The 230686-nt window shown below is 46.6% G+C and carries 207 protein-coding genes, 2 pseudogenes and 1 riboswitch (2 of these 210 cut by a window edge); of the genes and pseudogenes, 172 read left to right on the top strand and 37 right to left on the bottom strand.

The window, feature by feature from the left end:
• The 9 genes from ACFQZR_RS19200 to ACFQZR_RS19160 all read left to right on the top strand — a co-directional run.
• Positions 1-473 carry the 3' portion of an NAD(P)-dependent malic enzyme gene (locus ACFQZR_RS19200; protein ID WP_379348676.1) on the top strand. Its footprint begins 712 nt before the window's first position, so the window shows 473 of its 1185 coding nt (coding positions 713-1185); the start codon falls outside the window, past its left edge; it ends in the stop codon at positions 471-473.
• A 377-nt stretch (positions 474-850) separates the two neighbouring features.
• Positions 851-986, top strand: a riboswitch (cyclic di-AMP (ydaO/yuaA leader).
• Between the two features lies 1 nt (position 987).
• A complete protein-coding gene (locus ACFQZR_RS19195; RefSeq protein WP_379348674.1) occupies positions 988-1452 on the top strand; it encodes a C40 family peptidase in 465 nt (154 codons plus the stop codon).
• A gap of 202 nt (positions 1453-1654) precedes the next feature.
• The gene (adh, locus tag ACFQZR_RS19190; RefSeq protein WP_379348672.1) at positions 1655-3175 is read left to right on the top strand and encodes an aldehyde dehydrogenase; all 1521 of its coding nucleotides are present in this window, start codon (positions 1655-1657) and stop codon (positions 3173-3175) included.
• A 15-nt stretch (positions 3176-3190) separates the two neighbouring features.
• Positions 3191-3562 carry a DUF779 domain-containing protein gene (locus ACFQZR_RS19185; RefSeq protein WP_379348670.1) on the top strand — a complete coding sequence of 124 codons (372 nt, stop codon included), beginning with the start codon at positions 3191-3193 and terminating at the stop codon, positions 3560-3562.
• Between the two features lie 481 nt (positions 3563-4043).
• A complete protein-coding gene (locus ACFQZR_RS19180; protein WP_379348668.1) occupies positions 4044-8234 on the top strand; it encodes a discoidin domain-containing protein in 4191 nt (1396 codons plus the stop codon).
• A gap of 454 nt (positions 8235-8688) precedes the next feature.
• Complete coding sequence (locus ACFQZR_RS19175; RefSeq protein ID WP_379348665.1) at positions 8689-10017, top strand: ABC transporter substrate-binding protein; 1329 nt, start codon at positions 8689-8691, stop codon at positions 10015-10017.
• 71 nt (positions 10018-10088) lie between these two features.
• On the top strand, positions 10089-11000 hold the full coding sequence (locus ACFQZR_RS19170; RefSeq protein WP_379348663.1) for a carbohydrate ABC transporter permease: 912 nt from the start codon (positions 10089-10091) through the stop codon (positions 10998-11000).
• A gap of 47 nt (positions 11001-11047) precedes the next feature.
• Positions 11048-11836 carry a carbohydrate ABC transporter permease gene (locus ACFQZR_RS19165; protein WP_379348661.1) on the top strand — a complete coding sequence of 263 codons (789 nt, stop codon included), beginning with the start codon at positions 11048-11050 and terminating at the stop codon, positions 11834-11836.
• 41 nt (positions 11837-11877) lie between these two features.
• The gene (locus ACFQZR_RS19160) at positions 11878-13035 is read left to right on the top strand and encodes a trans-sulfuration enzyme family protein (RefSeq protein WP_379348655.1); all 1158 of its coding nucleotides are present in this window, start codon (positions 11878-11880) and stop codon (positions 13033-13035) included.
• Between the two features lie 58 nt (positions 13036-13093).
• On the opposite strand, the gene ACFQZR_RS19155 is transcribed toward ACFQZR_RS19160, so the two are convergent.
• Positions 13094-13786, bottom strand: a complete 693-nt coding sequence (locus ACFQZR_RS19155) for a FadR/GntR family transcriptional regulator (RefSeq protein WP_379348653.1) — start codon at positions 13784-13786, stop codon at positions 13094-13096.
• A gap of 184 nt (positions 13787-13970) precedes the next feature.
• Here ACFQZR_RS19155 and ACFQZR_RS19150 point away from each other — a divergent pair, with 184 nt between their 5' ends.
• The 20 genes from ACFQZR_RS19150 (at position 13971) to ACFQZR_RS19055 (ending at position 45165) form a co-directional block, all read left to right on the top strand.
• Positions 13971-14903, top strand: coding sequence for an aldo/keto reductase (locus ACFQZR_RS19150; RefSeq protein WP_379348651.1), 933 nt, complete (start codon positions 13971-13973; stop codon positions 14901-14903).
• 334 nt (positions 14904-15237) lie between these two features.
• The gene (locus ACFQZR_RS19145; protein WP_379348649.1) at positions 15238-16299 is read left to right on the top strand and encodes a LacI family DNA-binding transcriptional regulator; all 1062 of its coding nucleotides are present in this window, start codon (positions 15238-15240) and stop codon (positions 16297-16299) included.
• Positions 16300-16507: 208 nt separating this feature from the next.
• On the top strand, positions 16508-17440 hold the full coding sequence (locus ACFQZR_RS19140) for an ABC transporter permease (protein WP_379348933.1): 933 nt from the start codon (positions 16508-16510) through the stop codon (positions 17438-17440).
• Between the two features lie 16 nt (positions 17441-17456).
• Positions 17457-18341: a carbohydrate ABC transporter permease gene (locus tag ACFQZR_RS19135; RefSeq protein ID WP_152394186.1), complete on the top strand. Its 885-nt coding sequence runs from the start codon at positions 17457-17459 to the stop codon at positions 18339-18341.
• Positions 18342-18384: 43 nt separating this feature from the next.
• Positions 18385-20037 carry a type 2 periplasmic-binding domain-containing protein gene (locus ACFQZR_RS19130; protein WP_379348646.1) on the top strand — a complete coding sequence of 551 codons (1653 nt, stop codon included), beginning with the start codon at positions 18385-18387 and terminating at the stop codon, positions 20035-20037.
• 34 nt (positions 20038-20071) lie between these two features.
• On the top strand, positions 20072-22405 hold the full coding sequence (locus tag ACFQZR_RS19125) for a M60 family metallopeptidase (protein ID WP_379348644.1): 2334 nt from the start codon (positions 20072-20074) through the stop codon (positions 22403-22405).
• 530 nt (positions 22406-22935) lie between these two features.
• Positions 22936-23121, top strand: coding sequence for a CAT RNA binding domain-containing protein (locus tag ACFQZR_RS19120; RefSeq protein ID WP_018754979.1), 186 nt, complete (start codon positions 22936-22938; stop codon positions 23119-23121).
• A 185-nt stretch (positions 23122-23306) separates the two neighbouring features.
• A complete protein-coding gene (locus ACFQZR_RS19115) occupies positions 23307-25925 on the top strand; it encodes a transglutaminase domain-containing protein (RefSeq protein WP_379348641.1) in 2619 nt (872 codons plus the stop codon).
• Positions 25926-26025: 100 nt separating this feature from the next.
• Positions 26026-27159 (top strand): GntR family transcriptional regulator, encoded by a 1134-nt coding sequence (locus tag ACFQZR_RS19110; RefSeq protein ID WP_379348931.1) that lies wholly within the window; start codon positions 26026-26028, stop codon positions 27157-27159.
• A gap of 303 nt (positions 27160-27462) precedes the next feature.
• Positions 27463-28863 carry an ABC transporter substrate-binding protein gene (locus tag ACFQZR_RS19105; protein WP_379348639.1) on the top strand — a complete coding sequence of 467 codons (1401 nt, stop codon included), beginning with the start codon at positions 27463-27465 and terminating at the stop codon, positions 28861-28863.
• Positions 28864-28985: 122 nt separating this feature from the next.
• Complete coding sequence (locus tag ACFQZR_RS19100) at positions 28986-31934, top strand: extracellular solute-binding protein (RefSeq protein WP_379348637.1); 2949 nt, start codon at positions 28986-28988, stop codon at positions 31932-31934.
• 124 nt (positions 31935-32058) lie between these two features.
• Entirely contained in the window at positions 32059-32931 is an 873-nt protein-coding gene (locus ACFQZR_RS19095) for a carbohydrate ABC transporter permease (RefSeq protein WP_379348929.1), read from the top strand.
• Positions 32932-32935: 4 nt separating this feature from the next.
• Positions 32936-33808 carry a carbohydrate ABC transporter permease gene (locus tag ACFQZR_RS19090; protein WP_379348635.1) on the top strand — a complete coding sequence of 291 codons (873 nt, stop codon included), beginning with the start codon at positions 32936-32938 and terminating at the stop codon, positions 33806-33808.
• 15 nt (positions 33809-33823) lie between these two features.
• Positions 33824-35887 carry a YIP1 family protein gene (locus tag ACFQZR_RS19085; RefSeq protein ID WP_379348633.1) on the top strand — a complete coding sequence of 688 codons (2064 nt, stop codon included), beginning with the start codon at positions 33824-33826 and terminating at the stop codon, positions 35885-35887.
• 36 nt (positions 35888-35923) lie between these two features.
• On the top strand, positions 35924-38530 hold the full coding sequence (locus tag ACFQZR_RS19080) for a DUF5696 domain-containing protein (protein ID WP_379348631.1): 2607 nt from the start codon (positions 35924-35926) through the stop codon (positions 38528-38530).
• A gap of 1 nt (position 38531) precedes the next feature.
• Positions 38532-39425 (top strand): carbohydrate ABC transporter permease, encoded by an 894-nt coding sequence (locus tag ACFQZR_RS19075; RefSeq protein WP_379348629.1) that lies wholly within the window; start codon positions 38532-38534, stop codon positions 39423-39425.
• A gap of 15 nt (positions 39426-39440) precedes the next feature.
• On the top strand, positions 39441-40394 hold the full coding sequence (locus tag ACFQZR_RS19070; protein WP_018754989.1) for a carbohydrate ABC transporter permease: 954 nt from the start codon (positions 39441-39443) through the stop codon (positions 40392-40394).
• A 70-nt stretch (positions 40395-40464) separates the two neighbouring features.
• Positions 40465-43242: an alpha-mannosidase gene (locus ACFQZR_RS19065; protein WP_379348626.1), complete on the top strand. Its 2778-nt coding sequence runs from the start codon at positions 40465-40467 to the stop codon at positions 43240-43242.
• Positions 43243-43375: 133 nt separating this feature from the next.
• Positions 43376-44131, top strand: coding sequence for a DUF4184 family protein (locus tag ACFQZR_RS19060; protein ID WP_379348624.1), 756 nt, complete (start codon positions 43376-43378; stop codon positions 44129-44131).
• Positions 44132-44151: 20 nt separating this feature from the next.
• The gene (locus tag ACFQZR_RS19055; RefSeq protein ID WP_379348622.1) at positions 44152-45165 is read left to right on the top strand and encodes a phosphotransferase; all 1014 of its coding nucleotides are present in this window, start codon (positions 44152-44154) and stop codon (positions 45163-45165) included.
• Between the two features lie 160 nt (positions 45166-45325).
• Here ACFQZR_RS19055 and ACFQZR_RS19050 read toward each other — a convergent pair whose 3' ends face one another.
• Entirely contained in the window at positions 45326-46030 is a 705-nt protein-coding gene (locus tag ACFQZR_RS19050; RefSeq protein WP_379348620.1) for a Crp/Fnr family transcriptional regulator, read from the bottom strand.
• Between the two features lie 281 nt (positions 46031-46311).
• Here ACFQZR_RS19050 and ACFQZR_RS19045 point away from each other — a divergent pair, with 281 nt between their 5' ends.
• The 10 genes from ACFQZR_RS19045 to ACFQZR_RS19000 all read left to right on the top strand — a co-directional run bounded on the left by ACFQZR_RS19045 (position 46312) and on the right by ACFQZR_RS19000 (position 59468).
• On the top strand, positions 46312-48174 hold the full coding sequence (locus ACFQZR_RS19045) for a bifunctional metallophosphatase/5'-nucleotidase (protein WP_379348617.1): 1863 nt from the start codon (positions 46312-46314) through the stop codon (positions 48172-48174).
• A 126-nt stretch (positions 48175-48300) separates the two neighbouring features.
• Entirely contained in the window at positions 48301-49059 is a 759-nt protein-coding gene (locus ACFQZR_RS19040; protein ID WP_379348615.1) for a TrmB family transcriptional regulator, read from the top strand.
• Between the two features lie 162 nt (positions 49060-49221).
• Positions 49222-50403: an MFS transporter gene (locus ACFQZR_RS19035; protein WP_379348613.1), complete on the top strand. Its 1182-nt coding sequence runs from the start codon at positions 49222-49224 to the stop codon at positions 50401-50403.
• Between the two features lie 161 nt (positions 50404-50564).
• Positions 50565-51569: a DNA-binding transcriptional repressor DeoR gene (locus tag ACFQZR_RS19030; RefSeq protein ID WP_379348611.1), complete on the top strand. Its 1005-nt coding sequence runs from the start codon at positions 50565-50567 to the stop codon at positions 51567-51569.
• A gap of 226 nt (positions 51570-51795) precedes the next feature.
• Positions 51796-52506 (top strand): purine-nucleoside phosphorylase, encoded by a 711-nt coding sequence (gene deoD, locus ACFQZR_RS19025; protein ID WP_379348609.1) that lies wholly within the window; start codon positions 51796-51798, stop codon positions 52504-52506.
• Positions 52507-52770: 264 nt separating this feature from the next.
• Positions 52771-55008: a bifunctional 2',3'-cyclic-nucleotide 2'-phosphodiesterase/3'-nucleotidase gene (locus ACFQZR_RS19020; RefSeq protein ID WP_379348607.1), complete on the top strand. Its 2238-nt coding sequence runs from the start codon at positions 52771-52773 to the stop codon at positions 55006-55008.
• Positions 55009-55197: 189 nt separating this feature from the next.
• Positions 55198-56754: an ABC-F family ATP-binding cassette domain-containing protein gene (locus tag ACFQZR_RS19015; RefSeq protein ID WP_379348605.1), complete on the top strand. Its 1557-nt coding sequence runs from the start codon at positions 55198-55200 to the stop codon at positions 56752-56754.
• A gap of 161 nt (positions 56755-56915) precedes the next feature.
• The gene (locus tag ACFQZR_RS19010; RefSeq protein WP_379348603.1) at positions 56916-57722 is read left to right on the top strand and encodes an AraC family transcriptional regulator; all 807 of its coding nucleotides are present in this window, start codon (positions 56916-56918) and stop codon (positions 57720-57722) included.
• A 102-nt stretch (positions 57723-57824) separates the two neighbouring features.
• Entirely contained in the window at positions 57825-58649 is an 825-nt protein-coding gene (locus tag ACFQZR_RS19005) for a phytanoyl-CoA dioxygenase family protein (protein ID WP_379348601.1), read from the top strand.
• A gap of 21 nt (positions 58650-58670) precedes the next feature.
• Positions 58671-59468: a sugar phosphate isomerase/epimerase family protein gene (locus tag ACFQZR_RS19000; RefSeq protein ID WP_379348599.1), complete on the top strand. Its 798-nt coding sequence runs from the start codon at positions 58671-58673 to the stop codon at positions 59466-59468.
• 78 nt (positions 59469-59546) lie between these two features.
• Here the strand turns inward: ACFQZR_RS19000 and ACFQZR_RS18995 are convergent, their stop codons facing one another.
• On the bottom strand, positions 59547-60320 hold the full coding sequence (locus ACFQZR_RS18995; protein ID WP_379348597.1) for a phytanoyl-CoA dioxygenase family protein: 774 nt from the start codon (positions 60318-60320) through the stop codon (positions 59547-59549).
• Between the two features lie 139 nt (positions 60321-60459).
• On the opposite strand from ACFQZR_RS18995, the gene ACFQZR_RS18990 reads away from it, so the two are divergent.
• The 5 genes from ACFQZR_RS18990 to ACFQZR_RS18970 all read left to right on the top strand — a co-directional run bounded on the left by ACFQZR_RS18990 (position 60460) and on the right by ACFQZR_RS18970 (position 65892).
• Positions 60460-61356, top strand: coding sequence for a helix-turn-helix domain-containing protein (locus tag ACFQZR_RS18990; RefSeq protein ID WP_379348595.1), 897 nt, complete (start codon positions 60460-60462; stop codon positions 61354-61356).
• A gap of 8 nt (positions 61357-61364) precedes the next feature.
• Positions 61365-62795: an AcpB/EbpR/MafR family transcriptional regulator gene (locus ACFQZR_RS18985; RefSeq protein WP_379348593.1), complete on the top strand. Its 1431-nt coding sequence runs from the start codon at positions 61365-61367 to the stop codon at positions 62793-62795.
• A gap of 123 nt (positions 62796-62918) precedes the next feature.
• On the top strand, positions 62919-63629 hold the full coding sequence (deoD, locus tag ACFQZR_RS18980; protein ID WP_018755006.1) for a purine-nucleoside phosphorylase: 711 nt from the start codon (positions 62919-62921) through the stop codon (positions 63627-63629).
• A 63-nt stretch (positions 63630-63692) separates the two neighbouring features.
• On the top strand, positions 63693-64874 hold the full coding sequence (locus ACFQZR_RS18975; RefSeq protein WP_379348590.1) for a NupC/NupG family nucleoside CNT transporter: 1182 nt from the start codon (positions 63693-63695) through the stop codon (positions 64872-64874).
• A gap of 172 nt (positions 64875-65046) precedes the next feature.
• On the top strand, positions 65047-65892 hold the full coding sequence (locus ACFQZR_RS18970; RefSeq protein WP_379348927.1) for a sugar phosphate isomerase/epimerase family protein: 846 nt from the start codon (positions 65047-65049) through the stop codon (positions 65890-65892).
• A 44-nt stretch (positions 65893-65936) separates the two neighbouring features.
• Here the strand turns inward: ACFQZR_RS18970 and ACFQZR_RS18965 are convergent, their stop codons facing one another.
• The gene (locus tag ACFQZR_RS18965; RefSeq protein ID WP_379348588.1) at positions 65937-67151 is read right to left on the bottom strand and encodes an ROK family protein; all 1215 of its coding nucleotides are present in this window, start codon (positions 67149-67151) and stop codon (positions 65937-65939) included.
• 247 nt (positions 67152-67398) lie between these two features.
• Between ACFQZR_RS18965 and ACFQZR_RS18960 the strand changes: the two genes are divergently transcribed.
• From ACFQZR_RS18960 to ACFQZR_RS18910, 11 genes are all read left to right on the top strand, one after another.
• On the top strand, positions 67399-68037 hold the full coding sequence (locus ACFQZR_RS18960; RefSeq protein WP_379348586.1) for a chromate transporter: 639 nt from the start codon (positions 67399-67401) through the stop codon (positions 68035-68037).
• A gap of 14 nt (positions 68038-68051) precedes the next feature.
• On the top strand, positions 68052-68585 hold the full coding sequence (locus ACFQZR_RS18955) for a chromate transporter (protein WP_379348584.1): 534 nt from the start codon (positions 68052-68054) through the stop codon (positions 68583-68585).
• Between the two features lie 135 nt (positions 68586-68720).
• On the top strand, positions 68721-69263 hold the full coding sequence (locus ACFQZR_RS18950) for a DUF1697 domain-containing protein (RefSeq protein WP_379348582.1): 543 nt from the start codon (positions 68721-68723) through the stop codon (positions 69261-69263).
• Between the two features lie 29 nt (positions 69264-69292).
• On the top strand, positions 69293-69877 hold the full coding sequence (locus tag ACFQZR_RS18945; protein WP_379348580.1) for a YdeI/OmpD-associated family protein: 585 nt from the start codon (positions 69293-69295) through the stop codon (positions 69875-69877).
• A gap of 148 nt (positions 69878-70025) precedes the next feature.
• Positions 70026-71237: a GTP-binding protein gene (locus ACFQZR_RS18940; RefSeq protein ID WP_379348578.1), complete on the top strand. Its 1212-nt coding sequence runs from the start codon at positions 70026-70028 to the stop codon at positions 71235-71237.
• Positions 71238-71422: 185 nt separating this feature from the next.
• On the top strand, positions 71423-71938 hold the full coding sequence (locus ACFQZR_RS18935; RefSeq protein ID WP_379348576.1) for an AAA family ATPase: 516 nt from the start codon (positions 71423-71425) through the stop codon (positions 71936-71938).
• Between the two features lie 21 nt (positions 71939-71959).
• On the top strand, positions 71960-72340 hold the full coding sequence (locus ACFQZR_RS18930) for a DUF2500 domain-containing protein (protein ID WP_379348574.1): 381 nt from the start codon (positions 71960-71962) through the stop codon (positions 72338-72340).
• Positions 72341-72875: 535 nt separating this feature from the next.
• A complete protein-coding gene (locus tag ACFQZR_RS18925) occupies positions 72876-74807 on the top strand; it encodes a heavy metal translocating P-type ATPase (RefSeq protein WP_379348925.1) in 1932 nt (643 codons plus the stop codon).
• Positions 74808-74949: 142 nt separating this feature from the next.
• Positions 74950-76008 carry an ATP synthase beta subunit C-terminal domain-containing protein gene (locus ACFQZR_RS18920; protein WP_379348572.1) on the top strand — a complete coding sequence of 353 codons (1059 nt, stop codon included), beginning with the start codon at positions 74950-74952 and terminating at the stop codon, positions 76006-76008.
• Between the two features lie 174 nt (positions 76009-76182).
• On the top strand, positions 76183-77088 hold the full coding sequence (locus tag ACFQZR_RS18915; protein WP_379348570.1) for an SDR family oxidoreductase: 906 nt from the start codon (positions 76183-76185) through the stop codon (positions 77086-77088).
• A gap of 88 nt (positions 77089-77176) precedes the next feature.
• Positions 77177-77776 carry a TetR/AcrR family transcriptional regulator gene (locus ACFQZR_RS18910; protein WP_379348568.1) on the top strand — a complete coding sequence of 200 codons (600 nt, stop codon included), beginning with the start codon at positions 77177-77179 and terminating at the stop codon, positions 77774-77776.
• A gap of 94 nt (positions 77777-77870) precedes the next feature.
• Here ACFQZR_RS18910 and ACFQZR_RS18905 read toward each other — a convergent pair whose 3' ends face one another.
• The 7 genes from ACFQZR_RS18905 to ACFQZR_RS18875 form a co-directional block, all read right to left on the bottom strand.
• Positions 77871-79946 carry a DUF5054 domain-containing protein gene (locus tag ACFQZR_RS18905; protein ID WP_379348566.1) on the bottom strand — a complete coding sequence of 692 codons (2076 nt, stop codon included), beginning with the start codon at positions 79944-79946 and terminating at the stop codon, positions 77871-77873.
• A 24-nt stretch (positions 79947-79970) separates the two neighbouring features.
• The gene (locus ACFQZR_RS18900; protein WP_379348564.1) at positions 79971-80864 is read right to left on the bottom strand and encodes a carbohydrate ABC transporter permease; all 894 of its coding nucleotides are present in this window, start codon (positions 80862-80864) and stop codon (positions 79971-79973) included.
• Between the two features lie 19 nt (positions 80865-80883).
• Complete coding sequence (locus ACFQZR_RS18895) at positions 80884-81774, bottom strand: ABC transporter permease (protein WP_379348562.1); 891 nt, start codon at positions 81772-81774, stop codon at positions 80884-80886.
• A gap of 86 nt (positions 81775-81860) precedes the next feature.
• The gene (locus ACFQZR_RS18890) at positions 81861-83525 is read right to left on the bottom strand and encodes an extracellular solute-binding protein (protein ID WP_379348560.1); all 1665 of its coding nucleotides are present in this window, start codon (positions 83523-83525) and stop codon (positions 81861-81863) included.
• Between the two features lie 177 nt (positions 83526-83702).
• Positions 83703-85355 (bottom strand): sensor histidine kinase, encoded by a 1653-nt coding sequence (locus ACFQZR_RS18885; protein ID WP_379348558.1) that lies wholly within the window; start codon positions 85353-85355, stop codon positions 83703-83705.
• A 41-nt stretch (positions 85356-85396) separates the two neighbouring features.
• Positions 85397-86770 carry a response regulator gene (locus tag ACFQZR_RS18880; protein WP_379348556.1) on the bottom strand — a complete coding sequence of 458 codons (1374 nt, stop codon included), beginning with the start codon at positions 86768-86770 and terminating at the stop codon, positions 85397-85399.
• Positions 86771-87042: 272 nt separating this feature from the next.
• A complete protein-coding gene (locus tag ACFQZR_RS18875) occupies positions 87043-88221 on the bottom strand; it encodes a winged helix-turn-helix domain-containing protein (RefSeq protein WP_379348554.1) in 1179 nt (392 codons plus the stop codon).
• Positions 88222-88474: 253 nt separating this feature from the next.
• On the opposite strand from ACFQZR_RS18875, the gene ACFQZR_RS18870 reads away from it, so the two are divergent.
• Together ACFQZR_RS18870 and ACFQZR_RS18865 are read left to right on the top strand one after the other, a co-directional pair.
• Complete coding sequence (locus tag ACFQZR_RS18870; RefSeq protein ID WP_379348552.1) at positions 88475-93622, top strand: AAA family ATPase; 5148 nt, start codon at positions 88475-88477, stop codon at positions 93620-93622.
• The gene (locus ACFQZR_RS18865; RefSeq protein WP_379348550.1) at positions 93591-94244 is read left to right on the top strand and encodes a response regulator transcription factor; all 654 of its coding nucleotides are present in this window, start codon (positions 93591-93593) and stop codon (positions 94242-94244) included. The genes ACFQZR_RS18870 and ACFQZR_RS18865 overlap by 32 nt, the downstream gene beginning before the upstream one ends.
• A 122-nt stretch (positions 94245-94366) precedes the next feature.
• On the opposite strand, the gene phnE (ACFQZR_RS18860) is transcribed toward ACFQZR_RS18865, so the two are convergent.
• From phnE (ACFQZR_RS18860) to ACFQZR_RS18845, 4 genes are all read right to left on the bottom strand, one after another.
• Positions 94367-95164, bottom strand: a complete 798-nt coding sequence (gene phnE, locus ACFQZR_RS18860; RefSeq protein ID WP_379348548.1) for a phosphonate ABC transporter, permease protein PhnE — start codon at positions 95162-95164, stop codon at positions 94367-94369.
• A complete protein-coding gene (gene phnE / locus ACFQZR_RS18855) occupies positions 95161-95973 on the bottom strand; it encodes a phosphonate ABC transporter, permease protein PhnE (RefSeq protein WP_379348546.1) in 813 nt (270 codons plus the stop codon). Before phnE (ACFQZR_RS18855) ends, phnE (ACFQZR_RS18860) begins: the two co-directional genes overlap by 4 nt.
• Positions 95970-96746, bottom strand: coding sequence for a phosphonate ABC transporter ATP-binding protein (gene phnC, locus ACFQZR_RS18850; RefSeq protein ID WP_379348544.1), 777 nt, complete (start codon positions 96744-96746; stop codon positions 95970-95972). The genes phnE (ACFQZR_RS18855) and phnC overlap by 4 nt, the downstream gene beginning before the upstream one ends.
• Positions 96747-96833: 87 nt before the next feature.
• Positions 96834-97799, bottom strand: a complete 966-nt coding sequence (locus tag ACFQZR_RS18845; protein WP_379348542.1) for a phosphate/phosphite/phosphonate ABC transporter substrate-binding protein — start codon at positions 97797-97799, stop codon at positions 96834-96836.
• A 264-nt stretch (positions 97800-98063) separates the two neighbouring features.
• On the opposite strand from ACFQZR_RS18845, the gene ACFQZR_RS18840 reads away from it, so the two are divergent.
• On the top strand, positions 98064-99992 hold the full coding sequence (locus ACFQZR_RS18840; RefSeq protein ID WP_379348540.1) for a bifunctional 2',3'-cyclic-nucleotide 2'-phosphodiesterase/3'-nucleotidase: 1929 nt from the start codon (positions 98064-98066) through the stop codon (positions 99990-99992).
• Positions 99993-100037: 45 nt separating this feature from the next.
• Here ACFQZR_RS18840 and ACFQZR_RS18835 read toward each other — a convergent pair whose 3' ends face one another.
• Positions 100038-100247: a DUF6199 family natural product biosynthesis protein gene (locus tag ACFQZR_RS18835; protein WP_379348538.1), complete on the bottom strand. Its 210-nt coding sequence runs from the start codon at positions 100245-100247 to the stop codon at positions 100038-100040.
• 160 nt (positions 100248-100407) lie between these two features.
• Between ACFQZR_RS18835 and ACFQZR_RS18830 the strand changes: the two genes are divergently transcribed.
• From ACFQZR_RS18830 to ACFQZR_RS18775, 12 genes are all read left to right on the top strand, one after another.
• Positions 100408-100887, top strand: a complete 480-nt coding sequence (locus ACFQZR_RS18830; protein WP_379348923.1) for a GNAT family N-acetyltransferase — start codon at positions 100408-100410, stop codon at positions 100885-100887.
• A gap of 137 nt (positions 100888-101024) precedes the next feature.
• Positions 101025-101306 carry a zinc ribbon domain-containing protein gene (locus tag ACFQZR_RS18825; RefSeq protein ID WP_379348921.1) on the top strand — a complete coding sequence of 94 codons (282 nt, stop codon included), beginning with the start codon at positions 101025-101027 and terminating at the stop codon, positions 101304-101306.
• A 24-nt stretch (positions 101307-101330) separates the two neighbouring features.
• Positions 101331-101906, top strand: a complete 576-nt coding sequence (locus tag ACFQZR_RS18820) for a hypothetical protein (protein ID WP_379348536.1) — start codon at positions 101331-101333, stop codon at positions 101904-101906.
• Between the two features lie 24 nt (positions 101907-101930).
• On the top strand, positions 101931-102515 hold the full coding sequence (locus tag ACFQZR_RS18815) for an HAD family hydrolase (protein WP_379348534.1): 585 nt from the start codon (positions 101931-101933) through the stop codon (positions 102513-102515).
• Positions 102516-102564: 49 nt separating this feature from the next.
• A complete protein-coding gene (locus tag ACFQZR_RS18810) occupies positions 102565-103146 on the top strand; it encodes a DJ-1/PfpI family protein (protein WP_379348532.1) in 582 nt (193 codons plus the stop codon).
• Positions 103147-103151: 5 nt separating this feature from the next.
• Positions 103152-103835, top strand: coding sequence for a GNAT family N-acetyltransferase (locus ACFQZR_RS18805; protein WP_379348919.1), 684 nt, complete (start codon positions 103152-103154; stop codon positions 103833-103835).
• 107 nt (positions 103836-103942) lie between these two features.
• Positions 103943-104821 (top strand): radical SAM/SPASM domain-containing protein, encoded by an 879-nt coding sequence (locus ACFQZR_RS18800; protein ID WP_379348530.1) that lies wholly within the window; start codon positions 103943-103945, stop codon positions 104819-104821.
• Between the two features lie 36 nt (positions 104822-104857).
• Entirely contained in the window at positions 104858-105577 is a 720-nt protein-coding gene (locus ACFQZR_RS18795; RefSeq protein WP_379348528.1) for a DNA alkylation repair protein, read from the top strand.
• Between the two features lie 168 nt (positions 105578-105745).
• Positions 105746-106345, top strand: a complete 600-nt coding sequence (locus ACFQZR_RS18790; RefSeq protein WP_379348526.1) for a class I SAM-dependent methyltransferase — start codon at positions 105746-105748, stop codon at positions 106343-106345.
• Positions 106335-106829 (top strand): DedA family protein, encoded by a 495-nt coding sequence (locus tag ACFQZR_RS18785; protein ID WP_379348524.1) that lies wholly within the window; start codon positions 106335-106337, stop codon positions 106827-106829. Before ACFQZR_RS18790 ends, ACFQZR_RS18785 begins: the two co-directional genes overlap by 11 nt.
• Before the next feature lie 15 nt (positions 106830-106844).
• Complete coding sequence (locus ACFQZR_RS18780) at positions 106845-107531, top strand: response regulator transcription factor (protein WP_379348522.1); 687 nt, start codon at positions 106845-106847, stop codon at positions 107529-107531.
• Complete coding sequence (locus tag ACFQZR_RS18775) at positions 107521-108627, top strand: sensor histidine kinase (protein WP_379348520.1); 1107 nt, start codon at positions 107521-107523, stop codon at positions 108625-108627. Before ACFQZR_RS18780 ends, ACFQZR_RS18775 begins: the two co-directional genes overlap by 11 nt.
• On the opposite strand, the gene ACFQZR_RS18770 is transcribed toward ACFQZR_RS18775, so the two are convergent.
• Positions 108572-109435, bottom strand: a complete 864-nt coding sequence (locus tag ACFQZR_RS18770) for a helix-turn-helix transcriptional regulator (protein ID WP_018755052.1) — start codon at positions 109433-109435, stop codon at positions 108572-108574. The two genes, ACFQZR_RS18775 and ACFQZR_RS18770, sit on opposite strands and share 56 nt — an antisense overlap.
• A gap of 138 nt (positions 109436-109573) precedes the next feature.
• On the opposite strand from ACFQZR_RS18770, the gene fabF reads away from it, so the two are divergent.
• Both fabF and ACFQZR_RS18760 read left to right on the top strand, forming a co-directional pair.
• On the top strand, positions 109574-110821 hold the full coding sequence (fabF, locus tag ACFQZR_RS18765) for a beta-ketoacyl-ACP synthase II (protein ID WP_379348517.1): 1248 nt from the start codon (positions 109574-109576) through the stop codon (positions 110819-110821).
• An 84-nt stretch (positions 110822-110905) separates the two neighbouring features.
• Positions 110906-111862, top strand: a complete 957-nt coding sequence (locus tag ACFQZR_RS18760) for an acetylxylan esterase (protein ID WP_379348515.1) — start codon at positions 110906-110908, stop codon at positions 111860-111862.
• 67 nt (positions 111863-111929) lie between these two features.
• Here the strand turns inward: ACFQZR_RS18760 and ACFQZR_RS18755 are convergent, their stop codons facing one another.
• The 3 genes from ACFQZR_RS18755 to ACFQZR_RS18745 form a co-directional block, all read right to left on the bottom strand.
• Entirely contained in the window at positions 111930-112724 is a 795-nt protein-coding gene (locus ACFQZR_RS18755; protein ID WP_379348513.1) for an ABC transporter ATP-binding protein, read from the bottom strand.
• On the bottom strand, positions 112708-113634 hold the full coding sequence (locus ACFQZR_RS18750) for an ABC transporter permease (RefSeq protein ID WP_018755056.1): 927 nt from the start codon (positions 113632-113634) through the stop codon (positions 112708-112710). Before ACFQZR_RS18750 ends, ACFQZR_RS18755 begins: the two co-directional genes overlap by 17 nt.
• 70 nt (positions 113635-113704) lie before the next feature.
• Positions 113705-114751, bottom strand: a complete 1047-nt coding sequence (locus ACFQZR_RS18745) for an ABC transporter substrate binding protein (RefSeq protein WP_379348510.1) — start codon at positions 114749-114751, stop codon at positions 113705-113707.
• Between the two features lie 280 nt (positions 114752-115031).
• Here ACFQZR_RS18745 and ACFQZR_RS18740 point away from each other — a divergent pair, with 280 nt between their 5' ends.
• The 5 genes from ACFQZR_RS18740 (at position 115032) to aspA (ending at position 121388) form a co-directional block, all read left to right on the top strand.
• Complete coding sequence (locus tag ACFQZR_RS18740; protein WP_379348508.1) at positions 115032-116726, top strand: M3 family oligoendopeptidase; 1695 nt, start codon at positions 115032-115034, stop codon at positions 116724-116726.
• Between the two features lie 290 nt (positions 116727-117016).
• Positions 117017-117850: a bifunctional hydroxymethylpyrimidine kinase/phosphomethylpyrimidine kinase gene (gene thiD / locus ACFQZR_RS18735; RefSeq protein ID WP_379348506.1), complete on the top strand. Its 834-nt coding sequence runs from the start codon at positions 117017-117019 to the stop codon at positions 117848-117850.
• On the top strand, positions 117847-118512 hold the full coding sequence (gene thiE / locus ACFQZR_RS18730; protein WP_379348504.1) for a thiamine phosphate synthase: 666 nt from the start codon (positions 117847-117849) through the stop codon (positions 118510-118512). Before thiD ends, thiE begins: the two co-directional genes overlap by 4 nt.
• Positions 118513-118570: 58 nt before the next feature.
• A complete protein-coding gene (locus ACFQZR_RS18725) occupies positions 118571-119794 on the top strand; it encodes an MFS transporter (protein ID WP_379348502.1) in 1224 nt (407 codons plus the stop codon).
• A gap of 169 nt (positions 119795-119963) precedes the next feature.
• Positions 119964-121388, top strand: a complete 1425-nt coding sequence (gene aspA / locus ACFQZR_RS18720; protein ID WP_379348917.1) for an aspartate ammonia-lyase — start codon at positions 119964-119966, stop codon at positions 121386-121388.
• Positions 121389-121591: 203 nt separating this feature from the next.
• On the opposite strand, the gene ACFQZR_RS18715 is transcribed toward aspA, so the two are convergent.
• Both ACFQZR_RS18715 and ACFQZR_RS18710 read right to left on the bottom strand, forming a co-directional pair.
• On the bottom strand, positions 121592-121741 hold the full coding sequence (locus ACFQZR_RS18715; RefSeq protein ID WP_379348500.1) for a hypothetical protein: 150 nt from the start codon (positions 121739-121741) through the stop codon (positions 121592-121594).
• Positions 121742-121841: 100 nt separating this feature from the next.
• The gene (locus ACFQZR_RS18710; protein ID WP_379348498.1) at positions 121842-122702 is read right to left on the bottom strand and encodes an AraC family transcriptional regulator; all 861 of its coding nucleotides are present in this window, start codon (positions 122700-122702) and stop codon (positions 121842-121844) included.
• Between the two features lie 134 nt (positions 122703-122836).
• Here ACFQZR_RS18710 and cdr point away from each other — a divergent pair, with 134 nt between their 5' ends.
• The 3 genes from cdr to melA all read left to right on the top strand — a co-directional run bounded on the left by cdr (position 122837) and on the right by melA (position 127047).
• Positions 122837-125332, top strand: coding sequence for a CoA-disulfide reductase (cdr, locus tag ACFQZR_RS18705; protein ID WP_379348496.1), 2496 nt, complete (start codon positions 122837-122839; stop codon positions 125330-125332).
• A 19-nt stretch (positions 125333-125351) separates the two neighbouring features.
• Positions 125352-125612: a metal-sensitive transcriptional regulator gene (locus ACFQZR_RS18700; RefSeq protein WP_018755065.1), complete on the top strand. Its 261-nt coding sequence runs from the start codon at positions 125352-125354 to the stop codon at positions 125610-125612.
• Between the two features lie 136 nt (positions 125613-125748).
• A complete protein-coding gene (melA, locus tag ACFQZR_RS18695; protein WP_379348494.1) occupies positions 125749-127047 on the top strand; it encodes an alpha-glucosidase/alpha-galactosidase in 1299 nt (432 codons plus the stop codon).
• Here the strand turns inward: melA and ACFQZR_RS18690 are convergent.
• Complete coding sequence (locus ACFQZR_RS18690) at positions 127044-127997, bottom strand: L-lactate dehydrogenase (protein WP_379348492.1); 954 nt, start codon at positions 127995-127997, stop codon at positions 127044-127046. The two genes, melA and ACFQZR_RS18690, sit on opposite strands and share 4 nt — an antisense overlap.
• A gap of 193 nt (positions 127998-128190) precedes the next feature.
• On the opposite strand from ACFQZR_RS18690, the gene ACFQZR_RS18685 reads away from it, so the two are divergent.
• The gene (locus ACFQZR_RS18685) at positions 128191-128475 is read left to right on the top strand and encodes a HesB/YadR/YfhF family protein (protein WP_314585194.1); all 285 of its coding nucleotides are present in this window, start codon (positions 128191-128193) and stop codon (positions 128473-128475) included.
• Between the two features lie 77 nt (positions 128476-128552).
• On the opposite strand, the gene msrB is transcribed toward ACFQZR_RS18685, so the two are convergent.
• A complete protein-coding gene (gene msrB, locus ACFQZR_RS18680) occupies positions 128553-129518 on the bottom strand; it encodes a peptide-methionine (R)-S-oxide reductase MsrB (protein WP_379348489.1) in 966 nt (321 codons plus the stop codon).
• Positions 129519-129727: 209 nt separating this feature from the next.
• Here msrB and ACFQZR_RS18675 point away from each other — a divergent pair, with 209 nt between their 5' ends.
• The 15 genes and pseudogenes from ACFQZR_RS18675 to ACFQZR_RS18605 all read left to right on the top strand — a co-directional run bounded on the left by ACFQZR_RS18675 (position 129728) and on the right by ACFQZR_RS18605 (position 143056).
• Positions 129728-130921: a peptidylprolyl isomerase gene (locus tag ACFQZR_RS18675; RefSeq protein WP_379348487.1), complete on the top strand. Its 1194-nt coding sequence runs from the start codon at positions 129728-129730 to the stop codon at positions 130919-130921.
• 301 nt (positions 130922-131222) lie between these two features.
• Positions 131223-132014 (top strand): lipid II flippase Amj family protein, encoded by a 792-nt coding sequence (locus tag ACFQZR_RS18670; RefSeq protein WP_379348915.1) that lies wholly within the window; start codon positions 131223-131225, stop codon positions 132012-132014.
• Between the two features lie 33 nt (positions 132015-132047).
• Positions 132048-132515: a GNAT family N-acetyltransferase gene (locus tag ACFQZR_RS18665; RefSeq protein WP_379348485.1), complete on the top strand. Its 468-nt coding sequence runs from the start codon at positions 132048-132050 to the stop codon at positions 132513-132515.
• Between the two features lie 134 nt (positions 132516-132649).
• A complete protein-coding gene (locus ACFQZR_RS18660; RefSeq protein ID WP_379348483.1) occupies positions 132650-133075 on the top strand; it encodes a GNAT family N-acetyltransferase in 426 nt (141 codons plus the stop codon).
• A gap of 37 nt (positions 133076-133112) precedes the next feature.
• A pseudogene (locus ACFQZR_RS18655) lies at positions 133113-133240 on the top strand (metal-dependent hydrolase); the annotation flags it as partial.
• A 448-nt stretch (positions 133241-133688) separates the two neighbouring features.
• Positions 133689-134771 (top strand): nucleotidyltransferase family protein, encoded by a 1083-nt coding sequence (locus ACFQZR_RS18650; RefSeq protein WP_379348481.1) that lies wholly within the window; start codon positions 133689-133691, stop codon positions 134769-134771.
• Positions 134772-134803: 32 nt separating this feature from the next.
• Positions 134804-135529 (top strand): HAD family hydrolase, encoded by a 726-nt coding sequence (locus tag ACFQZR_RS18645; RefSeq protein WP_379348479.1) that lies wholly within the window; start codon positions 134804-134806, stop codon positions 135527-135529.
• Positions 135504-136085, top strand: a complete 582-nt coding sequence (locus ACFQZR_RS18640) for a GNAT family N-acetyltransferase (protein WP_379348477.1) — start codon at positions 135504-135506, stop codon at positions 136083-136085. The genes ACFQZR_RS18645 and ACFQZR_RS18640 overlap by 26 nt, the downstream gene beginning before the upstream one ends.
• 68 nt (positions 136086-136153) lie before the next feature.
• Positions 136154-136717: an FAD-dependent oxidoreductase gene (locus ACFQZR_RS18635; RefSeq protein ID WP_379348475.1), complete on the top strand. Its 564-nt coding sequence runs from the start codon at positions 136154-136156 to the stop codon at positions 136715-136717.
• Between the two features lie 114 nt (positions 136718-136831).
• Positions 136832-137674, top strand: coding sequence for a DegV family protein (locus ACFQZR_RS18630; protein WP_379348473.1), 843 nt, complete (start codon positions 136832-136834; stop codon positions 137672-137674).
• Positions 137675-137834: 160 nt separating this feature from the next.
• Entirely contained in the window at positions 137835-139937 is a 2103-nt protein-coding gene (locus ACFQZR_RS18625) for a copper-translocating P-type ATPase (RefSeq protein WP_379348471.1), read from the top strand.
• A 123-nt stretch (positions 139938-140060) separates the two neighbouring features.
• The gene (locus ACFQZR_RS18620) at positions 140061-140486 is read left to right on the top strand and encodes a hypothetical protein (protein ID WP_379348469.1); all 426 of its coding nucleotides are present in this window, start codon (positions 140061-140063) and stop codon (positions 140484-140486) included.
• A gap of 101 nt (positions 140487-140587) precedes the next feature.
• The gene (locus tag ACFQZR_RS18615) at positions 140588-140950 is read left to right on the top strand and encodes a hypothetical protein (protein ID WP_379348467.1); all 363 of its coding nucleotides are present in this window, start codon (positions 140588-140590) and stop codon (positions 140948-140950) included.
• 94 nt (positions 140951-141044) lie between these two features.
• On the top strand, positions 141045-141746 hold the full coding sequence (locus ACFQZR_RS18610; RefSeq protein ID WP_379348465.1) for a response regulator transcription factor: 702 nt from the start codon (positions 141045-141047) through the stop codon (positions 141744-141746).
• Positions 141746-143056 carry a HAMP domain-containing sensor histidine kinase gene (locus ACFQZR_RS18605; RefSeq protein WP_379348463.1) on the top strand — a complete coding sequence of 437 codons (1311 nt, stop codon included), beginning with the start codon at positions 141746-141748 and terminating at the stop codon, positions 143054-143056. The genes ACFQZR_RS18610 and ACFQZR_RS18605 overlap by 1 nt, the downstream gene beginning before the upstream one ends.
• A 37-nt stretch (positions 143057-143093) precedes the next feature.
• On the opposite strand, the gene ACFQZR_RS18600 is transcribed toward ACFQZR_RS18605, so the two are convergent.
• Positions 143094-143813 (bottom strand): Crp/Fnr family transcriptional regulator, encoded by a 720-nt coding sequence (locus ACFQZR_RS18600; RefSeq protein ID WP_379348461.1) that lies wholly within the window; start codon positions 143811-143813, stop codon positions 143094-143096.
• Between the two features lie 319 nt (positions 143814-144132).
• Between ACFQZR_RS18600 and adhE the strand changes: the two genes are divergently transcribed.
• The 20 genes from adhE (at position 144133) to ACFQZR_RS18500 (ending at position 170938) form a co-directional block, all read left to right on the top strand.
• Positions 144133-146745, top strand: coding sequence for a bifunctional acetaldehyde-CoA/alcohol dehydrogenase (gene adhE, locus ACFQZR_RS18595; protein WP_379348459.1), 2613 nt, complete (start codon positions 144133-144135; stop codon positions 146743-146745).
• Between the two features lie 173 nt (positions 146746-146918).
• Positions 146919-149183, top strand: a complete 2265-nt coding sequence (gene pflB / locus ACFQZR_RS18590) for a formate C-acetyltransferase (RefSeq protein ID WP_379348457.1) — start codon at positions 146919-146921, stop codon at positions 149181-149183.
• Positions 149184-149241: 58 nt separating this feature from the next.
• On the top strand, positions 149242-149988 hold the full coding sequence (gene pflA, locus ACFQZR_RS18585) for a pyruvate formate-lyase-activating protein (protein ID WP_379348912.1): 747 nt from the start codon (positions 149242-149244) through the stop codon (positions 149986-149988).
• A gap of 194 nt (positions 149989-150182) precedes the next feature.
• On the top strand, positions 150183-151574 hold the full coding sequence (locus ACFQZR_RS18580) for an extracellular solute-binding protein (RefSeq protein ID WP_379348455.1): 1392 nt from the start codon (positions 150183-150185) through the stop codon (positions 151572-151574).
• A 109-nt stretch (positions 151575-151683) separates the two neighbouring features.
• Positions 151684-152568: a carbohydrate ABC transporter permease gene (locus ACFQZR_RS18575; RefSeq protein WP_379348453.1), complete on the top strand. Its 885-nt coding sequence runs from the start codon at positions 151684-151686 to the stop codon at positions 152566-152568.
• Positions 152569-152570: 2 nt separating this feature from the next.
• Positions 152571-153398, top strand: coding sequence for a carbohydrate ABC transporter permease (locus ACFQZR_RS18570; protein WP_379348910.1), 828 nt, complete (start codon positions 152571-152573; stop codon positions 153396-153398).
• 21 nt (positions 153399-153419) lie between these two features.
• A complete protein-coding gene (locus ACFQZR_RS18565; protein ID WP_379348451.1) occupies positions 153420-155258 on the top strand; it encodes a cache domain-containing sensor histidine kinase in 1839 nt (612 codons plus the stop codon).
• Positions 155233-156828 (top strand): response regulator, encoded by a 1596-nt coding sequence (locus ACFQZR_RS18560; protein WP_379348449.1) that lies wholly within the window; start codon positions 155233-155235, stop codon positions 156826-156828. Before ACFQZR_RS18565 ends, ACFQZR_RS18560 begins: the two co-directional genes overlap by 26 nt.
• Positions 156828-158453: a glycoside hydrolase family 3 protein gene (locus ACFQZR_RS18555; protein ID WP_379348446.1), complete on the top strand. Its 1626-nt coding sequence runs from the start codon at positions 156828-156830 to the stop codon at positions 158451-158453. The genes ACFQZR_RS18560 and ACFQZR_RS18555 overlap by 1 nt, the downstream gene beginning before the upstream one ends.
• 164 nt (positions 158454-158617) lie before the next feature.
• A complete protein-coding gene (locus tag ACFQZR_RS18550) occupies positions 158618-160810 on the top strand; it encodes a stalk domain-containing protein (RefSeq protein WP_379348444.1) in 2193 nt (730 codons plus the stop codon).
• Between the two features lie 164 nt (positions 160811-160974).
• A complete protein-coding gene (locus ACFQZR_RS18545) occupies positions 160975-161442 on the top strand; it encodes a Fur family transcriptional regulator (RefSeq protein ID WP_379348441.1) in 468 nt (155 codons plus the stop codon).
• 5 nt (positions 161443-161447) lie between these two features.
• A complete protein-coding gene (yidD, locus tag ACFQZR_RS18540; RefSeq protein ID WP_379348439.1) occupies positions 161448-161687 on the top strand; it encodes a membrane protein insertion efficiency factor YidD in 240 nt (79 codons plus the stop codon).
• A gap of 370 nt (positions 161688-162057) precedes the next feature.
• Entirely contained in the window at positions 162058-164040 is a 1983-nt protein-coding gene (gene metG / locus ACFQZR_RS18535) for a methionine--tRNA ligase (RefSeq protein ID WP_379348437.1), read from the top strand.
• Between the two features lie 241 nt (positions 164041-164281).
• A complete protein-coding gene (locus ACFQZR_RS18530) occupies positions 164282-165271 on the top strand; it encodes a metal ABC transporter solute-binding protein, Zn/Mn family (RefSeq protein WP_379348435.1) in 990 nt (329 codons plus the stop codon).
• A gap of 29 nt (positions 165272-165300) precedes the next feature.
• Positions 165301-166080: a metal ABC transporter ATP-binding protein gene (locus ACFQZR_RS18525; RefSeq protein WP_018755101.1), complete on the top strand. Its 780-nt coding sequence runs from the start codon at positions 165301-165303 to the stop codon at positions 166078-166080.
• A gap of 21 nt (positions 166081-166101) precedes the next feature.
• The gene (locus tag ACFQZR_RS18520) at positions 166102-166911 is read left to right on the top strand and encodes a metal ABC transporter permease (RefSeq protein ID WP_379348432.1); all 810 of its coding nucleotides are present in this window, start codon (positions 166102-166104) and stop codon (positions 166909-166911) included.
• Positions 166912-166925: 14 nt separating this feature from the next.
• Positions 166926-167630, top strand: a complete 705-nt coding sequence (locus tag ACFQZR_RS18515; protein WP_379348430.1) for a cytochrome c biogenesis CcdA family protein — start codon at positions 166926-166928, stop codon at positions 167628-167630.
• 92 nt (positions 167631-167722) lie between these two features.
• A complete protein-coding gene (gene mntR, locus ACFQZR_RS18510) occupies positions 167723-168148 on the top strand; it encodes a transcriptional regulator MntR (RefSeq protein WP_018755104.1) in 426 nt (141 codons plus the stop codon).
• Between the two features lie 183 nt (positions 168149-168331).
• Complete coding sequence (locus ACFQZR_RS18505; protein WP_379348427.1) at positions 168332-169891, top strand: family 10 glycosylhydrolase; 1560 nt, start codon at positions 168332-168334, stop codon at positions 169889-169891.
• Between the two features lie 72 nt (positions 169892-169963).
• Positions 169964-170938: a patatin-like phospholipase family protein gene (locus tag ACFQZR_RS18500; RefSeq protein WP_379348425.1), complete on the top strand. Its 975-nt coding sequence runs from the start codon at positions 169964-169966 to the stop codon at positions 170936-170938.
• Between the two features lie 52 nt (positions 170939-170990).
• Here ACFQZR_RS18500 and ACFQZR_RS18495 read toward each other — a convergent pair whose 3' ends face one another.
• Together ACFQZR_RS18495 and ACFQZR_RS18490 are read right to left on the bottom strand one after the other, a co-directional pair.
• A complete protein-coding gene (locus tag ACFQZR_RS18495) occupies positions 170991-171296 on the bottom strand; it encodes a hypothetical protein (RefSeq protein ID WP_379348423.1) in 306 nt (101 codons plus the stop codon).
• Positions 171297-171320: 24 nt separating this feature from the next.
• Positions 171321-172268: a DUF1385 domain-containing protein gene (locus tag ACFQZR_RS18490; protein ID WP_379348421.1), complete on the bottom strand. Its 948-nt coding sequence runs from the start codon at positions 172266-172268 to the stop codon at positions 171321-171323.
• A gap of 167 nt (positions 172269-172435) precedes the next feature.
• Between ACFQZR_RS18490 and ACFQZR_RS18485 the strand changes: the two genes are divergently transcribed.
• From ACFQZR_RS18485 to efp, 4 genes are all read left to right on the top strand, one after another.
• The gene (locus ACFQZR_RS18485) at positions 172436-172996 is read left to right on the top strand and encodes a YqhR family membrane protein (RefSeq protein ID WP_379348419.1); all 561 of its coding nucleotides are present in this window, start codon (positions 172436-172438) and stop codon (positions 172994-172996) included.
• A gap of 88 nt (positions 172997-173084) precedes the next feature.
• Positions 173085-173522 carry a type II 3-dehydroquinate dehydratase gene (gene aroQ / locus ACFQZR_RS18480; RefSeq protein WP_379348417.1) on the top strand — a complete coding sequence of 146 codons (438 nt, stop codon included), beginning with the start codon at positions 173085-173087 and terminating at the stop codon, positions 173520-173522.
• 308 nt (positions 173523-173830) lie between these two features.
• Positions 173831-174904, top strand: a complete 1074-nt coding sequence (locus tag ACFQZR_RS18475; protein WP_379348908.1) for a M24 family metallopeptidase — start codon at positions 173831-173833, stop codon at positions 174902-174904.
• Positions 174905-174945: 41 nt separating this feature from the next.
• Complete coding sequence (gene efp, locus ACFQZR_RS18470; protein WP_379348415.1) at positions 174946-175503, top strand: elongation factor P; 558 nt, start codon at positions 174946-174948, stop codon at positions 175501-175503.
• Between the two features lie 116 nt (positions 175504-175619).
• On the opposite strand, the gene ACFQZR_RS18465 is transcribed toward efp, so the two are convergent.
• Complete coding sequence (locus ACFQZR_RS18465) at positions 175620-175850, bottom strand: 3-dehydroquinate dehydratase (RefSeq protein WP_152394073.1); 231 nt, start codon at positions 175848-175850, stop codon at positions 175620-175622.
• Between the two features lie 205 nt (positions 175851-176055).
• On the opposite strand from ACFQZR_RS18465, the gene ACFQZR_RS18460 reads away from it, so the two are divergent.
• Positions 176056-177309 carry an aspartate kinase gene (locus ACFQZR_RS18460; RefSeq protein ID WP_379348412.1) on the top strand — a complete coding sequence of 418 codons (1254 nt, stop codon included), beginning with the start codon at positions 176056-176058 and terminating at the stop codon, positions 177307-177309.
• A 180-nt stretch (positions 177310-177489) separates the two neighbouring features.
• On the opposite strand, the gene ACFQZR_RS18455 is transcribed toward ACFQZR_RS18460, so the two are convergent.
• From ACFQZR_RS18455 to comA, 3 genes are all read right to left on the bottom strand, one after another.
• A complete protein-coding gene (locus ACFQZR_RS18455) occupies positions 177490-177954 on the bottom strand; it encodes a DUF441 domain-containing protein (RefSeq protein ID WP_018755115.1) in 465 nt (154 codons plus the stop codon).
• Between the two features lie 84 nt (positions 177955-178038).
• Positions 178039-178788, bottom strand: a complete 750-nt coding sequence (locus ACFQZR_RS18450) for a 2-phosphosulfolactate phosphatase (protein ID WP_379348410.1) — start codon at positions 178786-178788, stop codon at positions 178039-178041.
• 21 nt (positions 178789-178809) lie between these two features.
• Positions 178810-179628 (bottom strand): phosphosulfolactate synthase, encoded by an 819-nt coding sequence (gene comA, locus ACFQZR_RS18445; protein ID WP_379348408.1) that lies wholly within the window; start codon positions 179626-179628, stop codon positions 178810-178812.
• A 164-nt stretch (positions 179629-179792) separates the two neighbouring features.
• Between comA and ACFQZR_RS18440 the strand changes: the two genes are divergently transcribed.
• The 28 genes from ACFQZR_RS18440 (at position 179793) to ACFQZR_RS18305 (ending at position 203435) form a co-directional block, all read left to right on the top strand.
• The gene (locus tag ACFQZR_RS18440; RefSeq protein ID WP_018755118.1) at positions 179793-180059 is read left to right on the top strand and encodes a YqhV family protein; all 267 of its coding nucleotides are present in this window, start codon (positions 179793-179795) and stop codon (positions 180057-180059) included.
• A 76-nt stretch (positions 180060-180135) separates the two neighbouring features.
• Positions 180136-181137: a stage III sporulation protein AA gene (gene spoIIIAA, locus ACFQZR_RS18435; RefSeq protein ID WP_379348405.1), complete on the top strand. Its 1002-nt coding sequence runs from the start codon at positions 180136-180138 to the stop codon at positions 181135-181137.
• Positions 181130-181651 carry a stage III sporulation protein SpoIIIAB gene (gene spoIIIAB / locus ACFQZR_RS18430; protein WP_379348403.1) on the top strand — a complete coding sequence of 174 codons (522 nt, stop codon included), beginning with the start codon at positions 181130-181132 and terminating at the stop codon, positions 181649-181651. The genes spoIIIAA and spoIIIAB overlap by 8 nt, the downstream gene beginning before the upstream one ends.
• Before the next feature lie 239 nt (positions 181652-181890).
• Positions 181891-182094 (top strand): stage III sporulation protein AC, encoded by a 204-nt coding sequence (spoIIIAC, locus tag ACFQZR_RS18425; protein WP_018755121.1) that lies wholly within the window; start codon positions 181891-181893, stop codon positions 182092-182094.
• An 8-nt stretch (positions 182095-182102) separates the two neighbouring features.
• Positions 182103-182492, top strand: coding sequence for a stage III sporulation protein AD (spoIIIAD, locus tag ACFQZR_RS18420; RefSeq protein WP_026263728.1), 390 nt, complete (start codon positions 182103-182105; stop codon positions 182490-182492).
• A gap of 19 nt (positions 182493-182511) precedes the next feature.
• Complete coding sequence (gene spoIIIAE, locus ACFQZR_RS18415; protein WP_018755123.1) at positions 182512-183705, top strand: stage III sporulation protein AE; 1194 nt, start codon at positions 182512-182514, stop codon at positions 183703-183705.
• 34 nt (positions 183706-183739) lie between these two features.
• Positions 183740-184510 (top strand): stage III sporulation protein AF, encoded by a 771-nt coding sequence (spoIIIAF, locus tag ACFQZR_RS18410; RefSeq protein ID WP_379348399.1) that lies wholly within the window; start codon positions 183740-183742, stop codon positions 184508-184510.
• A gap of 37 nt (positions 184511-184547) precedes the next feature.
• Positions 184548-185189 carry a stage III sporulation protein AG gene (spoIIIAG, locus tag ACFQZR_RS18405; RefSeq protein ID WP_379348397.1) on the top strand — a complete coding sequence of 214 codons (642 nt, stop codon included), beginning with the start codon at positions 184548-184550 and terminating at the stop codon, positions 185187-185189.
• Positions 185190-185219: 30 nt separating this feature from the next.
• The gene (locus tag ACFQZR_RS18400) at positions 185220-185993 is read left to right on the top strand and encodes a SpoIIIAH-like family protein (RefSeq protein WP_379348395.1); all 774 of its coding nucleotides are present in this window, start codon (positions 185220-185222) and stop codon (positions 185991-185993) included.
• A gap of 142 nt (positions 185994-186135) precedes the next feature.
• Positions 186136-186624 (top strand): acetyl-CoA carboxylase biotin carboxyl carrier protein, encoded by a 489-nt coding sequence (accB, locus tag ACFQZR_RS18395; protein WP_379348393.1) that lies wholly within the window; start codon positions 186136-186138, stop codon positions 186622-186624.
• 18 nt (positions 186625-186642) lie between these two features.
• Positions 186643-187986 (top strand): acetyl-CoA carboxylase biotin carboxylase subunit, encoded by a 1344-nt coding sequence (gene accC / locus ACFQZR_RS18390; protein ID WP_379348391.1) that lies wholly within the window; start codon positions 186643-186645, stop codon positions 187984-187986.
• 140 nt (positions 187987-188126) lie between these two features.
• Positions 188127-188534: an Asp23/Gls24 family envelope stress response protein gene (locus ACFQZR_RS18385; protein WP_379348389.1), complete on the top strand. Its 408-nt coding sequence runs from the start codon at positions 188127-188129 to the stop codon at positions 188532-188534.
• A gap of 110 nt (positions 188535-188644) precedes the next feature.
• On the top strand, positions 188645-189184 hold the full coding sequence (amaP, locus tag ACFQZR_RS18380; protein WP_379348387.1) for an alkaline shock response membrane anchor protein AmaP: 540 nt from the start codon (positions 188645-188647) through the stop codon (positions 189182-189184).
• Positions 189185-189197: 13 nt separating this feature from the next.
• The gene (locus tag ACFQZR_RS18375; protein WP_018755131.1) at positions 189198-189428 is read left to right on the top strand and encodes a DUF2273 domain-containing protein; all 231 of its coding nucleotides are present in this window, start codon (positions 189198-189200) and stop codon (positions 189426-189428) included.
• Between the two features lie 152 nt (positions 189429-189580).
• Complete coding sequence (nusB, locus tag ACFQZR_RS18370) at positions 189581-190027, top strand: transcription antitermination factor NusB (RefSeq protein WP_379348384.1); 447 nt, start codon at positions 189581-189583, stop codon at positions 190025-190027.
• Positions 190028-190138: 111 nt separating this feature from the next.
• Positions 190139-190996, top strand: a complete 858-nt coding sequence (gene folD, locus ACFQZR_RS18365; protein WP_379348383.1) for a bifunctional methylenetetrahydrofolate dehydrogenase/methenyltetrahydrofolate cyclohydrolase FolD — start codon at positions 190139-190141, stop codon at positions 190994-190996.
• An 11-nt stretch (positions 190997-191007) separates the two neighbouring features.
• Positions 191008-192366: an exodeoxyribonuclease VII large subunit gene (gene xseA / locus ACFQZR_RS18360; RefSeq protein ID WP_379348382.1), complete on the top strand. Its 1359-nt coding sequence runs from the start codon at positions 191008-191010 to the stop codon at positions 192364-192366.
• The gene (gene xseB, locus ACFQZR_RS18355) at positions 192359-192628 is read left to right on the top strand and encodes an exodeoxyribonuclease VII small subunit (RefSeq protein WP_379348380.1); all 270 of its coding nucleotides are present in this window, start codon (positions 192359-192361) and stop codon (positions 192626-192628) included. The genes xseA and xseB overlap by 8 nt, the downstream gene beginning before the upstream one ends.
• A gap of 31 nt (positions 192629-192659) precedes the next feature.
• Complete coding sequence (locus ACFQZR_RS18350; protein WP_379348906.1) at positions 192660-193541, top strand: polyprenyl synthetase family protein; 882 nt, start codon at positions 192660-192662, stop codon at positions 193539-193541.
• Positions 193542-194257: 716 nt separating this feature from the next.
• Positions 194258-194863, top strand: coding sequence for a hypothetical protein (locus ACFQZR_RS18345; RefSeq protein WP_379348378.1), 606 nt, complete (start codon positions 194258-194260; stop codon positions 194861-194863).
• A gap of 1 nt (position 194864) precedes the next feature.
• Positions 194865-196754 carry a 1-deoxy-D-xylulose-5-phosphate synthase gene (gene dxs, locus ACFQZR_RS18340; protein WP_379348376.1) on the top strand — a complete coding sequence of 630 codons (1890 nt, stop codon included), beginning with the start codon at positions 194865-194867 and terminating at the stop codon, positions 196752-196754.
• A gap of 14 nt (positions 196755-196768) precedes the next feature.
• A complete protein-coding gene (locus ACFQZR_RS18335; RefSeq protein WP_379348374.1) occupies positions 196769-197623 on the top strand; it encodes a TlyA family RNA methyltransferase in 855 nt (284 codons plus the stop codon).
• 86 nt (positions 197624-197709) lie between these two features.
• Positions 197710-198168, top strand: a complete 459-nt coding sequence (locus tag ACFQZR_RS18330; protein WP_379348371.1) for a hypothetical protein — start codon at positions 197710-197712, stop codon at positions 198166-198168.
• Between the two features lie 8 nt (positions 198169-198176).
• Positions 198177-198626 (top strand): transcriptional regulator AhrC/ArgR, encoded by a 450-nt coding sequence (gene ahrC, locus ACFQZR_RS18325; RefSeq protein ID WP_379348369.1) that lies wholly within the window; start codon positions 198177-198179, stop codon positions 198624-198626.
• A gap of 24 nt (positions 198627-198650) precedes the next feature.
• Positions 198651-200372, top strand: a complete 1722-nt coding sequence (gene recN / locus ACFQZR_RS18320; protein WP_379348367.1) for a DNA repair protein RecN — start codon at positions 198651-198653, stop codon at positions 200370-200372.
• Positions 200373-200479: 107 nt separating this feature from the next.
• Positions 200480-201808, top strand: coding sequence for a SpoIVB peptidase (spoIVB, locus tag ACFQZR_RS18315; RefSeq protein WP_379348365.1), 1329 nt, complete (start codon positions 200480-200482; stop codon positions 201806-201808).
• A gap of 194 nt (positions 201809-202002) precedes the next feature.
• Positions 202003-202824, top strand: a complete 822-nt coding sequence (gene spo0A, locus ACFQZR_RS18310) for a sporulation transcription factor Spo0A (RefSeq protein ID WP_018755144.1) — start codon at positions 202003-202005, stop codon at positions 202822-202824.
• Between the two features lie 182 nt (positions 202825-203006).
• Entirely contained in the window at positions 203007-203435 is a 429-nt protein-coding gene (locus tag ACFQZR_RS18305; RefSeq protein WP_379348363.1) for a hypothetical protein, read from the top strand.
• A gap of 61 nt (positions 203436-203496) precedes the next feature.
• On the opposite strand, the gene ACFQZR_RS18300 is transcribed toward ACFQZR_RS18305, so the two are convergent.
• Complete coding sequence (locus tag ACFQZR_RS18300; protein ID WP_018755222.1) at positions 203497-203667, bottom strand: hypothetical protein; 171 nt, start codon at positions 203665-203667, stop codon at positions 203497-203499.
• Positions 203668-204092: 425 nt separating this feature from the next.
• On the opposite strand from ACFQZR_RS18300, the gene ACFQZR_RS18295 reads away from it, so the two are divergent.
• Positions 204093-205004: a C40 family peptidase gene (locus tag ACFQZR_RS18295; protein WP_379348360.1), complete on the top strand. Its 912-nt coding sequence runs from the start codon at positions 204093-204095 to the stop codon at positions 205002-205004.
• 313 nt (positions 205005-205317) lie between these two features.
• Here ACFQZR_RS18295 and ACFQZR_RS18290 read toward each other — a convergent pair whose 3' ends face one another.
• Positions 205318-205602, bottom strand: coding sequence for a DUF2627 domain-containing protein (locus ACFQZR_RS18290; RefSeq protein ID WP_379348358.1), 285 nt, complete (start codon positions 205600-205602; stop codon positions 205318-205320).
• Between the two features lie 164 nt (positions 205603-205766).
• Between ACFQZR_RS18290 and lpdA the strand changes: the two genes are divergently transcribed.
• The 5 genes from lpdA (at position 205767) to lipB (ending at position 211512) form a co-directional block, all read left to right on the top strand.
• Positions 205767-207188 (top strand): dihydrolipoyl dehydrogenase, encoded by a 1422-nt coding sequence (lpdA, locus tag ACFQZR_RS18285; RefSeq protein WP_379348355.1) that lies wholly within the window; start codon positions 205767-205769, stop codon positions 207186-207188.
• 159 nt (positions 207189-207347) lie between these two features.
• Positions 207348-208334 (top strand): thiamine pyrophosphate-dependent dehydrogenase E1 component subunit alpha, encoded by a 987-nt coding sequence (locus ACFQZR_RS18280; protein ID WP_379348904.1) that lies wholly within the window; start codon positions 207348-207350, stop codon positions 208332-208334.
• Positions 208334-209317, top strand: a complete 984-nt coding sequence (locus tag ACFQZR_RS18275; protein WP_314585295.1) for an alpha-ketoacid dehydrogenase subunit beta — start codon at positions 208334-208336, stop codon at positions 209315-209317. Before ACFQZR_RS18280 ends, ACFQZR_RS18275 begins: the two co-directional genes overlap by 1 nt.
• Before the next feature lie 175 nt (positions 209318-209492).
• Positions 209493-210803 (top strand): dihydrolipoamide acetyltransferase family protein, encoded by a 1311-nt coding sequence (locus ACFQZR_RS18270; protein ID WP_379348352.1) that lies wholly within the window; start codon positions 209493-209495, stop codon positions 210801-210803.
• Positions 210804-210834: 31 nt separating this feature from the next.
• Entirely contained in the window at positions 210835-211512 is a 678-nt protein-coding gene (gene lipB / locus ACFQZR_RS18265) for a lipoyl(octanoyl) transferase LipB (RefSeq protein ID WP_018755230.1), read from the top strand.
• Here the strand turns inward: lipB and prli42 are convergent, their stop codons facing one another.
• A complete protein-coding gene (gene prli42, locus ACFQZR_RS18260) occupies positions 211513-211614 on the bottom strand; it encodes a stressosome-associated protein Prli42 (protein ID WP_018755231.1) in 102 nt (33 codons plus the stop codon).
• 91 nt (positions 211615-211705) lie between these two features.
• Here prli42 and ACFQZR_RS18255 point away from each other — a divergent pair, with 91 nt between their 5' ends.
• Entirely contained in the window at positions 211706-212830 is a 1125-nt protein-coding gene (locus ACFQZR_RS18255; protein WP_379348349.1) for a M20/M25/M40 family metallo-hydrolase, read from the top strand.
• 117 nt (positions 212831-212947) lie between these two features.
• Here ACFQZR_RS18255 and mciZ read toward each other — a convergent pair.
• Positions 212948-213031 (bottom strand): annotated as a pseudogene (gene mciZ / locus ACFQZR_RS18250) (Z-ring formation inhibitor MciZ); the annotation flags it as partial.
• Positions 213032-213152: 121 nt separating this feature from the next.
• On the opposite strand from mciZ, the gene ACFQZR_RS18245 reads away from it, so the two are divergent.
• The 4 genes from ACFQZR_RS18245 (at position 213153) to fur (ending at position 216198) form a co-directional block, all read left to right on the top strand.
• The gene (locus tag ACFQZR_RS18245; RefSeq protein WP_379348347.1) at positions 213153-213719 is read left to right on the top strand and encodes an NUDIX domain-containing protein; all 567 of its coding nucleotides are present in this window, start codon (positions 213153-213155) and stop codon (positions 213717-213719) included.
• Complete coding sequence (locus ACFQZR_RS18240) at positions 213716-214921, top strand: endonuclease Q family protein (protein ID WP_379348345.1); 1206 nt, start codon at positions 213716-213718, stop codon at positions 214919-214921. The genes ACFQZR_RS18245 and ACFQZR_RS18240 overlap by 4 nt, the downstream gene beginning before the upstream one ends.
• Positions 214922-215000: 79 nt before the next feature.
• Entirely contained in the window at positions 215001-215636 is a 636-nt protein-coding gene (gene spoIIM / locus ACFQZR_RS18235) for a stage II sporulation protein M (protein ID WP_379348338.1), read from the top strand.
• A gap of 97 nt (positions 215637-215733) precedes the next feature.
• Entirely contained in the window at positions 215734-216198 is a 465-nt protein-coding gene (fur, locus tag ACFQZR_RS18230; protein ID WP_018755237.1) for a ferric iron uptake transcriptional regulator, read from the top strand.
• Positions 216199-216253: 55 nt separating this feature from the next.
• On the opposite strand, the gene ACFQZR_RS18225 is transcribed toward fur, so the two are convergent.
• On the bottom strand, positions 216254-217405 hold the full coding sequence (locus ACFQZR_RS18225) for a S8 family peptidase (protein WP_379348336.1): 1152 nt from the start codon (positions 217403-217405) through the stop codon (positions 216254-216256).
• 115 nt (positions 217406-217520) lie between these two features.
• Here ACFQZR_RS18225 and ald point away from each other — a divergent pair, with 115 nt between their 5' ends.
• The 12 genes from ald to ACFQZR_RS18165 all read left to right on the top strand — a co-directional run bounded on the left by ald (position 217521) and on the right by ACFQZR_RS18165 (position 229409).
• Positions 217521-218627, top strand: a complete 1107-nt coding sequence (ald, locus tag ACFQZR_RS18220) for an alanine dehydrogenase (RefSeq protein WP_379348334.1) — start codon at positions 217521-217523, stop codon at positions 218625-218627.
• A 108-nt stretch (positions 218628-218735) separates the two neighbouring features.
• Positions 218736-218969, top strand: a complete 234-nt coding sequence (locus tag ACFQZR_RS18215) for a DUF4227 family protein (protein ID WP_018755240.1) — start codon at positions 218736-218738, stop codon at positions 218967-218969.
• 78 nt (positions 218970-219047) lie between these two features.
• Positions 219048-219950 carry a site-specific tyrosine recombinase XerD gene (gene xerD, locus ACFQZR_RS18210; RefSeq protein ID WP_379348331.1) on the top strand — a complete coding sequence of 301 codons (903 nt, stop codon included), beginning with the start codon at positions 219048-219050 and terminating at the stop codon, positions 219948-219950.
• A 29-nt stretch (positions 219951-219979) separates the two neighbouring features.
• Entirely contained in the window at positions 219980-221167 is a 1188-nt protein-coding gene (gene deoB / locus ACFQZR_RS18205; protein WP_379348329.1) for a phosphopentomutase, read from the top strand.
• Positions 221168-221577: 410 nt separating this feature from the next.
• Entirely contained in the window at positions 221578-222909 is a 1332-nt protein-coding gene (locus tag ACFQZR_RS18200) for a pyrimidine-nucleoside phosphorylase (protein WP_379348327.1), read from the top strand.
• An 86-nt stretch (positions 222910-222995) separates the two neighbouring features.
• Positions 222996-224567 carry an MDR family MFS transporter gene (locus ACFQZR_RS18195; RefSeq protein WP_379348325.1) on the top strand — a complete coding sequence of 524 codons (1572 nt, stop codon included), beginning with the start codon at positions 222996-222998 and terminating at the stop codon, positions 224565-224567.
• On the top strand, positions 224521-225093 hold the full coding sequence (locus ACFQZR_RS18190; RefSeq protein ID WP_379348323.1) for a PadR family transcriptional regulator: 573 nt from the start codon (positions 224521-224523) through the stop codon (positions 225091-225093). The genes ACFQZR_RS18195 and ACFQZR_RS18190 overlap by 47 nt, the downstream gene beginning before the upstream one ends.
• Positions 225094-225609: 516 nt before the next feature.
• A complete protein-coding gene (locus ACFQZR_RS18185) occupies positions 225610-226809 on the top strand; it encodes a D-alanyl-D-alanine carboxypeptidase family protein (protein WP_379348321.1) in 1200 nt (399 codons plus the stop codon).
• A gap of 104 nt (positions 226810-226913) precedes the next feature.
• Positions 226914-227267: an anti-sigma F factor antagonist gene (spoIIAA, locus tag ACFQZR_RS18180; RefSeq protein ID WP_018755249.1), complete on the top strand. Its 354-nt coding sequence runs from the start codon at positions 226914-226916 to the stop codon at positions 227265-227267.
• Positions 227264-227737: an anti-sigma F factor gene (spoIIAB, locus tag ACFQZR_RS18175; protein ID WP_379348318.1), complete on the top strand. Its 474-nt coding sequence runs from the start codon at positions 227264-227266 to the stop codon at positions 227735-227737. The genes spoIIAA and spoIIAB overlap by 4 nt, the downstream gene beginning before the upstream one ends.
• Before the next feature lie 11 nt (positions 227738-227748).
• Positions 227749-228504 carry an RNA polymerase sporulation sigma factor SigF gene (gene sigF / locus ACFQZR_RS18170; protein ID WP_018755251.1) on the top strand — a complete coding sequence of 252 codons (756 nt, stop codon included), beginning with the start codon at positions 227749-227751 and terminating at the stop codon, positions 228502-228504.
• 176 nt (positions 228505-228680) lie between these two features.
• The gene (locus ACFQZR_RS18165; protein ID WP_379348315.1) at positions 228681-229409 is read left to right on the top strand and encodes an NAD-dependent protein deacylase; all 729 of its coding nucleotides are present in this window, start codon (positions 228681-228683) and stop codon (positions 229407-229409) included.
• A 93-nt stretch (positions 229410-229502) separates the two neighbouring features.
• Here the strand turns inward: ACFQZR_RS18165 and ACFQZR_RS18160 are convergent, their stop codons facing one another.
• On the bottom strand, positions 229503-230686 hold the 3' portion of the coding sequence (locus ACFQZR_RS18160) for a heavy metal translocating P-type ATPase (RefSeq protein ID WP_379348313.1). It continues 1033 nt past the right edge of the window; the window shows 1184 of its 2217 coding nt (coding positions 1034-2217); the start codon falls outside the window, past its right edge — the gene reads right to left on this strand; its stop codon occupies positions 229503-229505.

Here is a 230686-nt window from a genome sequence, read left to right as displayed (position 1 = left end):
CAAACCTGGAAACCGGACAACTGTCAGATATCATCAAAGGAGCAGATGTATTTATCGGTGTATCCGCGCCGAATATGTTGACCGTAGAGGATCTTCAACATATGGCGAAGGACCCGATTGTATTCGCGATGGCCAATCCGACGCCGGAAATTGATCCTAGACTAGCGGCCCCATATGTAAAAGTAATGGCGACTGGCCGTTCAGACTTCCCGAATCAAATTAATAATGTACTATGTTTCCCTGGAATTTTCAGAGGTGCGCTGGATAGCGAGGCTACGGATATTACCGATGAGATGAAGCTTGCAGCTGCAGAAGCCATCTCTTCCGTGATTGATCCAGCAGATTTGAATGAGAAATATATTATTCCGGATGCTTTTGATATACGTGTGGTAGAAAGAATCCGGAAGGCCGTTGCTGAGGCTGCGCTAAATAGCGGAGTAGCACGTAAAAGCTTGGTACCTAGCATTGGCTAGGGCGGTTAATGGTGGACATTGGTTCGTCGGAATCGAACTTATTCATTGCCAATTATAGGTTTTCAATTCAAACTTCAAGTATGATTTCGTATATTGCCTTGAATGAGTGTTCATCACTTAATCAAGGCTTTTCTATTTTCGCTCATTATATAGTATTGATGAATATTTACAATTTTGTAATTGATATTTTTTGAATCATTATTGTTTCTTGTCATTGTAATATTATGATATTTCATCAATGCTCAATAGGACAAAAGTCTATAGTATCAAGGTGTCGTTTCACTTCAGGTGTCTAGCATGTGACTAAAGTAAGCTTTTCTATATGATGAATTGACAAAATGCCTGAAAATATACTACATTATTAAAAGTTACAAAAAATTAATATTTGGCCGAATTTCTATTTAGAGAAAACGGGGGAACCAATTCTGGGTGAATTATTCTAATCTATTTAAGGATATAGGGAACCTTCTACCGAACCCTCAGCTAACTCCGTAGGCATCGAAGGGAGAACATCATGAAGAAAGTAATTATATCAGTGTTAGGAGCGGCAATTATGTTGTCCGCAGGCGCTACTAGTACATATGCGAGTTCGCCTAATCTTGCAAATGAAGTTGATAAAGTCATAGGGACGCCGTACCTCTGGGGAGGTACGACAAAAGCTGGGTTTGATTGCTCGGGTTTCATTCAATATATTTTTGATAAATTTAAGTTAGATTTACCCCGTACTTCAAATACACAGGCAAAAGAAGGCACATCGGTAGATCAGGAAAATCTACGTGCAGGGGACTTAGTGTTCTTTAATACGAGTGGACAAGGGATATCTCACGTAGGCATTTTCCTTGGCAACAATAAGTTTGCGCATTCATCCAGCAGCAGAGGTGTAACGATAAGTAATCTGTCAGATTCCTATTATAAAAATCGTTATGTTACTGCTAGACGTGTTGTAAGTCAGCAAAGTTATCATAAAATGATGAGCTGAAAATAAGGGAAATCTTAAAGGACAAGATCGTAAGTAAAACTACTTACTGGCTTGTCCTTTTGTTATTGCAATTGATCGACAAAGAGCCGTTTCATTCTCCATTGGATGAATTACACTCTAGGATAATGATATTCGTAATACATTCGGGTCTTGTCCTATATACATCAGTAATGTGAAATGTATATTGAGGAGGCTGAATAAGATGATTTATGCACAACCAGGACAACAAGGAGCAAAGATAACTTTTGCGAAGAGGTATGAGAATTTTATTGGAGGCCAGTGGGTGGCGCCTGTGAAAGGTGAATACTTCGAGAATGTATCGCCGGTCAATCATCGCATATTCTGCGAGATTCCACGTTCTACCTCTGAGGATATCGAGTTGGCACTGGATGCTGCGCATGCTGCGAAGGATGCATGGGGCCGTACGTCCGTTCAGGAGCGATCCGTGATCCTGAATAAAATTGCCGATCGGATCGAAGCCAATTTAGAAATGTTAGCGGTTGCAGAGACGTGGGACAACGGCAAACCGATTCGAGAGACGCTCAATGCTGATCTTCCGCTCGCGATTGATCATTTTCGCTATTTTGCAGGATGTATTCGCGCGCAAGAAGGTTCACTCAGTCAATTGGATGACAATACGGTGGCATATCATTTCAATGAGCCACTAGGGGTTGTCGGGCAGATTATTCCTTGGAACTTCCCACTGCTCATGGCGACTTGGAAGCTTGCACCTGCACTTGCTGCGGGCAATGCGGTCGTCTTGAAGCCAGCGGAGCAGACGCCCGCATCGATCTTGGTGCTGATGGAACTTATTGAGGATTTACTGCCCCCAGGTGTCGTCAATATCGTCAACGGCTTTGGACTTGAAGCAGGCAAGCCGCTCGCATCGAGCAGTCGAATTTCGAAAATTGCCTTTACCGGTGAGACGACAACAGGGCGCCTAATTATGCAGTATGCATCGCAAAATATCATTCCGGTGACCTTGGAGCTGGGCGGGAAGTCTCCGAACATTTTCTTCGAGGATGTATTCGCGCGGGACGATGCATTCTTCAATAAAGCACTCGAAGGGTTTACGATGTTCGCCTTGAATCAAGGTGAGGTGTGTACATGCCCGTCTCGAGCGTTAATTCAGGAATCGTTCTATGATCAATTTATGGAGAGAGCACTCCAGCGGGTCGCAGCCATCAAGCAGGGGAATCCACTCGATACGGATACGATGATTGGGGCCCAGGCCTCAACTGAGCAGCTCGAGAAGATTCTTAGCTATATCGATATCGGTCGGCAGGAAGGTGCTACGTGTCTTATCGGCGGTAACCGGGCTGCGCTGGATGGGGAACTGTCTGACGGTTATTATGTCGAGCCTACGGTACTTCAAGGACATAATAAGATGCGAATCTTCCAAGAGGAAATCTTCGGACCGGTTGTCTCCGTTACGACGTTCAAGGATCAGGAGGAGGCACTGGCCATTGCGAATGATACGCTCTACGGACTTGGCGCAGGCGTATGGACGCGCGACATGAACACAGCATACCGCTTCGGTCGCGGCATTCAAGCTGGCCGGGTCTGGACGAATTGCTACCATGCGTACCCTGCTCACGCGGCATTCGGAGGCTACAAACACTCGGGGATCGGGCGCGAGAATCACAAAATGATGCTCTCCCATTACCAGCAGACCAAGAACCTGCTCGTAAGCTATAGTCCTGACGCACTCGGATTCTTCTAAGAGCGGCGGTTTTCGATGATAGAAGTGAACAAGGTTATCGCTACCGATGCTGCATTAGAACTGATCGAGAGGGTGAAAGCCAAGTATGGTCCCGTCATGTTCCACCAGTCTGGCGGCTGCTGTGACGGCAGCTCTCCCATGTGCTATGTACAAGGGGAGCTTCTCATCGGGGATAGCGATGTATGTTTGGGGGACATTGGCGGAGCGCCTTTCTATATGAGTAAAGCACAATATGACTATTGGAAAAATACGCAGCTGATCATCGACGTTGTGCCTGGCAGAGGGGGGATGTTCTCCCTTGAAGGACCGGAAGGCAAGCGATTTCTGACGCGTTCAAGGTTGTTCACGGAGGAAGAACGACGTTTGTTGGGTCTGATTGATTCTTAGTGAACATGTGCTGAAACAAACGATATCCAAATCATAAATGAACGATGCCGCTCAGATCCCAATAGGAATGAGCGGCTTTTTTATGTGAAGAAGACGTATTTTTAGAGAAAATGTAATTTTTTCATGTATGTTTTCTATCATATTTATAGTTTTTATTAATTTTCGAGTTTTGCATTGCATGGTTCAAACACTATGATCATAATACCGGAGCCTGATCAACGACATATGAAACATCTGAATTTTCATAGAACTGATGAGGATCTTATATTATCTCTATAAATTGAGATCGATATAATATAGGGAAGGTTGGAGTATGAGAGGGGGATAGTAGGAATCGCCAAATTATTAATGCATGATCTGGAGAAAACGCATTCAACGATTAAACGAAATAAAGATGATGTGAAAGGTGGTATTATTATTGTTGAAATGGTTGCTTTGTAGTTGTAGAGTTTCCGCTTTCAAGCTTTCCTCCTTAACAATCTTGATTGCTGCATTTGCGTTCACGTTCCAGTCACATCCAGCGCACGCCGCAACGAATTATACTCAGAGCATGGAGACGATCAAAGGTATGAATTATACAGTCATTACGGTTCAATATAGCGGAGACGACGCCGGCCCTGCAGTCGCAGAAGCAATCGCTGCCGCCAAAAACGCTCCTAAGCCGGTTATCCTGGATTTTCCAACAGGCACATATCACTTCAAAGATGCATCTGCGATCACAGCGGATTATTATGTGTCCAACACGGCAAGTCAGAGCAGTAATCCGGATGGTGCTTCTAAGAAGGTCGCCATCTTGTTTAAAGACATCCAAGACATGACGATTCGGGGAAATCACTCCACGTTCATGTTCCATGGCGTCGTTACGCCAATCGTATTTGACCATGTCACGAATGTGAATATGGAGCATATCAGCTTTGATTTTAAGCGGCCGGTTGTGTCCGAATTGACGGTACAGGCTGTGTCCGGCACTTCGATCGAAGCAGAAATTCATGAGGATTCGTTATATAGTATATCGAACAACCAATTAAAATGGACCGGTGAAGTAGATCACAGCGGCAATCCGCTGGATAACTGGACCGCACGCGGATATTCAAACATTACGCAAGTTCAGGAGTATGATCCGGTTACGAAGGAGACTTGGAGAAGATCGAATCCTTTATCGGGCGTGACGAGCGTTCAGGATTTGGGGAACAGGCGAGTGCGGTTCAATTATAACAGCGCTCCAAGCCTAACCGTCGGGCACACCTTTCAGTTCCGCAACGACATTCGCAAGGAGCAAGGCGCCTTCATCTATCGAAGCAAGGATATCACATGGACTGGGGTCAATTTCTATGCTGCTCCCGGGCTTGGTATCGTTGCGCAATATAGTGAAAATCTATTCTTCGAGCAATTTAACTTTGCACCGAGAGTGGGAAGCGGACGTACCAACGCATCCATGGCGGATTTCATGCAGTTCTCCGGGTGTAAGGGCGAAATTAAGGTTAACGATTCGAACTTTTTCGGAGCGCATGATGATCCGATTAATGTGCACGGCACGCATCTTCAGATCGTCGACAAACCGGCTCCCAATCAGATTAAAGTACAATTTAAGCATGATCAAAGTTGGGGCTTCGACGCCTTTGCCGTGAACGACGCGATTGAGTACATTAATGCTTCAAGTCTGCTTGCAGTTGATCATGCGATAGTTACCGCAGTTACACGCGTTGACAATTATAATATCCTTCTGACATTAGATCGAAATGTTCCTAGCTCGGTCACCGTCAATCAATATATGGTCGAGAACGCAACCTGGACCCCGAATGTGACGATCACAGGCTCTACGTTCGAATCCGTTCCGACGCGAGGCATTCTCGTGACAACGCGGGGGAAAGTGCTCATCGATCATAATACATTCGATCGAACAAGAATGAGTGCCATTTTGATTGCTGACGATGCGAGCAGCTGGTATGAGTCGGGGATGGTAAGAGACGTAACCATCAGCAATAATACGTTTAATTATACGGGGAATGCAGTAATCGACGTTGATCCAAGCACGTCTTCCACGGACCCAGCTAAAACCGTACATAGTAACATTCGAGTTGATGGGAATATTTTCAAAATGAACGGTACGGCAAATATACAAGGCAAAGGCGTTCATGGATTCAGCTTTACGAATAATGTGGTTCAGGAAGGCGGGCTCAGCCTTGATTTTAGAGGCTCGAAATCCGTCGCTGTCGCCGGCAACACCTTCACGCAGAGCGGCGTAACCAAGAAGATAAATTTCTACAACATGTATCCAAATTACGATGCTATTGATCCAAATCAAGGGTTTATTGTTTCGAGAAGCAATGATCAGGTACTGAATTCAAATGATATTCCTTGGTATCAAATCACCGCAACTGCAACCAGTCAACAAGACGGTCATGTGGCGAATCAAGCCGTCGACGGGGAAGGCGCATCCTTCTGGCAGTCGGCATCGTCGCCATCAGCCAACCTACCTCAGTCGATCACGCTAGAATTCGGCGGAAGTTATACGATTTCGAAACTAAGATATTTACCAAGATTAGACGGCCAAACCAAGGGGATGATTACCTCATACCGCATAGAAGCCAGTACAGACGGAGGTCATTTCATAGAAGTCGCAAGAGGTAATTGGGCCGATGATATAACGGAGAAAACAGCGGCTTTTGCGCCGGTCTCAGCCAAGTATGTAAGGCTTACGGCGATTACAGCCTCGGGGAATCTAGCTGCTGCCGCAGCGATCCATGTGGAGCGCTATGACCTCAGCATGGAGGGGGAGAGCGGCACGATCAGTGGAAATGCGAAGATCGGGAATCTTTCGGCAGCTTCCGGCGGCCAATATGTTGGAAATATCGGCAATGATTCGAACAGCTATGTGACATTAAAAGCCGATGTGCCTGCAGCGGGCACGTACAAGATGACGATCTATAGCATTTTGTCGGGCACGAGATCTTTCTTTGTCAGCGTGAATGGCGGAGCCGCTCAGGAAGTTAAAGTGACGGGAAGCTCCTGGAGCCAAACTGCGTCCCCTGTTTCGCTCACGATTCAACTCAATAGCGGTAATAACTCGATTAAATTCTATAACGATGCTGCATACACGCCGGATCTCGATCGAATCGTTCTCTCTGAAGTGGTTCCCGTGGATAATAAGCTAAAAAGCATCCAAACACCTGCAGCGATAACGGGCTTGGCGATCGGAACAGCAAAGACAGCGGCAGCCCTTGGCTTGCCCGATAAAGTATCACTTCTAACTTATGGGGGAGTGGTGGATGCTAATGTATCATGGGATATGAACGGCACAAATTACGATCCAACGGCAATAACGGGGCAGATTTTTACTGTAACAGGAATTGTAACTCTGCCTTCTGAAATAGTAAACCCGGATAACGTTCCATTGACCACAAGCGTTCGCGTGACGGTCAATAACATTCCACAGTCACAAATGAAGGCAGCGGCAACAAGCGAAGAAACGAGCAGCGGAAATGATCGGGCTTCCAATGCCATTGATGGAAACCCGCAGACGATGTGGCATACGAAGTGGGATAAATCCGATGTTCTCCCGCAATCCATTACATTAAACCTTGGCGGAACATATCAAATCAATCAAGTCGCGTATATGCCAAGACAATCTGGCTCGAATGGTATCATTACGGGCTACAATGTCTATGTAAGCACGGATGGGGTGACCTTTACGAAGGCGGCAAGTGGGAAATGGGCGGATGACAGTACACTGAAATACGCGGCATTTGCACCTATTGATGCAGCCTACGTGAAGCTGGAAGCAACGGCGGGCGTCAATGGGTGGGCTTCGGCTGCGGAAATCAATGTACTACTAGATACAACGGGCGGGCCGCAGACGGTGATAACCGGGACTGATAAGGTTAGCCCTGGCCAAACGTTCCATCTGACGATGGGACTGAGCGGCGTGACGCAAAGCGTATATCAGCGCATGTATGCGCAAGATCTGACGCTTCATTATGACCCGGCGTACATGCAGTTCGAATCAGTCACATCGCTGAAAGACGGATTTCAGGTCATCGATCAGAAGGAGGCCGTGCCAGGACACATCCGGATTGTAGCTGCGAGCGTAGGTGCGAACCAAGGCGTGCAAGCACAAGGCGATTTACTAACCTTTAAATTTACCGTAAGAGCAGCAACACAGGGAACCGAAACGACCGCTTCGGTAGACCATGTTGCTATTGCGAGCGGTGAGGGGAACGAGCTAGAAGTTAACGGAACCTCCCATAAATTGCATATGGATATCTCTGTAGATAAGTCACGTTTGAATGCTGCTATCGTTGGTGCTCAGACTAAGCACGATGCTGCCGTGGAAGGTAACGGGCACGGTCTGTATGCTGTTGGATCCAAAGCACAATTGCAGTCGGCGATCAATGCTGCGCGTGCGACAGAGAGCGATCCGAATGTTACGCAACAGCAGGTGGATAGCGCGAAAACTGCATTGGAAGCGGCCGTTCAAGTGTTCGAAAGTAAGAAAATCTCCGCCGATGTCAATGGAAAAGATGGGATCACGGTCGGAGACTTGGCGATTGTGGCAGCGGCTTACGGCAAGCAAGAGGGGCAGCCAGGCTGGAATGCGAAAGCGGATGTCAATCATGATGGTAAAGTGGATATTGAAGACCTTGCCATCGTTGCCAAAGCGATCTTGCAATAGAAGAACACCGTGTAGTGTTGGCTTGAATCTAATCAGTTTAATAAGGACCATTGATTCGAGATCCCTGTAGGTGCCTTTATGGCCCGACAGGGATTTTTTATTTATTATATTTTCATTCGAACTTCGATAGTAAAATATACAAAATTTTAGTAAAAATAAATTGACAGCAAACATGTTAAGAGTATATTTTTAAGTAATATTATTCCAAAAAAACTTATTAAATTGAATTTATGGAGCCTGAATTGATCATTTTCAATCGGTATAACTAAATCGATCGAAATATTCAGTAAAAATTTAATAAAAATATAAAATTTGAAGAGATATTGACAGCGCATATTTATTATACTATATTTACCTGTAATACAGGTATACAGTTATATAGTTTGATTGCATTCGTCATAGATCGTATAACTTCAACTGTACTAAGTCTAAAAAATTGGGGAGGTTTTCTAGAATGGTTCGTACAAAGAGAATGGTTTTATCTGTTTTTGCATTTGTTATGCTGATCTCTATGGTTTTGTCAGGTTGTGGTTCCTCATCTAAAGACAATAATGACAGCGCTTCCAAAGCTGGGAATACGGTCACGCTCAAGATGATTGAAAGCTTGACAAGTCCGGAGAGGACGGAGGTGCTCAAGAAAATGCTGGCCGAGTTCGAACAGCAGAATCCCGGCATTAAAGTCGAACTGATCTCCCCACCGCTGCAAAACGCAGATACGAAGATTGCAACGATGCTCGCCGCAAAAGAAGATTTAGACGTGCTTGAGGTACGAGATATTACGGCAAAGCAGTTTGTCACCAACCAATTCATTGAAGATTTGAAGTCGTATACCAGTAAGTGGGAAAACTATAAAACGTTGAATGATAGTGCGAAGATGTCAGCGAATTACATCAACAATACGCCATATTACATCCCATACGGTCTGTATCAGAAGATCTTATTCTACCGTAAAGATTGGTTCGATGCCAAAGGAATGACTCCACCGGCAACATGGCAAGAAGTATATGAGAAAGGGAAGGCCCTGACAGATCCCGCGCAAAACCGGTATGGCTATGCTTATCGAGGCGGTGCAGGTGGAGATAACTTTACGCTGATGATAACTCAAGCGTTCAACGCGGATCAGATCAATCCGGATGATTCGATGTTCCTCAAAGACGGGAAAACAATATTCTCAACGCCAGAATCCAAGCAAGCCATGGATTTATTCACAAAAATTTATCAAGAGGCTTCTCCGAAAGATTCAACGAACTGGGCATTCTCGGAAACTGTGGAGAGCTTTGTTTCGGGTGTAACAGCGATGTTGATCAATGATCCGGACGTCATCGCCGTAACCAAAGAGAAGATGAAAGAAGGTACATGGGCTACGGCACCAATCCCGCTCGGTCCAACAGGGAAAGCACCAAGGTTTGTAGGTGCGGCTGGCTGGGGAATGACTTCCTACAGCAAACATAAAGAAGAGGCTTGGAAACTGATTGAATTCTTGTCAAATCCCGACCAGAATTTGGTGTTCGCGAAGGCTGTTGGATTAATTCCAATCCATACGACAGCTGCCGATGATGAGTTCTTCAAAAAGGGCGCGTATCAACCATTCATCGAAATGAACAGCAAGCCGGATGCGTATCTCATGATGCGGGATGCAACAGATTATCAGGGTTATGGCGAGTCTAAGAAAATAGCGGTGGAAGATAATCAAGCATTGATTTTAAAACAACGTTCGATCGACGATGTGTTGAAAAACTGGGATAAATATTGGACAGATCAAAAAGCAAATCAGAAGAAATAAATCGAGCATCAAATAGGGGAGATTGGAGCCTTGTCTCCAATCTCCGTCTTGGCATCGAGAGGAGGAAAGAAATGAAGAACACCGTAAAAGCGAGAAAACCGGTATCCAGTCAAAGTAAATTCATCTTCTTCTGTTTGCTTCCGGCTATTCTCATGGTTGGGATATTTACGTTTTATCCGTTTTTCCGGGGCATTGGGATGGCTTTTCAGAACTATACCTTATTTGACTTAACGGACATCCACTTCATTGGGCTGGACAATTTCAAGACGATTTTCGAACAGCCGCAATTTCTGCAAGCCTTATCCAATAGCTTCTATTGGGTGTTCGTATCTTTGATCTTTCAATTTGTCATTGGGTTTATTCTAGCGCTCCTGCTGAAAAAGCCGTTTAAGGGCAGAGGCGTATACCAAGGCTTTGTATTCTACTCTTGGGCAATGTCTGGATTCCTAATCGGCATCATCTGGAGATGGATGTTGAATGGACAAATTGGAGTTATTAACGATTTGCTGTTAAAAGTGGGGCTAATCGAGGAACGCATCGGATTTTTGTCCGATCCGAACTGGTCGCTTGCTTCCGTCATCGTAGCGAATGTATGGTACGGTATTGCCTTCTTTGCGATCATGCTGCTCGCAGCACTTCAATCGATTCCAGACGATCTGTATGAATCTGCAGGAATCGATGGGGCGAATTGGTTCCACAAGCTGTTCTACGTAACCATTCCGTACATTATGCCGACAATTATAGCTTCGACGCTGCTGCGGGTGATATGGATATTCAACTTCCCGGACATCATCTATGCGATGACGAATGGGGGACCGGCGGGATCGACACATATTCTGGCGACGTACATGATGGACAAAATCATGTTCGGCGGGGATTATGGTCAAGCCGGAGCGGCAGGTGTCATCATGATTATTCTCTTAGCAATGTATACCATATTCTACCTGACGGCGACGAAGTCTGGGAAAGGGGCTGACTTTTAATGAAACATCGGCTTCAGTCTCTAGGAATCTCTTTGAAGGTTCTTTTCTTGAGTTTGTTTTTGATCGTCATGGTCTTTCCGCTCTACTGGATTACGATAACTTCGTTAAAGCCATCAGACGAAATTTTCTCTATCCCACTGCAATATTGGCCGGCGCATATTACCTTTGACAATTTTATTAATATTTTCAATATATCTAATTTTCACATTTACATTATGAACAGCTTGATTGTCTCGCTGACGGCTTCATTGGTTGTGCTGATGATCGCGGTACTCAGTGCTTATGTGCTGGCCCGATACCATTTTAAAGGAAATAAACAGATTATGTATGCCTTTTTCTTGACGCAAATGATCCCTGCATTTATCGGTTTCGCTCCATTGTATATCATGATGTCTCATTTCGGGCTGCTCAATAAGCTATATTCCTTGATGATCGTCTATACAGCAGGGTTAATTCCGTTCTGTACCATTATGCTGCGAGGGTTCTTCCAACGGATTCCGTCCAGTCTGGAAGAGGCTGCGATGATCGATGGCTGCTCTCGCCTATCGGCCTTAATTCGCGTGATCCTACCGGTGATGCTTCCGGGGATCGCAGCTACGTTTATTTTTGCCTTCGTCCAGAATTGGAACGAATTGTTCCTGTCCATTATGTTTATTGATCAGGAGAGCTCAAAGACGATTCCGGTGGCGATAAACGGGTTCATTACGAAGTTTAATATTGATTGGGGGCCGATGTCCGCAGGCGCTGTCTTATCCGTTATTCCGACGATCATTATTTTTGCGTTCTGTCAGAAAATGATCGTGGGTGGATTAACGCAAGGCGCGGAGAAGGGATAGTTCGATGACAAGTGACATGTACTAGGGAAGGATGGAAGAACATGCGGGAACCCGTAAACCTGAACAAAGAGACGATCATCGTGCATGATCCGCATGATGAAAGGCATTATGGAGCTGTATCGTTTCCAGTGTATCAGAATAGCCTATTTACCTTTAAAACACATGAAGAGTTAGAGACGGCACTCGCTCTTGAAGTCAGTTCAATGATTTATACAAGAGGGAACAATCCGACTGTGGCAATGCTAGAAGATAAGCTTGCGAAGCTGGAAGGCGGGGAAAGGGCTCGTTGTTTCGCCTCGGGTATGGCCGCTATTTCCACAGCTATTCTATCCGTTATACGATCGGGAGATCACATTGTCTGCGTGGATGGTGCCTACGGGCCAGCGAAGAAATTTATGGAGCAGTATCTAAGCAAATTTAACATTGAGACGAGCTTTGTCGATGGGAAAGATATCGCGCAGATCGAAGCGGCCGTTCAAGAAAATACCCGTCTCATTTATTTAGAAAGTCCGACCAGTTTAACGTTTGAATTGCAGGATTTACGTGAGTGCGCTGTGCTTGCTGCAAGGATCGGGGCAACAACGATTATCGATAATACCTGGGCCACACCTATGTTTCAGAATCCGCTTCAATACGGGATCGATCTGGTTGTTCATTCGATGACGAAATACATCTCCGGTCATAGCGATCTGGTCGGTGGTGTTATTATTGGGTCGCAGAAGCATATGGATGAATTGTTCGCTAGCGAATTTCAGCTCTTGGGAGGGATTCTTCATCCGCAGAGTGCTGCTATTTTTATGCGAGGATTACGGACGCTGCCGCTGCGGATGCAGAAGCATGAGCAGAATGGGCTGCTAATTGCGAGTTACCTGAATACAAGGCCGCATATTATCCGTGTTAATCATCCCGGGCTTCCCAATCATCCGCAGCATGATTTATTCAAGACGCAGATGCTCGGAAGTAACAGTCTATTGTCTTTTGAAACAGCTATCTCCATGGATAACATGAGACAATGGGCGAATTCCCTGCAGTTATTCCGTAAAGGGATCAGTTGGGGCGGTTACGAAAGTCTGATCTATATGAAGGAACAATCCGACGGTAAATTTATCGTTCGCTTGTATATCGGCTTGGAGGAGCCTGATGATCTTATTCGCGATATGGAACAAGCGTTTGAAGGCATCGGTTGTGGAATGAAGTAAAGAAGCATCAAAAAAAGTCCGGATGACAGCACGAGTTGCGTTGTCATCCGGACTTTTCTCATTTGTTATCCGTGGGTACTTTCTGAATATTGCCCTCGATCGCATCCATTAGTAAGTTGAATTGCATAACAGCTTGTTTCTTATCACGCTTAGCTATGGCTTCAGCGATACATGGATGGAATGGGAATGTATCTGTGAACAATCTATTTTGACCGAGTGGAGCGGTCTCCCAGAATGTGTCGAACAACGTGGACATTGAAGTGATGATGCTTTGTAGAACTTTATTTCTGGATGCTTCATAAATCGTTTGGTGAAAATTTTTGTCAGCCAGACGTGTAATCGGACCATCTGGATTACTCCTAATCTCGTTCAAATAATGCAGCATTCTTTCGATTTGTTCTTCTGTAGCATGTTCTGTTGCGAGTTCAACGGCGAGTCCTTCAAGAGCCCTGCGAACCTGGCAAGCTTGCAACAGCAGTGTCTTCTCATTGCTGACATCGATTTTGGTCGAGAAGCGGTAGGAAGAAGTATCATCGACGAAGACGCCCTTTCCGTTGATCATCTTGACAAACTCCATTGCTTCAAGAGATCGGAGAGCTTCGCGAATCGAAGTGCGACTAACATCGAGCAATTTGCTCATCTCTTCGAGTGAGGGAAGTTTGTCCCCTTTCTGCAAGCCATTCTCTTGAATGTAATGCACAATTTCTTGTGCTGCGATCTCATGCAGCTGCATCTTTTTAATTTTTTGCAACGTAAGGGTCCCCCTTATTTCTATACCTATCATACTGTATTATAGCTTAGTGTTACTGATAAAGAAAGATCGTGTCTATTATATCTCCACTATGATTCAAGATTTATTGCCCTACGATATGAATAAAAGAGGTGCGTCTAGGATAGAATTTCGTTCATATGAATCGCCAAAGGGAGATGACAGAATGAAGTATATTTCTTTCGAAGGACTTCGAAAGAACGTATCCAGGCTTATTATGGGTTCCGACTTCTTCGAGCCGGAGAACTTCGAAGAAGTTTGCAGGGTACTCGACAGTTATGTTGCCATTGGCGGCAATACGATTGACACGGCCTATCATTATGGAGCTGGCAAGAGTGAGCGATCGATCGGCATGTGGCTTGAAGCGAGAAAGAATAGGGGAGAGATCAATCTTCTATTGAAAGGCGCACATCCGAACAAAGACGGTCCCCGTGTACATAAAGCGGCCATTCGCGAGGAACTGCTGATTAGCTTAGATCGTGTTCAGACGGAACGTACTGAACTTTATGCTCTGCATCGTGATGATCCGAATCAACCGGTCGGCGCGATTCTCGAAGCGTTGAATGAGCACCTCGAAGAGGGGCGGATTGGTGTGATCGGTGCGTCGAACTGGAGCGCAGCGCGCCTTGCCGAAGCGAATCAATATGCGGCAGACCATGGCTTGAAAGGCTTCTCATTTAGTAGTCCGAATCTATGCCTTGCGAAGGCGATGGAGCCATTCTGGCCGGGATGTGTGAGTGTCGATGAGGATATGCTAGCATGGCACGAACGCAGTCAATTGCCTATTTTGTCTTGGTCTGCATTAGGGCGGGGGTTCTTCTCGGGACGGTACACCCCGGAAGATCGTTCGAATGCTGATCTCGTGCGGATTTTCTACAATGATGCGAACTGGGAACGCTACCGTCGTGCGGAGGAACTAGGTGTGAAGAAAGGCGTATCAACGACGCAGATTGCATTGGCGTATGTGCTTAATCAGTCCTTCCCAACAGGCGCTGTCATTGGCCCTCGCAACGATGTGGAATTGAAGTCATGTCTTACCGCGACGGAATTGGAGCTCACCAGGGAGGAGATTCGATGGCTGGATCTGCGTACAGAATAGGTGGTTTAGTTACGGCACGGATTTTAGAGCACACTCTGAAATTCGTGTTTTTTTCTATCTAAACCCAGTTATAATATGTTACAAATATTTGAACAAAAGTGATTGACGTGTAAGCGCATTCATAATAAAATGATCCTTGTAAACATTTGGGTGAAAAATCAATGACATTATACACATTTTTGCCCGAATTTTTGGGCAAATGTTGGGGTGGTGATTTGCGGATAATCAGGTGTTTGTGCCAGAACATTTGGGTATGATTTGATATTGCGCTTCCAGTACAATGGAAGAGTGCAGTTTGAAATCATTAATGAATGGCAAAAAAGGAGCATTGCAAGTGACAACTTTAAAAGATATAGCAGAAGCTGTCGGCGTGTCGATATCCACCGTCTCCCGCGTCATCAACAGCGATGTGACCAAACATGTCAGTGAGGAGACAAGAAGCAAAATTTGGCGTGCTGTTCAAGAGCTTGGCTATGAGCCCAATGAATCTGCGCGCAAGCTGGTTATGAAGAAGAATTCGGCTACGAAGCAGCCATCGATGCAAATCGGGTTCATCTCCTCTTGGACGCTATATTCAGCAGAGCAGGATCCGTTCTTCAACACGATTTTTGCCGGCATGCGAAAAATGCTCGAGGACAACGGATATACGTTCGCTTACGTGCTCACGTTCAAGGAACTTCGTAATGAAGTGACGCTACATAAGATGCTCAATGAGCATCGGGTCGACGGGGTGATCTTGTTTGGGGATGTCAACGAGGAGGACGACATTGTCCGCTTGATCCAGAAGCATATTCCGGCTGTCGTTGGTGTCATGTCGGATAGCCCAGACATTCAGAATATTAATTTCGACCATATCGCCGCTGCGGAAACGGCTGTCAATCATTTGATTGGGCAAGGCCATCGGGAGATTGGCTATATCGGCGGGCATGGCTGCGACGGGGAACTCGAGAGCGATGAGCGTTATATTGGATATAAGCTATCGATGCAGAAAGCCGGTCTGGAGATCCGTAAAGAGTGGCTCGTTAATACGAAGTGGGTCGTTGATCGGAGCTACAGCTGGATGCTGGAAATGTTGGAGCGAAGCCAAGGAAGGCAGCTGCCTACAGCCATATTCGGGGCCAGCGATCGATTGGCGCTTCCAGCCATGAGAGCGGCCATTGAACGGGGATTCCGCGTCCCGCAAGATATTGCGTTTATCGGCATCGATAATATTGAACTGTCGCAATATACTTCGCCGCCATTATCAACGATTCATGTGCCGAAATTCGAGTTGGGGATGACGGCGATCAAGACATTGATTGATTATATGCAGAGTGACTTCCGTCCAACCTTTCAGTTATTAATGCCGTATGAGCTTATTGTACGCCAGTCTTCAGACTATAAGAGGAATGAGTAAAGGCAGTCACGGGTCATAAGATCAGTCAACCAAGATGCCCGTCATTTCCTGTGACTATAGGGCAAACGTTATCATATTTTGTGCCCAAATTTATGCGCTGCCACCGAATCCATTCGTTCAGGCGGTCGTGTCGTAGAGGTCGCACCAATACCCTATTTTATGAAAGAGGGTCGATGAATTCTTGGAACAAGTTACGCCTGATGTCCCAATCCACAAAGACCGAACCCGCACAGCATCCTCTCCGCTATTAAAAACGGTCAAACGAAATTGGGATTTATACTTAATGATTATTCCTGTAATCGCTTTCTTCATCATCTTCGCTTACCTTCCATTGTACGGCATACAAATCGCATTCAAAGATTTTTCCGCATTTAAAGGTATCTGGGATAGTCCATGGGTCGGCTTCAAACATTTCGAACGCTTTTTTGACAGCTATTATTTTTGGCGGTTGATTAAGAATTCTTTCTTGCTTGGTGTCTATTCACTGGCGATCGGCTTCCCGATTCCGATTATTCTTGCGCTCATGCTGAACGAGGTCAAATCGAACCGGTTCAAAAAATTCGTTCAGACGATCACCTATGCGCCGTATTTTCTTTCCACCGTTGTGATCGTGGGGATGCTCTTCATCTTCCTCTCACCTAGAACCGGCCTCATCAATCATATCATTCAAGCTTTTGGCGGTGACCCGATCGCATTCATGACAAGTGCGGGATGGTTCAAGACCTTATATGTATTCTCAGATGTGTGGCAGACAGCGGGTTGGAGCTCGATTATTTACTTGGCTTCGTTGTCGGGCATTGATACGCAGCTTCATGAGGCGGCCAAAGTTGACGGCGCAACCAAACTGCAGCGCATTTGGCACATCAATATTCCAGGCATTATGCCGACTATCGTCATTTTGCTGATCTTGAATCTCGGCTCGGTCTTAAGCATCGGCTTCGAGAAAGTGCTCCTTATGCAGAACAACTTGAACATGTCAGGCTCGGATATTATATCAACGTATGTCTATCGCAGCGGGATATTGGATGCGCAATACAGCTTCTCGACTGCTGTGGATCTATTCAATTCAATCATTAATTTCGTCTTGCTCGTCACGGTCAATTATGTGGCTCGCCGAGTGAATGATACCAGCTTGTGGTAAGGAGTGAAATAATGCTATGGGATTGCAAAGCCGTGGAGACCGTCTGGTCGAGATAATCAATTATATCCTGCTCGCGCTGATCGCCGCCGTTGTCATTTATCCGTTGGTGTTCGTACTAAGCGCCTCTTTTTCCAAACCGGATTTTGTACTGCGCGGCGAAATGTGGCTGCTGCCGAAAGGCATTAACTTGGATGCGTACTCGAAAATTTTTCAGAACAAAGATTTGTGGATCGGCTACAGAAATACGATTGTATATACGCTCGTCGGAACATCGATCAATCTGCTGATGACCATTCTTGCTGCTTATCCGATGTCTCGCAAAGATTTTGCAGGCCGGAATTTCGTAATGGCGATGATGGTGGTCACACTGTTCTTCAGTGGCGGTCTCATTCCGACGTATCTGCTGATCAAAAAACTGCATATGCTCGACACGTTCTGGGTGATGGTGATTCCGAATGCTGTATCGGTCTGGAACATTATCATCATGCGTACGTTCTTCCAATCCAGCATTCCGCATGAAATTCAGGAGTCGGCGATGATCGACGGCTGCGCCAACTGGCAGATTTTGATTCGGATCGTGCTCCCGTTATCAATGCCTGTCATTGCGGTTATGATTCTATTCTATGCTGTCGGCCACTGGAACGCGTTCTTTAATGCCTTGATCTATTTGAATGACAAGGATAAGTTCCCGCTGCAGCTTATATTGAGGGAAATGCTCATTCAGAACTCGATGAAGGATATGGCGAAGCTGACGCAGGAAGCGGTCGCGAAGCAGGCGATGAGTGTGGAAGGGATCAAATATGCCATTATCGTAGTGGCCAATTTGCCGGTATTGCTGCTGTACCCGTTCTTGCAGAAGTATTTCGTGAAAGGCGTAATGATCGGGGCGTTGAAGGGTTAGTCATCGTAAGACCATATGAAAATATTGATGGAGGGGTAACGACATGAAAGGAAGAAAGTTCAGTCTACTACTGCTCGTACTTACACTAATGGTTTCGTTATTTGCAGGCTGCAGCGGAGGAGACAATACGGCCGCGGAGAAGGGCAAAGATACAGCGAAAGGGACGACCGATACGGCATCGGATAATGCGACAAAGGAAGGCTTCCCGATCGTCAAAGACAAAATCACGATCAAGGGATTCGGCTCTAAGCTATACGATTTTGCTGATTGGAATACGTTAAAGCTGTGGCAGGAATACGAGAAGATGACGAATATCCATATTGACTGGACTGTTGCATCGCAATCGAACTTGAAGGAGAAGCGCAATATCGTGCTGGGCGGCGGTGATTTGCCTGATATGTTCTTCGCCGCAGCAATTCCGCGTGCGGATTTGATTAAATATGGGCAAGAAGGCGCGTTCCTGAAGCTGAACGATTACATTGACCAGTATGCGCCGAACTTTAAGGCCATTATGGAGAAATATCCGCTTGTGCGAAAAGCAATTACGATGCCGGATGGCAGCATCTATGGGATGCCGACGATTTACGATCCGGAATTTAAGTCACTGTTCTACGGCACGCCGTGGATGAAGAAGGAATGGCTTGACAATCTCGGCTTACAGGAGCCGACAACGCTTGACGATTTCTATAATGTATTGAAAGCGATCAAGGAGAAAGATCCGAACAAGAACGGCAAAGCTGATGAAATCGGTTGGGGCAGTGGATATGGCGCAGACGGACTCATCAGTTTCCTAAAGGGCTCGTTCGGCCTTGGGACCCACGGTTCTACACATCCTTATGTGGATACGGATCCAAGCAGCGGCAGCTTGCGCTTTATTCCGACGGATACGCGTTACAAGGAATTGCTCGAATATGCGCACAAGCTCTATAAAGACGGATTGCTCGACAGCGAGTTGTTCACGTTGAACGGTAAAGATACGGAATTTACGTCCAAAGCTTCGACCGGCGTGTACGCGTTCCTTGATAGTGTAGATCCATCTGCGGTATTTAACCAAGAGGGGTACATTGGTTCACCGGTGCTCGAAGGTCCGCATGGCGACAGGATCAATACGATGCTTGGTTCTCCAGTAGGCGGCCTTGGCATGTTCGTATTGACGGCTAACAACAAAAATCCAGCTGAAATGGTCAGATGGATGGACTACTTCTATAGTGATGAAGGGGCCAAGATGTTCTTCCTCGGTTGGAAAGACTTGACGTACAAAGAAATGCCGAACGGCGAATTCGAATATACGGATGAAATCACAAAAAATCCGAAAGGCCTGACCCTTGATCAAGCGATCAGCCAATACTTGATGTGGCCGGGCGGTTATTATCCGGGCATCGTGAAGCAGAAATTTTTCAAAGGTGCGGAAGGGCGTCCAACCTCAGTCGACAATGCGAAGAAAGCTGAGCCGTTCACGATCAAAATTGACGACGTGTGGCCATCGTTCAACTATACGGCTGAAGAGACCGAAGAGCTGACGACGATTGCTAATGACATTACGACGTATGTAGGTGAAATGCGAGATAAATTCATTATCGGCGACGAATCATTCGACAAGTGGGATGAATACGTTTCGACGATCCAAAAAATGAACCTGGATCGCTACATGGAAATTTATAAACAAGCGTATGACCGTTATATGAGCGAAAAATAGAAAAAGAACGGAAACGGAAGCGGGAGGTTATAGAATGGGAATCGAAGTGGCTCAAAAAAACGCAGCAAGATTGAAAGATGATTTAGATCTGATCTACCGGGATATCGAATCGCTTCCTGTGTTCGTCAAGAGCGGCGGGGTCGCCGCGATCAGCAACGAGGCATTCTCTGTACTCGTCGCGCCGGAGTCAAGCCCAATCATCGCAGCGTCACGATACGGTCAAGGCCGTGTCGTGACGCTCGGCAACGAGTCCTATTTTGATCTTGCTGGATCCGATGCGGTATGTAGTACACTTGCTCGTAATCTATTACTATGGCTGACAGCGGATTCCGGTGTTTATCGTGATGCGCTGGAAGGCAGAGGAGTCTTGATGCTCGCAACGGCTAAGGATACACTTGAGGTCGATGCGGCTCTTCCGATCGGAACAATGCCAATCGATGATTGGTCATTAGCTGATCTCGATCCGTCGCTGTATCCTGCTGCCTATGTGGATGCTTCCATCAAGGAGATAGATGTTCCTGTCCTTACGGCGTATGTACAACGTGGCGGAGCACTAATCGTTGCGCAGAAAGGTTGGCAGCTGTGTGCTTCTCCAGCGGAAGCATTCAGCACACGCGCTGTTGGTCGGCCTAAGCAGCTTGGCGGCTTCCCACTGCAGAAGATGCTGTACGGATTTGGGCTGCTGCTGCTCGACAGCGTCGCGCAGTGGTACGTACGCCCCACGGATAAGCTGCCGAGGCTAAGCGGTGATCAAGCGATCCATAGTCATGCGATGCAGCTGTGGGAGCAGATGGCGGCGATTGAGAGCGGCGTGCTGTCGTTCGAGCAGCTCGAGATTGGCAAGCCGGACGCCAGTGTCGAAGACAAGGTGCGAGTCATGACCGCGATTGTCGATGGTATCGTTCGCGCACTTCCAGATGATGCGCCGCTGCTAAGAACCATTCAAGAGGAAGCAGCGGTCATCGAGCCGGTCGCGCTGCCGCTGGATCGAGCGAAGCTGCCCTATACAGCGACGATCTTGTCTTATGCGTTCCATAACGTTACGCTGAATCCAGACAATGAGAAATCACCGTATGCAGCCGTGTTCCCGCGGGAAGTCCGTGATGATGCGACCATCGTGAACGATCAAGTCAGAGAGGTCAATTTCGACTACTTGGATTTAAGCTATATGCGCATGCTGAGCGCGCCAGAGAATTGGCACAGCACCGGCCTATACGCACCGGCTGGCAGCATAATAAGCATCGTCGTTCCAGAAGATGCGGGCCACCTGCAACTTGACGCGCAAATCGGCATCCATACCGACAATCTGTGTGATAACCCCAAATGGGACCGCGCTCCGATCGTTGCGTTGAAGGAAAGGCTTCATCCGGGCGTTAATCGATTGAATAGCCCGTATGGAGGGCTTATTTATCTCATTCCAAGGAAATCTCAGGCGGGTGTTAAATTAAGCGTTACGATTCATGGTGCCGTGCGCGCCCCGTATTTCGTACTGGGTCAGACGACCGATCAGGAATGGAATGATTCGATCAAGCATTATCCTGCGCCTTGGGCCGAGCTGCAGGGGAAACGGATCATCGTAACCGTCCCGGCTGCTGATGCACTGACGCTTACGCATCCAGAGCAATTGATGGCCAAGTGGGATGAAATCGCCGAACGTTACGATCAGCTGGTTGGTGTTGCGCAAGATCGGGACATTCCGCACCGAAGCCCGGATAATCCGCAGCGGCTCGTGGCGGACATTCAGATTAGTGCCGGTTGGATGCATTCCGGTTATCCCATTATGTTCTTCGAGGGTGTTACTTCCAAGGAAGCGGTAGACGTGAATGTCATTCAGACGAATGCATGGGGCTTCTGGCATGAGCTTGGTCATAACTACCAGCAAATTCCGTGGTTCTGGGAGCCAATCGTCGAAGTATCCGTTAACCTGCATTCGCTGCACATTCAGCTTGCATATGGCAATCAATCCAGACTGTTCGAGCTGGATAAGAACGGAAAGACATATTACGATAAAGCGATCGAGTTTGTGAACAGCGATTATGCCGGTAAAAATTTTGAGCATACGGGCTATTTTGAACGGCTCGTCATGATCAAGCAGCTGCAAATGGCCTTTGGTTGGCAGTTCTACACGAACCTACATATTGCTTATCGCGAGCTGCCTAGGGTGCAGGTATCGATGGACGAAGATGAGGATGAGCAGCAGAAGATCGATCTGTTTGTGTTAATGGCTTCCAAAGTAAGCCGCTGCAATCTTGTGGAGTTCTTCGATCGTTGGGGATTCCCGATGACAGAGGAGGCGAGACAGAAAGTCGCGGCGCTCCACTTGAATCCGCCTGCTTCTCCGATTTGGACGTTGACCGAGCAAGCATAGGATTGGAATCCTTGGAGGGAAGATCGGTATAGCAGATCCTGAACTACAACGGCAGATGTGAATAGATACGTGGATAGCGTTTTGTAACCTAGCGTGTAAAAGTGGTCCCGCCAAGACTTGTGCTTGGCGGGATTATTGATATGAGAGGCGTCAGAGGGAGAGTAATCGTTGCTTGCTGCGAATCCTCGAACAGCTTTGGCGCGTCATTTCTAACGAATCGTAGCAGCCTTATTTGTGAGAAAAAGCGCTTAAATTCGGGCTAACGAACTCTAGTGACGCTATTGAACTCTTTTTGAGGGAAAATGCATTGGATGGAATAGGCATTCTTGAGTTCGTTAGCCGCTTCCGCACGCAGCTCAATTTACCATTGGACGCCACCGTAACCCCAAAAAAGTAAATTTTTCAATCAAAATAAAGAAATTTTCAATCATTTGTAAGTTTAAAATGAAAGCGAATTCAATTACAATAAGAGGGAGATGATGTCAGAGGCTCGTAGGAGTAACTTTTTATAGGAATGGAGAGATGACAGGATGCATCGTGAGATCGTTCAAATTATTTCCCATAATGCTGTTATTGTGAAAGGTTCGAGCAACACGCAATTCATCGCATTCGGTAAAGGGATTGGATTTAAGAAAAAAGAAGGCATGATGATCCAGCAAGCGGATATTATCCAAGAGTATATGATGCAGCCGATTTCCGGTACAAAATCGATGTAATCATTCGTAAAAAGACTGAAGCCAGCTACCTTGGGTTTAGTCTTTTTTTTTGTTGGATTTTGGAAGAAGAGACGATTCAAGGGACTTGAATTAGGTATACCAAATTGATTAGAATAGAATAAAAGGTATATTCTTTTAAATTATTTGATATTCATATGTAATCATGGGTGAGGGAGTGGATTGAAATGAAGAATCCGTTTTCGTTAGACGAGAGTCAAATTCAGAACATCGAACAAAAGTTTGAGATCAAAAAGAAATTGGCGCAAGCGAAAGAAAAGGAACTTTTTGATGTTTTAGAGCAGCCAATGAGTGAGGAAGAACGGTTCGCGCTTAAGTTTTTATATGCTTATATGCCATTAAATGATTTGGCGGATTATGATGGAGAGCTCTTCTTGAGCCATGTACGAACTTCCATTGAAATTCGGAATAAGGTACCTTGGGGGAATCAAATTTCGGATCACCTGTTCCTTCACTTTGTACTACCGTATCGAGTCAACAATGAGAATATTGAAGATTGCCGCGGTTGGTTCTTCGATCAAATCTTTGATCGCGTGAAAAACTTATCGATGGAACAAGCGATTCTGGAGATTAACCATTGGTGTCATGAAAAGGCGACGTATATCGGAAATGACCCAAGAACCGTATCGCCACTTACCTTGGTTCGCACGACACTCGGTAGATGTGGGGAACAGTCCACGCTCGCAGTGGCAGCGCTTCGCAGTTTAGGCATTCCGGCACGTCAATGTTATACACCGCGCTGGGCACATTGTGATTCTAACCATGCATGGGTCGAAGCTTATGCGGACGGAACATGGTATTTCCTAGGGGCATGCGAGCCTGAAGCAAGACTGAATGAAGGATGGTTCCGTGCGCCTGCACTGCGTGCGATGCTGGTGAACACACGTGTTCCAGCGAACTACCCAGGTCCAGAGGAAGCGACTTTATCCGAGATGTGGTACACCGAAATCAATGTTCTCCCGACATATGCGGAGAGCAAGAAAGTTACGATTACGGTGAAGGATGAGCAAGGGGCAGCCGTTCAAGGCGCGAAGGTTCAATTCCAACTCTATAACACGGCAGAATTCTTCCCAATCGCGACAATTACGACTGATGAGCAGGGACAGGCGTCACTTACAACAGGGTATGGGGATTTGTGGATTCATGCAGTGAACGGCAATCGATGGGGAACGAAGAAGCTTCGTGTCGTGGATGCGAGTGAGATGGAAATCTGTATCGTGGAGCAGTCTCCTGAGAGCGGTTTCTTGGAGTTCGATATGGTGCCTCCGATTGAACAACCGGACTCAGCCAATACGGGGATTACCGAAGAAGAGAAGCAAGAAAATACGCGTCGGGTGCAAGAGGGTGCCGCCATTCGTGCTTCCTATGAGCATACTTTTGTGAACCAGGAGCAGGCAGAATTACTCGCAGTAGAGCTTGATTTACCGTCTGCAAGGGTCTGGGAAATGCTGAGCAGAGCGCGCGGGAACAGCCATGAAATTGCAGCATATTTGAAGGAGTTTACACCACAATTCGGCGAATGGGCCCTTAAGCTGCTCGAGAGTCTGAATGTCAAAGATTTAACGGATACGTTCCGTAATGCTCTGGAAGATCACTTGGTGAATGCATCCACATTCGCTTCTGCGCATGAGGATGAGACGTTTATGCGGTACATTCTGTGTCCGCGAATCAACACGGAGATGATTGTGCCATTCAGAGCATTCTTCCTATCGCAATTTACAGCGGAGGAGCAGGAGCAATTCCGTCAGAAGCCGGTTGCACTTGCACAGTGGATTGCAGATCATGTGGAAGTACTTGAGAACTATAATTACTACCAAGGATCTGCGACACCGCGTGGCAGCTTTGAACTGCGTAAAGCTGATCGTCTGTCTGTCTATCTATTATTCGTTGCAATGGCGCGCAGCTTCGGTATTCCTGCGAGACTTGATCCAAGTGAGCGGTTGCCTCAATTTATGGAGGCGGGTGTATGGAAAGAAGTGACTTCGATTCTCGTAGGTGACATGGATCCGGTCGAAGCGCTCAGTGAGAACGACGGAGGATACATTAAGCTGCATCAAGGTGAAGGCACAACGATGGAGTATTTCCGCAACTTCTCGATTGCTAGATTTGATAACGGTGTCTATAAGACGCTGCAATATCCTTACGGCAAAACGGATTGGAACGGCGAAACGCTAGAGGTGAAATCCGGGTCTTACCGCCTGACAACGGGTACACGGTTAAGCAGTGGTACTGTGCTCATTCGGATGCATATGTTTACGGTTGAGCTAGGCCAGACGATCGAGATTACGCCTGTCTTCCGTGAAGAAACCGTCGAGCTTCCTGTACTCGGTGAAATAGATCCGCAATTGTCACTTAGCTTCCTCTCAGGAGCTACAAGTGCAGCGAAATCGCTGGCAAAAGATGGTGGCATGCTGCTCGCATGGATCGAGCCGGATCGGGAACCGTCGAAGCATCTTATTCGTGAGTTGCGCGAGCTTACCGCAGAATTCGAAGCATGGGGCGGCCCGATTAGTCTTGTCATTAGTGAGAATAACCGGACAGCAGCGTTTGATCCAAGCGCGTATGCAGATCTTCCAACCAAGACACAATTCGCAATCGATGCGAATGATGCTGGTTTGATTCAGGTGACGGGAGATGCCGAAGCCGCACAGACGCAAAGTCTGCCGCTTGTATTCGTCATTGACCAAGAGGGACAGATCCGTTACAAATCTGCTGGATATAAATTAGGTATTGGTAGAGAGGCGCTGCAAGTGATTAAGGGCGTAAGTGCAAGCGTTGTGGGGTAGTATCGCGGTCGCTCTGCACTGAAATGACTTCGATAGAGGTTTTATCACTTCATTTAAGTGTGATAAAATGGTTATATTTGTAGATGGACGACTGGACGTGATGATTTTGGAATCGGAAAATAAACCACTCTATATGCGAATTTTGGGCGATTTGCAAGAGAAAATTCGAACGGGACAATACGTGCCGGAGCAGCAGCTTCCCACCGAAGTGGACCTTGCGGAGCAATACGGCGTAAGTCGGATTACGTCCAAACGTGCCTTGATCGAATTAGAGCGGGAAGGCTTGATTTACCGTAAACGCGGCAGCGGGAGCTATGTGAAGCAACCGGATGACACGAATCTATCGGGTGAGATCGGCAGTCCTGTTGCACATCGCATTATTTCGATGGTCCTGCCCTACATGGCGACGAGTGAGCTCGATTACATCAAGGGAGCGCATGATTATCTGGATTCCAAAGGATATTTTCTTACGATTCACAACAGCAATTGGAAGAAAGATAAGGAACGTGAAATTATAACGAAAATCCCGAAGAGCGGCCCAAGCGGGATCATTCTCTATCCGATCAGCACGATTAGTAATATCGACGTGGTGCATGCGATCTATTCGAACGATTTTCCGATTGTGACGATTGACCAATATTTCGACAGTCTGCCGATCAGCAACGTTGTGTCGGATAACTTCGAGGGCGGATACCAGACGGCGAAACGGTTGATCGAGCTGGGTCATGAGCGCATAGCTTTCGTCTCAAGCGTCAGTGTCGAATACCGAAGTTCGGTAAGGGATCGATACTTGGGTTATTGCAGAGCGCTGAAAGACCATCGTATTGTCATTGATACGGAGCTATTGGTAACGGATTTTTATATGGAAATGTATTCGCCGCATGCGAATGAATTCTATAACACGCTGATCGATCGACTGCTGGATTTGGATGTGACCGCGATTCAGGCGGAGCATGACCATCTTGCGGTGGATCTGGTCAAGAGCTGTCTAGAGAAGGGCATTCAAGTGCCGGAACAGCTCGCCATTGCAGGGTTCGACGATCATGATATATCTCGGCAAGCCGAAGTGCCTGTAAGTTCCGTTGCCCAGAACTATTATGCGATAGGCTACGAGGCCGCACGGATGATTGTTCAGCGTATTGAACAGCCTGAACTAGAACCTCAACAGGTGAAAGTGCCTATTCGCTTGGTTGAGCGTGAATCGACAGGGCAGCCTTCGAGTTTATCGGTGTAATGGATTGATATAGGTGTTAAAGACCAAGGTAAGCCTTCTCCAAGGTGCGATTCGCATCAAGGAGAAGGCTTATTTTATGCGTAATTAACGAAATTAAATATACTTAATATTTATTTTATTGAAAAAGATATATCTAATGTATTTACAAAATTTTCTCTTCTCCGTATAATACAGATTATGGAACATAGTTGATATAACCAAGTTGTTCCATTTTCTTTAACTGGATATGTAAGCGTTTTTATTAAGGGCGCTAATTATCGGTTAGGGTGGAAGTCCAAATTTATCAGATCGTGGGGGATTCAGATGAAAGCGCTTAAATTTGCTTCGTACTTCTTAACACTCATGTTGATCGTGAGTGCGATCGGCTGCTCCAAGGGCACCGACACGAAACCGGCTGCAGAGCCAGCGGCACAGCAGGAAGACACAACGAAGACCGAGCCTGCGAAAGAAGAACCAGCTGCAACAGAGAAGAAATTCGATTTGAATGGTCAGACCGTGAAGATTGGTGTGTGGTGGGACGATGCTGATCCTCGCACGATGAAAGAAAAAGGCCCTGCAGAAGAAGCACAGATCAAACTGATCGAAGAAGCAGAGAAGAAGTATAACGCAAAGATCGAATTTGTGAAATTCGGCGACTATGGTAAATACGTGGAAAACTTCACGGTGACTTCCCTATCTGGTGAACCGTTCGCGGATATCGTGAGATTGGAATTGTTCTGGGCATTCCCTCAGCTAGTAAACAAAGAATTCATTCAGCCGCTTGATGAGTGGATCGATGTGAAGGATGCGAAGTATATCGATTGGATGAGAGTGGGCGGCAGCTACAAAGGTAAGCAATACGGCATCGTCGATTCCGCGCCATCCCCATACGGTATTTTCTACAATAAGACACTTGTTCAGAAGCTTGGTCTAGAAGATCCATATGAGCTTCAACAAAAAGGTGAATGGACTTGGGATAAGTTCCGTGAGTTCGCGAAGAAAGCAACCCAAGATACGAACGGCGATGGCAAAACAGATGTATGGGGTCTATCCGGTGCTTACGGCAAGCTTAAAGCTTTCACAGAGCAAGTGGTATATACCAATAAAGGTTCTGTAGACAAGGATGAGAATGGCGAAATCAAGTTCTCTTTGAATGGTCCTAACGCAGTTGAAGCATTGCAATACGTATCGGATCTGTTCAATGTCGACAAATCGATTCAACAACCGATTCCAGACGATGCAAGCAAAGAGTTCATTGCAGGTAAAGGCGTTATGTATTCCGGCTTCAGCTGGGAGCTTGGCGGATTCGTTGAGAACATGAAAGGTCAAGATTTAGGCTACGTGTTCTTCCCGAAAGGTCCGAAAGCAGATAAATATGTATCTTACACACCGTTCGGTAACATGTGGATGGTATCGAAATATTCCAAGAATGCAGAAGCAGCACTTCATATCATTGACGAAATTAGCTTGAACGAAGCGGGAAGAAAGCTGTCTGAAGAATCCTGGCAGACTTCTTATCCGAACAAAGAGTCGATGGATACGCGTAAGCAAATGGCAGGTAACATTGACTACATTTCCTACTATGCGATTCCAGACGGCGAGAAATTGTTCGAAGGCGTTGTGAAGGAGATTACCGAAGGTAAAGTATCTCCAGCAACAGCAATTGATAAAGCGAAACCACAATTCGAAGCGAACATCAAGAAATTGTTGGATTCAAGCAAATAACAACAAACTTTAAAGACCTCTAAATTAAATTCCGCTCTTGATATGATCCCCTAATCCTGTCCCAGCTCGCTGGTTCTACGGTGATTAGGGGAATTGCTTAAGAGGAGGGGGAAAATAAACGTATGCGTCGATCTCGCAAGAAAACAGTATTCATCCTTGTAACTTGTATAGCTATAGCATGCACACCTCTTTGGTGGGTAGGCGGGGAGGCTCAGCAAGTCGCATCTGCGGAAGGCAGCGGTGGCCTGGATAAGGCGCTGTTATCAACCTTAACCGGAACGAGCAAGAAAGGCAGCTATCGAGAATACGCAGCATCGTACAAACAGGCGAATCGCCCAAGTGAAGATATTGTCATTGAAGCGGATTCCTTTCTCCGTTCGCCAAATATGAATGTGACCGTATTTGATCACTATGAAGGAACGACGGGGAAGTCTGTGCTTACCTCGGATTCGGGTTCCATCGAATGGAAGTTCTCCGTCCCACAAGACGGCTTATACAACATTGGGTTGAACTACTTCACGGTTAAAGGCAAAGATTCAGATATTGAGCGGGAGCTGCGAATTGACGGAAAAATTCCTTTTGCCGAAGCGAATAGTATCACGTTCCAGCGGATCTGGAAGGATGAGAGCACGACGTTTGAGCGCGACGAGCGCGATAATGATCTGCTGCCGTCACAAATCGAAGTTCCGATGTGGCAAGACATGCTGTTGAGAGATGCGACAGGTTATGTGGAGGAACCGTATCTGTTCTATTTCACAAAAGGGGAACACGCCCTGTCCTTGACTTCGGTGAAGGAGCCGCTTGTCATTCGATCGATTAAGCTGACAAATCCGCAAACAACGCCGTCTTATGAGACGATCGCGAGAACATATAAAGAGCGTGGTTACAAGCCAGCACAGCAAGAAATGAAAATTCAAGCTGAGCATGCATCTTACAAATCTTCGCCTACACTCCTCGCATACAATGATCATTCAAGTCCGGCGGTCGAGCCGTTCCATGTGTCCAAGCTTCGTAATAATGCGATGGGCGGTTGGGGTTGGCGGCTGCCAGGTCAATGGATCGAGTGGGAGATCGATGTTCCCGAGGATGGATTATATCAAATTGCGCTGAAAAATCATCAGAACTACCTACGTGGCTTGGCTGCACTGCGAACCTTGTACATTGATGGACAAGTGCCGTTCGAAGAAGTTCGCCATGTCCCATTCCCTTATAACACGGATTGGCAGATGACTGTGCTCGGCAAGGATGCCGAGAATCCGTATGAATTCTACCTGACTAAAGGGAAGCATAGCATTCGGTTTGAAGTTACTTTAGGCGATTTGGCGCCCATCTTGACGGCGGTCGAGTCCAGCATTCTAGAACTGAACGCGATGTACCGCAAGATTATCAGCTTCACGGGTACGGTACCGGATACGTTCCGTGATTACCAGTTGGAGCAGCGGATTCCTGATATGGTCGAAGGCTTCAAGAAACAGAGCGAGCTATTGATTCGCGTTGCGAAGGCGCTAACCGGACCGGATGGCAAGAATGATGACCGGACGGCGATGCTCAATACGCTGGCTTATCAGCTGCAAGATATGGCAGATCGCCCTGAGACGGTTCCGAGCCGTGTCGATCAGTTCAAGACGAATGTCGGCTCATTGGGTGCATGGCTCTTATCTGTCAATGAACAGCCGTTAGCGATTGATTATTTGATGGTCAGTGCACCGAAGGCGAAACTGCCGAACCCGACAGCATCGACATGGTTGTCGCTGAAGTCAAGCACGATGGCGTTTGTCGCTTCATTCTTCGAGAACTATGACGACTTCTCGGAAGACAAGAGTGATAAGTCGGTTACCGTGTGGATTACCTCGGCGCGAGATCAAGCGCAGACGGTGAAGAAGCTCATCGATGATACGTTTACACCGAAGACAGGAATTCCGATCAATATCAAGCTCGTCTCAGCCGATATTTTACTGCCGTCCACAGTGGCAGGCGAAGGCCCTGATGTGGCGCTTCAAGTCGGCAATGAGCTGCCTGTGAACTATGCGACGCGGAATGCGATGCAGGATCTATCCGTCTTCCCGGATTTCGAACAAGTCAAATCCAGGTTCAATCCGAGCGCGATGGTCCCCGTATCGTATAACGGCGGGTATTATGCGCTGCCTGAGACGCAGACCTTCCCGGTTCTATTCTATCGGAAAGATATCTTGGAAGATGAGCTGCACCTGAAAGTACCGCAGTCATGGGATGATGTCTATGAAATGCTGCCTGTGCTCCAGAAGCATAATTTGGAATTCGGACTGCCCCAGAGAGGGCTGAACACGTTCGGAAATGATGCGGGAACGACAGACATTATTACAATCGGACCGAATCCGGCGCTCACCATGTTCCTCTATCAGCATGATGGTGAACTCTATCGAGATAACGGGATGCGCAGTGGACTCGATTCCGAGACAGCGGTTCAGCAGTTCAAGAAATGGACCGATTTCTATGTGAATTACAAGATTCCAATTCAAGCAGATTTCGCGAACCGATTCCGTACGGGCGAAATGCCGATTGGGGTTATCGATTATACGATGTACAACAAATTATCCGTCTTTGCACCGGAGATCAAAGGACTGTGGGCATTCGCACCCGTCCCGGGAACCAAGACTGCTGACGGGAAGATCCGACGTGAAACGGGCAGCGGCGGTTCCGCGACCGTGATGTTCAAGAAGACGAAGAATAAAGATGCCGCTTGGGAATTCATGAAATGGTGGACGAGTAAAGAAACGCAAATCGCCTTCGGACGACAAATGGAAATTCGTATGGGTGCTTCTGCACGATACCCAACGGCGAACCAAGAAGCGCTGTCTGCATTGCCTTGGCCGACCAAAGATTTCAGTATCCTCAAAGAGCAAATGAGCTGGGTTCGAGGTGTACCAGAGGTTCCAGGCGGTTACTTGACAGGTCGTAACATTGAGAATGCGTTCCGCCGTGTTGTTGTGCAAGGGGACGATGCGCGCGAGTCACTCGAATACTACGTTCGATACATTAATGAAGAAATTACGCTCAAGCGTCAAGAATTCAATCTTCCTACTGAGAAATGAGGGGGTCAACCTGAAGCAGACCGTCATGAATCCGAATCCGATCGGGCCTCCTGAGACAGGAAGTCCTAGCAGAGTGGCAGCTCTTCGAGCGTTACCCGCTAGAATCGGTCGATTATTCCGCGAAATGAAAAAGAATAAGCACGCTTACGCACTCATTGCCCCTTACTTTTTAATTTTCGGCACTTTTACCGTATTTCCGGTATTGATGTCGCTAGCGCTTAGCTTTACGAGCTTCAATATGCTGGAGCCCCCGAAATGGGTTGGATGGCATAACTATGCGAGATTGTTCGTCCAAGATGATATTTTCCTCATTGCGCTCAAGAATACATTGCTATTCGCCCTAATTACGGGACCGATCAGCTACATGGCTTGTTTCTTGTTCGCTTGGCTGATTAACGAGTTGCCACCAAAGCCGCGGGCACTACTAACGCTGATCTTATACGCTCCATCGATCTCGGGGAATACGTACTTGATCTGGCAGACGTTGTTCGCGAGTGACTCTTACGGATACGCGAACTCCTTCTTAATGAAGTGGGGCGTCATTATGGAGCCGATTCAATGGCTGCAGGATCCGCGATTTATGCTCGGTATTCTTATCCTTGTTCAGCTCTGGCTAAGTCTTGGTACGTCCTTCCTGGCGTTCATCGCAGGATTACAGAACGTTGACCGCACGCTATATGAAGCGGGAGCGATTGACGGTATTCGTAACCGGTGGCAGGAACTTTGGTTCATCACGCTGCCAGCGATGCGTCCACAGTTGTTATTCGGTGCGGTTATCCAGATTACACTCGCTTTCTCCGTCGCGGAGATTTCTATCTACATGATTGGATTCCCGAGTGTCGACTATGCTGCGCATACGATTGTTACGCATTTGGTTGACTATGGTTCGATTCGGTTCGAAATGGGTTATGCATCCGCAATCGCAACAGTCTTGTTCACCATGATGCTCTGTACGAATCTCCTGACACGGAAGCTGCTGGGAAAAGTGGGTGAATAATCAGATGAATATGAAATTGAAAATGACAAAGCGACTGAATCGTTCGTGGGCTGTCGATATTATGCTCTTCCTACTGCTCGGCGGCGTGGCATTCTTCATGGCGATTCCACTCATTTTTACCATTAGTAATGCGTTCAAACCGATCGATGAGATTTTCGTGTTTCCGCCAAAAATGCTCGTGCGTCATCCGACGCTGAAGAACTTTACGGATCTGGTCAATATTTTCTCGGACTCATGGGTGCCGTTCTCACGTTACGTCTTTAATACGTTCTTTATTGCGATTACGGGTACAGTTGGTCACGTTATTATTGCTTCCGCTGCAGCGTATCCGCTCGCGAAGATCCGTTTTCCTGGGCGTAACTTCTTGTTCAGTCTCGTCGTGATGTCCCTGATGTTCACGGCTTATGTGACGCAGGTGCCGAACTATATGACGATCTCTTGGCTCAACTTGATTAACACCTATTGGGCGATTCTACTGCCATCCTTCGGGATGACACTTGGGCTGTATCTGATGAAGCAATTCATGGAACAAATCCCGGATGCGCTGCTCGAGGCAGCGAAAATCGATGGCGCGAGTGAATATCGGGTTTTCTGGACCATTGTGATGCCGATCGTCAAGCCTGCTTGGCTGACATTAATTATTTTCTCCTTGCAGAGCTTATGGACGAATGGCTCGGTGACCAGCCACAAGTACATTTATAGCGAACAGCTGAAGACCGTTGATTATGTGTTCGGACAAATTGCAAGCGGAGGTCTGGTACGCACAGGGCCGGTAGCCGCCGTTACCCTGCTGATGATGTCCGTACCGATCATCGTGTTTATCGTGACACAGAGTAACATTATGCAGACGATGTCCACATCCGGTCTGAAAGAGTAGATAGGGGGGAGCCACTTGAAAAGAATACTTGCCTTGTTGTTCGCCATGACGCTCTTCGCCGGATATGCTATTCCAGCAGCACAAGCTGCACCTGATGAAACTTACAATTATAACTATTGGGGGCAGACTGTTCCGGCGCCCAGCCCTTATGAAGAGCAGCAAGTGATGTATGGAAGAGACTGGGGCGTCAAGGATTTATCTTCTCCGCAGGATGTCTATGTGGGGAGCAATCGTCACATTTATATTGCTGACACAGGCAATGACCGCATTATTGTCCTGAATGATAAATTTGGAGCTGCGCGTATCATCTCGGAATTCGAGCATGATGGAAAGAAAGATACATTCAACAAGCCTGAAGGCGTGTTCTATAACCGCTATGACGATCATTTGTTCATCGCAGATACGCAGAATAAGCGGATTGTTGAATTGAATGAGAAGGGTGAATTCATTCGCCAGATCGGTGATCCGAAATCGACCTTAATTCGGCAAGGGTTCCAATACTCTCCGATCAAAGTCATAGTCGATAAGGCGCAGCGGATCTACGTGATCAGCCGTGGTTCGTATGAAGGGATTATGGAGTTTGATACGGATGGTCAATTCAATGGCTTCATTGGTACGAACCGTGTCAAGTTCAGTCCTGTTGATTTGTTCTGGAAAAGAATTTCAACAAAATCGCAGCGGGAGCAGATGCAGCTCTTCATTCCGCTGGAATTCAATAACATGGATATTGATGCGGATGGCTTCATCTATACGACAACGTCGGAAGAGAAGTCCGATCAACCGATCAAACGGCTGAATGCATCCGGTGTTGATATTTTGCGGGATAAAGGCTATTTCGCACCCAAAGGGGATATCCATACGCTCGATATTGGCAGCGCGCCAGGAAGTTCGATCTTCGTCGATGTCGTATCGGATGAAGGCGGCATCTATAATGCACTCGACTCCAAACGCGGACGTATTTTCACCTATGATAAGGACGGGAATTTACTCTATGTATTTGGCGGATTAGGAAGCAAGCAAGGGAAATTCCGAACGCCATCCGCGATTGCGATGCTGGACGATAAGATGCTCGTACTTGACAAGGATTACAATCGTCTATCCTTATTTCAGCCGACACATTACGGCAGCCTTATTCGTGAAGCCGTGATCTCGCTCTATAACGGGCAGGCCGAGAAGTCGACAGCCGCTTGGCAGAAGGTGATCCAGTTGAACGGGAACCTCGAAGTTGCTTATATCGGTATTGGTAAGTCGCTGCTTAAGAATGGTGACAACCATGGCGCAATGAAATATTTCGAGCTGGGTAACAACCGGGAGAACTACTCCGAAGCATTCAAGCGTTATCGGAAAGAAATCGTCTTCGACTATTTTGGGATGATTGTTCTAACCATTGCGCTTGTCATTGGCGGTAGTATCGCGGCGATGAAGTTAGCAGGCCGTCGTAAAGCTCAGCAGCATTATGTCGATGTCGGATCGGTGAAAAGTCCGTTTTACACGATGGTACATCCGTTCAACGGATTCTGGGAAATGAAGTACGAGAAGAAGGGCAAACTCAAAATCGTCTTGATTATGGTGGCCTTGCTCGTCTTATTTACGATTATTAAACGGCAATATAGCGGATTCGTCGTCAATTTCAACAATCCGAATGAGCTGAACAGTATTAATGAATTGAAATTTATTGTTTTGCCTTTCATCTTGTGGTGCGTGGCCAACTGGTCCTTAACGACATTGATGGACGGCGAAGGTAAATTCAAAGATATTGTGATGGCAACAGGGTATGCCTTGATGCCGTTCATTATTATTTATTTGCCACAGACGCTCTACAGCAATCTGATTACCGGCAGTGAGAGTTCGTTCTATTATATCCTCGATGCGATTGCGTTCATTTGGTTTATATGGCTCTTATTCGTCGGTACGATGACGGTACATCAATATTCGGCTTCGAAGACGGTTGTTACGATGCTGTTAACCTTAGTCGTGATTGGCATTATGGTCTTCCTCGGCGTTCTGTTCTTCAGCATGCTGCAGCAAATGGCCAACTTTATAATCTCAATTTACCGCGAGCTGTCGTTCAGATTCTAGCTGCGCGCGATTGCAACTTAACAAGGAGGGATGAACATGTCCGGTAAGTTGAAAATATCCCTTGGCATCCTGAGCGCCGGAATGGTGATCTGTGGCCTGATCGCGCTAGGCATGCCTGAATCCGATTCGATGGATCACACAGCGCATCAAGCGGTTCAAGAAATCGGAAGCAACACCATCAAGACGAAATCTTACCAGAATGTGAAGACAGCTTCGGCATCGAGTGCGGTTGGATCTGGTTCGGAGACGGTTACGGCGAACACGGCTGAAGAGCAAGCCGCGCTTCAGAAGATGAAGCTGGTGACTCAGAATGCATCATTAATGCTCTACGTGAGTGAAGAAACGGCAGAGATTGCGGTCAAGGATAAGCGAGACGGATATATCTGGTTCTCCAATCCCGCAGATCGGGATCAAGATCCGATTGCTTCACCACTGTACAAATCCGAGATGTCGGCTCAGCTGCTCGTCGCTTATTACAATAGCAAAGGGCAGATCAATACCTTCAATAGCTTCGATGACAGTGTCAATAAGAAGCAATTCAAGATCACGAACATAGATAATGGCGTCAAAATTGTCTATCAGCTGGGGAAAATCTCGAAGTCCTTCGCGAATATCCCGCAGAAGATCAGCAAGCAGCGGTTCGATGAGATGATTCTAAGCAAGCTGCCGGATCAAGATGCTCGCGATTCGATGACGTTTAAATTCAAGCTCGATGAGCAGACCCAAATCTATGAAGTTCGTAAATTGAAAGATTTCGTCGCGGAAGAGATCTCTGCGAAACTTACCGAAATTGGCTTTACGAATGAAGAGGCTGCAAAAGACAATGCAGAGAATGGGGTCACGGAAGCAGCTGCTGATGATGGTCCCCAGTTCACGATACCACTCGTGTATGTGTTGGAAGGCGATGAGCTCGTCGCTCGCGTACCAAGTAAGGAAATTCAATATGCCAAGTCGTATCCGATTGCAACCTTGCAAGTGCTCAAATACTTCGGGGCTGCAGGCAAGAACAAGCAAGGCTACATGTTCGTGCCGGATGGTTCGGGTGCACTGATTCATTTGAACAACAACAAGAAGAATACGGAAGCGTACGACATGCCTGTCTATGGGCCAGATGGTACGTTCGATGTGAAAGAGCGGATTCAGACCAATGAAGTCACACGCATGCCGGTCTTTGGGATGAAGCAGAACGATCATGCGATGATCGGTATCATTGAAGCAGGCGATGCCTTGTCTAGTATTACTGCAGATATTGGCGGACGAAATGATTCCTATAATACGGTCGCAAGCAAATTCAGCTTGGTATCAATGGATTTCTACACGTTGACATCGGGTACGAAGACGAGTTCTGTGCCGATGTTCCAGACGAAGCCATATGCAGGCGACTATACGGTCCGTTACGGATTCTTGTCGGGCAGCCAATCGGATTATTCAGGGATGGCTGGAACGTACCGTGATTATTTGGTGAAGAAGTATGACCTGAAGAAGTTAGATGCGAAGCCGGAAGCACCGATGGTACTGGAAGTGGAAGGTGCATTCCAGAAGCAGAAGTCATTCCTTGGCGTGCCATATCAATCAACAGAGTCTTTAACAACATTCGATGAGACGCGTACGTTGCTAAGCACTTTGAAGGAAAAGGGCATACAACAGGTGGATTTGCGTTATGTTGGCTGGTTCAATGGGGGCATCCGCCATACCTCACCGATTTCGGTCGGGGCTGTAGGAGCGCTAGGCGGTAATGGTGATTTCCGTAAGCTGGTCGATTATGCGAAGCAAGAGAACATCGGGCTGTATCCAGATGTTGCTTTTCAAGAGAAATATAAGGGATCTTCGGATGCGGCGACCTTCTTAGATGGTCAGAATGCCCGGATTTACGAATACGATCCCGTGATGTATGTCAAGGACACACTCAAATTTTCGCATTATTTGTTATCGCCAGCGGTACTAGGGCAGACCGTGGATCGATTTGCTTCTAAATATGCATCGTATGATGCACCTGGCGTATCGTTACGCGATTTGGGCAATGAATTGCATTCGGATTTCGCGAAGGAACAGTCCGTGAACCGGCAGGAAGCGCAGCAAATCGTGGTAGAACAAGTAGGCAAACTGAAGCAGCAGACGAAAAATGTCATGGTGGATGGCGGGAACATTTATACGCTTCCAAGTGTCAACATGATCGTCAATGCGCCGATCCGCAGCAGTCAGTTGAACATTACCGATGAAGATATTCCATTCTATCAGATGGCGCTTCATGGGTATGTGGATCTCGCAGGGGAGCCGATGAACGTACAGAATACGACAGATCCAAGAGTTCCATTGCTTCGGGCATTGGAGACAGGCTCAAATCTATTCTATCAGTGGTACGCGGCAGATGCCTCGGTCGTCAAAGACTCGGACTACAATGGGTTGTACGGTCTTCACTATCAGGATTGGCTCGATCAAGCGGTTGCGAATTACCAAGAAGTCAAATCGCATTTAGGTGCTGTTCGACATCAGACCATTACGGCTCATCGCAAGCTGGCGGATGGTGTGGTAGAGACTTCATACGAGAATGGAACCAAAGTAATCATTAACTATAACAACACGCCGATACAAGCCGAAGGTCATTCGATCGACGGGCTCGGCTATTGGGTAGGCGGTGAGTAACATGAAGAGAAAAAGTTTGACATTAGAACAGAAAAAAGCTTGGTACGGCGTCTTATTCGCCTCGCCGCTCATTATCGGGATGATCATGCTCTTCTTGCTGCCGCTCATCCAGTCGTTTCGATTTAGCTTAAGCTCGATTCATATCGTAGAGAGTGGATTTGCGACGGAATATAAAGGATTCGCGAACTACATCAGTTTGTTTACTTCGAATCCGGATTATCCGCGCAGCCTGACAGAATCGGTTGCCCATATGCTCGTGAACGTGCCGATCATAATTATTTTCAGCTTGTTCGCAGCAGTGCTGCTCAATCAGAAGTTCAGAGGGCGCTCTATTGCCCGGGCAATTTTTTTCCTGCCGGTTATTCTCGCTTCCAGTGCCATCGCGAATCTGGATATTAGCAGCTTTGTCGGCGGTACAGCGATGAGTGGAGGCGGGGAAGGCGGGGCTAATCTGCTGCAGAGCTTCGAACTCAAGAAGATGCTGCTCGAATCCGGCATGGGACCTGCAATTGTGGACTACATTACAGGTGCAGTCGATCGGATCTACGAGATTATTAGCTCCTCGGGGGTACAGATCCTGATCTTCCTTGCAGGTCTGCAGTCGATTTCGCCATCGCTCTATGAGGCATCGAAAATCGAGGGTGCGACAGGGTATGAGATTTTCTGGAAAGTGACTTTTCCGATGATGACGCCATTAATTCTAACGAACCTGGTCTACTCTATCATTGATTCGTTCAGCAGCAACAAGATCAATACACTGATTTCTCAGACCGCGTTTAAGACGTTTGATTTCGGGTTAAGTGCGGCGATGTCGTGGGTTTATTTTATCATCGTGGCGATCATCTTGTTCGTATCCACGGCATTGATCTCGAGAAAAGTGTTCTATTACGACTGATAAGGAGGGGCGAATATGAGAGTACAGGCGGCTCGAATGGGTGAATGGCTCAGTAGAAAAAGTCCGCAGGAAAAGGCGAAGCTTTGGACCTGGATTGCTGTTCGTACCTTATTGATCTTAGGTTTTTGTTATATTATTCTATTCCCGCTCTTCCTTCGGATTTCGGTAGCATTCCGGAGTAAGGTCGATATTTATGATCCGACCGTGTTATGGATTCCAAGACACTTCACACTGGAAAATTTACAACTCGCGATTTCAGCAACCAAATATGGTTCAGCGCTGCTTAATACGTTCCTGATCTCGTCCACGACGACGATTATTCAACTCGCGACTTGCGCGTTAGCGGGTTATGCTTTTGCGAGGTTGAAATTTAAGGGCAGCGGAATCTTGTTCGCACTCGTTATTTTCACGATTGTGGTTCCGCCGCAGACGATTATGATTCCACTCTACTTGACGTATCGTTATTTCGACTTGTTCGGGATATTGAAATGGTTCACGGAGAAGGGGCATGTCAACCTGATTGATACATTCTGGCCGTTCCTGATCTCCTCAGGGACAGCCATGGGGCTGAAGAACGGACTATACATTTTTATCTTCCGTCAATTTTTCCGTGGGGTGCCGAAGGAGCTGGAAGAGGCATCGCTAGTGGATGGCGCAGGTATTTTTAAGACGTTCTACCGGATTATTCTGCCGAATGCTCTTCCGGCGATTGTCACAGTGCTGCTCTTCTCCTTCGTATGGCAGTGGAATGATAGCTATTATGTGTCCTTATTCCTAAGCAAGGTAAAGGTGCTCGCAACCCAATTGACAGATATGGGGCCGGCGCTTGGCAAGGAACCAGATCCGGTCTATCAATCGATGCTGCTCAATACAGGCGTGCTGCTCATGATGGCGCCACTGATTGTATTATACTTGTTCGTTCAACGCTACTTCGTAGAAAGTGTGGAGCGTACGGGACTGGTAGGTTAGATAGAGAAGATGACGGGGGGGTTGACGATAAGTTAACCCTCTTAATAACGAATAGAAACGAGGACGATCGATGTCACAGTCCAAAACGGTACATATTATTTCCCATACACATTGGGATAGGGAATGGTATTTGCCCTATGAGAAGCATCATGTCCTGTTGATCAAGCTGATGGATACGTTGATGGAGACGTTAGAACGCGATGAGGATTATCGCAGTTTTCATCTGGATGGTCAGACGATCATCTTAGAGGATTATTTGCAGGTTCGACCGGAAATGAGAGAGAAGCTAGAACATTATATTCGAGAGGGACGCATTCATATTGGTCCTTGGTATATTCTGCAGGATGAATTCCTGACGAGCAGTGAAGCCAACGTTCGGAATTTGTTAATCGGGCATCGAGACGCCGCAGCTTATGGAACGATCTCGAAGCTTGGTTATTTCCCGGATTCCTTCGGTAATATGGGGCAGGCGCCTCAGATGCTGAAGCAAGCAGGTATTCACCATGCCGTGTTCGGACGCGGGGTGAAGCCAACCGGATTTAATAATGAGGTCTCGGATGTTAGTGCATATGAATCGCCATATTCTGAGATGTGGTGGGAGTCGCCGGACGGCTCCAAGGTGCTCGGTATTTTATTCGCCAATTGGTACAGCAACGGGAATGAAGTGCCAGTGGATTCTGAAGCCGCGAAGGCCTATTGGGATAAAAAAATTTCGGATGCGGAGAAATATGCTTCAACGCCGCATTTGCTGTTCATGAACGGCTGTGATCATCAGCCTGTACAAACGGACCTATCGGATGCAATGAAGACAGCAGAACAGCTGTATCCAGGCACAACCTTCGTGCATTCCAATTTCGATGAATATTTGCAAGAAGTGGAGCGAGCGCTCCCGGAGGATCTTTCTGTTATTCGCGGTGAGCTTCGCAGCCAGCATACAGACGGCTGGTCCACACTCGTGAACACCGCGTCATCGCGTATTTATATGAAGCAGAAGAACCAGAAGGGTCAGACAGCTTTGGAAAAGGTTGCAGAGCCGCTTGCTGCGATGGCGTATATGCTAGGTCAGAGTTATCCTCACCATTTGTTCAATTATGCTTGGAAGACATTGATGCAGAATCATCCGCATGACAGCATCTGCGGGTGCAGTGTGGATGAAGTGCATGCTGAGATGATGACGCGCTTCGAGAAGAGCAGACATGTGGCGGAAGTGATTGCGGATGAGAGTCTTACAGCGATTTCCAGCCGTGTAGATACTTTGGCTTTTGCGGCATATGGATCGGATGCGGTTCCATTCATAGTATCGAACACGACAGGTTGGGAACGCAGCGGCAGCTTAACAGTGGAGTTAGAAGTGAAGCGGATCTATTTCCGCAGCGGCATGGATTTTGGCAAGATGCGCCAAGAGGTGAAGCAGTATAGCTTGGATGGATTCGTCTTGGTGGATTCGGAAGGTACTCAGATCCCATGTACGATCGAGGATTTGGGAATCCAATTCGGCTATGATCTGCCGGAAGATCAGTTCAGACAGCCTTATTTCGCAAGGTCCGTACGCCTCACGTTCGAAGCGGCGGCGGTGCCGGCGCTTGGTTATCGTACGTATGGATTCGTACGCCAAGAAGTCGCAACGCTAGGTGCGGCTGCTGAATCGCTCATTACAGGATCGAATCAGATGGAAAATGACAAGCTGGTTGTTTCAGTTGAAGCTGACGGCACCTTGACGGTAACGGACAAATCTAGCGGAACAGTCTATTCCGGACTTGGTATGTTGGAAGATACTGGCGATATCGGTAACGAATACATGTATCGGGAAGCGAATGGCGCGGCTCCGATTACAACCCGTGGATTACCTGCGGACATTCGTGTTGCAGTAGATACGCCGTATCGTGCAACAATTGAAATTGTACATGAGCTTGAAATCCCAGTATCTGCGGATGATCTGCTCGAGATGGAACAGCGGGAAATCGTCTGGTTCACGGGCCGTCGCTCAAGCCGCTCGAGCTGTGTGACGACGATGCGTATCGTTACGCATGTATCACTGGATCGTCATGGCGAAGGCGTCGAAGTCACTTGCTCGTTCAACAATCAAGCAAAGGATCACCGTCTGCGGATGTTGTTCCCAACAGGGCTTCAAGTTGGCAGTCATTATGCGGACTCCATCTTCGAAGTGCCGGAACGCAGCAATGCACCTGCCGAGGAATGGAAGAATCCGAGCAATTGCCATCATCAGCAAGCATTCGTAACGGTTGCAGGCGAGGAAGCGGGGCTCACGATTGCGAACCAAGGATTGAATGAATATGAAGTCATTCCAGGTGAAGCGGGAGATGACACGATAGCTGTGACATTGCTTCGCGCGGTAGGCGAGCTTGGCGATTGGGGGTATTTCCCGACGCCGGAAGCCCAGTGTCTTGGTGAACATACGGTGCGGCTTAGCATTATCCCATTTGCTGGCTCCGTGACGCGTCGTACGGATGCGGATCCACGTCATGATGCGTTTGCGTCGATTGTCCAGGCGCATCAATTCCAAGTGCCATGGTCCACGCAGCAGACAGAAGTGCATGAAGGGAGCTTGCCTGCGGTGCACAGCTTTGCGGTGTGGGAAGGACAGTCACTTGCATTCTCGACGATGAAAGTGGCGGAAGCGAGCGGCGATGTCATTATGCGCTGGTATAATGTATCTTTGGATGTACAAGAATTGACTGTAGATCTAGAGCAATCGCGTGCTGCTGCGTATCGGAGTGATATTTTGGAACGTCAGCTGGAGCGTCTGAATTTACAGGGTTCAGAGCCGCTTCAAGTTGCTGTTCGTCCGGCTGAAATTGTCACGCTTAGCTTTGCGAAGATCAAATAATTCTATGAAATGTAATAGAAGGTTTAGGGGTATCCTCTGACCTTCTATTTTTGTTATGATACGTGTAAATCTGGATGTGAATTCGAAGTAATATCGATGATCCATATGCATCGGAATAAGGAAAGGAGCCCACATGCCTTTTACCTTTGCGCACCCTTTATATGCCTATCCATTAAAATCTATTAAACCAAAGTATCTTAGTATAACAGGACTTGTACTCGGCAGCATGTCACCCGATTTCGAATACTTCATTATGCTGGAGCCATACAGCTTTATGGGGCACTCGATTTTGGGACTATTCTTAGAGGCCCTACCGTTATGTACTTTGCTCGCGGTCATCTTTCACTACATCGTCAAGGAAGCATTGGCTATCCATCTCCCGTCTTTATGGCATTTGGATCATCGTGCTTTCAACCTAAGAGGAACATGGCATCTAAGAGGGATACAATCATGGCTGATCTTCTTGATATCGGTCATGATCGGATTCCTGACGCATGTTTTTATCGATGCGTTTACACATGTGAGCGGGTATTTTGTAGTTCGTTACCCAGTCCTCCGAGAAGTCGTCTTCTTCAACATTCCCCTGTATAAAATACTGCAGCACAGCTTTTCGATGCTAGGACTCATTGTAATAGGTTGTGTTATTGTAAGAAGCTTATATAAGAGCCATCCCCATGCCAAAGAAATGCCTTGTGCAACGAAAAATCAAAAGCTTCAATATTGGTTCACCGTGGTCGTGATTGCAATTGCCATCGCGTGCGCCAAAGTATTATTCACCTCAAGCCAAAATTGGCTAGGCATTTTCGTCGTTGCACCGATTTCAGGCTTTTGTGTAGGGCTAATTGTAGCATCGATAAGATCGAAGTTCATCAGACCGATCTGCCAATAATATGAGAGGGGTGCCATAATATGTCCAATGCCAACAACAACATTTCCAGCCTTTATGCACCGGTAACAGACGAAGAAATCATCGCAATCGCGAAGGATACCTTCGGATCGGATTGTTGTGTACAGTATATTTCTCTACTCAAGGGAGGGCTGTTTAATACGACGTATTTTTTTGAAACCGAAGCACCAGTGGGAAAGTGGGTTTTGCGACTCGCGCCGCAAGACCTTGAGCATTTGTACTCTTTTGAGAAACAGATGATGGCTGTCGAGCCTTATATCTACAACCTGCTTCAGGCAGAGAACATTCCAAGCTCTCACGTGATTCGATATGATGATTCGGGTCGCTTGATCTCAAGACCCTATTTATTAATCGAGTTTATTGATAGTATCCAGTTGAACGACCCGTCGATAACACCGGAGGAATATACTCGGCTGAAGGAAGAGCTAGGCCGATATACACGTCAAATACATGGGATTACATCAGATCGTTTTGGATGGCCACAGCGGGATGGAACGGTTCGCGGATATACGTCTTGGAGTAGCATGTTGATGGAGCTTAGCGCTGAAGTCGCTGAGAAATGTAGGACACATCAGGTTTTTGAAGAAAAAGTCTTGAATGAATTTACATCCATCTTCAGCGCGAATTGTGAGCTTTTTGACGAGATTAAAGTTCCGTCCCTTGTACATAATGATCTGTGGGATCCGAATGTTCTAGTTCGTCGGGATGAAGATGGTGAGCTGCATATTGCTGCTCTGATTGATGCGGATCGGGCCGTTTATGCTGACCGTGAGTATGAATTCATCCTTTATGAAAATCATGCAAGCTTTATGAAAGGTTACGGATATGAACTTTCAATGGACCTTCGCCCTCGTGCACGGCGCACCGCCTATCAAATGATGTTATCTTTTTTATGCACTTTTGTATATGAAGTTCAGCTTGTATTACCTGAGAGCGTCATATGGTGCAAGCAAGATGCACTGCATCAATTAAAAGCTTTTCAAGAGATCTGGAGCGAAGCAGCGATGGAGGAATGAGCTAGCTAATCCTATCGAATTCCGTTGTTGCTGAAGAGAGAGTCCATCTGTTTGTGCGATTGGCTTTTTTGGGGATACACTAGGAGAACATGTTCCAAGTACAGGAAAAGAAGCTTGAGCGATCAGGCTTCTTTTTTCTGTCGCCGTTCTGTTCCGTCAACTATCCATGGCTCCAGATTCGAAGCTCAGGCACTTCCTCGGTTTCATAACACATCTTCTCTAAACGCTTCATGTCGAGGAGATAGATATATTTCTCGCGGATATCGATCAGCCCTTCATTTTGGAAATCGCTGAGCGTCTTGGAGATGGATTCACGTGTATTGCCGACCATGCTCGCGAGCAGGGCATGATTGAATTTCATGTCAATCTTATAAGCGTTATCAATCTGCTTCCCGAAATTATAATAGAGATCCAGAATTAAGTTGGCGATCTTCGTACGGACATCGAGGAAAGTCAAGTAACGAATCATACGGTTCAGAACGCGGACGCGAGCGAACATAATTTGATAGGCTCTGAGCAGAACAGAAGGATAACGATGAACGATATCTAAGAAATCCTGCTTCGTGATATGCCATGCAACAACAGGCTCTAGCGCTTCGACGGAAGAGACGCGGTAACTGTCACCCGTAAGTGCTTCGGCTTCGCCGATGATATCGCCAGGGAGATGAATCCCAATGACGATTTCCCTGCCGTCATGAATCCGGTAGACTTTCACTTTGCCGGTTCGCAGAATGAAGATGCCCTCGTTCTGGTCGTTCTCGAACATGAATACATGATTCTTCTTATATTTACGTTCTCGTAGAAGGGGTGCAATATGCTGCAATTCTTCGGCGGGGACATCGGAGAAAATAGGAACCTCGTTCATTTCAATCATCTCAGCAGATCCTTTCCATAGGAATGTTCTAAGAATACTAGAGTCATATTGAAATCGCAATATATCAGTATTTGTTTACAATTGTTCATTTACTCTATCGAATCTATTCATTATTATAGCAGATTTCATCTTCGATTGAATGTGCAGTTCTTTCTTGACCACTTTCAGTCTGCATGTGTATACTTTGAAATGACAAATGTTCTCAATATTATTACATTTGTTCATATTTCATCGATATTCAAAAGGGGAGAGTGATTTTTTTGAAATTGAAAATGAAAGCGAAAACAATTCTATTAACGGGGGCATTATCTACGGTATTTGCCGCATCGGCCTTCGCGGCTCCGTTGCATCCTGTCGTACATAATGATTGGATGCAGCAGAAGAAGATTATCAACGGTTTTGATCAAGGAGGACTATTGCTTGAGCGTAGTGTATCCCTTGGGGAAGCGGTTGCTCTTATCGCTAGAGGTACAGGAGCTGAGGTTGCACAGCCGCAAGGCTATTGGGCAACGAATTATTTGACTTGGGCTTATAGCAAAGGGGCTATTACGAAAGACGAGAAAGCAAATGATAGAAGCTTTCCTGCTGCAGATAGATTAACGGCAATCGCCAAAAAACTTGGTCTTGAACTGCAATTGCCAGCTGGCGAACAAGTGACTCGCGGTGATTTCGTGCAAGCGCTTGGTGATGCGTTAACGGAACATATCACGATTGCGCATACGAATGATGTGCATGGACATATTCAAGAGAACAGCAAAGATAAAGAGTTCGGTTATGCCAAAATTGCTACGCTTGTAAAAGAGTGGCGTGAAGAGAATAAGAATTTTCTCTTAATGGATGCGGGTGATACGTTCCAAGGAACGATTTATACGAACCAATTCAAAGGGGAATCGATTCTTCCGATTCTCAATTCGCTAGGTTATGGCGCGATGGCAGCGGGGAACCATGAGTTTGATTTTGGTTATGAGCAATTGCTCAAGCTTCGTGATCAGCTCAAGTACCCGATGATCAATGCGAATGTATACAAAGCGGATGGTACAAATCTACTTGTCCCTACATATACAGCAGAGGTCGGCGGACAGAAAATCGCATTTATCGGATTTGTAACGGAAGAGACGCCAATTGTTACACACCCGAATAATGTTATTGGCTTGACGTTCAAAGATCCTGTGGATATTGCGAAAAAGCTCGTGCCTGAGATGAAAGAAAAAGCGGACCGTGTCATCATCCTCTCCCATATCGGTGTTGAGAAAGACCGCGAGATCGCGAAAAATGTATCGGGGATCGACTTAATTATTGGTGGTCACTCCCATACGCCGCTTCGCACACCTGAAGTTGTTAATGGTACGTATATCGTACAAGACTGGGAGTACGGAAAGTCGCTAGGACGCGTGGATTTATATTACTATAACAAAGATTTGGTAGGGTTCAGCGGCGGATTGGTAGAGTATGATGAGTCTGTCAAAGCAGATCCAGAAATTGATAAATTGGTTCAAGAAGTCGTGAAGAAAGTCGATACAGCGATGGGTGCCGTCATTGGGAAGACTGAAGTCGACCTGCATGGTGAGAGAGGCGAAGTTCGCGCAGTAGAGACGAACCTAGGCAACTTCATTGCGGATGCCATTATTGCGAAGACGAAGACGATCAAAGGCCACGAAGCCGATGTAGCGCTTGTGAACGGCGGCGGGATCCGTGCAAGTAAGAAAGTCGGAGATCTGACGAAGAAGGATCTCTACTCGATTCTACCGTTCCCGAATACATTAACCATTGTCAAAGCAACAGGTGCGGATATCAAGGCGGCTCTTGAAGTATCGGTCAAAGGCGTGGAGAAGAAAGATGACTTGCCAGGTTCATTCTTGCAAATCGGCGGCATGTCCTATGTCTATGACGTGACGAAGCCGGTTGGCGAGCGCGTACTAGAAGTGAAAGTTGGAGGCCAACCAATTGACCCAGCGAAGACGTACACGGTAGCGACGAATGACTTCATCACATCGGGCGGTGACGGCTATTCGATGCTGAAGAAGGATGAAGTCTTGAATACAGGCTACACCTTCTACGATGTCGTAGAAGAGTATTTGGAGAATGCTAAGGTGATCAGTCCGAAAGTCGAGAACCGTATTGTTGAGAAGAAATAGATGATAGACAAGGAACTGGCCTCGTGCCAGTTTCTTTTTTTGTGTTCAGGTGTTGCATGAAATAGCAATGCTAGGGGATCTATGGTACATTAATAAAAAATGTGCGATAAATTGAGTGGGGGACGTATGTTACATAAATTTGGCTTCTCACAATACGAGAGTAAGGTCTATGAAGCGCTGGTATCCAGCTTGCAGCCGATGGATGCCACAATGATCGTGAAGGTATCCGGCGTACCTAAAGCAAAAATATATGAAGTCATATCCAGATTGATTGAGAAAGGGATGGTACTCGAATCCATCTCGGAGAAGAAAAAGCTGTATTTCGCATTAGCATTGCCGCTCGTCATCGAGAAGCTGACCGCGGAATTCCAATCGGATCTGGAGGAGCTAGAGGCACGAGCAACACCCAAAGCGTTCATCGACGACCAAGTGTGGAGTCTCAAGGCGAATTCCTCTATCGAGCCTCAGCTGGGCCAGGTGCTGCAGGAGGCAACGAAGTCCATTCGATTCTCGGCATGGAAAGACGATATTGCGAAATACATACCTTTACTTGAAGCGAAGGAACAAGAAGGCGTAACGGTCGAGGTGCATGTCGTTGGCGAGGTGGAGTCTAACTTGACCAATTTAGCCTACTTTGTGCCGAGCAAAGAACATGTAACGTTGGAGCGCTTCCGGTTGTTGATTGTGGACGATCGCGAGATGATCTTCGCTGGCGTTGAGCAGCGGGAATGGCATGCGATCAAGACGAAGTCTCAGCCGCTCGTACGTGTGTTTACAGAATTTTTTAACCATGATGTGCTTCTTACAGTCATTACCTCCAAGTATATTAATGTGTTCATGGAGGACGAGGATATTATGAACCGATTAATGCAGTTGAAATATTAACCATTTCGTTTCTTTGGAGGACGAAAGAAGGCGGATAGAGCGAATCTATCCGTCTTTTTGTTATTTCAAAATTGGGGTTGATTCGAAATGTATATTAGGTTACTATTGCGGTAGTAACTTTGCTGCATTGTTCGTGACATAAGAAGGGAGTCATTATTACTGATGAATTTTAAAATCTATCTTTTAGCCATCGCTTGTTTTGTGACAGGAACGGTGGAGCTTATTGTGGGAGGGATCCTAGATCTAATCTCGCAGGATTTGAACATTTCGCTTAGCGCATCGGGTCAACTGATCACGATATATTCTATCGCGTTCGCCCTTGCGGGTCCGATCTTACTCGCAGCGACAGCTTCGGTGGAACGGAAGAAACTTTACATGTATACCCTGTTCGTTTTTATTATTGGGAACCTGATCTCTACGTTTAGTCCGAACTTTTCGGTATTGCTCGCGGCTCGCGTATTGTCTGCGGCTAGTAGCTCGCTCATCGTCGTCTTATCGATTACGATGGCTTCCCAGCTCGTTGAGCCCAAGTATCGTGCGAGAGCGATCGGGACAATTTATATGGGGGTAAGCGGTTCGCTCGTGCTTGGTGTACCGATTGGTATGATGCTCGGGAATGCGTACGGATGGCGCGCACCATTCATGATGATAACGGTCCTCTCGTTGCTCGCGATGATTGCCGTTGGAAAATTTATGACGAAGGCTCAGCCTACGCCATCTGTTCCACTCAAGCAGCAATTGGCATCGCTGAAGGATGGGAAGATTGTATTCGCTCATTTGCTATCGATCTTAATGTTGACAGGTCATTTGACCTTATATGCGTATTTAACGCCATTTCTGCAAGAAACCTTGCATCTAAGCGCATCTACACTCAGTTTGTTCTATTTTATATTTGGGATTGCGGCTGTAGCGGGTGGAGGCGTTGGAGGCTGGGTCAGTGATAAATTTGGTCCAGAGAAGAGTATCCTGTTCATCGTTGTTGCCTTTGCTGTGATGATGTTCTTGATGCCGCTATCGACATTCTCGATTTATGCATGCCTTATTGTCATGATGATCTGGAGTATGCTCAGTTGGTCCGTATCCCCTGCATTGCAGAGTTACTTGATTAAGTCGGCACCCGAATCTGCAGAAATTCAGCAGAGCTTGAACAGCTCAGCGCTGCACGTCGGGATCGCACTCGGATCAGCCGTGGGTGGAGTTGTGATTGAGCAAGCGTCGGTGTATTACAATGCATGGGTTGGTGTGGTATTCGTACTCTTCGCGTTGGTCTGCGGAGTGGTCTCCATTCGATGGCGGCAGACAAGATCAAGTGTTGCAGTACCGATGAGTAAGCCCGTTTCGTGAATGTGGTCAGACCCTTGGGGAATCCAAGGGTCTTTATTGTTTTACAGCGTCAAAAACATCGATAGGCATATGGTCTTGTAAATGATAAGATACTGGGATAATGGTATAATATTGAATAATATGTTCGTAGCGATAAGATCATGGATAGATGGGTGGCTCAAATGGATCAAGATAAAATAAGAAAAATGATTGAGGCCGCGAAAATGTATTATTTTATGGACTACAGCCAGCAGGATATCGCCGATAAGCTAGGTGTGTCCAGGCCTACGGTATCGCGGTTCTTGCAGCAAGCCAAGGAAGAGGGATTCGTACAGATTCGAATTATGGACCCCTCGGAAGATACAGCGAAGCTGGCCTATCAATTGAAGCAGAAGTATAACCTCAAAAAAGTGATTGTCGTACCCGTTCCACATTATGAAGACGACCTGATCAAAGAATATTTGGCCGAAGATACGGCACAATATTTAGACGAGGTTGTGAAGGATGGCGATACACTTGCTGTCACGTGGGGCTCTACAATCTATCAGATTGCGAGAAAATTGAGGCATAAACATGTCAATCAGGTGAATGTCGTTCAATTAAAAGGCGGCGTCAGTCATCTAGAGACCAATACATATAACTCTGAAATTTTGCACTTATTTGGCAAAGCGTATAATACGTATCCGCATTTTCTGCCTCTTCCTGCTATCGTAGATCATTTGCTTGTGAAGCAAGCCATGGAGTCGGATCGGCATATTCGCAAAATTCTCGACATGGGCGAGCAGGCCAATATCGCATTGTTCACGGTAGGTGTTGCGGAATCGGATTCGTTATTTTTGCAAATGGGGTATTTCTCGGAGGAAGAATTGAATGTCATTTATAGTAAGGCGGTAGGCGATATTTGCTCGCGGTTCTTCGATACCTGCGGACAGATTTGCGTGCCGGATTTGAATGCACGGACAATCGGAATTGAATTGGAAGCGCTAAAACACAAGGAGCATTCGATTCTTGTGGCTGGAGGGGCTCGGAAGGTTGAAGTTATTTATGGCGCGCTCAGAGGCAGATATGCGAATGTGCTCATCACCGATCAATTTACCGCCAAATCATTACTGGATAAGGATCATGATGCTTCGAGCAGAATAAATCCGTCGGCTGTGTTCCCACTCTCAGGCATTCCATTGTACTAATAGAGGTTGTTCAAAAAGTCATCATTTGATCACGAAGTCATTCAAGAAGCATAATCAACATCGAATCTTGCGTTCACCTTAGAAGTCTGGTACTCATTTAGGTTTCGCCTAAACTCCGTTCCTCCTTCTTCAGGTTCTCGCAACCTTCTCGGTGCTGAAATGCCGACTTTTTGAACACGCAATAATACGCATATTACGTGATGAAAATGAGAGGGGGATTAATCATATGAGCGTACATATAGGGGCTTCACCGAGTGATATCGCCGAATCCATTCTGTTACCGGGGGACCCGATTCGAGCGAAATTCATTGCAGAGACCTTCTTGGAAGAGGCATATTGTTATAACGGCGTTCGCGGCATGCTGGGCTATACGGGGGTTTACAAGGGGAAACGAGTCTCCGTGCAGGGCACAGGGATGGGGGTTCCATCCATGTCCATTTATGCGCATGAATTAATTCAAGAATACGGCGTGAAAAATATGATTCGTGTCGGCACCTGCGGGGCGATTCAGCATGATGTGAAGCTAAGAGATATCGTGATCGCGATGAGTGCTTCAACGTCTTCCGCGATTAATCAACGGAGGTTCAATGGGATTGATTTTGCGCCGACCGCCAACTTTCACTTTCTGAGGAAAGCTTATGATCTATCTCAAGCGAAGAAGCTGTCGGTGAAAGTCGGCAATGTGATGACAACCGATACCTTCTATATAAACAATTGGGATGAAATTCGATTATGGGCGGATTATCAGATGCTTGCGCTAGAGATGGAGACGGCAGAATTGTATACGCTTGCGACGAGGCATCGTGTTAATGCGTTGTCCATTCTTACGGTGAGCAATCTTGTGCTGACAGGGGAGATGACAACGGTCGAAGAACGTGAGAGCACCTTTACCGAAATGATCGAGCTTGCGCTCGATGTTGCTGTCACTCCAAATTAGACGACGTGGTCGTCTTTTTTTTGTGCTTGTGCAGATGATTCGAAGGAAAAAGAAACACTTTACAATAAGTCATTGCGTAAAGACTGAACAAAAGATAAAATCAAAATACGTTATGTTCATGAAAAAGATGGATATAGCGATATATTCTGGAGGTGAATCGCAGTTTGATCATAAAAGTGATAAGGTTTGGAAGAGAAATCGAAAAAAAGTAATTTCGCAATTATCATTTGATTAATCATGTTGTTGATCGGGAGGGAACTACCAATGAATCAGAAGAAAATGTTGAAAAGTTTGTTGGCTGCGGCAGTATTAAGCAGTGCTTTCTCAATGTCTGCCTTTGCGGACGCGAGCGACCAAGGAGCAACGTTGAAGCTTCGATTGATGGAAACGACTGATATTCATACGAACATTCTTAACCACGACTACTATCAAGACCAGTCGACCGAAGAATATGGTCTTGCGTTAACGGCCTCATTGATTATTAAAGCGCGTCAAGAAGTAACGAACAGCATGTTGTTCGATAACGGTGACCTCATACAAGGGAATCCATTAGGGGATTATGTGGCGAAGATCAAGCCGCTACAAGATGGACAAGTCCATCCGGCATTTAAAGCGATGAATCTTCTGGAATACGATGCAGCAGGGATCGGCAATCACGAGTTTAATTTTGGTCTCGATTTCTTGGAGCGCAGCTTGAAAGGTTCTAAATTTCCGCATGTAAATGCAAACGTTTACATAGATGACCATGATAACAACCCAGACAATGATAAGAACTATTTCACACCGTATGAGATTCTGACGAGAACGTTCAAGGATGAGAAGGGGACGCCAGTAACGCTGAAGATCGGTGTCATTGGTTTCGTTCCTCCACAGGTTATGGAGTGGGACAAAGCCAATTTGGAGGGTAAAGTCATTGCGAAGGACATTATTGAAACGGCTAACAAATTCGTGCCGAAGATGAAGCAAGAAGGTGCGGATCTTGTTATCGCGGTTCCGCATTCCGGGTTTGACAGCAGTCCGTACAAAGAGAATATGAGTGATGCAACCGTTCATTTGGCGAAGGTGCCGGGCATTGACGCGATTTTGTTCGGTCACGACCATAAGGTATTCCCGAGTGCGGAGTTCGATAAATTGGAAGGCATAGATATTAAGAAAGGTACGATTCATGGTGTGCCTGCCGTCATGCCAGGCTTTTGGGGAGATCATCTTGGTGTTGTTGATCTCTCGCTTCAGAAGGTGGACGGAAAATGGAAAGTGGTAGACAGCCAAACGGAGGCTCGCCCGATCTATGATAAAGCGAACAAGAAATCGCTGGCTAAGGTGGATGAGCGAATTGTTGATGCGGTGAAGGAAGAGCATGAAGCGACCGTCAAATATGTGCGTGGGCCGATCGGTGAGACGACAGCGCCAATCAATAGCTTCTTCGCTGTTGTTCATGATGATCCATCGGTTCAGATCGTATCAAATGCACAGAAATGGTACACGGAGAAGTACATTCAAGGCACATCGTATGAAGGAATCCCGGTATTGTCAGCAGCAGCACCATTCAAAGCTGGCGGACGTTGGGGGCCGAACTACTTCACGGATATTCCTACAGGTACGCTGGCCGTGAAGAGTGCAGCCGACTTATATGTCTATCCGAATACAGTAAATGTTGTGCAATTGAATGGGGATCAAGTAAGAGAGTGGCTTGAGCACGCCGCAGGTCAGTTCAACCAGATTGATCCGAATAAGCAAGAGGAGCAGCCGCTCATCAATGAAGATTTCCCTACGTATTTGTACGACGTGATTGATGGCGTAACGTATCAAATTGATGTGACAAAGCCAGCGCGTTATGAGCGCAAAGGGAAGCTTGTGAACCCGGATTCGCACCGGATTGTCAATTTACAGTTCAACGGCAAACCTGTCACCAAGGATCAGCAATTCCTCGTGGTTACGAATAATTATCGTGCAAGTGGCGGTGGGAATTTCCCGAATCTGGACGGGTCCAATATTGTGATCTCGTCTCCAGACGAAACACGTCAGGTTCTGATTGATTATATCGCGCAGAATAAGAAGATTAATCCTACAGCCGATAATAACTGGTCATTCGTTCCGGTTACAGGGGATGCGAATATAACATTTAGAACTTCGCCGAAGGCGAAAGATGCAGCGGCGAAGCTTGGCGGTATGAAGTATGTTGGTGAAGAAAAAGATGGCTTTGCGAAATTTACATTGGATCTTTCGAAAGTCCAAGCGCAACAACCAGCTGGTACACCAGAACCAAGCCCTGTATCTTCCGAATTGGTTCCGGTTCGTGAGACGGCTGCCGCACAAGGCATTGCAGTAACTTATGATACGAAGACCAAGACGGTGACATTGACCCAAGGAGCTGCCCAAGCCTCATACGTATTGAACACGGACAGTGCGCTCGTTAAGGGAATCAAAGTGTCGGTCAAGGCCGAGCTCAAGAACAATAAGCTGTGGCTTCCAGAATCGATTTTCCAAGCGCTGAAGAACTAGCGGTAGGGACCGCCTCGGGATTCCTGCGAAAAATGATAACGCCCTCTATGTTGCCGACTTGGCAAATGGAGGGCATTCTTGTTTTTCTTCCATAAAGTCGCCGTTTTTTTACGTTTGTTGATTGAGTTATACCCACGATACCACGTATAATAGGACGAGGAAAAAAGTCTAGAAGAAAAGGTGTCATGCATGAGCATATTAAACGTAGAACGATTAAGTCACGGCTTTGGGGATCGCGCGATCTTCAATGACGTATCTTTTCGCTTATTGAAGGGCGAGCACATTGGACTGATAGGCGCGAACGGCGAAGGTAAGTCCACTTTTATGAACATTATTACTGGCAAGCTTCAACCGGATGAAGGAAAGGTCGAATGGTCCAAGCGTATGCGCGTTGGATATTTGGATCAACATGCGGTACTTAACAAAGGGATGACGATTCGTGATGTCTTACGAGGCGCATTCCAATACTTGTTCGATATGGAACAGGAAATGAACGATATGTACGGTAGAATGGGCGACGTATCGGCGGAAGAGCTTGAGCAGCTGCTTGAGGATGTAGGAACGATTCAAGATACACTGACGAATCAGGATTTCTATATGATCGATGCGAAGATCGAGGAAACCGCACGCGGTCTCGGTATTACGGATATCGGTCTAGACAAAGATGTTCATGATCTGAGCGGTGGCCAGCGGACGAAGATCTTGCTTGCGAAGCTGTTGCTCGAGAAACCGGACATCTTACTCTTGGACGAGCCGACGAACTATCTGGATGAGCAGCATATCGAATGGCTCAAGCGTTATCTGCAAGAATATGAGAATGCATTCATTCTGATCTCACATGATATTCCGTTCCTGAATAGTGTTATTAACTTGATTTATCATATGGAGAATCAAGAGTTAACCCGTTATGTGGGAGACTACGATTACTTCCTGCAAGTTCACGATATGAAGAAGCAGCAGCTTGAATCGGCGTTTAAGCGCCAACAGCAAGAAATTGCAGACTTGAAGGATTTCGTTGCCCGGAACAAAGCGAGTGTTGCAACGCGTAACATGGCGATGTCCAGACAGAAGAAGCTCGATAAGATGGAAGTCATTGAGCTGGCGAAGGAAAAGCCGAAGCCGCAGTTCAACTTCAAAGATTCGAGAGCTTCCGGCAAAATGGTCTTCGAGACGAAGGACCTGGTCATCGGTTATGACAGTCCATTGTCTAGACCGCTAGATCTTCGGATGGAGCGCGGTCAGAAAATTGCACTTGTCGGTGCGAACGGTATCGGTAAAACAACATTGCTGCGTAGTATTCTAGGTGAGATTCCAGCCATTTCGGGTAACGTCCAACGTGGTGAGAACCTGGATATCGGCTATTTCGAGCAGGAAATGAAGGATGCCAACTATAATACGTGTATTGAAGAGATCTGGAAAGAGTTCCCTGCATTCACGCAATTTGAAGTTCGTGCAGCGCTAGCGAAATGCGGTCTAACGACGAAGCATATCGAGAGTAAAATTGCGGTATTAAGCGGTGGTGAGAAAGCGAAAGTCCGTCTCTGCAAGCTCATCAACCGCGAGACCAATCTGCTTGTGCTCGATGAGCCGACGAACCATTTGGATGTCGATGCGAAGGACGAACTGAAGCGTGCGCTGAAGGCTTTCAAAGGCAGCATTCTTCTCATTTCGCACGAACCTGAATTTTATCGCGACGTCGTGACAGAAACATGGAATTGTGAATCTTGGACGACGAAAGTATTTTAATCCATATAGCTTACCTATCTCTGGCGTCATCGTTAGAGGTTGGTAAGCTTTTTTCATATGGCTGCCTGCACGATGCAAAAATCCTACTTTACGTATTGCTTATCCGTGGTAAACTTTGTATATCTGAGGATGAAATGAACTTCGCCAGCGGGAGGTAGACGATGACCATACATGTGAGTACAGCGATCGCATCGCATGCCAATCGGTGGAGTATGGAGACGCATCATCATCCTGATTATGAAGTATCCATCGTGCTTGAAGGTTCTGCTGTGATGGAATGCCTGCGTAGCGAATATGTGATGGAGAAAGGAGCCGTTGTCCTAATCCCACCGAATGTACCACACCGATTCTGGACTGAGGATTCCGTACGATTTGGGGTCTTACAAATATCCTCACTCCCTCAAGAGCTCGTGCATCGATTCTATCAGTTAGCGGAGCCTGAACGTCCAAGATTGATTTATTTATCGCCGATGAATCGAGAAATCTATGAATCTCTATTTCGTAATTGGTTAAAGATCATCTCTGGGCCATTGGAAGAGCGCGATGCGGTTATCTCCACGTGGATAGAGTTGTTCCTGTTAACATTGATGCAGCATACTCGAAATGAGCCGCAGCGCATGTCGATCTCGAGTGCAGCCGATTATATTCGGAACCAATTTAATCAAGAAGTCCGCGTAACGGAATTAGCTCGTATGTCAGGATTATCGGTGTCGGCTTTTCGCAAGGAGTTTACGAGAGTCTATCATGTGTCACCGAAGCAATATCAACAGCTTCATAGATTATCTGAAGCAAAATGGCTCCTTCGAACTTCGGATGAACCTATTCTGCGCATCGCGGAACAGCTAGGTTTCTCGGGGATTCACCTGTTCAGTGCTTGGTTTCAACAAATGGAAGGGACTTCTCCCTCCAAATGGAGAAAAGAGCAGCAAGGGGAGAAGGGGATGGGCGAACCGTCGGAGCGATTTTAGTAAATTTCGAATTCATTTCCCTAAATACAACATGGCCATTCCCGTTTATATTGAAGGTGATCAATCGATCGAATTTAAATAAATCATGGGTGGTAATGGACAATGATGGTTAAAGTCGGGAGTCGTGAATTAGAACTGAATGGACCGCATTTAACAGAGTTACGAAGCTCGAATGATATTTTAGATGATGTACATGCGCTTCGTGAACGTATGGAAGAAGACGGATATTTGCTCATTCGTGGATTTCATGACCGGGAGCAGGTGTTAACTGCGCGAAGAGCGATTCTAGAGAAAATGAATAAGATGGGCAAGCTGGAGCGAGACACACTCCTCGAAGAAGGCGTCATTGCCGATGGCAGCAAAAGTATCTTTATGGGTGGTACGAATGAAGACTTGCCAGAATTGCTGAACGTATTGAATGGAGATCATGTGATGCGCTTCTTCGATGAATTACTTGGCGAGCAATCGCTGACGTATCATTACAAATGGCTGCGAGCTGTAGGCTCAGGCGATTTCACTGGAGCGCATTATGATATCGTCTATATGGGACGCGGTACGCATAACGTATATACAGTGTGGTCACCAATCGGCGATATCTCTTACGAGATGGGCGGTCTTGCGATGTGTCTAGGCTCGCATCGATTCGACAGTCTCAAGAACTCCTACGGTACAAAGGATTCGGATCGAGATGGCATTGGACATTATACAGACGATCCGCTCGTGATTACCGAGAAATTCGGCGGACAATGGGCGACGACGACGTTCGAAGCGGGGGATGTGCTGATCTTCGGTATGTTCTTGATGCATTGCTCCTTGGAGAATACGACCAATCAATATCGCATTAGCGTTGACGCGCGGTATCAATCGGCTACAGAAATCGTCGATGAACGTTGGAGCGGGAAGAAACCACGGGGGCACCATAAATAAGCGAGTAAAGGGGAGTTTAAGTTGGAATTGAAGATATATCACGCGTTCTGGGGTATGGAAGGAACGCTGCGGGAGAAGATGGAGCGCGCGGCGCAGCATGGATATGACGGGGTGGAAGTGGGGCTTCCTTCACAGGATGATGAGAATGAGTTCAATGAGCTTCGCGAGGAGCTGGGGCTTGGTTACATTCCGCAGATTTATACGCATGGCAATCATGAAGAATCCTTCTTGGCTCAAGTGGAGCGAGCTGTCAAATTTCGTCCGCTCTTGATTAATTCCCATAGTGGCAAAGATTATTGGGGTGAGGAAGAACAAGATCGGTTCTTCGCTAATGCTGTGCAAGTCGAGAAACAATTCGGGGTGCCGATCGGCCATGAGACGCATCGCGGTCGGACCATGTTCACGCCGAGGTCGACGGCAAGACTACTTCGTACATTCCCAGATCTCCGGATTACCGCAGATTACAGCCACTTTACGTGCGTCTGCGAATCCCTCCTCCATGATCAAGAAGAGGATATGTCTATCATTATGGAACGGACGATTCACCTGCATGCAAGGATCGGGTTCGAACAAGGGCCACAGGTCCCGCATCCAGCCGCGCCTGAATATGCCTATGCATTGGAGCGTTTCGAAGGCTGGTGGGAGACGATTCTACATCGTAGGAAGATGGAAGGGCATCAGGTCACGACGATGACCCCTGAATTCGGTCCTCCTGGTTATATGCCGAGAATTCCTTATACAGGGCAACCTGTAACCGATCTGTTCGAGGTTAACCAATGGATGGCAGGTAGAGTGCGCGAGCGTTTTCAGAACGGATAAAGATTCACATCCAATATAAAGGGGCTGTTCCACTGTAGAGAGAACCTACAGATTGGAACAGGCCCTTTTATGCGATGATTACGTAATGGTATAGTTCGGCTTCGCTTTCAAGAAATGCGGGTTCTCCCCAGCAACCATGAGTCCCATACCCCAGTCGAAATGGACATTTTCCGTCGGGAAATCACTCGCGTCTTTGTATTGGAACAAGACGTTTCTCCGCGTTCGAGAGCTGCGGTTCGGGTCCGATCCGTGGATGGTCAAATAATTAAAGAACAATACGTCCCCTGCTTCGGCAATGCAAGGCGTTCCGTCTTTCGTCGGATATTCCTTGTGATTCAGATAATGGGAGCCGAGATGGGGGAGGGATCCAGCCTTGTGTGAGCCTGGGATAACGCGCAGACAACCGTTTTCTTCATCGGCATAATCAAGATGGACACTCGCCGCTAACATCGAATGATTTGCATGCGGGAAATAGGGGTAATCTTGATGCATCGGGAATGCGGCGCCATTCTCAGGCGGTTTGACCAGCATTTTGGAATGATGCAATTGGACATTGGGACCGATGATCTGTGTAAGAACCGCCCGCATATTCGGGTGCACAACCGCACGCGTAAATGAAGCATCATGATAATGCACATCATGAAATCCTTTCAGTACGAGCTTCTTCAATTGCTCTGGCGGGAGATACTCACCTTGCCAAGCTGCGTTCCAATCAGCCTTCGACTGTGCAGCGCGTTGAATAATTCGCTCAACCGCCCCGCGCATCTCCTCGACTTCTTCAAGATTGAATACCCCCTTCACGAGTAAGTATCCATTCTCTTTATAAAATTGCACATCTACGGGTTGAATCATCTACACGCCTCCTTGGATATGATACGAGCAATTTTGTGTGATTACACTTATAATGATAAGGATTATAATGATCTGTTGTCTTTTTTAAAAACGGACATTTTTTTGTAAAATAAGGTCATATCAGTTAGGCGGGAATACCATGTACCTATATAAAGAAACCAATTCCATGCTCAATGAAATTGCAACCGTATTGCAGACGAACGATGCTTGTTTTAAGGTGCACTACTGGGGCGTGAATCCACAGCTATTTGATAATCCGGTTCACAAACATTCATTCTTCGAAGTCTGCTATGTCCTCACAGGTGAAGGGACATATACAGATGATGGGGTGGACTATCCGATTCAGAGCGGTACACATTTTTGTTCGAGGCCAGGGGTTACTCATCAAATTCGTACACAGGAAGGGTTGTTTCTTCTCTATGTGGCCTTTGAATTGGATGAATCGTTGACTCACGGCACCATTCGGGAGGCCTTTGAAGCGCTGAGTGAATATGCTGCGGTATGTGTGCATCAGGACGATCTCCATCCAACGGCGTTATTGTGGAAGTCTTTGATGCTGCAAGATGGCATGACAGGGAATCTCCCTGCCGCGGCGATTGGCACGGTTGCCTATTCGTTGATCCTATCGTTTCTTGCGCTATTCGGCGTACAGACACAAGAGAGGATGGCCAATATGCAGCGGAAGAATACGAATATGCTGCTCCAGCAAGCCAAGCTGTATATACGAGATAATTTAGCTGGCACAATCGGCCTCACGGATGTCGCTCGTTATTTAAATGTCTCAGAACGGCATTTATCGCGTCTATTCTCAGCTGGAATTGGCGAGACTTTTACAGATTTCATCCGGCATGAGCGTGTACGTCAAGCGACTCGACTCTTGCTCGGTACCGATCTGCCGATTAAGCAAATTGCTGAACTTACTGGATTTTCTTCGGTTCATTATTTCACACGGGTGTTCATGGAGGACAAGAAGCTGCCGCCAGGCCGATTCCGTGAGACGAAGAATAACATAACATCATTGATACAGAAGGATTAGGTGCTGATATGGATAAGGATTTTATTCTGTCCAGAGGATTACTGACCTTGTTGGATACGGAGCAGCGTTGGTTTACTTTTGCAGAAATGGAGAAGGAGCTCATGGTATCCGATAAGACGATTCGCAAGCTCGTCGAGGAGTTGAGTCAGCAATTGCCGTCTGCGATGGCCATTGAAGTGTCGCGTGGAAGGGGCATGATTCTGCACCGTGACCGCCGAAGCACGACGATCCAGGAAGTCATTGCCCAGTTGTTCAAGCAGACTTCTTATTATCGGTTGATGCATCTGTTATTCACACAAGGGGGACGCATTCGTGCGGAGGAAATTGCGGAATCAATGTTCATGAGCACCTCATCCTTTAAGAAATTCATTGTACAGTTGAATAACCAAGTGCTGAAACCTTTTCATCTGCGGATCACATATGCGACCCCTGCGTTCAAAGGCCACGAAATTCATATTCGATACTTCTTGTGGAAAATATTCTGCGAAGCATATGCCTATACAGGATGGCCATTTGCAAATACGGATTTTGATACATTGAACCATTTCATTACCGAGATCGAAGCTGAGAACCGGATTGTGTATTTCCTGAATTCCAAGCGTAATTTAGCTTTCCTGATTGCGATTGTAATCGAACGGATTCGACAAAGACATCCGGTGCACATTGAGGAGGAGCAATATGAATGGACAGAGAGCCTATTTCATCGACCGCTCATTGAGCTAGCCAAGAAGTTAGAACATACATACCAGATTTCCCTGCCAAAGGATGAGATTTTCTTCCTAACCTCGTTATTCAGCTTGAGTCAATATAACAATCAGGGCTCAGTTAACTCTGCAGCACGTACGCATTCTCGGCAGGAAGAGCTCATGATATCGATGCGTAATCAGCTTTTTCCGCTATTGATGCAATCTTTTCCTACACTGCATATGGACGAGCGGTTTATCCAGGAGATGGGTGAATTCTTCGAAAAATTGATCATCGATAATGCGATTCCGGAACTGATGGATGTCTCCCAGAATCATCTTACAACATATGTGCAGCAGTCTTGTCAGCATGTCTATGATGAGGTGCAGCGCTGTATGGCGCAGTGGAATCACTATTTTTCGCTGATCCATCTGAATGAATTCCATTTGACCAAGCTCACCTTACTCGTCAGCTCCAGTCTGCGATATAAGAGCAAGAACGCTTTTCTTATTATCGGAGAGGAGTTCTCCGTCCGCCATTACGTCGCGAATCTCATCAAGAAAGAAATTGGTGATCAACTCACCATTCATACGACTATTATGGAAGGGTTAACCGATGACATTGTGAAGCAGCGGCAGATTGATTTTATTATCAGCACGTTCCCGCTATCGATCAAGAGCGTTCCTACCGTGATTATCGCGACGATTCCGACACGTCGAGATCTGGATAATATCCGCCAAGAGCTGCTGATGTGAAGGTGTTGGTCCTTTTTCTTCCGTAGCTTACGCCAACTTTTGGTCTAGTTTGTTCCTCGGATTCTTCTTATGATGTTCATGTAAGCGATTTCGATCAGCAAGATGATGAGGGGGAATAACAACATGAGTATTCACATGGAAGCACAAGTCGGTCAGGTCGCGGAGCGCGTCTTACTACCAGGCGATCCACTGCGTGCCAAATTCGTCGCGGAACATTTCTTGGACGATGTCTATTGTTATAACGAAGTGAGAGGGATGCTCGGTTATACCGGAATCTATAAAGGTGTACCTGTCTCAGTGCAAGGAACAGGGATGGGCAATGCCTCGATGAGCATTTATGCGACTGAGTTGATTAAGGACTATGGGGCAAAGAAGCTGATTCGGATCGGGACATGCGGAGCGATGCAGAAGGAGCTCCAGATTCGTGACATTGTGTTAGCGCAGTCCGTATCCTCCGATAGCAACATGACGGAAAAAATATTCCATGGCTGCAATTATGCGCCGACTGCAGATTTTCACATGTTAATGAAAGCGTATCAATTAGCTGAGTCACAGCAAGCGAAGGTACATGTCGGCAACATTTATAATTCCGATGAATTCTACCGCGAGACGTTAGATCGTCTGCATAAATTCATGGAATTCGGCGTCCTGGCGGTGGAGATGGAGAGCACAGCGTTGTATACGTTAGCAGCAAAATATGGGGTTCGAGCATTGACCATACTGACGGTCGGCAGCCAGCTCTTGACGAATGAACGTTCATCGCATAAGACGAGTGAGCAATCGTTTAACGGCATGGCAGAAATTGCGCTGAATACGATCATTGCAGATGTGTGATGCGTTTCAATCACAGTTATTGTGAATGGATTCACACAATATGGAAATGGGGGAACTACTATCATGAAATATGGTATCGCGCTAATCGGGCTTGTTGTTGTTCTACTCCTGGCTTGGCTCGCAAGCAGTGACAAGAAAAAGATTAAATATCGTCCCATCCTGATCATGATCGTGCTTCAGATCGTCTTTGGTCTGCTGCTGCTTAAGACAAGCATTGGGGAATATTTGGTTCGGGGGTTCGCGAATGGGTTCGCCAAACTATTAGGATATGCGAATCAAGGAACGGATTTCGTATTCGGCGGTTTGGTGAATGAAGGGATTCATTCGTTCTTCTTCCACGTGTTAATGCCGATTGTGTTCATGTCGGTGATTATCGGGATTTTGCAGCATTACAAAATCTTACCGTTCATTATCAAGTACATTGGTCTTGCGCTTAGTAAAGTGAATGGTCTTGGCAAGTTAGAATCATACAATGCGGTAGCTTCCGCCATCTTGGGACAGAACGAGGTCTTCATCTCGTTCAAGAAGCAAATTGGGTTGCTGCCTAAGAATCGATTGTATACCTTATGCGCGTCTGCAATGTCCACGGTGTCCATGTCGATCGTTGGTTCTTATATGACGATGTTGAAGCCGGAATATGTTGTGACGGCGCTCGTACTCAATTTGTTCGGCGGATTCATTATTGCATCGATCATTAACCCTTATACGGTGGAACCGGAGGAGGATTTGCTAGAAGTCCAGCAAGAAGAGAAGCAGACCTTCTTCGAAATGCTCGGGGAATACATTCTCGATGGATTTAAGGTGGTTGTGATCGTTGGCGTCATGCTTGTCGGATTCATTGCGCTCATTGCGATGATTAACGGAATTTTCAGCGGAATCTTCGGCATCTCGTTCCAAGGAATTCTCGGTTATGTACTTGCTCCGATTGCCTTCCTAATGGGTGTCCCTTGGAGCGAAGCGGTTCAAGCTGGAAGCATTATGGCGACGAAAATTGTAGCGAACGAGTTCGTAGCCATGCTTGATTTTGTCAAAATCCAAGGTGATTTCAGTGAGCGAACAAATGCCATCGTCTCCGTGTTCCTCATTTCCTTCGCTAACTTTGGTTCGATTGGTACCATTGTTGGTGCGGTGAAAGGGCTTCATGAGAAACAAGGCAACGTGGTCGCAGGCTTCGGTCTTAAATTATTGTATGGTGCAGCACTCGTTAGCTTCTTATCTGCCATTATTGTTAGTATTGTGTTCTAAACGAGCAATTAGCCCCAGAAAATCATGAAACTCGGCGCACCGATGCGATGAAGGGATAGAAAGGGCGATTCCATCACCTATTAGGTCCTCCTCAGCGATGAGGGGGATTTGTCATTCGTGTACAGCTTGGATATGATGATAGAGATATTCTTATCTTGGGGAGGCGATGTCATTGTTGAAAGGGCTTACGCGTGCGGGAATCGGTGGATCCTTGAGTGACGAGCATTTGATTCAATTGGCTGCACAATATCAATTTGAGGCTGTAGATCTGGAAGCACTTGGTTTCATTGAACGCAACGGCATGGAACAAGCGAAGGCACTATTAGCCGTGAATCGGATGCGGATCGGTTCGATTAGTCTGTCTGTACAGTGGAGAACAAGCGAGGATGCATTTCAAGAAGGCCTGAAGCGTCTGGCACAAGAAGCTGCGGCCGCAGCTGCGCTAGGATGCACAAGCTGTTGCACCTATATTCTACCATCGACGGATTTGAAATCAGCGCATTTCATGGCTCTCGCGATTAGAAGACTACGGGTGTGTGCACAAATTCTAGGGGCGTATGGCGTTCGGTTAGGTCTTGAATTCGTTGGACCGCATCACTTGCGTACAGCATGGGCGAATCCGTTCATCTGGACGCTCGAAGAGACATTGGATCTGATTGATGCGATTGGCGAGCCGAATGTGGGTCTCCTGTTCGATGCCTATCATTATTATACGAATGAGCTGACCGTCGAAGACATTCTGAAGTTGCGTGCGGACCAGATTGTCCATGTACATATCAATGATGCGCCGCCTGTCCCGGTGGAGCAGGTGTTGGACAATGACCGGTTGTACCCAGGGGAAGGTGCGATTGACCTGGTTGGGTTCTTACAGGGATTACATAAGATTGGTTATAAGGGTGTTGTTTCCCAGGAAATCCTAACGCCAACGGCGCCAACGGATTCGCCAGAGGTATTAATAGAGCGGTCCAGACAAGGATTCGAGAAAGTGTTTGGTGCAGCAGGGTTAATAGCCCGTTAAATACAGAGAAAGGCCTCACAGCGTGTTCGCTGTGAGGCCTTTTATCATTCACAGTCCCAGTCTCTTCTTACCATGACGGCTGCGCCAGCCGCAACCGCGTCTTCTCCCAGCTCACCTGGGGAGAAGTTGGGTTGATAGGCAGGAGAGTAATAAATATTTTTCTTCGCCACATGCATGATCGTGTCGTAGATGACGGGATCTGCATGAATAAGTGGTCCTCCCAGAATCACTTGCTCAGGGTGGAGAACATTGATGAGGTTGGCGACACCGATACCTAAGTAGGTTGCGGCTTGAATGAAATGCTCCTTCACGAGACGGTCTCCTCCAGCAAGTGCATGGGTGAGCAAGTCGAAGTGGATTGCTTCCGGTTCATAGATGCGCAAGAGGGTATCCCGCCCCATTTTCACCTGTGTTCGCACTTGCTTCTCGAGGGCTTGAATGGATGCGTAAGCCTCCAGCGCGCCATAGTTGCTGTCTTCTTGCAGACGTGGACCATCCGTCTGGATGATCATTTGTCCGAAGGAGCCCTCCAAGTCAAATGCACCACGAACAATCTGGCCGTCAGACATCATGGCTGAACGGAGTCCAACTCCCGCGTGAACATAGAGCATATGCTTCATCTGCTCGGCACGCAGCGCATAATGCTCGCCGATGAGCGCCGTGTTCGCACCATTATCCAGTTGGGCAGGAATACCGAGTCGTCTCGTCATCCATTCACAGATCGGGACATGCTGCCAACCTTCCGCAGGGAAGTGAAGCGGCGTCAAGATCATTCCGTTCGTCTGATCGAGCGGGCCTACAGCGCCGATGCCAATGCCGATGACAAGTCTCGGATGGATGCCGTGCTGATGCAGCATTTCTTCGATTTGATCGGCGGCGCGCTCGAGCAATACTGTAGGGGTCATCTGCGCATCCATTTTCCAGCGGGTATAGGATAACCGGTTCATCTGAAGATCATAGAGCGCGACGGACGAACTTATCCGAGAGATTTCAAATCCAATCATGAATCGAAAAGTTGCATGAATTCGATAGAGGATCGGTTTCCTACCGCCGGTTGAACTGCCGAATCCCGAAGCTTCAATAATGCCTTCAACAATCATCTCTTCCAATAGTCGTGTCAAGCTGCTGCTCGTGACGGCGAAGGCCTGAAGGAGCTCCGCTTTGGATACGGTATCCCGTGCTGCGATATAGTCGAATATGAGTTTCTTTGTCGTAGGTATTGCGTAGTTCAAATGCTTCACCGCCCATCTATTAACCAAGTAATCAGGTAGGATATGTATATTATAATTATACCGTTAGATTGCAGAGATTTCCAGCCTATGATATTTCAATATGAACTTAATTCCATTTCATTATAAACAACTCGGAATTAATGGTATAAAAAGATCGTATCGAGGGTATAAAACTTTCTTTAATGGTTGTTTATCACAAACTTAATGTCAGAATGGAATAAAGATAGTATACTATAAAAAGAGGAACTTGACTGCATGACTTGGAGGTGGGGATGTGCGAACAACCGCATCGAAACAATTAAAAATATATACACAAATATTTTGGACTTTCTGCCGCATCGGCCCCTCAACGTTTGGCGGCGGTTATGCCATGATCCCAGGAATTGAACGAGAAGTCGTAGAGAAACACGGATGGATGCGAGAGGAAGAGATGAGTGATCTCGTCTCGATCGCAGGATCCGCGCCTGGCGGCGTGGGGGTGAACCTGGCAGCGTTCATTGGATACCGTCTCGCTGGTGTGATGGGAGCCATTCTCGCTGTTGCGGGTATTGCATTGCCTACGTTTTTCATCGTGTTCGCGCTTAGCTTAGGATACTCGATGTTTCAAGATCATCCGAAAATCGAAGCGGCGCTTAAAGGGATCCAAGGCGGCGTGATTTCTCTAATTATTATTGCTGCCTATAAAATGGCCAAGACAGCCCTGTTCGATAAGACAACTGCAGCCGTTGGCATTAGTACGGTGGTTATGTTAATTATGACGCCTATTCATCCGATCTATTTGATTGCCATCGGACTCGTGATTGGTCTCGTTGCTGTGCAGGTGAAGAAGCATCTAGGTATGCAAGTGTATACAGAGCAGCGTGAATCCAAGCAACAGGAACCCGAGCCGATATATCCGGAGTATTACATCTAACAGGAGTGAACGGTATGTTATGGCAGTTATTTCTCGTCTTCATGAAAATAGGGCTGATCTCCTTTGGCGGCGGATACGCCGTTATTACAATTATTGAGCATGAAGTCAATCTCAGGCATTGGATGAGTGCATCCGATTTTCAAGAAATTGTTGCATTGGCGGGTATGGCACCAGGGCCGATCGCAACGAATAGTGCGACCTTAATCGGATATCGAACTGCAGGGATTGGGGGTGCGATTAGCTCGACACTCGGCATGATCTTGCCATCATTAATTATTATCATTATTCTTGCAGCATGTTTTGGTCGGCTGCATCACAATCGCTTTGTCAAATCTTCCTTTTATGGCCTCAGACCCATTGTGACAGGCCTTATCGCGTATGCAGCGATACATTTTTGCATATTATCGAGCTCGGAGCCGGGATTAACTTGGTCGACGCTTGCGACATTGCTTATTTGCGCAGGGTGTCTATACGGTATTATTCGGTTCAAAATGCATCCACTCATGGTTATTCTGGCCTCGGCCGCAGCAGGAGTCATTCTTTTCTAGTACAGTGTGCAGCTGTCTTGAGGAGGGTGGCTTTTTATTTTTCGTAAAAGGATTTGTTTATTCATAGGACTTGGTGTCGAGCAGAAATTGGTATATGATGGTAGATGTGAACGTTTTGTGAAGGGAAGATGATGTATGGCGACTTACATAGCGCTGCTGAGAGGGATTAATGTCAGTGGTCAAAAAATTATAAAGATGGAGCATTTACGGCAAATATTCGAAGCTCTGCCGGTGCACAACGTACGGACGTATATTCAGAGCGGCAATGTGCTCTTTGAGGCAGAAGAACAACCGACAGATTTTTTATCGGCACAGATTGAACAGACACTTCGCGATGCGCTGGGCTATGACGTACGAACCGTCGTCCGATCATCGGAGGAGCTTGCGGAGGTAATCGCGCGAAGTCCGTATGCAGGTGAAGTGCAAGGTGAGAAGGAGAAAATATATGTGACTTTTCTGTCTGCGCTGCCATCGGAATCGAATATTGCACAGCTCATGACGTTCAAGAGTGATGTCGATGATTTTCAGGTTTCAGGGCATGAGGTCTATATTCGATGTCGCGAGAGCTATGGCAAATCAATCTATTCGAATAATTTCATGGAGAAGAAGCTAGGGGTGGCCGCAACGACACGCAACTGGGCGACCGTTAATAAATTGCTAGCACTCGCAAAGGCCTAGTAAAAAATAACGTGAAAGGAACGATGACGATGGCGAACAAAGGAAACGAGTACACATTATTGTATGTGGCTGATCCAGAGGCATGGACGACATGGCTTGAAGATCATCATACGACCTCGACTGGCGTGCGACTGCAGATTGCGAAGAAAGGTGCGACCCGAACGACGCCAACGTATAGCGAAGCATTGGATTGTGCGCTCTGTTACGGTTGGATCGACAGTCAGAAGGAGAGTTATGACGAAGAATTCTACATTCAGCGATTCGGCCCTCGATCATCTCGGAGTATCTGGTCCCAGGTCAACAAAGATAAGGTGACACGTCTGATCGCGGAAGGTCGAATGAAACCTGCAGGCTTGCAAGCCATTGAACAGGCGAAGGCCAATGGACGATGGGATGCGGCATACGCACCGCAGAGCGAGAATCAGATGCCTGAGGATCTGGAAGCAGCTCTGAATCAGAACAGTAAGGCCAAGGCATTCTTCGAGACGCTAAACCGTACGAACCGATATGCGATCACGTTCCGGTTGCAGAACGCCAAGAAGCCGGAGACGCGGAAGAAGCGGTTGGACCAGTTCATTGCTATGCTGGAAGCTGGGGAGAAGATATATCCATAGGGATTGGATAAGGTCGGCCAGGATTCTGGCGGGCTTTTTTTGTGTTCAATCATTTAATTCTTTTTTCTTGACTTTTGGGTAGGTGATAGATATATAATGAATTCATTAATCGTAAACATTACTATTAAGAAATGATAAGGAGTGTACTATGACAGAAAATAGAATTCCGGTTACCGTATTAAGCGGATATTTAGGTTCCGGTAAAACGACGGTGCTCAATCATGTGCTCAATAATCGACAAGGCTTGAAGGTTGCTGTCATCGTCAATGATATGAGTGAGGTCAATATCGATGCCGAACTCGTGAAGTCAGGCACCAATCTATCGAGGACAGATGAGAAACTAGTCGAGATATCGAATGGCTGTATCTGCTGCACATTGCGGGATGATCTCTTGGTTGAAGTTGAACGGCTTGCAAAGGATGGGAGATACGACTATATTCTCATTGAATCGAGCGGAATTAGTGAACCGGTGCCTGTCGCACAGACGTTCAGTTACGAAGACCCGGAGTCGGGCATTAATCTTCCCGAGCTCGCGAAGTTAGACTGTCTCGTTACCGTTGTGGATGCTAATCGATTCTGGCATGATTTCTCCTCGGGTGAGACGCTGTTAGATCGTGATCAGGCTGTCGGTGAAGGGGACCATCGGGACGTCGTGGATCTGCTCATTGATCAGATTGAGACCTGTGATATCTTAATCTTGAACAAATGCGATCTTGTCGATGAAGCAGGATTAAAGACGTTAGTGGGCGTGCTGCGTAAGCTGCAGCCGAATGCTAAAATCATTCAGACGGTGAACGGTCAGGTGGATCCGAGCGAGATTTTGAATACAGGACGATTCGATTTCGAACAAGCCAGTATGTCCGCAGGCTGGATTCAAGAACTGCAAAAGGAGCATCATACACCAGAGACGGATGAGTACGGCATTAGCAGCTTCGTCTATCGTCGGAGAAGACCTTTTCATCCTGAGCGGCTCGCTGATTTCATGTCGGAATGGCCAGAAGAGGTTGTTCGGGCGAAAGGCATCGTATGGCTCGCGGCCAAAGGCGATGTCGCTGCCAACCTAAGCCAAGCCAGCTCATCGATTCAGTTTGGGCCAGCAGGATATTGGGTTGCGTCGCTGCCGAAGCTTGATCAAGAATATATTCTAAGCACGGAACCCGATGTATTGAAGAAATGGGATCCCACTTGGGGGGACCGGATGAATGAGGTTGTGTTCATTGGTATAGCGATGGATCAAGCGGAAATTGAAGACCAGCTCGATCATTGTCTAGTTGATGAAGTAGAGCTATTGCAAGACTGGTCGCAATTTGAGAATCCGCTGCCTTGGCCGGTAGATGCGTTGCTTCAAGAGCAAGGATAGTGTTTGTTCACCTTATTAAATCGTAATTATTACGGTTTTGTGCTCGTGCAGTATTAACGAACTAGATCAATATTGGATCAGCCAATATGTGAGCTCTATGAGCAGCGTATTGGCTTTTTTCATGTTCATGCCAGGTAATAAGTGGTATTATTAGGGATTGATGGGTGATATAAGGAGGGAATAGTGTGATTGTTTGGATTAATGGCGCATTTGGCGCAGGAAAAACGGAGACGGCGAATGCACTTCATCAGAGGGTTCCGAATTCATTCGTCTATGATCCGGAGAATGCGGGGTATTACATTAGAGCAAGCTTGCCAGAGGAGCTTCAGCTGGATGATTTCCAGCAACATCCCGAGTGGCGCGAAATCAATTATACGATGTTATCCAAAATGGAACGATCGTATTCTGGATTGATCATTGTTCCTATGACTTTGGTGAATCCCGAATACTATGAAGAGATTATCGGGAGATTGCGAGCAGACGGTGTGATCGTACAGCACTTTACACTCCGTGTGTCGAGAGAAGTATTGCTTCAGCGTCTAGCACAGCGAGGTGATGGGCCAGAATCATGGCCTGCGAAGCAAATTGAACGTTGCATGGAAGGACTCTCGTCCTCGATATTCGAACAATATATAGATACAGATGAAATAACGACAGACCAAGTCGTGAACCGAATTGTAGATTTGGCGGGTCTTGGCTAGATATAAAAGGAGGGAGTCAGAATGGACCCTTTTGGTGGACTGGGGTTTGGAGGACCGTCTATTTTTGTTCAAGTCGTAAAAACAATTATCATATTGGGATTCATAGGTGCATTTATTTATTTCATCGTTAATGCGGTTGGTGCAGCAGGGAAGTGGTCATCGAATAATGCTTCAGATTTGGTTACAAGACCATGCAAGGTCGTCGCAAAGCGCTCCAAGGTCTGGGGCGGATCCGGTGATTTCAGCGCCAATACAGATTACTTCATTACCTTTGAGTTCGAGGATCGTTCCAGGCTCGAGCTTCAAATCCGAAATGAGCAATATGGGCTAATTGTTGAAGGTGATGTTGGAGAAGTAAGTTATCAAGGGACCCGATTCAAACATTTTGAACGGAAGCTGTAAAAGTCTAAGCGATGATGGCATTCTCACTGAGAATGAATTTCAGTTTTTATGAAAAAAGGGTTGCAATCGACTACAAATCCGTTATAATGATGATAATGATTATCATTCTAAAGTAATGCGAGGTGTGGTTGACGTGGAATATTTGCTTCCGATAACATCAGCATGTTTGCTGCTTCTAGGCGCTGTATGTATGTTCATTTCGATGAAGAATGATCAGCGGATGAGACAGAGCTTCAAGAAGAGCCGTAGCGTGGTATCCTAGTCACCGCATCGATGCAGTGAGAATACATATCCCCAACAGATGGCATGAACGATTTATCGTCATGTCGATTTGTTGGGGATTTTTTTTGTTTACAACTGCTGATTCCTAGATTATAATAATTATAAATAAGTTTCACGCAGTAAACTTTGTTGCGTAGTGTAAAAATGAATATCATTCTCAATCATGCTGCTTTCCTACCCAGGGAAGCAGCATGCGTCTTATTTAGGGTATTAACAACGAATCTCATTCTCAATGACAAAGGAGATAATCATGATGAATCAATCCGTAGAAATGTCTCGCCTCTCGGACCAGGTGGTAGACAATAAAGCAGTGAACTCGCACTGGGAGGAATGGAAAGCGAAATATGGTGAGGGTGCAGCCGCATTGCTGAGTGGTGCGATGGCGCTTGGTGCCTGGTTCGTGACTGATCTTTGGCCTATTTTCTCAATCATCTTATATTCAGCGGCATTTATCGTTGGCGGTTACGTGAAAGCGAAGGAAGGTCTCGAGACGCTTGTGAAAGAGAAGGATCTCGATGTGAACCTGCTTATGATCGTTGCCGCATTAGGTGCTGCATCCATCGGATATTGGGCGGAGGGCGCGATGCTGATCTTCATCTTTGCCTTGAGTGGTGCCCTTGAGACCTACACTATGAACAAGAGCTCAAGAGATATTTCGGCACTGATGGACCTCAAACCTGAGAATGCCCGTGTTATTCGTGAAGGGCAGGAATTGCTCGTGTCCATTGAAGCATTGCAAATCGATGATGTGCTGCTCGTCAAACCAGGTGAGCGAGTTCCAGCAGATGGTATGGTTACCGAAGGGAGTTCCTCCATTAACCAAGCTTCTATTACAGGTGAGAGTATTCCAGTAGATAAAATAGTTGGCGATGAAGTGTTCGCAGGGACATTGAACGGCGAAGGTGTTATTTTCATCCAAGTGACGAAGACCAGTGAATCCAGCCTATTCTCCAAAATCATTCGCATGGTTCAAGAAGCACAGCAAGAAATGCCGAAGTCGCAAGTCTTCGTAGAGAAATTCGAACGGATGTATGCACGGATTATCATTCTCGCGACGTTGTTGTTGATTGTCGTTCCGCCGCTTATCTTCCAAGATACTTGGAGTGCTGCGTTATATCGCGCGATGGTCTTTATCGTCGTCGCTTCTCCTTGTGCCTTAGCCGCTTCGATCATGCCTGCAATGCTATCCGCGATTTCGAATAGTGCACGTAAAGGTCTTCTGTTCAAAGGTGGAGCGCATATTGAGAATTTGTCCCGTGTCAAAGCGATTGCATTCGATAAAACGGGTACACTGACGATCGGTCATCCGGTGGTTGCGGAAGTGGTCTCATATCAAGGTCTGACTTCACAGGAAGTGCTGGAAATCGCGGCATCACTCGAGAGTTACTCGAATCACCCGATTGCGAAAGCCATTGTTGACCATGCTGGAAGCGATGCGTTGCAAGGTCATTCCATTTCAGATTTTCAGTCGATCACAGGCTTTGGTCTTCAAGCCAATCGGAACGGAATTGCATGGAAAGTCGGTAAACCAGCTTTTATGGAATCCGATTATTTATGTGAAAATGTCATGATGGATATCGAACGGATGGAGAATGAAGGGAAGACGCTCGTCGTACTACAGAATCCATCGGGAATCGCAGGTATTATCGCACTACAAGATCAGATTCGCCCAGATACGTCACGTGTAATTCGAGACCTTAAAGCCATTGGCATCCATACGGTCATGTTAACAGGGGATCAGCAGAAGACCGCAGAAGCGATTGGCAGACAGGCTGGAATCCAGCAGGTGTACGCCGATTTGCTGCCTGAGGATAAGCTGTCGATTATTAAACAATTGAAGCAGTCACACCACTATGTAGCCATGGTCGGTGATGGTGTGAACGATGCCCCCGCACTCGCGACCGCTTCAGTCGGCATTGCGATGGGCGCAGGCGGGAGTGATGTTGCCCTCGAAACTGCTGATCTCGTATTGATGAATGATGACCTCAGCAAGCTGCGCGATGCGATTATTCTAGGCAGACGATCACGTAGGATTGTGAAGCAGAATCTCGTATTCTCAATTACGGTCATCGTAGCTTTAATCGCAACGAACTTTATCTCAGGCATTCCACTTCCGCTGGGTGTCGTAGGGCATGAAGGCAGTACAATTCTGGTTATTCTGAATGGACTTCGGTTGCTGAGATAGAAAAAATGCAAAGAAGATGAGAAAAGGCTCATTCCAGCTGGAATGAGCCCTTTGCGTCATTATAATTTAATTAAAATTTCAAAATACATATTGCGTTATAGAGTAATTATTATTACTATATAGAGTAAGGAGGTGCTAAAAAATGGATGAAGATTTACAGCTTAACGTTCCGCTATTACGAAGACGTGTTCCGAACCTAACAACTGCGGCACGGACAGCTGGTTTAAGAGCTGCGACCGTCTCCAATTTATGTACAGGCAAAATTCCAATCGGTCGGGCTGAAGTGAAAACGTTAGTAGCCCTTGCGACACTTGCAGGGTGTAGTCTGGATGAACTCATTATTCGAGGGAGTGGGATACGGATGATTGAGACGGGAATTAAGGCTTTGGATTTGCTTGCACCGGTTGTTCGCGGAGGTACGGTTGGTTTTGTGGCGCATCCGAATATGGGGCAGCTCGTATTATTGGCTGAAGTTATGCTTCGATTGAGAAAACGCGGCTTCGCGACGGTATTCTGGAACCCAGGTTCAGATGCTCCAGGAATGGATCATATTCTTGCACAGACAGAGTTCCATCATAGTACGCGAGAAGAGATCTATGAGCGAATCGTAAGTCTTCGAGATGAGAAGGATGTCGTGTTAGGTGTAGATCGAAGTACCGTGTTATCGGGCGAATTGTTCTCCCTCCGTGAAAGTCTTAAGGAAGTTGGATCTAGACCGATCACGATTGCACTCGTCGATATGAATTGTGAGGTTGTGGATGAGCAAGATGCCTATGGACCTCTGGATACGTTGTGGCGGTTCGATGCGGACCTTATTTCTCGTTCTATTTATCCGGCCATTGATCCAATTGTCTCCACCTCTACGGTATTAGAAGGTGCACATTTGGACGCGATTCATCTCACAACACAGCAGCGTGCACGGAAATTGCTGCGTCGCTACCGCGAATTAAGATCACTCGTCGCTGCACATGGATTGGATAAAATATCAGAGGCTGATACACAATTGTATAAGCGTGGCGAGCGACTAGAATCTTTCCTTGCACAGCCATTTTTTGTCGCCGAACCTTATACGCAGAAACCTGGCGAGTGGTTATCGCTCTATGACACATTAGAAGATGTACGGCGGATTTTGGATGGTGAGATGGATACTGTTGATCCTTCAGAGCTGTTTTTCAGAGGCCGGTTAGAGGTTAGAGCTTAAATAGAGGAATTGAAGATTTGTAGAACCACAGCCTCGGCTGTGGTTTTTTGGTATGCGGCGAAAAAAACAAAATAGTAATTGACAATGATTAACAAGCTGAATATGATAAGCATAAGAAATGAATGAATCGTTCATTCATAAAAAGCCAAATCTATTCAAAGGAGATCGATAAACGTGATAAAATCCAATGAGAACAAAAAGTGGACAGTAGCTGGCAAGTATGTTGTCATTACGGGAGCAACAAGCGGCATCGGCTTGGCAGCTGCGAAAGAGCTTGCAGTTCGCGGCGCTAACCTTGGGATCGTGGCACGGAGTGAGGCGAAGGCGAAGGATCTGGCGGATGAAATCCATGCCATAACAAAAGGCCGCGCAACCGTGGATATTTTTATCGTGGATATGGCTTCTCTGCAATCGGTTCGTGAAGCGGCCAGCGAAATCCTAGCGAAATGTCCGAGAATTGACGTCCTGGTTAATAACGCAGGCGCTTTATTCGATAAGCATCAAATGACGGTCGACGGCTTCGAGATGACTTGGGCGGTCAATCATCTGGCCCCATTCCTGTTTACGACATTGCTCATTGATCGTTTGAAAGAAAGCGGGCCTGCCCGTATCGTGACAACCGCATCCCATGGTCACAAAATGGCGAAGAAAGGCATCAACTTCGACGATTTGAACGCGATTGGCCTCTACAGCTTTCCGCAAAGATTTATGGGCGGTTCTACCTTCCGCTACGCTGAGACGAAGCTGGCGAACATCATGTTCACAGTGGAATTGGCTAGACGACTTGCAGGTACAGGAGTAACGGCACATTGTTTTGATCCAGGGCTCGTTGCTACGAATTTCAACCAGAACAATGGCATGATGGCTCGGATGACCATGGCGATGATGAAGAGATTTTCCCGCACCCCGGAGAAAGGGGCCGAGACGCTGGTGTGGCTCGCAGATACGGATGAGATCAACGGTCACAACGGTTGCTATTATACTGATATGGCAGTTACCGTGCCGGCTCAGCCTGCTCAGAATCAAGAAGCCGCTAAGCGATTGTGGGAAGTAAGCAGGGAACAGCTACATCTCTCGTAGAATTTATAATTCATAGCATTTCATATATAAGCGACAATGATTGTCTCCATTCATTGGAAACAGCAAATAAGAAAGGTGATTATCATATATGGCAACGAAACGAAGCGATGAAAATCAACCCGAATCTCCTCTGGATGAGCGGAGGGAACAGATTAAGAAGGCGGCACTCAAAGTTTTTGCACAGCGGGGAATTGCCGGCACGAAAATGAGTATGATCGCAGCCGAAGCCGGCATTAGCCAAGGTTTATCCTATCGCTATTTCAGCTCAAAGGAAGAGCTCTTTGTCGTGCTCGTGCAAGATGCGCTTGAGGAGGCGCAAACGGCGATCAAACAGATTCATCAGCTTCCGGGTTCGCCGCTTGCACAGATCAAAGCATTGACCATCCAGATGCTCGACGAAAATCATAAGCAGTATTTCCTACTGCTACGTCAAGCGCAAACCTCCGAAGATGTGCCGCTGCAAGCGCAGCAGCTTCTTGAGCAATACTCTTCGGAAGACACGATTCGTCTAATCGTTCCGATCTTCCAGCGAGGCCAGCAGGCTGGAGAGTTCCGTGAGGGCAGTCCTGAGCGGCTGTTGTTCCTTTACTTCTCTGTCGTGACCGGTCTCATGCTGCAGGATGTGAACTTACCCGAAGGGTATTGGGTGCAAGAGGTAGATTATTTAATGCGGATATTGACCAAATAAGTTCATAGCCGCTTATATGCTGAAGGTAGGATAAAAAAGCTCGGACGGCAATCGTCTGAGCTTTTTCACAACTGTAATCAAATTTGGCTTCCTTCTACTTGCCGAACGACTGCAACAGCAATTGAAAACGGAACTTCATATCATCTTCGAACCACATTCTGAAATTTGTCCCCCACACGTTATTGTGCAGGTTGAAATGAAACCCGCCGTCCAGAGGAGCAAACGTATTATCGAATTGAAGCAGCCGTCTCTCTCCCGGGCATACGATCGGCGCATCCAACGGTCGGATCACGCAGCTTCCGTCCGCACCCTCGTAATACAGGCCGGACTCTACGGCATGCATATTGCGATTCCCGTCTTTCACAACGGTTAATGGAGAGAGGAGCTGCCCCAGCTTATCCATTGTCCACATATTCGGGTTATCTACGAGCGGCACAAAGGAGAGCCAGCTTGCTTCCGGCAGCCGGCAAGCAGATTTCCCGATCCAGTGAAGTTCTACATCGATTTGCGGTTTCTGCTTGTGAAATTCATAGACCAGGATCAACTTGCGGGGTGCGCCGTACTGTTCACAGACGATCGCATCCATAGCTAGCTCGATCCGTACAACATCGCGATCCGCTTGCTTCTCCAATCGAATCGTCCTTGGCGCCCCCTGATAACTTGTATGTTCCGGCCGCGGTTCCGCATATTCCATGCCCGGTTTGCCAAAATCGGGTTCTGCCCAGCTGTGATGCAGTCTTAGATCTCTAGAATATTCTTTATAAAATCGGTCGTAATTTTCTTGGCCGAAGGCCTCGTATCGATAAGCTCCTAGCCGGTGAGCATCGTTCGCCCATACTTTTCCGTTGCGGTCGACTAATTGATGAATCGATCCATCCGGAGCAAAGGCTGCGTGAAAGCAACCTAATTCATAACAAGTACTCCATTCAAGATTTTCTGCGTTGGGATCCGAAACGATGCTGTCTTCAGGAGCCAGTTGTTCAAATGCAGCCAGCGCTTCACTAATCAGCTCCTGAGGCAATGCGGATAAAGCCTGGTCGATATATTCGCGTTGTTCTTGCCACGAGCTTTCGAACAAGCTGAACGATCGGTCCGACTTTGCCATGTGCTGCAGATAAGAAAATTTATATGTATTGCTGTCTTTCACGGCATCGCTCTCTCTGGCAGCGGCGAAATCGGCGGCAGCATAGGCGCTGTAATCTCCTAAATACACCTTTTCATCCATACCCCACGTATGCTCTGGGACGAGCATTAATCGGTTGCAAAATAAGGAGTATGATTCACTGTTCGGGTCTAAAGCGCCGGAAGCGACCCATTTGTCTCTTAACCGAAGCAGCTCCCGGTACCGCGCAATCTTCCAAGGATCGGAAGCGGCTCCATGAATCCATGAATCACCAATTTCTTCACGGATCACCGGTAGTTGGTCCTTCAATGCGAGCAGCTTCTCTGCAAACGCATCCAAAGTGGAAGCAATAATCTCCGCTCCTGGATATTCAAGCTGCAATTGAACGAACAAATCGCGCACAGCTTCAATGCTGGAAGGACCATGGTTATCGCCGGTATGGGCAAAATATAGAGCATCTTCCAGTCCGTCGATTTCTAACGGCTTGCCATAATCTGCGGCATAATTGACGATGACTTCCGAGCCGTCGGCGGCGCGCCATACGAAAACATCGGGTACATGCGGCTTTTTGGAAGCCGGATTGACGCCCAAATGCAAATATTGAATACCGTGTCTTGCCAGGATCGGCACGATGCCGATGGTATGCCCTGGAACGTCTGTCATTTTCGCCGCAATCGTTGTTTTTCCGAACTGCTGATCAAGATTCTTGGAAAGAGACAAGCCGTATTCGACCAGCTTCGCATCCATTAATTCGGTATGCGTCGTAAACGGCAATCCATGCCAAGCGATTCGGCCCTGACGTATCGCTTCCTCCATACGGCTGCGAGCATCCGGCGTCGCCGTTCGCAAATATTCGTGTATTAGCCACGAACCGGTCGTCCAGACGAAATTCGCATTTCCTTCTTCCTCAGTTAAACGCTCGGATAAATCCAATGCCTGTGGAATGTACTGATTCATGTACCGCTCGACAACATGCTTTGCTAAATCGGTAAAGCCAATGTCCAGATGGGTTTTGAAAATAACATGAACTCTTTTGTAGGCTGCCACGATTTCTCTCTCCTTAATGTTCGATTATTCTTTAACAGACCCCAAAACGATGCCGTGAACAAAATATCGCTGCAAGAACGGATAAATGAGTAGAATCGGGATCATGGCGATCATCAGTTTGGCTGCGTTCAAGGTCTTGTTCGATGCCTTCATCAATTCGATCAGTTGCTCTGTCGTCATCTCTTTCATCAGATCCGGCGTAATATTCACGACCAATTGTTGAATGTATGTCTGCAGTGGATAATTTTGGGGCTTGCTCATATAGATTAACCCATCGAAGAAAGAATTCCAATGACCTACGATACTAAACAGTGTAACGGTGGCCATCGCGGGAACGGAAAGTGGAATATAGATGCGCAAGAGCGAATACCATGGCCCTGCGCCGTCCACAACGGCCGCTTCGTCCAATTCTTTCGGTAAGCTGCGGAAGAAATTCATAATTAGAATCACATTGAAGATCGGTACGGCTCCCGGAAGTACGAGCGACCAGATCGTATTTTGCATCCCAAGCGTTGTAATTGTGATATATAAGGGGATCAAGCCTCCGGAAAACAACATGCAGAATACGAGAAGCCACATGTAAATGTTTCGGCCGGGGAACTGTTTGGCACTTCGCGACAAAGGATACGCCATAATAACGGTTAATAGGAAATTAAGGGCCCCTCCAATAAGAACCCGTTTGATAGAAACCCCGAATGCCCGAAAAAACTTCTCATCATCAAGAATAATCCGATAGGACGTCAAGTTGAATCCACTTGGCCATATTGTCACTTGGCCTGCATTCGCGGCGGCTTGATCGCTGAAAGAGAGAGCAATTGTATACCACAGCGGATAAAGGGAAGTCAGTGCAATGATGACCAATACTAACAAGATGATGCCGTCAGCGAGCTGGCTGGATAATGTTCGAGATCTGACCATAGCCACCCTCCTTTCATGCCTAAAAAATCCGATAGTTGGCGAATTTGTAAGCCAATCGGTACGATATTGCAATCAGTAGGATCGCTACGACCGATTTGAGCAAACCAACGGCAGTAGCCAAACCGTATTGCATCTGGACAAGACCGAGGCGATAGACATACGTATCGATGATGTCTCCAGACGAGTAGACAAGCGGGTTGTACAAATTGAAGATTTGATCAAAGCCTGCGTTGAGCACATTACCGAGACTTAATGTCGTCAACAATATGATGGTTGGCATAATGCCGGGAAGCGTAATGTATTGGAGCTTCTTCAGTCGGCTTGCCCCATCGATTTCCGCCGCTTCATACAACGATGGATTGATTCCGGTCAAAGCGGCCAGATAGACGATCGTGCCAAATCCGAATTCCTTCCACACGTCGCTCCAGACAACAATATGACGAAACCATGTGTTGCTGGCCAGAAACATAATGGGCTCCACACCGAACAACCCGGCGATTTGATTGATGATGCCGTCGAGCGATAAAATGTTGATCATTATGCCAGCCAAAATAACCCATGACATAAAGTGGGGCAAATATACGATCGTCTGCACAGTGCGCTTGAACCAGCGAACCCGAACTTCATGCAGCATCAGTGCGAAAGTAACGGGTATGACGATACCTAGAGCAATTTTCATCGAGGCGATCACAACCGTATTGATGACCACTTGCTTGATGTCCGGAATTTGCAGCATAAATGCAAAGTTGTCCCATCCAATCCAATCCTGTTTCCAGATTTTTTTCCCCGGAATGACATTTTGAAACGCCATGACGATACCGAGCATCGGGATAATGCTGAATACGAACAACAACAGGATGCCGGGAGACAACATCAAATGGTAATGAAACAACGTTTTTTTGTCCTTCATAGGCACGCCCCCTCGCAAGAAGTAGTGAAGGCGCAAGGTATTTGACACCTCGGCGCCTTCCTTGAGCTCGATCGATCAACTTGCCGTTATTTCTTGGATGCTTCTTCCACTTCTTTGGTAATTTGGTCGCCTCCAAGCTTCTTCCATTCCTGGACAAATGAATCGAATTTATCGACAGGCTCTTCACCGAGAATGATCTTCAGGAACGTTTCGTTCTCCATTTTTTCGAGAATGGCCCACTTGAGCTCCATTGTTTTGGTTTGCCCGAAGAAAACGTTGCGGATGACAGTAAGCTTGCTCGGATCGATTTCAGCTGAACCGTCCATGCGCGACATGGAATCAGACCAGACTGCGAGATCTTTTTTCGGATTTTCGCTATTTTTCTTCACGTTTTCGTACCACATTTTGAGCTCATCATTGAGTTTGGATGGGTCTTTTGCATCCCATGCCGCTTTTAATTCCAGATGGACTCGATAGGCATCGTCCTCGAAACCAATCTGTATCGCGAATGGCCAGATAACCCAACTTACATTCAAATCTTTATAGATATCTTTCGCTGCCGGATCCAACTTGCGAATGCCTTCGTATTCCATATTAAGTACTTTGGCGACCGCTTCCGGATGCGCGTACTCTTTTTTGACGACTAAGAACGATCCTGTCGGGTTCTGATCATACGTATTGAATTTCCCGTCAGAATCAAGCGGGGCGGTGTAAGGTTTCCATTCGGCCTTCGGATCGTTCTTGACCGAATCTGGAAGTGGCCAATACGGAATCCACCACGGGCCGAACACAATGCCGACCTTATTCGCAGCAATCAATTCGGTTGAATCTTTGCGAACCGGGAATTCTTTGTCGATGATGCCCGCAGCATATAATTCATGAAGCTTCGCCAGAGCGGTTTTCATTTCCGGCAGGGTGGAGCTGTAAACAGTGCTGCCTGCTTGATCTTTTAGCCATTGACCTTTATAGGCATGCAGCGCCCCGAAGATCGGATCAAATCCGTTGACTGTGTTCCAGCCTGCCAAGGTTGGGAGGCCCGTAAATCCGTAAGTGTCATTCTTACCGTTGCCGTCCGGGTCTTTTTCGGTAAACGCTTTCGCAATTGCGAGCAGTTCATCGAGTGTTTTGGGCGGCTGCAGTCCTAATTTGTCGAGCCAGTCCTGCCGAATCCAGGTCATATTATGCTGACCGCCGATTTCAGTCCCAGGGAAAGCCATCAGTTTGCCGTCGAAAGTCGCTCTTTTCAACACGCGATCTCCGTAGGATTCATAGTAGCTTTTGATTAGCGGACTTGAATATTTGTTGTACACGTCTGTCAGATCGGCAATCAGGTCAGCTTCGACCAGCTGCTTTAACTGCTTCTCATTCACGATGAACGCATCGGGTAGATCTTGGCTTGCGATCGATACGGACAGCTTTTGCTGGTAAGCCTCTTGCGTCTCGGTCTGCCATGCATGCGTCACTTTGACATTCAGCTTCTTCTCGATATATCGGTAGTATTCGTTGTTGTCGACGGTATCCCCATTAGGCAGATTGGTGTTTTTCGTGCTGATCGATTTTCCCATGCTAAGCGTTATCGGCTCAGCATACTTGCCGAATGGATCTTCCTTGCCGCTGTCCGGCGACTTTTCAGTATCCTTTGTTCCTTCGGTCTGGTTTGTGTCTGTGCTTGGTTCGGTGCCGCTGCTTCCGCACGCCGTAGTGAGTAGCATGAGCACCACGAGACATCCTACGATCCATTTCAACTTCATTCCGTTTCCCCCTTTTTTGCCAATAGAGTTAATTCGTCTTGCCTCTCGATTGTAATATGCGGCTTGTTCCAGCAGGGAGGGAATCCTGTCATTGACAGGGTGAAAACGATCCGAAGATTGCATCGACATGCATGATCAGCGACTGTTTTCTTACCTGTGCCGACCGAATTCCTACCGTCATCCGTCCCCGCGTGAGGTCATCGGAAGCTGAAGTGTCATCGCCGTGCCTTGTCCGATTTGGCTTTCGATGTGAAAATGGCCTGTTTCGCCGTAATGGACATGGATCATTCTGAGCACATAATTCAGCCCGATGCCAAGTCCGGCTTTTCTGGTTTCGCTTCGATGCAAGAGCAGCCGCGATACTTCCTCCTCGGTCATTCCCGCTCCGTTGTCTTTCACCTGAATATTCAAATAACCGTCCTGTGTGACAACGGTTACTTCAATGACTCCGGCTTCATCGCCAAGCCCATGGTACAAGGCGTTCTCGACAATCGGCTGCAGAATAAACCGCGGGATCGTCTGTACAAGCAGCGCCTCGTCAATCTCGTACCGGACATCGAATTGGTAATCGTATCGAATGCGCTGTAAAGCGACATAATCCTTCAATGCGCCGAGTTCTTCATTCAGCGTGACAATTGCGCCTTCCTTGCCGAGATTATAATGAAGGACACGGGTAAAAATCGAGACGAGCCGATCGATCTCATCCTGCCCGTTCATACGTGCAATCCATTGAATTGTATTTAACGTATTGTGAATGAAATGCGGATTAATCTGATACAGCAGCTTCTCTACTTCCAAATGTGCTTTCGTCCGTTCCTTTTGCTCAATTTCGGCGAACAACTCCTTGATATTCGTTCGCATCCGGTCGAACTCATACAATACGGTGTCGAATTCACGGATATTTGTTAGCTTAAGCTGAGAATTAAATTTGCTGTCGGACATCAGACGGATTTCTTTCAAAATTTTACGGATGGGCCGATACACCGTTCGCCACACCAACAGCGCAAGTGCGATGCTCATCACAACGCTAGCCAGACTGATGCCTCCGTATTTCAAAAGCCAGGATCGAAACTCCTTTTCAAAATCACGCCTCTGAATCGCAACCACGATGCTCCAACCTTGCTCACTGCTTTCTTGGAAGAAGTAATTGCTGGCGGTACTCTGCAATGAAAAATCAGAGTTAGGAGGGAACAGCTTTGTATCGTCGCTGTATGCAACTTTTCCGTTTTGATTTAGCAGTACATGCGAGGCAGGCATGCCGTATTGTTTTTTATTAATAATTTTTTCAAACAGGGTTAGATTTGTTTCGAGATAAATGTAAACCGACTGTGGCTTCATACCAGGTACATCGATAGGTCTGGTCATCGAAAAAACGCTGTTGTGGCTATGTTTGTAGGCGGTTGTGTGGGGGCCGTAAAACGACGCGCCCTTTGCTCGGGATAACAAGGGGAGAGCTTCGAGTGTAAAATCTGTGCGAATATCCCTGTTTTCAAACCGGAACTCCTTCGGTTCAGAAAAATAATAGAGTATGACGCCCAAATACGGATTCGTATAGTTCACCAGGTTCATATTACGTTGAATCTCTGTTGTTAACTGCATCTGCTCGAAAACACTTTGGGACGAAAGAAGTTTGGACAGCGATTGTCCGACGCTTCCTTCCTGCGAAAGTTGGAGTGAGGCGTATTCCATATTGCTGAGCGTATTTTCGAGGCTTATCCTCGTTTCTGCCAAAGTATTCTGAATACCGTTTTCAATTTTTTGCTGGAACACATTTTGTAAGGCCAAATAAGAAATGGCCCCCAGCAGAAGGAGTGGTATCAATGTACTCATCAAGAGGGTGGCTACCAGCCGCGATTTTAAGGAGGAGAAAATCATAGATTCGATCCGCTCCTCTCACATGCCTTACGGTATTCCGTCGGACCCGTGCCAACGCGTTCGCGAAAGATTTTGCTGAAATATTTATCATCCTTATAGCCCGACAACTCGGCAATCCGGTAAATCGGATAAGCAGTTGTCTCGAGCAATGTTTTCGCTTTGTTGATTTGCAAACCTTTCATATATTCGCCAAATGTTTTCCCAGTGATCTCTTTGAAGCATTCACTGAAATAACCGCTGCTCATATTGATTTTGGCCGCGATCATGTCGCGATTGACATGTAAATCCTCCAGCTTCCTCATAATGTGAAGCGCTTTCATGATGGAGATAATAATCTCGTCAAAATAATCCAGCTGCTTCATTCTGCTTCGAATCCGGCTGCGTATTTCATGAATGCATGCCTTGAATTCCTGCCAGGTTCCTATAGAAATCGGGTCTGTCCTGTTCACGTCCAATTCACCGATGGGGAACAACTCGCGCCAAAGCCGCAGCAATTCGCGCAGCATATCCTGCAGCTGGGGGGCGCCCGGTTTGGTCCGTTCGATGAAAGCGCATAGGTTGTTCCAAGCTGTCTCCTCATGAAGCCAATGAAAGGAGAACCACATTTCGTCGAGTAGGATCTGGTCCTTATCGGTTTTCTTGTCCTCCGGCGGCGCAGGTAGCAGTACGTCGTATACTTTCCGATGCGGCTCGCATTCGTAAAACAGGTATCGTCGTAGAGCCGATACAGAAGGCTGCTTATGGCCGTACACCTGCAGGAGAACGAACTCATTCGACTCAGCAATGAACTGCCGAATCACCGATTCCTGTACCGTAGAGGTAAGCGACCATACATTTTCGCCCATGGCTGTTATGGAATGAACACCTGCACGCTGCAAATCGGTATACACGTGATTCATCGCGAGTGGATTTCGTGCGGCAATCAACATTTGAGTTCTTTCATCTGCATTGGGATGGGAAAGCGGTCTGCTGGATAGTTGATTCGCTTGCTCAAATTCGATTCTTTGAACAATGCGACATAGAATATCGTCCATATTTTCCTTGTCCAGCTGCGTTTTGACGACATAATCAATCGCTCCAGCGCGCATCGCCTCTTGGATATAATGAAAATCCTGATGGCAAGTAAGGACGACAAGACTTGTCCTCGGATGTTGGATACGCACGGCCTTCATCAGTTCAAAACCGCTCATTGTGGGCATGGTCAAATCAACGAACAATAAGTCGATCGGATGCTGTTCCATGAATTCGAGCGCGGCTCGGCCATTCCCCACATCCCCGATAATAAGAATCTCGTATTTTTCCCATGGCATTGTGGAAATGAGTCCTTTGCGAACAAGCCTTTCGTCATCTACGATCAGTGCTTTCAACATATGGTTCACCGCCTCGATTTCTTTTCGATACAGAAGTGTGAAATCATTATATACATAATTTGGGGAGGTTTAAAGAAGAATCCCCGCTTTGAAGGAATAGAAAAGCAGGACAAATAAGCTCAGACGGCAATCGTCTGAGCTCTTTCTTACCACAATAGAAAGTTTAAGTTTTCGGCATCCGAATACAGGTTTCTTATTGGCGATAAAACCTACCTTTGACCGCGGTCGCTCATCTTTGAAATAAGCCTCGATAGAGATTTTCTCACGCTGCGCTACAACGGCAAGCTTTGTCGATCAAATTCCGTCCCGAGGAAAGCGGCAAACCGCTCAAAGCAAGCTAGGATACTCTTCTTCATGGCTGAATCAACGACAGCATGATCCTCCCACCACCAATGTTGGACGGTTAATGGGGACTTTCCCCGTTGCTTGGCTGGCTCGAATCGAGCTACGATGTCGTCACCATACACGACAGGAAGCACATAGTAACCATATTTGCGCTCTGCCACCGGCTTGTACACTTCCCAGCGATATTCAAAATCGAATAACTGATGAATAAGTGTCCGATCCCACAGCAAGTTATCGAGTGGTGCTAGAATACAGGCGCGTTTCACAGGTGGGTCGTAGGATAGGGCTTTATCCAAGCAATCAAGATCTGTAGTACGAAGATATAATGGATATTGCAGGCCTTCCACTTGCACCTCCGTAATCCATTTCTTATCGAGCAAGCTTGCAAAAGCCTCATTCCGCTGAGAGCTCTTCATCCCGCCAATCCCAATCCAGGCATCGCTCGGCCGATTCCACAGCAATCCAACACTGCCAATCCGTCGCAGCACATACCATGCGTAGAAATCCTCGACCGTCTTAAAAGGGTCTAGCGAGCCATAGAGCTCCGCTGGAATCCACCGTTCGGATAAATCGTAAAACTTGCGAGTCTTTGCTTTATGATGAATGACCAAATGACCCGCGTGATACATTCCTTCCAATGCAGCCCGTGATAGTCTAGCTGGCCCCCATGCCCATTCGACCTTCTCTTCTTCATTAATATCGCTCGAACATAGAACGCCCCGATGTTCAACTTCGGCATGTACGCGATGGACAGCTTCTTGATTCTGATCACACCAAACTTGATAACGTTTCCGGTGCTTTACGAAAAAAGGCCAATCATCCATTGGAAAGATCGACATGCACTTATCCCAATAATCGATCAGCTTGCGATCTTGATAGAGCAGTTCCCCGAGCATGCTGCGGTCGAATTGAAAAATTCGCGATTGCAGGACAAGTTCGTGATTCATGCCAACGACGTTCAGCGGATCGAATTGGATACAGCCCACTTGGCGAATGTAGGTGAGGATGCCTTCCTTGCCGATATAAGCGGCATCACGGCTTAAACCGTGATAGTACAATAAAAACTTTCTGGCCTGTTGCTTCGTAAGAGTGATCGCAGACATCATTTCACCTCAAATAAGAGTTCTTAGTCTCATTATAATCTGAAAACCTGACAACAGGGTGTCATGGATTACAAATCCATCGGAATCCGATTCGGTGTCATATGACAAAGTGATGACAGCAGTCACTACTGGCCAATGCCATTTATCTCTAGAATGAACTATCGAGAATAATGAAGAGATGGTAAGCATTCTGCTAATATCATCCATACTTCTAATAGGAATGGTATAATAAGGAGATTATTGGGTTGATCGGCATATGAACAATAGAAACATAACAGACAATGGGGGCGGTGCAATGCTGCAATTCGCAGGATATAGGTTTGTTGAATGGATCGGAAGCAACGAGGAGATTATTCTATGCCGAATGAACATGATAGAAGACAACATATGTGTGATTGCCAAAACAACCCGGGATACGTATCCAGGTTCGTCGATGATTGCAGCATTTCAAGAGGAATATGATCTTCTCTGTCATTTCGAAGGGAATGGATGCGTTGAACCGTATGCATTCATGATGGATGGCGAGCGTCCCGTCCTCATGATGCGGGATCATGGCGGGTTCACGATGGCTCATCTGCTGCATTCTTCGGGTTGTGATCTGAAACTAAGGGACCGGATCGCCATTTCACTTGGTGCTGTTGATTGCTTGCTGCAGTTACATCAAGAGAGAATCACGCATCAGGAATTGACTCCATTGCATTTCATAGTGAATCCTGATACGCATGAAGTCGCGATCGCCGATATTCGCATGAGCACAAGCCGTGAAGGCGGAACACCCTTGCGATTCGATGCGAGACTAGATTCTCTGCTCCCTTACATCTCTCCTGAGCTGACAGGCAGGACGGGACTGATGCCTGATCATCGATCTGATTTCTATTCGCTTGGGATCGTGCTCTATGAGTGGTTTACAGGCACACTGCCCTTTTCGCCGCGCGATGCAGCGGATACCGTCTACCATCATCTGGCGAGTAAGCCAGAACCGATGAAAACAAAAGATTTAACCATTCCGTATATGTTATCGGCGATTGTCGACAAATGTATGGCCAAAATGCCGGAGGAAAGGTATACCAGTGCATACGGATTAAAATATGATTTGGAACAATGCTACAGAAGTTATTGCGAATCCGGTCAGATCGAGCCCTTCGTCCTTGGAAGTAAGGATCTGCCGGAACGGAGACTTGCTGTTGATGGCTTTTATGGGAGGAAAATGGAACAAGCTCGGCTGCTTAAGGCATTGAAGCGAGCCGCAGCGGGATCAACGGAGATTGTCTGGGTAAGCGGGAGCGGCGGGATTGGCAAAACGTCGTTCGTGAATGAAACTTTCCGTGCTTCTCAGGTTGGTTATGTCGGTTCTTGCAAATATGATCCGCACTATACCGCCTTACCCTACGAAGGATGGATACAAATGATCAATCATCTCGTAGATCAAGTGCTCATCGAAGATGATCTGTTTGTTGATGTATGGAAGCTGCGTATAGCCCATGCTGTAGCAGATTATGGTCAATTGTTGATCGAGCTTGTTCCTCGACTGGAATTATTGATCGGGAAGCAGCCGACTGTCGCACCGCTCCCAGCCGTTGAGGCGAAGCAGCGGTTCCATGTGGTCTTGGTTCGGTTTATTCAGCTATTTCTGCATCAGGAGCATCCACTCGTGTTGTTTCTGGATGACTTGCAGTGGAGCGACGATGAGACGCTGCAATGTCTAAGGTTTCTGTTAGAGGATCGAGAGACAAGACAATTGCTCGTGATTGGGACGTATCGCGATGATGTTGTACAAGATACCTCTCCATCTCCTCTACAATCATTGCAAGAGCATGTGCAATCCCGTGCGAGACAAGCGGAACATATTCGACTGACCTCGCTAAGTATAACTGATTTGCAGCAACTTCTCGGTGACGCGATGCAAGTTGAACAGGAGGATACGAAGGAATTGGTTAAGATCCTGCGCCACAAGACGATGGGTAATCCGTTTTTTGTGAGGCAATTTTTGCAGGATTTAGTGGATGCTCGATTTATTTATCTGCACGAGCCCAGCCGGAAGTGGCAATGGGATCTGGAGAGAATTGCCGAGATGAATATCGCGGATAATGTGGCTGCTTACATATCGGATAAGTTATTACATTTACCTACGGAGACTGTATTCGTGATTGGAAGAGCTGCGATCCTCGGTCGTAAATTCAATGTGGAAATGCTTGCCGCCCTAACGAGTCGGACCATATCACAATGCTCAGAAGCGCTGCAAATTGCTGTGCACGAGCAGCTGCTTCAAGTGATTGGTGAGGAACGACTGACTTATATGTTCCAACATGACCGGATTCAACAGTCCGCCTACTTGCTCGTGTCTGATGCCGAACGATCATCTGTTCATTTGCAAATCGGACGGTTGCTAGCTGATCGAATGAAGGAAGGGCATGATGAAGTTCTTTTTGAAGCGGCAAATCACTTTCATTTGGTATCGGAACAGATCATCATGGATTCAGAGCATCGCCTTCTCGGCGCAGAGCTGAGCTTGCAAGCTGGATTGAAGGCCAAACAATCGACTGCGTACGAGACGGCCCTTGGTTATTTGCGAAATGCAACGGATCTACTGGGGGAAGAAGGATGGGAATCTTATTATGCAATGACCCTTCAAGCTTTTCAAGAACGGGCGGAAGTAGAATTCCTATGTGCGCATTTCGCTGAGGCAAACGATCTGTTTCATCTGCTGATACGCAAAGCGGTATCCGATCTGGAGAAGGCGCGTGTCTATAAAATGAAGATTCAAATCGAGGCGAATCGTGACAACTATGATGAAGTGATTGCGTTAGGTCGCACGGCGCTGAAATTGCTGGGAATGAATCATCATTTTAACCCAAGTACGATCGAATTGCTGGCTCATTGGCTAAAGGTGAAGCGTAAATTAAGCAGGCAAACATTGGAATCACTCCAGCGATTACAGACGATGACGGATGAGAAGCTTCTACTGGCGATGTCTATTCTAGTACATATCACGAATGCCTTGTTCCTAACCAATAAGAAGGGTTGGCTGGCATGCACCTTAATCTTGATTCAAATGACGCTTGATGAAGGGATGTCACCCGAAGCATCGATTGGATTTGTTGGATATGCTCTATTCACGTATTATATGTTCCATCAGAAAGAAGAGGCTGCCAAGTGGGGAATGCTTGCTTGCGAATTAGCGAAGCCTCACCCCGTATTGTATGTGAAGGTATTAACTTCATTTTCGCTTTGTTTTGATAGCTGGCGCCAATATGCACCTTCGTTGCTGGAGACATTTTCGAGGCAGGCAGGTTATGTCGGTCTAGAATCCGGGGATCTATGGCATAGCAATCAGAGTGTATTAATTCATTGCAGCATATTATTGCATTACGGTCATCCGCTGGGAGATATTTATGCTCGATTGATCGCACATGGCCGGAGCATTCGGCGCAATAATAACAGCCTGCACTGGAAGCAAGCTGCAGTATTTGCGGCCCTGCTTGTTCGGTTAACAGGTTACCGCTCACCGGATGATCCTTACGCAGAGACGGACGTCTTGATTGCAGACTTTTCAGAATCAGTGCATGGGGATCCGACGCACTTGATTCAAGAGCTTGTATGCACGCTTCAATATTTGCCAGGATATGTGTTCGGTAAATACGAGGAAGCGAAGGCAGCATTGGCAAAGGCGGCTGCGATTATTGCATCGCGACCACCTTTTGAGAGCGATAATATGGTCCATTATTTATACGAATCTCTTGTGTGGGCGCAATTCTATGAGGGTGCCAGCCTTAAGGAGCAGCGTGAATATATGGCGAAGCTGCGTAAACGAATGGTTATGTATCGGCGATATGCGAAGCGAAGTCCAGCAAATTATGCGCATAAATACTTATGGATTCAAGCTGAGATCGCGCGTCTGAAACGGCAGAACAAACAGGCAGAGCTTCTATACGAGCAAGCAATCGAACAGGCGAAATCGAATGGATTAATCCATGATCTTGCGATGATTGCAGAGGGTTATGGGCGATATGGTCTTCGTCATGGGAGACAGCAGCTGGCCAAAATGTACATGACGGAAGCTTATGAAGCGTATTCGCAATGGGGAGCACATGCCAAAGTGGCTGATTTAGAGGAGAAGTATCCACACCTCTTGCAAGTGAAGCGTGAATCGGAGCTTGCGCGAATCGATTACCTCTCCGTCGTTAAATCTGCACAGGCTTTGTCCGGTGAGATGGAAATGAATCGGCTGCTGCATACGTTAATGCACATCATGCTGCATAATGCAGGGGCGGAATCAGGTGCGATTATTTTCGCTCAAGAAGGAAGATGGGTCATTGAAGCTTATGGGTCGGTAGAAGAAATGAACATCGCGTCCATTCCGTTACAAGATGCATCCGATATCCTTCCGGTTGCGATGATCGGATATGTCGCTAGAACAAGAGAGGAATTAGTTCTGCATGACGCTTCGAATGAAGGGATGTTCATGCAAAATGCATACATCAGCAGCAATAAGCTAAAATCCGTGCTTTGTCTGCCGATATTACATCAGAATCAACTGATTTGCCTGCTCTATATGGAGAATAAGCTTGCTCCTGGTGTCTTCACTTCGGATCGATTGGATGTGCTTAAGCTCTTAGGTTCTCAGTGTGCCATTTCAATTAAGAATGCGCAGCTCTATTCGGGGATTCAATATTTGAAAGATCATCTTGAACAGCAAGTGGAGGAGCGCACTCGAAGTCTGGAGCGATCCATGCGCGAGACGGCGGCGGCGCTCTCCGAGATGTCCGTCTATGCGGAACGGAATCGCATTGCACATGATATTCACGATATTGTCGGGCACACATTGACCTCGACGATTCTCCAGATCGAAGCAGGCAAACGATTGCTGAACAAAGATCGGGAGGAAGCTTCGAAACGGTTGAAGGAGGCGCAAGACCTTGTCCGTCACGGTCTCCATGAAATTCGAAGTTCGGTGCATATGTTGAAGGAGGATAAATATTATGACCTTGTTCAAGCGCTGCATCAGCTGATCGAAGAAACGCAGCGGAACACGGGGGCTATCATACACGCCTGCATCGGTATGCTTCCTGAGCTAACATTAGCATATAAGAAAACCATATATCATGCTGTGCAAGAAGGGCTGACGAATGGTATTCGACATGGCGAGAGCAAGGAATTTTATTTCACTCTGGAGTACGTAAACTCGATAATTAAAATGAAACTTAAGGATTGCGGCATTGGTGCAAGTGAGATCCATTTAGGATTTGGACTCACGGCAATGCGTGAGCGGGTAGAGCAGCTCGGAGGCCAATTTGTCATTGATTCTAAACCTGATCAAGGTTGTCTATTGCGAATAGAATTACCTTATTCGATACGAGATACAGGGGGGTTGGATGCCTATGATTCGAATATTGATCGCAGATGATCAACTGCTGACGAGGGAGGGTCTTCGGACGATCCTTGACTTGGAGGAGGATTTCGAGGTCGTTGGTGTCGCAAAGAATGGACAAGAAGCCTGCGATATGGTGGATGCGCTCATGCCAGATATCGTGCTGCTTGATATCCGGATGCCTGTGATGGATGGAATCACGGCACTCAAGCATATCAAGCGATCTTGTCCGGAGACAGCCGCGCTCATTCTCACGACGTTCCTTGAGGATGAATATATCATTGAAGGGATGGCGAATGGCGCCAGTGGTTATATGCTTAAAGATATGGATGGCGATAAGATGATTGCGTCAATCCGGGATACCGTGACCGGACAATTTATCCTTCCAGCTGCCGTCGCGGCCAAATTAGCAGCGAGAATGTCGCGATTTGCACAGGATATGGCGTATCGTGAGCGTTCAGAGCTTGGGCGAATCAGTCTGACGGATCGCGAGAAGGAGCTTGCCCAGCACATGATGAGAGGGCTGAATAACCGGGAAATTGCGGAAGCATTATGCATCGCCGAAGGTACGGTTCGTAATTATATTAGTAATCTATATGGGAAATTAAATGTTGTGGACCGTGCGCAAGCAATTGTTCGGCTCCAGAGTCTCTTGTAGAATGTGCAGAATTCTGTTAATGGGAGATGGAGTAATTGTAATTCATGGTGTTATTTACCCAAGGCACGTTGATAAAAAGGGAGGTCACTTAGAGATCTCCCTTTTCTGCTATGGTGAGTCGATTATATGATGCGTTTGCGCAGCCAACCGGATACGAGGTCAGTCAGGATAATCAGTAGGATAATGCCGAGCAGAATGATACCGACGCGGTTCCAGTTCCGTACTTGAAGCGCGAAAATTAATGGTGTGCCGATCCCACCAGCGCCTACGAGACCAAGTGTTGTCGCAGACCGGATATTGATCTCGAAGCGATAAATCGAATAGGACAAAAACTGCGGGATAACTTGTGGCAGAACGGCGTACCGCAAAACTTGAAGGCGATTTGCACCACAGGCGAGCAGGGCTTCCTCAGGACCAGGATCAATGTTCTCAATCGTCTCGGCATAGAGCTTGGCCAACATGCCAATCGAATGGATTCCGAGCGCGAGAACACCCGCAAATGAGCCAGGGCCGACGGCCTTGATGAACAAGATTGCTACGATAATTTCGGGAAATACACGAATGATGCTAAGTACGACTTTACCACTGCCCGAGACGGCCCACTGTCGACTCATATTGGAGGAGGCCCAGAATGCAAAGGGAATACAGGTTACAGCCGCAACAACGGTTCCTAGTATTGAGATGACAAGGGTGTCGAGCAAGCCTCGCAGCAAATCTTCACCTTCAGGAATATAGACGAAGGACCAATCCGGATGCAAGAAGCCAGTAAGGATGGATTTCGAAACCGATCCGGCTGTCTTCTGTAATCCTTCGAATTGCATACCTTGAATGGCCCAATAATAGATGGCAATCATTAATGCTGCAATTACCCAGAAGCGAATGCGGGAGCTGATGGGTCTCTGCAATGTATCTAGTTTCATAGCAATTTCCTCCGTATCACAGCACTGCCGTAATCGATCATGAGAACGATGGCTAGCGTCAGTAGAATAATGATGGATGCCCGGTCATAACGGAATAGTCCAAGTGCACGATCGAGCAGCAGTCCGATCCCGCCGGCGCCGACAAGTCCAAGGACAGAAGCTGCTCTGACGTTGACCTCGAAGGTATACAGGAAGTAGGAGACGAAGTAGGGCAATGCCTGCGGCATGACGCCGAAGATGATCAATTGGATCCGGTTGGCCCCGACAGCGGTCATCGCTTCAAGTGGTCCTGGATCGATGGCTTCGATGGCTTCAAAGGTCAGCTTCGCGATAATACCGAACGAGAAGAATACAAGCGCCAGCATCCCGGCAAAAGGACCAATCCCGAACATCGCCACGAATACGGCGGCGAACAGCAGATCAGGAATTGTCCGTACAAGATTTAGGATCATGCGCATTGGGATCGATATCCATCGATTGGGCATGATGTTGTAAGCGCACAATAGCGCAACAGGAATCGCAAGCAAACCGCCAATCGTCGTTCCCATGATCGCGATTTGGATGGTTTCCAGCATGGGTCCCCAAATGGTCGGCAGGTAGCTCCAATCCGGCGGGAACATTTCTTGCAAGAGGGAGCCCATCTGTGGTAAGCCGACAACTAACTGATAGGGTGTGACCTCAGTACGAATGGAGCATGCGATCAGTACGAAAATGAATAGCAGCCATGTGGCGAGTCGTTTATAACGATCAGTTAACGGTGCATTGGACGATGGTTGATGTGCTGAAGTCTGTGATAAAGAAGACCTCATGATACGCCTCCAACTCCAAGCAGCTCGTCCTTCTGGATAGGACGACCGTAAATTTCGGCGAAGACCTGATCCGTTGCTTCTGCCGGCGTACCGTCAAATACCACTTCCCCGGCCCGTAGTCCGATGATCCGAGTCGCATATTCGCGTGCCAAGTCAATAAAATGAAGGTTAATGATGGTTGTAATGTTCATTTCTTGGTTTATACGCTTCAAGTCGTCCATCACTTGGCGTGTGGTCAGAGGATCGAGTGATGCAACAGGTTCATCTGCAAGAATGATCCGAGCTTCCTGTGCCAAGGCGCGAGCGATGGATACGCGCTGCTGCTGTCCGCCGGATAATTGATCTGAACGTATATAAGCCTTCTCGCGAATGTTGACCCGTTCGAGGGCATGAAGTGATAGCTCGACATCTCCCTTGGGAAAAAGCCCGAACATCGTCTTGAAAGTAGAATGGTAACCGACGCGCCCGGACAACACGTTACGGAGGACAGAGGATCTTTTGACAAGGTTGAAGCTCTGAAAGATCATGCCGATATCTCGACGTATCCGGCGAAGCTCACTGCCAGAGGCGTGAGTGACGGATTTGCCATTTACCTTGATCTCGCCAGCTGAGATGTCGTTCAATCGGTTAATGGAACGCAGCAGCGTTGATTTGCCTGCGCCGGACGATCCGACAATGACCACCAGCTCGCCTTCATGTATCGTCAAGTTCACATTTCGAAGTCCTGCTGTTCCATTAGGATACGTTTTGGATACGTTCTCGAAAGTAATCATTTTCGTAACACTCGCTCTCTATCAATATAGTGTAAATAGAAACAACACCGTCATGAAGGCTCATGAACGGTGCTGCTCCGTGTTCGCTTACTTAATTTCTTGGCCCACGGCGTTTGCGTACTCGCGCACAGGCTCAAAGTTCTTGTCGTCACCTTTGACATAACCTACATGCGTGTAAATATCTTTGATGATTTGAGCACCATCCGTATCATTCGTGATATCGATAAATGCTTGGCTGATCTTGTCTCTCCAGCTTTGGTCCATATCGTTACGAACACTTACCGTATCGTTAGGGATCTTCGCTGTGAAGTGAAGTACGCGCGTCTTCTCGAATATGTCCGGAACGTCTTTCGCCACTGTGTTCCGTGCGTCTTGGAAGTTAGCGACAGCATCGACTTGACCGTTCACGAGCGCCATTAGCGCTGCGTCATGACCTTTAATCGTAACCCCTTGAACATCCTTGTCTGGGTCTATTCCAGCTTGTTTCAATTCAGCGGCTGGGAAAACATATCCGGCGGACGAAGTTACGTTCTGCCAACCTATTTTTTTACCTTTCAAGTCAGCGAGTGTCTTGATTGGAGAATCTTTCATCACAACGATCATTGCTTTATAGAAATCAACTTTCTCCGTCGTCGGTTGACCTGTTGCATCCTCTACACCGAAACGCTGTGCTTGGAGCAGAAGATCTACCGCTTTCTTATTATCGTGTGCCAGGACATAGGCGTTTGGAGGCAGGAAGCCGACATCGACTTGCTTCGAAGCCATGGCCTCGACGATTGTATTGTAGTCAGGTGAGACAGAGACATGAACCGGAATGCCAAGGCGGTCGCCGAGCAATTTCTCCAGCGGCTTCGTCTTCGCTTCAAGCGTATCGGCATTTTGTGATGGGACGAACTGTACGTTAAGTTCTTTTGGAACGTAGGCCGTGCTTGCTGCTGCACTTGAGGAATCGGCATTCACAGTCGTTTCGCTGCTTGCATTTTTGGATCCACATGCGGCAAGGCCTGTCACCAGGATAATCGTCATGCAGATGGTCATTGCTTTTTTGAACATGTTCAAGTTCCCCTCCAGAATTCATATATATTCTATTAGCATCTATCAGATGGATACATCTGACATTAAGGATCGTAACACAGGCGAAAGAGACAAGGGTTAACTTGAATGGGTATTTGTGTAAAATGAAAATGAAAAATGGATAAGATTGTTATCGGACTGTAAGATGTGAATTCCATGTAAATTACAAGCGGTGAAAAACAAGTTATAGTAGGGATAATACGATGCAATGACGGAGTGCTAGAGAGGGGAATGACGAAGCGAATGAACAATATAATATGTAAGGAGCCGTTGATTACGCTGCGAATTTTGGAGACAACAGACGTGCATGCGAACCTGATGGATTATGACTATTACAGAGATGTCCCAGCCCCTGAGCTTGGTCTCGTACGGACGGCTATGTTGGTGCATCAGGCTCGGGCTGAAGTTTCCAATACTTTGCTTGTTGATAATGGGGATTTGATTCAAGGCACGCCGCTCGGTACTTATTTTGCGAAAATCAATCATGAAATTGAACAGCGTTCGATACATCCTGTCTATTCCGTGATGAATGCGATGGGATATGATGCGGCGACATTTGGCAACCATGAGTTTAATTATGGACTGGATTATTTGGAACAAGTGGTTGGTGACGCTGATTTTCCTTATGTCAATGCCAACGTATACGTTGGCGAAGGGACAGAACGTATCAACAAATTCCAGCCCTACGTCTTGCTGAAAAAACCTTGTATCGATCAACATGGTACGATCCATGAACTTATGATCGGAGTGATCGGTCTTGTTACACCGCAAATTATGGAATGGGACAAGGCGAATTTGGAAGGGAAAGTAACGGCAGACGATATCGTCAAGACGGCAGTGGATTTCGTGCCGAGGATGCGATCGGAGGGGGCTGATGTTGTCGTCGTTTTAGCACATACAGGCTTTGATGGAGCGGATACGGGGGAACAGGGTGCGGAGAATACGGTGCTGTCGCTTAGTCACGTCCCTGGAATCGATGCCATCACGTTCTCACATACACATAAGGTGTTCCCGACGAGAGATTTACAGTCATTAGACATTTCGTTCAAGGATGCACAGGGAAATCCTTTGCCTGATATTGATCATGTGAAAGGGACCATTCATGGCGTAGCGGCAGTACAGGCCGGTTATGGCGGGGCAGAATTAGGTGTCATTGATTTGACCCTTGCTTGGCACGAGGGCAGGTGGACGGTCGTAGATTCACAATCTCATAACAAATCGATTTATGACAGGAAAACAGGTGAGCCGCTCGTATACCCTGATTCACGTTTGGTAGAATGCATTGCGTCAGCGCATCAAGCAACGGTAGACTATGCGAACGCGCCGATCGGGATGACGAGTGAACCGATCTATAGTTATTTTGCGTTTGTACAAGATGATCCATCGATTCAAATGGTGACGAACGCGCAGACGTGGTATGCCAAACGTTATATCGAGACACATCGACCGCAGGACAGGCACGTGCCGATTCTATCGGTTGGCTCGCCTTTTAAGGCTGGGAGGAACGGGCCTTCCGAATACACCGATATCGACGCAGGTCCGATTGCGATTAAGAGTGCTAGTGATTTGTACTTGTATGACAACCTGCTAAAGGCCGTCAAAGTCAAAGGAGCAGTAGTTCGGGAATGGTTGGAAATGTCAGCAGGTGCTTATAACCAAATTGATCCTTCGAATCCAGAGGAGCAACCGCTGCTTAACCCATTGTTCTCCGTCTATAACTTCGATATTATCGACGGCGTAACCTATGAGATTGACGTGACCCAACCAGCCAAATACAATCCAGACGGTACAATCAACGACGCGAATGCCTGTAGAATTGTCAATTTGAAGGTGAACGGCGTACCGCTTGAACTGAATGATGATTTCATTGTGGTCTCGAATAACTATCGGGTTTATGGCGGTGGCAATTTCCCAGGCATTCTAGGCGCAGAGGTGGTCATCGATTCCGCAGATGAGAATAAGCAAGTGCTGATGGATTATTTGCTTCAAGAGAGACATCTCGATCCTACTGCAGATCACAATTGGCGAATTGCCTCCATTGAAGCTCCAGTGAAAGTTACGTTTAGAAGCGCACCGGCCGCGGTGAAGTACTTGGATGACATACCTCGTATTCAATATACGGGAAGGCTCGATGACCAAGGGTTTGGTACTTATACGCTTGATTTACGCTGATCAACATAGAAGACCTTAGACATAGTCTAGGGTCTTTGTTGCTGCTCATCCTATCGTGAGGATTCCGATTAGGATGAAGATCGATCCGACAAGTATCATAATAAATCCTAAGAACCTAGAGATAGACAGATACGTATCGCTTGGTTCGGAATCGCTATGCACCATCCAGCGTTCTTTCGGTCGCCATCCGATGGATGGATAGACATATCGGAGTATGCCAATCGCAAGAAAGACGATGCCGATAAAAATGATCATTACGCTACTCTCCTCCATTTTTGTACATTATTTGCATAAAAAAATCCACTCATCTATGGTAAACTAGGAATAGATTTCCTTCCAAATACTAGAATATCATCCGGTTTTGGTAGGTGAAAGTGGCAGGAATATTTTGATTGAAGTGGAGGGAGTGTGGAACTTGGAGCTTACGTATAAAACTTATGAATCAGCTGATCCAATCCCATACGATTTATTATTACTTGCAGATCCATCGATAGAAATGGTGGATGATTATTTTCGTCGCGGACATTGTGTGCTAGCTTATTGCGGAGATCGCCTTGTAGGCGAGTTCGTCCTCATTCCAACGCGACCGGCTACGGTGGAAATTGTGAATATTGCAGTCGATGAAGGTGTCCAAGGCCAAGGGTTCGGGAAAAGATTAGTGAAGCAAGCCATCCGAGAAGCCAAGCGGCTTGGTGCGAAGACCATAGAGATTGGTACGGGGAACTCAAGCGTGATGCAGTTGTATTTGTACCAGAAATGCGGCTTTCGGATTGTGGGTGTTGATGTGGATTTCTTCGTACGACATTACGAGGAAGCGATTGAGGAGAATGGCATTCCGTGTCGTGATATGATCCGGCTTGCTATGGATATCCATCATGAACAGGCAAGTCATTGATCTAAGAAGGTGGGGATGCAGATGATCGAATGTCCGTGGTGCCATGAAGAAGTTACGATCATGGAAGATGCCCAGCGTGCAAGAAGAAGCTGCATGAGATTTCAGACGGAGATTTTGAAGAGCTTCAGGATCCTTTGATGCTAGATGAGGACGAGGAAGAGGAATTCGAAGAATGCAGTGTCGTGGATATGATCGAAGATCGCTTCAAATGCGCCAAGTGCAAGGGTACCGCTTGTAGTACGAAGGAAGTCGCCATGACAGGAACAGGACTTAGTAAATTGTTCGATATTGAACACCATCACTTTCTATTTGTCTCCTGTCTGGCATGTGGATTTGTTGAGATCTATGATCCAGACGTGCTTGAAGGCCATAAGACAGGACAGCTCAGCACCGTCATGGATATTCTATTCGGCGGGTAATAGTAACAATAGGGGTGAGAGAGGATGAGAAATATGGACAGACAAGTGAACTTTCAGTACAAGCTCTTTTCTATCATTATTGGGATATCTTTTCTCATCTATCTAGCAGGGTATGCTTTGATGCTGTCCGTCATTCGGGTTCTGGACATTACAATATCTTGGGGATCTCTAGGTATCGTCATTTTGCCTGGGATCGTCTGGTTCATTCTCTTACGGTATTGTTGGGATAGAGTTGATACCAGACGCTGGGGGAGGAGAATGATTAGCGGAAGTGCTGTACTAGTTATGCTGATTACGCTTGTACAGCTTGCATCCAATGAATATTATTCCCATTTCAACGCTGCGCGGTGGCTGAGTGATCCAGAAAGTCGGGTTCGTATGGTGTCTGATTTATTAAGCACACGCGATCTTAAGGGGCTGAAGCGACACGAGGTCGAGGAAGTGCTCGGGGCACCGACGGTTTCAACGTATCGTGACCAATCCACTCAACTAACGTATCGCCTTGGATTAGAACGAAGTGTTTTCAGTTTGGATCGTTCTTGGTTACTGCTCGACATGGAGCAAGATTGTGTTATCGATGTTCGAATAACAACAGGTTAAGTATGCAGAAAAGGGGGGCGTTCCTTGCAGAATAGGCCGCAAGTGATCTTCGATGTCGCAGGTGTACTCATCTCGAACTTCTCCCCGCAGTTCTGGGATGAGATTGTTACCTATGCCGAGGAGCGTTCAGCGACGGAATTGCGTAGGCAATTCAAGTCAGAGCTCCGACAGGATTTGTGGAGCGGGGCTGTTCCGGATACGGCGTTCTTCACGTGGATCTCGGCCCAAATCCCCGCTGTACACGCCCAAGAAGTGGAACGTATCCTTTATTCTCATCTCGTACCGTTGCCCGCCATGGAACGTCTATCACGATGGAGCCAGTCGGCAGATCTTCATCTCCTCACGAATCATCGCACAGAGTGGATTACTCCTCTACTACACCCCGTTCAACGCTACATCACCAGTATGACCGTTTCGAGTGAGACGGGGTACTGCAAGCCAGATCAACGTATTTTTCAAAGTGTTCAAGAGAAGCTTAGGAGAGGATCTATTCTTTATGTGGATGACCAGCAGAAGAACTTCGCACCTGCTGTAGCCTTAGGTTGGCGTACCTTATTAGCCGACGAGACAGGCAATTGGCTGGCATGTGTGGACGAACTGCTATTATAGATTACCATGTCCAGGAGCTGCTAGTGTATTAGAAAGGGAGGGATGCGTGTTGAAAATCGCATTTGTGTTGTTTGATGGTGTAACGTTTTTAGATTTTGTTGGATTCTATGATGTGATTTATAATTTGAATCAATTCGAATCATCCAAGGGCGTCACCTGGGATATTTGCGGACTGACAGAAGAAATTACGGATGAACTCGGAATGAAGGTGATAGTCCAGAAAATTCGGCCGCATCTAGCAGACTATGATATGGTGTTCATACCCGGCGGGTTAGGGACGCGCAAACTTCGCTTCGATGAGACATTCGTGAGTTGGCTGCGCGAAGCGCAAGATGTGAAATATAAAGTATCGGTATGTACGGGATCGTTACTTTGGGGAGCAGCAGGCGTCCTGCAGGGCAAAAAAGCAACAACGCATCCAAGAGCATACGATCTGTTAACGGAGTATTGTGATGTCATTCAGGAGCGAATTGTCCGAGATGGCAACGTCATTACTGGTGGCGGAGTAGCGACATCAATTGATCTGGGTTTATACATCATAGAATGGTTAGCAGGGGTAGACGCGATGCACGAAGTAAAGCAGCAATTGGATTATCCGTATGTGTCGCCGAAGGTGGTCGAGTTCATTTGAAGCCAATGATATCCGATGCAGAGCTCATAAAGATTCAAGCGAGGACCCTCTATCGATTGAATGCAGAGGAGAGGATAACGGGAATAAATGAAGGTGACTTTTCCGGGGCGCCGCTGTTGTTCATAGGAAAAACGCAGGATAGCATTCAGCCTTACTATCATGAAGAAATGTCTGAATCGTTATTAAACGAGTTAAAAGAATCGATCTGCGATCCTATCTCCATCAGCCAGCTCTGCCGTATCATTGAACAGTATCATCCCATTCAGAACATCTGGATGGGGCCTGCCTATGTTTACACGGGGCATTTTACCCCTTGGTTGGAAGAAGATCAACGTATCGTACAGATTACGCAGCACAATAGCTTATTACTAGGAACGTATTTCGCAGAGCTGCAGGATGTGATTGAAGCCAAAAGCCCAGTCTTCGGATACGTGGTAGAAGGCCAAGCCGTCTCTGTCTGCTGTAGTGCGAGGACTTCGGAGGCGGCGTCAGAGGCAAGTCTTTATACAGCCGAGCCGTATCGTGGCAAAGGATATGCGGCACGCGTCGTCTCTCGGTGGTGTGAGCATCTTCATGCGCAAGGACGAATTGCGCTCTATAGTACATCATGGGATAATATCGGTTCACAGCGTATTGCGCAGAAGTGTAATCTCGTTTTATACGGGGCTGATTTTAGTATTTATATGTAATGGCTATCTGCTGCCGATATTTTCACTATTGATCTTATGAATTCATTTATGTCATGATTGGAAGGATGGATATAGATAAGTCAACATTGGAAACGGAGAATCGGTACGTGAAGAAGTTTAAGAAATTTTATATAGAGATTACGAGCATATGCAATTTGGCATGCACATTCTGCCCACAGACAGGCCGCAAGGCGAATTTTATCAAGGTGGACGCGTTCACGAATATACTTGATCAGATCAAACCTCATGCAGAGTATATTTATTTCCATGTCAAAGGCGAGCCCCTCCTTCATCCGAAAGTCGATGAGCTGCTCGATATTAGCGCGGAGAAAGGGTTTAAAGTCAATATTACATCCAATGGGACGCTGCTCCATAAGAACAAGGAGAAGCTGCTTGGCAAGCCTGCGCTGCGGCAGATGAATTTCTCGCTGCACAGCTTCGATGGGCATGAAGGCTCAACAGATAAAGAAGGCTATGTGAAAATGGTGCTTGACTTCGTCAAAGAGGCACTGGAGAAGACGGAAATTATATTCTCGCTGCGGCTCTGGAATCTGGATGAAGATAACCAGACGAATCTGGAGCGCAGCCGGAACCGTGAGATTTTGTCCTTGATTGAACAAGAATTCAATTTGGATTATCGCATTGAAGAGCAGTTCAAACGCGGCAGCGGGTTGAAAATTGCCGACCGTGTCTATATTAATATGGATCATGAATTCCAATGGCCAAGCCTTCAAGCACCTGAAATTGAGGGTCCGGGTTTCTGTCATGGGCTGCGCAATCAAGCCGGGATTCTCGTCGATGGCACGGTGATACCTTGTTGTCTGGATGGGGAGGGTGTCATTAATCTGGGGAATGTGAACCAGACGAACTTCTCCGAGATTATCGAGAGTGATCGAGCAAATCGCATGGTTGATGGATTCTCGCGTCGCGAAGTTGTCGAGGAATTATGTCGGAAATGTGGGTATCGACAACGGTTTGGCACATAGGTAGAGCAGTGGAATAATGAATCGTTAGGAGTTGAGATGCAGGTGACCTTAACTTTAGAAGAAGTGATGGACAAGCTTGAAGCCATGGGCACAGAACAGACGAAGAAAACCTTCCTTCGCCATGGTGCGCAGGAACCGCTGTTTGGGGTTCGGATTGGCGATATGAAGAAGCTCGTTAAGGACGTGAAGAAGGATCAAGCATTAGCCAAAGCCCTTTATGATACAGGTAATGCAGACGCAATGTATTTGGCAGGGCTGACCGTAAACCCTAAGACGGTGACAAAAGACATGCTGCAGCAATGGGTGAAGCAAGCGTATTGGTATACGCCCGCGGAATATACAGTTGCGAATATTGCGGCGGAGAGTCAGTATGCGCTTGAACTGGCACGAGAGTGGATGAAGTCTCCGTCCGAGATGATCGCGACCTGCGGCTGGAGCACCTATGCGAATCATGTAATGATTACGGCAGATGTGCAGCTCGACATGGCAGAGATTCGCGAGCTGCTGCAGCAGATTGCGAAATCGATCCATACAGAGCGGAATCGGGTCCGTTACACGATGAACAGCTTCGTCATTTCCGTTGGTGCATCAGTGAAAGAGCTTCATGAAGACGCGATGCGCGTTGCAGAACAAATCGGCCCCGTTCGAGTGGATATGGGCCAGACGGCATGTAAAGTTCCGCTTGCTACGGAGTATATGAACAAGATCGCTGCAAGAGGAAGTCTTGGTATGAAGAAAAAAACATGTATATGTTAGAACCTCAATAGAATAGGCAAGTCTTCAAGAAGTCGCTGCTCGGGATGTCGTACGGGAGGGGCTTTTTGTGCTAGGAAGAAGTCTTCAAAATTTCTTTAGATTTTGCTCTCTCAGAACTTCAGATTTGGTCGATACACTTAGTCTTACTTAGAGAGGGAGTGTATAGCGATGAATTGGGCCGAGGATAAGTGGTTATTCCTGCAGAAGTTTATGGTGAACCCGAGAGAGATTGGGAGCATTACGCCGAGCTCCAAATTTCTAGCGTGCAGCATGTTGAATGAGGTGGATTGGGAATCTACGCATTGTATTGGTGAGCTGGGTTCGGGTACTGGAGCGATTACGGCGCATTTGGCTGAGATCGTGGCTCAGAAGAAGAACGTGCCAGAAGACATGAAAGTATTTTTGTTCGAGAAAGACAAGGTCATGCGAAATCGTCTGGCTGCAGCGTATCCGCGATTTCAAGTTGCTGAGGATGCATTAGATTTGCGAGTAGAAGCACGACATCATCATCTTCAAGCCTATGATTGTATCCTGAGTGGACTGCCATTCTTCAACTTCAGCCCATTGCTGCGCAACCAGCTCATGGACGAAATATATCGGTCGTTAAGACCCGGGGGACAGTTCATCGCCTTTCAATATTCCTTGCAAATGAAGCAGGAGCTGAGTCGATATTTTGAAATTGAGAAGATCAAGTTCGTGGCTTTGAATATCCCGCCTGCTTGTATATATGTCTGTCGTAAAAAAAGGACTGCGGACAATGAACGTTGATCAATTGCTGCTTTGGATCGAACAGTTCGGTTATGCCGCATTATTCTTTGCCTTATGGCTCGGGATTGTCGGGCTTCCGATCCCCGATGAAGTAATTGTCATGACTGGTGGAGCCGTTAGTCAGTCGGGCTTGCTGCATGCGTTCCCTGCGTTTATGTTGACATACATCGGTGTGATTACCGGTCTATCGATCGGATATGTGCTTGGGCGATATTGCGGACCCTTGATCTTGGAAAGGCTGCGTAACCAGAAACGGCTAAGACGATCAGTCGAGAGAGCAGAGCGGCTGGTCAGCAGCTATGGCGGGTATGCATTGCTGATTAGTTATTTTATCCCCGGGGTTCGTCATATCTTACCTTATCTGGTAGGAATGCATCAGATGTCTTATCGCAAGTACGCAGTATTCTCTGCGACTGCGGGACTGCTCTGGACTGGCGTTTATTTTATCGTAGGGCTGAAGGCCAGCTATTATATTCAATCGTAAAGGAGGTGGGCTGTTATGCCGACCGTGTTGGTAGTGGATGATGATCCGGATATCCGTGATGTCATTCATGTCTATCTTCGAAATGAAGGTTATCAGGTGATCGAAGCGGCAGATGGGGTGGCAGCACTCGATATACTACGTAGTGAACGGGTCCACCTGATGATTCTCGATGTGATGATGCCCCGAATGGATGGCATTCTTACTTGTATGAAGATAAGAGAGGCATCTGGGATTCCGATTATTATGTTATCGGCTAAAGATGCGGACCTCGATAAAATCACTGGTCTCACCTCGGGTGCTGATGATTATATGATCAAGCCATTCAACCCATTAGAGCTTCTCGCTCGAGTCAAAGCGCAATTTCGCCGGTTGACTCTCTCGAATTCAGCGTTAAATAGCGACGAAGTTATTCAAATGCAGGATCTTACCATAGATCGTGTGCAGCACCAAGTCATCGTTAGAGGGCAGGTCGTAAGTCTGACGCCGATTGAATTCTCGATTCTGGAATTACTTGCAAGTCATCGCGGTCAGGTATTTAATGTGGATCGGATCTATACACTCGTCTGGAAGGAAGTAACCGGGTTCTCGGATAACACCGTGATGGTGCATATCCGCAATCTTCGCGAGAAAATTGAAGTGAACCCCCGAAGCCCCGTATATATCAAAACCGTATGGGGGGTTGGTTATAAAATTGATCAATAAACTCTGGGATCGTGTCAGCGGCAAGAAGAGCATCCGTGTCGCAATACTGTGGCGTTTTGTGATTAGTATCATCATCTTGTTTATGTTTTTTTCTTTGTATGAGTTTTTCACGCAAATACTACCCTTGAAAGGAAAAGGATTCCTAGTGGTATTGGATCCAATCATTTTTTTCAGCGGGCTAATGATCATTTTCTTCACGATGACAAGGCCCATTGTTCGTTATGTGCTTCAGATGGCCGAGGGTTTGAAGACGATATCTCAAGGGGACTTGAACTATCGCGTACCCGTCCTCCGTGAAGATGAGTTAGGGACCGTTGCGCAGCGTATTAATGAGATGGCTGAGGCGCTGCTACAGCAGCAGAACAAAGAGCGTGAGCTGGAGAAATCGAAAATGGACCTCATTACCGGGATTTCTCACGATCTTCGCACACCATTAACAAGCATTATCGGGTATTTAGGATTGATTCGTAACAAATCGTACCAGAATGAAGAAGAGCATGAACGATTCGTTCAGAATACGTATAAAAAAGCGACGCAACTTCAGAGCTTGGTTGAGGATTTATTCGAATACACGCGATTAACCTCGCATGATGTCACGGTGAACAAATTACCGATGGATGTCAGGGAAATGTTGGAGCAGCTGCTAACGGAATTTGAACCGATTGCGGAAGAATATCAGGTCGAAATATGCTGGTCCTTGGGCAGCCACCCAGAATACATTGTTGCAGATCCAGAGAAAATCATTCGTGCGTTGGATAATCTGCTGATCAATGCGCTGAAGTTCTCGCGAAGACCCGGAGTCATACAGACGACGCTCCATGTGGAGCCTTCAAACGTATTAATTACGATTGAGAACGATGGGCCGCCGCTGACAATCGAGCAAGAGCAGCACATCTTCGATCGATTCTATAAAGCGGATCATGCGAGAAGTATGAACGCTATTCAATCCGGTTCGGGACTTGGACTATCGATCGCGAGAAACATTGCCCTGCTGCATAGCGGCGACATTACATTACGGCACAACGAGGGACATTTTGCATTTACAATTCAGCTTCCGCGAGCCCAGATTTCGGATGCATCAGTTTTCGTAGTTTAATTTCGGTATTAGACTCTGGTGCGGGCGTGTAAATGCTGCACTTCAAATCTTGTGTGCCTTGAACTTGCAAAGAGGTGAGATGGAACAGCATCTTGCCTGCTTTGGCATGTCTAAATTCAATGACGACATCGGGTGCAGAACTGACTTGGCTCTGATTCCAGAGCTGTTCGAATTCAGGGTACGCGGTTTGCATGTCACGTAGAAACTGTTCATACCAAGGATCATCCACATATTGACCATAATACGTCCGGAAAATCGATAAGAATCCGTTCACGAACTCGGACCAATTCCCAGCAAGGCTCTTGAATTCTTTACGTGCGAATAACAATTGAATCAGATTTCGCTCTTCGCGTGGAATCTGTTGGAAGTCTATGAATACATGCGCGGCCGCGATATTCCAGCCAACGATTTGGAAGCGGCGATCCGAGATGATCGTCGGGCAATAAGTTAATTCTTGCAGAATGTGCTGCAAGGAAGGGCTGATCTCCGGTTGTTCTGCGGTCATAGGTATCTGCGGGTTGCCTGAATCGAGTGCGAGAGAAAATAGATATTTGCGTTCATCGCTTGTTAATTGAAGGGCATTCGCGACACAATCGAGGACCGAAGCAGACACTTTAATATCTCGGCCTTGCTCCAGCCAGGTGTACCATGTGGTGCTGACACCAGCCAGTTGAGCGACTTCCTCTCTTCGAAGTCCGGGTGTTCTGCGGCGTGTGCCGAGCGGTAATCCGAGCGCATCCGGTTGAACTTTCGCTCGTTGTTTGGTCAAAAATTCGGATAGGGCCTGCAGTCGTGTACGATGGTTCATTGAACGTTCCGCCTTTCTAATGGTTTCCATTAACATAGTACCTGGTACTTATTATACTAGGATAAACAACAACTTGTAATATGATAATTCCTGTGCAAAAATAGCGTCAATACTACAGAATCCAAGGAGGCTCTCAACATGGAAAGAGTCGTAATTACAGGGATGGGCGCAATCTCGCCGCTAGGGAATGATATCGACACCTTATGGGATGCGATGGTTCAAGGGAAGTCTGGTATTTCGCATATTCAATCATTTGATACAGTAAGACATAAAGCGAAAATCGCTGGTGAAGTTAGAGGTTTTGATGCGGAGGCACAGTTTGGGCGCAAAGAAGCGAGACGAATGGATCGATTCTGCCAATTCGCCGTTGCTGCCGCAGATCAAGCGGTCGAACAAGCTGGGCTTCAAATGGATCAAATTGACCATGAGCGGTTCGGCGTATATGTCGGCTCAGGGATCGGTGGGATTCAGACCTTATTACAACAAGACGGCGTATTGCAAGAACGAGGACCTGAACGTGTAAGTCCAACGCTAGTGCCGATGATGATCTCGAATATGGCCGCGGCGCTCATCAGTATGAAATATCAAGCGTTAGGGTCGACATTGTCGCCTGTGACAGCTTGTTCCATAGGAAATACAGCGATAGGGGAAGCCTTTCGCACGATTCGATCGGGTGAAGCGGATGTGATCCTGGCAGGTGGTGCAGAGGCAGCAATAACGGAAATATCGTTAGCTAGCTTCGGGAATGCGACAGCCTTATCTACGCGGAATGATACGCCCGAACAAGCAAGCCGGCCGTTCGATCAAGGTCGGGATGGATTCGTGATGGGAGAGGGCGCAGGAATCTTAGTGCTCGAATCACTTACGCATGCACAGAGCCGTAATGCGACGATCTACGGTGAGGTAATCGGTTATGGTGCAACCTCAGATGCGTATCATATGGTTGCGACACATCCCGAAGGGTTAGGAGCTTCGCGGGCGATGTCGAAGGCGCTAAGCGACGCAGGAATTACGCCAGATCAGGTCGATGTGATTAGTGCACATGCGACGAGCACTGAAATTGGAGATATCTCCGAGACCGCTGCGATTAAGCGTGTATTCGGCGAGGCTGCATACCGCATCCCTGTGACGGCGAACAAATCGATGCTCGGTCATTTGCTTGGCGCGTCAGGCGGGGTCGAAGCCATTGCTCTCGTGAAGACACTCATGGAGGGGGTCATTCCTCCAACGATTAACTTGGACCAACCAGACCCAGCCTGTGACTTGGATTACGTCCCGAACGTCGCGCGTCAAGCGGATGTACAGATCGGCATGTCGAACTCCTTCGGATTTGGCGGACATAACGCTGTGATTCTCTTGCAAAAATACGAACCGTTATTGAAATGACGTTGATCCATATATTGACAGGCATATGAAGACAACGTAACATCGGGAATAAGCAGTGATTACATTGTCGGAAGGATGATCGATATGCCTTTAATAGACTTACCATTGAAGCAATTGTACGAATATAAAGGAACCAATCCACGACCCGATGATTTTGACGCATATTGGGAGCGTGCCCTGACGGAACTGCACGCAACTGAACTGGAAACCGAGCTCGTGCAGAGCCAATTCCAGACGCCGGGCGCCGAATGTTTTGACTTGTATTTCAATGGCGTGCGAGGTGCCCGCATCCATGCGAAGTATCTTCGCCCTAGGCAGGGGGCAGGTAAGCACCCGGTGGTTCTCCAATTTCATGGATATTCCGGGAATGCCGGGGATTGGACCGATAAGCTTGCGCTCGTATCACTCGGTTACTCCGTGCTTGCCATGGATGTGCGCGGTCAAGGGGGATTATCCGAAGATATCGGCGGCGTGAAAGGGAATACGCTCAATGGGCATATTATTCGCGGTTTAGACGATCATCCAGACAATTTATTTTTCCGGCATATTTACCTGGACACCGCACAGCTCGCACGCATTGCCTTGAATTTGCCGGAATGCGATCCGGAGCAATTGTTCGCTTGCGGCGGATCGCAAGGCGGAGCATTGACCATCGCATGCGCGGCGCTGGAACCGCGTGTGAAGAAATTGGCTCCGATGTATCCATTCTTATGCGATTATAAGCGGGTCTGGGAGATGGATTTGGCGAAGGATGCCTATGAGGAGCTTCGGAGATATTTCCGAATGTTTGATCCTCAGCATGAGCGGGAGTCGGAGATATTTACGAAGCTGGGGTACATTGATATTCAGTATCTGGCCGATCGGATCCAAGGGGAAGTCATGATGGGCGTAGGACTCGCTGATACGATTTGCCCGCCTTCCACGCAATTCGCAGCGTACAACAAAATAAAATCGAAGAAACGTGTAGAGATATTCCCGGATTTCGGGCATGAATATTTACCGGGATTCTGGGATAAGTCCATCCAGTTCTTTATTGGGTGATACTGATCTACGCTATCTAGGCATAAAGAAGCCCCTATCGCATACGAGATGCGATAGGGGCTTCGTATTACCCTAGGACGACGCGATCGTCTGAGAGCGCCTGTCCGCTGATTAATTCGAATTCGCCAAGCAATTGCGGGACGGTGAGCGTCTTCTTCCGTTCTTCACTTACGTCCATGATGATCCGCCCCTTATCCATCATGATCAATCGATTGCCAAGTCTAATCGCTTGATCCATATTGTGCGTCACCATGAGCGTCGTGAGCTGCATGTCGCGTACGATGTTCTCCGTTAATGTCGTAATCAGCTCGGCACGAGACGGATCAAGTGCTGCTGTATGCTCGTCGAGCAGCAAGATTTGCGGCTTCGTGAACGTCGCCATTAATAGGCTTAACGCTTGACGCTCACCGCCGGACAGCAACCCGACTTTGGCGCGCAAGCGATTCTCCAGGCCGATCCCAAGACGCTGGAGTTGCTCATAAAAGAATTCACGCTTCTTCTTATTTACTCCGAATGACAATCCGCGAGATTTACCTCGTGTATACGCAATTGCAAGATTTTCTTCAATCGTCATACGAGGGGCTGTTCCAGCCATCGGGTCCTGGAATACACGGCCGATCCAGCGGCTGCGGCGGTATTCTGGAAGATGAGCAACAGCTGTACCGTCGATTCGTACGTCACCGTAGTCTGGGGTCATCACGCCTGAGATAATATTCATGAGCGTGGATTTACCTGCACCATTACTGCCAATGACGGTAACAAAGTCACCTGGGTTCAACTGCAGCTGGATATTCGTTAGTGCAATTTTCTCATCCGGTGTTCCGGGATTAAACATCTTGGAGACGTTAGAAATTTGAAGCATTGCGTGTAACCCCTTCCTGCTTGGCTGCGATGGATGATAATTCAGCTGCGCGTCTCTTGGCAATATTCTTCTGCCGCACAGAGCGTTGGAAGGATGGCAAGAAGAGAGCGACAATAACAATAACCGCTGTAATTAGCTTCAAGTCCGAAGCATCGAGCCATTCCACACGGAGGGCGAAGGCGACGACAATCCGGTAGACAATAGAGCCCAGGATCGCGGCGAGTGTCGCCCAGAATACCGTTCTTGCACCGAAGATCGCTTCCCCGATAATCACCGATGCAAGGCCGATGACGATCATTCCCACGCCCATTGAAATATCCGCGAAGCCGGATTGCTGCGCAATCAAGGCGCCGGATAATGCGACTAATCCATTGGAAATGCTGAGGCCCAGAATCGTCGTATTGTCGGTGTGAGCACCGAAACTGCGGATCATGCGTGCGTTATCGCCTGTTGCTCGAAGAGCAAGGCCGAGATCTGTATGCAGGAAGTAGTCCAGTAACAGCTTCACAACAATGACAACGATAGGCATCAAGATCAATGGATGGATTCCAGTGAATAGCGTGTCCGATCCAAGCAAGGAAATGTTCGGTCGGCCCATAATGCGCATATTGATGGAGTAGAGGGCAATCATCATGAGAATACCGGATAACAATCCGTTAATTTTCCCTTTCGTATGAAGCAGCCCAGTACATGCACCAGCGAGCATCCCGCCAATCAGCGCTACGATGGTTGCCAAGATCGGCGAATATCCATGTGAGACCATGACCGCTGCAATCGCGCCTCCCGTTGCGAAGCTACCGTCTACGGTTAGATCGGGGAAATCGAGAATACGGAACGTGATGTACACGCCAACAGCCATTAAAGCATATAGAAGACCAAGTTCTATCGCTCCGATTAACGAATCTACCATACATACAACCTCCTAAGTTAGTTAGAAAAAAGAGTGAACTCGCTTGAAGTTCACTCCACTGGAAAGTTCATTATTGAATAATATTTTTTTCAGCGTCTTGTACGGCTTTTTTCATGTCATCCGTTACGGTAATACCTTGTGCAGCTGCGGATTTCAAGTTCAGAATCAGATCGAGCTTCTCTTGCATGGATACCTTCATCTCGCCTGGTTTTTTGCCGTTCTTCAGAATGTCGACCGCCATTTGACCTGCTTGGTAACCATGGTCGAAATATTTGAAGCCAACTGTAGCGAATGCGCCTTTCTCAACCGTATCGCGATCGCTAGAGAAGAAAGGAAGCTTCTTGTCATTTGCTACTTGAATAATACCGTCTACTCCGCTTACAACCATATTATCGAGCGTAATATAGAACGCATCGACGCGGCCGATTAACGATTCAGCAGCTTGTTTCACTTCCGATGTATTGGTCACAGCCGCTTTGACGAGTCCGATATTGTGTTTCTTGAATTCTTCTTCTGCCTTCTTCGCCATGACGACGGCATTCGGCTCACCTTCATTGATGACGAGCCCGATGTTCTTGATATTCGGGAAATTGCTTGCAATGAAATCGGCGAGCTTCGTCGTTGCTTCCGGATTCGTATCCGAAGCCCCTGTAATATTGCCTCCCGGCTGATCCAGATTGCTTACGATTTTCGCGCTAAGCGGATCTGTCACTGCAGCAAATACAACGGGAACGTCTTTCACTTGCTGCGCAACAGCGAGTGCTGATGGTGTAGCAATCGCGAAGACGAGGTCGTTCTTGCCACCGGCAATTTTTTGAGCGATGGACAAGTTGTTCGTGTTATCGCCCTGTGCATTGTTGTAATCAATTTTCAAATTCGTGCCCTCGACGATTCCTGCGTCTTTCAGCGCTGCGATGAAGCCTTCGCGTGTTGCGTCGAGCGATGGATGCTCAACAATCTGCGAGATCGCAATCGTATAAGACTTTCCGTCGCTAGCAGCGCCTTCCGAAGTCGTACTTCCGCTGCCTGGCGTATCACTCGCAGTCTTCTGACCGCAAGCGGCAAGAGCGATAAGGAGAGTGGACATGATGAGTAGCAAGCTTAGCTTTTTCTTCATTTCAATTACCCCTTTTCTATTTTTGTCTCATTAACGCTTTTACCCTTTTACTCCATAAAGTAATAGAGCAAAAAAAATCAAAAATCTGACATTGGTAAATAATATTATTCATAGTTTAATGGGCGTTAACAAATCCGTCAAACATTTATTTTTGCATAGATATTCGGGGCGCTGTATAAGAATCTATCGACAAAAATATATATTAGAAGGAACTAGATTTTTATCGTATAATAGAAGATATTTCCTAATTTATTCAATTTAAGTGAAAGGTTGTGTCCATGTGAAGTTTAGTGAGTATCGTTATGAACGACCTGATGTTGCCCAAATTGAAGAGCAATTCAAAGCTCTAATCCAAGAATTTAATGAGGCAACATCCATGGAAGCCCAAGATGCGTTAATCGGCAAAATCAACAAGCTTCGCAGTGATGTGAGTACCCAATTCGAGCTCGTGATGATTCGCCATTCGATCGATACGAATGATGAATTCTATAAAGCAGAGCAAGATTTCATCGATGAGACGGGTCCCGTCATTCAAGAATACATAACCGATTATTACCGTGCACTTGTGAATTCGAAGTTTCGTGAAGGCTTGGAAGCGAAATGGGGCCGCCAGTTATTCCAGCTAGCAGAATTGTCGCTGAAGACCTTCCATCCAGATATTATTGAAGATCTGCAAGCAGAGAACAAGTTAGGTACGGAATATTCGAAGTTGATTGCTGCCGCTCGCATTCCTTTCGAAGGGGAAGAGCGTACGCTGTCGCAATTGGCGCCTTTCGGACTCTCGACGGATCGCGACATGCGCCGCAGAGCCTCTGAAGCGAAGTATGAATACTTTGCCGAACATGAAGCAGAATTTGACCGTATTTATGATGAGATGGTGAAGCTCAGAACCAAAATGGCGCATAAGCTGGGTTTCAACAACTATGTAGAAATGGCTTATGCGAACTTGAGCCGTACGGATTATAATGCCGAAATGGTCGCTAACTTCCGCAAGCAAGTGCAAGAGAAGATCGTACCCGTTGCAATGAAATTGAAAGAACGTCAACGCAACCGGATCGGCGTGGATAGCTTACACTATTATGATGATAAATTCAGCTTCAAATCTGGCAATGCGACGCCGAAGGGTGATCCTGAATGGATTATTCAGAATGGCGCGAAGATGTATGCAGAATTGTCGCCAGAGACGGATGAGTTCTTCCAATTCATGATGGATAAAGATTTGATGGATCTTGTTGCGAAGAAGGGAAAACAAAGCGGAGGGTATTGCACATATATTAGCGGTTACCGTTCACCGTATATTTTCTCCAACTTCAACGGAACCTCGCATGATATCGATGTGTTAACACACGAGGTAGGTCATGCGTTCCAAGTATTCGAAAGCCGTGATTATGAGACGCCGGAATACGCGTTCCCAACCTATGAAGCATGTGAAATCCATTCGATGAGCATGGAGTTCTTCTGCTGGCCTTGGATGGAATATTTCTTCAAGGAAGATACGGATAAATACCGATTCAATCACTTGGCAGAAGCCTTGCTCTTCATACCGTATGGGGTATCGGTGGACGAATTCCAGCATTTCGTCTATGAGAATCCAAATGCGACACCAGCGGAGCGTAAACAGGCTTGGCGCGACATTGAACGCAAATATTTGCCGCATCGCCAGTATGAAGATCAAGCGTACCTGGAGCGCGGTGGATTCTGGCACCAGCAAGGTCATATCTTCCGTTCACCGTTCTACTATATCGACTATACCTTAGCACAAATCTGTGCATTCCAATTCTGGAAGAAGATGCACGAGAACCGTGAACAAGCATGGTCGGATTACTTGCACCTCTGTAAGCAAGGGGGCAGCAAATCGTTCCTTGAGCTTGTGAAGGAAGCGAAGCTCATCTCTCCATTCGAGGATGGATGCGTTGCATCGGTCATCGACGTGATCGAGAATTGGTTGAACTCGGTGGATGATACTGCACTGTAAGTGGTGCGTACGTATTCAAAAAAAATAGCATATGCAGATCGGGAGCCTGTGGAAGCAAGCTGAGAGTATGACTAATCCGTCGTAGACCGTTTGAACCTGTTGGGTAATGCCAGCGTAGGAAGTGAACATGTGTACTTAAGAACACTATGCCTCCCGCATAGTGTTTTTTAAGATCGTGTCCGGCGCTCACGTCTCTTCGATTGAGGAGAGAGGTGAGCTCTAGTCTCGAATCTTACTGCGTTATTGCCCTTGTCTCCTGATCTGATAAGCATGAAAGGTTGGGGCGATACATGAACGAACCATATACTACAACACATTCCATAGCAAAAGCATTAACGATCGCGGGCTCGGACAGTGGCGGGGGGGCTGGCATACAGGCAGACCTCAAGACCTTCCAAGAGCTACAGGTGTATGGTATGACAGCCATAACGGCCATAACGGCACAGAATACGCTGGGGGTTCAAGCCGTATATCCGATGTCTCCCGAAGCTGTGCACCAGCAAATTGAGTCTGTCGCCACCGACATGGGTGTGGATGCAGTCAAGACCGGCATGTTGTTTAGCTCAGAGATCATTCGGGGGGTTGCGGAGCAGGTCCGGAGATTTGGTTGGGAGCGCGTCGTCGTGGACCCAGTGATGATTGCAAAAGGTGGCTCTGCGCTCCTGATGACCGAAGCAATCCGTTCGCTTCGAGAGGAGCTGATTCCAATATCCTTTGTCATTACACCCAATATCCCAGAAGCTGAAGTATTAACAGGTCTATCCATTCGCAATATGGAGCAGCGAAAAGAAGCTTGTAAAGCTTTGATCCATATGGGCACGCGTCATGTCATTCTAAAGGGCGGTCATGATGAAATGAGCGGCGAACAGGTCGTGGACCTCTTCTACGATGGCACGCAGTTCATAGAGATCGCAAGTCACCGTGTGAATACACGCCACACCCATGGAACAGGATGTACCTTTGCAGCGGCTCTAACCGCTGAACTTGCCAAAGGGACAGACATTTTGCATGCCGTATCCATCGCTAAATTTTTCATTCAAGCCGCGATTGTTCACTCCCTTGGCATTGGCAATGGCCATGGACCTACGAATCATTTCGCGTTCAGAGAGTTGGTGAGGGCATGAGAGCAGATGTGCAGCGTATTCGGAATTGGATGAAGTTGTATCTGGTTATGGGCAGCTCGAATTGTAAGTTGAACCCGTTAGACGTCGTGGATCAAGCGATTGCAGGGGGCATTACATTGTTTCAGTTGCGGGAAAAAGGCCCGAATTCGTTAGCAGGCGAGGCTAGAGATCGTTTTGCGCGACAAGTTCAGAGCAGATGTCAGCGGCACGGGATCCCATTCATCATCAATGATGATATCGAATGGGCCGTGGCATTACAGGCCGATGGCGTCCATATTGGTCAAGAGGATGCCCCGCTGCATGAAGTTCGTGAGCGGCTTAGCGACAGAATCATTGGGGTATCCGTGCATAACCTCGAAGAAGCAGAGCGAGCAATCGATGAGGGGGCGGATTATCTTGGGATCGGTCCGATCTATGCAACATCAACGAAGCTGGATGCCCAGGCCGTACAAGGAACGACGTTGATTAGCGAGCTGCGTGCCCGAGGCATAACGATTCCGATCGTCGGTATCGGCGGGATCACGGCGGATCGGGCAGATGCAGTCCTGCAAGCCGGAGCCGATGGGGTTGCTGTGGTATCAGCCATCACGATGGCGGAAAATGTTCGCGTGGAGACGTCGAGGTTAAGGCAGACTGTGCTGCGGAACAATCTTACCTACTAATCTTCTCTTGACCACCTCCCGTAAGTGATATAATGGATAAATATGTTTTTTTGGGGAGGTGAACCGTATTTTATTACGAAATCGAACATTTATGATTCTGATGTTGGGTGAGGTTATTGCAGGCACAGGCATCTGGGTTAGTGTAATCGCGAATCTGCAATTTATGCAGCACTTGGTGCCCTCGGATTTTGGGAAAAGCTTAATTCTAATGGTCGGCCTATTTTTAGGGGTTCTGATCTCTCCTCAAGCCGGCGTATGGGTCGACAAGTACGACAAACGTAAAATTTTGTTATTTACAAGCATATTTCGATGCTTCGCACCGATCTCTATGTTTGCAGCGCTGCATTTCCAATCCATTGCATTCATGTTGATCTCGGTCGTCATCATGCAGCTTGCAGCTACGGTGTATATGCCAGCGGTTCAAGCCTCATTGCCTGCGATTGTACCGAAGAATGAACTGCTCAAAGCGAACAGCCTTTACTTCAATATTACGACCATCGCGCGTATTGGAGGTACTGCACTTGCTGGTGTTATGGTGCTCGTGTTTGATTTGTTTACGCTCTATCTGATGTCGCTCATTTTCTATGTGGTGCTCGTCATATTGAATCCTTTGCTTCACATCCCGCGGCTTGAAGGATCCGCAGCTCGCAAACGCGAGAAGATGAAGTTTAAGGAAATTTTTCCGATGATTCGCCAGGAACCTGCTATCCTAATCACGCTGATGAATGCTGGAGTACTGACATTATTCCTAGGTGGATTTAATCTCCTCGTATTGAAATTCAGCACGATTCAGCATTCACCCGATTTGATGGGCTGGATCTATACCGTGGAAGGCACGAGTATTCTACTGATTAGTTTGTTAGCCAAAAGACTGATGGGTACGCGGAATTTGATGTTCTATTCGAATCTCTTTATGTTCCTATTCGCTCTAGCATTTATTGGATTGTCTTTTAGCGAGAGTCGATTCGCCGTATTGGGCTCATTTGCACTGTTCGGATGCGCTGTCGCCTTTTTCTTCCCGATGATCTCGACGATTTTCCAGATCAAAATCCCTCAAGAAGCGCAGGGACGATTTTTCTCTTTTCGCGGGATGTTAGACCGGATCATGTTCCAAGTCGCGCTGCTCGCAACAGGCGCATGTCTGGACTGGTTCGGCATTTCAACGTATATGATTAGCCTCGCGATTCTTACGGTGTTGAGCGGGATATGTGCACTTGCCATGAGTAGTCAGCGTTCGATTGATATCCGTCATGATTCGGAGCCGAGCACGATAAAGGCTTAACGCTATTGCATAAGATTCGTATGGACTCCAAAGATCAGAGGATGTTTGGGGTCCTTACTAGATTTAAAATTTTCATATGATATAATGGTCCTGTAAACGCTTACGAACGATTCGTCGCCGCTTCAGGAACCGTTCCATAACAGCTCTGACCTATTAGGGGGAATGAATGATGGTACAAGCACAAGTGCGTCTTGAGAAGGATTTTCTAGGAACGAAGGAAGTGCCCATGAATGTCTATTATGGTATTCAGACAGCACGCGCAATCGATAATTTTCCGATTACGGGTTATCGTATGGATGAGGAATTAATTAAAGCGATCGTGATGGTCAAGAAGGCCGCGGCGCTTACGAATATGGAAATTAGAAGGTTACCTGCGCATATCGGCGAATTTGTCGTACAAGCGGCAGATGAGATCATCGCAGGACAATGGCACGAACAATTCGTGGTCGATCCGATTCAAGGCGGAGCGGGGACATCGATTAACATGAATGCGAATGAAGTCATCGCCAATCGCGCCTTGGAGCTGATGGGTAAGGAAAAAGGAGATTATCTCGCGATTAGCCCGAATACGCACGTAAATATGGCGCAATCGACGAATGATGCGTTCCCAACAGCCATTCATATTGCAACACTAGCTTGTATCGAGAAGCTGCTCGTGACGATGGAACAACTTCGTGAAGCCTTTTTGAAGAAATCAGTCGAATTCGATCATGTCATCAAAATGGGTAGAACGCATCTACAAGATGGCGTTCCGATTCGCCTTGGGCAAGAGTTCGCAGCCTATGCGAAAGTATTGCAGCGCGACATTCATCGGATTGGGCAGACAAGACAACATCTATATGAAGTGAACATGGGTGCAACGGCTGTAGGGACAGGGCTGAATGCTGACCCACGATATATTACACGCGTCGTCGAGACCTTGGCTTCGATCAGCGGATTCCCGCTGGAAAATGCGGAAGATCTGATTGATGCAACGCAGAATACGGATGCTTATACCGAAGTATCTGCCGCGCTCAAAGTCTGTATGATCAACATGTCCAAAGTCGCCAATGATCTTCGCCTCATGGCATCAGGTCCTCGCGCAGGACTTGGCGAAATTCGTCTTCCGGCCCGCCAACCGGGTTCTTCCATCATGCCAGGCAAGGTGAATCCTGTTATGTGCGAGGTCGTCAATCAGGTAGCGTTCCAAGTGATCGGTAATGACCACACGATTTGTCTTGCATCGGAAGCGGGACAACTCGAATTGAACGTGATGGAGCCTGTCCTTGTGTTCAACCTGCTGCAATCCCTTCGGATCATGAATCAAGTCTTCCAAGTCTTCCGCAAAGATTGTGTGGAAGGTATTGAAGCGAATGTGGAGCAATGCAAAGATTATGTGGATCGCAGTGTTGGGATCATTACTGCGCTAAATCCGCATCTAGGCTATGAAGCGGCTGCACGGATCGCTCGTCTTGCGATTGAGACCGGAAGAGCTGTGCGGGATCTGATTCTAGAGCATAACCTTCTTAGCGAAGAGGAGTTAAATATCATCTTGGATCCTTTTGAAATGACGCATCCAGGCATTGCTGGCGCATCGCTGTTAGATCGGGAATAAGATCGGATACGAGAATTCATATCGCTTTTGTGAGGAATATTACTGCCAATCATCTGTAGTTATCGTAAAATATTTCCAATCCCATTCGATGGAAAGATAGGCGGTGATTATGGATGAATGGAAACTGCATAGGCTGTACCGATTCACGAATGATAACAGATGAGGCAATTGAGCGCATGATCAAGAGGATTGAGTGTTCAGATTCATTTCATCTGGTCGATGATGACACCTATCATCATCGACTCGCATCCTGCAACCGTTGTCAGGAATATGAGGGTAGAGAATGCAGAGTTTGCGGGTGTATTATGGTCATCATGGCGAAGTTGTTCAATACCCGTTGTCTTCACCAGCATGGATCCAAATGGGATGAACCGGTTAGGAAATGGATTTAATAGCAGGAGCGGTCTGAAGTTGCATAAACTTCGGGCCGCTTCTTTTTGTAACGGGTTGGAGTCAATTGGAAGTTCTGCTGTGCATAAGTGCGCGGTGTTCGGAAGGCGCAATGCCATGAAATTTCTTATACTGCTTAGAGAAATATAGAGGGTCTTTGAAGCCAACAGATGAAGCAATCTGATCAATCGTAAGCTTCGTGCCAAGGATGGATTGTGCACGTTCCATGCGGATTTTGGTTAGAAACTGCATGGGTGACATCCCAATGATTTGTTTGAACATTTTGGACAGATAGATGCGGTTATAACCTAATGCGTGTGACATTTGTTCAATGGACACTTGTTCTGCGTATTGATAGGTCAGCCAACGAACAGCTTGCTCTACTTGGCGTTCAATATCCGATTTGGCGTCGAGCGGTGGGATATGGCTGTAGGCTGTTTGGGAACGTCCGTAAGCTGCGAAAATCAGCTTCATATAGCCTGTGCTCTCTAACTCGCATAAGGGATCGCCTTGTTGCAAGGTGTTGTATATCCTGCGATATAAGGGAAGCATTCGTCGATGATCTACGGTATGCACGATCGGATTCTGGGGCGTGATCTGCAATTGCTGCAAGAGCGGGTCAACGCCTGTACCGAGGAAGGCCATCCAACAGTAATGCCAAGGCTCTTCTTCATCCGCTTGATATTTGTACATTTCCTTCGGGAAGATGAAGAAACTATCGCCTGTGCCTAATTCGTACGTTCGACCACGCAGTTGAAATGTTCCACGTCCCGAAATGACGTAATGTACAAGGTAATAGTCTATAAATGTTGGCCCCATATGATGCAGAGGCTCGGTTTGCGATTCTCCGCTAAATAATGGTTCGATCTCGCCAGGAGCCGGGTATGGATTGACGACCATTCGGACGAAGGGCTCTCGATTCATGGATGTCACCTCACAAAGTCTCTTACGGACAGCCTACCACAGGTCGCTGGACTTGGGAATGGTTATGCTATATAATATACCCCATGGGGTATTTATTTTATCATTTCGAGGTTAAGCAGAGAGGAGCTAACATCATGGGGAAGAAGATTGTTATTGTCGGTGGCGTAGCTGGAGGTGCGAGTGCAGCAGCGCGCTTGCGGAGATTAAGTGAGCAGGACGAAATCGTCATGTTCGAACGTGGGGAGCATATCTCGTTCGCCAATTGCGGACTGCCTTATTATATTGGAGATGTCATTAAGGATCGTAAGAAGTTGTTGGTTCAAACCGTTGAAGGGATGTCCGGTAAATTTAATCTGGATGTTCGTAATTATAGTGAAGTCACCGTGATTCATCGGGATCGTAAAGTTGTGGAAGTACGTCATGTCGTAACGGGTGAGACGTATGAAGAGGCGTATGATCTCCTCATCTTATCGCCTGGAGCGAAGCCGATCCGTCCGCAGATCCCAGGGATTGAGGAAGCAGAAGTTTCCTTATTCACGCTGCGTAATATTCCTGATACGGATCGCATCAAATCCTATGTTGACCAAGCGCAGCCGAAGCATGCGGTTGTTATCGGCGGTGGGTTCATCGGGGTGGAGATGGCTGAGAATCTACGGGAACGCGGTCTTGAAGTGGCATTGGTTGAAATGCAGAATCAGGTCATGGCACCGCTGGATGTGGAGATGGCCGCAATTGTTCAGCAGCATATGACGTCGAAAGGGATCGAGCTTATTCTGGAAGACGGTGTTGCTGCATTTGAAGCGCATGGGAAGATGATTCAATTAACGAGCGGCAGAAGAATAAACACCGATATGATCATCCTTGCGATTGGCGTTCAGCCGGAGAATCAGCTTGCCAAAGACGCAGGACTTGATTTAGGGGTTCGAGGGGCTATTCAAGTGAATACATCCATGCAGACGAGTGATCCGACTATTTATGCGATCGGTGATGCGGTCGAGGTGAACGATTACATTCATGGCTTCAAGACGATGGTGCCGCTCGCCTGGGGTGCGAATCGTCAAGGCCGATTAGTCGCTGACCATATTAACGGCAAGAATGTTGCCTACGCCGGGGCATTAGGTACAGCGATCGTGAAAGTATTCGATCTCACGGCTGCTGTGACAGGCAGCAATGAAAAGACGCTGAGCAAGTTAGGTATCGATTATGAAGTGATTCATGTCCATCCGAGCTCTCATGCCGGTTATTACCCAGGTGCTTCACCGATTTCCTTGAAGCTGGTGTTCAATAAGGAGACAGGGCAGATCTATGGCGCGCAAGCTGTAGGAGCCGATGGGGTAGACAAACGAATCGATGTCATTGCCACGGCGATCAAGGGTGGCTTGACAGTTCTTGATTTGCCAGATCTGGAATTGAGCTATGCACCACCGTTCTCATCAGCGAAGGATCCGGTTAATATGGCAGGTTACGTCGCTTCTAACATCGTTGATGGACTCGTAGAAACCGTACAGTGGCATGAGATCGATGAGATTATCGCGCAAGGCGGGCTCGTTATTGACGTTCGAGAACCAATCGAGCGGGAAGCGGGCTTCATTTCGGGATCAATCAACATTCCACTTGGTGAGCTGCGCAATCGAATGCAGGACATTCCTGCGGATCAGACCGTGTACGTCTCATGTCAGGTTGGATTGCGAGGTTATCTCGCAGCACGGATTCTGAGTGAACATGGGCGCCAAGTGAAGAATGTGGATGGTGGGTACAAAACCTATAGCGTGATTCGGAGGGAGCAAGCAGATATGGAGAAGCGAAAACAGCAGCGTAAGGTAGACGCAGAGGTGGTATCGACTGTGGCTGCAGCTGTGGAGACGGTTCAATCGGTTGTGACGCAGCCCCGCACCATTCAGGTAACGGTAGATGCTTGCGGCTTGCAGTGTCCGGGCCCGATTCTACAGGTATATCAGACAATCAGTAATATGAAGGATGGCGAGATTGCCGAAGTTACAGCGACCGATCCGGGGTTCTCGAGCGATATCGCATCATGGTGTGAGAAGACAGGCAATACGCTGCTGGAATCTTCCTTCGAGAATAAAGTCTGTCGTGTGTTGATTCAGAAAGGCAGTGTGAACAACGCAGTGGAATCACAATCTAGTACTGTCAAAAATGGTGCGACGCTGGTCGTATTCAGCGGGGATTTGGACAAGACGATCGCCTCGTTCATCATCGCGACGGGCGCGGCTGCCATGGGGAAACCAGTTACGATGTTCTTCACATTCTGGGGACTGAATGTGCTGCGGAAGTCTGGGCCAAGCGATACGACTGTAGATAAGGACCTGATGGAGAAAATGTTCGGAATGATGATGCCTAAAGGACCGAAGGCGCTGCCGTTATCGAAGATGAACATGGGCGGCATGGGTGCCAAAATGATTCAATATGCGATGGACCGCAAAAATGTTGACTCTCTGGAAACGCTAATGAAGAATGCTGTAGATGTTGGCGTTAAGCTCGTAGCGTGCACGATGAGTATGGACATTATGGGGATCAAGGCAGAAGAATTAATCGATGGTGTAGAATACGGCGGCGTCGCAACCTACCTTGGCGATGCGGAAGATGCAGGCTTGAATTTATTTATTTAGACAAGAGGGGTGTCGGAAGATGGAATATACGGATCAGATGCGCAATCGATTGCGAAGAATTGAGGGACAGGTGCAAGGTGTGCTTCGCATGATGGAGAATGAAAAAGATTGCCGTGATGTCATTACGCAGCTCTCGGCCATTCGTACCGCGGTGGACCGTACGATAGGTCTTGTCGTCGGAACGAATCTAGCGGAGTGTGTGAAGGAAGAGCTGGGCAAAGGGAATAACCCGGATGAGGTTATACAGGAAGCGGTTCAGCTGCTTGTTAAGAGTAGATAATCTATAAAATATTGCATTTCTCCATATTCATGTTGTTTCCTTCCATAGTGCCAAGAACTTGGGCTGAGTATAGTTAATACAAGAGGCCCAAGTGGTTGAGGGACCTGACTGATGAACCTGATGGAGGCGGAAACAGATGTCGAAGATTACATTTCTCGGTGCGGGAAGTACAGTATTTGCCAAAAATGTCCTAGGCGATAGCATGATGACCCCAGCGCTTCAAGGATTCGAAATTGCCTTGTTCGATATTGATATGGAGCGTCTAAGAGATTCGGAGAAAATGTTGAATAATCTCAAAAATACGCTCGGAAGCACGTGCCGAATTGTGGCTTATACCGATCGCAAAGAAGCGCTGCGCGGTGCAAAGTATGTTGCAAATGCAATTCAAGTGGGTGGATATGACCCTTGTACGATTACGGATTTCGAAATTCCGAAAAAATACGGTTTGCGCCAGACGATTGCCGATACAGTTGGGATTGGCGGGATCTTCCGGAACTTGCGTACCATTCCGGTTATGCTCGATTTTGCAAGAGATATGCAAGAGGTATGTCCTGATGCGTTGTTCATGAACTATACGAACCCAATGGCTGTGCTTACGAATGTCATGAATACGTACGGGGGTATTAAGACGGTAGGTCTATGCCATAGTGTACAAGTATGTGTACCGCACTTGTTCTCTCAATTAGGAATCGATACCGAGGGCGTGAAATACCAAATCGCGGGGATTAACCATATGGCATGGCTTCTTTCTGTGACGAAAGACGGCGAAGATCTGTACCCTGAAATTAAACGCCTGGCAGCACTGAAGCAGCAAGAGAGCCATTATGACAAGGTACGCTTCGAAATGATGCTGAAATTCGGATATTATATCACGGAATCTTCGGAGCATAATGCGGAGTATCATCCGTACTTCATTAAACGCAATTATCCAGAACTCATTGAGCGCTTCAACATTCCATTAGATGAGTATCCGCGCCGTTGCATTGAGCAAATTGAAGGCTGGAAGAGAATGCGCGATTCGCTGGTGAATAACAACGATTTAACGCATAAACGTACACATGAATACGCGTCACACATCATGGAAGCGATTGAGACAGATAAGCCGTTCCGGATCGGTGGTAACGTGATGAATACGGGATTGATTACGAACTTGCCGCGTGAAGCTTGTGTCGAGGTGCCATGTCTTGTGGATCGTAACGGGGTTACGCCTACGTATGTCGGGGATCTTCCACCGCAATGTGCGGCATTGAATCGTACGAATATCAATACGCAGCTCCTGACGATCGAAGCTGCAATGACGGGCCGCAAAGAGCACATCTACCACGCCGCAATGCTAGATCCGCATACAGCTGCAGAGCTGTCGATGGATGATATCATCGCGATGTGTGATGAGCTCATTGAAGCCCATGGAGACTACTTGCCTAAATATGTTTAATGCTTAATGGATTGAATCGCCTGTTTGAGAATATTGGCCGAGTGATGCAGCTTCTGAAGCTCATCCTCGGCTAATTTTAATTCCACGACTTCTCTTACGCCTGAACGGTTCACGACCGCTGGCACACCCAGATATACGTCATTTAGTCCGTATTGTCCTGTTAGCAGCGTCGATACGGAGAGCACCGCATTCTCGTTCCACAGAATAGCCTTGGTTAATCGCGCTAGCCCCATGGCGATACCGTAGTAAGTTGCGCCCTTTCGTTCAATAATTTGATAGGCTGCATCGCGGACATTGACGAAGATTTCATCCAGCTTCTCCTGCGACGGATATCCTTGCTTCTGCTGATAATCGCGCAGTGATCGGCCCCCGATATTCGTGTTGCTCCAAATCGGTAATTCAGTATCCCCATGCTCACCCATGACATAAGCATGCACGCTTCGCGGGTCAATATCGAATTCTTGTCCGAGCAAGAAGCGAAGACGCGCCGTATCGAGGATTGTACCTGAACCGAACACACGGCCCGCAGGCAATCCAGAGTACTTCTGAGTGACATAGGTTAAGACATCGACAGGATTCGTCGCGACGAGGAAGATCCCTTGGAATCCGCTCTTCATAACTCCATCGACAATGCCTTTGAAGATCGAAGCATTCTTATTGATCAAATCTAGCCGCGTCTCGCCAGGCGCTTGGTTCGCTCCTGCCGTGATGACCACGAGATCGGCTGTTGCGCAATCCTCATAATCGCCCGCCCATATTTTCATATAAGGTGCAAATGGAATGCCGTGGTTCAGGTCCATTGCATCCCCTTCCGCTTTATATTCATTCTTATCAATAATGACAAGTTCAGTCGTAATGCCTTGGTTTAATAGTGCGAAAGCATAGCTTGCACCGACGAATCCGGAGCCAATTAAGGCGACGCGTGTAACTCGTTGTTGATGTTCATTCATGATAAACACTCCCATTTTCAAAAAATTTGTAGCTTATTACTTGGTATGTAAGATGATATAGGTCCCCATACAGTGTACCCTCTAAACAAAGATATGTATGCAATAACGATGGCCATTTTATGAAAATATTGGGTTTAACCGCTTACATCTTGAATATATAACGATAAGGCCATTGAATGGAGGAGGGTAACCGATGAAGCTGCATGTGACAACATCCGCTGTGGAATGTTTTCAGAAGGAATGGGGCTTTGCTCGTGGGGATGTCGTTCGTATTTTTGTTCGTTATTGCGGAATGAGTGAGGATGGGCCTTATTGGCTGGGGATCCAGCATGATCGTCCAATGTTCATCGGGTTGATGGCTATCGAAAATCATATTACGTTCTACATGGAAGAGCAGGATGTATGGTTCCTCGAAGGCCGTAACCTAACGATTGATTGCGAAGGGGAGGAGATCAAGTTCTTCATGCCGTCAGCATAATGCAAACGCCGAAATCCTCCCGCATCAGCGGGTCGGAGTTCGGCGTTTCGTGTTGGGTCAGCAACGGGTACTCAGTATTAGACTTGGAATAAACTCTTGTAGATGCCGTAGCCTTCTTCCTCCAGGCGATCGACAGGAACAAACCGAAGGGCAGCGGAGTTGATGCAATATCGTAGACCATTCTCCCCAGGTCCGTCGTTGAACACATGGCCAAGATGCGAATCGGCCTCTTTGCTTCGGACCTCCGTACGGATCATGAGATGGCTCATATCGACTTTCTCGACGACTTGATGGGCTCGTATCGGCTTCGTGAAGCTCGGCCATCCGCATCCAGAATCGAATTTGTCTAGCGAACTGAATAGCGGCTCGCCGGAGACGATGTCGACATAGATCCCTTCGCCATGATGATCCCAGAATTCATTGCGGAACGGCGGTTCTGTTCCGTTGTTTTGTGTTACTTCATATTGGATTGGCGTAAGCTTGGTATGAAGTTCTTCCTTGCTGATCGCCTTCCCCCAATGCGCTGCGATGAAGGCGTCGCGTCCAGATCCTGTACGGTATCGCTTATAATGAGATGGATTCGTTCGATAGTAGCCTTGATGATAATCTTCTGCTGCATAGAATGGAGCTGCTGGTAGAATCTCGGTGGCAATGGGCTTATCGAACCGTCCACTCGCTGCGAGAGCTTGCTTCGATGCTTCGGCTTGCTCACGCTGTTCCTCTGAATGGTAGAAGATGGCGGTCTGGTAAGAAGAGCCGCGGTCATAGAACTGTCCGCCTGCATCGGTTGGGTCGATCTGCTGCCAGAAGAGTTCGAGCAGCCTCGTGTACGGGAAGATTGCAGGGTCGAACGTAATTTGGACGGCTTCGTAATGACCAGTCGTCTCGGAACAGACTTCCTTATACGTTGGGTTCTCGGTGTGTCCGCCTGTGTATCCAGATACGACTCGATGGATTCCTGGCATTTCATCAAAGGGGGATACCATACACCAGAAGCATCCACCGGCAAAGGTCGCTAACGCTTGATTCGTTGCAGATGACATGGTTGTTTTCACTCCGTTTCTAAGAGGGTTACTGTGATCTTTATCATAATAGATGTGGCGGTCCGTTACAAATCGGACAGCGTAAACCTTAAAGCTGCCTTAAGGAAAGCAAGTGGTTTTTTATCTAAGTTTAAGGTTTGGTGAGAGGTGTTCTGGTATAGTGTGTGGAAAGAATACTCATACCATGAAAGTTGAAAGGGAGTTATTACGTGGAAAATAAAGAAAAGAAGAATCTTACGGAAGAGGAGGTAGCTGCATCGGCAGCTTCAGAGGGGGCAGAGAACACGCCATCGAGCGATGAAGCTGAGGTTATTGCTGGACAAGCCCATTCCGAAGCTGAGCATACAACAGAACAAGAACACGAATTGGAGTCGGTACAACAAGTGACAGCGCAAGAAGAGGAGCCTGCATTGGAGCAAGTCGCTGCAGCGGTAGCCCCGGCAGATCAGAATGCCATTGCAACAGCACCTGCAGCAGCATCAAGACGGAATATGACGCCGGTATGGATGATGATCTCGGCTGTTCTATTGATCGGCCTTGTATTCGTGACCTTGAAGCCGCCTTTAGACAAAGGGAAAGAAGTCGTTGCCTCCGTTAATGGCGCGGACATTACAAGAGATAAGCTCTATGACGCCATGCTTGAAGCAGGTGGCACGAATACAATCAATAGTTTGATCATGTACGAGGTGATCGGCCAAGAGGCGAAGAAAGCGAATATTACAGTCTCCGAAGCAGACATTGACAAGGAAGTAGACAATATTAAGAAATCCTCTGGCGGTGATGAAGGCTTCAATCAAATGCTGGCGCAGTATAACCTAACAGTCGAAGCGCTGCGTAAAGAAATGATACCGCAAGTGCAATTAACGAAGCTGCTTACACCGAAGGTCAATGTAACGGATCAGGAGATCAAAGATTTCTACGAAGCGAATAAAGCTTCGATGTCCACGCCAGAGCAGGTGCGCGCTTCCCATATCCTTGTGAAGACGAAGGAAGAGGCGGATGCCATTGAGAAGGAATTGAAGGGCGGGGCAGATTTTGCAGCTCTTGCAAAAGAGAAATCAACAGATACCGGTTCGAAGGTAAATGGCGGCGATCTGAACTTCTTCGGCAAAGGCCAAATGGTGCCTGAATTTGAAGAGGCAGCTTTCAAGATGAAAGTGGGCGAGGTCAGCGAGCCTATCAAGTCGCAATTTGGCTACCATATTATTAAACTAACGGATAAAAAAGAAGCGGTTAACCCTACGCTGGACGATAAAAAAGTAGAGATTAAAGAACAATTGACGAAGCAGAAAATTTCGGAAATGTCGAATGAATACATTCAAGGCTTGCGCGATAAAGCGAAAATCACGAATACACTCGACAAAACGGCTCCAAAAGAGACAGGTACAACACCAGCTAAATAAGGAAATTACGATTAGAGCATCCCGTTCTACCTTAGGGTAGGGGGATGCTCTCTTCCTATATATATGATCCTTTCCCTGTCGTTGAACATTTTGTCTCTGTGATTCCTGTTACATAAAATTGTGCAAAAAACAATACATTTTGTCAGAACATATGATCTTATCATTAGTGGTAAAAAGTGGTACAATGAGAGCGTAAAGACTCTTGGTGGCTACGATGTTTACGACTAGATCATCTTCGACTTACAGTCCACCACGAGAATGCTTCGATGGTGGGTTTGTTGTGTATATTGGAGGGGAAATGATGCTGCAACAACTATTGATCGTCTCGCTGCTCACGATGATAATTCATACCTCGGAGACGTTATCCTATGCTGTACGATTTGCGGGTGTTCGAACAGGAAAGCTAGCAGTATCGCTAACCCTATCGGGTATGATTGTGCTCGTCGCCCGTACTTCCAACATGCTGCAAGGCGTTATGGTCGGGAAGATGATAGACTATGCCAAGCTCAACGCAGGATTTCCTCTTGAGAAATATTTCCGTCTGATTATCGGTTCAGCGTCGATTGGCACGGTGCTTGCCATGCTGTTATTTCCTTCTGTCGTATTTCTTGCAGGTCGTATGATATCCCACTTAGAGGTGTCAGGTTCGATTCCGAAGCTGCTCACGAGTGTATCGCTGGACAAGCTGAAGCATGCCCGGACCCATCTTCGTAGACCCACATTGAAAATGCTGAGAGCCTTGCGAATCTATAATGTTCCCAAAAGGCTACTCCTATTGAACTGTGTCGTTACGTCGATCTATACCGTTGGGGTGTTAGCTGCGTTATATGCCTCTTTCGTGGCAGTATCTGGTATCGCTGCATCGCAGTCCTCGGGACTGATTAATGGGATTGCGACGATCATTATGACCGTGCTAATTGATCCGCAGATTGCGCTCATGACCGATCGAGCACTTCGTAATGAAGCAGATCAGGATCGGCTTGGCAAGGTGTATGGGCTCATGATGATGTCTCGTTTTGTAGGTACATTGCTGGGGCAAGTGATCTTCATGCCTGCTGTCGTATGGATCGAATGGATGACGGCACGGATTTGACTATTTTAAGAGGAAGAAAGTGAGGCAGAGGAAATGGATAATTCCGTATGGATCAAGCAAGCAGGGGTAGAGGATGTCCCTCAATTAGCTCTATTATTTAATCAATACCGGATGTTCTACGGTCAGTCGTCAGATTTGGATGGCGCAGCAACCTTTCTACAGGAGCGGATTACGCACAAGGAATCTACGGCATTCATCGCGTATTCATCAATAGAAGATCGCTGCGGTCTTGGCTTCGTTCAGTTATATCCTTCGTTCTCTTCCGTTTCCATGCAGCGATTGTGGATCTTGAACGATCTCTTCGTAATCTCTGAAGCAAGGAAGCAGCGTGTTGGACGTCAACTCATGGATAAGGCCTATCGCTTTGCACTTGAATCAAGCGCGAAAGGACTGACCTTGTCCACTGCGCATGACAATAAGATAGCCCAGCGCCTCTACGAATCACTTGGATATGAACGAGATGAACATTTCTATACATATGAGCTTTATTTCAAGGGCTAGCGCGCTATTAGGGAGAAGTTGTTCCATGGCGCCATGTTTATGGTCTTATGATTCATATTTTATCAGATCGTGTAATCGTATATAATGGGGGTTCGAAGAAGTTTCGTAATCTACCTATACTGGAGTGAATGATCATGTTAGAACACATCAAACATCGACTTAATGAGGAAGAAATTCGTGAACTGATTGGTTACTCCGTTTTCCCAGATCCCGACCGGATAGAGCAAGCCGTTGCACGCTATCAGCAAGAGGATCAGTTGCAGTTGTACGGCGCGGTTGAAGAAGATGAAGTAATAGGGATTGTCGGTTTTACGATGGATGAAGATCAAAATCTCATCTTGCAGCATATTGCGGTTCGACCTGAGAATCGGGAACAGGGTTACGGACGAAGCATTATGCTGGAGTTGATTGGGCTCACGAATCCGAAGTCGATTGTAGCTGAGACGGATGAAGATGCAGCAGATTTCTATCGTAATATTGGTTTTGCTGTATTTAGCCTGGGAGAGAAGTATCCTGGAGTAGAGCGGTTCCGCTGTGAGTATATAACGGAAGAAGATTAGTACAGGGGAAATGAACATGGAAGCAGCTTGGGCATAGAAATCCTTTCTCCATCCAGATTCGGGCGAAGTGAAACTTGCGACGAACTTAGGAATATATGTGCATGGCACGGCAAGCATCACACCGCCCACATTACGACTTTGCGAGAGCGTATGGGCTGGTCTTAGTGTTACGATTTACGAGTGACCAGATGATGGTCTTGGGCGAGCGAAGATTGGGTACCGAGCAGACAGATGGACACCAACACAACAAGAGATACGCGAAGCTTGGAAGCGAAAATTCTCATTGTTCTAACCTCCTGTAACAGGTTTGGATGAACCATGCATGCTTGGGAATCGTTCTGCGACTCAATTAGGACCGGCATTAAGACATGTGCAGGAATATCGTGTGTTTTGGGGTAAATATCCCCGTATCATGACTGTATCAGATAAGGCTTTTCTTATACAACAGGCAGAGGCAAGAAATTAGGAATTTCATCCTACAAGTGAGCAATAAGGGCAGTTTTCTGGCGTTTGACGCATCCAAGAAAACTGTCTTTTTTTCCAAATAAATACACATTTGATTTTTATTTTGGATTATAATAAATGCACTTAACAGGCATAGGTGGTGGCTTGAATGAATTGGGAACAACAGCTGACGCAATGGATTTCGCAGGACCAGGATATGATCGATGCCCTTCGCCTTGTCCGGGCGCTCAAAATGAATGAAGGTGCGATCGCAGCTGGGTTCATTCGCAATTACGTCTGGGATCGGCTTCATGGATTTGGTGCGCGTACACCGCTCAATGACGTGGATGTCATTTATTATGATGCAAGTTCGAAGTCAGAGGAGCGGGATCGAAGATTCGAGAAGGACCTCATGAAGCAAATGTCGCAATATCAATGGTCTGTGAAGAACCAGGCGCGCATGCATCTACGCAATCATCACGCGCCATATCACTCGATCGCTGACGCGATGCTGCGGTGGCCTGAAACGGCTACGGCTGTCGCGGTTCGTATCAATGACCAAGATCGGATTGAGATTTTTGCCCCTCACGGACTGGATGATTTATTTCAATTATTAGTGCGGCGTGGACCCTATTTTGAAGATGTGGATTATTTCTTGCAGCGTGTTGAGTCGAAAAATTGGCGTTACTTATGGCCGAAGTTAGAAGTGATAACGCATGTAAGAGATGAGGATACGACATCGAAGACAATCCACATTCGACAACTTCAAAAGACAGACGTCGAAGCCTTTACAGATCTACGTCTCGAAGGATTACGTCTCTATCCGGAATACTTTGGCGAGAGTCTGGAAGAGGCGATGAAAAACCCAATGGAAAAAATCCGATCGAAAATCGTGAGTACTTCAGATCGATTCGTGCTTGGTGCGTGGACGGAAGAGCAAGAATTGGTAGGAGTGATCGGATTTTACCGGGAATCCGGTGTGAAGTTCCGCCACAAAGGCGTGCTCTGGGGCATGTATGTGACACCTTCCGAGCAAGGTCAAGGCATTGGAAGAACATTACTGCAGCAGGCCATTGTACATGCACGTAACATTGTCGGACTGGAGCAATTAAACTTATCGATTGTTACAACCAATCAGACGGCAAGACGTCTCTATGAGCAAGCAGGGTTTCAGGTGTACGGTCAAGAGGCGCGTGCGATGCGATGGAACGACCTGTATTGGGATGAAGACTATATGTGTTTGCAATTATAAGAATTTAGAGATTGTGGATGGAGGGGAAGTCATTGATTAGAGCAGTGGTGTTTGATTTTGATGGATTAACTTTGGATACGGAAACCCCGTGGTACGAATCGCTTCAGCAAGTGTATGCGAAGTATGGTATTTCATTTCCAGAAGAATTGTTCAACAATGCAATCGGAGCTAGTCATGAGGCTTTCAATCCTTACGGTTATTTGGCTGATCAACTGCAAGGACAACCGGATGAAAGAGAGCTGCGAACAGAAGTACACGAATTATTCTTATCCAAAATGGAGAAGCAGAAGCTTCGCGAAGGTGTCCTGGATTACCTGATCGTGGCGAAGCGTACCGGTCTCAAGATCGGTCTTGCATCGAGTTCACCACGGGCATGGGTAGAGAGTTACTTGAAGAAATACGAGATTTACGACTACTATGAATGCATCTATACCGCTGACGACGTCGAACAAGTGAAGCCAGATCCCGCATTATATCGCCTTGCCTTGAAGCAGCTAGGGGTAGAAGGACATGAAACGATCGCCTTCGAAGATTCAGTCAATGGGTTAACGGCTGCCAAAGCAGCGGGATTATACGGCGTAGCGGTTCCCAATGCACTTACCCATCGTTTGCCGTTTACAATCCAGGACGTGATGCTCATGTCGATGGCGGATCTACCGCTTGAGGTACTGATTCAGCGGATTGAGGAACTCGATCGCGACAGACAGCAAGTCATAAGTGGAGGTGCTGCTGATGCTGAGCATGGAAGAATTATTTAGGAACTTGCCACGGTTGGAGACGGAACGGTTGATCCTTCGCAAAATGCGGAGAAGCGATGCGCGGGATTTGTTCGCTTATGCCTCCAATGCAGAAGTGACACGTTATACGATGTGGAATACCCACCGAACGCTGCGTGATTCGGAGTATTTTCTTGATGCGATTGAACAACGCTACCGGGAGGGGCGGGTGACGAACTGGGGGATCGAATATAAACCCAATGGCAAATTCATTGGGACATGTGGATTCGTCTACTGGGCGCCGGAACATCAACGTGCAGAAATTGGTTATGCATTATCGGCAGAATACTGGAATCAAGGGATTATGAGTGAGGCTGCGCGTACGGTCCTTCAATTCGGATTTCAGAAGATGGATTTGAATCGTCTGGAAGCACGCTGTAATCTGGAGAATATTGGTTCAGAGCGGGTGATGCAGAAGCTTGGAATGACCTACGAAGGTGTGATTCGTGAGCAGCTCTTCATCCGAGGTCGGTTCGAGAGCGTCAAGCTGTACTCGATTCTGCGTAACGAGGTCCCTGTCGTAATTGGAAGTAACTAGCAACCTACTCCGAAAGATCGTATAATTAAGTTGTATAAGGAACATATTTCGATAAGGGAGAGATGGAAATGTATGATGTAATTATTATTGGCGGCGGTACGGCAGGCGGAAGTGCAGCGATTTTCGCAGCAAAAGCAGGGAAATCTACGTTGATTATTGATAGCAATCAGAGTATGACGAAGCGTGCATGGATGCTGAACCATTACGGCATCAAGGAAATATCAGGACCAGATCTCATTGCCCAAGGCCTTGAGCAGGCTGCAAGCTTTGGCGCGGAATATGTGGAAGCGAAAGTAACGAATGTGACAACCACAGAAGAAGGAATTCAAGTACATACCGAGGGCGGCGACTATACGGGGAAGCATGTTCTGCTTGCAACAGGCGCGTTGACAGACCTCGCGAATCATATTGGTCTTGAATTAAAAGAAGGCCGTGAGCCGCGTATTAAGACAGTTATTGCGGTAGATGCTGACGGACGGACGAGCCAAGCGAACATTTGGGCAGCGGGTACGGTAGCAGGTACAAGTGTCCATACGATTATTACATCGGGTGACGGCGCGAAGGTTGCGATTAACATTATTAGTGAATTGAACGGCGAACGTTATGTGGATCACGATGTCTTGAAATCTTAATCCTATGAATCGATTGCGAGATTAGGAAAATTCCTAGTGTTGAACTCGTGTCATGATGTCAGTATAATGAGACGGATACGTAGTACATCATGATGACGGGAGAATCACGAATCTATGACGATCAAAATCATTACAGATGGCAGCTCAGATCTTACACAGGAGCTCTCAGAACAGTACAACATTTCAATAGTACCGCTGTGCGTCCAATTTGGACATGAACAGTTCAAATCCAATATGGACTCAGAATTGTTCTATGCCAAGATGCAAGCGTCCGAAGAGCTTCCGAAGACATCGAGTCCTTCGCCGATGGCGTTTCTAACCCAATTTAAGGCGGCGGATCCGAAGCAGCCCATTCTTGTATTGACGTTATCTTCCGTCTTAAGTAGTACTTACCAGCATGCATTAATGGCGAAAGAGATGTATCGTGATGAAGGCTTCACAGGTGAATTGGAAGTGATCGATGTGAAGACGACATCCATGGGTCTCGGATTAATTGCGATTCGCGCGTCCGAATGGGCACATACGATGGCATTTGAGGCGCTGCTTACACGAATTCAAGCACTTATTACATCCTCGCATACTTTATTTACTTTAGATACATTGGAAAATGTCATTCGCGGGGGGCGTATGAGCCGCCTGGCAGGGAAGGTTGCTTCGGTTCTGAATATAAAATTGCTGATGCAGGCGAGTGAAGAGGGAGCGGTCGAGGTCGTAGAGAAACTTCGCGGGACGCAAAAAACAATGAAGCATTTGATGGATAAGGTAGGGGAAACTTGGCATCATGCCGATAAATCCTGGATTGCATGCGCCCATTCGAATTGTGAAGAGCGGGCCAAAGCCTTCATGAAGGATTTAGTGAGCAAATATCCATTCGACAAAGTGATTATTACGAATATGGGCCCAGTCATCGGAACGTATGCGGGTGAAGGCGGTATTCTCGTAAGTTATTCTTCATAGAGCATTGATCTAACATGCGGAGATCTATCCGCATGTTTTTTATTTCATTCGGAATAAAGCTTTCTCCATTTCCCACTGTGAAACATGTTGCACGGGGCATGGGGGGTTGTTATGATAAAGGAATAAGGTATGAATCGGTTGAAAAATCGAAATAAATAGAATGAGCTATGCAAGATGGAATGAGGTTGTGTCGATGGATAAGAAGGAATTGCAAGTTCGTAATATAGATGCATTCGAGAAGTCGAGTGCCGCCTTGGACAATCGAATAATGAAGAATACCCTAGCGGAACAGCAGAAGAATCTGATTCTATCCGTGATTTTATCTTTACCTCTCTTATGGGTGATGATCTCACGTTTTGCCTGGATGACGAACATGTATGTTCCTTCGTTCTTACTTAATCCGTGGGTACAATTTCTCCTTGCGACCCCGGTACAGTTCTGGATTGGCCGTTCCTTCTATGTGGGCGCTTGTCAAGCACTGCGGCACGGGATTGCGAATCTAGATGTGCTCGTCGTGTTAAGTACGACATCCGCATACGTTTACAGCCTAGTTGCCATGGTCAAATGGACGAACCAATATTACTATATGCCTGGCGTCTATTTTGAGACAAGTGCTCTATTGATTACGTTGGTACTCATTGGGAAGCTGCTCGAGTCTCTAGCGAAAGGGCAGAATTCTGCGGCAGTAAAGGCCTTGATGCGTTTAAGACCTCATTCAGCGACGATTATGCGGGACGGTCAGCCCGTCAATGTTACGATTGAAGATGTCCAAGTGAATGATATTCTGCTCGTTCAACCAAAAGAACAGATTCCTGTAGATGGTACGATTGTGGAAGGCGCATCGTTCATCGATGAATCGATGTTAACTGGAGAAAAGAGCCTTGTCTCTAAACAAAGCGGTGATCGTGTCTTTGGTGCAACGATTAATGATGAATCGAGCTTCTATTTGAGAGCAGATCGAATCGGTGGACAGACCGTACTGTCCCGCATGATTAAAGTGGTGGAGGAGGCGCAGCAATCGAAAGCGCCTATTCAGCGGGTTGCGGATTCTGTTGCGAGTGTATTCGTGCCTATTGTGGTTATGATTGCTATCATCACGTTTGGTTTATGGTATATGGTCTTCCAGGCCGGAGATCTTGCGGCTGCGCTTGAAGCGGGAATATCGGTATTGGTTATTGCTTGTCCTTGTGCACTTGGTCTGGCTACCCCTGCATCCATAATGGTTGGCTCTGGTCGTGCAGCGGAAGTTGGTGTTCTATTCAAGGGCGGCGAGTTCCTCGAATCCACGCATGAAGTAGACACGATCGTGTTAGATAAGCGGGGGACGATTACGAAGGGACTTCCTACGCTGACAGAGGTAGCGCTCGAGCATAATCTTGATCAAATTCAAAGCGGACTGAATGCGGAAATGCTGCTGCGTTGGATTGGGCTTGCTGAACGCAGTTCTGCTCATCCGATTGCTGCTGCTATCGTTCGAGGGATCGAAGAACGAGGTATAAGCCTCGCAGATGATACGATTACGATAGAATATCTTGAGTCTTATGCAGGTTATGGGATACGTGCTGTTGTCGATGGGCATGATCTTGTGATCGGTACCAGAAGATTGCTCAGTCAATATCATATTGGCTTCAGTGTCGCAGAGCCTAAGCTGGCTGCACTAGAATCAACGGGCAGAACAGCAATACTCGCAGCGGTTGACGGAACTTATGTAGGTACACTTATGGTATCGGATGAGGTGAAAGAAACGACGGCGTCTGCCATTGCAAGATTGAAGCAAATGGGGATTGAAGTGGTCCTCATGACAGGAGATCACCGTCGGACGGCGAACGCCATTGCGCATGAGGTTGGGATTGTTCATGTCCTTGCGGAAGTGCATCCCGATGAGAAAGCAGAAGCCATTCGAACGTTACAGACGGAAGGACATCAGGTCGCTATGGTAGGTGACGTATCGAATAATGGAGCTGCACTAGCCGCTTCAGATATCGGTATTTCGATTGGACCAAGCTTGGATGTGGCGATGGATGCAGGGGATGTCACCATTATGCGAGAAGATCTGAACTCGATTGCAGATGCCATTCAGATTAGCAATAAGACGATGAACAACATGAAATTAAATCTGTTCTTAGCGCTCGTGTATAATACGATTGCGATTCCTATTGCGGCTTTTGGCTTGCTAGAGCCTTGGATTGTTGGAGCAGCGATGGCGCTAAGTTCTATATCGGTTGTGTTGAATGCTTTACGATTACAGAAGGCGAAATGGTAGTAATCCCTTGATTTGGGACTTTTGAACGAGTGATATCATTTTGTAATCGCTTTGATACCCTTTTTCGTACAAACTGTATCATAATAGAATCGTTAGATTATGTGCGGAAAGAGAGTGTCGACGATGAATTCAAAGAAACTAATCCTCGGAATTTACGCATTGATGTTAAGTTTATTCATCATATCGTGTTCTACAACAGATCATCTCGATTCCGAAGCCCCGGTACTAAAGAGTACGCAGGTGAACACGGTTCCTACGATTGCTATCGGTATTAATGGTGGGAATATCGTTCCGAATCTTACGAAATCCATTTTAAGTAAGTATAAAGAGGGGATCACATTGCGGCAGCTTCTTGAGGGCAGTGGTGTCATCAAATTAACTGCAGATGGTAAAGATATCGTATCTGTGAACGAAGTCGCCTTGGATTCGCGGCTCCATTGGGGAATTCTACTCAATGGTAACCCGCTGACAAGCGGAAAACGGATGGATATGGTCATCAAAGAAGACGATATTCTAGAGATCGTAGTGAAAGAAACGAAAACGAAATAAATCACGTTGATTTTCATACACTTTTCACATCATTTTTCGATAATCCTCACATGATTGGGCGCTAATATTAGGTTATACCCAATCGAGAGGAGAGTTACAAAATGATGAATTTGAAAAAAACCGTTGTAACATGTTTGACAGCTGCACTGATGGTGGTTAGCGCTGGTACAGCAGCCTTTGCTGCAGATGCACCAACGACAGCGAAGAAAGTAGATACGAAGGCAGCGGCAAAGGTAGAGACAAAAACGGCAACAACGAAAGCCGTGAAGGTTACTAAACCAGCACCTGCTCCTAAAAAAGCTAAAACGGTGAAAGTCGTTAAAAAAGCCGTTAAATCAAAACATAAAGCTGCGAAGCTTAAAAAACATGTATCTAAACATAAAAAACATCATCACAAAGCCATTAAAAAAGCAAAAACAACAACAACGACAAAAGCAAAAACAACGACGAGTAGCAAGAAGTAAGCAATTGATCCATAAAGGCGGGAGGACGGAGTCTTCCTGTCTTTCTTGCTTTCTGCTAGAGTGAAGGGAAAGTAGACGAAGGAGGGAGCATGTGGTGTCACATATATTTGTTGTTGATGACGATCCGAATATTTTACAACTCATTTCAGAGTATCTGCGTAAGGATGGGTTTCAAGTGACATCCTTCCCTGATGGTCACGAACTTGTGGACCGAATTCGTTCAGAGGCGCCGGACTGTCTGATTCTAGATATTATGATGCCAGGCGTGAATGGGTTGTCACTGCTTACAACGATTCGTACATTCACAGAGATGCCGATTATTATGATTTCAGCACGCGGGGAGGAAGAGGACCGGATCATTGGTCTGGAGCTGGGGTGTAATGATTTCCTTCGTAAGCCGTTTCATCCCCGTGAACTTGTTGGGCGTGTGAAAGGTATGCTGCGTCTCGTTCAAATGCATAAATCTGTGGACGCAACGACGTCAGAACATGGAACTTATTTAACGGTTGGGAATATGAAGGTCAGTGAGGAGCTTCGCCGCGTTGAGGTGGAGGGGATGGAGATATCCTTCACTTCTCGTGAGTATGATTTGCTCGTATTCCTAGCGACTCATATGGAGCGTCCATTCAGTCGAGAACAGCTGATTCAGCAGGTCTGGAAATATGATTTCTTGGGCGAAGTTCGCGTTGTTGACGATCTTGTTAAGCGGCTTCGTAAGAAGTTGGGCGATGCAGGAGCAATTTTCCATATTGATACGTTGTGGGGTTTCGGCTATAAGGCGACGGTGAAAAGCTGATGCGTACGATTCGAGGTCGAATTTTTATTGCACTCATTATTGTCATGATTTTCTCCGTATTCACGTCCGTCTATATGGTAGATCGGCTCGTCGATGGTATGTTAATGGACCAAGCAAGGAACCAGTTGCGTATTCAGATGGAGAAAGGGATACAAATTATTGAAGGCGGCGATCCCGAGGATTTAAGCTCAGATGATTTGGAATTGCGCTTTCGGGATCGGATGTACTATGCTGATTTTTTTATCCTTAACAAAGAAGATAAGATCATAGCTGCAGGTGATGATGAAATGATTGGTCGAACTGTGCATATTTCGATGGGGCGACAGGATCATTTCTTCGAGCTGAACCAAGAGAAAATGATGTATACGCATCAAAATCTCAAAAATGGGCTGCGCATCATTGTCTATACGCCAATGGATATTTTGAATCAAGTTTCAGATCGAATTCTCCATATCTCGATAAGATCGGTCATTATCAGCTTCGTCGTCATCTTCATCGTCGGCTTATGGCTAGTCTGGAATACGACGAGACCGCTTATGAAGCTTAAAGAGGCGGTGAGCCGATTTGAACCATCGTATCGAGGCGCACGGATGCCGAAGGGAGACGACACGGAAATTGGACAGTTAATGAATACATTCCACACCATGTCCGAACGTATTAGGCTGCATCATCAGCAGCAGACAGAATTCCTGCAGAACATATCTCATGAACTTCGTACGCCTTTAATGTCTATTCAGGGATATGCGGAGGCGATTAAAGATCAGGTGGTGTCCGTAGAAAAAGGGGTAGAGGTCGTATCGACGGAATCCAAACGGCTGATTCAATTGGTCGATAAGCTGCTGCAGCTTACAAGACTAGAGACCTTAGACGAAGTATGGAAAATGACAAATGTAGATTTGAAAGAGTTGATTGAGCAGGCTGTACAGTTATTGGGGCCCGCTGCTAGTGAGCGTCAGGTTAAGATCGAAATGCATGCTGCCGCGATGGAATTGGCTATACCCGCGGAGCAAATTTTTCAGCTGACCATTAATTTTCTGCAAAATGCGGTTCGCTATGCAGCGACGGAAGTGGTAGTAACACTGGAACAGACGCCAAGTGGGTTTTGTATCATCGTTGATGATGATGGTCCAGGGGTGCCCATCGCAGAGCGGCAATCTGTCTTCGAACGGAATTATATCGGCGAAGCGGGAGTAACGGGAATTGGGCTCGCGATCTGCAAGCATATTGCAGATAAGCTGCAGACGAAGGTCGAATGTCTGGAATCACCGAATGGTGGTGCGAGGTTTACATTTGAATATAAGACGAAATAAAGACCACCTATGCTTTTTGACTAGGCGGTCTTTATTATTAAATGCGGCATATCGATAATGGGCATTTCTCACAATGACAAATTTCCTGCAGCTGCTTAACATCTTTAATGACAATGAGTCCGCCTTCGTATTCGATGGCATCTTTCTTACGTAGGTCGCTAAGCATCCGATTTACACTTTCACGTGTCGCACCGATCATATTGGATAAGTCCGTATGTGTTACTTTCTTGTTGATAATCGTGTGTTCTCCGTGCGGTTCACCATAAGAATTACTTAGTCGAATTAGTGTAGAGCATAAGGCGCCAGGTTTTCCATAGAGCATGAGGTCGCGGAATTTCGTCTGCGTGAGCCGATGATGCTGTCCCATCCATTTCATGAACTCAATGGAGAAGTCGCAATGTTGGCAGAGGAGAAGCTCAAGATCTTTCTGCTCCACGATACCAATTTCCGTCTCTTCCATCACTTCAGCTGTGAAGCTGTGTTTGCCTTGGTTGAAGGGATCGACATTCCCGACTAAGTCCCCAGCTTGGTACATATACATAATGAGCTCTTTGCCCTCATCAGTCGATTTTGTGATTTTGACTCGGCCTTTGCTAATATAGAACAGTTTGTCGGTTGGATCGCCCTCCCAGAATAAATGGGATCCCTCTGGAAAAATTCGTTCTTTCATTACGACAGATAACCGATTGAAGTTCATGTCCGAGAATACGCTGGTATTACCTGTTCTTTCTACATCGGTTGGAGATAGAAGTGTCATAATATCATTTCCCTCCTCTGATATGCACTTTTTTAGTTGTTAAAATCTATGATGTGCATTTCTTCACAAACTTATTTTATCACGTTTTTGATCACATCATAACGTTAATTTTTAAGTAAATTTGAATATTCAGTAAACATTGTGGTAAAAATCACTGACGAATAGTAGCACAATCGAAAAAGTGATATTGTGATTTCTTTCACAATATGTTCACACTTTGTGAATAATTTCACGTAGAAATTTGGGGAACAATGTGATATGATCAATTTGTAAGCAGGAATTGTTAAATATATGAAGTTTAAATGGAGGATGGAGAACCATGGCAGTGAAAGAGACAAAAGCAGAAAAAACTGTACCTACTGTGCAGGAACACATCAATTCCCTCGTAATGAACGCGAAAGCAGCGCTTGACGAGTTCATGGGATTTAACCAGGAGCAGATCGACTCCATCGTTCAGGCGATGGCGCTTGCAGGACTGGATCAGCATATGCCACTTGCCAAAATGGCCGTGGAAGAAACTGGCCGTGGCGTATACGAAGACAAAATTACGAAGAACATCTTTGCTACAGAGTACATTTACCACAGTATTAAATATGATAAAACGGTTGGCGTGATCGAAGACAACTCATTCGATAATTTCCAGAAGATTGCTGAACCTGTCGGGATTGTGATGGGGATTACACCAGTAACCAACCCGACATCAACAACCATGTTCAAGGCTCTGATTTCGATTAAAACACGTAACCCGATCATTTTCGGATTCCATCCATCAGCTCAGAAATGCAGCGTCGAAGCCGCTCGTATTCTACGTGATGCAGCAGTCGCTCATGGCGCACCGAAAAATTGTATTCAATGGATCGAGTTCCCTTCCATGGAAGCAACAGATTCATTGATGCATCACCCAGATATTGCGCTTATCTTAGCAACTGGCGGATCAGGCATGGTGAAGGCGGCATACAGCTGCGGCAAACCAGCACTTGGCGTTGGACCGGGTAACGTGCCAGCGTTTATCGAGAAAACAGCGAATATAGAACAAGCAGTTACTGACCTAATTCTCTCCAAAACATTCGATAACGGTATGATCTGTGCTTCGGAGCAAGCTGTGATCATTGAAGAGCCGATTTATAATAAAGTGAAGAAAATAATGACAGACAATGGATGTTACTTCTTATCCAAAGAAGAAACAGCGAAATTAACAGGCAGCGCGATGAAAGGCGACAAATGTGCGGTAAATCCCGTCATCGTTGGACAGCCGGCAACGAAAATTGCTGAGATGGCTGGTATCAAAGTTCCTGAAGGGACTAAAATTTTGATCGCTGAACTTGACGGTGTAGGTACACAATATCCATTATCAGCTGAGAAATTAAGTCCAGTTCTTGCTTGCTACAAGGTAAAAGATGCTCAAGCAGGTATCGATCGCGCAGCAGAAGTTGTCGCATTCGGCGGTATGGGCCACTCGTCAGCGATCCATTCGAACGACCAAGATGTGATTGCACGATTCGCGGATCGTCTGCAGACAGGTCGGATTATTGTTAACTCTCCATCGACCCATGGAGCAATCGGGGATATCTATAATACGAACATGCCATCGCTCACACTTGGTTGTGGATCTTACGGACGTAACTCGACATCCTCGAACGTTACAGCAGTTAATCTCATTAACGTGAAAAGGGTGGCGCATCGTACCGTGAATATGCAATGGTTCAAAGTACCGGATAAAATTTATTTTGAAAAAGGAAGCACACAATACCTTGAGAAAATGCCGGATATTAGCCGCGTCTTGATCGTAACGGATCCAATGATGGTGAAGCTTGGATATGTTGATAAAGTAGAACATTATTTGCGTAAACGCCAAACTCCAGTTGCGATTGAGATCTTCTCGGATGTTGAGCCGGATCCATCGACAGCAACGGTTGAACGCGGAACAGCGCTCATGAACAGTTTCCAACCAGATTGCATTATCGCACTTGGCGGTGGATCGCCGATGGATGCTGCGAAAGGCATGTGGCTGTTCTATGAATACCCTGATACCGACTTCGACGATTTGAAACAGAAGTTCATGGATATCCGCAAACGGATCTACAAATACCCACGTCTCGGACAAAAAGCGAAATTCGTTGCGATTCCGACGACTTCCGGTACAGGTTCAGAAGTAACATCGTTCGCGGTTATTACGGATAAAGAAAAAGGTAATACTAAGTATCCTTTGGCAGACTACGAATTAACACCAGACGTAGCGATTGTCGATCCTGAGTTCGTATACTCATTGCCTAAAGTAGCTGTTGCTGATACAGGCATGGACGTATTGACACACGCGATTGAAGCTTATGTATCCGTAATGGCGAGTGATTTTACCGATGGTCTTGCGATCAAAGCGATCCAGCTGGTATTCCAATACTTGGAGAAATCCGCCAACGAAGCTTGCCCAACTGCGCGTGAGAAAATGCATAATGCTTCGACGATTGCAGGGATGGCCTTCGCGAATGCATTCTTAGGCATTAACCACAGCTTGGCGCATAAATGGGGCGGTCAATACCATACAGCACATGGACGTACAAATGCGATCTTGATGCCGCATGTCATTCGTTATAATGCGAAGAAACCGACGAAGTTCTCCTCGTTCCCGAAATATAACCATTTCGTTGCGGATGAGCGCTACGCAGAAATCGCGCGTATTCTAGGATTGCCAGCGAAGACGACGGAAGAAGGCGTCAATAGCTTGGTCAATGCAATCCGTGATCTGAACAGAAAATTAGGCATTCCTGAATCATTCCAAGCGCTTGGTTTCGATGCGAAGGATTTTGAATCGCGTGTTGATTATTTGGCAGATCGTGCATTCGAAGATCAATGTACAACAGCCAATCCGAAATTGCCGCTTGTAACTGAGCTAGCAGATGTCTACCGCAATGCCTTCTACGGTAAATTTGAATAAAGTTTTACGATTTCATTAATGTAGAAATTGGATGCGTAGAGGTGTGATGGATGTCACACCTCTATTGCGATAAATGAGCTAGAATAAGGATGTAACGAGATAGTGAAAAAAGTTACAAAGTATTGTCGGCTGCTCCGATGAGCGGCGAAAATAGAAATAACGGAGGGATTTCGATGTCGGTGATCGAAAGAGAAGTTATGGACAAACAACAAAACGGATGGCGTGGATTTAAAGACGGTAAATGGAGCAGAGAGGTAAACGTAAATAACTTTATCGGTCTGAACATTACGCCTTACCTTGGTGACGAAGCTTTCTTGGCAGGCCCTACAGAGAATACAACGGCCCTTTGGAAGATCGTATCCGAACTTACGAAAAAAGAAATCGCGAATGGCGGCGTGCTGGATGTAGATGTGAATCATCCTTCAACGATCGTATCCCATGGCCCTGGTTATTTAGATAAAGATAAAGAGCAAATCGTTGGACTTCAAACAGATGAGCCTTTCAAACGTTCGATCCAACCATTTGGCGGCATTAAAATGATGATTGATGCATGTAAAGCATACGGCTTCGAATTGCCGCAAGAGATCATCCACATGTTCACAGAAATTCGCAAAACACATAACCAAGGTGTATTCGATGCCTATACATCGGAGATGAGAGCAGCACGTAAAGCGGGTATCATTACAGGTCTACCTGATGCTTACGGTCGTGGACGGATTATCGGTGACTATCGCCGAGTTGCCTTGTATGGTGTGGATTTTTTGATCAAGCAAAAACAACAAGATCTAAAGAACTTGGAACTTGATTCCATGACTTCGGATGTTATCCGTGACCGTGAAGAAATTTCTGAACAAATTCGCGCATTAGGCGAGCTGAAGAAAATGGGTGAAATGCACGGATTTGATATCTCGAAGCCAGCTATGAATGCGAAAGAAGCGTTCCAATGGTTGTATTTCGGATACCTTGCAGCGATTAAAGAACAAAATGGTGCAGCGATGTCCTTAGGACGTTGTTCATCTTTCCTAGATATTTATGTCGAGCGCGACCTTCAAGAAGGTACGTTGACCGAAGAACAAGCACAAGAATTGGTTGACCATTTCGTTATGAAATTGCGTATCGTTAAATTCTTGCGTACACCAGATTATAACGAATTGTTCAGTGGTGACCCAACATGGGTAACAGAATCCATCGGTGGTATGGGTGTGAATGGCGAGACACGTGTTACTCGTAACAGCTTCCGCTTCTTGCACACATTATACAACCTAGGTCCTGCTCCAGAGCCGAACTTAACGGTATTATGGTCGACGAAATTGCCAGAAGGCTTCAAAAAATATTGTGCAAAAGCTTCGATCGAAACAAGCTCCATCCAGTACGAAAATGATGATTTGATGCGTCCATACTTCGGTGACGACTACGGTATCGCATGCTGCGTATCTGCAATGCGTATTGGTAAACAAATGCAATTCTTCGGCGCGCGTGCCAATCTTGCCAAAGCATTACTATATGCGATCAATGGCGGCGTAGACGAGAAATCTGGTGCTCAAGTTTCCCCAGAATTCCCGCGTATCACATCTGAAGTATTAGACTACAAAGAAGTCATGAAACGTTATCACAATGTGATGGAATGGCTTGCGAAGTTGTATGTGAACACACTCAACGTCATTCACTTCATGCATGATAAATACTCTTATGAGCGTATTGAGATGGCACTTCATGATAAAGACATTCTTCGCACGATGGCTTGCGGTATCGCAGGATTGTCGGTTGTTGCCGATTCCCTAAGTGCGATTAAATACGCGAAAGTTCGCCCAATCCGTAACGAGAACGGGATTGCCGTTGACTTCGAAGTGGAAGGCGAATTCCCGAACTATGGTAACAATGATGATCGCGTTGACTCCATTGCGATCGAGCTTGTTGAGACATTCATGGGTATGATTCGTAAACACAAAACATACCGTGACTCCTTGCCAACACAATCCGTTCTGACTATCACTTCGAACGTTGTATACGGTAAGAAAACAGGTACGACACCAGATGGTCGTAAAGCGGGCGAGCCATTTGCACCGGGTGCGAACCCAATGCATGGACGCGATAAGAAAGGTGCTCTTGCTTCCTTGAGCTCTGTAGCGAAATTACCGTATGAGCACAGCTTGGATGGAATTTCCAATACGTTCTCGATCGTGCCTAAAGCACTTGGTAAGGACGAAGAGTCGCGCAAAACCAACCTGACATCCATGATGGATGGCTATTTCGGCAGCGGAGCGCATCACTTGAACGTGAACGTATTCGCACGTGAGCAATTGCTTGATGCGATGGAACATCCAGAGAACTATCCGCAGCTTACGATTCGTGTATCTGGATACGCGGTTAACTTCATTAAGTTGACGAAAGAACAACAAATGGACGTTATTAACCGTACGTTCCATGGATCCATGTAATATCAATAGCAAACTGTTATAGCTATACAGTGCATTGCAGAGAGGATGCGTGAAGCGAGTGGAGGGACGTATTCATTCACTAGAAACTTTTGGCACCGTTGATGGACCAGGTATTCGTTTCGTGTTATTCATGCAGGGCTGTGCGATGAAATGTCAGTATTGCCATAATCCCGATACATGGGATACATCCGAAGGCAAGCATGTTACGATTGAAGATATCATCAAAGAAATTGAGCCATATATCCCGTACTACAAAAACTCTGGGGGCGGACTAACCGTCTCCGGAGGAGAACCAACATTGCAAGCGGACTTCGTTGCGGCCTTGTTCCGAGAAGTGAAGAAGCGGTGGGATCTGCATACGACACTGGACTCGAATGGATTCAACGATCCCGAATCGGAACGTATGGAGCATTTGATGGAAGTAACCGATCTCGTGTTACTCGACATCAAGCACATTGACCCCGAGAAGCATCTGAAGCTGACTTCGCAATCCGTTGAGCATACGCTCAAGACGGCGCGTTGGTTATCCGATCATGGGAAGAAAGTCTGGATCAGACATGTGTATGTGCCTGGCATCCATGATGATGAGAATGACTTGTTGAACCTGGGTCGATTCATCGGCACGCTTAAGAATGTCGAGAAATTTGAGATCCTGCCATATCATCAGATGGGGATTTATAAGTGGGAACAGCTTGGACGGGAATACCCGCTACAAGGTGTACCTTCTCCGACAGAAGATGAAGTTAAGCGGGCGTACCGTTTGATCGAGCAAGGAATACAAGAAGGTAAAACGGTCCAAATATAAAGTTTTGAATAAAGAACTGTTGATTTCTAATCCTAGAAATTGACAGTTCTTTTTGTTGTCATTTTATCTAATGGATTTTGGACTGTAGATGATTTTATCCCTCGATCATCGAAATGACGTCCTTACATAATAAGCAGTAAGACCTATAATAAAGGTGTAGCAAACAAATAAAAGTTTTTGGGAGGGTCTTCTAAATGAAGAAAAGTCTATTGATGTTACTGACATTCGTGTTCGTTGCTTCGATCGCGCTAGCAGGCTGTGGATCCAAAACGGAAGAAAAGCCAGCGACGACAACAGATAACAACAATGCAACGACGACGACAGAAACGACTAAAGAACCTGAGCAGGCGAAACCGTTCGAAATGACAATCCGTCATACACAAGTCGGGGAGCAAAAGAAAACTCGCTTTAAAATGCTTCAAGAAGTTGTAGAGAAGACACAAGGCGAAGTGCAAGGCCTAACCTTTAAATTAGATGGTGTTGACTCTGACGTTAACCGTAAAGAAAAGCTTAGAGGCGAGATGGCATCCGGCAGCGTACCTGATATCTTCGATGCATTCGGTAGCCCAGATGCAAAAACATATGCGAAAGCAGGAAAAATGCTTGATATCACGCCAATCCTTGATGAGCTTGGCATTAAAGATAAATTCACGAACTTAGGCCCTTGGACAGTTGATGGCAAAGTATACGGCTTGCCAATCGGTGCATCCGCTGAAGCGGTATTTTACAACAAAGAATACTTCGAGCAAAAAGGCTTAAAAGTACCTACGACATTCGATGAGTTCCAAACCTTGCTCGAGACGATTAAAAAAGACGGTAAAATTCCTCTAGCAGCTGGATCCAAAGCAGCATGGGTACCATTAATGATCACGAACAACCTATGGTCCCGTACAGCAGGTTCGGATGTAACGGAGAAATTCAATACTGGCGATGCGAAATGGACAGATGCGGACGTTGTTACAGCGTTCAAAACACATAAAGATTGGGTAGACAAAGGCTACTTCAAAAAAGGCGAACTTGGTCTTGAGTACGCTGATATGCGCACACAATTCTTCAATGGTGATGCAGTCATGATGTTCGACGGTACATGGGCATCTTCCTTGTTCAAAGAAGGTCAAGATGGTGCGAAGATGATTGGTAAAGTTGGATTCTTCAACCTTCCTGCCTTAACGAACGGTAAGGGCGATCAAACTTCCTTGATGCAAGACGTGAACAATGGATATGGCTTCTCCGCGGAAGTTGCGAAAGATCCGCAAAAATTAGCAGCTGTTAAAGCGTTCATCAAAAACTTGTACAACGAAGATATGCAAATCCGCGGCTTGGTTGAAGACGGCGTATTGCCTTCGATGAAAGTAGATCAAGCAAAAGTTGATGCATCCGTTAAAGATCCATTAATGAAAGAAATCGCTGGTGTATTGACACATGTTAACATTTCCTATGCAGCATTTGATGCAATCGTACCTGCAGATGTAACAACCGAAATCGGCGTTCAAATTCAAAAGTTGATTGGAAACCAAACAACACCTGAGAAAGCAGCAGAAAGCATTCAAAAAGTTCAAGAAGAAGCAAACGCTTCGGCTGAATAATTCTAGAATGTGATAATGAAAGGGGCGCCACCCGCTACTTAAATCAGGTGGCGCCCTTTTATCATTACACAAGAAACACAATCTTTTGGAGGATGGAGCGGATACTGTTATGAACAAAGCGATGAGAAACCCTTATATATACGCGCTCTTTGTTATTCCGGCCCTAGTATTATTTGTACTATTTTTTATCTACCCGCTGATTAATGCCGTGTACTACAGCTTGACGAACTGGAACGGTGTTTCGGATCATTTGAAATTCTGGGGATTCAAGAATTATACCAAAGCATTAACAGATGACACGTTCTGGAATGCGGTTAAAAACAATGGATACTTTATTCTTTTCTCTTGTTTCATCCAGGTTCCGATTATCGTGATTTGCTCCTTGATGATTGCGAATGTTAAGCGATTTAAATCTTTGTACAAGACGGCTGTATTCATGCCGACAGTCATGTCGACGGCAGTTATCGGTATTCTATGGGGATTTATTTATAACTATGATGTAGGACTATTCAATAATATTCTTGGATTCTTCGGTGCTGAAGCTGTTGACTGGTTAGGTGATCCTAAGTTTGCCATGCTCTCGATTCTAATTACGAACGGTTGGCAGTGGACAGGTTTCTACATTATTATGGTGCTTGCTGCAATCCTCTCGATTCCTAAAGATCTTGATGAAGCGGCGGAAATTGATGGAGCGACAGGGTACCAACGAGCGATGAAAATAACAATGCCGCTGATTATGCCCGTTGTATCGGTTGTTATTATGCTCTCGATCGCAGGTGCAATGAAAGCAGCGGATATTATTATCGTTATGACAAAAGGCGGTCCAGCAGGATCGACGGACGTTATGGCGACATATATGATCAAATATGCAATCACGAACTTCAAATATGGATACGGTAATGCGATTTCGGTCATCATTTTCGTATTTACAATGATTCTGACGGTCTTGTATCAAGTCTTGATTGCGAGACGGAGCGAAAGGATTGAATACTAATGATGAGAGTATTGAAGAAGAGTATTAACCACATCGTCCTAATGGGCTATTTGCTCATCATTTTGTTCCCGTTTCTTTTCGTTGTCTTTTCATCCTTCAAACTCAATAACTCAGAGATCGCGTTAAGTCCATTCGGTCTGCCTGAACATTTCGTTTGGGATAACTATGTAACGGCATGGGTGAATGCGAAGATCAACGTTTATTTCCTTAACAGCTTGTACATTGCAGTTCTATCTTCCTGTACTACGATACTTATTGGAGCGATGATGTCCTTTGCGGTGACACGGATGCGCTTCGGTAAAATTAGCTTGCTACTATTCCAGTTGATCCTACTTGGTATGCTAATTCCGAATACATCGTTGATGCTGCCGATCTACTTATTGATGCAGAAAATGAATGTCCTCAATACACATTTGGCCCTCATTATTCCTTATGTTGCGAATGCGATTCCATTTACCGTTATCATTATGGCGCAATTTATGAAGGCAATCCCTTCGGAGATTGAAGAAGCGGCTGTCGTAGATGGGTTGAGCGTCGGCGGTATCTTTGCTAAAATGGTGTTGCCACTCACGATTCCTGCGATTGTAACGGTGTTTATCGTGAACTTCCTAGGGAACTGGAACGAGTTCTTACTGTCGAACTATTTCATCTCGAATGATGAGCTTAGAACGCTTCCGACCGGTATGGTTCAATTCCGAGATGCGTATCAATCGAACTATGCGCAGATGTCGGCGGGTATCGTCTATAGTGTCGTGCCGGTTATGGTCATCTATGCTGTACTACAAAAGAAGATTATCGAAGGGGTTACGGCTGGTAGTGTGAAGGGGTAACCGGAGGAGAGTGGGATTAGGATGATGAATTTAAGACTTAAATTATTTACGGCTTTTATTACACTCATCATTATCCCTCTCGTTCTCGTAGGGGTTATCACTTACTTTGTCACTTTCGATTTGATAGAGAAGAAGTATAGTCAACAAGCAGAATTCTCACTCAAGGCGATTAGCCAGAACATTCAGTTCGTCTTCAGTGAAATGGATAAGGTCACGGAGAATGGGATCGCAGGGAATGTGGTTCAGACCGCCATCGGTGCGGTCAATTCCCGTGAACTTGATCTATCGGATGCCAAGCAGCTGAAGCTGAATGAGAATCAACGAAACTTCCGCGTCAATCTCTTCAGCCATCCGACGATTAGCTTTGCCTTTGCTTATAATCTCAAGGATGCGACGATCGCTTCGATCTTTACGAAAGAGAACTTCACAGCGTTGCCTTTTGCTAGATTCAAGCGTGAACCGTTGTATCAAGAGGTTGTCGAACTGAACGGAGCGCCCAAATGGGTCGGTCCGTATGAATACAAAGAGATTACAGGTACGGATCCTGTGTTCACGCAAATTCGGATGGTCAAAGAATTAACGACGATGAATAATATCGGTGTGCTGATTACTCAGATTAAGAACTGGGAGATTGAGCGCATTTTTAATGACTTCCGCTATAGTAAAAATTTAGAAGACACCCGCTTTTTCCTCGTGAATGAAGACGGGTTAATTCTCTATGACACACAAGAACAATACAATGGCCAAAATATTAACCCGTTTCTCGGTAAGCCGATGAATTTCAATTCCAGCTACCAAAGCTATCGTGATGATTTTAATCACCATGAGAGCGTTGTCTCTGTGAATAAGTTGAAGGATAAGCAGTGGTACCTCGTATCCACGACATCTTGGAACTCGCTCTCGCAAGATATGGGAATCTTCCTGAAATGGGTTGTTGGGATTCTTTTCATTAGTTTACTTGCCGCATTCCTCTTCTTCTGGTTATTTATGAATCGCATTACGAAATCGATCATTCGTATTGTGCGGTTCATGCGCCGGGTGGAGAATGGAGATTTGTCTGCTCGTGTAGATGAAGAGGGCAATGATGAATTGTTTTTACTATCGAAAGGATTCAACAGCCTCATCAGCCAGGTGAATAACCTGTTAGAAGAAGTGAAGACAGAGCAGAAGCATAAAGCACAAGCGGAGCTCCGAGTGCTGCAAGCGCAGATCAAGCCACACTTCCTATTCAATACCCTCGAATCGATTAACGTGCTGGCGATACAGAATGAAGGACGCAAGGTGAGCCAGATGGTCTATCGTCTTGGCAATATTTTGCGGATAAGCATTCAGGACAAAGAAGAGATTATGATTTCCCAGGAAATCGAGCATCTGCGCAGTTATCTAGAGATTCAGAAGTTCCGATTCGATGAATTGTTCAATTTCGATATTCAGATGCCTAATGAAGTCTTGAACTCGATGATTCTCAAGTTAACGCTGCAGCCACTCGTCGAAAATTCCATTCAACATGGGTTTGAAGGGATCACACATCAAGGATTCTTACAGGTGACAGGGTACGTCGAGGGAGACGATATTGTGATCACAATTCAAGATAACGGGATTGGGATATCGAATCGGCAATTACGTAAATTCCAGTACATGAAAAATGATGATACGCTCACCCCTGAAGGCCAAGATATCGTGATGAATGAACGCCGCGGCCTCGGGCTGCGGAGTGTGGCGGATCGTATTCGAATTCAATACGGATATCGATATGGTGTCTATATCTGTTCAGAAAAAAATCAAGGAACGACCATTCAAGTCAGAATTCCGAAGTATGGGCCAGGTGAAGTGTATGAAGCTAAAAGCGATGCTCGTTGATGATGAAATCCACATTTTGAACAACTTGAAGATGGTACTTCCATGGTATGAGATGGATATCGAGATCGTGGCTTTGGCACGCAACGGTGTTGAAGCGCTTGAGGTTGTGAAGCAAGAGCAGCCTGATCTGATCCTGTGCGATATTCGGATGCCTGTTATGGATGGACTGAACTTCTTGCGCGAGCTACGGAAGATCGATACGGAATGTGAAGTGTTGATGCTCACGGGCTATGAGGAGTTTGAGTATGCTCGTGTTGCCTTGCAGCACGGGGTGCGCGATTATATCTCGAAGCCAATCAATTATGAGAATTTGGAAGATGTGGTCAGACGGATCGCCGGCATGATCCGAACAGCTCGCATGGAGAAGCAGATGGCGGAGCGCCGCTGGGGCAAAATGATCGATTTGGCCTATGAGAAAATGATGTTCGACGTGCTCATGGGGTATTCGAACGGGGATGCGAATTATTTCATTTCCCATGAAGATCAGCGGATTGAGGATTTAGAGTATGTTGTGATGATCGTCGATTTAGATCATTATTCGGTGAAATCGGTGACTTGGAATGATAATGAACGGAAATTGTGGAACTTCGCCGTGAGTAATGTGCTTCAGGATGCGCTCAAAGAATTCCACTTGAAATATGCGGCATTACAGACCCGGGAAGGGGAGTGGTGTCTCATCATTCAGTTCTACCATGATTCATTCCATGTGAGTAAGGAAGAGATTCAGAAGTGGGTAGCCTGTCTGCAGAAGGCTGTAAAAGAAAACGTCAAAATGACCGTGAGTGTCGGTTATGATAGAGGTCCTATCTTAATTCGTGAGCTTGCTCTATCCTATAAGAATATTCAGCGATATCTGCTCACCAATCCAGATCAAGAACAGATTATCTCTGTGGGTGATAGTGTTCCGAGTCAGTCAGAGCCTACGGGATCTCAGTGGGAATTGATTGAAGAGATCGTCTCTGGCTTACGGCATGGTGATCGAGGTAAAATTGAGAAGTCCTTGCACGAACTGAAGACCAGTCTGATCGTATCGGCAGATAATTCGCTTGCGCAGGCAGAGAAGTTCTTCTACTACATCGTCATTCATTTATTGCGGGAGATGCGAGAGATGGACGTCTTATCTGCTGCAGAAGAGGAAGAAGTATGGGCGAAGTTCAGGTATAAAGTAAGCCTGAAGGAGCTGCTCGTTGTCATTACAGAGCTCATAAACCGTGCGCTTGATGTAACGTCAAGTAAGAAGTCGAGTGAACTGTTGATGATCTCGGCCAAGGACTATATTCAACGCAATCTAGGTTCCGATATCGGAATTGATGAGATTGCAGATCATCTGGGCATTAGCTGCAGTTATTTTAGTCTATTATTCAAAAATTACTTCGGAGAGACCTTCGTCGAATATTTAACGAAGCAGCGGATGGAACTCGCTAAATCGTTATTAGTCATCAGCGATAAGAGCATCACGCAGATTGGATCGCTTGTTGGTTACATGGAACGCCGATATTTCACGAAAGTATTCCAGAAGTACACAGGTATGACCCCTTCAGATTATCGGGAGAGAAAGGCGGAAGAATAATGAGCAAAATAGCGAATTTATCATTAGCAGAAAAAATCGGTCAAATGGTGATATGCGGATTCAATGCTTACACATCGGATGCGCATATTGAACAGTTAATTGAGAAACATCATATTGGTGGCGTCATCTATTTCCGCCGCAATTATGCGAACGTTCAGCAAATGGCAGACCTTTCTTATGCGTTGCAACAGTTCAACAAGAAGAATTCTGATATCCCGCTCTTTATCAGTATCGACCAAGAAGGTGGCATGGTAGCGCGGATTGATACCGATGAAGTCACCCTTGTTCCAGGCAATATGTCGATCGGCGCTGCGCGCGATGCGCAGCTCGCATATGAAGCGGCTGTGATCTGTGCGAAAGAACTTCGCCTTATGGGGATTAATGTGAATTTTGCCCCAAGTCTCGATATTAACAATAATCCGAAGAATCCCGTCATTGGCGTTCGCTCCTATGGAGAAAGTGCTGAGCTTGTGAGCGAGTTAGGCATTGCGACCATTGAAGGCTATCAATCTTCGGATGTTGTGGCAACAGCCAAACATTTCCCGGGACATGGTGATACCGCTGTCGATTCACATTATGGATTGGCTTCCGTACCGCATGATCGTGAACGTCTCATGCAGCTTGAGCTTGCGCCGTTCATTCGTGCGATTCAAGCTGGTGTGGATATGATTATGACCGCACATGTCATGTTCCCAGCATTCGAGCCTGGACAGATTCCTGCGACTTTATCGCGCAAAGTGCTTCATGACTTACTTCGTGTCGAGCTCCAATATGACGGCGTTATCGTGACAGATTGTCTTGAAATGCATGCGATATCCAAAGAGTTCGGCGTTGCGGAAGGCGCAGTCATGGCCATCGAAGGCGGTGCAGATATTGTTCTTGTCAGCCATACGTTGAAGGAGCAAGTCGCTGCTATTGAAGCCTTGATGCAAGCGGTGCAATCGGGCCGTCTATCCGAAGAGCAAATTAATGTTTCTGTAGAACGTATTCTATTCCTCAAAGAAAAACGTCGTATGTCAGATATTCATCCATTAACGGGTGGGGTTGCTGCGCAGTTCGGAACGCCTGAGAGCAAGGAAGTGATCCGTCAGCTTACGGAGAAGTGTATTACGATTGTGAAGGATGAAGAACAACCAACATTTGATCGTTCTGCACCAACGCTTGTGATCTGGCCGGAAGTGAGACATCATACCGAAGTGGACGAACCGATTGAGCAAGCATACACCTTAGGGCCTGCATTGGCTGAGCTGGGGGTGGATGTGAAGGAAATTCGTGTGAGTACACATCCAACGTCCGAGGAGGTTGCTTCGGCGCTTGCACTAGCTGCAGATTATGAACAAATCGTCGTTGTTACATATAACGCGGTATCTGAACTGCATGAAGGGCAAGTCTCCATCGTTCGACAAATAGCTGCAAGACCGAATGTGAACTTGACCGTCGCATCGACTAGAAACCCATACGATTTGAATCAGTTCCCTGAAGTGAAGCGCTATGTATGCTGTTATGAGAATAGACCCATGACGATGGCAGCATTAGCCAAAGTGTTGACGGGTAACATTGCTGCACAAGGCAAACTTCCTGTGACGCTTTCACCTGATTACTCGTTTGGAATGGCAGTTAACTAGGCAATAATAGAGGCTAAAGACCGATATCCATGGGACAACGGATGTCGGTCTTTTCATAATATTTTAATAATCAAGAAACTTTCTTGAATTTTCAACGTCTATATACTTGGAAAGAAGCCGACGGCGCTTCACAAAAATGTAGACACGTGTAGAAGGAGTTCTTTATGAAAGTATTTAAAACAGCACTCATCTCGACATTCATTATCGCTCAATTATGCATTGCTTTGCCGGCATTTGCCGATGGAAGCACGACGCCAGGTACGACACAAGGCGATAAAACGCAGCAAAATTCGCAGCAAGGGGATCAAAATTCGACAAATGATGGATCGGCTGTAACACCGGAAACGGAAACAGAAAACAATCAGCAGCCGGGTGGTACTGTAGATCCTACAAACCCTACGAATCCTACAAATCCAACTAGTCCTACCAACCCAACGGGCGAAGTAACGCCTGATCCAGATGTTCAATCGGTGACAACGGACGATAAGCTTGTACTGATGATGAACAGCAACAAAATGTATCGTAATGGCCAAGAAGTGTTGGCGCTTCAACCTTTAACGGTGACGAAAGGAATCTCCTATATCGCACTTCGCTCGATCGCAGAGCAAGCTGGGTTTATCGTTAAGTATGACGCGGTAACGAAAGAGACAATCCTGAAGAACGGCCAGCAAGAAATTCGCTTCAAGACGAATAGTGCGGCGTACACCGTGAATGGCAAATCGTACAAAGCAAGCGGTAACGCTTATCAACAAAAAAATGTATTCATGGTTCCACTGACTTCGATTACAAAGGCATTAAATATCCCTTATAGCGTAGATAATGTGGCGAAGAAAATTACGTTGAACCTCTACTCCGCGCCAACAGCGAATTTCACAGTCTCACCTGCTGAAATTTTCGCAGAGCAGACGTCTGTGACATACAAGGATCAATCTTCGGACCCGCGTGGCCTCGAGATTGTACAGCATCGCTGGGAAGGCAATGAGAACATCTTCATGGAGCCAGGGACGCACACGATTACCCATTGGGTAATGAATGCAAATGGCGTATGGAGTGAGCCATATTCCGTAACCATCGAAGTCAAGCCGAAGAACTTACCGCCAGTGGCGATGTTCACAACGGACAAAGACACGTACAAAATGGGTGAATTGATTACATTTACCGATGAGAGTACAGATGATGAAGGACAGATTACCAAAACCGAATGGTTGAACAAATCCATCGGTTTCTTCGAACCAGGCGAGAAGACAATTACATTACGCGTAACGGACCGTCTGGGTCAAGTTGGTGAATACCAGAAGACCATTACCATCACCAATGAAACGCTGTATTTGCATGATGACTTCTTCAAGTTATATACACCGGTAGGTGAGAAGTTTACATTACAGAAGAATAATATTTTGGATCTTGCCAAAGCGCCATTCTCTTCGACGGATTCGCAGCAGACATTACTTCGCAGTAACAGTCCAGAGAGTCTGTCTACAGAAGGGATTGTCTTCCGCGACACGATTCAAGGTGAAGCGAGATTCCTCGTTCATCATAAGAATATTTCAAATCAGAATTTGAAAGTATATGTCGTTGTTACGAACCCAGGCACGATGCCAACGAATGTGACCGTCAAAGATGTTGGATTTGCAGGTCCAAATGAATACGAATCCCTTACAGGTAAATCCTCTGTAGAGCGTTATTTCAAATCCCTTAATAGTGGATCACTTGGTCAGACAACAACGTTGCAGCCAGGTGAGACGAAGGTAATCTTCTCTGAGCTTAGCGCGCAAGCGATGAAGCCAGGTCATGTCGTCAGCTTAATGGGAGATGTGAGCTCGGATTCGGAAGTGACTTATCAAGTTGCAGCCGTAGCAAGCAACAAAGACATTTTGAAGACTTTGCCAAGCTTAACGTTGCTAAATCGCGATAATATTCATATCCGTGGTACTTATGAGAATGCGAATCGTCTGATCGAGCTCAATCAAGTCGTTGGTGATAAGCCATCCCGTATTTCGTTAGCAGATAACAATGATGATTTGTATCTGAACGGTATTGATAATACGAACGGCATGCCGAGCATCAATATGGGGAACTACGGTGTGATGTACACGATCCGACTCAACCATGTTGCACCGAACACGTTGATCGCATTCAACCCACGTGGCGGCATCTACAAAGGAATTTTCGTCGTTAATGGACAAATGACAGAAGCACCTAGCAATGGAACGCTCGTGAACAGCAATGATGCGAGTGTGGTCTATCGTACAGGAAGCGCAGAGGAGTCGGTAACGATTCTCTTCACACCTGTATCCGGTAGTAACTTGCCTGTAAGCATGCTGTTCCTCCCATTGGCACAGCAACCACAATCCTAAGTTTACCCACGACCGTGAGGTCCTTCGTTTGAAGGGCTTCACGGTTTTTTTATGTACGGAATTCAGAGCCCAATGGGGTTCGATTGACGGGTGTTCGATAATGTTGCATTATTAGAGGATAGATGTACAAATGGACACGTAGTGAACAGATGGGGGGATGGAGGTTGCTCAAGACAGAAGAAATTGTGCAGATCATGTCCAAACAAGGTCTGCGAATCACCGATCAGCGCCGAACGTTGGCGAAATTGTTCGCAGAGTCCGAGGGCTACTTAACACCAAAAGACGTGTATGAATATATGTGTAAGCATTACTCGGGATTAAGCTTCGATACCGTATATCGAAATTTACGCGTGATGCAGGAGCTTGGCGCATTAGAGCAGATTGTGTTCGAAGAAGGTGTGAAATTCAAAGCGCGCTGTGCAGAGAATCATCACCATCATCACTTGATCTGTCTTACATGTGAGAAGACGTATCCGATCACGTTCTGCCCGATGCAATTGACGGACGTACCCGATCAGTTTCAGGTTGTGAAGCATAAGTTCGAAGTCTTCGGTTATTGCAAAGATTGTCTTGCGGTTGAAGCTGGAGATTCAGGTAATCAATCCAGCCTGTCTGCTGCACGTACGGAGTAGGGGATATGAAATGGGTGCTGAAGGCTCCAATTCATTTCTATCGTAAAGTGATTTCACCACTGAAGCCGCCAACTTGTCGCTTCTATCCGACATGTTCTGCTTATGCGCTAGAGGCCATAGATGTACATGGTCCAGCCAAAGGGTCCTGGCTCGCGATCAAACGGATTGGCAAATGCCATCCCTTTCACCCAGGCGGTTATGATCCGGTTCCTCCACCGAAGTCATCTAGGAATCCACTGTCTTGACATTGGGAGCCGGACTCGTTATATTCATGTTATATATGTTATCCGAGGAAGGGATAAGTACATACAAGTAGCCTAGATCAGAGAGCCGGGGAAGCTGAGAACCGGTATAGGTGAGGATATGGAAAATGGTCCTGGAGGATTTGCTCTCGAGCAAAGTTTATGCGCAAGCATTCGAATGATGAAGATGCGGTAGAACTTTGTAAGGTTGCAGCGTGCCCAGCGTTAATGGACAGTCCGACACGGACTGGTTGAGCCTTTCTATTGCGAAATAGAGAGGGAAATTGGGTGGTACCACGTGAGTAAACTCTCGTCCCATTGCGGGCGAGAGTTTTTTTGTATTTTCATCACATTAAAGGAGATGTCTTTCTCAATGAGTAAACAAGCGAACACATTCTATATTACAACCCCGATTTATTACCCAAGCGACAAGCTGCATATCGGCCATGCGTACACAACAGTTGCAGGGGATGCAATGGCTCGGTACAAGCGTCTACGTGGCTTTGATGTACGCTATTTGACAGGGACGGACGAGCATGGTCAGAAAATCGAACGTAAAGCACAAGAAGCAGGGAAGACGCCTCAGCAGTTCGTAGATGATATCGTATCGGGCATTCAAGAGCTATGGAAGAAGCTAGACATTTCAAATGACGACTTCATTCGTACGACAGAAGACCGTCATAAACGAATTGTAGAGGTTATTTTCGATCGATTGCTGCAGCAAGGCGATATTTACAAAGGAGAATATGAAGGCTGGTACTGTACGCCTTGTGAGTCGTTCTTCCTTGAACGTCAGCTTGTGAATGGCAACTGCCCGGATTGCGGACGCCCAGTTGAGCTGGTGAAGGAAGAGAGCTACTTCTTCCGGATGAGCAAATACGCGGATCGTCTGCTCGCGTATTATGAAGCGAACCCAGACTTCATTCAACCGGAATCTCGCAAAAATGAGATGATCAACAACTTCATCAAGCCCGGTCTTGAAGATCTTGCTGTGTCCCGTACAACCTTCGACTGGGGCGTGAAAGTGAAAGGCGATCCGAAGCATGTCGTCTATGTATGGATCGACGCGCTGTCGAACTATATTACAGCACTCGGGTACGGATCAGACAATGATGAGCTCTTTAACCGTTACTGGCCGGCGGATGTACACCTTGTTGGTAAAGAAATTGTACGCTTCCATACGATTTATTGGCCAATCATGCTAATGGCATTGGATCTTCCGCTGCCGAAGAAAGTATTCGCGCATGGCTGGTTGCTCATGAAAGACGGCAAAATGTCCAAATCCAAAGGGAATGTTGTCGATCCAGTAACGTTAATCGACCGTTATGGCCTCGATTCACTTCGTTACTACTTATTGCGTGAAGTTCCATTTGGTTCGGATGGCTCGTTTACACCGGAAGGCTTCGTTGAACGTGTAAACTCGGATCTTGCAAATGACCTTGGGAACCTGTTGAACCGCACAGTTGCGATGGTTGACAAGTATTTTGGCGGCGAAGTTCCGGCGTATGCTGGTGATGTTACAGCCTTCGATGCGACGTTACGCGAAACAGCACTTCAAACGGTGCAAAAGGCCGAAGAAGCACTAGATACGATGGAATTCTCCGTGGCCCTAACAGCAATTGGCGGATTCATCAGCCGTACGAACAAGTATATTGATGAGACGCAGCCGTGGGCACTTGCGAAAGATGAAGCGAAAAATGCGGAGCTCGCATCCGTCATGGTGCATCTGGTTGAAGCACTGCGGATCAGTTCCGTGTTATTACAGCCATTCTTAACGCAGACGCCAGTGAAGATCTGGGCACAGCTCGGCTTGGAAGCAGGCGAATTAACCGCATGGGATAGCACCCATACGTTCGGTTTGATTCCTGCTGGAACGAAGCTCGTGAAAGGCGATCCGATCTTCCCGCGCTTGGATGCAGAAATTGAAGTGGCTTACATCGCACAATCGATGACAGGCAGCGTGACACCAGTGGTGGAAGCGGCGTCAGAGCAAGCAACGGAAGTTGCAGTCATTGAAGCTCCGGCTGATGTCGAAGAGATTGCGATTGACGATTTCATGAAAGTTGATCTGCGTGTTGCTCAAGTATTAGCGGCGGAGCCTGTGAAGAAAGCGGATAAATTACTCAAGCTCCAATTGGATCTTGGTTATGAACAGCGTCAAGTCGTATCGGGTATCGCGAAGTTCTATACGCCTGAACAATTGATCGGACGTAAGGTTATTTGCGTCACGAATCTGAAGCCTGTGAAGCTGCGTGGTGAGTTATCGCAGGGGATGATCCTTGCGGCATCTGCTGGAGATCAATTAACACTTGCGACGGTACCAGATTCCATGCCGAATGGTGCCATTGTGAAATAAGTAAGATCATATCAGGAAAGGCCGATAGAAGCCATGGAAGTGGCGTCTTATCGGTCTTTTTTGCACGGAAGGCAGAGGTATGAAGGGGATTCATAGTGGTGAGATTAAAAGTACCTGAATCGCTTCGGGGCCAATGCACTACTTTGTGGTGTTATTTAGGTGTTGACAGGTTTCATGAAACTCCTTATAATCCTAACAGTAATGTTTACGATTAAGAGTAAGCCTTGGGAGGGGATTGACGATGAAATCGATGCGTAAATATATGATAGGGGCAGTCATAATGATCTTTGCGATCATGCTTACTGCATGCGAACAGAATAATGCCATAAAACTTGAAGAAGGGAAAATAAATGTCGTTACAACGATCTTCCCTATTTATGATTTTGCCAAGCAAATTGGAGGCGATCATGCGAATGTCATGAATTTGATCCCGACTGGCGTTGAACCGCATGATTGGACACCGAAAAGTCAAGAAATCTCGGTAACATCCAAAGCACAGCTGCTGCTCTATAATGGTGCAGGTCTTGAAGGCTGGATTCCGAATTTCCTGCAAGGGCTGGGAAAAGACACACCGCTAAAAACGGTTGAAGTGAGTCATGGGATTGACATGATTCATGCAGAGGGCGATGACGGGCATCATCATGGCGAAGAAGCGGGCAATAAAGACGAGCACGATCATGGCAGCGATGGAGCACACGGCGATGATATGTATCTGGACCCGCACACGTGGGTAAGTCCAAAATCAGCACTCATCATGGCGAAGAATATCAAGGATAGCTTCATTGCAGTGGATGCTGCGAATCAAGCGGACTATGAAGCGAATTATGCGAAGTTAGAGAAGAAGCTGAAAGATCTGGACTCGAAGTTCGAGACAGAACTTGCGAATACGAGCAAGAAAGAGATTGTCGTATCGCACCAAGCGTTCGGATACTTGGCTCGTGACTACGGTCTCACGCAAAAAGCCGTGATGGGATTGTCACCGGAAGCAGAACCGCGCAGTCAAGACATTATTGAATTAACGAAATATGTGAAAGAACATAACGTGAAATATATTTTCTTCGAAGAATTGGTATCGGATCAAATTGCGAAGATGCTAGCGAGTGAAGCGAAGGTTGAGACGTTGGTATTGAATCCAATCGAAGGCCTAACACCGGAGCAGGACAAATCTGGTGAAAATTATGTTACATTGATGGAACGCAATTTGCAAAATTTACTTAAGGCTTTACAATAGAGTGAGAACAAGTAAAGGGGAATGCGATAATGACGATTGAATCATCTACGAATGCACGGTGCCATCAAGATGTGATTCGGCTCGAGCATGTCTCATTTGACTATCAAGATCAATCGGTCATTCGTGATTTGAATTTTGCTGTACAGCAGCGGGATTTCGTCGGGCTCATCGGCTCTAATGGTGCAGGAAAGTCAACGTTAATGCGAATGATTGTAGGTCTCTTGAAGCCAAAGAGCGGCCGCATCGAGCTATTCGGAGAACCTATAGAGCAGTTTAACGGCTGGCAGCGAATCGGTTATGTACCACAGAAAAATTCATTTAACCCTCTATTTCCAGCAACCGTTCGTGAGGTTGTCCAATCTGGAGTGTATGGGAAGCGGAATGTTGCGAGACGGATTCAGAAGGAAGATATTCAGAAATGTACGGATGCCATGGATGTGATGCGGATTGCAGATCTCGCGTCCAAACGGATCGGGCAACTATCAGGCGGACAACAGCAGCGGGTTTTCTTGGCTCGCGCCCTTATTAATAATCCGGAGCTGCTCATCTTGGATGAACCGACTGTAGGGATTGATATTGAGACACAGCATGATTTCTTCCAGCTCGTACAGCATATGCATCAGCATCATCGCATGACGTTCCTGATGGTATCTCATGACATGGATATGATTGAATCCTACTTGGGACAAGAACCTGCACAGCAGAGCGGCAAATTAAAGTTCTTTGTGAAGCACTCCCATGAGATTGAGAACTGTGAGGCTGTGAATCTATCGCATACACTCACGGTTCGAGAGACAGAATCACTTTAAAGGGGACGAACGGAATTGAATATGATTATAGAGTTAATGACAAGCGGTTTCTTCTTGAAAGCGTTCGTCGGAGGCGTTCTCATCGCTGTGGTTGCACCGCTGATGGGAACTTTTCTCGTGTTAAGACGGCTATCCATGATCGGGGATACACTCGCGCATGTGACGATTGCCGGTGTTGCACTGGGGTTCCTGCTGCAGGTCTACCCGTTAGCCGTCGGATTGATCTTCGCATTGCTCGCTTCGTTTGCGATTGAGCGGCTGCGTAAGGCTTATAAGACTTATGCTGAGCTGTCCATCGCGATTATTATGTCGGGTGGGGTTGCGCTGGCATCGCTCTTCTTCACGCTAGGTAAGAACTTTAACTTGAACGTGACAAGTTACTTGTTCGGTAGCATCTATACATTAACTGATCTTGATATTTATGTGGTCGCAGTCGTTGCGGTTATCGTCCTCATCGTCGTTGCGGTGTTCTGGAAGGAGCTGTTCCTGCTTACGTTCGATGAAGATGCAGCAGCAGTGTCGGGCCTGCCTGTCCGTGCATTGAACATCATGATTACAGTCCTTACGGCATTGATTATTAGTGTGTCCATCAAAATTGTCGGTGCGCTGCTTATCTCCGCATTGCTAACGATTCCCGTGGCGTGCAGCTTGTTGATCGCACGCGGATTCCGTCAATCGATTATCTTCTCGGTGATCATAGCTGAAATTGCGGCGATAGCCGGTCTCTTGGTCGCTGGGGTATGGAGTCTCGCACCGGGGGCGACGATTGTATTGATCTTAATTACGATTCTCATCGTGACCATGATAGTCCGTCGAGGGCTGAAAATTTAGGAGGACGATTCAACATGAGCGTATGGATTGCATTCTGGGCGGGGCTGGCTTCCTTTATCTCGCCCTGTTGTTTACCGCTATATCCTTCTTACATATCATTCATAACGGGTGTGTCCGTCAATCGTCTGAAGACAGAACAGAACACACGTGAAGTACGGATGCGCGTCGTGTCGCATACGTTCTTTTTCGTATTAGGGTTTTCGGTTGTTTTTTATGCGTTAAGTTATGGTGCGAGTTTAGTAGGGGATTTATTTGTAGATTATAAAGATTTAATTCGTCAGATTTCCGCGATATTAATTCTAGTAATGGGGTTATTCCTCGTCGGATTATTCCAGCCGCAATTCCTGATGAAAGAACGGAAATTTCAGTTCAAATTTAAGCCGGCTGGTTATATTGGTTCCTTCGTATTCGGTATCGGATTCTCTGCGGGTTGGTCCCCGTGTGTAGGGCCGATTCTGACGGCGATCATTGGACTGGCGGCTACGGAACCAAATGCATGGCTCAGGCTCATTACAGCGTATACGATCGGTTTTGCGGTGCCGTTCTTCATCTTTGCCTTTTTCATTGGCTCGACCCGTTGGATTCTGAAATATTCGAACCGTCTGATGAAGATTGGCGGCGTGATTATGATCATTATGGCGATCCTATTATTTACGGATCAGATGAGCCGGATTACGATCTGGCTGCAGTCCATTACGCCAAGTTGGTTGAAGTTCTAAAGTCGTGAAAGTTCGGACAGACTTGCATTTGGTCCTGTAAAACATGTATCATATTGAAGTACAATTTATAATGTTGGAAAAGAGGGGAACCAATGCCTACACCGAGCATGGAGGACTATTTGGAGCGAATTTACAAACTGATTGACGAAAAGGGCTATGCACGGGTATCTGACATCGCAGAAGGTCTTGAAGTTCATCCCTCCTCAGTGACGAAAATGATTCAAAAGCTCGATAAAGATAATTACCTCATATATGAGAAATACCGTGGCTTGATCCTTACGAACAAAGGGAAGAAGATGGGGAAACGTCTCGTTGAACGTCATCATTTGTTGGAGGATTTCTTAACGATCATTGGTGTTCAGCATGAGAATATCTATACGGATGTCGAAGGGATTGAACATCACTTGAGCTGGGATTCGATTACTTGCATCGAGACATTGGTCGAATACTTCAAGCGTGATCCCGAGCGGTTACGTCATTTGCAAGAAATACATCACGAGTTGAATAACGAATCCTAATCGTAATGATATTGATTCGCACGCGTTAGCAGAAGCGTCCATTCCTTTCCGGAATGGGCGTTTTTTTGCTTTATTGATGATGAATTTAGTCATATTCCCGCTTATCGCAACTTTGTGGGTTGTTTTGCTGTCTATTACATGGACGATTATAATAGGAAGATGACTAGAAACAGGAGGTAGAGAATGAAGTTTAGTAGAATGATTCTTGTTGCACTGATTATGTTACTTATGATCCCATCATGGACAGCTTTCGCTGCTGGTCAGACGAAAGAAATAGCCCTGTTCCTAAATGACCGACGCATCGCAACGGATGTGGCGCCTTACTTGACGCCGCGTACGAATGTGACGATGGTGCCTTTGCGTGTCATTAGCGAATCGCTTGGCGCGACGGTAGATTGGAAGAATAGAACGGCGACAATCTATCAGAACAATAATACGTTGATTTTACGAGAGAAGAATCGAGTTGCGAATGTAAATGGCAATGAGGTGAAGTTAGATGAAGCGGTAGCGATTCGAGATTCCCGCGTTCTCGTTCCACTGCGATTCGTAGCTGAGAATTTAGGCGTAACGGTCGTATGGGATGGCGTCACCCGTACCATTACGATGACTTCTTCAAATGATAATAATGATACATACCCGAATCAGGACTTGCGTGGCGCTTGGGTGTCCACCGTGTATAATTTGGATTGGCCTTCGAAGGCAGGTCTTCAAGTTGAGCAACAGAAGGCTGAGTTTACGAAATTGCTAGATGATCTGAAAGGAATGGGCATGAATGCGGTATTCGTACAGGTGCGTGCTGCATCAGACGCATTCTATCCATCGAAGCTTGTACCATGGTCCAAATATTTAACGGGGGTACAAGGGCAAGATCCTGGGTATGATCCACTTGCTTTTATGATCGAGGAAACACATGCGAGAGGAATGGAATTCCATGCATGGTTTAACCCGTTCCGAGTCAGTGTGGACAGCAAAGTAGAGAGTCTCTCGGCTGACAATCCAGCGGTTCAGCATCCGGATTGGGTCGTGCGCCATCAAGGCAAGCTGATGTTCGATCCTGGTATCCCGGCAGCCCGTGAGCACATTCTTCAAGCGATCATGGAAGTCGTGAACAATTACGATATTGATGGCGTTCACTTGGATGATTATTTCTATCCTTACGGTCAGGATAAAGAGCCTTTCGCAGATGATGCAAGTTATGCAGCATATAATAATGGGCAATTCAACAATAAGGGCGATTGGCGCCGGGATAATGTGAATCAGTTCGTGCGAACCCTCGGTGAACAAATTCATCAAGCCAAACGTCATGTCAAATATGGAATCAGCCCATTTGGTGTGTGGCGTAACAGCAAGCTCGATCCAACAGGCTCAGCGACGAATGCAGGTGTAAATAGCTATGATGATCTATATGCCGACACAAGAGCATGGATTCAGAACGGTTGGATTGATTATATTGCCCCTCAAATCTATTGGAACAATGGGACGAAAGCTGCGCCATACGATAAGTTAGTGGATTGGTGGGTCAACGAGACGAAGGGTACTGGTGTCAAGCTCTATGTTGGCCACGCTGCCTATAAGTTAGGGACGACGGAAGCGGGATGGTCTAGCAGCAATACGATCATAGAACAGCTGGATTATAACCGTCAAAACGGCGGCGTTGAAGGTAGTCTATTCTTCCGAGCGAAGAATCTTCAAGCGAATGTTCTAGGCATCGCAGATCAACTACAAGCCTACTATTCTCGTTAACATGGAAACAACCCTCTTCGGCATATACATAGACAAGAGGTTCTATGTCAATGGCCACTAGGGGGTGGGCGGATGTTGGTGAATGCGGTGTTTGAAGGCGGCGGAGTCAGAGGGATTTCGCTGGCAGGGGCGGTGCGTGCGGCCGAGGATCATGGGGTGACCTTTCATCGAGTAGCAGGTTCATCGTCGGGTTCGATCGTAGCCTCATTAATCGCAGCGGGGTATACGGCAGAGGAGATGCGTGAGATCATTATGAGCACACCCTTCACCTCCTTTTTGAAGCGCGCCCCTATCTTTAATATTAAAGTTATTGGACCGATTACACGCGTTTTGTTGAAAAAAGGGTTATATTCGGGTGAAGCCCTGGAGACCTGGGTTCGGAAACTGCTGCTGAAGAAAAATATTAGAACCTTCGGAGACATTGCCCCAGATAAGCTTCGTATTATTGCTTCAGATATCTCTAATGGAAGACTGCTGGTGCTCCCGGACGATATTGAGCTCTATGGTATTGACCCGAACAAGTTCGAAATCGCCAAAGCGGTTCGGATGAGCACCAGCATTCCTTATTTTTTCGACCCGGTCATGATCCGGAGTTGGAACGTACAAGGCGGTTCTAAGCCATTCTCCAAGCAGTTTTCTTACATCGTGGATGGCGGGTTGCTCAGTAATTTCCCACTCTGGTTATTCGAGAAAGATCGTAATCCAAGAACCAAGCAGTTGATTCCGACCATTGGATTTCAGATGGTGGGGAAGCAAGATCATCAGCCGCATGCGATTGGAGGGCCATTTACGATGTTCGAAGCAATGTTCGAGACGATGATGTCTGCGCATGATGAACGGTATATCGAACAGTATAATCGATATCGGACCATTAAGATTCCTACGCTCGGTATCCGAAATACGCAATTTGAGATTTCGACGGAGCAAAGTACTAGCTTATATGATTCAGGCTTACTTGCGGGAACGCAATTTTTTGAACGATGGACCTATGAAGGGTATGAGGTTCAATTTAAGAAGTTCCAAGCAGAAATGTCGTGGAAGAAATGAAAAAAAGAAGCTCCTTGTCTGCTGCATGCAGATGAGGAGCTTTTCTTTGAGTTTAGTGGAACCGAGGAATGTTATCATCACCGTCATCTTTACCTTTGGATCCTTCAATCACGCGGAAAGGAACGGTCTTACGTTTTGGTTTATGCGACTTCGCATACTTCGCTTCTGTCCGCTGAGATACCTTAATCTTCGGTGCTTTCCGATAGCGGCCTGGCGGGAATTTCAGGAGCAGGAACACAATTCCGAATACGATCACGGGTATGAGCAGTCCATACTTTCCATTTACAATGGAATACACTACACCGAGTGCCGCTAACGCCATGATGACAATAAAGGAAATTCGATGCCGATTCACCATACTACATCATCCTCTCGAAATGAATTACCCTTTAGAGATTTGCTGATCAAGCTCTCTCATTCGATTGAAGGAAGCGATTGATACTTCGACTTGGTCATCTGTCGGTTCTTTTGTCGTTAACAGTTGCAGCCATAGGCCCGGATAACCGAGGTATCTGAGCACTGGCGTGTCACGAAGCATGTTCGTGAAGCGGAGTGCTTCATAAGATACACCAAGTACGACTGGCAGGAGCAGGAGACGTTGAATGATTCGTTCGGTTAAATTATCCCAGTTGAAGAAGGAATAGATTATAACACCAATAATGACCGATAAAATAATGAAACTGCTTCCGCAACGGTAGTGCAGCGTGTTGAAGCGTTGGACGTTGGCAACCGTCAGTTCTAGACCTGCTTCATGGGCGCTGATCACTTTGTGTTCTGCACCATGGTACTGGAACAGCCGCTTCACTGGCGGCGTAAGGGAGATCGCCCATAAATAAATTAAGAGTAAAATGATTTTGATAATGCCTTCAATAAGGTTGTGTAATATTTTATTATCGAATGCTTTTCCAAAGAGCAGATTTTCAATAAAAACTGGCACTAAAGTTAGAACAACTTTTCCAAAGATGAATGCAATGATGCCTGCGACTGCAACCCCGACGATCATCGCCAAGTTAAACCCGGAATTCTCCTTTTCCTTGAGCTTGGCCTTCTCTTCCGGATCATCCACTTCGTCTTCGGCATACATCTCGGCAGAGAAGTTCAAATGCTGCGAACCCTTTGCACTGGAATCAACGATCCCTACGATACCACGGATAAAGGGGATTTTCTTAAGGGCGCTGACCCATGGTTTATCATTTTTCGGTACTTCATAAAATGTTATTTCGTTATTCTTGCGCCGAACCGCTGTCACATTGACATTTTTACCGCCAAACATGACGCCTTCGAGCACAGCTTGTCCACCGTATACAGCGGCTTTCTGGTTATTCGACAACGAGTTCACCTTCCTTAGTATATTCAAATCGTACAAGTCGTGATCATCATCACACTACAATAACGGATTCCTTCCTATTGTAACGAATTTAACGTTGAAATTCCACTTGTTTACGATTCCAGCAATTGCACATACTAGCGAACATATAAATGATGAAGGGAAGTTGAATGCAAATGTTACAACATGAAGAACAGACGAGATCAACATTGACGGATCCGCTTCGGTTTGCCATCCAAATCGGCTTTTTTGCTGGATTGATATGGGGCGGCATAAGGTGGGTGTTTTACATATTTCAATTCACGACCATTACCCCAGGTTATTTGGCCGAGCCGTTCTATAAGCATTCGTATTTGATGACCATGCGTGGTCAAATGGTGGGATGGGTCTATTTCATCCTACTGTCGATCCTAGCAACCATGATTTATACTTTATGCTTGCGCAAGTTGAAAGGCCCATGGCCTGGAATTGGCTATGGGATTGTCTGGTGGGTGATTCTTTATGGTTTTATTGGTCCTATGATGCATATGATGCCCATGCTTACAAAATTAAGCAGGACGACGATTTTAACGGAGTTTTGTCTGTTTTTGATATGGGGGCTATTTATTGGATATACGGTAGCCGTGGAATACACGGATGAACGAGGAAGAGAACCGGGTCATGCGAAGAAAGGTCAGGATCACCAAAACGTAGGTCATAACCCTCAACCTGAAGGAGCAACGAATTCGTAAGAGACTGCTTCTCAAATTACCCCGACCTATGGTAAAATATCGTGTGGTACACGTTCCACATTGTACATAAGACGGGTGATGAAATCGGATGCAAAAAATACTTGTACTCAATGGTCCTAATCTAAATATGCTTGGTGTTCGAGAGCCTGCCGTGTACGGTTCGGTTACGTTGAAGGATATTGAATCCATGCTGCGCTCGCAAGCAGAATCGCTTGGACTAGCTGTGGAGTTCTTTCAATCGAATCATGAAGGTGCGCTGATTGACCGTATCCAAGAAGCTTATCAACAGGTTGATGGGATTCTGATCAATCCCGGGGCGCTTACGCATTACAGTTATGCGCTTCGTGATGCGATTAGCGGCGTTGCGATACCGACGGTTGAGGTTCACATGTCGAATATCCATAAGCGTGAAGCGTTTCGGCACGTGTCTGTCACAGCGCCCGTTGTCATTGGACAGATTGCCGGATTTGGCACTGTAAGTTACGAATTGGGCTTACTCGCACTCTATCGTCATTTATCTGCATAAGAGGTAGTTCAAAAAGTCATCATTTGATCACGAAGTCATTCAAGAAGCATAATCAACATCGAATCTTGCGATCACCTTCGAAGAGCGTATGCTTACGGAGTATGTTTCCTCTGGAAACATTTCAGGTACTCATTTTGGTTTCGCCTAAACTCCGTTCCTCTAAAAGTTTTTCGAAGAAAAACTCGCTACGGAAGCCTAGACCCTTCAGGTTCTCGCAACCTTCTCGGTGCTGAAATGCCGACTTTTTGAACACACAATAAGGACAGATCATTGGCATTTCAATTTGGGATGAAAAGAGGATGGAACAATTGGACAATAAACGCGTGGTTCAGCTTCGACAAGCGATGCAAGCTGCTCAATTGGAAGCAATTCTAATTACGAACGAATATAATCGCCGTTATTTAACGGGGTTTACAGGAAGTTCCGGGTATGTCTTGATCACACGGGATAAAGCCTACTTCTTAACGGATTTCAGATATGTAGAGCAGGCGAATAGCCAAGTGCAGGGCTATGATATTGTTCAGCACAAGGCGGTCGTCATGGACAGCGTTCGCGAATTGTTAGGCGGACAAGTGAAACGTCTTGGATTCGAACAAGCTCATGTGTCCTATGGGACGTATACGAAGTATGCGGAGCAGCTCGCAGGGATTGAACTAATCCCGACATCAGACCTTGTTGAGGATATCCGTAATTTCAAAGATGAGGAAGAACTCGCGATTATGCAAGAGGCTTGTGATTTGGCCGACCTTACGTTCGCGCATATTCTTCCGATGATCAAACCGGGTGTTACTGAAGAGTCCCTTGCGCTAGAGATGGAAATGTTCATGCGTAAGAACGGTGCGACATCTTCTTCCTTCGACACGATCGTAGCTTCTGGGGAACGCTCTGCGCTTCCGCATGGCGTAGCGAGTCCGCGTGTGATTCAAGGGAATGAGTTGATTACGTTCGATTTCGGTGCGCTGTACAAAGGGTATTGCTCGGATCTTACACGTACAGTCGCTCTAGGAACACCGTCTGCGAAGCATCGCGAAATTTATGATATCGTTCTTGAGGCACAGCTCCATGCGGTCGAGAACATTCGACCTGGGATGACTGGCAGTGAGGCAGATGCCTTGACGAGAGATATCATTACACGGTATGGTTATGGTGAATATTTTGGCCATAGTACCGGACACGGCCTTGGGATGGAGGTTCATGAATCGATCCGCGTTGCCAAGGGCAGTGATATGGTTTTAAAACCCGGGATGGTCGTTACTGTAGAGCCAGGCATTTATTTGCCAGGTATCGGCGGTGTACGTATCGAGGATGACATTGTCATCACAGAGACTGGGATTAAAATATTAACTCATTCGAAGAAAGACTATCTGCAATTAGATATGTAAGAATGGGCTAGGCAGGATACGAACTTTAGGAGGAATTTTTAGTGATTTCAGTAAATGATTTTAAGACAGGACTTACCGTAGAAGTAGAAGGCGATATCTTCACAGTACTTGATTTCCAACACGTTAAACCAGGTAAAGGTGCAGCTTTCGTTCGTTCGAAATTGAAGAACCTTCGCAACGGGAATACGGTTGAGCGCACATTCCGTGCAGGCGAGACAATTGGTCGCGCACAAATCGACAACCGTGACGTTCAATACTTATATAACAGTGGAACAGAATATACATTCATGGACAACGAGACTTACGATCAATTCAGCCTGACAGCAGAACAGTTGGAATGGGAATTGAACTTCTTAATCGAGAACATGAACGTTAAAATCGTCAGCTATAAAGGTGAAATTCTTGGCGTTAACTTGCCGACAACGGTTGAGCTTAAAGTTGCTGAGACGGAGCCAGGCGTAAAGGGTAACACGGCACAAGGTGCAACGAAAAACGCGAAGCTCGAAACAGGTCATAACGTTCAAGTGCCTCTATTCATCAATGAAGGCGATGTACTTATCATCGATACACGTGAAGGTAAATACAGCTCCCGCGCATAAGGAATATATACAACAAACCCCTTTCAGCACCGATGGTGTCGAAAGGGGTTTGTTGTATAACTACCTCTATATGTAGGGGATATAGAGACCTTATTGAAGATTAATTCCATGGATCGTTAGAATAAGGAAAGGGCTAACGTATCCGATTCACGTTTCGAATGAAGAATGGCCTCGCAGCCGATAATTTCGATACTGATTAATGTATCCAAGCATTTCTTAATCGCTTTTTTACCGTTTTTCATTTTGGAATCAAGTGCGGTTAATAGTGCAGTTAATGTCTTTTTATTCATCGATGTGTAGAATACAGGAATTGTTTTATTCTGAAAGTTGATAAGTTGTTTTGTCATAGGAGACACCTCCGAAATGATAAAGTTATTGAACTTATGACCCTATTGTACAGGGCGAACATTAAAACTATCTTAAAATTCTGTTAAAAGTATGTGAGAAATTACGAAAATATCGCGTTTTTCTTGTTTTTTTCCACAACACGGAAGGAATATGTTATAATATTCAAAATTATTATACAGTTGTTCAATAGGGAGTGAGACAACATTGGCTTTATTCGTCATGAAATTTGGGGGTAGCTCTGTTGGAGACACGGAGCGAATGAAGCGCGTTGCTAGACGAATCGTAGAGAAAAAAGAAGCTGGAAACCGCTGTGTCATTGTTGTATCCGCGATGGGAGACACCACGGATGATCTGATCGATCAATCCAAATTACTTAATCCGAATCCACCTGCGCGTGAGTTGGATATGTTGCTCACGACCGGAGAACAGATCTCTGTTGCGCTGTTGTCGATGGCGATTCATCAGCTCGGCCATGAAGCTATTTCTTTCACTGGATGGCAGGCTGGGTTTCGGACAGAGGCTGTACACGGGAAAGCGCGGATTACAGATATTCAGCCGGATCGTATCGATGCAGCATTAGATGAAGATAAAATTGTTGTCGTGGCCGGGTTCCAAGGCATGTCCGATGAAGGTGAAATTACAACGTTTGGACGAGGTGGGTCTGATACGACAGCGGTTGCACTGGCTGCAGCGATCAAGGCGGATGTATGTGAAATTTATACGGATGTCAACGGCATCTATTCGACAGATCCGCGCGTTGTGAAATGCGCTCGTAAATTGGATGAGATCTCGTATGATGAAATGCTCGAATTAGCGAATTTAGGCGCAGCGGTGCTTCATCCGCGTGCTGTTGAATATGCGAAGCACAATAATGTATGTCTAGTGGTTAGATCAAGCTTTACGGATAATGAAGGTACGGTCGTGAAGGAGGAGACAGTCATGGAGCAGGGTGTAGTGGTAAGTGGGATTGCATTTGATAAGAACGTGGCAAGAATTAGTATTCTTGGCGTTCAAGATTTGCCTGGGGTATTGGCACAAGTATTTACGGCGCTTGCCAAAGCTGGGGTTAACGTAGATATTATCGTACAGAGCGGTGTTAAGAACGGAACGGCAGACTTCTCCTTCACGGTGAACCTGGACGATTGCGACAAAGCGATTGAAGTCATTCATGGGATTCGTGATGAAGTTCCTTATGATCATGTTACATCAGAGACGAATCTGGTGAAGGTATCGATCGTTGGTGCAGGAATGGTCAGCAACCCAGGGGTAGCAGCGAAAATGTTCGAAGTAATCTCTCAGCAAGGCGTAAGCATCAAGATGGTAAGTACATCCGAGATCAAGACATCTTGCGTGATCGATAGCGAGAAATTGCATGACATCGTACGCGCGTTGCACACAGCTTATGGTCTGGACACAGCAGAACAGGCCGTTGTTGGCGGCCCGCAAGTTCGTCGTTAAGCTTATTAATTTATAAAAAGCCGCTAGCGGCTTATCAGCACCGAGAAGGTTGCGTGAAAGTGAAGAAGGAGGAAACGGAGTTTAGGCAAAACCTAAATGAGTACCGGACTTCGCGCTTGAACGCAAGATTCGACGTCGAGTCAGCATCCCTGAAATACATCGTGATCATAAGCCGCCGCTCTAGAGGATGCGGTTGAGGATGATCTGGATGAGCTTCATAATGACCGCCGTAAGTCCCGCAGCCATTAAGGGACCGACAGGTATTCCTTTGAAGAACGTAATACCGATAATTGAACCGAGTACTAGACCCACAATGATTTGTGGGTCTATTTTTAATGTTTCAAGCCCTTTGGCGTTCATAATGGTCGCAATTGCACCGCCCGCGATGGCGACGAGGCCTGGCCAAGATGTGATTGTAGCCCAGACATCTTTGGTTGCAATGCGCCCGGATACGAAAGGGACAAGTACGCCCATCGTGAGAAATAGCAGCCCAAGCTCCAGACCCCGACGTTCAATTGTCGGCAAATAGCGGTCCAGATGGACCAACTTCACGATCAAGAGCAGGCAGGCTGCTGTTGTTATAATAGATGAGCGGCTAATTAAGCCGATGATAATAAGCACAACCATAATGATTTCGCCGTTCATCGTAACGCCCCTGTCCCACTTGGATTTCATAGAGTAAGTGTATGAACAGCAGCTTGTTTTAGAACTATTACCCGTAGGAAGAGACTAGCTGAATAACAGTGGCGAATTCTGCGCGAATGGCTTCATCGCTGCTGGTTGACCCGAGATGTAAGGAACAAGCGGAACGGAGTTCACCCCAGCACAGTACTCGACATCCTCAGCGAACCCAATCTTCGTCAATCTTCGCCCGCCTGCGCAATGCATCAGGGCGTGCAGAATGCGATCTTCATGTTGGATATATGCACTATGCATGGCTAATCCGAAATCGTTCACTTGAATCACGGCATCCAAATCACTCTGTTTCATAAGTTCGTCAATGATCAATCCTGCACAGAGACCGTCTTCCAGAGCGAACACATCTTGTGCTCCTGCACAGAGAAGGACAATATCTTTGCGCAGCTGCAAAGCGACATTTGCGCAGGCGGAAGCATTGATGAGCGCACCCGCTAGAATATGCGACGCTTTGTGTGATTTCTGGATGCCGCGGGTTCCATTGGTTGTGGTGAGAATGACTCTCTTATCTAGAATTTCTTCCGTCATGTATTCATAAGGTGAATTCCCCGCATGAAATCCAGCGATTCTTCGACAGAATCGCTCACCTCCGAGAATGTCGCCCATTTGTTGACAAGATCTTGCTTGCTGAACCGTCTCTACAGGCAGTACCTCGCTCGCGCCATGTGCTAATGCGGTAATAATCGTACTCGTCGCGCGTAGAACGTCAATGACGATCGCTGTTTTATGAATAAAATCATCCGATCTCGCCTCGTTAACACTGGCGATCACATCTACCTGCATGATTTTTCACTCCTAAATAAGTTAAATACTATAATCATAGGATTGATGTAGAAGCTCGAACGTGTCGGATCGCAGTCCCCGTCTCAGCGCTTCAAGCGACATAACCTCTTGCGGAGGGATGTTGCCGAGGTTGACTTTTGGACCCAATTGTTGAATGAGATAGAGCTGTTGGCTCTTCAGCGGTGCTTCCCACAATACCCAGTCCATATTGGGTATATGCAGCAGCGTCCGTTCGAATTCCTCTTCTTTACAATCACCCTGCTCATTATAAATACCTACACCCATCCCGGACTCCCGTCCCTCAATGGTAATTAACTCCGAGCCGTGATCATGATCTTCATAGATTGTATTTAACAGCTCGGTATAATCAATGCCCTGGCCTGTTAATTTCTTCCCATATTCTGAGAACACATGAAGTCCTTGATCGATTCCACGCTCAATCAGTTCCGTTCGGAGCTGACGTGAGATATCGATTGTACCGTCGGAGACTTCTACCCCTGTAAATCCCAAATCCACGATCGTATCGAAGAAAGAAGATACGACACCCTGCTGTACGGCAACTTCAAGAAAAGTTCCACCCGGAATAAGACAAATGCCGTACTTTTTGGCTAGCTCGGCTTTTTGTCGAATAATCTCAACAGGGTACAACGGAGATGTTCCGAAACCAAGCTTGAGGATATCGATATAGCCACCGACGGTGTGCATCAAATCTTCGAATGCTCGCGGCCCAAGCCCCTTATCAATCACCATTGTTTTGCCTGTTGTTCTAGGTTTTTGCATACGTACATTGGAGGGATCCGCTAGACGGGGATGCCAACACGGACTAGTTATGACTTCCATATTCAACGCTCCTTCATGTTGCCTGAATGAATTCATGCAAGCAATATATGCGACCTCCCCTAGTCAGGTGCCTATTCCAATCTTAATTTCGACATGAACGAGTTGACCTATTTGAAGACAAGCGTGCATACATTAAATGAAATCGAAGGAAGGGGGTGTACGGAATGCTGAATAAGATTGTGCTCAGTATGGCAACGCTTCGCATGATTTCAGGATCTCTCGAGATTATCGCAGCATTGCTGATGCTTCGATTTAATCAAGTGGAGAAAGCATTGATCGTGAATAGTTCGCTTGCATTAGTCGGACCGCTCGTCTTAATTACAACCACCACGATTGGATTTGTTGGGGTCGCGGAGAAGCTCTCGTGGGACAAGATCGGTTGGGTACTGCTCGGCATTAGCTTCATTCTTTTTGGAATCTTTAAAAAATAGGACGAGATTAGGCATAAAAGCTTCGTACAAGCATACATATGTGGTAAACGCTAGGACAACTATGGGGGTTCTTTCGATGAAAAGTTCAACGTGGGTATCCATTTTTCCAAGTAGTATTCAGGAGTTGTTGAGCAAATTGCCTGAGCCCATCCTTGATCGCATTGAAGAAGTTCGCGTGCGACAGGAACGCCCCTTGGAACTGAATTATGCAGGGCAATTCCATTACGTAAGCCGGCGCGGGGTGTTAACGGATGTACCACATGAGGGATACAGACCAACAAGAGAGGATGGCAATCGGCTGCTCGATTTCATCACGAACCATTCTTTGTACACGATGGAAGAGGAACTTCGTAAGGGATACATCACAATTCAGGGCGGCCATCGGATTGGACTTGCCGGACGAGCCGTACTCACGAAGGGACATGTCGATCACTTACGCGATATTACAAGCTTCAATATTCGGATAGCCCGTGAAATGCAGGGTGTTGGAGATTCGATTATTCCCTACTTACTCGATTTTCGACACCAGACGGTCAATCACACGTTGATCGTATCGCCGCCTCAACATGGAAAGACGACCCTGATTCGTGATTTGGCTCGGCTCATGAGTACTGGCCAGTGGAGACATCCAGAAGCGAAATGGAAGGGATTGAAGGTAGGCGTTGTCGATGAACGTTCCGAGATTGCAGGTTGTATGAAAGGCGTGCCAAGCTTTGATGTCGGCCCGAGAACAGATGTGCTGGATGGTTGCCCGAAAGCCGAAGGGATGATGATGATGATTCGCTCGATGTCACCAGATGTCATGCTCGTCGATGAGATTGGCCGCCCTGAAGATGCAGAGGCCATTCGTGAAGCACTCCATGCAGGGATTCGAGTCATTGCAACCGCACACGGCGGAGAACTCGAGGATGTGCTCCGCAGACCGGTTCTGAACAAGCTGATGTCGGACGAACTCTTCCAGTCTTACGTTGTACTCAGACGTTCTGGTCGAGGGATGAGCAGACGTTTCTATGATGCCAGACGAAGACTTCTGCACCCCGATGGACTAGCTATGAAGGGCGGCGGGATGGATGGTTAAATTAATCGGTGCTGTCTTGGTGATCGTATCAGGAACCTTATTCGGCTTCTATCAAGCAGCACAATTCGCGAACCGACCGAAACAAATTCGAGCCTTCATCTTGGCGCTGCAGCGATTGGAGACGGAAATCCTGTACGGCTTCACTCCGCTAGCAGATGCACTGGGCAGAATAGGGCAGCAGCTCACAGATCCGTTGAAGTCGATTTTTACAGAAGCCGCGAGGCGGTTAACGGATCATCGGTCGAGTGTCACTGCCCAAGAGAGTTGGCAGTTCGCCGTTGAGGAACAGTGGAAGCACACCGCGATGAAACAAAGTGAGAAGAATATCATCTATCAGTTCGGCTTCACCCTTGGAACAAGTGATAGGAACGACCAAATTAAGCATATACGCCTTGCCATCAATCAATTGCAGCATGAAGAAGCAGCGGCACAGAATGAACAAGGTCGTTATGAGAAAATGTGCAGAAGCCTCGGACTTCTCGCCGGTGCATTAATCGTTATATTGATCTACTAGAGGTAGTTCAAAAAGTTACCTTTTGATCACGAAGTATACCAGGGGGCAGGTTCGACATCGAATATTGCATTCAGACTCGAAGTACGGTACTCATGTAGGTTTTGCCTACACTCCGTTCCTCCTTCTTCATCTTCAAGCAATCTTCTCGGTGCTGAAAAGTTAACTTTTTGTACTTTCATTACAATCAATCTACTTCCACCTGCATAAGAGAGAAGTAGATTTGGAGAGGTGCCAAAGGGATGAACATAGATGTAGGCGCAATTTTTCAAATTGCAGGAATCGGCATCATCATTGCAATGATTCATACAGTGCTGAAGCAAATGGGCAAAGAGGATATGGCACATTGGGTGACGGTCATCGGCTTCGTCGTCGTATTATTCATGGTCGTTCGGCTCCTCAATGATTTATTTCAAGAGATTAAGACGATCTTTCTCTTTCAGTAGGTGATGAGATGGAAATGATTCAAATGGTCGGTCTTGGACTGATCGCGACGGTACTCGTTCTTATCGTAAGAGAGCAGAAACCGATGTTCGCTTTTCTAATCACCACCTTCACAGGTATCGCGATTTTCTTGTTCCTAATCGGGAAGATTGAAGCGGTCATTCAAGTGCTGGAAGACTTGGCCCTACGCTCGGGAATCCAACTTGTGTACCTGAAGACGATTCTTAAGATTATCGGAATCGCTTATATCGCTGAATTCGGAGCGCAGATCGTGAAAGATGCGGGGCAAGAAAGTATTGCGAGTAAGATCGAGCTTGCTGGAAAAGTGCTGATCATGGTGCTTGCGATTCCCATTATTAGCATCATCATCGAGACGGTCATTCAATTGCTGCCGGCCTAAATGAAATGGAGATGGAACCATGATCCGAAGAATTGAAGATCATACAAAGCTACGCATGGTGTTAATCTTCATGTTCTGCTTCTTCATTAGTTGGACCACGCACTTGGTTGCAGCTGCGCCGATGGATGGGTTGGTTCAGAGCCAGGCCAAAGATTTGCCGACGGGTGAAATCGAGCAATATTGGGACAAATTGATGAATCAGTATGGTGGTTTTTTTCCAGACCAGCAGTCGCCCAGCTTCATGGACATGCTTCTACCTGAAGGGAAAGGATTTAGTCTGAAATATGCGTTTCAAGGCTTGTTGAAATTCCTGCTCCATGAAGTCATCTACAATGGCAAGCTGCTAGTTACCATCGTGGTCCTTACCGTATTCAGTATGATTCTCGAGACGCTGCAGACCGCATTTGAACGAAATGCAGTGAGTAAGGTCGCTTATTCCATTTCGTACATGATCATTGTCATCATCGCGATTAATAGCTTTAATGTCGCGATTGGATATGCGAAAGAAGCAATCGAGAGCATGATTCACTTCATGATGGCCATGATTCCATTACTATTCACACTGCTCGCCTCCATGGGGAATGTTGTAACGGTATCTGTCATGCATCCACTGATTATTTTCATGATTAACACAGTTGGAACCATGATCTATGCGGTGGTCTTCCCGTTATTATTCTTCTCAGCCGTCTTGCACATCGTTAGTACATTGTCTGATAAGTACAAAGTCACCCATCTAGCGAATTTGCTTCGCAACGTTAGTGTAGGCTTACTCGGGATTCTGCTTACCGTATTTCTTGGAGTCATCTCCGTACAAGGCTTTACAGGCGCAGCGGCTGATGGCGTTACGATCCGAACAGCCAAATATATTACAGGCAACTTCGTACCCGTCGTCGGCAAAATGTTCTCGGATGCCGCTGATACCGTAATCTCTGCTTCCCTGCTGGTGAAGAATGCGATTGGCCTGGTGGGTGTGATTATCATCTTGTTCCTCTGCGCATTTCCAGCGCTCAAAATATTAACGCTTGCGCTGATCTACAACATATCAGGTGCCGTGATGCAGCCGCTAGGAGATAGTCCGATCGTAACTTGCCTGCAGACGATTGGGAAAAGCATGATCTATGTCTTCGCGGCGCTGGCAGCTGTCGGTCTCATGTTCTTCCTAGCGATCACCATCATGCTGACGGCAGCGAATGTGACGGTGATGATGCGATGAAGCGAGAGCGATTGCCTCAAGGGGGCGATGATCCATGATGGAATGGCTAGGTGGCTGGCTGAAGCAGATTATCTTCATTATCCTGCTCGCGACGTTCATTGATCTGATCCTGCCGAATCGCTCCATGCAGCGATATGTCAAGTTGGTCATCAGCTTGCTGATACTAGTAACGATCATGACGCCGATCTTATCGATATTCCGCAGCAGCTTCGCTGATCAACTCGCAGAGAATTACACCGAGATGAGTGAGCGGACGAGTCAGGGGAGGAAGTTCGTCGGCGTGGATCAAATTATGCGCGAAGGGGATCGACTCAAACGTAAGCAAGAGGAGAAAGTGATTCAATCTGTAGAGACCCAGCTGGCAGCGCAGATCAAGACACAACTGGAAGAAGAGACGGGATCGAAAGTCACGCAGGTTCATGTGAAGATCGGTAACTTAACGCAGGACACGAAGCCGTCAGCCACGAATACCGAGCAGATTAATGCAGAAATGGAGAAACCGAATATTCAATCCGTCGAAGTCTATTTTGATCCAGGTCGTAAGCAAGAAGTGAAGCAACAAGAAACAGGTGATCCAATCGCTGCGATGAAGCCGATTGAAGGGGTGAAGGTGGACATTCAACTAGATCCAATCGGATCTAATGAAGATGCTGCGACGCCAGTACAAGCAGATCCCGTGGAAGAGCAGACGACACCTGAAGAACGAGTTCTTAGCGATCGTGCGGTGGCTATCCTTAAGACGAATTGGGGCGTCTCCGTGAATCGAATCAATATTTTTATGGGGCGAGATACGAAGATCCATTGAGAGATCTTACGACTAACCAAACTGGAGGTGAAAATGTATGGCGAAATGGCTGCAATCTCTTGAGAAATGGGTTGGCGGTGGACCTGGGGGAACGAAACGGGTTCAGACCTTCCGCTGGCTGCTGATTCTAGGACTCATCGGTATTGGTCTGCTCCTCTTCGCGGCCTTCAATCATATGAATGTGAAGCAAGTCGATTCGGTGAATGAAGGAAGGGAGCCGCCGCGAGATCAACCGACATCTGCCGTATCCACTCCGGAAGATACTTCGCAGTACACATCCATTGAACAGGCGATGGAAAGTCGGATGAAGAGCATTCTTGAGAATATCGTCGGTGTTGGCGATGTTGAAGCGGTCGTTACGATTGATTCGACAGAAGAAATTGTGTATCAGAAGCAAATGAAAGACAGTCAGCAGGTCACCGAAGAGTCTGACCCGAATGGCGCTAAACGGCATGTCACGCAATATTCACGCGATGGTGAGATCGTAACGCTCGAAGTATCAGGCAATCAGACACCTGCCATCGTGAAACGAGTCAAACCGAAAATACGAGGGGTTGTCATTGTAGCAAAGGGTGCGGAGAACCGCATTGTAAAAAATCTAATTATTGATGCAATCGAGAAAGGCTTCAGTGTTCCTTATTCCAAAATCTCAGTTGCCCCGCGCAAACAAGCGCAATAACGATAAAAATTATTTAGGAGGAATATGAAAATGAATACAAAAAGACAAACGATTTGGCTCGTAAGTATGCTCAGCATTATGGTGGTATTATCTGCGTACTATCTGTTCACAGAACCAGCAAGCACGAACTCAAATACGAATAAGGTTGCGCAGAATAGTCAAGTCGAACAGACGAAGAAAAATGCAACAGAAGCGAGTACGACAGGCACGCCAGACAGTTTAACCGAAGTGAAAGTGGATGAAGTGACAGATCCGAATCTGAATGCAACGAAAGATTCGAATAAGGCGACAGATAGCGGGGCGGACAAAGGCAAAACAACGGAATCTGATGCGAAGAAGGGGACAGATAAGGCTACGGATTCCAAAGCAGGAACATCGGCAGACTCCAAAGTATTGGCATCCGATAAAACAGATGAGGCGATTCTAGATGAGCTGAGTAAAGAGGGAACCAATTCGGTGGATACGCTCGCGGCGGTACAACAAGAGCGGAATCAAAATTACAGCGCACAAATGGATAAGCTTCAAGCTATCGTGAATGATATGAATAAATCCCCTGATGAATACACCAAAGCAGAGCAAGAAATGACAGCGATTGAAAGCCAGGAACAAAAGATTACAACCATTGAAGAAGAGCTTCGCAAAGAATTTGGGAAAGCCGCGATTCAACTGGACAAAGATAAATTCAAAGTTGTTGTTGCAAGCGATCAACTGGAAATTGCCGAAGCCGTACACATCGTAGACATGCTGGTCAAAGAATTAAATGTAACGCAAGACAAGATCAGCGTACAACGCGTTGCTCCATAAATTGGCAGGAAAATGCGGAGAGTCCAGAAAAACTGGGCTCTTTCCATTTTAAAGGTTTATGATATAATACTAACGGTATAAGTGTCAGGGCTGTACCGTTTATTTCCAATGGGTTAACAAAGCTGAAGGAGTGAATATATACATGTTTAAATTGAGCGAGATCAAAGAATTGATCAAGTTAGTTGATCAGACATCCGTTCAGGAGCTAGAAATTGAAAACGAAGGTACACGACTATTTATTCGCAAACCGGGTAAAACCGAAGTTGTCAATGTTCATGCTGCACCGATTCAGCCGACGTATCAACAACAGGTTGTTCCAGCTGCAACGGCTGCACCAGTAGCCCAAGTTCAAGCAGAAGCTGCACCTGTAGCTCAAGAAACGAATAGCAATCTACATAAAATTGTGTCACCGATGGTAGGGACATTCTATAGTGCTTCTAGTCCGGATGCGAGCGCTTTTGTAAGTGTTGGCGATAAGGTGAAGGAGAAGTCGGTTGTATGTATCATTGAAGCGATGAAATTAATGAATGAATTGGAAGCAGAAGTAAAAGGTGAGATCGTTGAAGTGCTCGTGGAGAACGGTCAATTGGTTGAGTTCGGACAACCTCTTTTCTTAGTGAAAGCCGAATAAAAGGGAGGGCCCTCGAACATGAAGTTTCAGAAAATATTAATTGCTAACCGCGGTGAAATCGCGGTTCGTATTATTCGTGCAGCGCGTGAAATGGGAATTTCAACCGTTGCTGTATATTCCGAAGCGGATCGTGATTCGCTGCATGTAAGATTAGCTGATGAAGCTTATTGTATTGGACCTACGTTGTCCAAAGATAGTTATTTGAATTTGGCGAACATTATGAGCGTTGCTACGTTAACAGAATGTGATGCTATCCATCCGGGATACGGGTTCTTGGCAGAGAATGCAGACTTCGCTGAAATCTGTGATTCTTGTAATGTGACGTTCATCGGTCCATCACCGGATGCGATTAGTCGCATGGGTGACAAGGCCGTTGCGAAACAGACCATGAAGGATGCGAACGTACCTGTTATTCCAGGTTCGGACGGATTAATCGAGGATCTGGATGAAGCGATGATGATCGCTCGCGATATCGGCTATCCTGTTATTATCAAAGCAACGGCAGGCGGTGGTGGTAAAGGAATCCGTCTTGCAGAGAACGAGGAAGCTTTAATTCAGCAAATTACGATGGCACAACAGGAAGCGCAGAAAGCTTTCGGGAATGCCGGCGTTTATCTAGAGAAGTTCTTAACGGGCATGAAGCACGTTGAGATTCAAATTATGGCTGATAAGCATGGCAATGCGGTGCATCTCGGCGAGCGGGACTGCTCTGTGCAGCGTCGTAGACAGAAGCTTATTGAAGAAGCGCCGTGTTCAGTGCTGTCGCCTGAGGTTCGGTCTAAGATGGGGGAAGCAGCGGTTCGTGCAGCACTTGCCGTGAACTATTCTGGCGCAGGTACGCTTGAATTCTTGCTTGCTCCAGACGGTGAATTCTATTTCATGGAAATGAATACTCGGATTCAAGTAGAGCACCCGGTAACAGAGATGATTACGGGCGTGGATCTAATCAAGGAGATGATCTCGGTTGCGGAAGGCAATCCGTTATCATTTAGCCAAGAGGATATAGAGATCCAAGGATGGTCGATTGAATGCCGTATTAATGCGGAAGATCCAGATCGTAATTTCATGCCATCACCAGGGAATATTTCATTTTATCTTGCACCAGGCGGCTTAGGCGTTCGCGTAGATAGCGCAGCTTATCCGGGTTATACGATTTCACCGCATTACGATTCTATGATTGCTAAGCTTATCGTATGGGGTGCGACACGTGAAGAAGCTATTGCCAAAATGAAGCGTGCACTCGGCGAATTTGCTATCGAAGGAATTCATACTACGATTCCATTCCATCAACGTCTACTCGAGCATCCGAAGTTTATTGATGGCGATTTCGATATTAAATTCCTTGAAGAATACGAGGTTTAATCGCGAGTTATACAGGCTTTGAGCGCAGGAAGTGGGATAGGCCTAGGTTTGTCATAATTCCTGCTAAATGATATAGTATGTATAATAAGATGCGAAAAGATCGGAACTGCATCGCGAACTTATTGGAGGTGCTTACATTCATGAATATGATCCCTATGGATTATGAAAAGACAGATTTAGGCTTAATACAGATTGCTCCTGAAGTTATTGAAGTGATCGCTGGCTTAGCAACGATTGAGGTGAACGGCGTAGCTGGAATGAGCGGAGACTTTGCAGGTGGAATTGTTGAATTATTAGGGCGTAAGAACTTATCCAAAGGTGTTAAAGTAGAGGTAGGTCAACGTGAAGCTGCGGTTGACGTGTCCATCATCGTGGAATACGGTCATCGCATTCCGGAAGTATCTGCTGAAATTCAGCGCAGCGTGAAGCATTCCATTGAGATGATGGCAGGTCTTAATGTTGTAGAAGTGAACGTACATATCCATGGCGTGCATTTTAAGACAGCTGAGAAACCTGAAGAAGAAGAATCACAACTAAGGGTAAGGTAATTCAGCCATCCATGACTTAATGCTGGACTGAGTCACCTTTTACAAATGGAGAACCCCGGGCCGAATATGCGTCAGGGGTTTGCTCTAATTTTAAGGAGGCATGCATTTGCATGATTAAAATTTTGGACAGGCTCCTGTTATTCTTCTATAGTATCGTCATCGGAGCTGTTGCTGTCTGCGCTGTGCTCTACGCTACAAATGTATTGGATCGATCACTCTTAATGGATACGGAGTTATGGCTTGATAATATTGTCATCGCTGCGGCGGCTGTCATTATTCTAATTAGTTTACGGTTCTTCTATATATCTATTCGAAGAGATCGTACAAATCACCAATCGATTGATCTGCGTAATGAACATGGAGATATTCATATTTCGATGGAGACGATTGAGAACTTGGCGCTCAAAGCAGCATCCAAAGTCCGCGGTGTGAAAGATTTGAAAGTGAAAATCCGTGTCTCTGAAGCGGGTCTTGAACTGATCATCCGCACGTTCGTTGATGGCGATACATCTATTCCAGAATTGACTGAAGAAGTTCAACGTCATGTTCGCGAACATGTAGCGGAGGTCACAGGAATTCCGGTGGCGACGGTTTCGGTGTTCATTGCGAATATCGTTCAGACACAATCTTTTAAGTCAAGAGTAGAATAGAGGTGATTTTCCAATGTTGAAGCAGATTTGGGAAAGTCACGGGGGACGCATACTCGGAGTAACAGCAGGGATCTTTCTAGGCTTAATTTATTTTATCGTCGGTTTTTGGGACATGCTGTTCTTCGCATTGATTATTTTTATTGGGTATACCCTGGGCAAACAACGAGATTTGAAGCTGGGCAGCTTATTTCCATGGGCTCGGATATGGGAATGGCTGACGGGCAGATGGAGCATGTTTAAATGAACCCTGTGAGCGACTCCTAATTTTGTGACTCCGCCTTCCATGGAATCGGATTAGGAGCAGTTCATAGGTTTTTTTATATCACAACCGACCCATACTAGGATAGAGCGTATGGATGGATTCGTGATGACGATTATAACTTTTGGAGGAACAATATGAAGCGGCGCTTAGCTAGAGAAATTACAGTACAGAGCTTATACCAGATGGAAATGAACGGTGTGGCTGCCGAAGAAGCAGTAGCCATGGTGCTTACCGAAGTGAAAGAGGAGAACGAGACTGAGATTGAGATTCGCAATTTCAGCGAAATGAACACCTATGTTTTAAGTCTAGTTCATGGTACCTGGACGCACAAAGAACGGATCGATCAGCTGTTGTCCGAATATTTGAAGAACTGGCAGATGGACCGTCTATCACGTGTTGATCGTCAAATTTTGCGCCTAGCATGCTTTGAGATGGTATTCAGCGAAGACGTACCGCCGAAGGTTGTCGTGAATGAAGCGATTGATTTGGCCAAGCATTTTGGTACTGATGAATCCGGTAAGTTCGTGAACGGTGTTCTAGGGAAGATGATTCGTGAGCTAGAGCAGATTAAAGCCAATTAATTGGCTTTTTCATTGTGTAAACAAAGTGTGAGTAGTACAAGTGTTTCAAGGCTTTGTTGACAGATCAAAAAACTAATTGATTCGCGATTGACATGAAGGGGAGAGAAAACCATGACAGCTGTAAAAATTGATGGTAAAGCCGTATCCGCGTCCATTCGAGGACAAATTCAAGAAGAAGTTGTTGGTCTGAAGAAGCAAGGTATCGAACCAGGGCTTGCGGTCATACTCGTTGGAGAAGACCCAGGATCGAAAGTATATGTAGGTAGTAAAGAAAAAGCATGCATCGAGTTAGGATACTATTCCGAAGTTCATCGTCTACCTGATACGACAACGGAAGAGGCATTACTCGCCTTGATCGAACAGTTGAATAACCAAGCGAACATTCATGGCATTCTCGTACAATTGCCATTGCCGAAGCACATTCATGAGAAATCGGTTATTGATGCAATTGCCGTTGAGAAAGATGTAGATGGGTTCCACCCGATTAATGTGGGGAACTTGATGATTGGTGATGACAGTCTACTGCCATGTACACCTGCAGGTGTGATTGAGTTAATTAAACGTACAGGTACAGATATGGCGGGCAAACATGCTGTTGTGATTGGTCGCAGCAATATTGTCGGCAAGCCCGTATCGATGCTGCTCCAACGTGAGAATGCAACAGTGACCATGTGTCACTCCAGAACATCGAACATGCGCGAGATTACGAAGCAAGCAGATATCCTTGTTGTTGCTATCGGCCGTGCGAATTTCGTTGACCATACGTACGTGAAGCCGGGTGCGATTGTCATTGATGTAGGTATGAACCGTCTGGATAACGGCAAATTAGCGGGCGACGTTGATTATGAAGATGTACTCGAAGTAGCTGGAGCAGTAACACCGGTACCAGGTGGGGTAGGTCCGATGACCATTACGATGCTGATGCAAAATACGCTGATCGCGGCTCGTAGAGCACACGGCCTGAAATAAGGGTGAAGTCAATGGCGGAAGAGCGCATATTATCCATAAAAGATCTGAATCGATATATTCGGATGAAGCTCGAATCAGATGATTTGATGCAGGACGTCTGGATTCGGGGGGAAATATCGAATTTTACCCACCATTCCAGCGGACATATGTACTTCACATTGAAAGATGCAGACAGTCGGATCAAATCGATCATGTTCGCATCACACAACCAGAGGCTGGCTTTCCGTCCGAAGGAAGGGACGAAGGTTATTGCCCGGGGCAATGTATCGGTGTATGAACGAGACGGTCAGTATCAATTTTATGCGACACATATGCAGCCAGACGGGATCGGGAGTTTATATCTTGCTTACGAACAATTGAAGAAGAAGTTAGATGAAGAAGGACTGTTTGCGGCACACCGGAAACGACCGCTGCCGAAGTTCCCGAGAGCGATCGGAGTCATTACCTCGCCGACAGGTGCTGCCGTTCGAGATATTATTATTACACTCCAACGACGTTATCCTACAGTACCGATTCTGCTTTATCCCGTTCTCGTTCAAGGGACACAAGCGGCACCTTCCATTGTGAAGGCGATTGAGGGGATGAATCGGCATCAAGAGGCCGATGTATTGATCGTAGGCCGTGGTGGAGGATCTTTAGAGGAGTTATGGGCATTTAATGAAGAGATTGTGGCGCGAGCGATTTATGCATCCGGCATTCCGGTAATTTCTGCAGTGGGGCATGAGACTGATTTTACGATTGCTGATTTTGTGGCCGATCTGCGAGCGGCAACGCCTACAGCGGCTGCGGAGCTTGCCGTACCGCATCATTTGGAGCTGAAGCAGCATTTTCGCCGGCTTGAGCAACGCATGGAGCATGCGTTAGCCATGCGGATGCAGCAGGAGCGTGACCGTCTTGAACGATTGAGACGTTCTCCTTACTTTGTGCATCCCCGTAAATACTTGCTACAGCATGCGGAGCGCCTTGATCGGCTGACGGAACAGCTTCATTACCGTACGCAAGGATTGATGCGTAAGTCCGATGAACGTTGGTCGAAGTTGCAGCATCGTCTCGTAAGACGTAATCCGCAGGAACAAGTTATTTTTGCCCGGAAAAGGGTCCAGTCAGAAACGCACCAACTGTTGCAATCGATGCAAGCGATGCTGAAGGAGCAGAAATTGAAGCTCATGACTGGGATGAAGCAGCTTGATGCGCTCAGTCCGCTCAAGGTCATGCAGCGTGGATATAGTCTTGTCTATGACGAACAGGAGAAGCGCTTGATTAAGTCACTTGCTGATGTGCAGCCAGGTGACATGGTCCATGTGAAAGTGAATGACGGACAATTGGAATGTCAGGTGTGGTCAATGAAAGGAGAGGACATGCATGGCTAAGAAGGTCGAGAAAGAAGCTCCAGTAAGCTTCGAGGAAGCAATTCAGAAGCTTGAGTTGATCGTCGAAGAACTCGAGAGCGGGGACGTGCCACTCGAGAAAGCGATCGAGTTATTCCAAGAGGGCATGTTGATGTCGCAGCTCTGCGGCCAGAAGCTCGAACAAGTCGAACGTAAAATCGAAGCACTGGTTGAAGAAAATGGGGAGTTCCGCAAGAAACCTTTCACGGGAATAACCGACGATGCGGGGGATACTGTTGGCTAAGTTAAATGAGACAGAAGAATTTATAGAATATATGACAAGATCAAGAGCAGCAGTGGAAGAAGCACTATCCGGCAGCATTCCCCTTGATTGGGAGATGCCTGCCTCTTTGCGTGAGTCGATGCGCTATTCCCTGCTTGCTGGTGGAAAACGAATTCGTCCTATCCTTGTTCTAGCAGCAGCCGAAGCTGTGGGTGGAGCAGAGCTTGTTCCATCGGCTATGCCAGTTGCCTGTGCGATTGAGATGATTCATACATACTCGTTAATTCATGATGATCTGCCGGCAATGGATAACGATGATTACAGACGCGGGAAACTCACGAATCACAAAGTGCATGGGGAAGCAATGGCCATACTCGGCGGGGATGCGCTATTGACACATGCATTTCATCAAGTGGTTCAAGCATCAAGGAAGCATCGGGTTCCAACGGATCAAGTGCTTGCAATCATTGAGGAACTGTCGGTTCTTGCTGGCGCGAGGGGAATGGTCGGTGGACAAGCAGCGGATATGATCGGCGAGCAAGGGATTACATCGCTTGAACAGCTGCAATACATCCATCTCCATAAGACAGGAGATTTGATCGTATTCTCACTTCGTGCAGGTGGCCGAGTTGCAGGCGCGTCGGAAGAACAACTCACTGCACTAGAGATTTTCGGACGGCAAATCGGGCTGGCCTTCCAGATTCAAGATGATGTGTTGGACCTCATTGGAGATGAACAGAAGCTTGGCAAAAAGACGCAAAGTGATGTGGCGCAGAGTAAGGTGACATATCCATACTTTATCGGTATTGAGGCATCTCAGGTGGAAATTGAACGCCTTACACGGGAAGCGAAGGAAGCAATTGAAGCCGTGAACCTAGCGAGTCCACAGCGTCTAATCGAGCTAGCTGATTATTTAATGAAACGCGACCATTAAATGCTGCGTATAAAATACAGTATTATGATATAATAAGTCGTACGTAGAGTGGTGCAGTATTCTAGTCAGTCTACCGTTTCTGAAGGCGGGGCTAAAAATTCGCTAAAGGGCACATCGATGAAGTTCCTGGTGTTGGCTTCCGACGCCCAGTCGGGGGTTGATGCTGGGAGTTAAGGTCGTGGGGCGATCCACAATGGCATGTGGGCGTTGACCCCGCTTCCGCGGAGGCCCAAGTATGTGGCAAGACATCCTCGTATGAATTGCTACGGCTTGGGGTATGAACCTGCATTGCGAGTCGGGATTGACTCATATATGGATTAGTAGAAGCAATATCTAAGGATGACTTGTTTGCAGCGTAGCCTGCCTTGAGCGGATTCACAGGGATTGCAGATGTGTACGAGGCTAGCGCTTTGGCCAAAGTGTTAACCTTCGGATGCTGCATGAAAGTTCGTCTGCAAAAGAGGATATGAAACGGTTCAGGATTGCTGAGGAAAACTCCTAGACTGTTTGCGTACGTGAGACTTCTTGAGGATTATAGTGTGGACTAAGTGGTAATCTAGTCTGATGCTCGGCAACGACGTCAAGATGGGCATAAAGGGAAACCGCCTGATCGGCAACGTGAAGGAGACCTGTCTGGGAAAACCTACTGGACCTAAGCCACAGCGTTTACTCTCGAAGTTACCACTCATCTCTTTCTTATAGAGGGAGAGATTGAAATGAAATTTTCATTGAAGCACTCCATGAAATGGAGTATTTTTATTTCTATTGTCACATTCTTATTGGCCTGTATCTTCTCGGTCATCTCTACAACGGTTTTATCGGGTGTCGGATTTGGCGTAGGCGTCATCATCGTCTTGCTGTTGATCTTGATTGGCATTGTGTTCGATATGATGGGCCTAGCAGCGGCGGCTGCGAGCGAGAAACCTTTTCACGCGATGGCTGCAGAGCGAGTTAGGGGCTCAAGACAAGGGATTTATATTATCCGAAATGCGGATCGATTTTCGAATATTTGTAATGACGTCATCGGCGATATGACGGGGGTCATCAGTGGTGCTGCAAGCGCGCTCGTCGTCGGTAATTTGCTTCTCTCCATGAATCAAGGCAATGAAATGTTTCGAATGGTCACGAGCGTTGTGTTTGCGGGATTAGTATCTGCGCTCACGGTTGGAGGTAAGGCGGTTGGCAAAAGTTTTGCGATTCACTACTCCACGGCTATCGTGCTCTCGACCGGGAAGTTCTTCGATCTACTGGAACGAAGACTCCACATTCGAATTTTCACGAAGAAAAAAAGCAAACCGAACAATGGAAAGCGAGGAAAATAACGTGTTACTCGAACAGATTAATCAACCAAACGATTTAAAGAAGTGTTCGGTTGAGGAGCTCGCTCAATTGTCGGGAGAGATTCGTCAATTTTTGATCGAGAAACTATCGGTCACAGGGGGACATCTTGCGCCGAATTTGGGTGTAGTCGAGCTCACGGTTATTTTGCACTACTTGTTTGATAGTCCGAAAGATAAAATTATTTTTGATGTTGGGCATCAAGCTTATGTGCACAAAATACTAACAGGTCGTAGAGAACAATTCGATACGCTTCGCAAGTATAAAGGATTATGTGGCTTCGTCAAGCGTTCAGAGAGTGAACATGACGTATGGGAAGCAGGGCATAGCAGTACTTCTTTGTCAGCAGCAATGGGTATGGCGACTGCGCGTGATCTTAAAGGGGAAGACAACCGTGTCATTGCTGTGATTGGTGATGGTGCGTTAACCGGCGGGATGGCGTTTGAAGCGCTCAATCACATTGGGCATGAGAAGAAGAATTTGATTGTTGTGTTGAATGACAATGAAATGTCGATCGCCCCGAATGTTGGCGCGATGCATCATTACTTAGGTAAAATTCGTTCGGACAAAACATATAAGCGCGCCAAAGAAGAACTTGAAAGTTTCTTGAAAAAAATTCCTGCAATTGGCGGTGCGCTTGCGAAGACGGCAGAACGTCTGAAAGACAGCCTGAAATATCTCGTTGTATCGGGTGTGTTGTTCGAGGAACTCGGGTTTACATATCTGGGTCCTGTGGATGGGCATGATCTCGAATCGTTGCAAGATACGTTCAAGCAGGCAAGTCAAGTGAATGGACCTGTTCTTGTCCATGTCCTTACGACCAAAGGAAAGGGCTATTCTCCTGCAGAAGCAGATTCCCATAAATGGCATGGCATTACGCCATACAAAATTGAGTCCGGTCAAGTCGTGAAGGCGGTAGGGAACCCGATGTATACGGAAGTGTTCGGCAATGCGATCATTGAGCTTGCTGAACAGGATCATCGAATCGTCGCAGTAACGCCTGCGATGCCTGGCGGGTCTGGGTTGATGAAATTCGCAGCACGGTTCCCGGATCGGATGATCGATGTCGGTATTGCGGAACAGCATGCTGCGACACTCTGTGCAGCGATGGCGATGGAAGGCATGAAGCCGATTTATGCGGTCTACTCGACGTTCATGCAGCGTGCGTACGATCAGATTGTCCATGACATTTGCCGTCAAGACGCGAATGTGATCTTCGCGATTGACCGTGCAGGGTTCGTTGGTGCAGATGGCGAGACGCACCAAGGGGTCTACGATATCTCATTCATGCGCCATATCCCGAATATGGTCATGATGATGCCGAAAGACGAGAACGAGCTTCGGCATATGCTGAAGACGGCAGTCGACTATAATGACGGGCCAATTGCCGTTCGGTATCCACGTGTGAATGGTGTTGGTGTAGCCTATGATCCTGTGATGACACCGATTCCGATCGGTGAGTGGGAAGTTGTGCGTGATGGCGAATCCTTTGCGATTGCTGCAATTGGTCCTATGGTTCAAGTTGCACTTGAAGCCGCAGAGCAATTGAAACGCGAAGGGTTGAATGTTCGCGTAATCAATGCAAGATTCATTAAACCATTAGATGGCGCGATGCTGCAGCAGCTCGCCAAGGATCGGTTAGATCTGATCGTAATGGAAGAAAGCGCCCAAATGGGTGGACTCGGCAGCGCGATTCTGGAATATTACGCAGAACATGACATCTACGATATGCGTGTCAAACTCATGGGAATTCCAGATTACTTCGTAGAGCACGGCAGTGTGAAGGAGCAGCGCCAAGAGGTTGGTCTTACGGTTGAACACGTGATGGCTGAGATTAAGAATATGAAACCGCGCATTCGGTCGCGAGCGAAATAGAAGAGGGTAAATGAATGTCTGAACAGAAAGAACGGATTGACGTTCTGCTCGTTGAGCAAGGTTTTTTTGAAAGTCGTGAGAAGGCGAAAGCCGCGATTATGGCGGGTATCGTATTTAACAAAGATGGGGAACGGCAAGAGAAAGCCGGGTCGAAGATTCCTAGGTCCACAGAACTTCGCGTGAAGGGCCAGTTGCATCCCTATGTGGGGCGTGGCGGACTGAAGCTAGAGAAGGCGCTGCGCTATTTTGAAATCGATATGGACGGACGTGTCATGCTGGATATCGGTGCTTCGACGGGTGGATTTACCGATTGTGCATTGCAGCATGGCGCAAGCTATGTCTATGCAATCGATGTTGGCTACAATCAGCTTGACTGGTCGCTGCGGAATCATGAACGTGTTGATGTTATGGAGCGCACCAATTTCCGGTATACGACACCAGCAGATTTGAAGGGACCGCAGCCGAATATGGCATCCATTGATGTATCTTTCATCTCCCTGAAGATTATCCTTCCGCCTCTGATTGAATTGCTTGAGGAGCCAGCACAAGTTGTGGTACTGATTAAGCCGCAATTCGAAGCGGGGCGTGAGAAAGTCGGGAAGTCAGGCGTCGTGCGTGAACCGAAAGTTCATGAAGAAGTGCTGACATCGATTTTGACGTACGCGGCCGGATTGGGATTTAAGCTGCAAGGCTTAACCTTCTCCCCCATTACGGGTGGTGAAGGGAATATTGAATTCCTGGCATGTTGGGAATGGAAGAGACCATCCGATGTGCAGGGCGAGGCTGAACCGTTGGATGCAGCGAGAATTGCGGCTGTCGTCCAAGAAGCAGCGAACACGTTTACAGGAAACTCATCCACCAAAGGGTGAGTTTCTTTTGTTTGAAAGGCCCAATCCTCCTCGAAAAAAAAGGAAATCGATCCGTAGCCTCGAATATATTCTCGAGGTGATTCGTAATGGGACACAGTGATGAAATTGTCATGGTCGGTATCGTGGTAATCGCTGTATTATGGGCTTATTTTGGACTTAGAAGATGGCTGCATTCCCCACTTCGTACGAACTACTCAAGCGTGCCAATCCATACCGAAATGAATGAGAACACCATCGCATTCCAATTGATGGAACAGGATGGTTATGAGATCATCGGTGGAAAGGTTCGAATCCCATTTTATTTTCTTGTGAATGATATACAATTAGATAGCCGGTTATTTGTGGATTACGTAGCGAGGCGAGATGGACAGACCTACATTGTAAAGGTTGCTCGCGATCGTAAACCCATCGAGTGGACAGCCAGCAGCGTGAGAGATCGGCTGTTGCCTTACTTTCTGCTGTACAGTGATATTGATGGGATCCTATATGTAGATGAGAAGGAACAGCAATTACAACAAATTCATTTTCAACTTGAAGAAGAGTGAGGGATTTTATGAAGGGAAATCGTCATATCAAAATTCGTGAAATTATAACGAACCGAGAAATTGAGACGCAGGACGATCTGGTCGAGGCATTACGGTCTTCGGGATATCATGTGACACAAGCGACGGTATCTAGAGATATGAAAGAATTGCATTTGATTAAAGTACCAATGGATGATGGGCGGTATAAATATTCATTGCCAACAGATCAACGGTTCAATCCGGTACAGAAACTAAAGCGGGCACTCGTCGACAACTTTGTACATATTGATTCGACGAATAACCTGATCGTTATGAAGTGTTTGCCAGGAACGGCGAACTCGATTGCCGTCCTTATGGACAATCTTGAATGGACTGAGATTATGGGGACGATTTGTGGGGATGACACGATGTTGATCATTTGTCGCACGAAAGAAGATAGTGACAAGATCGTCGGGCAAATCATGTCCTTTATTTCATAATTTTCTTAAGTTGGGGGTGGCCGGATGTTAGCGGCTGTATCAATACGAAATCTTGCGGTGGTCGAGGCGGTGACCGTCTCTTTTCATAACGGGTTTCATGTACTGACAGGGGAGACCGGTGCAGGTAAATCGATCATCATTGATGCGTTAAGTTTAGTCATCGGCGGACGTGGTTCAGCAGATTTGGTGCGGTATGGGTGTGATAAGGCTGAAGTTGAGGCGCTGTTCGAACTGCCTCCCGATCATCCGGTATGGTCCGTGATGGCGAATCTAGGCATCATGGCGTCAGCTGAGGAGCATTTGGTGATTCGTCGTGAGCTCAGCTCGCAAGGAAAAAGCATGAGCCGCATTAATGGACAGCTGGTGAATTTATCGATGCTGCGAGAGATCGGTGAGCATTTGGTGAATATTCATGGTCAGCATGAGCATCAATCGCTCCTGAAGGTCGATAAGCATTTATCTTTGCTGGATACGTTCGGTGAAGCGACCATCGGACCTGTGAAGGATGCGTATCAGCAGGTCTATGCTCGCCATTCTAAGTTACGTAGAGAGCTGCAGGAGCTCGAGGATTCCAGCCAGAAGGCCTATCAGATGCTTGATCTATATCGGTTCCAGATCGAAGAAATATCGAATGCTGGACTCAAGATCGGTGAAGATGAATTGTTAGCGGAGGAAAAACGCAAGCTTGCGAATGCGGAACGGATGATGGATTCCGTAAACGATGCGTATGGACAAGTCTATGGTAATAAAGGGTTGGATGCACTCGGTAAGGCTGTCTCCAAATTAGAGGATATTATGGCCTTCGATTCACAGCGGCTTGGACCGATTGTGGAGCAGCTCCAGTCCGCCTTTTATCAAATTGAGGATGTCGCCTTTCAACTGCGGGATTATCGTGAAGAGATCGAATTCAACCCGGTACGGCTTGAAGAAGTGGAGCAGCGTCTGGATCTGATCTCATCTTTCCGTCGGAAGTATGGTGACAATGTGGAAGAGATCTTGAACTATCTGGAACGAATCCGTAAAGAAACGGACATGATTGAGAATAAAGATGAAATGATCCAGAAATTGCAGCAGCAAGTGGATCAAGAATTTGTACAGCTTGTTAAGCTTGCAGGACAGCTTAGCGGGCTTCGTAAGCAATGTGCTGAACAACTTGCCTCTGAGATGGAAGCGGAGCTCAAGAGCCTCCAGATGGAGCGTACGCGGCTTGAGGTTAAATTGGAACGTATGGAAGCCCCTGACGGTCTTGATGTCGATGGGGTACCTGTAAGATTTACGAAACATGGATATGATTCGGCGGAGTTCCTGATTTCTCCGAACCCTGGAGAACCTTTACGTTCATTACATAAAATTGCGTCAGGTGGGGAATTGTCCCGGATGATGCTAGCGTTGAAATCGATTTTTGCCACGATTGATCGTGTTCCTGTCTTGGTATTCGATGAAGTGGATACAGGAGTTAGTGGTCGCGCTGCACAATCGATCGCTGAGAAAATGTCATCCTTATCCCGTCAGTGTCAAGTATTCTCGATTACACATTTGCCACAGGTGGCTTGTATGGCAGATCATCATTATTTAATACAGAAGAATGTCGTTGAAGGGCGCACCATGACACAGGTTGAAGAACTTGTGGAAGAGGGGCGGATCAAGGAGTTGGCACGGATGCTCGGCGGCGTGGAAATCACCGAAAAAACGCTGCATCACGCACAAGAAATGTTAATTTTAGCGGATACAAGGAAAGCGGTCTAGGAATCATTTGCAGTAATAAAACGCTCTAGCCAAGGTTATCTTAAAGGTACGCAATTGGCGACAACCTTTCTCGTCAAGCGATAGAAGGAAAGGGAGCGTGTGACACCTTGAACTCCAAGCAGAGCAAAAGATTTCTTGGTCTTTTACTTGTCTTCTTCGTTTGTATGCTTAGTACAACGGCACCTTTTCAGTATTTCTCGACGTTTCCGAGTGAAATTAGGTTATTCTCGGGACAGCAAAAGGAACTTCGGCTGAATATGCCGGTAATGGCCCAGGCGGTGATTGATCATCCCGATATCATTTCGGTCAATGGAACAGCACAGCCATCTGTGGACGTCTCCCTGAGGGAGCCAATTCGTCTGAAGACACAGCAAAGCGGTCAAGCGGAATTAAAGCTTCGCTTATTTGGCAAGATTCCACTGAAGACCGTTAAAGTGAATGTTGTGCCTGATTTGAAGGTCATTCCTGGCGGGCAGACGATTGGTGTCAAAGTAAAATCAGCCGGTATTCTGGTTGTCGGGCATCATCTGGTTGCTGTGAATGGTCAGCGTAAAGTGTCTCCCGGTGAGGATGCAAACATTCAAATGGGTGATTTGATTACTCGAATGAATGGGAAATTCCTGAATGATGTCACCAAAGTAGCACCTGTTGTTACTGCTGCTGGGGAATCCAAACAACCGATTGAGCTTACGATTAAGCGGAATCAGTCCGAGTTTACAACCCAATTGACACCCGCTTATGATGTAGAAGAGAAGACATGGCGTCTTGGACTCTATATCCGGGACTCTGCAGCTGGTGTAGGAACGCTGACATTTTATGCTCCTGATCAAGGTGTATTCGGTGCATTAGGGCATGTCATCACTGACATGGATACGCAGACACCGATTGTTGTTGGCGACGGAGAAATTGTTCAGTCGAACGTCACCTCCATTTCTAAGAGCCAGAATGGGGAACCCGGTGAGAAAAAAGCTTATTTCCTCAAAGAGAGTAAAGTTCTTGGGAATGTGGAGCGAAATACGCATTTCGGTATTTTCGGCAAAATGAAAGAAAATCCTGATCACAGCTTATTTAAGGAAGGTATTCCGGTTGCTTTTGCAGAGGATGTGAAAATCGGTCCTGCCCAGATCCTTACCGTTATTGACGGTCAGCAGGTAGAACGCTTTGATATCGAAATTGCGCATGTCACACATCAGTCGAGTCCTGCGACCAAAGGGATGGTTATCCGAATTACTGACCCACGTTTAATTGACAAGACAGGCGGGATCGTACAAGGCATGAGCGGTAGTCCGATTATTCAAAATGGGAAGCTGATCGGTGCCGTAACACATGTATTTGTAAATGACCCGAAATCCGGCTATGGATGCTTTATTGAATGGATGCTGCAGGACGCAGGTGTGATGCTGCGATCCTCGAACACAAATCTTAAGGCGAGCTAGCAGCCTTAAGATTTTTTGTCGAATCGAAACGAATGTTGTTGTGAAATGTAGCAAAATAATTATTATAAAATATATTGTGAAAAAAATAAAGAAAATAATTATTCGACAGAAGGAATTTAATGGTGTGTGTCGAATTTCTATTCTCGGACAGGTAAAAAAAGAAAATTTTACTAGGAATTAAGGGAGGATATCGTGTGCAAAAGATTGAGGTATTGTTAGCAGACGACAACCGGGAGTTTACAAACTTATTGGCAGAGTATTTTTCGGAGCAAGGAGATATGAGCGTAGCAGGTATAGCTTATAATGGGGAGGAAGTATTACGTATCATTGAAGAATCCCGTCAAGTGCCAGATGTGATTATCCTGGATATCATTATGCCGCATTTGGATGGACTTGGTGTTCTAGAACGGTTACGTGAGATGAATTTGAGCCCGCAGCCGAAAGTGATTATGCTGACCGCATTTGGTCAAGAAAATATTACACAGCGCGCTGTTCAGCTTGGAGCTTCCTATTACATACTAAAACCATTTGATCTGGAAATTCTTGCGAATCGTGTTCGTCAATTGGTGGGTACACAGAGCCTTAGTTCGTCTTCCGGCAGTATGTCAATCTCGAATACCGTGAAGTCGTCGAGCAATGTAGTACCAATCGCCAAAGGCGGTAAGAACTTAGACGCGAATATCACATCCATTATTCATGAAATTGGTGTACCTGCCCACATCAAAGGATATCAATACTTGCGCGAAGCGATTACTATGGTCTACAATAACATCGAAATTCTCGGTGCTATTACGAAGACGTTGTATCCGGCGATCGCCGAGAAATTCAAAACGACACCATCACGTGTCGAGCGTGCGATCCGTCATGCGATTGAAGTGGCATGGACCCGCGGCAACATCGATAGCATCTCGTACTTATTCGGTTATACAATCAACATCTCGAAGTCGAAACCGACGAACTCGGAGTTCATCGCGATGGTGGCGGATAAGCTGCGGATTGAGCATAAGGTGAGCTGAAAGTGAAATAATAGAAAATAAAAAGGCTGCAATTCGCAGCCTTTTTTGCGTTATCAGAAGCATGTACATATAATGTGCAATAACATGATGTGTGTTGGATTTTCCGTTGAATATCATGTATCATGGCAGTTAAACTAGCATTTACATGCTCCATCATAATGTACATAGGGAGAGTATTTGAAATGGAACATCATGAACCGAACATTGATCAGAGACTAACGAATCTCACTCGTCAAATAAATGCTTTAGATGAGAAATTAAATGTGATCTTGGAGTTTTGTTTGAAACAAAATGGTTATTCGCAGGAATTAAAAACGGATTTAAATGGTCTTAGGGAAGAGATGAAATCCATGAAGATGCTCTCGATCATGAATCATGAACCTAGAGCAGCTCATTCGAGTGTTGTATCTGTCGGTGGATTGACAGCAGAACCGATGATACTCCAGCCTACAGCAGCAGCTCCTTCGCAGCGAAAAGTATGTCCGGAATGCGGGGCTGTCGATCAAATGGAACAAATTAAGGACACCATCTATGATGAGCATGGGAATGTACTACGTGCAGATGCTCCTGCGCTGGAATGCCAAATTTGTGGAGAGATAGTTCATCTATAATGAATTGTATTTTCAAGTAGAAACCGTCTAGTACATGTACTAGACGGTTTTTGTGTTGTACTTATTGCTGGTCTTCAGCAGATTGCGCAGCAGCCGAGGATTGATTTGTAAAAGCTTCAGCCGCTTCTTCCGCAGAGAACTCTGTATCGGATGTATTCGCAGCAGGCATTTTATTGAGTTCTGTGGATTGAACCTCCGCTTTTGAAGCTTGATTGTGAGAATTATTGTTCATGTTGACACCTCCTTCATTCCATAACAGCCATAGGTTTCCACGATTTGTGATTTTCATGCACGATAAATGGAATTTTTATTACAACTTGTTACTAGATAGAGATTCCTATTTCGATCTTTTATTTACAATAATGTAATTTTTCATTTCTTCTCGGAATCCAATATCTAACTTTTATTTACAAAAACAAGTGGTTTTGGTGACTAAAGTCCTATTTTAATAGTTACAAAAACGTAACTTTTATGAAATTGGTCCGATAGTAGGGTTAGAAGACTACTGGTATAGTAAATAGAGTAATTGGAATTGAGATTAACAAATTAATAGTAAAAGTCAATGTTGGAATATTTTGACAGTCGAATTACAAACACATCACATTCATAAGCGGTACTGTACAACGCAGTATCGGACATCAGGGAGGATACTTAATCATGAAAAAGATGTTACTAGGCCTAATTATGTGCACTATGGCATTCCAAATGGGTGCAACGACAATCAGTGCAGCGAGCGCACCAGTCGCAAATCAGACAAGCTCGAATTTGGGACAAGGTTCAAACACAACGAACTTGCTAGTTGATGAAAGCGATCCGGATCTGCCTAACTTGGAAGAGGTATCGACATTTGCGGCGTCATCTAGAGCAGTTCAGACCAAAGCAGCTGCCGGCGCCAAACTTGCAACAGTTAAGAATAATGTGAATTTGCGAGTAGGACCTTCTACAGGAACAAAGGTACTCCGCAATCTACCTAAAGGTGAGAAAATAACAATTCTAGGTCAAGCGAATGCAAGCTGGTACCACGCACAAGACAGTAAAGGCAATATCGGATATGTGAGCACCGCAACGAAATATCTTAATATTACGGGTAACGCAGAGTCAGGTACGGTTGCTCCAACGCCGCCTTCATCTCAAGTCGAGAAAGTCATTACTACAGGGAAGAAATATTTAGGTGTCCCTTACGAGTTCGGATCCGATCGTAATACGACTAAAACCTTTGATTGCTCTGATTTTGTCAGACAAGCCTACAAGGAAGCGTTAGGTATTGTTTTGCCATCGGATTCACGCAAGCAGGGTGCTTGGGTGAAGAGCAACTCAACAGCGAAGAAAAGTATTAGCTCATTGAAACGCGGAGATCTGATGTTCTTTATGTCCTATAAAGGCTCTAAAGCTTCTAATTACAACGGTGTGAATAAGGACACGCAACGGATTACTCATGTGGGAATCTACCTTGGAAATAATCAAATTTTGCACACGTATTCTACCAAATCAGGCGGTGTTCGCATCGATTCAATCCAGAATACAGCTTGGGAACATCGTTTCTTATACGGCGGTAGTGTCGTTAAATAGAAGAGTATTGTGGAGAGCCCTCTGAACCAGAAATGGAATCAGAGGGCTTTTTATAGAAATGATTTATTTAATCGAGATCATAATCACTTGCATGCCAATCAACGTCACCCTTATCTCGATTTATCGATACAGCAGTGGGCTGTGATCATTGCGTTATTCTCAAACCGAGAGGCGGTTGAAAAGAAAGATGTGGTCAAGTCGAAGAAAAAGAAAAAACGAAGAATATGACGAACAGGCCCCTTGTTTCTTTCGCATCGCAGGTGACGATGGAAATGTAACAAGGGGTCTGATTGATCAAATATTTTGTTATTAATTATCCCTGCGGTCTCGCCCGCTTCTTTTTAAATCGTGGTGCCACATAATTTCGTTTGCGATCCCGATAGAATGTCCATCCTCCAATGAAGATGATGCCGAAGGCGAAGAGGACAAGCCCACCAAGGAATGGGAGCCATGCAAAGTCCGGCGATAATCCCGTATTGCCATGTTCTGAGAAATAGGTGAACAAAGCATCTTTCATTAGAAGAAATCCGTAGGTCGCAGCAAGACCGGGGATTACGAGCAGCAGAATTGCGATAAATCTGGAGATCATTAGTTTCATAACTTGCCCTCACCCTGAATTTGAATATATTCCTATCATACAATGGTTGGGAAAGGTTGTCTAATGAAAGAAGCTTGCTTGGTAAACAACTCAAAACAAGGTACAATAGTCACAGGAAAACGAAGATGAAATGAATGTGTACATATCGGGAGGTTCGAGAAACGATGGCATTGAACTATGATGTAGCAGTACTTGGTGGTGGGATCGGCGGCTATACGGCGGCGATACGCGCAGCTCAACTCGGTAAGAAAGTGGCGATTATTGAGCAAGATTTACTTGGGGGCACCTGCCTTCATCGAGGCTGTATTCCGAGTAAGACATTCCTGCGTAGTGCAGAGGTGTATGCAACACTTCAGGAACGTGAGCAATTTGGAATCTTTGCAGATAACATTTCCGTACAATTTGATAAAATACAGCAGCGCAAAGCAGGCATTATAAATCAGCTTCATCGCGGCGTTATTTACTTGATGCAAAAAAATAAGATCGATGTTATCCAAGGAAAAGGGCGCGTGATCGGACCTTCGATCTTCTCACCGAAGAGTGGTGCAGTCGCTGTAGAATTGCAAGATGGGGAGATGGAGACGATTGTTTCCACGAATTTGATTATTGCGACGGGTTCACGTCCGCGCACACTACCCGGCATCGAGATTGATGGACAGTATGCAATGACAAGTGATGAAGCACTAGACATGAAGGAATTGCCTAAATCGATCATCATCGTCGGTGGCGGCGTGATCGGGGCTGAATGGGCATCCCTTCTTAGCGATTTTGGTGTCGAGGTGACTGTCGTAGAAATGGCTGCCCATTTATTGCCGACGGAAGATCAAGAGTTAGGCAGTGAATTGCAGCGGTTACTGAAAAAACGTGGTGTTCGTGTGCTTACCGGAGCAACGCTTCATCCAGAGAGCTACAGCACAGAGAATGGACACGTACATATTCAGGTGACAGTAAAAGGATCGCAAGAGACGCTCCAGGCTGAGAAGCTGCTCTTATCTGTCGGCAGACAAGCCAATGTTCATCAAATCGGCCTGGAAAATACAGACATTAAAGTGGATCGCGGTGTCATCGTCGTGAACGAATATATGCAGACGACAGAACCACATATCTATGCCATTGGCGATGTCATTGGCGGGCTTCAACTCGCTCATGCGGCAGCGCACGAAGGGATTGTTGCAGCAGAACGCATCGCAGGTCTCCATCCACACATGGCAGAACCGCATCTCGTACCGCGTTGTATCTATACACGTCCTGAAGTGGCGAGTGTAGGTTGGACGGAGAAGCAGGCGACAGAACAAGGAAGACAAGTGAAGGTGGCGAAAGTCTCCTATAAATCCATCGGTAAAGCGCTAGTCTATGGAGATAATAATGGGTTCGTGAAAGTAATTGCGGATCAAGAAACGAATGATATTCTGGGTGTACATATGATTGGTCCTCATGTAACCGATCAAATCTCGGAAGCTGTACTTGCGCAGATTCTCGATGCAACACCGTGGGAAGTGGGTCAATCCATCCATCCGCATCCAACTTTATCGGAAATTATGGGTGAAGCTATGCTTGCAATTGATGGAAAAGCGACAGGGATCTAGGCATGTCTGGCTTAAAGAACATTTTCTTTTTTTCTGAAAAGGGATTATAATATGTTTATCTCCTAGTCTTAGTACCAGGTTATAAAACCAAACGGGAAGAAAAAGGATGGTGTTTACGTGAATTCAGAAACTTCCGTACAACAACAATCGAAGCATGAAATGCTCGGACTTAGTCATCAACAAGTCATTGACATGTACAAATATATGCGTATGGCCAGGATGTACGATGAACGCTGTCTCGTATTGCAACGTGCGGGGAAAATTAATTTCCACGTATCAGGGATCGGTCAAGAAGCAGCGCAAGTGGCTGCAGCCTTCGCCTTGGATCGCGAGAAAGATTATTTCCTTCCGTACTACCGGGATTATGGATTCGTACTCGCCGTTGGCATGACCTTGAGAGAATTGATGCTCTCGCTCTTCGCCAAAGCGGAAGATCCGAATAGCGGCGGCCGTCAAATGCCTGGTCATTTTGGAAGCAAACGTCTTCGGATTGTTACGGGTTCAAGTCCAGTAACAACGCAAGTGCCGCATGCGGTTGGTATTGCACTCGCAGCGAAGATGAAGAAGAAAGATTATGTCTCATTCGTTACATTCGGCGAGGGATCCAGCAACCAAGGGGATTTCCATGAAGGTTGTAACTTCGCAGGTGTTCATAAATTACCTGTCATTTTTATGTGTGAGAACAATCAATATGCCATTTCGGTGCCGGTACATAAACAGTTGGCTGGCAAAGTGAGTGACCGTGCGCTTGGTTATGGGTTCCCAGGTATTCAAGTTGACGGGAATGATGTGCTTGAAGTCTATCGTGTCATGAAGGAAGCTCGTGAACGTGCCGTTGCCGGTGAGGGTCCAACGTTAGTTGAAGCGATGATGTATCGTTTGTCTCCGCACTCTACGTCAGACAATGATCTTGCTTATCGTACGAAAGAAGAAGTCGATGAGAACTGGAAAAAAGACGGTGTCGTCCAATTCCAAAAATATTTGATGGCATGCGGAATCTGGTCTGAAGAGCAAGAAGTAGAGCTGGCAGCGTTGATTGCCAAGCAGATCAAAGAAGCAACGGAATATGCCGATCAAGCACCATTCCCGAAACCGGAAGATACGCTGCTTCACGTGTATGCTGAAGATGGAGAGGTGAATGCATAATGCCGGTCATGGAATATATTGATGCGATTCGTCTAGCGATGCGAGAAGAGATGGAGCGCGATGAAGATGTGTTCGTTCTTGGGGAAGACGTTGGTACGAAGGGCGGCGTGTTCACGACGACGAAAGGTCTGATGGAACAGTTCGGGGAAGCTAGAGCACTTGATACACCGCTAGCCGAATCTGCGATCGCGGGTGTTGCGATTGGGGCGGCGATGGTCGGCTTGAAGCCGATTGCTGAGATGCAATACTCAGATTTCATGTTCCCTGCAACGAATCAGATTATTAGTGAAGCAGCCAAAATCCGCTACCGCTCGAATAACGATTGGACATGTCCTGTCGTGATTCGTGCGCCAATTGGCGGGGGGATTTTTGGCGGTCTATACCATTCGCAATGTCCGGAATCGGTATTCTTAGGGACCCCAGGTCTGAAGATCGTTGCGCCATACTCCGCGTATGATGCGAAAGGTCTGCTCAAAGCAGCGGTTCGTGACCCGGATCCAGTTATTTTCTTCGAGAATAAGAAATGTTATAAGCTGATTACGGGCGATGTTCCTGCGGACGATTATGTAGTGCCGATTGGTAAAGCAAATGTACTTCGTGAAGGAACAGACATTACAGTCATCAGCTACAGTCTTCCGCTTCATTTTGCCATGCAGGCTGCTGAAGAGCTTGCGAAGGAAGGCATCAGCGCTCATATTCTAGATCTGCGTACGATCCAACCGCTGGATAAGGAAGCGATTCTAGAAGCCGCTAGGAAGACAGGCAAAGTGCTCATTATTCACGAGGATAACAAAACAGGCGGAGTCGGGGCCGAGGTGTCCGCGATTATTGCCGAGGAAATGCTCTTCGAGCTTGATGCGCCAATTATGCGCCTATGCGGGCCAGATGTACCTGCGATGCCAATTAGTCCGCCAATGGAACGGTTCTTCATGCTCAATAAAGATAAAGTTCAAGAGGCAATGCGTAAGCTGGCATTATTCTAACCACAAATAAAATTGATTCGTTTCGCAGCAAACGGAACATTCAAATTCTATTTGGCGATAAAACCTACCTCTAAACGCGGTCTCTCATCCTTGGAGTGCCCGAATTGGAGGTTTTCTCATGGTTCAATCGTTGCCTCTGGGTGACGTATATTGAAAAAGTTCAGGAGATGAGAGTATGTCAAAACCTACTACATTCGTGGAGATCACGATGCCGCAGTTCGCTGAATCGCTCGTTTCAGCGACGATTGGAAAGTGGTTGAAGCAGCCTGGAGATCCGGTGGAGCAATATGAGCCCCTCTGTGATGTCATTACCGATAAAGTAAACGCTGAACTGCCATCGACGGTTGAAGGGATTCTGCGTGAAATTCTCGTGGAAGCTGGAGAGACTGTCGATGTCGGCACAGTGATTGCATATGTTGAAGTTGCAGGTACAGGAGCCAATGCAGCACCGGAAGCTTCTAGCAGTACGGTGGCAAGTGAGGAGCCTGTATTACAAGGCGATCAGAGCATGAGACACCGCTACTCGCCAGCTGTACAACAGCTTGCAGGAGAACATGGTGTAGATCTGAATCAAGTGATCGGCACAGGTTTAGGCGGGCGCATTACACGCAAAGATGTACTGCAGTTCGTGGAACAAGGCCAATCGGCTGGCAAAAATACAGCGTCGGAGCAAGCCGCACCTTCGAACCAAGGGGGATCATTCAACCCGGTCCGTCACTCCGGATTGCATTTGTCTGAATCTCCGCGTATTCCGAAGATTGAAGTGGAGAAACAGCAGACGGTCGGAAGCAACGAATATTTCATCGATGTTACGCCGATTCGTAATACGATTGCGCGCAATATGCGCCAAAGTGTAACAGAGATCCCACATGCTTGGACGACGATTGAGGTCGATGTGACGAATCTTGTGGTACTTCGTAACAAGTACAAAGATGAGTTCATGCGTCGTGAAGGCATTAACCTGACGTATCTCGCGTTCTTACTCAAAGCTGTCGTCAATGCGATCAAAGACTATCCAATCATTAACTCCGTTTGGGCCGTTGACAAGATTATTGTGAAGAAGGATATTAACTTATCCCTTGCCGTCGGAACGGAAGATTCAGTACTTACGCCGGTAATTAAAAAAGCCGATACGCTGAATATCGCCGGACTTGCTCGTGAAGCTGATCGCCTTGCGAAGGCAACGCGTGCAGGTACGTTGAAATTGGATGATTTGCAAGGCGGAACCTTTACCATTAACAATACCGGGTCCTTTGGCTCGATTCTCTCTTATCCGATCATTAACTATCCACAAGCGGCGATTCTTACGTTCGAGTCGATCGTCAAACGTCCTGTCGTTATTAATGACATGATTGCTATACGTTCGATGGCGAATCTCTGCTTGTCTCTAGACCATCGGATTCTAGACGGCGTCATCTGCGGTCGCTTCTTGCAGCGCGTCAAAGAGAACATGGAAAGTTATGATCTCGATACTAAATTGTACTAAGTGTACTTTGGAAAGCGTGTGAAACAATAACATGAGTCAGACACTACAAGTCAATTACTATCCGATGATGGAATATGGCCAGGCTTGGGATATGCAGAAATCACTCGTCAAGCAAATCGATCGAGAAGAGGCTTCCTCTTCTCTGATCCTGCTCGAGCACCCACCGACCTATACCATTGGTTCACAGCGACATCCAGAACATCTGCTCTTGAATGAGGCTGAATTGCAGGAGAAGGGTATCTCGGTATTCGAAATTGATCGCGGCGGCGATATTACGTACCATGGCCCGGGTCAATTGGTGGGATATCCACTTGTCATTCTGGATGGGGAAAAACTAGATTTGCGCGGGTATTTAAGACACCTGGAGCAAGTCATCATTAATTATTTAGCGAAATATAATATTGAAGGCAGTCGTAAGCCCGATTATACAGGCGTGTGGGTTGGAGATACGAAAATAGCCGCGATCGGAGTCAAGTTCAATAAACGTAGACACCGGCGCGGCTTCGTGACGAGCCATGGATTTGCATTTAACATTAAATCGGGAATCCAGTATGAAGGATTCACCGGAATCGTTCCTTGCGGCATTCAGCAGTTCGGCGTGACCTCGCTTGAAGATATCACGAATTTGCCTTTTACCGTGGAGCAAGTGGCTTCCGAGATCATTCCATACTTCTTGGAAGAGTTCGGATTTGAGCTTGTCCAGCAATAATTAGGAGTATAAGAACGGCTCAATGACCATGAAGAGGGTTGATCCCACCATGGCTGCCAGCATGAGATAAACAACAACGCGAAACCATTTCTTTTGATTCATTAGGATGTATTCTCCTTTAACTAGAATTGAATGTGTAAGTGTTCGGGGTTGAGTTCTATTTTAACGCATGATGACACGGGAGGGAAGTCCGATGGTACAACAAGATCGATTAGTACAGCAATTTATTAGCTTGGTTCAAGTTGATAGCGAGACGAAATACGAGCAGGAAATCTCCAAAGTGTTAAAACAAAAATTTACGGATCTCGGATTATCGTGGACGGAAGATGATGCAGCTGAGAAAACCGGTCATGGCGCAGGCAATTTGTTCGTGACGCTTCCGGCTACGGCAGGGCAAGAACATCTCCCAACGATTTTCTTCACATCGCACATGGATACCGTAACACCTGGCAAAGGGATTAAGCCAAGCATCGGAGAAGATGGCTACATACGCAGTGATGGTACAACCATTCTCGGGGCAGATGACAAAGCAGGTCTTGCTGCGATGTTCGAAGCGATTCAAGTGATGCAAGAGAACAACATTCCTCATGGACCAATACAATTCGTGATTACAGTCGGTGAGGAGTCCGGTTTATTCGGGGCTCGTTCGATGGATGCGAAGCATATGGTAGCGCAATACGGCTATGCACTCGATTCGAACGGTGAAATCGGCGGCATAGCAGTTGCTGCACCGACGCAAGCAAAGATTTTTATGAAAATCTACGGCAAGTCCGCACATGCGGGTGTGAACCCAGAGGATGGCGTAAGTGCGATCCAAGTGGCAAGCAAGGCAATTTCACGGATGAAATTAGGCCGAATTGATCATGAGACGACAGCGAATATCGGAAAGTTCGAAGGCGGCGGAGCAACGAATGTCGTGTGTGACTTCGTGCAGATTGACGCAGAAGCGCGCAGTATTGTCCAAGACAAAGTGGAGGCTCAAGTCGCTTCGATGAAAGAGGCCCTGGAATCGGCTGCGGCAGATATGGGAGCACGCGCGGAATTTGAGCATGTCATTCTATACCCGGCGTACAAATACACGGAGCAAGACGAGGTTGTACAGCTTGCAATGAAGGCGATTCGGAATATTGGCAAGACGCCTCGAACATTCCATACTGGCGGTGGCAGTGATGCGAATATCTTTAATGGCTTTGGCATTCCGACCGTGAACTTGTCCGTTGGTTATGAAGATATTCATACAACCAAGGAACGGATCAAGGTGGAAGACATGGTTAGCTTGACGCAGCTTGTCATCGAAATCGTCAAACTCGTTAATTAATAAGTGAAATTATAAACTCCTTAGCGATGATGCTCATCGTTAAGGAGTTTTTGGATTTTTAGGCGATGAGGTACGGGATTGAAGAACTGCATGTAACGATGGCTGTCCGGATTGCCCCTTTCCCAGCTGGCGTAGATGATGACGGATTTCCCATGCTTTACCAACCAGTTGCAATTGTTCCTGAGCGATATAAATTTTCATCCGATCGTCCTCCTAAGGTTTAGGTCTTGGGCTTACAATTTGATATAATTCAGTCATATGAACACATGGGACAAGTTATGCAGCCCAATCCAAAAATCAGTGGAAAAATAAGGAGAGTTGAATGACCATGACAGATCAGAAGGAGAAGTTCGAAGAGATTACCCTTAGCACGGAGCCTATTTTTCAAGGAAGAGTCATTTCATTACAAGTGGATACCGTTCGACTACCCGATGGGAACACGGCTAAGAGAGAAATCGTGAAGCATCCTGGCGCTGTCGGCGTACTTGCATTGCTGCCGGAAGGGATGCTGGTCGTCGAGCAATACCGTAAGCCTTTAGGCCGCTCACTGGTTGAGATTCCTGCTGGGAAGCTGGATGCCGGCGAAGATCCGATGGATTCGGCTCGAAGAGAGTTAGAAGAAGAGACGGGGTATCGCTGCGGTCAAATTCGGCATCATAGCTCGTTCTATACTTCACCAGGGTTTGCTGATGAGATGATCCATCTCTATATTGCTGAGGAACTAGGGCAAGGTGAGCGCAACCTCGATGAAGATGAATTCGTGGACGCGAAGGTGATCACATTGGCTCAAGCTGAACAATATATCGTTGATGGACGTATTCGAGATGCGAAGACCATGATGGCAGTATACGCGTGGAAGCTCTACACATTAACAGGGCAAATCGGATGATGCAGTACAGTAAGGATCCAACGGCACTTCGACATTACTTTGCTGACCTGCACATTCATATTGGCCGAACCGAGCAGGGGAATGCGGTGAAGATTAGTGGGAGTCGGGATTTGACGTTTGCCAATATTGCGCATGAAGCGGCCAATCGGAAAGGCATTGAATTGATTGGTATTATCGACAGCCATGCGCCTTCCGTTCAGACGGATATTATGCGTTGTCTGGATCGAGGAGAGATGGAAGAAATAGATGGCGGAGGGATTCGCTATAAGGATACGACGATCTTGCTCGGCAGTGAGATTGAGGTTCGTGATCCTGGCATGGGTGCAGCGCATTTACTTATTTATTTGCCCACGTTGACCCACATGCAGGAGTTCACCTCCTGGATGTCACGTCATATGAAGAATGTAGAGCTCAGTTCGCAGCGTATTTATGTGACAGCAAGAGAACTGCAATCTGAGGTCGTAAGTCGGGGCGGATTGTTCGTGCCTGCCCATATTTTTACGCCGCATAAGAGTGTCTACGGCAGCTGTTCTGCGCGGATGGCGGACTTGCTGGATCTGGATCAGATTCATGGGGTTGAATTGGGGTTAAGCGCGGATTCGGAGATGGCTGGACTCATCTCTGAATTAGACAGATATTCTTTCTTGACGAATTCCGATGCGCATTCCCTGGCGAAGATCGGAAGAGAATACAATGTGCTGCAGATGGCAGCGCCGAACTTTGAGGAGTTTGCTCGGGTATTGAACCGAGACGCGGATCGGCATGTGGCGGCGAATTACGGGCTGAACCCCCGGCTTGGCAAATATCATCGGACTTACTGTAAGCAATGCGAATCCATTATTGATGAAGGCACGTCGACAGCGGCTAGATGTCCTTATTGCGACGCAGCGAAGTTCGTACGTGGTGTAATGGATCGCATTTGCGATATTGCAGATCGTGAGGAGCCTATCCTTCCTGCTTACCGCCCTCCGTATCACTATCAGGTACCTCTTGAATTTTTACCTGGATTGGGTCCGAAGAAACGGGAGGCACTCCTTGCGCGCTTCGGTACGGAGATGCATATTCTGCATCGAGCAATTGCACAGGAGTTGGCTGAGGTAGTGGGAGAAGTGCTCGCGGATGAAATTATTCAAGCAAGAACAGGAAAACTAGGCATTGTAGCAGGTGGCGGGGGAACCTACGGCAAAATTACGAAAATATGAAAAGGTTCTGACAACTTTAATCATACTCTATCGTTCCCTCTCATAATCTAGTAATAGATATACAAGGGAGGGAACAACGATGGTGCAGTTAATTCGCCAGACATTTCGCGATCAGATGAGTTTATATGTTTTTGTAGCTGTTTTATTTATTGTAGGAGTCGTATTCGGGGCGCTGATGGTCAATGCGCTCTCGCTTGAGCAGCAGCAGGAGCTTAGCGGATATGTCGGTAATTTCATTCATACGATGGATGGGAAGAATACGCAGTATGCCTCGCAGACGTTCTGGACGAGCGCATTTGATAATATGAAATGGGTACTGCTGATCTGGGTTCTAGGGTTGTCTGTGGTCGGTTTGCCTTTTATTCTTGTACTGGACTTCGTGAAAGGGGTCTTAATCGGATTTTCGGTAGGGCTGCTCGCAGGACAATTTGCTTGGAAAGGGGTCCTATTCGCACTCGTCTCCATTGCACCGCAGAATATGATTGCGATTCCAGTGCTCTTCATCGTCAGTGTAGCCGCGATTTCTTTCTCCCTGTATATGATCCGGAGTCGTGTGATGATGCGTCGGAATTTCATGATTAAACAACCATTTCTTACGTACGTGACCTTAACAGCGACAATGGCTGTCACATTGCTCGGTATTTCGGCATTCGAGACTTGGGTCTCTCCGACCTTGATGCAGTGGGTTGCTCCAATGTTATTAGTGGCCGCCTAAGGGGTCGAATCTAGTAAATGAATTGACTTTATTCGCCCTAACACCCTATAATGAAAACAATGAAAAGGCATGCGGAAAGGTGTAAAGGGGGGTCATGATGGAAGAGCGGATCGATAAAATTAAACAGCAGCTTCAATCGCAAGGTTATAAGCTAACCCCGCAGCGTGAAGCAACAGTCCGGGTATTGCTCGAAAATGAAGACGATCACCTCAGTGCGGAAGATGTCTTTATGCTCGTCAAAGACAAAGCGCCTGAAATCGGATTGGCTACTGTATACCGAACCCTTGAGCTGCTCAGTGAACTGCATGTTGTTGAGAAATTAAATTTCGGCGATGGAGTTGCCCGTTACGACCTTCGTACGGATAGTAACAAACACCACCATCATCATTTAATTTGCGTACAATGTGGAGCTATGGATGAGATTCGTGAAGACTGGCTTGGACCGCTTGAAGAACGTCTCGAGGCCGAGTTCAACTTTACAGTGCTTGACCATCGGCTTGACTTTCAAGGCATATGTAGCAGATGCAAGGAAAAGGAAAAGAATAAAGGGATGGATTCCTAACACGAAAGCTCTTCAGTCTCGTCATGAGACCCGAAGAGCTTTTTTTGTTACCACATTAACGCTTGCGCTTCTTGCTGGCACTAATGAGCTTCAGTGCTGCGCGATTCACTTGTAACAGGCCGGCGCCTTGAGCAAGTCTGGAATAGCCTTTCAACTTTACGGCAGTCGATGTCATCAATTTGTTGATTTGATTCGGAGATAGACGTCGATTGAGGCGAAGGAGAAGGGCTGAACTCCCTGTGACATGCGGAGCGGAGAACGATGTGCCTGAGCCGGTGGTCGTTCCCTTGCCGATACGCAGCGATACGATATCTGCGCCTGGTGCGGTTAGGTCGATCCCTTTGCCTTGGCTGCTGAAATCTGCAATTTGATTGCGTTTATTGGATGCAGCGACGGCGATGACTTCGGGATATTTCGCTGGCTCATCGATTCCTCCTGAATTTTCACCGCTGTTCCCTGCGGAAGCGACGATAACAATTCCCTTTCGATGGGCTTTGCGAACAACGCGACGAAGGGAAGCGCTATGTTGGTTGAGTCCGAGACTCATATTAATGATTTGGATACGATGCTGGATGCACCACTCGATCCCTTCAATAATATCGGAGACGAACCCATTGCCAGAAGCATCCAGCGCCTTCACCGAATATAATTTAGCAAAAGGTGCAGATCCTGTAATCATATTGCGATTCCCTCGGGCAGCTGTGACCCCAGCGACGAAAGTTCCATGGCCGTTATTGTCACGAAAGGATTGTTTCGGATTGATCGTGTTAATGCCGCCGAAGACGTTCAGATCTGTACTCGGTCCGATGCCTGTATCGATGATGCCGATCCGGATGCCTTGACCTCGTGAAATGGACCATACTTGCGGTGCCTTTATACGCTGTATTCCCCATGGAATTTTGAAGGAACGAGCTAATGACCGTTTTCCAGCTTTGACGCTGCCGTGTGCTTTGACGGGAATATCGGTCTCGATACTGTGAATTTTGGGATGCTTGGAAAGGTCATGCAATTGTTTCGGATTTCGAACATGACAGCAGACCATGCGTGCTGTTTTTACTTGTTTGAGCGGAATGATGTTATTGTTTTTCAAAAAACGCACACACTGATGATAGCTTTTGTTGTCTTTAAAAATAATGATTTTCCGCTGACTGTGCTTTGTAGCCTTTGATTCAATCGCAGCAGCAAGCATTGAGTGCAGTTTCCCCATGTGGCTTAAATCCCACCTTTTCAACGAATGAATTACCACTAGCGTATGTGGACGAAAGCCATGGGGTGCTACAAGGATAGAGCCTGATTATTATGATAACAGTGGAGGCGTTCAAATGATTATTGGCGTACCGAAGGAAATCAAAAACAATGAATACCGTGTAGCGCTTATTCCGGGCGGTGCAGCGCAATTGATCAGCAGCGGTCATCAGGTGCTCGTAGAGCAGGGCTGCGGCGTTGGGAGCGGCTTCACGGATGCTGAATATGAAGCGGCGGGGGCCGTTGTATGTTCTGTTGAACAAGTATGGCAGCAAGCAGAGATGATTATGAAGGTGAAGGAACCATTGCCAGAGGAGTATGATCGATTTCAAGAAAATCAGATCCTGTTCACCTATTTGCATCTCGCGGCGGCAGGCGGGTTAACCGATGCACTGCTCGCGAAGAACGTTGCAGGTATTGCTTACGAGACCATCCAGCTGCCTAATGGCAGCTTGCCGCTTCTAACACCGATGAGTGAAGTCGCAGGCCGAATGTCCGTACAAGTTGGCGCCCACTTCCTAGAGGCATATTTTGGCGGACGTGGTGTTCTCCTTGGTGGCGTTCCAGGAGTACCTGTGGGTGAGGTCGTTATTCTAGGCGGAGGCATCGTCGGAACGAATGCGGCGAAGATGGCGATCGGGCTTGGGGCGAGTGTAACGATTATTGAGCGAAATGCCGATCGAATGCGTTATTTGGATGATCTGTTTGGGGGTCGATTACGAACGTTAATGTCGAATCAACATAATATTAGCGAAGCCGTGAAGACAGCCGACTTATTGATTGGATCGGTCCTGATTCCAGGTGCACGTGCACCGCGACTTGTGACGGATGCGATGGTTCGTACGATGAAGAAAGGCGCTGTCATTGTGGATGTAGCTGTGGATCAAGGCGGTTCGATTGAGACCATTGATCGCGTTACGACCCATGATAATCCTGTATATGAGAAATACGGCATTATTCACTACGCTGTTGCGAACATGCCTGGTGCTGTGCCTCGCACATCAACTTTTGCACTTACGAATGTGACGTTTCCCTATGCCCTAGAAATCGCGAACAAAGGGATTGTAGCTGCCTTGCAAGGGAATCCTGCATTATCTCTTGGCGTGAACACATATAAGGGTCAAGTGACGTACCGTGCCGTAGCCGAGGCGGTAGGTAAACCATATGCACCGCTGAATATTTAAGAGGTGGGAGCTGCTTCATCTAGTCTTAGCGTCTGAGTAAAATCATAAATCCGTAGGACTTGTCATACGATGTGGTAAATAACTCTGTCGTAAAGCAGGTGGATTGAAATGATCTTCTCCGTACGCAAATGGCTGGAGCGGCTCCGGTTTTTGATTCTATTCCTCGCGTTCACTTATTTTATGGTCCAAGTTCTGAGTATTGTGTCCGCATGGATTACGCCAGTCGATCGTTATCGTGAGCCGCAAGGCAAAGCGATGAAGGTATTTCATCAGGATATGTCTGAAGCCCCACATGAATCGATGAAGGAAAGATTGAAACTTTTTTATTGGTATGGCGAGTGAATCCCCTTCCGGTGCAGGAGATTAAAGGCTCGATGTTGAAATGAAGTAGAGATGATAATGATAAGGGAGCTTGATTGAATGGACAAACATCTGCGAGCCTTTATACATTTTCTCTCGGAGGAGAAAAGATTATCTCGGAATACGCTTGAATCTTATGAACGCGACCTCACACAATTTATTTCCTATATGAGTCAGAAGCCGCATATTGACGATATTAGGGCGATTAAGAAGACGGATGTTGCACAGTACATCATGCACCTTAAGCATCTGGGACGCGCGCCGTCGACTTTGTCGCGCAGTATTGTATCGATACGGTCTTTTTTTCATTACTTGTTAAGTAATCAGCGAATTGTGATGGATCCTTCGATTGAGATGGAAGCGCCCCGACTGGAGAAGAAGGCGCCTAACGTATTAACGGTTGAGGAAATTGAGAGACTGTTAAATGCTCCTCCAAGTGGGACGCTGCAAGGCATCCGAGACAAGGCGATGCTAGAAGTTCTCTATGCGACGGGAATCCGGGTCTCTGAGCTGATCTCGCTGGATTTAGATCATGTACATTTGGATCTCGGCTTTATTCGGTGCACCGCAGGAAATGGTCGAGAACGGATTATTCCACTCGGGCGAATTGCAGCAGTGCAATTAGCAGAGTATATTCATGAAGCGCGTGAGAAGTTGTTGAAGGGTAATGGGGAGGAGCAAGCATTGTTCGTCAATCAGCTCTCGACAAGGCTCACAAGGCAAGGGTTCTGGAAAATTATTAAGAAGTATGCGAAGGAAGCGGATATTGAACATGAAATAACGCCGCATACGCTGAGGCATTCTTTTGCTGCACATTTGATTGAGAATGGTGCGGATTTGCGTTCGGTGCAGGAGATGCTCGGGCACGCAGATATTTCCACAACCCAAATGTATATGCTGCCGTCCAAGCGAAGCATGAAGGATGTATACGAACATGCGCATCCAAGAGCGCGATTGACTTGATGACAAGACTGAAAGGAAGTTGGACAGCGATGAGTCAGAAGAAATCATTCAAGCGAATATGTGTCATTGTGCTCGATAGTGTCGGGATTGGAGAACTGCCTGATGCCGATAAATTCGGGGATCGTGGTTCCCATACCTTAGGGCATATTATTGAGCGGATGCCGAATATTAAACTGCCGCACATGGCTGCATTAGGATTAGGGAATATTGCTCCGCTGGGATCAGTCAAACCTGCAGCCAGCCCTAAAGGATATTTTGGGAAAATGGCCGAGGTCTCTGTCGGCAAAGATACGATGACTGGACACTGGGAGCTCATGGGGCTGAAGATCAATAAGCCATTCAATACATATCCGAATGGGTTCCCCCCCGAGTTGATCTCGAAATTTGAGGAAGAGACAGGGCGCAAAGTACTCGCAAATAAGCCGGCTTCAGGTACAGAGATTCTGGATGAATTTGGTGAGGAGCAGATGCGAACAGGCGCATGGATTGTCTACACCTCTGCTGATAGTGTATTCCAATTGGCTGCTCATGAAGATGTTATTCCGCTCGATGAATTGTATCGTGCTTGTGAAATTGCCCGCCGCTTGACGATGGCGCCTGAATTCTCTGTAGGTCGCGTCATCGCACGTCCTTATGTAGGGCAGCCTGGTTCCTTCAAGCGGACACCGAACCGTCATGATTATGCCGTGAAGCCGCCGGAGCCGACAGTCATGAATGCGGTTCAAGCATCCGGCCGAGATATTATTGCGGTTGGCAAGATCAATGATATTTTTACGGGAGAAGGGGTTACCGCAACGCATCCAACGAAGAGCAATGATGACGGTATTCAGAAGACGATCGATGCGCTGGATCAACCTTTCCAAGGACTGCTGTTCACCAATTTGGTGGACTTTGATTCGTTATACGGCCATCGTAGGGATCCTGAAGGTTATGGACACGCATTGGAAGCTTTCGATCTGCGGCTGCCTGAAATCATGCAGCGGATTGGTGAGGAGGATATGCTCGTCCTCACAGCCGACCATGGGAATGATCCGATTCATGCGGGAACAGATCATACGCGTGAATATGTACCGGTTCTGGTCTACAGTCCAGCGCTTAAGCATCCAGAATCACTTGGTGTAAGATCGACATACGCTGATCTTGCCGCGACGATCGCTGAGAACTTTGATGTGAACCCGCCATACCATGGCACGAGCTTCCTGCAACAGCTGCAGTGAACGTCGCCCGACATGCGGGTCTACAACAAAGAACCGACAGGTTCCGCTTGAAGCAGGACCTGCCGGTTCTTTCAACTTCCTATGTGAAACGTCTGGGCTGGGTTAGATAGCTGTCGAAATTTACTGAATGCCTGTTTTCTGTAAGGCATGGTCCCAACTCGGGTAGTAGTAAAGTGCATTTTGCATCAGCTCGGGATGAGACTTTTTGATACTTTTCTTATTCAAAGATTCTCCATTTTGGTGTAATCTTCGAATCTGGTCAATGACATCATCAGCGTTCATATGAGCTTCGATCGGTATCACTCCTAGATATTTGATATTTATCATTTTATCCAGATTCTAGAAGCTATAATCCTTTATTTAATCGTTCACAATTTTGTCACATTATAACATTTCAGGAGGCTGAAACAATGCGAGCAGTAGACATCATTCAGAAGAAAAGAGACGGCGAAGAATTAACACGGGAAGAAATTTCATTTCTGATCCAAGGATATAGCGAAGGGAGCGTCCCGGATTATCAGATGTCTGCGTGGGCGATGGCTGTCTTTTATAAAGGCATGACGGCTCGTGAGACAGCAGATTTGACACTGGAGATGGCACATTCCGGCGATGTGATTGACTTAAGCCCAGTGCACGGGGTGAAAGTAGACAAGCACTCCACAGGCGGTGTCGGAGATAAGACGACGATCGCACTCGCACCGCTCGTTGCGGCTGCAGGCGTTCCCGTTGCGAAAATGTCAGGTCGTGGCCTAGGGCATACGGGCGGTACGATTGATAAGCTCGAATCCATCTCGGGATTCTCCGTTGAATTAACACGTGAACAGTTCTTTGCCCAAGTGAACCGAATTGGTGCTGCCGTGATCAGTCAGAGCGGCAATATTACGCCAGCGGATAAGAAGCTCTACGGTCTGCGAGACGTGACAGCGACAGTAGAAAGTATTCCTCTCATTGCAAGCTCCGTCATGAGTAAGAAGATCGCTGCAGGCGCGGATGCGATTGTCCTCGATGTGAAGACAGGGAGCGGGGCATTCATGAAGTCACTGGATGATTCGATTGCGCTCGCACAGGCGATGGTTGATATCGGCACGGAAGTTGGACGGAACACGATTGCACTCATTAGTGATATGGATCAGCCGCTAGGCTTCGGTATCGGGAATGCGCTTGAAGTGAAGGAAGCAGTAGAGACGCTTCGTGGCGAAGGACCAAAAGATTTAGAGGAGCTGACGCTGATCTTAGGAGCGTATATGGTGATGCTCGGCGGACAAGCTGCAACGGTTGAGGAAGCAAGAGCGAAGCTCGAAGGGCTGATTCAAGATGGTACAGCATTGTCGAAATTGAAAGAAATGGTCGAAGCGCAGCAAGGGGATAGTTCGCAAATTGAAGATACATCGAAACTTCCTACGGCTGCAGAACTTGTCGATGTGACGGCTACAGCAGAGGGGTATGTAACAGCCATTCAGGCAGAGGAAATTGGTCTTGCGGCGATGACGTTAGGCGCGGGGCGAGAGACAAAGGATTCACAGATTGACCTCGCCGTAGGTATCGTACTTCGCAAGAAGATTGGGGATGCCGTTAAGGTCGGTGAGACGCTTGCAACACTGCATGTGAATGGCAAAAATGCGGCGCAGCGTGAGACGGCCATCGCACGTGTGCGTGAAGCTTATCAGATCGCTGAGCAGCGCGGAGAATTGAAGCCGCTAGTATACGCTATAGTCACGAAAGATGGCGTTCAGCGCTTCTAATCACATGAAAAAACGCTTGTATGTTACTCAAATTTGAGTATACTAATGAAGTGGTTGATTTTGTGAGAAGAAGTGAGGAATGAAGGATGTCTACAGAAGTTAAAAAGGGGAATCAGACGCTGATCGTAACTGGCTTGCTGCTGGCACTGCTTCTTGCAGCGCTGGACCAGACGATTGTATCCACTGCGATGCCGACGATCGTGAAGGAACTCGGCGGTTTGGATAAATTCGTATGGGTGTTCTCAGCCTATATGATCGCGAGTGTGGCAGGGATGCCGATTTTTGGTAAGCTGTCTGATATGTTCGGTCGAAAGCGGTTTTTCATGTTCGGGTTGATTGTCTTCATGGCAGGCTCCGCATTATGCGGTATGGCACAGGACATGAACCAGCTTATCATTTACCGCGCGATTCAGGGGATCGGCGGCGGCGCATTGATGCCGGTTATTTTTACGATTATATTTGATATTTTTCCACCGGAGAAACGTGGGAAGATGCAAGGGTTATTTGGTGCCGTATTTGGTATTTCCGGGGTAATGGGTCCTCTCGCGGGTTCATTCTTCACGGATTATGTAAATTGGACGTGGATCTTCTACATCAACTTACCGCTCGGTGTCATTTCATTCTTTATTATCCTGTCTGCGTATCATGAGTCGAAGGATAATAAGAAACAGCAGATCAATTGGATCGGAACCATTCTCATGATTGCGACGATTCTCTGCTTAATGTTCGCGCTTGAACTTGGCGGTAAGGAAGGTTATGGTTGGGATTCATGGCCGATCATCGGTATGTTTGCTGGATTTGTCGTGTTATTAGCACTCTTCCTCGGGCAGCAGACGATTGCGAAGGAACCAATTATTCCACTGGGGCTATTCAAGAACAAATTGTTCAGATCTTGTATGGCAGTCGGATTCTTCTACGGCGCATTGATGATAGCGGGTGCAACGTATATTCCGTTGTTCATTCAAGGGGTATTCGAAGGCTCGGCGACGAGTGCGGGGTTGGTACTCATGCCGCTGATGTTCTCTAATGTCATCAGTAGTATTGTAGGCGGCCGATTGATTAACAAGTTTTCGTATCGTGCCATATTGAGTGTATCCGTTGCGCTCGTACTTCTATCCGTGATTTTGCTGAGTACGATTACGATTGACACAAGCAAATCAATGATTACGATGTATATGGTCATTATGGGTCTTGGTATCGGGGCGTCGTTCTCGACCATTCCGATTGCAGCCTTAACGAATATTCCGTTCCATCAACGCGGTACGGTGAATTCCTTGAATACGTTCTTCCGGACGATTGGTTCAGCGATTGGCGTTACGATCTACGGAACGCTCCAATCCCGTCATCTGCAAGATGCGATTCAATCCAAAATTGATCCCGCTTTTGCTGCGAAATTGGGTGATGGCCGTGGGCTATTGCAACCGGAAGTTAGAGAGATGATTCCAGCGAATGCATTGCATCAGCTGTTGTCTGGACTTGCCGATTCGATCGCTTATGTATTCCAATGGTCTATTGTTATTGCAGCACTCGCGGCGATATTCATCTTCTTGATGGGGAATGCAAGGCTCGAAGTACCAGGCAAGACCAAGGACGGCAAAGAAGGTGACAATCATGTCGATCAAGCTAGCCATCCTCGGACTGCTGATGGAGTCAGATAGCCACCCCTATGAGCTCAAGCAACGCATGAAAGAACGTTCCATGGCGTATTACATGAAGATCCAAGAAGGTTCTCTATACTATGCCATTGATCAATTGCGTAAGGATGGGCATATCGAGGTGTGTGAGGTTCAGAAGGGCTGTAACCGACCAGACAAGACAATCTATCGGATTACAGCCTCTGGGATCGAATTACTGAAGCGATCCATTCATAAAGAAATGGAGAAGCCGATATCCATTTCGAAGCCGATCTGCGGCGTATTGACCTTCTCGGAATATGCCGACTCGGATAAGTTTCAAGAGAAGCTTAAGACGCACTTGATCCAGACGGAGCAGCGGATGAAGGAGATGAAGCAGTTGTATAACGATGCGTTATCCACCGCTCCATTGTCGCAGCTTTATGTCTATCGCAGTTCCTACGAGCATTGCTTGGTCGAATTGAATTGGATTCGAGAGGTGTATGAAGAAGCTGTGAGAGGTCATCTCGGCGTCAAGGGGAACCCGTATCAATGGGAGCCTATTCCATAAAAAAGATGCATATAATAGACAAGATCCGAAGCGTTGCAAGTGTCCCTTGCGCGTATCGGATCTTTTTTTTGTTCGAAGATACGCTTAACGTCCAATCGTAGGACAACGAAGTCGTTTCTTCTTATTTGCGTATGTTGTTGTTCCTTTGTTTGAAATACATGCCTAACTAAAACAATGAAAGCCCTACCTCTCTTCCATCCTTGCGGCTCCGAAGACCGCGCCAGTGTGAATTAGTACGAATACAACCATGAAATTCATTTTGAGAAAAGATGATACGAAAATCTGAAGTGGGTTTGTGTTACATCGTGATCTAACTTTCCAGAGGAACTTCTAGAGGAAATAAATATTTTATTGCGGTGAATCTATATAGAATAACAGAAAAATTGAACATTTGCAATGGAATATTTTCCAATCAAATAGCCAACACTGAGGAGAAGCAGCAAAATGGCCATACAAGTCTGTCTAAGACTGCACTTATATTTTTTGTGGCCATATTATTTTAGGAGGGGAATTCTTGTGAGAAAAAGGTTAATGATATGGAGCTGCATCCTTATGATCAGTTCGATTGCGGTACCTTGGTCTGTCTATGCAGAACCTGCGAAGAAACCTGCAGCAGAGCCTTCCGCTGCTTCTTCAGAGCTAGCAGCCAACGCAAAATCTGCCGTGCTCATGGATTCGGATACGGGTACAGTCATCTTCGAGAAGAACAGTCACGATCGCTTGCCACCAGCAAGTATAACAAAGATTATGACCATGGTATTGGTGATGGAAGCCATCGATCAAGGGAAGCTGAAGCTGACAGATCGCGTACAGACTAGTGAATATGCGGCTTCTATGGGAGGATCCCAGATTTTCCTCGAACAAGGTGAAGAAATGACAGTTGATGAGATGCTCAAAGGGATTGCCATGGCATCCGGTAATGATGCATCGGTGGCCGTGGCAGAGAAAATAGCCGGAACAGAAGAAGCCTTCGTTCAAATGATGAATGCAAAAGCGAAAGAGCTCGGTATGAAGGACACGCAGTTTAAGAATTGCAACGGATTGCCTGTAGCGGATCATTATACATCAGCTCATGATATCGCTCTAATGTCACAGGCGCTCTTGAAATATAACGGGATTACGAAGTATACCGGCGTATACCAGGATTATCTTCGCAAAGATTCAGCCAAGCCGTTCTGGCTGGTGAACACGAACAAGCTCGTACGATTCTATTCAGGGGCTGACGGCTTGAAGACAGGCTTTACATCGGAAGCGAAATATTGCTTGTCTGGCACAGCGAAGCGTGATTCACTGCGAATAATCGCAGTTGTGATGGGTGAACCGAACACGAAGACTCGGAATCAAGAAGTGACGCAAATGTTCGATTACGCGTTCTCGCAATATACGAATCATCCGATTTTCAAAGTTGGGGATACCATTGGCTCTGTGAAAATTGAGAAGGGCAGCGTAGAGTCCCTTTCGATCGTTGCAAAGCAGCAATATAGTATCCTACTTCGCAAAGGAAAACAGTCTTCCGATAATATTCGGCATGAACTGGTCGTTCCGAACGAGCTCAAAGCACCAATAGCAGCGGGAGATCCGATTGGAAAGCTCGTCGTCTATCAAGGGGATGAGGTCGTGAAGGAATTCTCTCTTGAAGCACCTGCAGCCGTAAGTAAAGCCAGCTACTGGACACTGTTCAAGCGGACCTGTGCGAAGTTGTTTTTTGTAGATTAATAGCGCGTTTCTTCTAGTTTTGTCGGGAGGCAGGAATTGGTTTTTCCGTTGTAGAAATGTAAGCGGAGTAACCAACCATGCAATCGGAGAGGAGAATGAGCTACATGAATCTACAATTGGAGCTTGAGCAGCGCCGCCAAGTGCTCATCGTGCGACTTCGCGGGGAATTGGATCATCATACCGCAGAGACGGTTCGTACACGTATGGATGAGGCGATACAGAGGGGTAGAGTGGAGCATTTAGTATTAAGCTTGGAAGACTTGACCTTTATGGATAGCTCCGGTCTTGGTGTCATTCTTGGACGATATAAAGTAATTAAGAATTTAGGCGGTAAAATGGTGGTCTGTCATGTGAACCCTTCGGTTCACCGTCTATTCGAACTATCTGGGCTTTTCAAAATATTGGCCATCTACGAAAACGAGCGTTCGGCGCTCACAGAATTGGAGGTCGTATCATGAGCGAAAAGCTAGAGGATGTAACACAAAACGGTGGAAACTTCATGACACTGCAATTTGCCAGCCGTTCGGAGAACGAAGCATTTGCGAGGGTGGCTGTAGCTGCCTTTGTTACGCAGCTTGATCCAACCATGGACGAGCTGACGGATTTGAAGACGGTCGTCTCAGAAGCCGTAACCAACTGTATCATTCATGGTTATGACAATGATCCGAACGGGATCGTGAAGATCTCCGCGCAAATCATAGATGAGACGATATCGATTACGATTGAAGATAACGGCCATGGCATTGAGGATTTAGAGCTTGCGAAGCAGCCGCTCTATACCTCGAAGCCTGAGCTTGAACGGTCAGGGATGGGGTTCACCATAATGGAGAATTTCATGGATGAATTCGAAGTGATTAGTGAGCTCGGCTCAGGCACACGGATCCGCATGAAGAAACGGATTGAATCTAAGAAAGCTCTATACAATTAGGGGTTGGACGAATGGATGTCGATTTGAAGAAAACTTCGCAAAGTTATCTCGACGATACGGAAGTCAAACGTCTGATCGCGCTGAGCCAAAGCGGTGATTCGATCGCACGAGATACACTTGTTAATTGCAATATCCGGCTCGTCTGGTCAGTTGTACAGCGATTTATGAACCGGGGCTATGAGACGGATGATTTGTTTCAAATCGGTTGTATTGGACTACTGAAATCAGTCGACAAGTTCGATCTGTCGTATGATGTGAAGTTCTCCACTTACGCAGTGCCGATGATTATCGGCGAAATTCAGCGGTTCCTGCGTGATGATGGTACCCTCAAGGTAAGCCGATCACTCAAGGAGCTCGCGAATAAAGTCCGTAAGATGAAGGATGAGCTGTCGAAGACGTTGAATCGACTGCCGACGGTGAAGGAAGTTGCTGAAGCGCTTGGCATTGAACCGGAGGATGTGGTCTTCGCACAAGAGGCGAACAAACCTCCGACGTCGATTCATGAGACCGTATTCGAGAATGACGGTGATCCAATCACCCTCATGGATCAGATTGCGGATGAATCGCAAGAGAAGTGGTTCGATAAGCTTGCGCTGAGCGATGCGATTGAAGGATTGTCCGAACGCGAGAGGCTTATTGTCTATCTGCGATATTATCGAGATCAGACACAGTCTGAGGTGGCAGGGCGGCTCGGCATTTCCCAAGTGCAGGTCTCAAGGCTAGAGAAGAAGATTCTGCAATTGATCAAAGAACAGATCGCCCAATAGTTGTCGCGTGTAGAGTCATGGCTGGAATCCAGTCATGGCTTTTTTGTTTGTAAACTTCCATGTAATTGCGTATTCAAAACCTAAATAAGTACCGGACTTTCGAGAGCTGATCAGGCAATTTAAGATATTGTCTGTTACAATAGAAGGATCGAAGAAAAGAGCAAAGAAGGTGTCGTATGCAGTTGAATGAATGGAAGCAGCTCGTCAGCGAGAGTCGGAACATCGTATTTTTCGGCGGCGCGGGGACCTCGACAGAAAGCGGAATTCCTGATTTCCGATCGGCGAGTGGTCTATATAACACAGGGACGAATGAGAAATATGCACCGGAAGACATATTAAGCCGGGACTTCTTCTGGGAACGGCCAGAGGATTTCTATACTTTCTATAAGTCCAAAATGGTCTATACCGATGCGATGCCGAACACCGCGCATGAAGCGTTGGTCAGGCTCGAGCAGAGAGGCCAGCTCAAGTCGATTATAACTCAAAATATTGACGGTCTTCATCAAAAAGCAGGCAGCCAAAACGTGCTTGAATTGCATGGTTCGATCCACAGGAACCGTTGCACGGATTGCGGATCGCGTTATGGACTGGATGCGGTGATGGCATCGGAAGGGATCGTGCCTTATTGTAAGAAATGCGGAGGGCTGATCAAACCAGAAGTCGTATTATATCAAGAAAGTCTTGATATGGAGCTGCTTGATCGCGCGGCCCATGATATTCAGCAAGCCGATATGCTGATCGTTGCTGGCACTTCGCTGACCGTTCAACCCGCAGCAGGTCTAGTCCGGTTGTATCGGGGCAACAAGTTCATCCTCATTAATAAAAGTTCAACCCCGATGGATCGTATGGCGGACCTCGTCATTTCTGATAGCATTGGTAGCGTCTTAACTGAGCTTGTAGAATAATGATCAAGCGAAAGAGGCTGTTCCTTAAAGGGACAGCCTCTTAATCATTAGAATGTTAATCATTCGAAGGTTCTTCATGTGTTCTATTCCATTTTATCGTTTCTTCTGGATTAAGATCGTCAAGCTGAGCAAAGTGACGATAATCGTCGCCCCCATATCGGATAGAATGGCGAACCATAACGTTAACCAACCTGGAATGGTGAGGAGGAGCGCGATAATTTTCAGTCCGAGCGCGAAGATGATATTCGTGCGGATTACGTGATTGACGCGGCGAGCAATGCGCACGGCTTCTGGTAATTTGCCGAGATGATCCTGCATGAGGACGAGGTCAGCCACCTCGATGGCGCTGTCTGTCCCTTTACCCATCGCAATACCGAGCTGAGCAGATGCGAGAGCTGGCGCATCATTGATTCCATCCCCAATCATGGCAACCGTCCCTTGTGCAGCAAGGGTTCGAACTTGTGCCACTTTATCTTCAGGCATCAGCCCGCTGTAAACTTCACGCACACCAACCGCGGTTGCAACTTTGCTCGCTGTTCGCTCATGGTCTCCTGTCAGCATTACGGTACGACGAATGCCTAGACGATGCAATTCATCAATTACTTGTGCACTTTCGGGACGGATTTCATCCGCAATCCCGAACATTCCTAGAATATGATCGTCATCCGCGATTAGGACTAGCGTGAGCCCTTCCTGTTTTAACGATTCAATATCTTTCTGAGCGGTAGAAGGGATATCGAAATCCGTTAAGCTCCGTTCATTACCTACACGGTATCTTGTTCCTTCGATCATTGCGACGATCCCTTGCCCAGGTACAGTCTGAATAGAGTCCGGTTCCTGCATTTCAATATCCGCATCCGCGATTTTTTTCATAATCGCTTTGGCGAGCGGATGGGAGGATGATTTCTCAATCGCCGCGGCAACAGGGTAGAACCGTTCATGATTATAGGTGATGGTTCTCTCCACATGCGGTTCGCCCTTCGTGAGTGTTCCCGTCTTATCAAATGCAAGGGTATCGACCTTGCCTAACTGCTCCAGATGAACGCCGCCCTTAATCAATATACCGTTACGTGCATTGCGTGTAATCCCGGACACAATGGCAATCGGAGATGAGAGAATAAGTGCACAAGGACATCCGACAATGAGTACGGCAAGGCCTTGATAGAACCATGCTCCCCAGCTCGCGCCGAGAAAGAGCGGAGGTACAAGCATAACGAGTATGGCGATGACAATGACTGCTGGCGTGTAATAGGTTGAAAATTGATTAATGAACAGTT

Origin of the sequence: Paenibacillus sp. GCM10027629 (genome assembly GCF_042676425.1) — a bacterium.
GTDB classification, from domain to species: domain Bacteria; phylum Bacillota; class Bacilli; order Paenibacillales; family Paenibacillaceae; genus Paenibacillus_K; species Paenibacillus_K terrigena.
The sequence above is the reverse complement of the archived record's forward strand: the minus strand, read 5'-3'. Positions and strand labels throughout refer to the sequence as shown.

What these genes read in the sequence shown, in the direction of transcription:
- ACFQZR_RS19195 (WP_379348674.1), top strand. Translation starts at nt 988, where the DNA reads ATGAAGAAAGTAATTATATCAGTGTTAGGAGCGGCAATTATGTTGTCC.
- adh (WP_379348672.1), top strand. Translation starts at nt 1,655, where the DNA reads ATGATTTATGCACAACCAGGACAACAAGGAGCAAAGATAACTTTTGCG.
- ACFQZR_RS19185 (WP_379348670.1), top strand. Translation starts at nt 3,191, where the DNA reads ATGATAGAAGTGAACAAGGTTATCGCTACCGATGCTGCATTAGAACTG.
- ACFQZR_RS19175 (WP_379348665.1), top strand. Translation starts at nt 8,689, where the DNA reads ATGGTTCGTACAAAGAGAATGGTTTTATCTGTTTTTGCATTTGTTATG.
- ACFQZR_RS19170 (WP_379348663.1), top strand. Translation starts at nt 10,089, where the DNA reads ATGAAGAACACCGTAAAAGCGAGAAAACCGGTATCCAGTCAAAGTAAA.
- ACFQZR_RS19160 (WP_379348655.1), top strand. Translation starts at nt 11,878, where the DNA reads ATGCGGGAACCCGTAAACCTGAACAAAGAGACGATCATCGTGCATGAT.
- ACFQZR_RS19150 (WP_379348651.1), top strand. Translation starts at nt 13,971, where the DNA reads ATGAAGTATATTTCTTTCGAAGGACTTCGAAAGAACGTATCCAGGCTT.
- ACFQZR_RS19135 (WP_152394186.1), top strand. Translation starts at nt 17,457, where the DNA reads ATGGGATTGCAAAGCCGTGGAGACCGTCTGGTCGAGATAATCAATTAT.
- ACFQZR_RS19130 (WP_379348646.1), top strand. Translation starts at nt 18,385, where the DNA reads ATGAAAGGAAGAAAGTTCAGTCTACTACTGCTCGTACTTACACTAATG.
- ACFQZR_RS19125 (WP_379348644.1), top strand. Translation starts at nt 20,072, where the DNA reads ATGGGAATCGAAGTGGCTCAAAAAAACGCAGCAAGATTGAAAGATGAT.
- ACFQZR_RS19120 (WP_018754979.1), top strand. Translation starts at nt 22,936, where the DNA reads ATGCATCGTGAGATCGTTCAAATTATTTCCCATAATGCTGTTATTGTG.
- ACFQZR_RS19115 (WP_379348641.1), top strand. Translation starts at nt 23,307, where the DNA reads ATGAAGAATCCGTTTTCGTTAGACGAGAGTCAAATTCAGAACATCGAA.
- ACFQZR_RS19110 (WP_379348931.1), top strand. Translation starts at nt 26,026, where the DNA reads ATGATTTTGGAATCGGAAAATAAACCACTCTATATGCGAATTTTGGGC.
- ACFQZR_RS19105 (WP_379348639.1), top strand. Translation starts at nt 27,463, where the DNA reads ATGAAAGCGCTTAAATTTGCTTCGTACTTCTTAACACTCATGTTGATC.
- ACFQZR_RS19100 (WP_379348637.1), top strand. Translation starts at nt 28,986, where the DNA reads ATGCGTCGATCTCGCAAGAAAACAGTATTCATCCTTGTAACTTGTATA.
- ACFQZR_RS19095 (WP_379348929.1), top strand. Translation starts at nt 32,059, where the DNA reads ATGAAAAAGAATAAGCACGCTTACGCACTCATTGCCCCTTACTTTTTA.
- ACFQZR_RS19090 (WP_379348635.1), top strand. Translation starts at nt 32,936, where the DNA reads ATGAATATGAAATTGAAAATGACAAAGCGACTGAATCGTTCGTGGGCT.
- ACFQZR_RS19080 (WP_379348631.1), top strand. Translation starts at nt 35,924, where the DNA reads ATGTCCGGTAAGTTGAAAATATCCCTTGGCATCCTGAGCGCCGGAATG.
- ACFQZR_RS19075 (WP_379348629.1), top strand. Translation starts at nt 38,532, where the DNA reads ATGAAGAGAAAAAGTTTGACATTAGAACAGAAAAAAGCTTGGTACGGC.
- ACFQZR_RS19070 (WP_018754989.1), top strand. Translation starts at nt 39,441, where the DNA reads ATGAGAGTACAGGCGGCTCGAATGGGTGAATGGCTCAGTAGAAAAAGT.
- ACFQZR_RS19065 (WP_379348626.1), top strand. Translation starts at nt 40,465, where the DNA reads ATGTCACAGTCCAAAACGGTACATATTATTTCCCATACACATTGGGAT.
- ACFQZR_RS19060 (WP_379348624.1), top strand. Translation starts at nt 43,376, where the DNA reads ATGCCTTTTACCTTTGCGCACCCTTTATATGCCTATCCATTAAAATCT.
- ACFQZR_RS19055 (WP_379348622.1), top strand. Translation starts at nt 44,152, where the DNA reads ATGTCCAATGCCAACAACAACATTTCCAGCCTTTATGCACCGGTAACA.
- ACFQZR_RS19050 (WP_379348620.1), bottom strand. Translation starts at nt 46,030, where the DNA reads ATGAACGAGGTTCCTATTTTCTCCGATGTCCCCGCCGAAGAATTGCAG.
- ACFQZR_RS19045 (WP_379348617.1), top strand. Translation starts at nt 46,312, where the DNA reads ATGAAAGCGAAAACAATTCTATTAACGGGGGCATTATCTACGGTATTT.
- ACFQZR_RS19040 (WP_379348615.1), top strand. Translation starts at nt 48,301, where the DNA reads ATGTTACATAAATTTGGCTTCTCACAATACGAGAGTAAGGTCTATGAA.
- ACFQZR_RS19035 (WP_379348613.1), top strand. Translation starts at nt 49,222, where the DNA reads ATGAATTTTAAAATCTATCTTTTAGCCATCGCTTGTTTTGTGACAGGA.
- ACFQZR_RS19030 (WP_379348611.1), top strand. Translation starts at nt 50,565, where the DNA reads ATGGATCAAGATAAAATAAGAAAAATGATTGAGGCCGCGAAAATGTAT.
- deoD (WP_379348609.1), top strand. Translation starts at nt 51,796, where the DNA reads ATGAGCGTACATATAGGGGCTTCACCGAGTGATATCGCCGAATCCATT.
- ACFQZR_RS19020 (WP_379348607.1), top strand. Translation starts at nt 52,771, where the DNA reads ATGAATCAGAAGAAAATGTTGAAAAGTTTGTTGGCTGCGGCAGTATTA.
- ACFQZR_RS19015 (WP_379348605.1), top strand. Translation starts at nt 55,198, where the DNA reads ATGAGCATATTAAACGTAGAACGATTAAGTCACGGCTTTGGGGATCGC.
- ACFQZR_RS19010 (WP_379348603.1), top strand. Translation starts at nt 56,916, where the DNA reads ATGACCATACATGTGAGTACAGCGATCGCATCGCATGCCAATCGGTGG.
- ACFQZR_RS19005 (WP_379348601.1), top strand. Translation starts at nt 57,825, where the DNA reads ATGATGGTTAAAGTCGGGAGTCGTGAATTAGAACTGAATGGACCGCAT.
- ACFQZR_RS18995 (WP_379348597.1), bottom strand. Translation starts at nt 60,320, where the DNA reads ATGATTCAACCCGTAGATGTGCAATTTTATAAAGAGAATGGATACTTA.
- ACFQZR_RS18990 (WP_379348595.1), top strand. Translation starts at nt 60,460, where the DNA reads ATGTACCTATATAAAGAAACCAATTCCATGCTCAATGAAATTGCAACC.
- ACFQZR_RS18985 (WP_379348593.1), top strand. Translation starts at nt 61,365, where the DNA reads ATGGATAAGGATTTTATTCTGTCCAGAGGATTACTGACCTTGTTGGAT.
- deoD (WP_018755006.1), top strand. Translation starts at nt 62,919, where the DNA reads ATGAGTATTCACATGGAAGCACAAGTCGGTCAGGTCGCGGAGCGCGTC.
- ACFQZR_RS18975 (WP_379348590.1), top strand. Translation starts at nt 63,693, where the DNA reads ATGAAATATGGTATCGCGCTAATCGGGCTTGTTGTTGTTCTACTCCTG.
- ACFQZR_RS18955 (WP_379348584.1), top strand. Translation starts at nt 68,052, where the DNA reads ATGTTATGGCAGTTATTTCTCGTCTTCATGAAAATAGGGCTGATCTCC.
- ACFQZR_RS18950 (WP_379348582.1), top strand. Translation starts at nt 68,721, where the DNA reads ATGGCGACTTACATAGCGCTGCTGAGAGGGATTAATGTCAGTGGTCAA.
- ACFQZR_RS18945 (WP_379348580.1), top strand. Translation starts at nt 69,293, where the DNA reads ATGGCGAACAAAGGAAACGAGTACACATTATTGTATGTGGCTGATCCA.
- ACFQZR_RS18940 (WP_379348578.1), top strand. Translation starts at nt 70,026, where the DNA reads ATGACAGAAAATAGAATTCCGGTTACCGTATTAAGCGGATATTTAGGT.
- ACFQZR_RS18930 (WP_379348574.1), top strand. Translation starts at nt 71,960, where the DNA reads ATGGACCCTTTTGGTGGACTGGGGTTTGGAGGACCGTCTATTTTTGTT.
- ACFQZR_RS18925 (WP_379348925.1), top strand. Translation starts at nt 72,876, where the DNA reads ATGAATCAATCCGTAGAAATGTCTCGCCTCTCGGACCAGGTGGTAGAC.
- ACFQZR_RS18920 (WP_379348572.1), top strand. Translation starts at nt 74,950, where the DNA reads ATGGATGAAGATTTACAGCTTAACGTTCCGCTATTACGAAGACGTGTT.
- ACFQZR_RS18910 (WP_379348568.1), top strand. Translation starts at nt 77,177, where the DNA reads ATGGCAACGAAACGAAGCGATGAAAATCAACCCGAATCTCCTCTGGAT.
- ACFQZR_RS18900 (WP_379348564.1), bottom strand. Translation starts at nt 80,864, where the DNA reads ATGGTCAGATCTCGAACATTATCCAGCCAGCTCGCTGACGGCATCATC.
- ACFQZR_RS18895 (WP_379348562.1), bottom strand. Translation starts at nt 81,774, where the DNA reads ATGAAGGACAAAAAAACGTTGTTTCATTACCATTTGATGTTGTCTCCC.
- ACFQZR_RS18890 (WP_379348560.1), bottom strand. Translation starts at nt 83,525, where the DNA reads ATGAAGTTGAAATGGATCGTAGGATGTCTCGTGGTGCTCATGCTACTC.
- ACFQZR_RS18885 (WP_379348558.1), bottom strand. Translation starts at nt 85,355, where the DNA reads ATGAGTACATTGATACCACTCCTTCTGCTGGGGGCCATTTCTTATTTG.
- ACFQZR_RS18880 (WP_379348556.1), bottom strand. Translation starts at nt 86,770, where the DNA reads ATGTTGAAAGCACTGATCGTAGATGACGAAAGGCTTGTTCGCAAAGGA.
- ACFQZR_RS18875 (WP_379348554.1), bottom strand. Translation starts at nt 88,221, where the DNA reads ATGATGTCTGCGATCACTCTTACGAAGCAACAGGCCAGAAAGTTTTTA.
- ACFQZR_RS18870 (WP_379348552.1), top strand. Translation starts at nt 88,475, where the DNA reads ATGAACAATAGAAACATAACAGACAATGGGGGCGGTGCAATGCTGCAA.
- ACFQZR_RS18865 (WP_379348550.1), top strand. Translation starts at nt 93,591, where the DNA reads ATGCCTATGATTCGAATATTGATCGCAGATGATCAACTGCTGACGAGG.
- phnE (WP_379348548.1), bottom strand. Translation starts at nt 95,164, where the DNA reads ATGAAACTAGATACATTGCAGAGACCCATCAGCTCCCGCATTCGCTTC.
- phnE (WP_379348546.1), bottom strand. Translation starts at nt 95,973, where the DNA reads ATGAGGTCTTCTTTATCACAGACTTCAGCACATCAACCATCGTCCAAT.
- phnC (WP_379348544.1), bottom strand. Translation starts at nt 96,746, where the DNA reads ATGATTACTTTCGAGAACGTATCCAAAACGTATCCTAATGGAACAGCA.
- ACFQZR_RS18845 (WP_379348542.1), bottom strand. Translation starts at nt 97,799, where the DNA reads ATGTTCAAAAAAGCAATGACCATCTGCATGACGATTATCCTGGTGACA.
- ACFQZR_RS18840 (WP_379348540.1), top strand. Translation starts at nt 98,064, where the DNA reads ATGAACAATATAATATGTAAGGAGCCGTTGATTACGCTGCGAATTTTG.
- ACFQZR_RS18835 (WP_379348538.1), bottom strand. Translation starts at nt 100,247, where the DNA reads ATGATCATTTTTATCGGCATCGTCTTTCTTGCGATTGGCATACTCCGA.
- ACFQZR_RS18825 (WP_379348921.1), top strand. Translation starts at nt 101,025, where the DNA reads ATGCTAGATGAGGACGAGGAAGAGGAATTCGAAGAATGCAGTGTCGTG.
- ACFQZR_RS18820 (WP_379348536.1), top strand. Translation starts at nt 101,331, where the DNA reads ATGAGAAATATGGACAGACAAGTGAACTTTCAGTACAAGCTCTTTTCT.
- ACFQZR_RS18805 (WP_379348919.1), top strand. Translation starts at nt 103,152, where the DNA reads ATGATATCCGATGCAGAGCTCATAAAGATTCAAGCGAGGACCCTCTAT.
- ACFQZR_RS18795 (WP_379348528.1), top strand. Translation starts at nt 104,858, where the DNA reads ATGCAGGTGACCTTAACTTTAGAAGAAGTGATGGACAAGCTTGAAGCC.
- ACFQZR_RS18790 (WP_379348526.1), top strand. Translation starts at nt 105,746, where the DNA reads ATGAATTGGGCCGAGGATAAGTGGTTATTCCTGCAGAAGTTTATGGTG.
- ACFQZR_RS18785 (WP_379348524.1), top strand. Translation starts at nt 106,335, where the DNA reads ATGAACGTTGATCAATTGCTGCTTTGGATCGAACAGTTCGGTTATGCC.
- ACFQZR_RS18780 (WP_379348522.1), top strand. Translation starts at nt 106,845, where the DNA reads ATGCCGACCGTGTTGGTAGTGGATGATGATCCGGATATCCGTGATGTC.
- ACFQZR_RS18770 (WP_018755052.1), bottom strand. Translation starts at nt 109,435, where the DNA reads ATGAACCATCGTACACGACTGCAGGCCCTATCCGAATTTTTGACCAAA.
- fabF (WP_379348517.1), top strand. Translation starts at nt 109,574, where the DNA reads ATGGAAAGAGTCGTAATTACAGGGATGGGCGCAATCTCGCCGCTAGGG.
- ACFQZR_RS18760 (WP_379348515.1), top strand. Translation starts at nt 110,906, where the DNA reads ATGCCTTTAATAGACTTACCATTGAAGCAATTGTACGAATATAAAGGA.
- ACFQZR_RS18755 (WP_379348513.1), bottom strand. Translation starts at nt 112,724, where the DNA reads ATGCTTCAAATTTCTAACGTCTCCAAGATGTTTAATCCCGGAACACCG.
- ACFQZR_RS18750 (WP_018755056.1), bottom strand. Translation starts at nt 113,634, where the DNA reads ATGGTAGATTCGTTAATCGGAGCGATAGAACTTGGTCTTCTATATGCT.
- ACFQZR_RS18745 (WP_379348510.1), bottom strand. Translation starts at nt 114,751, where the DNA reads ATGAAGAAAAAGCTAAGCTTGCTACTCATCATGTCCACTCTCCTTATC.
- thiD (WP_379348506.1), top strand. Translation starts at nt 117,017, where the DNA reads ATGAACGAACCATATACTACAACACATTCCATAGCAAAAGCATTAACG.
- thiE (WP_379348504.1), top strand. Translation starts at nt 117,847, where the DNA reads ATGAGAGCAGATGTGCAGCGTATTCGGAATTGGATGAAGTTGTATCTG.
- aspA (WP_379348917.1), top strand. Translation starts at nt 119,964, where the DNA reads ATGGTACAAGCACAAGTGCGTCTTGAGAAGGATTTTCTAGGAACGAAG.
- ACFQZR_RS18715 (WP_379348500.1), bottom strand. Translation starts at nt 121,741, where the DNA reads ATGCTGGTGAAGACAACGGGTATTGAACAACTTCGCCATGATGACCAT.
- ACFQZR_RS18710 (WP_379348498.1), bottom strand. Translation starts at nt 122,702, where the DNA reads ATGAATCGAGAGCCCTTCGTCCGAATGGTCGTCAATCCATACCCGGCT.
- cdr (WP_379348496.1), top strand. Translation starts at nt 122,837, where the DNA reads ATGGGGAAGAAGATTGTTATTGTCGGTGGCGTAGCTGGAGGTGCGAGT.
- ACFQZR_RS18700 (WP_018755065.1), top strand. Translation starts at nt 125,352, where the DNA reads ATGGAATATACGGATCAGATGCGCAATCGATTGCGAAGAATTGAGGGA.
- melA (WP_379348494.1), top strand. Translation starts at nt 125,749, where the DNA reads ATGTCGAAGATTACATTTCTCGGTGCGGGAAGTACAGTATTTGCCAAA.
- ACFQZR_RS18690 (WP_379348492.1), bottom strand. Translation starts at nt 127,997, where the DNA reads ATGAATGAACATCAACAACGAGTTACACGCGTCGCCTTAATTGGCTCC.
- ACFQZR_RS18685 (WP_314585194.1), top strand. Translation starts at nt 128,191, where the DNA reads ATGAAGCTGCATGTGACAACATCCGCTGTGGAATGTTTTCAGAAGGAA.
- msrB (WP_379348489.1), bottom strand. Translation starts at nt 129,518, where the DNA reads ATGTCATCTGCAACGAATCAAGCGTTAGCGACCTTTGCCGGTGGATGC.
- ACFQZR_RS18670 (WP_379348915.1), top strand. Translation starts at nt 131,223, where the DNA reads ATGCTGCAACAACTATTGATCGTCTCGCTGCTCACGATGATAATTCAT.
- ACFQZR_RS18665 (WP_379348485.1), top strand. Translation starts at nt 132,048, where the DNA reads ATGGATAATTCCGTATGGATCAAGCAAGCAGGGGTAGAGGATGTCCCT.
- ACFQZR_RS18660 (WP_379348483.1), top strand. Translation starts at nt 132,650, where the DNA reads ATGTTAGAACACATCAAACATCGACTTAATGAGGAAGAAATTCGTGAA.
- ACFQZR_RS18650 (WP_379348481.1), top strand. Translation starts at nt 133,689, where the DNA reads ATGAATTGGGAACAACAGCTGACGCAATGGATTTCGCAGGACCAGGAT.
- ACFQZR_RS18640 (WP_379348477.1), top strand. Translation starts at nt 135,504, where the DNA reads ATGCTGAGCATGGAAGAATTATTTAGGAACTTGCCACGGTTGGAGACG.
- ACFQZR_RS18635 (WP_379348475.1), top strand. Translation starts at nt 136,154, where the DNA reads ATGTATGATGTAATTATTATTGGCGGCGGTACGGCAGGCGGAAGTGCA.
- ACFQZR_RS18630 (WP_379348473.1), top strand. Translation starts at nt 136,832, where the DNA reads ATGACGATCAAAATCATTACAGATGGCAGCTCAGATCTTACACAGGAG.
- ACFQZR_RS18625 (WP_379348471.1), top strand. Translation starts at nt 137,835, where the DNA reads ATGAGCTATGCAAGATGGAATGAGGTTGTGTCGATGGATAAGAAGGAA.
- ACFQZR_RS18620 (WP_379348469.1), top strand. Translation starts at nt 140,061, where the DNA reads ATGAATTCAAAGAAACTAATCCTCGGAATTTACGCATTGATGTTAAGT.
- ACFQZR_RS18615 (WP_379348467.1), top strand. Translation starts at nt 140,588, where the DNA reads ATGATGAATTTGAAAAAAACCGTTGTAACATGTTTGACAGCTGCACTG.
- ACFQZR_RS18605 (WP_379348463.1), top strand. Translation starts at nt 141,746, where the DNA reads ATGCGTACGATTCGAGGTCGAATTTTTATTGCACTCATTATTGTCATG.
- ACFQZR_RS18600 (WP_379348461.1), bottom strand. Translation starts at nt 143,813, where the DNA reads ATGACACTTCTATCTCCAACCGATGTAGAAAGAACAGGTAATACCAGC.
- adhE (WP_379348459.1), top strand. Translation starts at nt 144,133, where the DNA reads ATGGCAGTGAAAGAGACAAAAGCAGAAAAAACTGTACCTACTGTGCAG.
- pflB (WP_379348457.1), top strand. Translation starts at nt 146,919, where the DNA reads ATGTCGGTGATCGAAAGAGAAGTTATGGACAAACAACAAAACGGATGG.
- ACFQZR_RS18580 (WP_379348455.1), top strand. Translation starts at nt 150,183, where the DNA reads ATGAAGAAAAGTCTATTGATGTTACTGACATTCGTGTTCGTTGCTTCG.
- ACFQZR_RS18575 (WP_379348453.1), top strand. Translation starts at nt 151,684, where the DNA reads ATGAACAAAGCGATGAGAAACCCTTATATATACGCGCTCTTTGTTATT.
- ACFQZR_RS18570 (WP_379348910.1), top strand. Translation starts at nt 152,571, where the DNA reads ATGAGAGTATTGAAGAAGAGTATTAACCACATCGTCCTAATGGGCTAT.
- ACFQZR_RS18565 (WP_379348451.1), top strand. Translation starts at nt 153,420, where the DNA reads ATGATGAATTTAAGACTTAAATTATTTACGGCTTTTATTACACTCATC.
- ACFQZR_RS18560 (WP_379348449.1), top strand. Translation starts at nt 155,233, where the DNA reads ATGAAGCTAAAAGCGATGCTCGTTGATGATGAAATCCACATTTTGAAC.
- ACFQZR_RS18555 (WP_379348446.1), top strand. Translation starts at nt 156,828, where the DNA reads ATGAGCAAAATAGCGAATTTATCATTAGCAGAAAAAATCGGTCAAATG.
- ACFQZR_RS18550 (WP_379348444.1), top strand. Translation starts at nt 158,618, where the DNA reads ATGAAAGTATTTAAAACAGCACTCATCTCGACATTCATTATCGCTCAA.
- yidD (WP_379348439.1), top strand. Translation starts at nt 161,448, where the DNA reads ATGAAATGGGTGCTGAAGGCTCCAATTCATTTCTATCGTAAAGTGATT.
- metG (WP_379348437.1), top strand. Translation starts at nt 162,058, where the DNA reads ATGAGTAAACAAGCGAACACATTCTATATTACAACCCCGATTTATTAC.
- ACFQZR_RS18530 (WP_379348435.1), top strand. Translation starts at nt 164,282, where the DNA reads ATGAAATCGATGCGTAAATATATGATAGGGGCAGTCATAATGATCTTT.
- ACFQZR_RS18525 (WP_018755101.1), top strand. Translation starts at nt 165,301, where the DNA reads ATGACGATTGAATCATCTACGAATGCACGGTGCCATCAAGATGTGATT.
- ACFQZR_RS18520 (WP_379348432.1), top strand. Translation starts at nt 166,102, where the DNA reads ATGATTATAGAGTTAATGACAAGCGGTTTCTTCTTGAAAGCGTTCGTC.
- ACFQZR_RS18515 (WP_379348430.1), top strand. Translation starts at nt 166,926, where the DNA reads ATGAGCGTATGGATTGCATTCTGGGCGGGGCTGGCTTCCTTTATCTCG.
- mntR (WP_018755104.1), top strand. Translation starts at nt 167,723, where the DNA reads ATGCCTACACCGAGCATGGAGGACTATTTGGAGCGAATTTACAAACTG.
- ACFQZR_RS18505 (WP_379348427.1), top strand. Translation starts at nt 168,332, where the DNA reads ATGAAGTTTAGTAGAATGATTCTTGTTGCACTGATTATGTTACTTATG.
- ACFQZR_RS18500 (WP_379348425.1), top strand. Translation starts at nt 169,964, where the DNA reads ATGTTGGTGAATGCGGTGTTTGAAGGCGGCGGAGTCAGAGGGATTTCG.
- ACFQZR_RS18495 (WP_379348423.1), bottom strand. Translation starts at nt 171,296, where the DNA reads ATGGTGAATCGGCATCGAATTTCCTTTATTGTCATCATGGCGTTAGCG.
- ACFQZR_RS18485 (WP_379348419.1), top strand. Translation starts at nt 172,436, where the DNA reads ATGCAAATGTTACAACATGAAGAACAGACGAGATCAACATTGACGGAT.
- aroQ (WP_379348417.1), top strand. Translation starts at nt 173,085, where the DNA reads ATGCAAAAAATACTTGTACTCAATGGTCCTAATCTAAATATGCTTGGT.
- ACFQZR_RS18465 (WP_152394073.1), bottom strand. Translation starts at nt 175,850, where the DNA reads ATGACAAAACAACTTATCAACTTTCAGAATAAAACAATTCCTGTATTC.
- ACFQZR_RS18455 (WP_018755115.1), bottom strand. Translation starts at nt 177,954, where the DNA reads ATGAACGGCGAAATCATTATGGTTGTGCTTATTATCATCGGCTTAATT.
- ACFQZR_RS18450 (WP_379348410.1), bottom strand. Translation starts at nt 178,788, where the DNA reads ATGCAGGTAGATGTGATCGCCAGTGTTAACGAGGCGAGATCGGATGAT.
- comA (WP_379348408.1), bottom strand. Translation starts at nt 179,628, where the DNA reads ATGGAAGTCATAACTAGTCCGTGTTGGCATCCCCGTCTAGCGGATCCC.
- ACFQZR_RS18440 (WP_018755118.1), top strand. Translation starts at nt 179,793, where the DNA reads ATGCTGAATAAGATTGTGCTCAGTATGGCAACGCTTCGCATGATTTCA.
- spoIIIAA (WP_379348405.1), top strand. Translation starts at nt 180,136, where the DNA reads ATGAAAAGTTCAACGTGGGTATCCATTTTTCCAAGTAGTATTCAGGAG.
- spoIIIAB (WP_379348403.1), top strand. Translation starts at nt 181,130, where the DNA reads ATGGTTAAATTAATCGGTGCTGTCTTGGTGATCGTATCAGGAACCTTA.
- spoIIIAC (WP_018755121.1), top strand. Translation starts at nt 181,891, where the DNA reads ATGAACATAGATGTAGGCGCAATTTTTCAAATTGCAGGAATCGGCATC.
- spoIIIAD (WP_026263728.1), top strand. Translation starts at nt 182,103, where the DNA reads ATGGAAATGATTCAAATGGTCGGTCTTGGACTGATCGCGACGGTACTC.
- spoIIIAE (WP_018755123.1), top strand. Translation starts at nt 182,512, where the DNA reads ATGATCCGAAGAATTGAAGATCATACAAAGCTACGCATGGTGTTAATC.
- spoIIIAF (WP_379348399.1), top strand. Translation starts at nt 183,740, where the DNA reads ATGATGGAATGGCTAGGTGGCTGGCTGAAGCAGATTATCTTCATTATC.
- spoIIIAG (WP_379348397.1), top strand. Translation starts at nt 184,548, where the DNA reads ATGGCGAAATGGCTGCAATCTCTTGAGAAATGGGTTGGCGGTGGACCT.
- ACFQZR_RS18400 (WP_379348395.1), top strand. Translation starts at nt 185,220, where the DNA reads ATGAATACAAAAAGACAAACGATTTGGCTCGTAAGTATGCTCAGCATT.
- accB (WP_379348393.1), top strand. Translation starts at nt 186,136, where the DNA reads ATGTTTAAATTGAGCGAGATCAAAGAATTGATCAAGTTAGTTGATCAG.
- accC (WP_379348391.1), top strand. Translation starts at nt 186,643, where the DNA reads ATGAAGTTTCAGAAAATATTAATTGCTAACCGCGGTGAAATCGCGGTT.
- ACFQZR_RS18385 (WP_379348389.1), top strand. Translation starts at nt 188,127, where the DNA reads ATGAATATGATCCCTATGGATTATGAAAAGACAGATTTAGGCTTAATA.
- amaP (WP_379348387.1), top strand. Translation starts at nt 188,645, where the DNA reads ATGATTAAAATTTTGGACAGGCTCCTGTTATTCTTCTATAGTATCGTC.
- ACFQZR_RS18375 (WP_018755131.1), top strand. Translation starts at nt 189,198, where the DNA reads ATGTTGAAGCAGATTTGGGAAAGTCACGGGGGACGCATACTCGGAGTA.
- nusB (WP_379348384.1), top strand. Translation starts at nt 189,581, where the DNA reads ATGAAGCGGCGCTTAGCTAGAGAAATTACAGTACAGAGCTTATACCAG.
- folD (WP_379348383.1), top strand. Translation starts at nt 190,139, where the DNA reads ATGACAGCTGTAAAAATTGATGGTAAAGCCGTATCCGCGTCCATTCGA.
- xseA (WP_379348382.1), top strand. Translation starts at nt 191,008, where the DNA reads ATGGCGGAAGAGCGCATATTATCCATAAAAGATCTGAATCGATATATT.
- xseB (WP_379348380.1), top strand. Translation starts at nt 192,359, where the DNA reads ATGGCTAAGAAGGTCGAGAAAGAAGCTCCAGTAAGCTTCGAGGAAGCA.
- ACFQZR_RS18350 (WP_379348906.1), top strand. Translation starts at nt 192,660, where the DNA reads ATGACAAGATCAAGAGCAGCAGTGGAAGAAGCACTATCCGGCAGCATT.
- ACFQZR_RS18345 (WP_379348378.1), top strand. Translation starts at nt 194,258, where the DNA reads ATGAAATTTTCATTGAAGCACTCCATGAAATGGAGTATTTTTATTTCT.
- ACFQZR_RS18335 (WP_379348374.1), top strand. Translation starts at nt 196,769, where the DNA reads ATGTCTGAACAGAAAGAACGGATTGACGTTCTGCTCGTTGAGCAAGGT.
- ACFQZR_RS18330 (WP_379348371.1), top strand. Translation starts at nt 197,710, where the DNA reads ATGGGACACAGTGATGAAATTGTCATGGTCGGTATCGTGGTAATCGCT.
- ahrC (WP_379348369.1), top strand. Translation starts at nt 198,177, where the DNA reads ATGAAGGGAAATCGTCATATCAAAATTCGTGAAATTATAACGAACCGA.
- recN (WP_379348367.1), top strand. Translation starts at nt 198,651, where the DNA reads ATGTTAGCGGCTGTATCAATACGAAATCTTGCGGTGGTCGAGGCGGTG.
- ACFQZR_RS18305 (WP_379348363.1), top strand. Translation starts at nt 203,007, where the DNA reads ATGGAACATCATGAACCGAACATTGATCAGAGACTAACGAATCTCACT.
- ACFQZR_RS18300 (WP_018755222.1), bottom strand. Translation starts at nt 203,667, where the DNA reads ATGAACAATAATTCTCACAATCAAGCTTCAAAAGCGGAGGTTCAATCC.
- ACFQZR_RS18295 (WP_379348360.1), top strand. Translation starts at nt 204,093, where the DNA reads ATGAAAAAGATGTTACTAGGCCTAATTATGTGCACTATGGCATTCCAA.
- ACFQZR_RS18290 (WP_379348358.1), bottom strand. Translation starts at nt 205,602, where the DNA reads ATGAAACTAATGATCTCCAGATTTATCGCAATTCTGCTGCTCGTAATC.
- lpdA (WP_379348355.1), top strand. Translation starts at nt 205,767, where the DNA reads ATGGCATTGAACTATGATGTAGCAGTACTTGGTGGTGGGATCGGCGGC.
- ACFQZR_RS18280 (WP_379348904.1), top strand. Translation starts at nt 207,348, where the DNA reads ATGCTCGGACTTAGTCATCAACAAGTCATTGACATGTACAAATATATG.
- ACFQZR_RS18275 (WP_314585295.1), top strand. Translation starts at nt 208,334, where the DNA reads ATGCCGGTCATGGAATATATTGATGCGATTCGTCTAGCGATGCGAGAA.
- ACFQZR_RS18270 (WP_379348352.1), top strand. Translation starts at nt 209,493, where the DNA reads ATGTCAAAACCTACTACATTCGTGGAGATCACGATGCCGCAGTTCGCT.
- lipB (WP_018755230.1), top strand. Translation starts at nt 210,835, where the DNA reads ATGAGTCAGACACTACAAGTCAATTACTATCCGATGATGGAATATGGC.
- prli42 (WP_018755231.1), bottom strand. Translation starts at nt 211,614, where the DNA reads ATGAATCAAAAGAAATGGTTTCGCGTTGTTGTTTATCTCATGCTGGCA.
- ACFQZR_RS18255 (WP_379348349.1), top strand. Translation starts at nt 211,706, where the DNA reads ATGGTACAACAAGATCGATTAGTACAGCAATTTATTAGCTTGGTTCAA.
- ACFQZR_RS18245 (WP_379348347.1), top strand. Translation starts at nt 213,153, where the DNA reads ATGACCATGACAGATCAGAAGGAGAAGTTCGAAGAGATTACCCTTAGC.
- ACFQZR_RS18240 (WP_379348345.1), top strand. Translation starts at nt 213,716, where the DNA reads ATGATGCAGTACAGTAAGGATCCAACGGCACTTCGACATTACTTTGCT.
- spoIIM (WP_379348338.1), top strand. Translation starts at nt 215,001, where the DNA reads ATGGTGCAGTTAATTCGCCAGACATTTCGCGATCAGATGAGTTTATAT.
- fur (WP_018755237.1), top strand. Translation starts at nt 215,734, where the DNA reads ATGGAAGAGCGGATCGATAAAATTAAACAGCAGCTTCAATCGCAAGGT.
- ACFQZR_RS18225 (WP_379348336.1), bottom strand. Translation starts at nt 217,405, where the DNA reads ATGGGGAAACTGCACTCAATGCTTGCTGCTGCGATTGAATCAAAGGCT.
- ald (WP_379348334.1), top strand. Translation starts at nt 217,521, where the DNA reads ATGATTATTGGCGTACCGAAGGAAATCAAAAACAATGAATACCGTGTA.
- ACFQZR_RS18215 (WP_018755240.1), top strand. Translation starts at nt 218,736, where the DNA reads ATGATCTTCTCCGTACGCAAATGGCTGGAGCGGCTCCGGTTTTTGATT.
- xerD (WP_379348331.1), top strand. Translation starts at nt 219,048, where the DNA reads ATGGACAAACATCTGCGAGCCTTTATACATTTTCTCTCGGAGGAGAAA.
- deoB (WP_379348329.1), top strand. Translation starts at nt 219,980, where the DNA reads ATGAGTCAGAAGAAATCATTCAAGCGAATATGTGTCATTGTGCTCGAT.
- ACFQZR_RS18200 (WP_379348327.1), top strand. Translation starts at nt 221,578, where the DNA reads ATGCGAGCAGTAGACATCATTCAGAAGAAAAGAGACGGCGAAGAATTA.
- ACFQZR_RS18195 (WP_379348325.1), top strand. Translation starts at nt 222,996, where the DNA reads ATGTCTACAGAAGTTAAAAAGGGGAATCAGACGCTGATCGTAACTGGC.
- ACFQZR_RS18190 (WP_379348323.1), top strand. Translation starts at nt 224,521, where the DNA reads ATGTCGATCAAGCTAGCCATCCTCGGACTGCTGATGGAGTCAGATAGC.
- spoIIAA (WP_018755249.1), top strand. Translation starts at nt 226,914, where the DNA reads ATGAATCTACAATTGGAGCTTGAGCAGCGCCGCCAAGTGCTCATCGTG.
- spoIIAB (WP_379348318.1), top strand. Translation starts at nt 227,264, where the DNA reads ATGAGCGAAAAGCTAGAGGATGTAACACAAAACGGTGGAAACTTCATG.
- sigF (WP_018755251.1), top strand. Translation starts at nt 227,749, where the DNA reads ATGGATGTCGATTTGAAGAAAACTTCGCAAAGTTATCTCGACGATACG.
- ACFQZR_RS18165 (WP_379348315.1), top strand. Translation starts at nt 228,681, where the DNA reads ATGCAGTTGAATGAATGGAAGCAGCTCGTCAGCGAGAGTCGGAACATC.